Genomic DNA, 216020 nt, shown 5'->3' with positions numbered 1-216020 from the left:
GCTCGGACCGTCGTGGTTCACCGCCGTCCCGCGAATCACCGCCAGCACTTCGTTCCCGTCCGCCACCGCGTCCGACAACCGCTTCAGCACCAGCACGCCGCAACCCTCGCCGCGCGCGAACCCGTCGGCCGAGGCGTCGAACGTCTTGCACCGACCCTCCGGCGAGAGCATGTGCGCCTTGCAGATGGACAGCGTGGCCTCGGGCGTGAGGATGAGATTCACGCCGCCCGACAGCGCGAGCGTGGACTCACCGTTGCGCAGGCTCTGGCAGGCCAGGTGCAGCGCCACCAGTGACGACGAGCACGCCGTGTCCACCGCCATGCTCGGACCGTGCAGCCCGAGCGCGAACGACAGGCGACCGGCGACCACGTTCAGCGAGGTGCCCGAGGCGAAGTACGCATCCACCGCCGCCGCATCCTGGTTGAGGATGACGCGCGAGTAGTCCGACGCGGTGACGCCCACGAAGACGCCCGTGTTCGTCTCTCGCAGCGAGTCCGCGTTGATTCCCGAGCGCTCCAACGCCTCCCAGCCGACCTCCAGCAACAGCCGCTGCTGCGGGTCCATGCTCTCGGCCTCGCGCGGGGAGATGCCGAAGAACTGCGGCTCGAAGCCCGCCACGTCGCGCAGGAAGCCGCCCTTGCGCATGTACATCTTTCCCGGCGCCTCCGGGTCCGAGTCGAACAGCGCATCCACATCCCAGCGGTCCGCCGGCACCTCCGAGGTGGCATCCACGCCGTCGCGCAACAGGCGCCAGTACGCCTCGGGCGTGTTCGCGTCCCCCGGGAAGCGGCAAGCCATGCCGATGATGGCGATGGGCTCGTCCGTGCGAGCGACGGCCTTGGGGGCCTCCGCGCGAGGCTTCTTCTCCTCCACGAGGCTCAGCAGGTGCTCGGTGAGCGCCTGCACATTGGGATGATTGAAGGCCAGCGTCGCCGGCAACGACTGCCCCACCACGCGCTGGAGCCGCTCCTTCAGCTCCACCGCCATCAGCGAGTCCATCCCCAGGTCCGCGAAGCCGCGTCCCGCGGGAATCGGCCGCTTCGGGTCCAGCCCGAGCACCCCCGCCACCTGCTGACGCACCGCCGCCTCCAACTCGTCCCGCCCCAGCATGGGCGCGGTGCGCGCCATCGGCGCGGCGGCGGTCTCCACGGCCTTCGTCCCCAGCGCCGCCAGGAACGGCCGAGGACCACGGGCTTCATAGATGGGCTTGAAGCGCTCCCACCGCACGCGCGCCACCGTGGCCTGCGTGACGTCCGCGCCGAGCAGTCGCTCGAACCACGCGACCCCCTCCTGGGTCTCCAGGGAGTCCACGCCCATGTTCACGAGCCACCGCTGCGCATCCGGCGAGGCCATGCCCCGGCCCGCCCACGGGCCCCAGTTGATGCTCGTCGCGACAAGCCCCTGTGCGCGCCGGTGCTGCGCGAGCGCATCCAGGAACGCATTGCCCGCCGCGTAGTGTCCGGAGCCCACCGAGCCCCAGACCGCCGAGATGGACGAGAAGAGGACGAAGAAGTCCAGCGAGTCCCCTTGCGTCAGCGCATGCAGGTGCCACGCGCCCTCGACCTTCGGCGCCAGCACGGCATCCAGCGCGGAGGCATCCAGCTCCCGCAGCCGCGCGTGCGTGGAGACACCCGCCGCGTGGACCACGCCCTTGAGCGCGGGCATCGTCGCGCGCACGTTCTCCAGCAGCGCCACCATCTGCTCACGACGGGAGACGTCCGCGCGCGCGAGCACCACCGTCGCTCCCGCGGCCTCCATCTCCCTCACCGCCGCGATGCGCACGGCCACGTCACCACCACGAGCCTCCAGGGCCTCCCACTCGGAGCGCTCGGGGAAGGCGCTGCGCGCCGTGAGCACCAGGTGCCGCGCACCCTGCTTCACCATCCAGCGCGCCACCTGCAGCCCGAGCTCTCCCTGGCCGCCCGTGACGAGGTACGTCGCCGCCGAGGCCAGCGTCGTGGCCTTCGCCGCGGGGAGCGGCTTCGACTCCAGCCGGGGGACGAACCGACGCCCGTTCCGGAGCGCGACCTGCTCCTCGCCCTCACCCGCACCGCGCATGAGGACGTCCGCCAGCGGCTCGCCCTCCGCCTTCTCCACGTCCACCAGCCCGCCCCAGCGCTCCGGATGCTCCAGCGCCGCCACGCGGCCCAGCCCCCACAAGAGCGCCTGCGACGGGTCGACCTCCGAGGACTCCACCGCGCAGGCCCCGCGCGTCACCACCCACAGTCGGCCGGTCAGCTCCGACGAGGACTCGAGCGCCCGCAGCGCGGAGACCACGCTGATGCAGCGCTCCCGGGTGCTGGTCCTCAGCGCGCCCGGCGACTCCACGCCCGACGCATCCAGGCCCCACAGGTGCACCACGCCCGCGCGCGGCAGGTTCGCCGGGAAGGCATCCTTCCACAGCTTCGCCAGCGCCACGCCGTCCGCGGGGTCCACGGCCAGGGCCCCCGGAGCGGAGGCGGCCCCCGCGTAGACCTTCACGTGCGGAACGCCCTGCTGCTCGAAGCGCGCGGCCAGCGCCTCACCCACGCCGCCCTGGTCGCACAGCAGCATCCAGGCACCCGGGACGCCCTGCCCGCTCGCCGTCGACTCCTCCCAACGCACCTGGAAGAGCGAGCCCGCGTCCAGCTCCGTCACCGCGCCGTGCACCGTGGCGCTTTCGGAGCGCCCCGTCGCGAGGCGAGGCGCCTCCGACGGCCAGTGACGCTGACGACGCCACGGGTAGGTGGGCAGGGCCACCTTCTGTCGCGAGGGCTCCGCGTCCACCGCGCGCCAGTTCACATCCTGGCCCCGGAGGAACAGCCGTCCCAGCGCGCCGAGCAGCTGCTCCGCGTCGGGACGCCCCTTGCGCAGCGAGGCAATCCACGCCGGCTGCTCTCCCAGACACGCGCGTCCCAGGCCCAGCAGCGTGGCCGTGGGCCCCACCTCGACGAACACGTCGATGCCCAGCTCGCGCAGCGACTCCATGCCCTCCTGGAAGCGCACGGCCTCACGCGCATGACGACGCCAGTACCCCGGCGCCCCCAGCTCGCCAGCGCCCACGGGCCGGCCCGTCACGTTCGACACGAGGGGAATCGTCCCCGGCAGCACCTTGACGCGAGCCGCCTGGGACTCCAGCGCCTCCAGCATCGGGTCCATCAGCGGCGAGTGGAACGCGTGCGAGACGACGAGCGCCTTGGTGCGCACGCCCTTCGCCTGGAGCTCCTGGTCCAGCCGCGCAATCACCTCTCCCGCGCCGGACAACACCACCTGGCCAGGAGCGTTCAGGCAGGCCAGCGACACCTGGCCCCGGTGCGGCTCCAGCAGCGGCTGCACCTGGGCCTCGGTGGCGAAGACGCTGAGCATCGCGCCTCCCGAGGGCAGCGCCTGCATCAGCCGGCCGCGCTCCGCGATGAGCGCGAGGCCATCCTCCAGGGACAGGTGGCCCGCGACGACGGCGGCGGCGAACTCGCCCACGCTGTGGCCCATCACCGCGTGCGGCACCACGCCCCAGCTCTTCCACACCTGCGCCAGCGCGTACTCCAGCGCGAACAGCGCCGGCTGGCTGTACTCCGTCTGGTCGATGGGCGACGTCGCGCCCTCCGCCGGGAAGAGCACCGACAGCAGCTCCATGCGGGGCTTCAGCAGCGCGGCGCACCGGTCCAGCGCCTCACGGAACACGGGCGACGTCGCGTACAGCTCGCGGCCCATGCCCACGTACTGGCTGCCCTGCCCCGTGAACAGGAAGGCCACCCGCGGGGCCTGGGACGCGGCCTCCGCCGAGGCCACGGCGTCCGAGACGTCCCCCTTCGCGAAGCCCTGCAGCGCCTCCGCCAGCGCCTGCGTCGAGCCGCCCACCACCGCCAGACGGTGAGCAAAGCGTGCTCGCGTGGTGTTCGCGGTGAAGCACACGTCCGCCGCGTCCAGCTCCGGGTGCGCGGACAGGTGGCTCGCGTACTGACGGACCTGCTCGGCGAGCGCGTCCTCCGACTTCGCCGTCAGGAGCAGCAGGTTCGAGGGGGGCCGGCTCGGCGCCGCCGAAGGCACCGCGCGCACGGGAGCCTCCTCCAGCACGACGTGCGCGTTGGTCCCGCTCATGCCGAACGAGCTGACGCCCGCGAGCCTCGGCTTCTGCGAGCGGGCCCACGGCAGCGCGCTCTCCGCCGGGATGACGAAGGCCGTGCCGTCCATGCGGATGCGCGGGTTGAGCCGGGTGAAGTTCAGGTGCTTGGGGATGCGCTCGTTGCGCATCGACAGCACCACCTTCATCAGGCCCGCGATGCCCGCCGCGGACTCCAGGTGGCCCATGTTCGTCTTCACGGACGCCAGCGCGCACTGGCTCCCATCCGCCCTCGGCGCGCCCACCACGTCGGCCAGGGCCTCCACCTCGATGGGGTCACCCAGCGACGTGCCCGTGCCGTGCGCCTCGATGTAGCCGATGGCCGAGGGCTCCACGCGCGCGTTCGCCAGCGCCTGGCGCAGGAGCGCCTGCTGCGCGAGCACGTTCGGCGCCGTCAGCCCCGTCGAGCGGCCATCCTGGTTGATGGCCGAGCCCCGCACCACGGCGAGGATGGTGTCCCCGTCCGCCTGCGCGTCCGACAGGCGCTTGAGCACGATGACGCCGCAGCCCTCACCGCGCACGAAGCCGTTGGCCCACGCATCGAAGGTGCTGCACCGCCCGTTCGGAGACAGCGACTGCGTGCGGGCAATCATCTCCGTGCTGAGCGAGTCCAGGATGAGGTTGACGCCGCCCGCGAGCGCCAGGTTGCACTCGCCCAGCCGCAGGCTCTGACAGGCCAGATGCACCGCGACGAGCGACGACGAGCACGCGGTGTCCACCGCGAGGCTCGGCCCCTGGAGGCCCAGCACGTAGGAGATGCGACCGGGCGGGAAGCAGTGCCCGTTGCCCGTGATGTAGTACGCGTCGAGCTGGTCCGCGCCCATGGGCAGCACGCGCTCGTAGTCGTTGCCGGTGATGCCCACGAAGACGCCCGTGGACGAGCCCAGGAGCTTCTCCGGGTTCTGCCCCGCGTCCTCCAGCGCCTCCCAGCTCACCTCCAGCAGGAGCCGCTGCTGCGGGTCCAGGCTCGCCGCCTCGCGCGGGGAGATGCCGAAGAAGTCCGCGTCGAAGCCGTCCACCTCGTCCAGGTACCCGCCCCAGCGCGGCGTGCCCGTGTCGGCGCCCGTGCGGCGCGACGCCGGCTCACGGCGCACGGCGTCCCGGCCCTCGTCGAGCAGCTTCCAGTAGGCCTCGGGCGAGTCCGCGCCCCCCGGGAAGCGGCACCCCATGCCGACGATGGCGATGGGCTCGGTGCGCGCCTTCTCGAGCGTGTCGAGCTTCGCCTGCACCTTCTGCATCGCGAGCACGGCGCGAGCCATGCGCTGCTTCAGTTCGTTCTCCTTGGTCGCGTCACTCACGATTCGTTCTCCAGCGCGGTCAGCGCATCGTCGAAGAGGTCCAGCAGGTGCTCATCCGAGAGGGCCGCGAGCTCCGCGGCGGACTCGTCGGATGGACGCTCCTGGTTCGCCTTCGACGGCGAAGGGGTTGAGGGCTCGCACACCGGCGCGAGCTCGAGTCTTTCGAGCAGGTGGACGCTCAGCGCGCCGAGCGTGGAGTGCGTCCACAGGAGCGTCGCGGAGAGCTTGAGCCCCAGGGACGCCTCGACACGGTTGCGAAGCTCCAGGCTCATCAGCGAGTCCAGGCCCAGCGCCCGGAACGGGTCCGCCCGGCCCACGCGCGAGGGCTCCAGTCGCAGAACCTGGGCAATCCGCTCGCGCAGGTGTGATTCCAACAGCTCCAGGCGCGCGCCCGGCTCCGCCTGCTTCAGCGTGCCCAGGAAGTCCGAGCCGGGACGGGCCACCTCACCGCGTCCCTCCGCGCTCAGATCGGACCAGACGCGCAGCGGCGCCACGGACGGGAAGAACTCCAGCCACTGGCGCACGTCCAGGCGTACCGCGGCGGCCTGCGTGGCGCCCTCGTCGAGCAGCCGCTGGAGCAGCTCCTCTCCTTCACGTGCGATGAAGCTCGCCATGCCCTGGTACGCCAGGCGCTCGCCGCGGTTGGACTGCGCGGCGGCCAGGCCCACATCGGAGAACGGACCCCAGTTGACGCTCGTCGCGGGCAGCCCCACCGCGCGCCGGTGATGCGCCAGCGAGTCCATCGCCGCGTTCGCCGCCGCGTAGTTGCCCTGGCCCGGCAGGCCCAGCAGCGACGCCACGGACGAATAGAGGACGAAGAAGTCCAGGACCTCGCCTCGCGTCAGCTCGTGCAGGTTCCACGCGCCGCGCACCTTGGGCGCCATCACCGTGCGCAGGTGCGACGGCGTCAGTCGCGCCAGGGTGGCGTCCTCCAGCACGCCCGCGCAGTGCAGCACGCCGCGCAGGGGCGGCAGCGCTCCGTCACGCGTCCTGGCCAGCGCGTCGCGCAGCTGCTCCGCGTCCGCGACGTCGGCCTGGGCCACGACGACTCGCGCGCCCTGCGTCTCCAGCTCCGTCAGCGTCTTGCGCGCGGTCTCCGACGGAGACGAGCGACCCATCAGGAGCAGGCTCCGCGCGCCGTGCTCCACCAGCCACTTCGCCGCGGAGAGGCCCAGTCCGCCCAGACCACCCGTCACCAGATACGTGCCGTCCGCTCGCACGCGGAAGCCCGAGCGCGCGGGGGCCACCTTCAGCGTGGGGTCCTCCATGCCGATGACGAGCTTGCCGGTGTGCCGACCCTGCGCCATCTCGCGGAAGGCGTCCGCCACCCGCGAGACGGGGAAGCGCTGGTACGGCAGCGGCCGCAGCGCGCCCGACTCCACCTGCTCCATCACCTCCTGGAGCAGCCGCGCGAACAACACGGGCTTGCGCTCCTGGAGTCCCGCCAGGTCGATGGCCGTGTACGAGATGCTCTTGCGGAACGGCGTGAGCTCCAGCGCCCGGCCGTCGTAGATGTCGCGCTTGCCGACCTCCAGGAAGCGCCCCTCCGGACCGAGCAGCTCCAGGCCGCGCGGAATCGCGTCACCGGAGAGCGAGTTGAGCACCACGTCCACGCCCTCGCCGTTCGTCAGGCGCTTCACCTCGTCGGCGAAGGCCAGCGTGCGCGAGTCCATGACATGGGCGATGCCGAGGGTGCGCAGGAACTCGCGCTTCTCGGGCGTGCCCGCGGTGGCGAAGATTTCAGCGCCCCGGGCCTGGGCCACCTGCACCGCCGCGAGTCCCAGTCCGCCCGCCGCGGAGTGGATGAGGACTCGCTCCCCCTTCTGGAGCCGCCCCAGGTGCTCCAGCGCGTACCACGCCGTCATGAAGACGAGCGGCACGGTGGACACGTCCTCGGCGCTCATGCCCTCGGGGCACGGGCGCACGAAGCGCGCGTCCGCGATGACGTGCGAGCCCAGGCTGCCTCCGGCCACCGCCACCACGCGCTGTCCGACAGAGAGCCCCGTGACGCCCTCACCCACGGACACCACGCGGCCCGCGCACTCACCGCCCAGCGAGACGGGCCCGGGAGGCAGGCCCGGATAGATGCCCATCGCCTTCATCACGTCGATGAAGTTGAGGGCCGCCGCCTCCACCTGGACCTCCACCTCGCCCTGGCCAGGACGACGTCGCTCGGCCACCCGCGCCACCAGCCGGTCCAGCACACCGGGCGTGGGAATCTCCACGCGGAAGGCACGTCCCTCGACGGGGAGCCTCGGCTCGGCGGACTCGCGCGACGCATCCACCGGGAGACGCCGCGCCAGTCGCGCCGCGTGCCGTCCCTGGGTGCGCAGCGCGACCTGCTCGTCCTTCGCGCCCGCGAGCACCTCCTCCGCCAGCAGCGAGGCCGCCGCGTCCGAGGACAGCGCCTCGACATCGACACAGGTGCACCGCAGCTCCGGGTGCTCGTGCGACACCACGCGGCCCAGGCCCCACAGCGAGCCCTGCACCGCGTTCACCCGGGGCTCTCCGCCCACGGCCTGCGCGCCCTTCGTCACGAGCCACAGCCGGGGCGCGGTCCGCCACCCCGCGCGGGTCAACTCCTGCACCAGATGCAGCGCGCCGCCGCACAGCCGCTCGGCCTCGTCGCTCGCGCGGGCTCCGGACACCTCCACCTCGGAGGCCTCGAGCGCCCACAGGTACACCACGCCTCCGCACGACTCGCCCTCGGAGAAGGCCTCGGTCAGCAGTCGTTGGAAGTGCTCGCGCGAACCGGGGGCCACCGCGAAGTGCCGGGCGCCGAGCTTGCGGAACTCCGCCCCCGCCTCGACCTTCACGCACGTGCCGCCCCGTGCCTCGAGCTGGCTCACGAGCGCGGCGCCATGCCCCTGGCCATCCATCAGCACGAGCCACGGCGCCTCGGCGGACGGCGACGTCGCGGGCGCGTCCACGCGGTGCCACGCCATCTCGAACAGCGCCCGGTCCTGGGCCACCAGACGCGCGTCCCGCTGTCCCGCCAGGGGCGCCAGCACCATGCCGCGCACCTCGGCGACCGGCAAGCCCTCCGCATCGAGGAGCCACACGTCTCCCTGCCGAGTCGTCTCCCCTGCCGCGGGCTCCGACAGGCGAGCGTGTGCCCAACGCACCGGCGTGCCCGCGCGACTCACCGCGAAGCGGCGCACGCGCACCGGGACGTGGGTGCCACCGCCCGACGGGAACGCCTCCAGGAGCACCTGCAGGCTCGCGTCGAGCATCGCCGGGTGCAGCCCTCGCACGGCGCCCAGCGCCTCGGGCACCTCCAGCCGCCCCAGCGCCTCACCGTCGCGACGCCACACCTCGCGCAGCCCCTGGAACGTCGGGCCGTAGCTCAGACCGCGCTCCTCCATCTCGCCGTAGTGCGCGGAGCCCTCGCGGACCTGCGTGCACCGACGTCGCACCTCGTCCAGCGACACAGCGGACGGCGTGGCCTCCATGGCCAGCGGTCTCACGGTGCCGGACGCATGCACCGTCCACACCTCCGCGCTCTCGCCCGACACGGGCACGAAGCTGGAGACCTTGAACGACGCGCCCTGCGCCGACTCCGACGTCAGCACGAGCTGGGTCGGCCGCGAGCCCTCCTCGGGCAGCGCCAGCGCCTCGTCGATGCGCACGTCCTCCAGGGCCCACGTCCCCTCGCCCAGTCCCTCGCGCGCCGCGGCCAGCGCCCAGTCCAGATAGGCCGCCGCCGGGAGCACCACGGTGCCCTGCACGCGGTGGTCCTTCAGGTACGGCAGCTTCTCCACCGCCACATCCACATCCCAGAACCGCGCCCCCGGCCGGAGCGAGGAGCGCCGCGACACCCCTAGCACCGCGTGGCCCTGACCCGCGCTCCTCGAAGCCCCCGCCGCGCCCGGCTGGAACCAGTACCGCTCTCTCTGCCACGGGTACGTGGGCAGCGACACCTGACGGCCCTCCGCGGGTGTCACCGCGCGCCAGGAGACCTCGCGCCCCTCGGTGTAGAGGCGGCCGAGCGACTCCAGCATCACCACCCGCTCGGGCTGCTCGCGCCGCAAGGACGGCAGCACCGTGCCCGGCTTGCCCAGGTGCGCGAGCGTCTGCTCGATGGAGGGCAGCAGCACCGGGTGCGCGCTCACCTCGACGAACAGCCCGTGGCCCGCGGCCACCAGGGACTCCACCACCTGCGACAGCAGCACCGGCTCTCTCAGGTTGCGCACCCAGTACGCGGGCGTCAGCTCCGTCCCCTCCGCCACGCGCCCGAGCACCGTCGAGTGCAGCGCCACCTCGCTCGCGCGCGGGGAGAGCCCGTCGAGCAGCTCCAACAACTCCGCGCGCAGCGGCTCCATCTGCGGGCTGTGCGAGGCCACGTTGACCTTCACCGGCCGGCAGAAGACCTGACGCTGCGTCAGCGTCTCCAACACCTGCTGGAGCGCCTGGGGATCTCCGGAGAGCACCGTGGAGCGAGGGCTGTTGCTCGCGGCCACCGAGAGCCGGTCCTCCACGCCGCGCAGCACCTCGCGCGCCTCGTCGAGCGACAGCTCCGTCACCGCCATGGCGCCCTGGCCGCTGGTGCGAAGGAGCAGCCGGCTGCGGCGGCAGATGATGCGCGCCGCGTCCTCCAGCGTCAGGGCGCCGGCCACGTGCGCCGCGGCCACCTCGCCCATGCTGTGCCCCACCACCGCGTCCGGGGTGATGCCCCACGAGCGCCACAGCCGCGCGAGCCCCACCTGCATGGAGAAGAGCGCTGGCTGCACCACGTCGATGCGCTCCAGCCAGCCCGCATCACTCGACGCCAGCACCTCGAGCAGCGACCAGTCCACGAAGGCCTTCAGCGCCGCGTCGCAGTCCTCCATCGCCGCGCGGAAGACGGGCTCGCTCCGGAGCAGCTCACGCCCCATGCCCACCCACTGGGAGCCCTGGCCGGGGAACACGAACACCACGGGCGTCCGCGAGGACGCGGGCCCCTGTCCCACCACGAGCCCCGGACGCGGCTCCTGCCGCAGGAAGGCCTCCAGTCCCTCGCGCGCGCCCGCCAGGTCCCTCGCCACGAGCGCCAGTCGCTGGTCCAGCGAGGAGCGGTGCAGCGCCAGCGTCGCGGCGATATCCGCGAGCGACGTCGACGACGCGGGGTCGCAATGCGGCACTAGCGAGCGCGCCAGGTCCGTCAGCGCCCGCGGCGTCCGGGCGGACAACGGCAGCAGCACCGCGCCGTCCACCGTCGGCGTCCCCGGCCAGCAGACCGACACGCCCCAGGCGTACAGCGCGCCCAGCGCATCCAGCAGGCCCCCGCGCGCGTCGTCGCGCCGCATCGAGGCCACCGTCAGCGCCTTCCGCTCCGTCCGGGCCAGCGCCTGCTCGAGCGAGCGACGCATCACCGGGTGCGCGCTCAGCTCCACGAAGGTGTCGATGCCCTCCGCCGCCAGCTTCTCCACCGCCTGCGTGAAGCGCACCGGCTGACGGAGGTTGCGGCTCCAGTAGGACGCCTCCAGCGACGCGCCCTCCAGGTCCTCTCCCGTCACCGTGGACACCCAGCGCGGAGCGCTCATCCGGGGCTTCATCCGCGCGAAGGCCGCGTCCAGGTCCTCGCGGATGGCGTCCATCTCCGGGCTGTGCGCAGCCACGTTGACGGGGATGCGCGAGCAGAACACGCCGTGCGAGGACAGGTCCGCGAGCAGCGCGTCGAGCGCCCCCGCCTCACCGGACACCACCGTCGTCGACGGGTCGTTGAAGCCCGCCACCACCACCCGCCCCTCCAGGGGCGTCAGCAGCACCTCCACCTCGACGCCCGGCAGGCCCACCAGCGCCATGCCGCTGCGGCCCGCGGTGCGCTGCTGCAACCGGCTGTAGTGGTGCACCAGCCAGACGGAGTCCTCGGTGCCGAGCGCGCCGGTGATGCAGGCGGCCACCACCTCGCCCAGGCTGTGGCCCACCACCACCTCCGGCTCCACGCCCCACGAGCGCCACAAGGCCGCGAGCCCCACCTGCACCGCGAAGAGCAGCGGCTGCACCACGTCCGCGTCCTCGGCGCGCGGATGCGGCGTCACCAGCGCCTCCACCAGCGACCAGCCCGCCAGGGGCCGGAAGGCCGCGTCCAGCGCCTCCACCTTCGCGCGGAACACCGGCTCGCGGTGCAGCAGTTCGCGTCCCATGCCGTCCCACTGGGAGCCCTGGGGCGTGCACACGAAGGCGATGCGCGGCGAAGGCCGCTCCCCCCTGCCCACCACCAGCCCGACGCGCTCCTGTCCCGCCAGGAAGGCCCGGGCCTCTTCCACGAGCTCGGCGCGCGAGCGGGCCATGAAGGCCACCCGGTGCGAGCCCTCGCCCACGTCGCGCGCCCACGGCTGGCACAGCTCCGCCAGCGTCTCGAGGGACGCGGCGTCAGACGCGCGGGCCGCCACCCTCTCGACCTCGGCGCGCAGGCTCGCCGCATCCGACGCCGCCAGCGGCAGGAGCTCCGCGCGCGAGCCCGGGGCCTCCTCCAGCACCAGGTGACAGTTCGTCCCGCCCCACCCGAAGGCGCTCACGCCCGCGAGCGCCTTCTCGTCCTCCGCGGGCCAGGGCGACAGCCGCTCGGGGACCTTCAGGCGCAGCGTCCCGAAGTCGATGAGCGGATTGGGCGCGTCGAAGTGCAGGTTGGGCGGCACGCGGCGGTGCGACAGCGCCAGCACCACCTTGAGCAGACCGGCGATGCCCGCCGCGCCCTCCAGGTGACCGATGTTCGTCTTCACCGAGCCGATGAGCAGCGCGCGCTCCGCGTCCCGCCCCTCGCCCAGCACCGTGCCCAGGGCCCCCGCCTCGATGGGGTCGCCCAGGGCCGTGCCGGGGCCGTGCGTCTCCACGTAGTGCACGCGGCTGGGCGTCACCCCGGCGCGCGCGTACGCGTCACGCAGCAGCGACTCCTGGGCCGCCGCGCTGGGCGCCGTCAGGCCGTTGCCGAAGCCGTTGTTGTTCACCGCGCCACCGCGGATGACGCAGTAGATGGGAACACCGGCCGCCTGCGCCGTCGACAGCGGCATCAGCGCCACCATGCCCGCGCCCTCGCCGCGCGCGAAGCCGTTGGCGTCCGCGGCGAAGGCCTTGCTCGCGCCATCCGGCGACAGCCCACCGAACTTGGTGAGCGCCACGCTGGTCTCCGGCGCGAGCAGCAGGTTGACGCCGCCCACCAGCGCCAGCCGGCACTCCCCCGCACGCAGGCTCTGACAGGCCAGGTGCGCGGCCACCAGCGACGACGAGCACGCCGTGTCCAGCGTGACGCTCGGCCCGCGCAGGCCCAGCGCGTAGGAGATGCGGTTGGCCACGATGTTGAGCGCCTGTCCCGTCGCGGTGTGCGGCGTGACGGCCGCGCACGCGTTCTGGTGCAGCACCGCGTAGTCGTGCCAGATGGCGCCCACGAAGACGCCGGTGCTCGAGTCACGCAGCCCCGTCGCCGGCACGCCCGCGTCCTCCAGCACCTCCCACGCCAGCTCCAGCATCAGCCGCTGCTGCGGGTCCATCTCCGCCGCCTCGCGCGGGGAGATGCCGAAGAAGAGCGGGTCGAAGCCCTGCACGCCGTCCACGAAGGACGCCCGGCGCGCCACCATCTTCCCCGGGGCCTGGAGCTCGGTGTCGTGGTACGCGTCGATGTCCCAGCGCTCCGCCGGCACCTCGCGCATGGCGTCGTAGCCCTCGCACAGCCGTCGCCAGAACGAGGCCACGTCCGGCGCACCCGGCATGCGGCACGCAAGGCCCACCACCGCGATGGGCTCATCCACCGGACGCGAGGCCGACGTCGTCGCCACCGGCCGGGCCTCCGGCTCCGCGCGGCCCGACAGCGCCGCCGCCAGCGCGTGAATCGACGGGTGCCGCCAGAACAGCAGGGGCGACACGGGGCGGCCCAGCACGCCGGACAGCTCCGTCATCAAGGCCACGACCTTCACGGAGTCCAGCCCGTAGCGGCTCAGCCGCTCCTGGGGGTCCAGCGTCTCCAGGCCCAACAGCGCGGTGATTCGCGCGACGAGCCACGCCTGGATGGCCTGCTCCGACATCGAACTTTCAGCCGTCATCTCCACGCCTCTTCCGCCCACGCCGGGGCCATGAACCTTCACGTCGGGCCTCGTCGGCCCGTGCCTCGGGGTGACTCAGCTCCGACGCGCCTTGCGCGCCCGGAAGAACTGCTCCTGCTTGCGCAGGCGCTCGGCCCGCTCGTCGTTCGACGGCTCGGCCTGCTTCTCGGGACCCCGGTCCAGGTACTCGGCCAGCGCGCGGATGGTCGGAAAGCGGTACAGCTCCGTCATCGGCATCTTCCGGCCCAGCCGCCGCTGCAACGACATGTGGATCTGCGTCAGGTGCAGCGAGCTGCCGCCCACGTCGAAGAAGTTGTCGTCGATGCCGAAGTGCGCGCCGCGCAGCGCGTGACCCCACAGCTCGTGCAGCGCGCGCTCCAGCTCGCTGCGAGGCGCGACGGGAGGCATCGCGCTCCGGGAGGCCGCGGCCACCGGCGCCGCCAGCGCCTTCTTGTCGATCTTCCCGTTCGGCGTGAGCGGGAACGCGTCCAGGAACACGAAGTGCCCCGGCACCATGAAGCGCGGCAGGCGCTGCTCCAGGAACGCCCGCAGCTCGCGCGGCTCCACCTTCTCGGAGCACACCAGCCAGGCCACCAGCTCCATGTCCCGCGAGGGCCCGGGCCTGGCCAGCACCAGCACCTCGCGCGTGGCGGGGTGCTTCGACAGCGCCACCTCGATTTCACCCAGCTCGATGCGGTAGCCGTTGAGCTTCACCTGGTCATCGCGCCGGCCCAGGTAGTCGAGGTTCCCATCCGCGCGCCACTGCGCGACGTCACCCGTGCGGTACATGCGCCGACCGGGCATGAACGGGTCCGGCACGAAGCGCTCGGCCGTCAGGTCCGGCCGGTCCAGGTACCCACGCGCCAGGCCGTCCCCCGACAGGCACAGCTCGCCGGGCACGCCCCGGGGCACCAGCCGCAGGTCCTTGTCGAGGATGTAGACGCGCGTGTTCGCCAGCGGCTTGCCGATGAGCACCTTCGGGTCGTCGCCCGGGAAGCGGTAGCAGGTGCTGTACGTCGTGTCCTCGCTGGGGCCGTACAGGTTGCGCACCTGGATGGGCAGGCCCTCCAGCTGGGACATCACGCTCTGCGGGATGGGCTCGCCCGCCATGTTCAGCACGGTGACGTTGCCCAGGTCCGCGCCCGCCGCGAGCAGCTCCTTCACCACGGAGGGCACCGTGTTCACGAGGATGCGCGACTCGCTGTCCAGGTACTCGGAGATCTGCAGGCTGTTGCGCAGCAGGCGGACCCGCCGCCCCACCGACAGCGTGTAGAACATCTCGAAGATGGACAGGTCGAAGCAGTACGACGTGCCGAAGAAGGTGACGTCGAAGTCCGTCGCGCGGAACTCCGTCTGGCACCAGCGCAGGAAGGACACCGCGCTGTGGTGCTCGATGAGCGTCCCCTTGGGCCGGCCCGTGGAGCCGGACGTGTAGATGACGTACGCCAGGTCCTCGCAGCCGGGACGGTGCGCCACGTCCTCGTCCGAGTCCCCCCGCGCGGTGGTGATGTCCACGCACCCCGCGGGCGAGCCCTGGCGCGCCGTCTCCAGGAGCTGCGGCTCGGTGAGCAGGACGCGGCTGCTGCTGTCCTGCAGCAGGTAGCGCACGCGCTCGGCCGGGTACGCCGGGTCGATGGGCACGTAGGCCGCGCCGGACTTGAGGATGCCGAGCGTGCCGATGAGCAGCCACTCGGTGCGGTCCACCATCAGCCCCACCAGCACGTCCGGGCCGGCCCCATGGTGCGCGCGCAGGTAGTGCGCCAGCCGGTTGGCCCGCGCGTTCAGCTCGCGGTACGTCAGGTGCGTGTCCCCCACCGACAGCGCCACGGCGTCCGGCGTGCGGCGCACCTGGTCCTCCACCAGGTCCACCATGGAAGGCCCGTCCACCCAGTCCATCGGCCGGGGGTTCAAGCCCAGCAGCAGCTCCTCGCGCTCGGACGCGGACACCACCTCCAGCGCGTCACACGTGGCCGACGGGCGCTCCACCGCGTCCGCCAGCAGGCACTCGAAGCGCTCCAGCAGCCGGCGCGCGGTCCGCGCCAGGAAGAGGTCCGCGTTGTAGTGCAGCGCCAGCACCAGCCGCTCGCCCAGCTTCAGGCACTCCATGCCCACGTCGAACTGGGCCTCCTGCTGCGGCAGCACGTACGGCGACAGCGTCAGCCCGTGCACCTGGAACGTGCGGCCCTCGTCCACGGACAGGCCGAGCATCGCCAGCGGGTCGCGGTCGCTGACCGGCAGGTAGTTGAACATCACCTGGAAGACCGGCGGGCGCGACGCGTCCCGGGGCCCGCCCAGCTTCGCCACCAGCTGCGGGAACGGGTACGCCTGGTGCTCCAGCGCCTCCAGCACCCGCTTCTGCAGCTCGCGCGCGAAGGCGCCGAAGCCCAGCCCCTCGTCCACCGAGGAGCGCACCACCACGGGGTTGACGGCGTAGCCGACGACCTCCTGCAGCGCCGCGTCCTCCGCGGACATGAGCGTGTTGGTGGGCGTCCCCACCAGCACGTCGCGCTGGCCGGTGTGCCGCGACAGCAGCACGTGGAAGCACGCGAGCAGGAAGGTGTACAGCGTCACGCCCTGCTCACGCGCCCGGGCCTCCGCGCGGCGCACCAGCCCCCGGTCCAGCTCGTGGATGACGGTGTCACCGTGGCAGCCCTGCTCCGCGGGCCGGGGCTTGTCCGTGGGCAGCTCCAGCGCGGGAGGCGCTCCCGCGAGGCGCTCCTTCCAGTAGCGCTCCAGCACCTCGCCACGAGGACCGCCGAGCAGCGCCTGCTCCCACTCCACGAACTGGCGGTACTGCGTGCGAGGCGCCGGCAGGCTCGCCGTGCCCCCGGTGACGAGCTGACCGTAGAGCTCGAGCAGCTCCCGCTGGAGCACCTGCAGCGCCCGCGCGTCGTTGGAGACGTGGTGCTGGGTGAAGACCACCAGGTGCTCGCCGCCGTCCACGCGGGTGACGCTCAGCCGGGCCACCGGCCCCGTCGTCAAGTCGAAGGGCTTGCGCACCTCCTCGATGAGGCGGCGGCGCACCTCCGCCGGGGACACGCCGCGCGAGTCATTCAGGGTGAAGGGGAGCGTGCCCTTCTCCTGGACGCGCTGGAGCAGCCGCCCGTCATCGCTGACGCCGTAGGTGGTGCGCAGCACCTCGTGCCGCTCCACCAGCGCCTCGGCCGCGCGGCGCAGGGCCTCCACGTCCAGCGGGCCGTGCACGCGGAAGGAGAACAGCGTGTGGTACGCGTGGTTGTCCGGGTCGGACTGGTGCAGGTGGAACAGCGCGGCCTGGCCGTAGGAGAGGGCGAAGGGCTCCTGCACCGCCGCCACCCGCGGGGCCGCGTCCTGTCGCGCCAAGAGGCGCTTCAGGAGCTGCTTCTTCTCCTCCAGGGACATCGATTCGGTGTCTCGAGACATGACTCGGCTCTCCTCGCCGACGGCGAGCAATGGATTCGGGAGGCTGTGGACGCTCAGGACGCGAGGCGCTCGCGAAGCAGCGAGGCGAGTCTCGCGACGTGAGGCTCCAGACTCATGGTGAGGTGATTGCCTTCCACCTCGTGGATTTCGATGCCGCCTCGGGCCTTCCCAATCCAGCCGTACTCCGGATGGTGGGGGATGAGGTGGTCCCGGACACTGGCCCGGAAGTAGAGGATGCGGGTGTCGACCGGCTGGGCCGCGTAGCGCAGCAAGGCCTCGTTGTGCGCGCGCCACAGGCGCAGGAAGCTGCCGCCGTTCTCCTGGTTCATCCGGACGAAGGCGTCGGACATCTCCGGCGAGAGCTTCTTCACGTAGTCGAGGACGAAGTCGTCCGTCACCGGCTCCGAGTGGCGCACCGTGCCCCCGTCATCCGAGGGCGTGTCGAGCATCGCCAGGAGGTCCACGCGCTGGCCCAGCGCCGTCAGCCTGCGGGCCATGTCGAAGGCCACGGTGCCGCCCATGGAGGAGCCGCAGAACAGGTAGGGGCCCTCGGGCTGGAGGCCCCGCACCAGCTCCAGGTAGTGCAGCGCCATGTCCTCGATGCGGGTGTCGGGCGGCACCTCGCCCTCCACGCCGCGCGCCTGGATGCCGTACACCGGCTGCTCCTTGTCCAGGTGCCGCACCAGGGGCAGGAAGCCGAACACCGAGCCGCCCGCGGGGTGGATGCAGAACAGCGGCGTGCGTCCGGGCACGCCCCGCTGCAAGCGCACCACGCCAGCGGGCAGCGCGGGCTCGCTCGGCGCCGCCGGAGCGGAGGTCGACGAGGGCCGGGTGGCGGACACCTGCGCGCCAATCTGCGCCGCGGAGGAGTGCTCCAACAGCGCGTTGAGCGACAGCTGCACGTCGAGCCGCTCCCGCAGCCGCGCGCTCAGCTGCACCATCAGGAGCGAGTTGAGGCCCAGGTCGTAGAAGTTGTCGTGGATGCCCACGGCCTCCACGCCCAACAGCTCCGCCAGCGCCTCGCACACCTGCGTCTCCACCTCGTCGCGCGGCGCCACGTAGGCCGTGCGCTGCGCGGGACGCGGCGCCTTCGCGCCCTGCTTCCGGGAGGCGGTGCTCTCGGGGCGCTGGGCGGCGCGGGCCTGGAGGGGCGCGCGGGACACGTAGACGTGCGCGCCCTCGAAGCCCGCGAGGATGCGCGTGAGGGCCTCCACGCCCTCCTGGTTGCTCAGCGCGCCGGGCAGCGTGAGGCGCCCGGGCGTAGCGACACCCGGAGTCCCCTCCGCCGTCGGCGCGGAGAACGTCTGGTGCATGTCGTCGAGCCGCTTGAGGGTGAAGCCCTCCACGTCCACCACCACCCCGCCCTGCTCGTCCATCAGGGTGATGTCGAACACGCGCAGCGACGCCGCGTCCTCGGTGTCATGCCGCCACCGCGTGTGCACCCGCACGCGCGCGGGGACGGGCCCGTGCACGGTCAGCCGACGGTAGGTCAGCGGCAGGAAGAGCCCCTGGGCCGCCGCGCCCGCCGTGCCCTTCTCGCGCAGCTCCAGGAGCCGCGAGTACCCCGTCACCACGTCGAGCAGCGCGGGGTGGAACCGGTAGACGCCCAGCTCCTCCCGGTACGCCTCCGACAGGGAGAAGGTCGCCAGCAGCTCCCGCCCGCCGAAGAACAGCCGCGAGTCCACCGTCGTCCAGCGCGGGCCGAAGAAGATGTGGTGCTCGTCGGCGTCCCCCATCAGCGACTGCGCGGACTCCAGGGCATCGGTGCACCGAGACTCCGCCTGCGCCAGCGGGTGGGCCCGAGCGGCGCCCTCCGTCCAGCGCGCGGTGCCCAGCACGTGCTCCTGCCACACGTCCTCGCGCGAAGAGGCGGGGCGGCTCTGGACGCGGAAGCGAAGGCGCTCGCCCGAAGGACTCAGCACCAGCCGCACCTCGCGGCGCTCTCCCGGCATCACCGTGAGCGGCGTCACGAAGACGACGTCGCTCAGCTCCACCGCCATGCCCGGCCGCTCCGCCGTCAGCGCGGAGACGACCATCTCCAGGTAGCCCGTGCCGGGCATCAACGGCTGACCGAGCACCCGGTGCTCATCGAGCACCCACTGCAGCTCGGGCGCCATCACCTGCGTGTAGACGAGGTCCTCGCCCTCCACGCGGCGCATGCCCAGCAGCGGGTGCCCCGGCAGCAGGCCCCGCGTCGAACGGGCGCCCGCGCCGCGCAGCGCCGCCACGGCCATGCCCGCCTCGCCCCACGTGTCCCAGCCGACGGACACGGCGCGCAGCCCTGTCGAGCGCAGCAGGTGGGCGTAGCCGTCCAGGAAGGCGTTCGCGGCCGCGTAGGCCACCTGCCCCGGCTCGCCGCGCAGGCTCGTCACGGAGGAGCACAGGACGAAGGTGTCCGGAGGGTCGGCCGCCAACAGCCGCCCCAGGTGCAGCGCCCCGAGCACCTTCGGCCGGAACACGGCCTCCACCTGCTCGCGCGTCTGGAGCTGGAGCGCGCCGCCCCCCGGCACGCCCGCCGCGTGGAGGACGCCCTCGATGCGACCGAAGCACTCCCGGGCCCTCGCCAGCGCCGAGGCGAGCTGGACCTCGTCGCCCACGTCCACCGCCAGGGGCAGCACCTCGGCCCCCAGCCGCTCCAGGGCCTCGAGCTTCTCCAGCCGCTCCCGGTCCTCACCGTGGAGCTCCCCCGAGTCCCGCCGGGGCACCGAGCGCCCCAGCAGCACCAACCGGGCCTGCCGCGTGCGCGCCAGGTGCTCCGCGAAGACGAGCCCCATGCCGCCGAGCCCACCGGTGATGAGCCACGTGCGCCCGGGGAGCGGCGACTCCGCTCCGGAGGCCTCCGTCGCCGGCAACGCCACGGGCGAGACGCGCGGCCCCCAGCGCTGCGCTCCACGCAGGGCCACCACGCCCGCCGTCTCCTCGGCGGAGAGCTCGTCCACGAGCGCCCGCGCCAGGCCCTCCGAGGGCGTCGCGGCCACATCCACCAGCCGGCACGTCAGCCCCGGCACCTCCAGCGAGATGCCCCGGCACGCGCCCAGCAGCGTCGCCTTCTCCGGCCGCTCGCGCTCACCCTCCACCACCGCGTGGACACCGTCGGCCACGGCCACCAGCGCCACGGGCCGTCCACCGCCACGCTCACCGAGCGCCTGCGCCAGCCACAACAGGCTGTAGAGCCCCCGCTCCTGCGCGGGTCCCAGCGTCGAGGGCGTGAGGGAGACCTCCGAGGGCCCCGTCACGCTCCAGGCATGCACCACGCGGTCCGGGAGCCGGCCTTCCTTCGCCAGCGCCTCCACCAATCGCTGGTGGTCCTCGCGGCTGCCGGGGCGCAGGCGATAGAGCCCGTCCTCCCGCCGCTCGAACACGTCCCCCGACTCCACGCGCGTGACGAGGGCCGCCGCGACGCCCAGCTTCGCGAGCGCCTCCCGCGCCAGCTCCGAGTCGTCCAGGAACCAGAGCCACCGCTCCCCCTCGACGCGAGCGCGCGGCGACGGACGCGGCAGCGGGGCCCACGTGGTGACGTGGAACAGGCCCTCGTGCGCATCGCGCGCGGCGGCGACGGGCGCCTCCGTGGGAGCCTCCACCCAGTGGCGCTGACGCTCGAAGGGATAGGTCGGCAGGTGGACGCGGCGACGAGGCGCCTCGCGCCACAGGGCCGCGAGGTCCAGCGCGCCACCGGCCTCCCACAGCCGCCCCAGCGTCTCCAGCAGCACCCGGCCGTCATGGGCCGCGGCCTTCGGGTGGCGCATCGTCGACAGGATGGTGGCCGTGGCGCCCTTCTCGGGGAGCATCCGCGCCAGCGCGCCGAGCCCGTTGCCCGGCCCCACCTCCAGCAACACGCGCTCCTCGCGCAAGAGCGTGCCCACGCCCCGGGCGAACTCCACCGCCTCGCGCATGTGGCGCACCCAGTAGTCGGGCGACGTGGCCTCCGCGGGGGTGATGAAGCGCCCGGTGAGGTTGGAGACGAACGGGATGCGCGGCGCGGACAGCGTCACCTGCTCCACCACCCGGCGGAACGCCGCCAGCGCGTCATCCACCATGTACGAGTGGAACGCGTGCGAGGTGCGCAGCGCGCGCGCCTGGACACCCCGGCCCGACAGCGTCGCCGCCAGCGCGTCCACCGCCTCGGGATGACCCGCCACCACGCAGGAGGCCGGGCCGTTCACCGCGGCCAGCGACAGCCGCTCGTTCAGCAGGCTCCGCACCTCCTCGCGAGGCAGCGGCACCGAGAGCATCTTCCCCGGCGGCAACGCCTGCATCAGCTTGCCGCGCAGCGCGATGAGCCGCAGCCCGTCCTCCAGCGGGAAGACGCCCGCGAGGCACGCGGCCACCCACTCCCCCACGCTGTGGCCGAGCATCGCCGAGGGCTCCACGCCCCGGGACATGAGCAGCCGCGCCAGCGCGTACTCGACGACGAAGAGCGAGGGCTGCGTCAGCTCCGTGCGCGCCAGCCGCTCCGTCGCCGCGTCGCTGGCCTCCGCGTGGAGCACCTCGCGCAGATCCAGCCCCAGGTGCGGCCGGAGCAGCGCCGCGCAGCGGTCCACCGTGTCGCGGTACTCCGGCTCCGTCTCGTACAACCCGCGCCCCATGGACGCGTACTGCGAGCCCTGCCCCGGGAACAGGAACGCCACCGGCGTCTGTCGGGCCGCCACCGGCTCCACCGGGAGCCTCGCCTCCAGCGCCCCGGCCGCCTGGGCCACGTCCGCCGCGACCAGCGAGGCGCGGTACGGCAGGAGCTTGCGCCCCATCGCCAGCGTGAAGGCCACGTCCCCCAGGTCCACCGAGGGCTCCCGGCGCAGGTGCTCGGCCAGCCGCAGCCGGGCGCGCTCCAGCGCCTCGGGCGTCCGCGCGGACAACACCAGCAACTGCTCGCCCTGGCTCGCCGGCATGGACTCCTGGGCCGGAGCCTCCTCCAGCACCACGTGGGCGTTGGTGCCGCCGATGCCGAACGCGCTCACGCCGGCGCGCCGGGGCGCGCCCAGCTCGGGCCAGGGCGTGGGCTGGGTGACGACGCGGAAGTTGCCCGACTCCAGGTCCAGGTGCGGGTTGGGCTTCTCGAAGTGCAGCGACGGAGGGATGGCGCCGTGGCGCAGCGAGAGCGCCACCTTCATCAACCCGGCGACCCCCGCCGCCGCGTCGGTGTGGCCCAGGTTCGACTTCACCGAGCCCAACAGGAACGGCGTCTCTCGGGGCCCCTCCGAGGCGAAGGCCCGCGTCAGCGCGGCGACCTCGATGGGGTCTCCCATGGGCGTGGCGGTGCCGTGCGCCTCCACGTACGCCACGCTCGCGGGGTCCACGTCCGCCAGCGTGTACGCGGTGCGAATCACCTCCGCCTGCGAGTCCACGCTCGGCGCGGTGTAGCCCACCTTCGAGGCGCCATCGTTGTTGACGGCGCTGCCCTTGATGACCGCGTAGATGGCGTCGCCGTCCCGCACGGCGTCCTCCAGCCGCTTGAGCACCACACAGCCCACGCCATGGCTGAAGACGGTGCCGCCCGCCCGCGCGTCGAACGTCCGCGTGGCGCCGTCCTTGGACAGGATGAAGTTCGGGTTGTGCAGGTAGCCGGTGCGCAAGGGCAGCGTGACGGCCGCCCCGCCCGCGAGCGCCATGTCCGACTCGAAGCTCAACAGGCTCTGACACGCCAGGTGCACGGCCACCAGCGACGTGGAGCACGCCGTCTGCACCGTGAGGCTCGGACCCCGCAGGTTCAACTTGTAGGAGACCCGCGTGGACAGGAAGTCCTTGTCGTTGGAGATGAAGGCCGCGAAGAACTCCTCGAGCGGCACCGGCACGCCAGGACGCGCCAGGTGCGTATAGAGGTAGCTGTTGAGCCCCACCCCACCGAAGACGCCCACCGGCATCCCCGTCAGACGGGTCGGGTCATAGCCCGCGTCCTCGAACGCGGCCCACGCACTCTCCAGGAACACCCGCTGCTGCGGGTCCAGCAGCTGCGCCTCCCTCGGGCTGAAGTCGAAGAAGCCCGCGTCGAAGCAGTCCGCGTCCGCGATGACGCCCTTGGCGCGCACGTAGGCCGGATTGCGCAACACCTCCGCCGGCACGCCCGCGGCCAACAACTCCTCATCGCGAAACCGCGAGATGGAGTCGACACCACCGATGAGATTCTCCCACAGTTGAAGAGCGCTCTCTGCCCCCGGAAAGCGCCCTGCCATGCCAATCAAGGCAATGCCTTGCAACTCCTGGCCCCCTGTATCCATCGACTTCAGCCCCTGATGAAGCGCGTGTTCCCCAAACACACAGTAGCATGTCCTATTCGGATTCAAATCATGCTTTCAGATCTTCCAGTGACAGCGGATTGGGCGAATCTTCCGAAGGAATCAGGGAGTCCTCGTTGCGAGAAATTCACGCATGAATTCCGCGCCACCCTGAACGCACGAGGGCCCTTTTCTTCCTCAGGACCCCCTGAGATTTCCCGCGAGCACCCGGTCGCCACCCTCGAGGGCGACACCATGCAACGCCCCTCTGACAAGCCCCCGTGGACGGGACTCTCCAGGTGGGTCCGGCGAGCCATCCCGGAGGGCTCGAACCGAGCCATTCTGGAGCAGTTCCAGCGCTGTAGCCTCGCAAGCTACAACTGACTCTCGACCTCCGATTGGATGTGATTGCGCATGAGCAGTATTTGGCGGGCAGGCAACAAGGCGCCGCGAAAGGCCACGCGTGTTCCTGACCTGGAGTCATGACTCGGGCCGAGCGAGGTCGAGCTCGAGGCCCGGTGACCTGAACGCCACGTCAAATCAGTCGTGCTGCCCGAGCTCGCGGGCCAGCGCCTCGGCAGCTCGCGGGTGCCCTCATTGAAGACGCGCGCGGCGTTGGCGGGGTACATGCGCTCGAGGGGGGAAGCTCTTGTGGACGACGGGCGTGTTCATCTCTTCCTCCGGGGTGGGGTGGGGGCTTCGGTCTCTTCGGGCCCTTCCAACAGTGCTCCCAGGGCGTCCAGGCGGGCTGGAAAAGTCCGCGCGCGGGCGGTCCCCTCCCCTGTCCACGGGCGTGCTGATGAACACTGGTTGCGATGAGGCCACGGCGGCTCGCGGGGCTTTGCGACACTCATCCGATGACCGCCTGGCCCGACGAGGAACGCTGCGCCCGGGTGCTCCACGAGCACCACGGCCTGGAAATCTCGGCGCTCGAGCCGCTCACGGCGGGCCTGGATTCGGACGCGCGGGTGCTGAAGGTCACCACCCGGCGGGGCGCGCCCTGGCTCCTCAAGCTGCGGCGGAGGTGGTCGGACGCGCGGCTCCGACTGGCGTGGCATCTCCACCATCGGGAAGGCGTGCGGGAGGTGTCCGCCCCGATGTCCTCGCTGAGCGGGGAGCTCGCGCCGCGCGCCGAGGACGTGGGCTGGACGCTCTACCCCTTCATCGACGCGCCGAGCGGCTTCGAGCGGCCGCCCACCACCGAGCACTGGCAGCGCCTGGGCCAGGCCCTGCGGCGCGTCCACGAGGCGCGCCTGCCGCCGGAGCTGCACGCGGCGCTCCCGGAGCCGGACGCCCCGCCGCTCGAGGCCGCGCGGGCCCGGCACGAGGCGATGCTCCGCGGTGCGCTCACCACGGCGGCCACGGCGCCGCTGGTCGACGCGTGGACCCGACACGCGGGCCGCATCGCGACGGTGCTCCAGCGCGCGGCCGTGCTCGCGGGGAGCGTCCGCGGCTCCGCGGAGCAGGCCGTGCCGTGCCACGCGGACCTGCACGCGGGGAACCTGCTCGTGGGCGATGACGCGCTCACCGTCGTCGACTGGGACTCCGCGACGCGAGGGCCCCGGGAGGTGGACCTCATGTTCATCGGCGCGGGTGTGGGAGGGATTGGCACCCGCGACGAGGAGGTGGCCGCGTTCATGGCCGGCTACGGGGACGTCCCGGTGGACCGGCGGCGGCTGTGCGCCTGTCGCCACGAGCGAATCGTCGTCGACCTGCTGGAGCTGAGCGACCTGCTCCTGGGCGAAGGCGGCGACGCGTCCGAGCGGGCGCGCTGGCTGGGGTACTTCACCGCGCAGTTCGACGAGGACAACGTCGTCGCCAGGGCCGAGCGGTCCTGGGCGACGCTGTGAATCAGAGCGGCGCGGCGGCGCCCGCGGTGTCCGCGGCGGGGCTCGAGTCCTCGGTCACCGCCGAGTTCAACACCCAGTTGACGCCATATGTCCTTCCCAGGGCCCTGTAGGTGGCGCGCTTGCCACAGCCCGTGACGCCCGCGGTGGCGTCGTCGATTCTCGTGGCGCTCAGCTGCGAGCGCGGACAGCCCAGGTCGAACTCCGCGCGGGCCCGCACGTCGGGAACCCAGCCGCACTGCCCGACGCGGCAGCGCAGCTCGTAGACGCCCTCCGCGTTGCAGCCGGACATCTGGTACTGGTTCTCCCCGAGGTAGGTGGGCGTCAGCTCCTCGGCGCACTTGAGGTCCTTCGCCGCGAGCTTCTCCAGGTTCGCGTAGCGCTTCGCGTTCAGGGACGGCCCCATCTGGGCGAAGTCCACCTTGGGGTGGCTGCGACGCCCGCCGCAGCCGGACGCCAGGACCGCCATGCCCATGCCCGCCAACAACCACCGTGAGAGGTTCATGGCGCAATGACATACCACGCCGTCAACGCCCCAGCGCGGCCGCCGCCAGCGCCGCGACGCGCAGGTCCACGGTCGCGTCCGCTCCCTCCTCCACCAGCCAGGCCGCGGACAGCCCCGTCCACGCGAGCACCCAGCGCAGCAACAGCCCGCGCTCCATCCCCGAGGCCTCGGACACCCCCTGGACGCGGCGCTGGAAGACCTCCGGGAGGACCGCCAGGGGCAGCTCGGGGTTGGCCATGTCCGGGTTGGTGAAGATGTTGGCGAAGTCGAAGCCTCGCGCACCCAGCAGCCGCTTCGGGTCGACGGCCAGCCAGCCTCGTGCGCCGAAGTCCAGGACGTTGTCGTGGTGCAGGTCGCCATGCAGCACGACGGATGGCGCCGGCGTCGCGAGCACCTCGCGCGCGGCCTGGGCCGAGCGGGTGAACACACCCCCGTGCGTGGCAGCGGCGAGCGCCAGGGGTTCGAACCAGCGCGGCAGCGGAACCAGGTCCTCCGGAGGCGGCGTCGAACGAGGCGCATGCAGCCTGTCCGCGACCGCGCAGAGGATGCGGCACGCCTCGTCATCCTCGCCACCCCGCGCCATCTGGGTGAGTGAACGGGCGCCCTCCGCGCGCTCCAGCAGCAGCGCGTGGCCCTCCGCCGCGAACACGCGCGCGGCGCCGTCTCCCGCCCACCACGTCATCACCCGGGCGCCGTGTTGCTCCTCCGCGTCCAGCGCGAGCTTGAGCATCGCGGGCGCTTGCCGCCAGCGCACCGGGAGCAGCCGCGCACCCGGGGTGACGATGGGCTCGCCCTCCGGTGTCAGGGACCAGCGGCGCAGGAATTCGTCGAACATGGGCCAAGCATAAGGCCCCGTGCGCCACGCGCCGTGCGGCCACGTCAGCACCGCTACTCACGCGCGCGGGTTTCGCTCACACTCGCGACATGGCGACCCTGCGTGAGCTGTCGGACTTCATCACCGCCGAATTCCCCCAGACGCGCGTGCGAATCCTGGAGGTGGGCCACCGGAGCGCCACCGTCGCGCACGAGGTGGGCCCCGGTGAGCTTCGGCCCGGCGGCACGGTGTCCGGCCCGGTGCTGATGGCCACCGCGGACGTGGCGCTCTACGTGGCCCTGCTGGGCGAGATTGGCCTCGTCCCGCTCGCCGTGACGACGAGCCTGAGCTTCAACTTCATGCGCAAGCCCTCCGCGGACCGCCGCATCATCGGCGTGTGCACGTTGCTCAAGGTGGGGCGGAGCCTCGCGGTGGGCGAGGTGTCGCTGTACTCGGAGGGCCTGCCGGAGCCCGTGGCCCACGCGGTGGGGACGTATGCCATTCCCCCTGCCTCGCACGGTGGCTCAAGGCCCTGAGGGACGCAGGCGTGCATAGAGCGCCTGGTCGTGCACGACGCCGTCCTTGACGGCGCTGCGCCGCAGCACGCCCTCGCGCTGGAAGCCCGCCTTCTCCAGCACCCGACAGGACGCCGCGTTGTCGGCGAAGGGCAGCGCGAAGAGCCGAAGGAGGTCCGTGTTCGCGAAGGTCCAGCCGCAGAAGGCGTCGAGGCCCGCGCTGACGATGCCCCGCCCCCACAGCGAGCGGCCGAGCCAGTACCCCACCTCCGCGGAATGGCGCTCGATGTCGGTGCCGGGAATCATCCCCATGGAGCCCACGGCCTCGCCGGCCACCTCGATGGCGAAGTCACGAGGCGGGGACACCGCGCCCGCGCAGCCCACCCAGCCCGCCGCGTCCTGGGCGGTGTAGGGGTGGGGAAACCGGTCGCGGAGGTTGCGCCACACCTCGCGGTCGTTGGCGTGATGGACCAGGGAGGCCTCGTCCCCGCGCCGCCAGGGACGCAGGACACAGGGGCCACACTCGATGCGGAATGGAGGGGTCATCGGACGGAGCATGCCACGCGGCCGATGTCCGATTCGTTCAAGGCGCGCGGCGGAGACGTGCCCATCCTCAGCCCATGACCTTCTCCATCAAGGACGCCGCGCGCAGGCTCTATCGCCGACTCGAAGAGGCCATCCACTCCGGCGACTTCGACGTCGTCGATGACGTCATCCAGCAGGACGCCGTCGACCACCATCCGGACCCGGACATGAGGCCGGGGCCCGAGGGCATCAAGCAGGGCTTCGCCGGCCTGCGGGCCGCGTTCCCGGACATCCGCTTCGAGCTCGAGGACCTGGTCGCCGAGGGGGACAAGGTCGCCTGTCGAATCACCGCCCGGGCCACCCACCGGGGGCCTTTCATGGGCTTCGCCGCGACCGGGCTGCCGGTGAGCTACACGCGGCTGGACCTGCTGCGCTTCTCCCCCGAGGGGAGGTTGGTCGAGCGCTGGGGGCTGGTGGAGGAGGGGCACCTGCGCCAGCAGCTCGGCCGTCCTCCGCGCTGAAGTCGCCGCGATGCGAAGGTGGAGGAGCCGAGCCGCCAAGGTCAGCAGGAGCCTTCCGCCTACGGCCCCTCGCAGTGCGGGGACGCGGACTTGCCCTTGAGGTGTTCGAGCGCATTCGCCGCCGAGGTGGCCACCGTGCCGACCCAACCGGGCACGGGCGTCTCGTCCACGAGCATCGCTTCCATCGCGGGGACGAGCGGCGGATGCGCTGTCGCGCCGAGCGCGAAGAGCGCGCAGTAGCGGACCTCAGGCGATGAGTCCTTCAGTGCCGCCAGCAGGGCCTGGACTCCGGCCTCGAACCGCGAGGAGCCCACCTCGACCTGCGGGAACATGTAGGCGAGCCCCTCCGAGGCCTGTCCCCGAACCTTCTCGCCCTCCGTCGGGTCGGACAGGACCCGAATCATGAGGTCCCACAGGGCGTCGGGCTCCGCATGCCAGGTGAGCGCGAAGAGAATCCCCTGGCGATTGTCCGCGCGTCGCTCGAGCGCAAGCAACTCGAGCAGTCGGGGCAGGGTGGATGGATCCGACGCGAGGAGGTTCGCCGCGGGGATGATGCGCGCCCGCTCGGAGGCGAGGAGGTCCGCGAGCGCGGCGTCACGCTGCTCCAGTGACAACCGCGGGCGCTGCTGAGTGGCCAAGGTCTACCTCGAAGGGAATCGCCGCCAGGTTCATGGGCTTCGAGCCCACCGAGCCCCCGCATCGCGGCCTGCGGACATCGAGGCCGCGATGGGACGAAAACCCCTCTCCGGAACTGACACCCTGGCGCCGCGACGGCGGGCGCCCTGGGACCTCACGCCGCGTCGCGCTCGGCGCTCTGTTGGTGGTCCTTGCTGGCGCGGTGGCGGCCCAGGTAGTGACCGAACGCGGCGAGCAGGGCCTCCGAGTCCTTCAGCTTGTTCAAGCAGATGGACACCTTGCCCTGCGTGGCCCCCGTCCCGTTCAGGAGCAGGTCCAGGTACTTCTTGAACATGCGGTCCTCGGTGGTCGCCGTCGTCACCTCGTCCAGGTGCACCGGCGCCGCCCACTCCTCGCAGTACACCTCCGCGAAGGTCAGCCGGACCTCGTGGCCCTCCTCCTTCGCCTCGAACGTCATCGGCGGGAAGTACCGCTCCACGTGCTCCCGCTCCTCGTCGTTGGACGGCGCGTACCGGTACGCCAGCGCCACGTCATGCGCCTTCGAGAAGCGCGACTCGTACGCCCGCCACAGCCGCGCCTCGATGCCGTCCGCGTCCTCGAACGCCTCCGCCCACGAGGACGTCACCGGCTCCACCAGCATCTGCCCCATGTCCTCCGGCGACAGCTTCACGCCCACGTTCTCCAGCCGCGCCGACAGCGGCGGGTGCGAATCGAACGGGTGCGGCGTCACCGAGCCATTCAAATCGCCCTGCAGCGCCTCCGACTGCGCGTACTCCGCGAAGCCATGCGCCACCCGCTGCGCGATGGCCACGCTCTGGTGCTGCTCGTCACGGTTGAACAGCGCCGCCTCCACGCGGTCCCGGAAGTTGGCGTACGCGACCACCTTCACCAGCGAGTGCGCCACGTCCCGCCCCGAGGTGACGCTCGCCGCGAGCCGGTCCGCCGCGAACTCACTGGCGCGCCGGCTGCGCCCCAACGACAGTTCGAACAGCCCCCGATAGGACAGCATGAAGTAGTAGACCGGCCGGGTCAGCCCGCCCTCGTGGAGCGCCTCCAGGTACTGGCCGAACCGCGCCAGCATCGGCGCCAACCGCTTGCCATGTCCCGTGTCGCCGCCCAGCAGGTGCCCCATCTCGTGCGCCAGCACCGCCTCCGCCTCGCGCCGCTCCAGCTGCCGCAGCAGCGACAGGCTCACGAACAGCGTGCGCCCCCGCAGCGTCCGCTCTCCCACGCGGATGTCGCCCTCGGTGACGAAGAAGTTCGCGTCGATGCCCGCCAGCAGGTGGTCCGGCGGCGGCGTCTGCAGCCGCTGACACAGCTTGCGCACGTGCGCCCAGAGCTCCGGCGCCTTCGACTCCTCGACGACCTCCGCCTCCACCTCGAAGTCCATCGGCGGACGCTTGAAGATGGCCACCACCACCAGGAACGCCGCACCCGCCGCCATCAGCCCCACCGCCAGGATGAGCTTCACCGAGTAGCGCTGCGTCAGCACCGCCGTCACCCAGTACGACAGCCACACCGCCAGCGCCCCCTGGCCGATGACCTGGAGCGCGGTCGCGATGCGCAGCAGGTTCCAGCCCACCACGAAGCTCAGGTACTGGATGGGCCGGGAGATGAACGCCGCCAGCCCGCACATCAGCGCAATCAACGCGGAGGCGAGCCCCAACAACACCAACCCCAACGCCCCGCGGTACGCCCAGCCGAACTGCATCGCGTCCGTGCACCCGTCACCGAAGCTCGCGCGAAACCCCGCCCGCTCCTCGTCCGTGCTCATGCACGCATCCACCGCGGAGAAGGTGCTGTACGCCTCCAACACCTCCTTGCGCTGGACCTCGTCGAGCTCCCGGTCCTGCATCACCTGCTGCGAGATGGCGGAGCGGATGCGCTCGTCGAACCAGTTGCTGGCGTAGCCCGTGAACCAGAGCCCGAACACGGGGAGGGCGAACAGCAGGAGCGCGGGCAATACATAACCGCGCAGGACACCGGAGGCGGAAGAGGTCGTGGCCATGGTCTGTGGGAATCACGGCCCTTATCCCATGGATGGGTTCCCGCAAACCATGGCCTCCCAGGGCCCCGAAAGACAGCCACCGGGAATTCCCATCCCGCCAGACCTTCGCGTCAACGCTTCTCGAGAATCGAGCGTGGATCGAACGTGACGCGGATGTGGGTGATGCGTCCCTCCTCCACGTGGCACCAGTTGGCCACGGGCGTGGGCGCTCCGTCGTACGGATGCATCTCGAACCAGGTCAGCACCTCCGGGCCGTCCACGAAGCGGTGCAGCACGCGCATGCGGGGGGACACCTTCCACATGCCGTTGACGAGCCCCTTCACACAGGCCTCGGCACCCTGCGCCGTGCCGAGCGCGCCGACGAAGCTCACCTCGGAGGCGAGCGTCCCACGCAGCTTCGCCTCGTCCTTCGTCGTCCAGGCCTCGAAGTACGCCTCCACCACCTCCACGGGACTCTCCACGCTCCACCTCCTGGAATGGCCGACACGTCGATGTGTCGGAGTCACCGTATTCATGGTCCTCGGCGCCGACAGCCCTGTGTCAGGTTTCCGCGGCCCCCCGCGCGGAGCGGCGCGCTACCGCCGCCATTCCGCGGGCACGTTCTTCTCGGTGGCGTAGCGCTCCAGCTCGGAGAGCTGCTGGCTCGCCAGCTTCAGCTCCGCCTCCACCTCCTGCTGGCGCCGGGCCACGGGCTTGCCCGAGGCCTCGTCCTGCCGCAGGCGCGTGCGCTCCTCCTCGAAGCGGGCGACGCGCGCCCGGGCCTTGCCGAAGGACGTGCGCCACCGCTCCTCCTCCTCGCGCGACTGCGTCCCCACCAGCCGCTGCTTGAAGCGCTCGCGCTCCCAGCGCTGGATGCCCGTGGGGTTGCGGTTCCACGTGTCGCGGGCGTCCCGCACGTCCTTGAGCGACACCTCGATGCGCTCCAGGTTCTCACCGCTGCCCTGCCCCGCCTTCAGTGACGCCGTGCCCGTCGCGGGCAGCGCGCACGTCTCCACGGGCAGCCGCGCGCCGCCGACGTGGATGCCCCGGGTGAGCCCCTTCGAGAGGAACCAGCGCAACCGCCGCGAGTCCTCCTGCGCCGCCAGGGACTGGCTCAGCGGCCGCCAGTCCTCGAACTCCAGGTCCAACGTGCACGTCTTCCCCTCCGCCTCCAGCTCCATGCGGCGCTTGAGCGACGTGGGCGGCGAGTCGAACCGCTCGAGCACCAGCACCACGAGCCCCAGCCCGTCGACCCGCTGCACGGAGAGGAGCACCTGCTGCTCGGTGTCCATCTGGAAGCGTTGCGCCTCGCGCGCCTCGTCGCGAGCCACGCGCTCGAGCAGCGCCTTCCAGCGCTCCGTGGACTCGGGCGTGGTGGGCACCGGGACGAGCTTGCTCGCGTAGGCGATGGGCAGCGCCAGCCCCAGGCCATCCGAGTTCTCGATCTTCATCGAGACGACGCCCACCACCTCGCCCTGTCCGTTCAGCAGCGGCCCACCGCTGTTGCCCGGGTTCACCGAGGCGTTGAACTGCACGTAGCCCGTCCCCAGGTAATGGCGGCCCACGTAGCCCACCTTCCCCTCGTGCACGGTGAAGTCCAGCCCCTGGGGGCTGCCGATGAAGACGAGCGGGTCTCCCGGCTCCAGGCGCGTGACGTCGCCCAGCGGCAGCGGCGCGGCCTTCGCGCCCACGACCCGGACGGTGGCGAGGTCCAGGTCCACGTCGCTGGCCACCGTCTCGCCGAGCAGCTCGCGCCCATCCGCGAGCACCGCCGTCATCATCTTGCCCGGCGGGCACACCACGTGCTCGTTGGTCAGCACCAGCTCCGGCTCCACGAAGAAGCCGGAGCCCGTCTTGCTCCCACACCGCAGGGTCAGGGTGCTCGGCCCCGCGCGGCGGGAGATCTCCGCGGTGGAGAGGGCCACGGGCCCAGGGGCCTTGTCGCCCGGAGGCGCTTCACCCGAGGCGAGGGACAGGACCTCCGAGCGCGCCTGCGCGAAGCGTGGGGAGCGGGCCACCCACACGCCCACCGCGACGGCGACCAGGAGCAGCACGCCGAGGAGCGCGCGGCGACCGCCCCTCGCGGGCTCCTCGGAGAGGACCGCCACCTCCACGAAGGGGCGCAGCTCCGCGCGGGCGCCCTGGGCGCGAAGCACCGTCAGGAGCTTCTCCGCGAAGGCGCGGAAGACACCGTGGGCCAGGGGCGCGCCCGCCCTGGCGAGCAGGCTTCGAGCCTCGGAGAACGAGGGAGCAGGCGGGCCCAGCTGCGAGATGGCCCGGGCGAGCGCGAAGCGCGCCCGTTCGTCCACCACCGCGTCCCGCAACACCACATCGACCCGGAGGCTGGCGCCGCACACACATCGCGCCACGTTCCCCGCATCCGGCGCACCACACCGGAGGCACCTCAGCTCGACCGACTCCGACATTCCCGCGCTCCCCCAGCCACCGCCCGTGGCTCCTGGCGCGCGTGCGTCCTCCGCGAGGTCGACGGCGCTCATCCATCATGCCTCCGAACGCGCGCGCCGTCGCGTCCGTGCGTGCCCCCGCCGGAGGCCCCTCGCATGCTCGAGAAACCCGGGCTCGTGTGGGGACAGGGCTTCAGGAAGCTTCCGTTCGTGGCGAGCCTCCCGCCCGCTCGAACCCTGGAGGGACACAGCGTGATTGACCCCACGGGAATGGGCGTCGCGGATGTCGCGCGCTCGGCCTGCGGCGGGCCGAACAGCTCGCGGAGGACGGGCAGACCGTCGGCGTGGGCTACGGCATCACGTATCCCATCTTCTGGATCGACCGCCTCCACCCGCACGGCGTGCGACAGCACACCGCCTTCGCGGCGCGCAGTCGCGCGGAGGTGGACGCCTTCCATGCGGCGGCCGTGCAAGCGGGCGGCATCGACAACGGCCCGCCGGGGCTGCGCGACACCGCCCAGGGCTATCCCTCGGGCTACGACGCGGCCTTCGTCTTGGACCCCGATGGCAACAACATGGAAGCCCTCTATCGGGAACGCTGAGCGCGCCTCGGCCTCAGCGCGCGAAGCCGTGGGAGCCGAGCTTCACCCAGGGCTGAGGCGTCGGGGCGCCTCCGAGGGCATGTCGCGCCACGGTGGCCTGCAGGGCACGGGCTTCGGGGATGCCGAGCAGGGGGTTCTCGGCGCCCTCCTCCAGTTCCAGCAGCCCGAAGAACTCGTGGCCCTCGGGCTGGTGGAAGTACTCGAACCGCAGGCCCGGCGGTCGCTTCGCCTCGATGGCCGCGAAGGCCGCCTGGACCGCGGCCAGCACCTCGGGAACACCTTCCTCCTTCACCTTGTATCGGACCATCAGCGTCGGCATATTCGGCTCCTCGTCGCGTTCGTGTCGTTCATCGCTTCCACCGTGTTGATGAACCACGACCTCGAAAGGTGACCGGTGGGAATTTCCGCTGAATTTTCCGCGACCTTCGAGCGCGCCCGGAGTCGTCTGCGCGCGGTGGCCTTCCGCATGCTCGGCACCGCGGAGGAGGCGGATGACGCCGTGCAAGAGTGCTGGCTGCGCGCCAGCCGGGCCGACACGCGCGCCATCGCCAATCCCGATGGATGGTGGACGACGGTCCTCAGTCGCGTCTGTCTGGAGATGTTGCGCGCTCGCCAGCACCGAGGCGAGACACCGGCAGACACGGGGCTGCTCGAGGAGTCCTTCGCCCAGGGCGAGACGCCGAGCCTGGAGGACGAGGCGGTGCGAGCCGAGTCCGTGGGGCTCGCGCTCCTGGTGGTGCTCGAGACGTTGGGCCCCGCCGAGCGCATCGCCTTCGTGCTGCATGACCTGTTCAGCCTGCCCTTCGAGGACATCGCCACCATCGTGGAGCGCTCGCCCGTCGCCGCGAAGAAGCTGGCGAGCCGTGCCCGGCACCGCGTGCGAGGCAGGCCGCTGGGCTCCCCAGCGGAGCTCGACCATTACCGGCAGGTCATCGAGGCGTTCCTCGCCGCCTCGCGCGCCGGTGACCTGGACGCGCTCCTCGCGGTGCTGGCCCCCGACGTCGTCCGGCGTGCGGACGCGGGAGCGCTGCGGCCCGCGACACCGGCCGAGGTACGCGGTGCCCGCCGCGTGGCCGAGGAGACCCTCACCAACACGGGCCGGGCGCGCTTCGCCCGGGTCGCGCTCATCGACGGCAAGCCCGGCATCGTCGTCGCTCCACGGGGACGGCTGCGGCTGGTCCTCGAAGTCGACATCGCGGGAGACCGCGTCGCCGCGTTCAACGTCATCAGCGAGCATGCGCACCTGCGCAGGTTGCACATCACCCTGCTCGCGCCTGGGTCCTGAGCTGCCGCGATGGAGGTCGGATGGAGCTGCGCACGCCAGGGTCGCACATGCGGCCCGGCTCCTCGCGCCGGCTCCCTTACGATGGGGTCGCGAGGGCGCCTCACTCACGCCGAAGCCCGACATGACTCGCAGGCTCCTCGCGCCGCCCTCTTCACGAGGAGGTCGCGAGGGCGCCTCACTCATGCCGGAGCCCTCACGGGCCCAGGCGCCTTTCGCCGCCCCCTCCACGATGAGGCTGCGCGGGAACGTCACACATGCCAGAGCCCAACATGCCTCGCTGGCTCCTCGCGCCGCCCTCTTCACGATGAGGTCGCGGGCGCGCCTCACTCACGCCGGGGCCCGACATGACTCGCTGGCTCCTCGCGCCGGCTCCTTTACAATGGGGTCGCGCGGGAGCATCACACACGCCGGGGCCCGACATGACTCGCTGGCTCCTCGCGCCGCCCTCTTCACGATGAGGCCACCCGGGAGCCTCACTCACGCCGGAGCCCTCACGGGCCCAGGCGCCTCGCTCCAACGCCCACGGCGCGTCCTCGCGGAAGCCACGCGCACCAGCGCTCGCGAGGTCCTCGGCCCCTCGCTGAACACTCACACGCGGGCCCGTGCCTCAAACACACACGTCTGGCATAGACTGCGCGCCGTGCTCGAGCCCTCGCAGTCCGACCTCACCGCGATGGAAGTGGCGACGATGCGCGGCCTCGCCGAGCAGGCCGTGCTCGCCCAGCAGGGCGAGACCACGCTCGACGTGGAGACCCTGAGCGCCCGCCTGCGCGACGTGGCCCAACGAGGCGGGCCGCCCGAGCTGGGCGCTGTCCTGTGGGAACTGCTGAGCTCCGGCACCCTGACGACCGTGCGCGACCGGAAGGGACGCTCCTGCCGGATGCTCGCGGTGAAGGCGCTGCTCAAGCTCGATGGCCCCGAGGCACGGCGCCTGACACCCGAGGACCTCACCTTCGGGCGCACCCCCACCCTCGCACCGCCGCGATGGGTCCTCGTCATCTCGGCCGCGCTCACCACACTGGGGGGCCTGGGCACCGTGGTCGTGAGCCTGGTCGGCCACACCATGATGAGCCTCGCCTTCCACGGCTCCCCCATCCCCCCCTTCTCCCAGTTCGTGGCAGCACTCACCGGGGGCCTGACAGCCTGGCGAGCCCTCAAGCTGGTCATCGCTCCAGAAGCGCGCCCCTCGGACCTCCGGGCGCTGCTGCTGCTCGCCGCCGCGGGCGGGCTCCTCGTCACCCTGGAGATACCCGCCAGGATGAATGGCGGGCCCAACGGCCTGCTCTCCCCCCTGCTCGCCGCGCTCCCAGCGGCCCTGACGGCGGTCTTCTTCCGCGCCTCGGGCATCCCCTTCCGAGGCAACACGTGAGCCCTCCACGCGCCGGTATTCGTCGACCCACGAAGCCGCCTGTGAGAAGGTGCCCGGGCCTCACACAACGCAAGGGTGCAGCACACCGCTGCAGGACAGTGGATGGTCGGGCCGCCATCCGAGCCGGATGAATCGCCGGCGAGGATGCGCCATGTCGACCCCTGTTCCTCCCCGTCCCACATCTCCGCCGGAGGCCTGGGAGCCCCTGCTCCGCCTCGTGCGCCTGGCAAGCCGCCCCCTCGAGCGCTTCCTCCACATCCAGGCCGCGAGCGGAATCCTCCTGCTGGTGGCCGCGGCCGTCGCGCTCGCCTGGGCCAACTCCCCGTGGGCGGAGAGCTACACCCGCCTCTGGCACACCCCCGTCGGCTTCCGGCTCGGCGCGTTCAGCTTCGAGCGCTCGCTGGAGTGGGTCGTCAACGACGGGTTGATGGTCATCTTCTTCTTCGTCGTCGGCATGGAGATCCGCCGCGAGGTCCACCACGGCGAGCTGTCCGAGTGGCGCCGGGCGGCGCTCCCCATCGCGGCGGCGCTCGGCGGGATGCTCGCGCCGGCCCTGCTCTACCTCGCCTTCGCGGGAGCCCCCGAGACGAAGAGCGGCTGGGGCGTCCCGATGGCGACCGACATCGCCTTCGCGCTCGGCATCCTGACGCTGCTCGGCCAGCGCGTGCCGCCCGCCTTGCGCGTGCTGCTGCTGGCCCTGGCCGTCATCGACGACCTGGGCGCCATCGTCGTCATCGCGCTCTTCTACTCCTCGGGTGTCTCGCTCGTCGGGCTGCTGACGGCCGCGCTCGGCTTCGTCGGCGTGCTCGCGATGCAGCGAGTGGGCGTGCGCTCGAAGTGGGCCTACGTCGTCCCCGCGCTCGTCGCGTGGGCGGGCATCTACGCCGCGGGCATCCACCCGACCATCGCCGGGGTCATCGTGGGGCTCATGACGCCCGTGCGCGCGTGGCTCGGCCCCCAGGGACTCCTCGTCGACGTGCGCCAGGAGCTGGAGACGCTCGGGCAACAGGCCAAGGGCGCGCACTCGCCCGAGGACCTCTCACGGGTGCTCCGGCACGTGGACGTCGCGCGGCGCGAGGCCCTGTCTCCCGCCGAGAGCCTCATCGAGTCCCTCCACCCCTGGGTGGCCTTCGGCATCATGCCGGTGTTCGCGCTCGCCAACGCGGGCGTCCAGCTCTCGGGCGGGACGCTCGGCGCCTCCGCCTGGAGCGTGGCGATGGCCGTGGCCGTGGGCCTCGTCGTGGGCAAGCCCGTGGGCGTGCTGCTCGCCATCGGCGCGACGCTGCGGCTGCGCATCGGCACGCTGCCCGCGGGGCTCACCGTGCGCCACCTCGTGGTGCTCGGCCTGGTCGCCGGCGTGGGCTTCACCATGGCGCTGTTCATCGCGCAGCTCGCCTTCACGGACCCAGGCCTGCTCGCGGGCGCGAAGCTGGGCGTGCTGGCCGCGAGCGCCTGCGCGGCGGTGCTCGCGCTGGTGCTCGGCCGGCTCCTGCTCTCGCCCGTCCCCCCGGGCAACGCGGCGAGGAGCGCGGACGAGGCGGAGAGCTCCACCGAGCTGTGAGGCTCAGCCCGGCTGCAGGAAGCGCCCCTCCACCAGGTGGTCGATGACCTCCCGGGCGGAGTGGGGGTCCAGCCGGGCCTTGCTGCCCAGGTGAGACACCGCGCTGGACACCGTGGTGGGGCGCTCGAACGCGGCGAGGGCCGCCAGCAGGATAGCCCCGTCGTCGCCCTGGACCAGCGTGGGGTCGGAGAACCTGCGCGGGTTGACGGTGGGCGCGCAGCTCAAGGTGATGCCGTCGACGGAGCGCAGGACGGTCACCTCCTCCCGCGCGACCTTCACCGGAGCCCGGTGGCTGCCCAGCCAGTCCCCCAGCGAGAAGCGCCGGGGCGAGGACGCGGTGTTGACCAGCCGCGTGCGCCCGTTGACGTCGAGGTTGCGTCGGGCGTCGCGGTGCTTCCACGCCAGCGCGTCCACCTGCTCGGAGGTGCGCTGCACCGCCGCCTCCAGCTTCGCGTCGCGGAAGCGAATCATCGGGACGGACACGTCCCCCGGCTCGCGGCGCTCGAAGAAGTCGAGGAACTCGTTGAACGTGCGCGCCTCGCTCACCATGTCGAACCGCGCGGGGTGCTCGGTGACGAGCGCGCCGGGCTGTGACTCCAGCCGCTGGTAGCCCACCACGCAGTCCTGGTCGATGATGCGCTGGACCAGCGCCAGCTCCTCGACGAGCGTGGCCTCGCTGGCGAACGGCAGCCCGCCGATGCCGGAGATTTCGACGCCCAGGTTCTTGTAGCGGCGGCAGCCCTCGATGAGCTCGAGCAGCTCCCGGTCCTTCGCGCACGGCTTGAGCAGCCCGCGGCCCATCTGCTCCAGGCGCTGCTTCTCGGAGAAGCAGCCGATGTCCACCACCATGTAGACGCGCTCGAAGGTGTTCGACAGCGCCTCGACGAGCTCCAGGCGCGGCACGCCCCACAGGAAGTACGTGCAGCAGTGGCGCGACAGGTCCACGCCCGCCCAGGTGCTGCCCAGGAACTCCGCCGAGCTCCCCGCGAAGTCGTAGCGCATCTGCCACGTCTTGCCGGCGATCTCCTGATGGTCCCTCCGCACGCTCTCCTCGGAGCGCAGGAAGGGCTTCGCCCGACCGAAGGCGGCCTTCTGGTTCCCGCGCGCGCCGCCGCAGTACAGGCAGTTCTCGCCGCAGCCCTTGCCCGGCGCCACCCAGCCGGAGAAGGAGCTCAGGTCCAGCTGGCTCAGGAACATCTCGTCGAAGTGCGAGTAGAAGACGTCCTCGGTGTTGGTGGCGCCCTGCACGTACTCGAGCGGCAGCCGGCGCGCCCGGCCGTCCGGGTCCCGCCTCACGCAGTTGGGCGGCGAATCCTCCCCCTGGCACAGGGCCAGCAGCGGCCGCTCACCGTCCCCCAGCACCACGTGGTCGATGCAGTCGAACGCGTGCAGCTCCCGCCACCAGAAGGAGGCGGAGTTGCCGCCCACGACGACGCGGATGGACGGGTCGATCTTCCGCAGCGTCCGCGCGATGAGCAGCGCGCGGTCCACGTGGTGGAACCACTTGAGGCTGATGCCCACCAGCTTGGGGCGCACGCGTCGCACCAGGGCCTCGAACGAGCGGATGACCTCGGCCTCCGTCTCGTCGCCGTCGTACAGCCGCACGAAGGCCTCGATGCCGCCGCGTCGCAGGTAGCTCGCCAGGTAGAGGATGCCGCACGTGGCCTCCCCCATCCCGGCACCGACGAGGAGCACTGGCGAGAGCACACGACCACCACCCATGGGACACGCACCGACCTTTCCGACGAAGGCCGCCCAGCGTAGTCCATCCGGGGCGGTGGACGCGCTCCAGGTTCGAGCCTCGGAGCGGGCCCTCAGTGGCTCGGCGTGCCCGCCCGGCCGCTCAGCCTGCGCCAGGTCAGCACCATCACCCCGCTGCCCCCCGCGAAGGGCATGGGGTCGGTCCGGAGCGAGAGCTTCTCGCCCTCCACGAGGACATGCCGCCGTTGCACCACCCCCACCCAGTTCGGGAAGAGGCTCCCCTCGATGGCGTGGGACACGACGCGCGCGTCCTCGTCGACGGAGTAGGTGCCGAAGTAGAAGGCGGCCCCATCCATCGCCGCCTTCGCCTCCTGGGGCTTGCTGGCCAGCGGGTCCGGGGACTCGAAGAAGGCCCTGTCTCCGCGCATGAGCTGGACGGACATGTTCGCGTGCGCGTCGTACATCAGGCAGCCCAGCAGGTGGATTCCGAAGGGGTGGCTGCGCCGGCCATCCGGCTGCACGTACTCCATGGACACGAGCTTCCAGGTTCCCACCAGTTCATCCTTGAGCATCACGTCACCTCCATGTGGAACATCGGGAATCACGTCGCGGGTCTCAGGCGGGCACGACCTCGAGCTTGAAACGGCCCAGCCGCTGGCCCGCGTCGCTCTCCACGGTGATGACGAACCGGCCCGCCCCGTCGGAGACACAGACGATCCGCTGCGCCTGGCCCGGGTCCACCACGTCCTTGCAGGAGATGGCACAGCGGCTGATCCAGAACCTCCCGTACCCGGGGAAGTGCCCCACCAACGAGCACGCATTCGCCAGGGTCAGGGTCAGGGGACAGAGCGGACGGAGGTCGAAGTGGCCCGCGAAGTCCTCGCGAGCCAACCCCGGCAGTGACGCCCGGAGCATCCTCCCGGGCTCCATCCACTCCAGCGTCATGGGCCGAATGGGGTCCGCATACGGGCTCGGCTGCCCGGGGGACCACGAGGGCCGCGCCGACGCATCAGCGCCCTTGAGCCCCACGAACTCCTCCTCCGTCAGGACCAGCAAGGCTCCGTCCAGCTCCGCGTAGCGCTCGCCCTTGTCCGTCAGACACATCCCGCTCACCCGATAGATGGGGAACTGGTTCGAGCGGTCGATACCCTCCAGGCGTCCCACGCACTGGAAGACCTCCGATTCGGTGGCCTCCACCGGGAACACCCGGAGTTCGGCGCGGCTGCCCAGGTAGTAGTGACGGGCCTTCACCGGGTTCGCCGCGGCGCCAATCAGGGCGCCGTGGAGGGCCATGGAGCGCAGCGTCTCGGAGAGGCTCAACAACGTCGTCTCGGCGTGACGCCGCTGCTCGGGCTTGAACCAGCCGAGCACGACATCATCCTTGACCGTCACGTCGAACGCCCTGGCATACGGCGCGGTCTCTCCAATGAGTTCAAGCAGAGGCTTCATTGCACGCGTCCCTTCCTGTCCACGCCTGACGACAGCGCGGAGCGAGCCACTCGGGCAGGTGATGAATCACGCCCGGTCGGAAACCCGATGTCTCCCTGGATGAGCACGGCACGATTCACGACCGGGCGGCTCATACATCACCACGCCCGTCCCTGACGTCAACCCGAAACACAGACGTACTCCAGGGCAACAATCACAGACAATGCGGGCGCCGACACACCCCGCATCACGCGCCCCGCCTGTGTTTCACCCGCGCCCCGCACCCGCGCCCGGGGCTCGCCCGCCAGGGCCAGTGCCCACCGGTCGACACCGGGCCTCACCGGGCCTCCAGGCGCGCCAGCACGGCTCGCGGGAATGCGCGAGCACCCGAGCACGTCGACCCTCGAGGAGCGTCACCTCGGCGCCGGAGCGGCCAGGCCTCGTGGGAGCATTCCACGAGGCGGCCACGTCACGGCGAATCCGGCGCGGGGCGGAGATACGGACCGCCCCGGCAAGCCGTCACAGCCCTGCGAACGTCTCAGCCGCGGTGCTTCGCGATGAGGGCGCCCGCCGCCTTGGGGTTGCCCTGGCACTCGAGCAGCGCGCGCAGCATCAGCGGGACGACGATGGTGGCGTCCGACTCGATGACGAACATCGGCGTCGTCTCCGTCAGCTTGTCCCAGGTGATCTTCTCGTTGGGCGTGGCGCCCGAGTACGAGCCGTAGGACGTCGTCGAGTCGCTGATCTGGCAGAAGTACGCCCACGGCTTCACGGGCTTCTGCAGGTCGTACTTGATGGAGGGGACGACGCAGATGGGGAAGTCACCGGCGATGCCGCCGCCAATCTGGAAGAAGCCCACGCCCTGGCCCGCGGACAGCTCCTCGTAGCGGTCATAGAAGTCCGCCATGTACTCGATGCCGGACTTGACGATGCTCGCGCTGCACTCGCCCGACTTCACGTAGGACGCGAAGATGTTGCCGAACGTCGAGTCCTCATAGCCGGGGACCACGATGGGCAGCTTGCGCCGCGCCGCCTCGAGCAGCCAGCAGGCCTCCGGATCTCCCTCGTACGCCGAGGGGTCCAGCATCTGGATGACCTCGTAGAAGTACTCGTGCCAGAAGCGGCGCTGGCCCTTCTCCGTCGCCGTCTTCCACATCGGGACGATGAACTTCTCCACCGCGCGGAACGCCTCGTCCTCCGGGATGCTCGTGTCCGTCACCCGGCGCATCCGCTGCTCGAGGATCTTCGTGTCGTCCTGCTTGGTGAAGTAGCGGTACTCCGGGAAGTCCTTGTACGCCGCGTGCGCGACGAGCCGGAAGAGCGACTCCTCCAGGTTGGCGCCCGTGACGGACAGGCCGTGAATCAGGCCCGAGCGGATGGCCGGCGCCAGGGTGATGCCCAGCTGCGCCGACGACATCGCGCCCGCGACGCTCCAGAACATCCGCCCCCCCGTGGAGACGTGGTCCCAGTAGGACAAGAGCGAGTCGCGCGTCGCCCGCGCGTTGAAGTTCTTGTAGTTCGCGAGGATGAACTCGAGGACGGGCAGTTCGGACGTCGACATGTAGGCCTCCAGCAACAACGGGGTCGATGCTCGGGAGGCGCCAGCCGAAGAAATGCCACCCGAGGACACCCTACGGTCGCGACGAGATGCCGCGCCGCCATCGGAGCGTCGAGTGGCTGGGCGCTAGCTAGCACAGCGGGAACGGGCCGGCCAACTCCGTTCCAACCCCGCCCCCAGGCGGGGCCCGCCCGGCCGCCTGCCCCCTTCAGATGCGCTCGACCACCCTCAGGGCGAAGCGCACGAAGCGCGCGTCGAGCGGCTCGTTGAGCATCAGCCGCTGCCACACCAGGCCGGAGAGCACGTTGACCACCAGCTCCCGGTCCGCAGGCCGCCGGTCGACGAGGCAGGCCCGCAGCTCGTCGCCGCGCGGCCGCACCAGCTGGGCGACCAGCCGCCGGTGGAGGTCCTCGTCGAACTGCGCCTCCGCCATCAGCGCGCGCAGCACCGGCGCCGCCTCCGAGGCGCCCCGGCACAGCTCCACCAGCGTGGAGGACAGGGAAGGCTTGCGTGGGCCGCGCTGCCTGGGCGCCTGGCTCACCCACTCCGAGAACGCGTCCAACACCAGCGCCCCCTTGCCGGGCCACCAGCGGTAGAGGGTCTGCTTCCCCGCACCGGCCCGCTTCGCCACGTCCCCCATGGTGACGGCCGCATAGCCCCGCTCCAGCACCAGCTCCTGCGCCGCCACCAGGATGGCCCGGCGCACGCCCTCGTCCCTCGGTCGGCCTGCACGCATGGCTTCTCTTTACGAGACTTCTTGTCTCGGAAGAAGCCGGATTACGAGACCACGGGTCTCGTTAGCCCATTTACGAGACGATGCGTTCCGAAAGTGCGTAACGCGGTGCGCACCTGCGCAAAGCGCGCGCGTTGACGCAGCGAGCAACCCTATGTACCACTGCGCGCGACCATGGCTGACAAATCAGGATTGCTGCACCGTCTGGGTAATGCGGTGCAGAGCGGAACCGGCGAGCGCCTCGACGGCAAGTCGTCCACCGTGTCGTCTGGAGACACGCGCTTCACGCCCCCCGTCTCCCCCGCGTCCCAGGACGTCGAATCCCTCGAGGGCTGGGGCTTCGAGGACACGCGCTTCGTGGTGCAACCCGATGGCAGCACGCTGCTGACGGGCACCCGCTACAACATCAGCAACGTGGCGCTGCCGGAGCTGATGCCGTGGTTCGCCGCCAAGCTGGCCTCGCCGCTGGGCTACGACAACCGCAACGAGCCCCACTACCCGCCCCAGATTCCCGAGGCGAAGAAGGACGAGGCGCTGCTCACCGCGCTGCGCGCCTTCCTGAAGGAGGACCAGCTCACCGACGACCCGAAGCAGCGGCTGCGCCGGGGCCACGGGCACACGGGCGGGGAGATCTGGGCCATCCGCTACACGAAGCTGGACCGCGTCCCGGACCTGGTGGTCTTCCCGCGCGGCCACGACGAGGTCGTGAAGCTGGTGGAGACCGCCTCGAAGCACGGCGCGTGTGTCATCCCCTTCGGCGGCGGCACCAACGTCACCGAGGCCCTGCGCATCCCGCTGTCGGAGGCGCGCCTGGTCATCGCCGTGGACATGCGGCAGATGAACCGCGTCCTCTGGATCGACACCGTCAACCGCATGGCCTGCATCGAGGCAGGGGCCACCGGCCGCCACCTGATGAGCGAGCTGGCGAAGTTCGGCTTCACCATGGGCCACGAGCCCGACAGCCTGGAGTTCTCCACGCTGGGCGGCTGGATTGCCACCAACGCCAGCGGCATGAAGAAGAACCGCTACGGCAACATCGAGGACCTGGTGCTGGACATGCGGGTCGTCACCGCCCAGGGCATCGTGGAGCGCCCGCGCCAGGCGCCGCGTGAGAGCGTGGGCGTCAACCCGCGCCAGTACATGTTCGGCAGCGAGGGCAACTTCGGCATCATCACCACGGCGGTGGTGAAGCTCTTCCCGCTGCCCGAGGTCCAGCGCTATGGCTCGGTCATCTTCCCCGACCTGGCCGAGGGCCTGGCGTTCCTCTACGAGCTGCAGCAGTCCGGCGCGGTGCCCGCCAGCGTGCGGGTGATGGACAACACCCAGTTCCACTTCGGCCAGGCGCTCAAGCCCGCCAAGCACGGGCTGGCCGCGAAGCTGAAGAGCGAGCTGGAGAAGGTCGTCGTCACCAAGCTCAAGGGGTTCGACCCGTACAAGCTCGCGGTGGCGACCATCGTGTTCGAGGGCTCGCGTGAGGAGGTCGACTTCCAGGAGAAGACGCTGTACCGCATCGCCGCGGCGCACGGCGGCATGAAGGGCGGCGGCGCCAACGGCGAGCGGGGCTACCAGCTCACCTTCGGCATCGCCTACATCCGCGACCTCACCTTCGAGCACTGGGCCATCGCGGAGAGCTTCGAGACGAGCGTGCCGTGGAGCCGCGCGCTGGAGCTCTACGAGCGTGTGCAGCGCCGGGTGGAGAAGGAGCACGCCGCGCTGAAGCTGCCCGGCAAGGTGTTCTTCACCGGCCGCCTCACCCAGGTCTACCAGACGGGTGTGGTCATCTACTTCTACCTGGGCTTCTACGCGAAGGGCGTGGAGGACCCGGTGGGCGCCTACGCGGCGCTCGAGCACGCGGCGCGCGAGGAGATCCTCGCCGCGGGCGGCTCACTGTCGCACCACCATGGCGTCGGAAAGATCCGCCGCGACTTCCTGCCGGAGGTCTACTCCGAGGGCGCGCTGGCGCTGAACCGCAAGGTGAAGGCGGCCATCGACCCGGAGAACGTCTTCGGCGCGTCGAACAGCGGCATCAACGGCCCGGTGGCGCTCACCCCGAACGAGGAGCCTCACTGATGTCCCGCCATGTCTTTCTCACCGGCGTCACCGGCTTCGTCGGCAAGGTGGTGCTGGAGGCGCTGCTGCACCAGGGCGTCGAGCGCGTCACCGTGCTGGTCCGCGAGTCCAAGGACCGTCAGGGCCGCGTGCAGTCGGCCGCGGAGCGCTTCGCCAAGGTGGCCCAGGCCGCGTGCTTCTCACGCCTGCCGGCCGGCTGGACTCAGCAGGTCGACGTGGTGAGCGGTGATCTGGAGCAGCCCGCCTGCGGCCTGTCCGCCGCGGACCGGGACGCCGTGCGCGGCGGCGTCACGCACGTGGTGCACTGCGCGGCGAGCGTGGAGTTCGACCTGCCGCTCGCGCAGGCGACGTCCGCCAACATCCGCAGCGCGCTGTCCGTGCTGGAGCTGGCGCGCGAGTGCCCCAAGGTGGTGGGCATGGTCGACGTGTCGACCGCGTACGTCAGCGTCTGGCGCCCCGGCCCCGTCGAGGAGAAGCTGGCGCACCTGCCCAAGCCCGCCTCGGAGCTCTACGAGGCGTTCCAGGTGGCGCAAGGCGACGGCCGCGAGTGGCTGACGCTCACCGGCCACCCCAACACCTATACGCTCACCAAGAGCGTCGCCGAGCACCTCATCTGCGAGCGGCGCGGCCACGTGCCCGTGGTCATCGTGCGCCCCAGCATCGTGTCGGCCGCGCACCGCGCGCCCTTCCCCGGCTGGCTCGACAGTCCGGCGGCGCTCGCCGGGTGCCTGCTGTACAGCGGCCTGGGCGTGGTGCGGGCCTTCAACGCGGACCCGTCGGTGCGCCTGGACGTGGTGCCGGTGGACGTGGTGGCCAGTGAAGTGGTGCGCGCGGTGTTCGGCCCCATGCCGGCCGAGGGTCAGCCGGTGCCCATCGTCCACGCCACCATGGGCGTGCAGCGGGCGCTGCGCATCGACATGGCGGCGGCGGCCACCATCGAGTGGTTCAAGCACCGCCCCGGCGTGGTGAAGGCGCCCGACATGTTCGTCGGCCGCAAGGACCACGGCTTCGACGCCGCGGACCTGGTGCGGCGCGAGCTGCCCGTGCAGTTGCAGAAGGCCGCCCTGACGGTGCTCGGGCAGAGCAAGGCCCTGCGCAAGCTGGTGCGCGCGGACCAGAAGGTCCAGTACCTCAACGAGGGCTTCTCGTACTTCACGCACCACACCTTCGACTTCGTGCGCTCCGCGCCGCTGGAGGTCCCCGGCTTCGAGCCGCGCGAGTACGTGCGCGTGGTGAACGAGGGCATGTACCGCCACCTGCTGTCGCGCGACGAGTCCCAGGTGTCCTTCGCCGGGCCCAAGCACGACGACGGGCGGGCGGACGGCACGTGGCTCAAGGAGCGCCCGGCCGCCAACACCACGCTCAAGGTGTTCGGCTATGCGCTGCGCAAGACGTTCCGCCACTGCACCAGCGACGTGACGTTCGACCGGCCCTCGTTCGAGCGCGCGATGGCGCAGGTGCCCCCGGGCGCGCTGGTGGTGCTGGCGCCCACGCACCGCAGCTACTTCGACTTCCTGCTCACCAGCTACCTGTGCTTCCAGCACCCGGAGCTGGGCATCTCCATGCCGCACATCGCCGCGGCGGAGGAGTTCGGCCGCATTCCGGTGGTGGGGCCCATCCTCAAGGACTCGCAGGCCTTCTTCATCAAGCGCGGCGTGGGCCGCGAGGTGCCGGAGCTGGGCGAGGAGCTGCGCCGGCTCACCGAGAAGAACGCCTCGCTCATGTTCTTCATCGAGGGCCAGCGCAGCCGCGCGCGGCTGATGCTGCCGCCCAAGCGGGGCCTCTTGCGCGCCCTGCAAAACACGGGGCGCCAGTTCGTCGTCCTGCCGGTGGCCATCTCCTACGACCGGCTCCCGGAGGAGGCGTCGCTGTGCGAGGAGCTGTCGGGCAAGCCGCGCCCGAAGATGACGCTCACGGGCGTCATGTCGTGGCTGGGCCGGCTCGCGCGTGGGCAGGTGCAGTTGGGCCGCGTCCACGTGGCGTGCGGCCAGCCCCAGGCGATGGGCCCGGACACGGACGTGCGCGCGCTGAGCCACACGGTGATGGCCGAGCTGCAGCGCCACACCACGGTGAGCAGCTTCCACCTGCGCGCGTTCCTCGCCGAGCACCCGATTCCGGGTGTCGACGAGGCCTGGCTGAAGGACGCCATCGAGCGGCGGGGCGGGCGCGTCATCGCCAGCGAGCTGCCGGTGCCCTCGCCCCTGACCCCGACGCTGGCGCACTCGCTGCGCAACCAGTGGCAGAACTGGTTCGCGGGCGACGTGCTGGCGCGCCAGCCGGGCAACCCCGCGCTGGAGACGCACCTGTCGCGCTACCGCTGGTGCGCCACGCCGCTGGCGGAGATGGGCGACGCGCGCGTCGACGCGGTGGTGAAGGCGCTCTTCGAGCCCGTGGTGCGCGACTACCTGGAAGCGACGAAGGTGAGCGCGCCGTGCGAGCTGAAGGCCGTGCCGGTGGCGCACCGTCCGCACCTGGACGGCGTGGTGCAGGCGCTCTTGTCGCTCGACATCGTGAAGCCCTCGGGTGACGACCTCGAGTGGGGCCCGAACGCGGCCCAGCTCGCCCAGTTCCAGCAGGCCTGCGCGTGGCGGGGCGAGGTGCAGTCGTGAAGACGCTCGTCACGGGTGCCAGCGGCTTTCTGGGGCGAAACCTGCTCGAGGTCCTGGGCGACGACGCCATTGCCCTGGTGCGCTCGCCGCTCGACGCGAAGGTTCAGCAAGTGTCGGGCACGCCGATGGAGCCCGACGCGTGGCTGTCCCAGGCGAAGGGCACGCGCGTGGTGATTCACGCGGCGGGCATGGTGCACCACAGCCGGCACCACGCCGAGGAGATGGTGCGCTTCAACATCGACAGCTCCCTGGCGATGGTGCGCGCGGCGAAGGCGCTCGACGCGCGGATGGTGCTGGTGTCGACGTCCGGCACGGTGGGCTGCTTCCCCTACGCCACCATCGAGGCGGACGAGCACTCGCTCTACGCGGAGGGCGTCGTCGGCCGCTGGCCCTACTACCTGTCGAAGATTCGCGCCGAGGAGCAGTCGAGGAAGCTCGCGAAGCAGCTGGGCGTGGAGCTGACGGTGGTGCGGCCTCCGGTGCTGCTCGGGCCCGGCGACACGCTGGGCCGCTCGACGACCAACGTCGCGCGCGTGCTCAACGGTCGGCTGCCGTTCATCCCCGCGGGCGGCATCGCCTTCACCGACGTGCGCGACGTGGCGCACGCGCTCGCGAAGCTGGCGCGGCGCGACACCTGGCGCGACACGTACCACCTGCCCGGGACATCCCTGTCCCTGCGCACCTTCTTCGAGCGCGTGGGCGAGGTCGCCGGCATCAAGGTGGACAAGCCCGACGTGCCCACGCTCGTCGTGCAGGGCCTGGCGAAGCTGGGCTCGAAGGTGCCGCTCAAGAAGCTGCCGGACCCCGTCGTGCTCGAGATGTCCACGTGCCACTGGGGCTTCAAGACCCTGTGGAGCCACGAGGAGCTCGACTACCAGCCGCGCGCCCACCGCCAGACGCTGAGCGACACGGTGGCGTGGCTGCGGCAGTCCCAGCCCCGCGCCTAGAAGGCCTGGCGGTGGCGTCCCGTCCACCGCCAGCCTGACTCAGCCGCCGAAGGCCTTGTCCCACTGCGTGCGGAACCAGTTCTTCGCGGCGTCCACCTTGCCGCCCCAGTTGTTCCCGTGGGGCCCGGCGATGTCGACGACGCCGTTGACGCCCCGCTCGCGCAGCGCTTCGGCGGCCTTCACCGGGTCGTCGGCCTCGCCCCACACGGACACGGTGCCCGCGGGCAGGAAGGTCTCGATGGCCTCGTCCGACAGCTTGTCGTGGCGCACCACGAAGGTGACGGGGCCGCCCAACTTCTCGGCCTGCTCGACCATCTTCCGGGCATCGGCGGCCTTCACCTCGCCGTCGGTGGGCGGGTTGATGGCGAGGATGGCATTGGGGAAGCGCTCGCGAATCTCCGGCCCCCACTTCTCCATGGCGTCGAAGCCCAGGTTGAGCATCAGCCGGTCCTGGGGAATGCCCACCTTCTCGATTTCATCGAGGACGGCCGGCACCTGGTCGCTCTCCTTGATGTCGAGCTTGAGCCCGCGCCCGGACTCCTTCCCCATCGTCAGCCATTCATTGAGGGTGAGGTTGTCGCCGTCCTCGTGCGCCTTGTCGTGACGCATCTCCGGCGTGTCGTTGTTGATCTCCTTGCGGACATCCCCCTCGAACCAGTTGGCGTCGCTGTCGAGCGCGGCCTGGAACTCCTCCTTGGTGTTGGTGCGGTGCGCGTTGCGGGCCTCCGACAACGGCAGGTCTCCGGACCAGGTGTTGCCCGCGGGCGCCGAGGACTCGGCGGCGGGCTTCGCCTCGAAGGTGTCCGCCTGGGAGTAGCCCGTGGGCTTCGCGGCGGGCTTCGCCTCGACGGGCGGTGGAGGAGGACTGCGCCTGGGCAACTCCACCACCGGACGACGGATACGGCCGACGGAATCGAAAGACATGGCTCGAAGCCTCCCCATCACATTCTCGGGAATCGACGCGCGAAAGGTGCTGCGTCCATCCCGGCTGTAGGCCCGAGGAATGCCGCAGCTCGTCGACGCGGCTCGCCACTCACCGACGCCGGGTGCGCCTCACAGATGCCCCTCCCCCGGAAGCCCGCGGGAACGTCTAACCTCCCCCTGGCGCGAACCCACACCCCGCCCACTCGCGCAGGGAGAACCCTCGTGCCCCACCCCCTTCCCACCCGCCGAGCCCTCCTCGCCGGCGCCACCGCCGCGCTCGTGGTCCGCCCCGAGCTGTCGATGGCCGCGCCCGCCCCTCGCAAGAACTGGAGCCAGGACCCCGTCCGCCTCTTCTTCAACGAGAACCGCTACGGCCCCTGCGAGGGCGCCCTGCGGGTGATGCGCGAGTCGCTCCACCTCTCCAGCCGCTATGCCTCCCAGGACCGCGTCGACGCGCTCAAGCGCCTCATCGCCGAGCAGGAGGGGCTGACGCCCGAGCACGTCCTGCTCACCGCGGGCGCCTTCGAGGCGCTGGTCCTCATCGCCAACGAGTTCGCGTCCGGAGGCGGCGGCGTCATCTGTCCCGACCCGTCCTTCCCCATCGTGGCCACCTACGCCGAGCGGGCCGGAGGCAAGGTCCAGCGAGTGCCCCTGGACGCCACGATGACGCACGACCTGGACGCGCTCGCGGCGCGCGTGGACGCGGGCACGAAGCTCGTCTCGGTCTGCAATCCCAACAACCCCACGGGCACCATCGTCGATTCGGGCCGGCTGCGCGCCTTCTGCGAGGCCGTGGCCCCCCGCGCCACCGTGCTGGTGGACGAGGTCTACCTCCAATACCTGGAGCCCGCGCCCGGCCTCTCCATGGTCGACCAGGTGCGCGCGGGGAAGGACGTCATCATCACCCGCTCCTTCTCCAAGATTCACGGCCTCGCCGGCATGCGCGTGGGCTACGCGCTGGCCCAGCCCGCGCTCGTGAAGAAGCTCTCCGAGCGGCAGATGACGCTGCCCAACGCCCTCTCCATCGAGGCCGCGCTCGCCAGCCTCCAGGACAAGGCCTTCGTGCCGCGCATCCGCAAGCTCATCACCGACGCGCGCCGCATCACCACCAAGGCCCTGGACACGGTGGGGATGAAGTACGTGCCGGGCCACGCCAACTTCGTCTGGATGCCCCTGCCCCCGGAGCTGCTGGATTTGCCCGTGCGCTTCGCGCCCCACGGCTTCCACCTGACGACCCAGCCCACCGTGCCCATCGCGGCGGAGGCCGCGCGCCTGCGGCTGACGGTGGGCACGGTGGAGGAGATGACCGCCTTCGCCGCGCTGCTGCGCTCGATGCTCGGGCGATGAAGCAGCCAGGCGAACACGTCGGTCCGTCGTCGCTCACGGGGGCCTCTGGTACCCTGCCGCGCATGGACTCCCGCGCGGCGTCGAGGCCCTCCTTCTGGCCGATGCAGTTCGGCGGCTGGGGGCTCTACGCGCTCCTGCTCATCGTCACCTTCCTGCCCGCGGCCGCGGCCGATGGGCGGACCGTATCACTGCTCATGGCCAAGGGCAGCCGGGCGATGTTCGGCCTGGTGCTCACATCGTTGATGCGGCTGGGCTACCAGCGGCTGTTCCCCGGCGGATTCACCCGTCAGGCCGCCTGGGCCATGGCCACCAGCGCGGTATTCGGCGTGGTGTGGATGGGCCTCGCCGAGGTGTGGGCCACGTGGCTGTATGACACGTACAACTGGCGCACCAACCGCATGATGTTCGGCAGGGCCGCGCTCGACTACGCGGTGACGCTCTTGGGCTGGAGCGGGCTGTACTTCGGAATCAAGCACGCCCAGGCGTGGCAGGACGAGCGCGAGCGGGCGCTGAAGGCGGCCACCCTGGCGCAGGAGGCGCGGCTGGCGTCGCTGCGGCACCAGGTGCGTCCGCACTTCCTGTTCAACGCGCTGACGTCGGTGCGCGCGCTGATTGGCGAGGACCCGGCGCGCGCCAGGCGCATGGTGACGGAGATGGCGGACTTCCTGCGCTTCTCGCTCCAGAAGGGGGACAGCCCGCACGTGCCCCTGGAGGAGGAGCTCGCCATGGTGCGCAGCTACCTGAGCATCGAGTCGGTGCGCTTCGAGGAGAAGCTGGACGTACAGGTGTCGGTGATGCCGGGCACCGAGCGGCTCTCCGTGCCGGCGTTCCTCATCCAGCCGCTGGTGGACAACGCAGTGAAGCACGGGCTGGCGTCGGGGAAGCTGCCGGTGCGGGTGCGGCTGGGAATCACGCGGGAGCACGACGTGCTGCGCATCCTGGTGGAGAACACCGGCGTGTGGGCGCCGCCGGCTCGGGAGATGGGCCCCGAGGGCACGGGCACGGGCCTTCGCAACGTGCGCGAGCGGCTGGCCCAGCTCTACGCGGAGCGCGCGCGGCTGGAGACCTCCGAGGAGGAGGGCTGGGTGCGCGTCCGCGTGGAGCTGCCCGCCCAGGAGTGGACCCCGATTCTCGCCGAGGAGTCACATGACGCACCCGCTGCGCGCGTTGCTGGTGGATGACGAACGGCTGGCGCGCGCCGAGCTGCGCGAGATGCTGACGCCCTTCCCCCACGTGAAGGTGGTGGGCGAGGCGGACAGCGTGGCCAGCGCGCTCGCGCGAATCGACGAGCTGAAGCCGGAGCTGCTGTTCCTGGACGTGCAGATGCCGGGAGAGAGCGGGTTCGATTTGCTCGCCCGGCTGCCGGAGCCTCGCCTGGAGGTCATCTTCGTGACGGCCTTCGACGCGCACGCGCTCCGGGCGTTCGAGGTCAACGCGCTCGACTACCTGCTCAAGCCCGTGCACCCGGAGCGGCTGGCCCGGACGCTGGCGCGCCTGGAGGACACGGAGAAGGACAAGCCCGCTCCCTCGCAAGCGCCCTCGCGCCACAAGCTGACCGAGACGGACATGCTGTTCCTGGAGAACGGCGCGAAGTCGCGCTTCGTGCGGGTGGACCAACTGGTCTGCCTGCGCGGCGCGGGCGACTACGTGGAGCTGGTGACGGTGGGCGGGATGTGCACGCTCTCGCCTCGGCCCCTGAAGGAGTGGGAGGCCCGGCTGCCGGAGCGGACCTTCGCGCGCATCCACCGCTCCGCCCTGGTCAACCTGACGCTCGTCGAGCGCGTGGACCGGGGGCTCGGCGGTGGGGGCGACGTGTACCTGCGCGGAGTGGAGTCACCGCTGCCGCTCAGCCGCAGCTACGCGGCCGTGCTCAAGGAGCGATTCGGCTGACGTCTCCGCGACATCCTCACGACGTGCCCGTTCCTTCCCCGGAGCGTATGCCATGAACCCGATGACACGCTGGACCTGCTTCCTGGGATTGCTCTTGCTGGGATGCGCGAGCTCCAACCCGGGCCCCGAGCGCTGCACCGGAGAGCGGACCTACCGCGGCCCCACCCGCCGCGGCGCCCCCGAGTCCGTCTGGCCGAAGCTCGCCGCCCAGCGCTCCCTCACCGGAGCGCTCGACGCCGGGCTCACCCAGGCGCTGGACACCGCGCTGGACTCGGTCCTGAAACACGTGCCCGCGGCCAGCGTCGCGGTCGCCCTGCCGGGAGAAGGGCTATGGACGGCGACACGCGGCGTGGCGCGCACGGACACGCGCGAGGCGGTGGGCCCCGACTCCCTGTTCCAGGTTGCCAGCGTGACGAAGAGCTTCACGGCGGTGCTCGTCTCGCAGCTCGCGCGCGAGGGGCGCCTCTCGCTGGATGCGCCGGTCTCCACCTGGTTCCCGCAGGTGCAGGGCGCGGAGTCGATGACCGTCGCGGACCTGCTGGAGCACACGCACGGGCTGGTGAGCTTCAACGCCCTGCCCGGCTTCGAGGACGGTCCCCACCACGCGCCGGAGGAATTGATTCAGGTCGCCGCCGAGCATCCGCGCCAGTTCTGCCCGGGCACGAACTGGGCCTACAGCAACACGGGCTACGTCATGCTCGGACGCATCCTCGAGCAGGTGGAGGGCAAGCCCTTCGCGGACCTCCTCCAGGAGCGCATCGCCGGGCCGCTCGGGCTCACGCACTCGCGGATGAGGACGGTCGACGCTCCGCTCCCCCAGGTCGTCAGTGGCCATCTGGCGGGAGCACCCATCACGCAGGTCGACTACGCCACCCCGTACGCCGCGGGCTCGCTGGCCTCCAGGGCGGAGGACCTCGTGCGCTTCTGGCATGCGCTGATGTCGGGCGCGCTGCTGCCCATGGACACCGTCCAGCGCATGTTCCAGGACATGCACTCGATGGACGTCATGTACCCGCCGTCCCAGCCGGGCAACACGATGTCCTACGGGCGCGGCGTGCAGCTCTACGAGGTGCCCCAGGGGCCGGGTCTCATGCTGGGCCACAGCGGCGGCATCCAGGGCTTCACCTCGGTGATGGCCTGGCTCCCCGAGGACGACGCCTTCGTGGCCGTCATCTTCAATGACAACCAGGTCGCCGCCGAGGCGGGGCTCTGGGCCCTGGTGCGCGCCCTGCGCGAGCACCGGAGCGCGCGGCCCTGAGTCACGCGGGCCGCATCACGACACGGGGCGCTGCGTCTCCGGGTCGATGACGCGGTTGCCCTTGAACCAGTCGTGCTCGCCGTAGCGGTGCTTCGCCGAGTCCACGCCGCCGTAGTTGCCGGTGACGATGTCGGCCAGGTTGCCCAGGGACTCGGAGCCCGCGCGGTAGTACTTGGAGTGGTCCTCGAAGTTGCTCTTGTCCCCGCGGTCCGTCGCCTCGGCGGTGAAGCGCTTCGCGCCGAACAGGTCCTCGGTCGGGTCCTGGCCCAGCGGGTCTCCCGGCAGGTTGCTGCCGTTGAGCCAGGAGACGAAGTCCCGGCTGGCCGAGCCGGACCAGACGTGCCCGTTGGCGAGCGGCCCGTCGTAGTCCTTCACCGACTTCGCGCTGCCGGCGCCCGGGCTGCCGATGAGCACCAGGTCATCCGCCTGGAGGCCGTTCTTGTCCGCGGCGATGGAGGCCGTGGTGCTGCCGTAGCTGTGGCCAATCACCGTCAGGTGGGGCGGGTTGCCCTCGCGGCTGGCGCGGATGCCGGCCACGTCCGCGGCGAGCAGCTTCGCGCCATTCTCCGCGGCGTTGTCGGACGCCACGTTCTGGAAGCCCGGCGCGTCGTAGCCCATCCACGCCACCGTCGCGACCTCGCCGTGCTCCTTGCCCGCGGCCTTGTGCAGGTTCAGCGCGTCGCTGGTGATGTTGTCCATGTAGTCGCGCACGTCCGAGTTGAGCCCGGGCACGCTCACCGACACGTGCTTGGCCGTGTCCAGGTTGCCAGCGACGATGGCCGCGCGCCCCTCGCCCTTGACGAAGGCGGAGTCGTAGACGAGCAGCTGCGCGGAGCCGACCTCCTTCTCCGTCCGCTCCAATTGCCTCTGCACCGCCCGCGCGTTCTCCAACTGGTGCTGCTTCTCCTTCGGGAGGAACTTCTCCGCGGGCTCGTCCGCGGCGCTGCCCGGACGGAGCGCGTCGCGCAGCTTGTCTCCCAGCGAGCGGTTGTCCAGGTAGTCCTTCTTGGCCTTGTCGGCCTCGGCGGTGAGCTGGGTCAGCTCGTTCTTGAGCTGCTGGCGGTTCGCGGTGTCACGCACGGAGGCGGGCAGGCCATCCAGGGAGCCGACCTTCTTCGGGTCCGAGCTGACCGCCTGCATCTGCTCCGTGGGGGACAGCTGCTTCCACCAGCCCGCGCGAGCCTTCGGGTCCGCGGGCGCGGCGTCGAGCGGGCCCTTGGCCACGGGCGAGGCCTTCTCCCCTGTCAGCCGCTCCGCGCCCACCTTCCGAGGCCCCTCGAACGCGGTGAGCGTCTGCTGGGGCTGGGGCTTCCGAGCGGCCTTCTCCTTCACCTTGGCGGCGGCTGCCTGGGCCTGGGCGGCGATTCGCGCCGCCTCCGCGCGCCTGCGGGCTGCCTCGGCTGCTCCACGGTCGACAGATGAGATGGGGGCCATGACATCGCCTCGAATGGCTGGGGGATGCCTTTATCATCGCGACGGGTAGGAATTAGTTTCCCGATGTGCGCGAAAATCAGCTGACGCACAAAGACAAACACTCCAGGACGTGGGCTCTGTCACGCAAAGACAGAAGGCCCGGGGCCGCATCGACGCGACCACCGGGCCTTCATGGATACAGCGGGAGGACGTGCGCTACTTGTTGGGGTTGTCCACGCCGTTGCTCGTCCAGACGAAGTCCTGGATGAAGCTGCCGCCGATGCCCAGGCCCCGCTCGCGCTCGACGTCGCCCACGAGCGCGTCCGGCAGGCCCTTGTCCTGGAAGGACTGGGGCACGCGCGTGCCCGACTCCAGGTGGGAGTTGTTCGTCACCTTGTATTCGAGGTTCGGCTTGCCCGTCTTCGGGTCGATGCCGGTGCACTCGATCTGGGTCCTGTACGAGCCCATGAACCACTCGAGCGCGGTGTACGGCGCGTCCTTGTTGTTCTCCGAGGTGCCGGGGCCGGTGAAGCGATACAGGGCCTTGTCGTTCGCGTCGGCGATGACCTTCGGGTCCCCCTGCGTGGGCGGGAAGACGTCGCCGGGCTTGGGGTTGGGGTACATCTTGAAGAACTCCTCGGTGAGCTGCTGCTGGTGCGGACGGCCCGCGAGGTCCTGGGTGTACTTGTCATCGGTGATGGTGACGCGGTCGACGGTGCGGCCCTCGCCGTCCGTCGTCTTGTCCCACGTGCCCAGGTCCGCCGGCTTCTCCTCCAGCAGCCACGTGCCCCACAGCTTCGTCCAGTCGGCCTCGAGCTTCTGGCCCGTCACCGGGTCCGTGGTGCGGTTGATGGCCTCCAGGTCGACCTCGCCCAGCTTCTTGAGGCTGTCGGTGAGCGAGGCGTCCTTGCCCAGCACGACCTCGGACGTCTTGGCGAGCGCGTCCACGCCCAGCTCCGTGCCCTTGAGCAGCACGTTCGTCGCGCCGTCCGGGAGCAGCGCGTTGGCGCCGTGGTAGGCGGTCCGCAGGCCCGTCTGGAACACGTCCCGCGCCAGGTCCTTGGGGTTGGTGATGGCCTTCTTGAAGGCGTCCGCGACGGGGTTGCGCTTCACGTCCTCGAAGACGTCGCGCGAGGTGTCGACGACGGCCTTCTTCGCGTCCTGGGCCTTGTCGACGACGGTGTCCTTCACGCCCTGGGCCTTGTCGACGACGGTGTCCTTCACGTCGTCCACCGTGCGGGTCACCGTCTTCTTCACGTCGTTGAAGCTGGGGAGCCGGATGCCCATGACTGGAACCTCGGGGGGTGGGGATGAGCGGGGCGTCTGTCCGGTTATCGGCCCGGTCCCCGCAAAGGTTTCTTGTGGTGTGAGAGCACGGACTACCAGGAGCTGAGCGAGCGTTCGACCGGGCGCGCCATCGAGTCAGGGCTGTGCGAAGGTGGACGTATGGGGGCCGCTCTCCCCACGAGGTCCCCATGCAGCCGCAGCCCGACTGGCGCCCCCATGCTCTCGACGGTGCCCTCCTCTGGTTCCATCGGAAGACGGGGACGAACCTCCGGCTCGATGCCCCCGGGACACGGCACCTGCGACGCCGCGCGCCCCGGCTGGTGCTCTTCGGCATCACCAACGCGTGCAACCTGGCGTGTGGTTTCTGTTCGCGGGAGCGCGAGGCGCGCAGCGACTGGACGGTGGACTCGGCGTTCGAGGTGCTCTCGGGGCTGGCGCGCGCGGGGACGCTGGAGGTGGCCTTCGGTGGCGGGGAGCCGCTCGCGTTCCGGGGCTTCGATGCGCTCGTCGAGCGGCTGGCGACGCACACGCCGCTGGCCATCCACTTCACCACGAACGGGGTGCTGCTCTCGGAGGAGCGGCTCGCGCGACTGCAACCCCACCTGGGTGAGGTGCGGGTGTCCCTGTACGAGGACAACGACTGGGAGGCCAGCGTGGCGCGGCTGGCCCGCGCGGGGCAGACCTTCGGGGTGAACCTGCTCGCCACGCCGGAGCAGGTGTCGGGCCTCCCGGAGCGGCTGCGGAGGCTGGAGGCGCTGGGGTGCCGCGATGTCGCGCTCCTGCGCTACGTGGGGCGGGATGCGGCGCTGCGGCTCGGCGCGGACGACGAGGCGCGGCTCACGGACATCGTGGCGGCGAGCCCGGTGCGCACGCGGCTGTCGGTCTGCTTCGGGGACATGCTGCTGGAGGTGCCCCGGCTCTTCGGCGGTGACTGCGGCGCGGGACGCGACTTCGTCACGCTGACGTCGGACCGGAAGCTGAAGTCCTGCTCGTTCCATGGCGCGGGCCTGCCCGTCGGCTCGGCGGAGGACGTGCTCCGGGCGTGGGAGGAGAATCAGGCGACGCTGTCCACGCCGTCGCCCCTGCCGGGCTGCGCGCGCGTGAGCTCGCCACGCGCGGATGCGCTCGAAGAGGGCGTCCGGGTGTGGCGCGGGTTCTCCGGCAACAACAGCGGCGACTGCGTGCTCGTGGGCCGCTTCGATACACCCGAGGAGGCGACGGCTTATCTGGAGACGCTCGTTCCGGATTGGAAGCCAGGGGGTGAATACCCCGAGCGGTGGAAGGCGTTGCTGGAGGCCGAGGGCATCCGCGTCGCGGCGGATGAGTACGCGCCCCAGGTGATGCTCGCGATGGGGCGCGCGGTGCTGATGCACACCGACATGACGCTGGGAGACGACTTCCGCGCGCTGCGGTCGCGGGTGTGGAAGCGCAAGGGCCGCCTGGTCCACACGGGCATCCATGTCCACGCGCAGGTCCTGCTGGCCACGGTGTTCGGCGTGAAGGACGCGGCGGCGCTCCCGGCGCTCGCGCGCGCGTTGGACGCGGCGGAGTTCGGCCCCTTCGTGCGCCATGCGAACCAGCTCCACGGGCTGGTGGATTTCTGGGGCGGGGCCGGAGACGAGGAGGCGCTCGATACGCGCGCGGCCCGCCTCTCCGCGATGGCGCAGGAGCATGGCGCGGTGCTCGCGGCGGAGCTGGTGGAGATGCCACGGGAAGCCAACCTGAAGCAGGCCCTCGCGTCGAGGCATCCGAGGGCCACTCGGACGCGGCTGTGGGCCCTGTTCGATTCGGCGGAGGCCGCGGCGCGCTACGCGCGGGATTTGGAGGGCGCCGTCACCGTGGCGGGCGCGCACGTGCTGCTCGAGGAGGGCCACTTCGGTCCTCGGCTGGGGTACCTGGCCCATCGCCAGGGAGGACGGGCGCTCATGCTCACGGGCCAGCGCGTCATCGTCACCGGGTACTTCGCGAAGAAGAACCCCGGGGCCGCGGACATGGTGCCCCGCCTTCGGCCGTACCTGTCCGCGGATGACCGGCTGGAGACCGTGTCCTGGGAGAAGTCCCTGATGATTCAGGTCGACACCCAGGCGCCGGGGCCGGTGTTGAAGGGGTTCACGGAGCTGGAGGTGCTGCTCGGGATGCCCATCCAGGTGAGGCTCCATCCCGACAATCCGCTCGCGGAGGCCCTGCACCGCCTTCGTGAGGAGGTGGAGTCGGAGCGCTGAGCCCGGGTGGGCGGCTTGCCTCTCCGGGGCGCTGGGCTACGCTGCTGGCCGAATGGCGACAGAGAAGGCGCTGCTGCTCATCGCGGACATCGGCGGCTACACCCGCTTCATGAAGCACCACCGCTTCAGTCTTGCGCACGCGCAGGACTCGGTGGCGCAACTGCTCGAGGCGGTCATCGACGCGTCGGGGAAGCTCAAGCTCGCCAAGCTGGAAGGCGACGCGGCGTTCTTCTACGCGGTGGGAGAGGACCACGGCTCGCTCGCCCAGCGCATCGCCGACATCCGGCGTGCGTTCCTCGCGCGGCGGACGCTGTTGGACGTGGACCGGATGTGCAAGTGCGACGGGTGCACGCAGGTGGGCTCGCTGACGCTCAAGTTCGTGGCCCACTCCGGAGAAGTCGCGTTCCAGCGCGTGAAGCACCTCACGGAGCTGGCGGGCGTCGACGTCATCCTCGTGCATCGGATGCTGAAGAACGACGTGCCGGTGTCCGAGTACGTCCTGATGACCGACGCGGTGCACCAGCGGCTGGAGCCGGAGCTGCGAGGCAAGGCCCAAGGGCTGGAGCACGAGTTCGAGGGCCTGGGGCGCACGACCTGCCACTACCTGGACCTCAACGACAGCGCGCTGACGCTGCCCGTCTCCGTGAAGCCGAGCCTGCCGCGCAGGCTTTGGAACAAGCTGCTGCTGGAGCTGCGCACGCTGAAGTACGTGCTCGGCTTCGCCAAGCCCTGTGAGGACTTCCGCAACGTGGAGGTCGTCGACGCGAGTGACGCGTCCAAGGCGGACCACCGCGCCTGACCGGACGCGCGGCGGAATCTTCCAGGCTGGCCCAAGGCTCGATGCGTCGGCGCTCAGGTAGGCCACCCGCTCACCGGCGCACGCACTCGAGCGCCCAGGTGAAGCGCGGACGGAGTTTCTCGACACAAGCGGACCCGGACGCCAACGCACGGCCACCACGCACGCCATGGCGCGCCTCCGCGACCCGCGTCGGATGCGACGACAACGCGGCTCGGGTACCTTGCCGACCTCACCTTCACCTCGAGGTCCGCCGTGGAGACACTCGCCTGTGGCCATGCCGCGCCCGTCGCGGGTCTGTGCTGCGTCCACCTGCTCGAGAACGAAGACGCGGGTTACTACGTCCGCTTCACCGGCAGGGGCGCCTGGATGGACCTGCTCTGTGAGGACTGCGGCCGCGTCAGCCACCCCGGACAGGCCCACCGCGCCGTCTGCACCGACTGTCAGCAGGCCACCGTCGCCCGTGGCTTCGACCTCATCGGCGTCATCGGCCGCCCCGAGTCCCGCTCCCGCGCCACGGACCTGCGCTTCGAGCATCGCGAGCACAGCCTCTCCGCGCTCACCGGACGCACGCCGCTCGCCGTCGCCGCCCTCGGCGCGTCGAGCTGGCTCGCGGTGGACCCGGAGGGCGCCCTGCTCCGCCTGGACCTCGACGAGGCCCCCCCCGCCCGTCTGGGCTCGGTGAGCGACACCGCGCTCGACCTCGCCGCGCCCCTCGCGCTGCACGTCTCCGCCTGCGCCCGCTTCGCCGCCGTGGTCAACCTGCGCGGCAGCCACGGCGTCGTCGTCGACCTCACCACCAGCGCGGTGACGATGCGGCTCGACCGGGGCTCGTACCACACGAAGCACTGCGACTACTCTGTCGCCTTCTTCCGCGATGGCGACCGCACGCTGCTCGTACACGCCACCGGGTGGAACCGGCTGGACCTGTCGGACCCCGCCAGCGGCGCGCTGCTGAGCGCCCGCGAGCCGCCGTCCCGAGGCGAGCCCAATCAACCCATCCGCGCGCACGAGCTCGACTACTTCCACTGCGGCCTCACCGTGTCCCCCAACGACGAGTGGCTCGTGGACGACGGCTGGGTCTGGCACCCGGTGGGCATCCTCACCAGCCTCTCGCTGCGGCGCTGGGTGCGGGAGAACGTCTGGGAGTCCGAGGACGGCCCCTCGCAGCGACGGCTCCGCGAGGTCCCCTATTACTGGGACGGCCCGCGCTGCTTCGTCGGCCCCCGCATCCTCGCGACGTGGGGCTTCGGTGGAGACGTCGACAAGCTCATCGACGCCGCGCTCTTCCACGACGTCTCCACCGGCAAGCTCCTGCGCTGGTTCCCAGGTCCCCGAGGCGCCTTCGAGTGCGACGGCAACCTGCTGCTCGCCAGCGCGGCGGACACCGGCACGGCCGTCTGGGACATCGAGACCGGTGAGAAGCTGCACGAGGACGCCACCCTCAAGCCCACCGCGTGGCACCCGGTGTCGCGCCGCTTCCTCACCGTGCTCCCCCAAGGCGGCCTGCGAGAGAGCAGCCTGAGCGGCACCGCCTGGTGAGCCGCGACGGACTCAGGCGGGGAACACCGCCACCTCGAGCTGGCTCAGCCGCTCGGGGTCGAAGATGGACTCGATGGCCACCACGCGCCCTGCCTCCACGGTGAAGCGCAGCACGGAGACCAGCCGGCCTCCCGGCGCGATGACCAGCCCCACCTGCCCATCGATGAGCGCCAGCTGCGTGAAGCGCGCACGCGCCGACGCGAGGGTGGCCTGACGCGCGACGAACGCCGCGCCCCGGACCTCCCGCGACGCCCCGGGTGGCAACACCCGCGCATCCGTGCGCGCCACCACGTCCGGGTCCAATATCGCGAGCAACGCGTCCAGGTCCCCGCCCCGCGCCGCCGCATGGAAGGCCGCGACCAGCTCCCGCTGCCGGCCCAGGTCCGCGTCTGGAGAGAGCGCGGCCCCATGCACCCGGCGCCGCGCCCGGCTGGCCAGTTGCCGGGCCGCCGTCGCCGTGCGCCCCACGATGGGCCCGATGTCGTCGAACGACAGCGAGAACAGGTCGTGCAGCACGAAGGCGATGCGCTCCGGAGGACTGAGCGCGTCCAGCACCACCAGCAGCGCCACGCCCACCGAGTCCGCCATCAGCGACGCCTGCTCGGGGTCGCCCGCGGCGGGCACATGCTCCAACCGGGAGACGCCCTGCAGGTCCGCGGACTCCTCGCGGCGGGAGCTGCGGGTGCGCAGGAAGTCCAGGCACACCCGCGCCACCACCGTCGTCAGCCAGCCCCGGGGATTCACCACATCATGGGTGTCCGCCCGACTCACGTGGAGCCAGGCCTCCTGCACCGCGTCCTCCGCCTCGCTCACCGAGCCCAGCATCCGGTACGCCACGGCCCGAAGGTGCATCCGGTGGGACTCGAACTCCCTGGCTCGCCGAATTTCTTCGTCCATCGGTCACATTCCTTCGCGGGGCTCCGTCATCGCGGCGCCGGACGCAGCACGGCGTCGATGTGACACGCAGACAGCGGTTCAGCAACTCCCTTCCACCGGAGCCCTTCGAGGCTCCCGGAGCACTCCTGTCATGAACTCCCGCATGAAGAACCCCGCGATGGTCGTCCCCGAGGCCATGCACGCGCTGATGGCGCTCTCCAAGGCCACGAGCCAGGGCGGCGTGCCGCAGAAGACGCTGGACCTGGTCCACCTGCGCGCCAGTCAAATCAACGGCTGCTCGGTCTGCGTGGACATGCACCCGCGCACGGCCAGGAAGGCCGGTGAGAGCGAGGAGCGGCTGTTCGCCGTCGCCGCCTGGCGCGACACGCCCTACTTCACCGACGCCGAGCGCGCCGCGCTGGCGCTCACCGAATGCGTCACCCGCTTGAGCGACCGTTCGGACGCGGTGCCCGACGACGTCTGGCAGGAGGCCGCCCGGCACTACGACGAGCCGGCGCTGGGCGCGCTCGTGATGTCCATCGGCCTGGTCAACCTCTGGAACCGCCTCAACGCGGCGACGCGCCAGCGGGTGGACCCGAACGCCCGCTGGTAGGTGACATGCGACGTGTCCTGAACGGGAACCCCTCCCCACGGAGCACGTTGGAAGTCCGGGCCTCCCACCCCACCGTCCGTTGCTTTTTTGGACCCGGAAAGGAACGGACATGCGGGCAAGACTCTGGTGCACCTTGTTGGGACTCGGACTGGCGGGGTGCGGAGTTTCCACGAGCCCCGAAGCGACACAGGCTGTCGACACGGGCGCAAGCGCAGCCCGTGCCCAGGCCTGTCCCCAGGGCACGGCCTCCCGGTTGAAGGTCATCACGCCACCGGGCTCGGGCCCCGTCCTCATCGCCGGCAAGCAGCGCGGGACGGACCTGCTCGTCGACATGGGCGGGATGCTCTACTTCGGCACCAACTTCCAGGATGGCGGCGCCACCCTCTGGCGCACGGATGGAACCCCCGGGGGCACCGTGGAGGTGAACCGCTTCGCCCCCGCCCCGCGGCGCGCCCCTCGACTGGGGAGCCTGGTGGCCATGGGCCGCAAGGTCTTCTTCGAGGTCGACGACCCCGACACCGGCAACGAGCTGTGGGTCAGCGACGGCACCCAGGCGGGGAGCCGGCTGCTCAAGGACATGACGCCCGGCGCGGAGGGCTCGTCGCTGATGCATCACACCGCGCTCGAGGACGTGCTCGTCTTCGTCCGGGCGACGTTCGACTCCCAGCCGCCCTACGTGCATCACGAGCTGTGGAGCTCGGATGGAACGCCCGACGGCACCGTCCGCGTGGCCCTCATCCCCGACGACGTCATCGTCCAGGCCACCTCGTTGAAGGTGGGCAATTCGCTGCTCTTCTTCCTGTCCTCGGAGCGCGGCGGCACCACGCTGTGGCGCACCGACGGCACGCCCTCCGGGACGCTCGCCGTCAAGAAGGTCGACTCGCGTGACGCGTACGTCCACCACGTGGACCCGACGGGCGACGTGGGTCTGTTCGTGATGAACGACGGCTCGCACGACGAGGTGTGGAAGACCGACGGCACCGCCCAGGGCACGGTGCGCCTGGACTCCTTCGGCAGGTCCACGCGGCTGCTCGGCGTGCTGGGCGACTGGGTCTACCTGGGCACGCTGTCGTCGAACATGCGCGCGCTCCACGTGGAGCGCCTCTCGCTGGAGGGCGGCGGCAAGGCGCGCATCACCACCCTGGACAACCCCTACGCGAATCGCCCGGATGCCATGCCCTATCTGCAGCGCACGCTGCGCTCCGGAGGGAAGCTCTACTTCTCCATGGCCATCGGCGGCACGGGGCCCGGCCACCAGGACGTGTCGCTGTGGGTGACGGATGGCAGCGCCGCGGGCACCCGGTTCATCCATCGTCCGTTGGACCTGAGCCTCGACTCCAGTTCCCCGCTGTTCGACACGGGCCACGGCGCGCTGCTCTTCAGCGGGTCCGAGTACGGGGCCACCGAGCCCTGGTTCACGCGGGGCACGTCGGCCACCACGGGGCAGCTCGCGGACATCACCCCGGGCCCATGGGGCTCCTCGCCCGCGGGCTTCCGCCGCCTGGGCGAGCACGTCTTCTTCTTCGCCAAGGACGACACGGGCGACCAGCAGCTGTGGAGCACGCCGGCCGACTTCTCGTGCGCGGCCAGGGCTACCCCGTAACGGCGAGCCCCACAAAACGCGCGGTGGCGCGCGCCTCGGAGCGCAACCAGGCGCGCAGCGTCGCCACGTCGGAGCGGCCCGACAGCGGCCGCGGGTGGACGAGCCAGTAGCCGTAGTCGTTGGGGAGCACCGTCTCGAAGGGCCGGACGAGCCGTCCGGTCCGCAGGTCCTCGGCGGCGAGCATCAGCCGGCCCAGCGCCACGCCCTCCCCCTGACGCGCGGCCTGGAGCACCAGCCCCGCGTCGTTGAACGCGAAGCCCTTCGTGGTGTCCACGCCCTCCACCCCGGCCGCGTCCAACCAGCGCCGCCAGCCGTCCTTCGGCGTGTCGTGGAGGAGCCGGAGCTTGCGCAGGTCCGAGGGCGAGCGCAGGCGCCTCGCGAGCGCGGGCGTACACACGGGCGTGAGCCCCTCCGGCGCCAGCAGCTCGGCCTTGAGCCCCGTCCACTTCCCCAGCCCGGAGCGCAGGCCGACATCGAAGCGGTCGTCCAGGAAGTCCCACAGCTCGCCGGCGCTCGAAATCTGGAGCTCCAGCGCCTCGTGTCGCTCACGCAGGGACGCGAGCCGGGGCACCAGCCAACACGCGGCGAGCGAGGGCAGCACGGTGAGCCGCAGCGGCCCCGGCTGGGCCTCGTACAGGCGTGTGGTCGCCTCGGCCAGATGCTCGAAGGCGGGGGTGAGCTCGCGCAGGTAGGCCTGTCCCTTCTGCGTCAGCGTCAGCGCGTGGCCCCGGCGCTCGAACAGCGACACGCCGAGCCAGTCCTCCAGCTGACGCACCTGATGGCTGATGGCGGCCTGCGTGACGCGCAGCTCGGTGGCGGCGCGGGTGAAGCTCAGGTGCCGTGCTCCCGCCTCGAAGGCCCGCAGGGCTCCGAGCGGTGGAATGCGTCGCATGCTCGATGAGCTCCCTTTATCGAGGGCCCGAGGATAGCTCGCTGGGGAGCGGGCTCGAAATGGAGTTTGTCCCAGCGTGTGCCCGACGCGATGGACGCGCCGGGGGCTTGGGGCTTGCGCCATGATTCCCGTCGAAGTCTGGGTGATGTTCCTCGGTTACACGGTGCCGATGGTGTTCAGTCCGGGCCCCGGCAACACGGTGCTCGCCACCGCCGGAGGCCGCTTCGGCCTCCGCGGCACGCTGCCATTCTGGCTCGGCTTCGAGGTGGCCAACGTCGCCCTGTGCCTCGTCTACGGGTTGGGGCTGGGCCGTGCGCTGCAAGGCGTGCCCGCGCTGCTGCACGTCCTACGCTGGTGCAGCGTGGCGTACCTGCTCCATCTCGCGTGGAGCTTCGTGCGCGGCACGCGCGCGCCCACCGCGGAGGACGCGGAGCCGGAGCGGCTCGGGTTCGTCGAGGGCGTGCTCGCCGTCGCGCTCAACCCGAAGATCCACTCGATGGTCCTGGTGATGTTCTCGCAGTTCCTGAGGCCGGAGCTCGGGATGCTCGCGCAGACGGCGCAGCTCACCGGGGCCTTCCTGGTCGTCTGCGTGGCGTGCCACTTCCCGTGGATCTACGGCGGGAAGCTCATCCTGGGACGCTTCCGCTCCGAGCGGGCCCTGCGCATCCAGGGCTGGACGTTCGGCGCGTGCATGGTGGCGGTGGCCGCCTACGTCGCCGTGGCGTGAACCGCCGCCGAAGGCCGCGGAGCCTCGTGGCTCCGCGGGCCTCCAGGTCCTGCCGTTACCGCTTGATGATGAACTCCACGCGGCGGTTCTCGCCGCGGCCTTCCGGGGTGTCGTTCGTCGCGATGGGACGCGACGGGCCGTAGCCCCTGGCCTCCAGGCGCTTGCCGTCGATGCCGCGCTTGATGAGGTAGGCGCGCACCGACTCCGCGCGCTCCTGGCTCAGCGTGCGGTTGAGTTCCTCCGGACCGGTGTTGTCCGTGTGGCCCTCGATGCGGATGGCGACGTCCGGACGCGCCTTCAGCTGCGCGGCCACGTCATCCAGCACCCTGGTGCCCTCGCCCTCGATTTCGGCGCGGCCCACCGTGAAGGTGACGCGACGGTCCGCCAGCGACAGCTTCTCCTCCACCGGCGCCGGCTCCGGGCAGCCCTGACGACCCGCCACGCCCGCTTCGTTCGGGCACTGGTCCTGGTCATCCGGGACGCCGTCACCGTCCGTGTCCTTCGCCGCGGGGCAGCCCTGGTTCTCCGCCGTGCCCTTCTGGTCGGGGCACTTGTCCTCGTCGTCCGGCACGCCGTCGCCGTCCGTGTCCTTCGCCGCGGGGCAGCCCTGGTTCTCCGCCGTGCCCTTCTGGTCGGGGCACTTGTCCTGGTCATCCGGGACGCCGTCGCCGTCCGTGTCCTTCGTGGCGGGGCAGCCCTGGTTCTCGGCCGTGCCCTTCTCGTCCGGGCACTGGTCCTTCGCGTCCGGCACGCCGTCGCCGTCCTTGTCCGGGCAGCCACCCGCGTCCTTGCTGCCGGCCTCGCTCGGGCACGCGTCGTTCCGGTCCGGCACGCCGTCGCCATCCGAGTCCGGGTCCGGGCAGCCCTCGTTGTCCGCCGAGCCCGCCTCGTTCGGGCAGCGGTCGGACTTGTTGAGCACACCGTCGTTGTCGTCGTCGTTGTCCGGGCACTGCTCGGGCGTGTGCTTGCGTCCGCCCTGGCAGACGTCCTCGCGGGCGGGGTTGTGCGCCCAGGCGATTCCCGCGCCCAGCCGCCACGCGGGCGTGCCGGGGATGTTCGTGAAGCCCTTCCCGGCGAGCGCGTTCACCTCGAAGCCGTGACCGATGGGAAGCCGCACGCCGCCGAGCAGCTCCACCGCCACGTCGGGCTGCACCAGCGACTCGGCCACCTGCAGCGCCAGCTCGCCGCGCAGCCCCTCGCCGCGCGTGGCCACCACCACGGACTGCTCCAGCTCCGTGCCCACGTCGCGGCCCGGGTTCACCTCCGTGGACCGGATGCGCGCGCCCGCGCTGGCGCCCAGCGCGAACATGCCCACCTCGCGGCCGAGCGAGACGCGGGGCGAGAACTGCAGGCCCGCCCAGTGCTCCTGTCGACCGAAGGCGCTCGCGCGTCCACCCGGGAGCCCCACGTCGAGCCCCACCGCGAGCGACAAGGGCGCGCCCTCGTCTCGACGCAAGAGCGAGTAGCGCGCGCCCACTTCCGGCGTGCCCAGGCCCGAGGACGACGGCGTGGAGATGCCGACGTACATGCCCTCGCCATGGCCGCCCTGGTGGATGATGACGGGCAGCCGCGCGGACAGCTCCAACCGGTCCACCGGCGACCACGAGCCCTGCACCCAGGCCGACGTGCGGTAGTGGAGGATGGAGCGCTCGCTGCCGTCGCTGCCCTCCAGCACCAGGATGCCGCGCTCGTACCCCACGAGCAGGCTGAGCCGGTAGCCGCCCTCGTTGAGCAGCCGCCCGGTGTCCACCGTCAGCGAGTCCACCGCCGACGCGTTCAGCCGCAGCCGCTCCGCGTCGAAGGGGCTCAGGGGAGTGGAGGTCGTCTGCGCCGAGGCTCCGCCCGCCGAGGCCAGCGCCGCGGCGAGCACACACATCCGTGCCGATTTACGCAAGGGAAGGTCCTTCGAGCTGAAGAGTCGGAGGAGAGGATTCGAGGCGCTCATCGACCCGCCTCCTCGCGGCCACGACGACGATTCGCCCACACGGCGAGCACCGCCAGCACCACCAACGCCAGGTTCGCTCCACCGCCCGCCGCCTGGCAGCTGCCGCCGGCGATGCGCACCACGAAGGTCTGCACGGTGACGTCGAACTCGCACCGGGAGGCGTTCCCCGAGGCGTCCGTCGCGGTGACGGTGACGCGCGTGCGGCCCGTCGGGAAGCGCGAGCCGGACGGGTGCGACGTCGTCACGGTGACGGCGCCGGCGGTGTCCGTCGGAGGCGGCACGCTGTAGGTCACCTCCGCGCCGCCCTGCGCGTCGGATTGGACCTGGATGTCGGCGGGGCACGTCAGCGTGGGCGCCGTCGTGTCGCGCACCGTCACCAGGAAGGTGCAGGTGACCTGCTGGCCGCCCGCGTCCTCCGCCGTCACCGTCACCGTCGTGTCGCCCAAAGGCAGCGTGCTGCCCGAGGGGTGCGAGTAAGTCACCGTGGGCTCGGGCCCGCCGTTGTCGGACGCCGTGGCCGGGGGATAGGTCACCACCGCGCCGGCCGCGCTCGTGGCGTCCACCACCAGGTCCGCCGGACAGGTGAGCGTCGGCGGGTCATCGGTCACGTCGACCGTCACCGTGGCCTCGTTGCTGTCGAGCCCGCAGTCGCGCGCCCGGTACGTGAAGCTGTCCGGTCCGATGTAGCCCGGGTTCGGCGTGTACGTGAGGTCGGGCGGCGTGCCCGTGAGCGTGCCGTGCGCCGGCGGCGTGACGATGATGAACGTGAGCGCGGAGCCCTCCGCGTCCGTGCCCGTCAGCGTCACCTCCGCGGGCGCCCCGTTGCTCGACAGGGCCGTCAGGCCCTGCACGGTGGGCGCCGTGTTCGTCACCGCGCGCACCACGCGTCCACCGCCCACGCCGTTGGCGAAGACGGAGAGCACATACGCGCCCGGCGTCACGCTCGCGGGGATGGTGGCCGTCACGCCCGTGGCGGACATGTCGCTGCCCGGCAGGCTCCACAGCCGCCGGCCCTCGTTGGCCTGCAGGCGCACCTGCGGGAAGGCCGCAGAGGAGTCGCGGTAGTCACCCGAGCTGGCCCCGGAGATGCCCTGGAACCCCGTGCCGGTGATGCGCACCGGACAGCCGATGGGGACCTGGTCCGGCGTGGCCACCGTCGGCCGCCAGGCGGGCTGCGCGCCCGTGTCCTCGTAGCGCGAGGCGCTCGCCAGCCAGGCACCGCCCGCGTCCTGCCCGCCGAAGGTCAGCGCTTCGCCGGTGGACAACACGATGAGCTTCGAGAGCGTCCGGCCCTCGGGCAGGTTCGCCGCGGGCTGCCAGGTGTTCGTCACCGGGTCGTACAGCTCCGCGCTGTTCAGCACGCTCCCCCCGCCCTCGCCACCCGCGACGAGCACGCGCCCGGAGGGCAGCAGCGCGGCGGAGTGATGGGCCCGCGCCGTCGTGAGCGTCCCCGCCGGAGACCAGGTGTTGGTCGTCGGGTCGTACAGCTCCGCGGTCGCCGTCTCGGCCGTGGGGGAAAGGCCGCCCGCGGCCAGCACCCGCCCGGATGGCAGCAGGGTCAGCGAGAAGTGGGCCCGGCCCTCCGCGAGCGACGCGGCGGGGGACCACGTGTCCAGGGCCGGGTCATACAGCTCCACCGAGTTGACCGACGTCGAGCTGAAGCGTCCGCCCGCCACCAGCACCCGACCGTCCGGCAGCAGCACCGCGGCGTGGTTCGTGCGAGTCTCCGGAGTCGTGGCCACCGGACGCCAGGTGTTGGCGGCCACGTCGTAGATCTCCGTCACGCCCGCGAGCCGTCCGCCCGTCACCAGCACGTCGCCCGTCGCGAGCAGCGTCGCGGTGTGGCCATCGCGCGCGCCCGCCATGTTCCCCGCGGGAACCCAGGTGTCCGTCGTCGGGTCGTACCGCTCCGCCGAGGACAGGCGCGCACCGCCGTTGTTGGCGCCACCGATGGCGAGCACCTGCCCCGAGCGCAGCAGCGTCAACGTGGCGCGCTCGCGCGTCGTGCTCATCGGGGCCGCGGCGGACCAGGAGTCACTCGCGGGGGTGTAGCGCTCCGTGTCGCCGAGCACGCCCGTGTCGGCGCGGCCTCCGGCGACCAGCACCTGCCCCGAGGGCAGCAGCACGGTCGACTGACTCTCGCGCGCCGTCGCCAGCGCGCCGGCCGGCGTCCAGCGGGAGCTGGAGGCCTCGTAGCGGTCCGTCTCCGCGGTGAAGACCGTGGGGCCACCCGACTGGTTGAAGCCGCCGGCGACCAGCACCTGCCCGGTGACGAGCAGCGTGGCGGTGGCGTTCTCGCGGCCCACGGCCACCGTGCCCGCGTCGCTCCAGGTCCCCGTCGCGGGGTCATAGATTTCCGCGACGGTCTGAGCCACCCTCGCGTCATCCGAGCCGCCCATCACCACGACCTTCCCATCCGGGAGCAGCGTGGCCGTGTGGCCGTTGCGGGGAAGCCGCAGCGCGCCCGTCGCGGTCCAGGTGTTGGCCACCGGGTCGTAGAGCTCCGCGTGCGTGACGACATTCACGCCCGAGCGGCCGCCCGCGACCAGCACGCGCCCATCGGGCAGCATCGTCCCTGTCGCGTAATGACGCGGCACCAGGGGCGGAGCCGCGAGCGTCCAGGTCCCGGAGGTGGGGTCGTAGAGCTCCGCGCTGGGGACGTTCCCACCCCCAGGGTTGAAGCCGCTGACCACCAGCACCCGACCATCCCGCAGCCGCGCGGCGACGTGGGCACGGCGGGCGATGGACATGGAGGCCGTGGCCGTGAAGGTGTTCGTCGTCGGGTCGTACAGCTCCGCCGTCGCCAGGCTGGAGCCGCCCGCGACCAGCACCTGCCCCGAGGATAGCAGCGTGGCGGTCGGCAGCGAGCGGCTCGCGGACATCGCGCCCGTGGCGGTCCAGGTGTTCGCCGCCGCGTCGTACAGGCGCCCCGTCAGGCTGCCGTCCATGAAGGCGACGGCCCTGCCCGTCGGCAGCATCACGCCGACCGACGTATTGCCGGTGATGCCCGGGGCCGCGACGGCGGACCAGGCGCCCCGCGTGGGGTCGAACCGCTCCGCGCTGGTGACGAAGCCCAGGCTGTTGACGCCGCCCACCGCCAGGACGGAGCCATCCGTCAGCGGGATGGCGGCATGCTGGGCCCGCGCGGTCGCCATCACCGCCGTCGAGGACCAGCCGGGGTCAACCACCAGCGGCGCCTGGAGCCCCGCGAGCGCGACCTCCGAGACGATTCCCACCTGAGGCGCCACGACGTCGAACACCTTCGCGACGGCGCTCGCGCGCACGCCCGACAGCCGCGCCGTCCCGCGACGGGAGGTGCCTTGCGCGTCACGGACCTCGGACGGGTGGAAGCGCAGCACCGGCGCGCCGTCCTCGTCGAGGAACTCGATGACCTCGCCCGTGTCCCGCAGCCGCGTCACCGTGGCCGGGAGCGTGACGCGGTACTCGGCGCGGTGGGTGGGCTCGGAGGCGTCCACCACCCAGGCCTCCTCGATGCGCGAGCCGCGCCAGCCCTGGCTCAGCGCCGCGAAGCCGCCCACCGGGAAGAAGAAGTGCCGCTCGCCCACGTACGAGACGGCGCCCTCGTGGCGCGGCGTCCCGTGGTCGGCCTCACCCGGCGACGACTCGACCCGGAAGGACAGCCCCCGGGTGGAAATCTCCAGCGTCCCGCTCCCGATGAGCCGGGCCGTCAGCGCCCGCGCGTCCGAGCCGGAGGCCGGCATGTGGGACGACGAGAAGCGCCTGGGGGCGGCCTCGTCCGTGGCAAGCTCCGGGAAGTAGCTCCGGGCCAGGGCGAGCGCCTCCTCCGCCGCGGGCAGGTCGCGCTGTTGCTCGCACGACCACACCACGGCACAGCACAGCATCAAGACCAGGCGTTGCAAGACGCATCTCGACTGCATCTGTCACCCTCCCAGGACCCGAGCGTGAATCACGGGCCTACGCGCCGGGGCGCGTGCCACGCGGAAGGACCCGCGCGTGTCGACGCACGCTGTATCACGCTTTTCCTTGAACCGGACCCACTTGACTCGCTCTGGGAGGTCATGTGGGGTCCCTGGCTCCAGGAGGCATCCACCCATGACGTCGACGAAACACGAAGTCGTGAGCGCGCCGGGGCTGCCCAAGCCCGTGGGGCCCTACTCGCCCGCGATGAAGCTGGAGTCGCTGCTCTTCGTCTCCGGACAGGCCGCCACGGACCCGGCCACCGGGAAGCAGGCGGAGGGAATCGAGGCGCAGACGGAGCAGGTGCTGCGAAACCTCGAGCGCATCCTCGTGGCGGGCGGCTCCAGCCTCCAGCACGTCCTGCGCTGCGGCGTCTTCCTGACGGACATGAAGGACTTCCGCCGGATGAACGCCGTCTACGAGCGCGTCTTCGCCGGACACCGCCCCGCGCGCACCACCGTGCAGGTGTCGGCGCTCCCCGACGAGGGACTGATGGTGGAGATCGACTGCGTCGCCTACGTGCCCTGAGCCGCGCGGCGCGGGCCGTCCGAATGAGGACCGGAACTGTCCTAGTTCGTCCGTACCGTGGGGCCTTCTTCTTCCGGAAGGCCCGATGCGACTGCCCCTCCTCGTTCTCTGCGGGTCCCTGACGTGGACGGCCCACGCGCTCCCGCCGGCCTCCGGTGCTGGAGCCACGCCCGTGAAACCGTCGTCGGATGAATGCTGTGCCGTGCTGGAGTTGAGGCAGTACACGCTGCGCGAGGGGCAGCGGGACGTGCTCGTCTCGCTGTTCGAGCGGGAGTTCATCGAGAGCCAGGAGGAGCGAGGCGCCCGGCTCGTCGGTCAGTTCCGGGACGCGGCGAGGCCCGAGCGCTTCGTGTGGCTGCGCGGCTTCCCGGACATGGTGGCGCGCGAGGCGGCGCTGAGGTCCTTCTATGGCGGCCCGGTGTGGAAGGCGCACCGGGAGGCCGCGAACGCGACGATGCTGGACTCGTCGAACGTGCTCCTGCTGAAGCCGCTCCCGGGCCGACGGGGGTTCCCCGCGTCGTCCCAGGCACGCCCGGGCGTGGAGGCGCGCGAGGTGCCCGGCTCACTCATCGTGGCGACGATTCTCCACCGCGACGCGCCCGTTGACGCGGCGTTCCTGGAGTACGTCGAGGGGAAGCTGGTGCCGGAGCTGACGATGGCGGGGGCCACGCCCCTGGCGGTGTTCCAGAGCGAGCACGCGACGAACACCTTCCCCGCGCTGCCCGTGCGCGAGGGGGAGCACGTGGTCGTCTACTTCACGCGGTTCGCGAGTCGGGAGGCGTACCGCGCGCACGTGGAGCGGCTGGAGGGCTCACGCGGCTGGAAGGAGACGGTGCGCCCCGGGCTGCGCGCGAAGCTGAAGGCGGAGCCGGAGACGTTGCAGTTGGAGCCCACGGCCCGCTCACGGCTCAGGTGAGCGGACCGGAGGGCGGTGCGGCGACTACTGCGCGCAGTAGACGGCGCGCTCGAACTTGCCCGTCACGTCGACGATGGAGCCGGAGCGGACCACGTACTCGCTGGCGCCGACGTGCGTGTCGGCGTTGCACCAGTCATACGTGTAGCCCAGGCCGGTCCACGGGTACTGCGTGCGCTGCCAGAAGCCGTAGCTGGAGGCGAAGTACGCGTTCATCCAGTTCTTGTGCTCGTTGGTGGCGGACTCGGGGAACTGCAGGCCGCAGCTGCCGTCGTCGATCTCCGAGTCCGGGCAGGGGCGGAACATGTCCGAGGGCTTCACCCACAGCTCGACGATGTAGCGCCCGTTGTCGCTCTCGCCCGCGGGGGGCAGGCCCAGGTACTGGTTGACGCGCGCCACCAGCTTGTCCTGGGGCACCGTCTTGCAGAACGTCTGCAGCTGCGGCGCGGGGGTGACCCACACCTCGCGGGTCAGCGTGTTCTGGCCCACCGTGTAACCCTGGAACGTGGTCCAGATGGCCATGCGCACGGCCGTCTTGTCCTCGTTCCAGACGAGCTTCGTGTTGGACGGGCTGATGGCCCACAGGTCCGTGGAGATGTCGGCGCTCGTGGGCTCCGCCGCGTTGCGCACGGCCTCGGCGTAGGTGGAGGCGTCACACGCCAGGGGCCCGGGCGGCTCGGGGGTGTTGTCGTCGTCGTCGCCACAGGCGGTCAGGGACAGGAGGGCCGCCATGGCGGCGAGGCTTCGCAGGGTGCGCGGAAAGGCACTGAACATCATTCGTCTCCAACTGGGAGTCACAGGTTTCCTGGAAGTGTAGTGGAACCTGGGATTCAGAGCACCCTGGAAGGCCGCGAAAGTACGGGGCCAGGCAGACCTCCGCGCCTCTCACGTTCCCGATGAGGCCTCGTCGGTACGACCTGTGCCAGGTGTGTCAGGCAATGTGCCCGAGGAGGAGGTGGTTTTGCCCCCCGAGCCGTTTGTGGCGCCCTCCACTTCGTTTCTGGCCCGAGCAGCTTCGTTCTTGGCGGCGGTCGCTTCAGACCTGGCGCGGGCGGCCTCGACCTTCGTATCTCCCGCCAGGCCCTTCGCGGCTATTGCCTCACTCGTCGCCCTGCGGGCCTGGGATTGAGCATCACCTGCCGCCTTCGTCGCTCGCCGGGCTTCTTCATACGCCTTGCCTGCCTCCAGTTCTCCAGCGGCGGCATGCTTGTCTCAAGTTCCGGCGCGCATCTCTGTCATACACGCCTCAGAAAAAGAGATACCCCTGGCACCGGAAGCGACACATGGGCCCCATCGACATCACGCCGGCAGCAGTGCGCCCGACCGCACCGACGGGCGCACTGCCCCCAGGACATGGAGACACGTCCCCCGTGTCCGTGGACTCAACGAACACAACCCACCGCTTGCCTTGAAGTAATATCAGCCCTGGCCCGAGCTCATCGGCTCGAATGGCTCAAGATGACCTGCCTGCTGGGTGGCGCCACCGTGGGCTCCCACCGGTACAGCGCGACTCCGCGCATCTGATTCGAGCTGATTGCAATCAATCGGCGCGCAGCAAGCATCGTGAGCTGCCGCCCGCTCTTCTGCGAGCGCTCCTCGACAATGGCTCCATGCATGTCATGGAACCCAGCCGGGACATACCCCTCGGGGAGCAACGCCAGCCCCGCCTGGATTTCCTCCTGGAGGCTGTCATCCATGAGTCCAAACCGAAGGACTCCCTGTGCCGGCTCCGTCAGTTGTGACGCGGAGCGCAGGTAGGCGCTCGCAACCGCCTCACGAAATCCCTGGGGGCCGAAATCAAAGCTGGAGAGCGTCGCGATGGTCCCCCAGACGGTGCGCTGCTTGCCATTCTTCGACAAGCCCGCCTGGAGCCCTTGCAGGACATGCCGGCCCTCGACTCCCACCGCCGTATCGCAACCCAACAGCCTCAGCTCGGCGGTATCGTCGAGGAATCCATCGAGCGCCAGCAAGTGTTTCCAGCTCGCTTCATCGGGCGTCACGATGTCTTCGCCCGAGTCCCCGAGCGTCAGCGTCCCTGGCTGCCCATGACCAAAGATGTCCAGCCGGCTCAGTTTCGCCCGGGCGAAGCTGACCGCCTCCTTCACGACATGCTGAAGGTTCTCCACCTTCTGACAGCGCTCGAACCTGCGCCGGGCATCCCGCACTTCATCCACGAGGAAGACGGCCCGTTCGACCTCCCAGTCGAGGGTCGAGGCATACGCAATGATGGTCAAGTGCATGGCATCTCCCTCACCCTTCGTCCTGCAGGGCCGCCAGCGACGCCAGCAGCAGGGACATGGAGCGCAGCATCTCGTCGCGGACCGCGTTCCCCCGACGCTGCAGCCTGTCGGTGCCGAAGGGCCACTTTCCCTTCCCATCCGAGTAGGCGTCCAGGTTCGTGACCTGCTGACCCCTGAGGTACGCTTCCGACAGCAGCAGGTATCCGAACTGGCCCACCTGTGCGAACACCGCCGTCGACGGCAGCCCCGGCCACACGTCCGCGGGGTTCCCGAGGTCGACCGTCAACCCCACACACGTGGGAGAGGCTCCGTCGAGCGCCATCAAGTCGAACGTGAAGGCATTCGGAATCGTGCTCTTCACCTGGACCTTGTAGGCCCGGTACCCCTTGGAGGGGAACTTCTCGACGGTGGGCATCCACCAGTTCCTCAAATCCTGCACCGAGTTCTGAGGCGTCTGGGTGGAGTCATCGTAGAACGGCGTCGGGGGCATGGGGCACTCCGGGACTGCGGGTGGGACTTCAACTGTCTGCTTATTTGGATTCCCGTGTCAGACTGAAAGCCTTCATCAGGTTGTAGACATGCTGGCGTGTCAGGTCGAGCCGCCGGGCGACATCCGTGACACACCAATCCACGCACTCCAGCTCGCGGCGCAGCAGGTCTCGTTGGAAGCGGCGTGTTGCTTCATGGAATGAAATGATTCCGGCCGGTGAAACGGCTGCCGACTCGAACAAGTGGCGTGGCTCCAGGAACGTCGCGGCCTCGGCGCTGGCACGGATGAGCGCGGCCTCCAGACGGTGCCGGAGCTGACGGATGTTCCCGGGCCATTCCGCCGTCTCGCAGGCGGCGAAGCACGCGGGAGAGGGGCTCAATCTCGGCAAGCCATTCTCCTCGGCCAGCCGCGCGAGCAGTGCCTCAACCAAGGGGGCGATGTCCTCGCGCCGCTCGGCCAGTGAGGGCATCCGGACAGGCAGGACATTGAGCCGGTAGAAGAGGTCCTCGCGGAAGCGCCGCTCGCGGACGAGCTGCTCCAGGTTGGCGTTGCTCGCGGCCACCAGGCGGACATTCGCCTTGAAGGGCTTGGGACTGGCCAGCGGGAAGTACTGTCGGGACTGGAGCAACTGGAGCAGCTTGGCCTGCGCAGCCAGGGGAATCTCGGCGATTTCGTCGAGGAAGAGCGTCCCGCCCTCCGCTGCCTCCACCTTTCCGATGGTCCGGCGCGCCCCAGGGAAGGCCCCGGGAAAGGCCCCGAAGAACTCGCTCTCGAAGAGACCTTCCGGAACCGCCGCGCAGTTGAGCTCCACGAATGGCGCCAGCCTGCGCTTGCTGTTGACGTGGAGCGCCTGCGCCAGCTGGGTCTTCCCCGTCCCCGAAGGGCCGCTGATCATCACCGTCACGTCGAGCGGTGCGGCGACGGCGAGCTGCGCGAACACCTGTGCGATCCCCGGGCTCCGCCCGACGATGTCCTCCAGTTGGAAGCGTTGCCGGTAGGGGTGGGTCGGGTCATCCCCACGCCCCTTGTTCTGGAGCAGGGCCCGCTCGGCGGCCGTGCCCAGGAAGTGGGCCACGGATTCCACGAGCATCACCAACTCTTCGGAGAAGGGCCCCGCACCGCGCTTTCCCTCGAGATAGAGGACGCCCGGCAGTCGTCCCGCCAGGGGCACGCAGAGGACCGCCTCCAATCGCTGGGACTTGACGCTGGCGGAGCCGGAGAAGCGTGCGTCCAGCAGTGCGTGCGCCGTGTGCACGGACTTGCCAGCGGCGATGGCCGACGCGACGATTCCGCGAGAGGTCAGCTCGCGAATCTCCTCGCGCTCCAGCTCCGAACAACCATGGAAGAGCGACCACTCCCGGCGCTCGACCGAGCCATCTCCATACAGTTCGAGCCCCGCACGTTGCGCGTCGGCCAGCTCGACCAGATAGGTCAGGACATCCTGAAGGGGTTGGAGGGGATTGGGTGCATCCATGACGCGAAGCACCGCGAGATACAAATCTCGCTCACGGGCAATGCGAGCCTCGGGGGTGACCATGTCAGTCACGATACCACCCGTTCGAAGCACGGCAATGCTGGCGAGCCAGAGGGAGCGCATGGGCTCGGACAGTCATTGCAGGGACCACGCCACGTCCCGCCCAGAGGAGACGTCGGCGTCACATCCGTTCCGAGCGTCCAGATTCTTTGACGGGCGCGAAAGGCGTTGTCCACGGAAGTTGACAGACATGTCGCCCGGCCGTTTCACATACGTCTGCATCAACCATCCGCGTGTCAAGGCATGGTGATTGCTCTCACGGTGACGTGGGCCCCGCAGGATGCCGAGCATCGGGGCCTTCCACCGAGGAACCCATGTCACGACTCAAGAAGATGCCCATCACCCCCGTGCCCTCCCTGTCCTCCTCCACCAGAGAGCAGGAGGACTCCCTCTTCTCGCCGCGTAAAACCCATCACAACCTGCGCGAGCTGACGATGGACGCTCGCGACGCGGCGCTGGATGGCGACCCGGGCCCGATGGAACCCACGAGCTATCAGACGCTGTTCAGTCGACTGTCCGCCGCGCGCGATACCCTTCCCGCCGCCTACCGGGACACCTTCTACCAGCCGCTCCTCAACAAGGTGGCGGAGCTGGGCCCTGCCCGGTTCGCGCAGTTGCTCCACCAGGACCCGAGGCGGGAGGGGAGCGCGGGACTCCTGCTGGACGCGGCACACGCGGTCCTCCAGAACGCGGAGCGCTACGAGCCTGTGGCGACGGATGCATTCCAGGAGGTCGTCAGCGACCTGGTCGATGGCTTCCTCAGCGCCGAGGACCGCAGGGGGGTCCTCCCTCCGGACCTGGGTGTGCTGCCGCCGCTGGTGAAGTGGGGCAACCCGGACTTCGGCCCCTACACCTGGCCCGTGGATGCCACCTCGAGCGTGCTCGGGATACAGGCGGGCATCGTCAGCCTTCCACCGGCCCATGCGCGGCGAGGGCTGTTGGGCTGGGCCGCGCTGCCTCACGAGGCGGCGGGACACGACATCCTCAACGCGGATTCGGGGTTGACGGCGGAGCTCTCCAACGCCGTGTATGACCAGCTCAAGAGCAGCTTCCCCTCGCTCGCGACCTACTGGGCGGACCGCATCGACGAGTCGGCCGCGGATGTGCTCGGCATCCTCAACATGGGCCCCACGGCGGGCCTGGGCCTGGTGGGCTACTTCCGAGGGCTCAACGCGGCCTGGGGAGGTGGGCCGGTCCTTCGGCGCGATGGCCCCTCCGAAGACACCCATCCCGCGGACGTCCTGCGGGGCTATCTGGCGGCGGCGACCGTCCAGAAGCTCCGTTTCGCGGCCGGGACGGCCTGGGGCGAGCTCATCGAGCGGGAGGTGGATACGGACCTGAACGGGAGGAAGCTCGACCTCGAAGGGGCTTCCGTGACGCGTGAGCTGGCCAAGAGCTCCGCGGATGCCGTCGCCCAGGTCCTCGTCACCTACCGTCCCGCCGCGCTCGAGGGGCATGCGTTGGGGCAGATCCAGAACTGGCGGGACGAGGACGAGGCGCGCGTCAATCGTCTCGCCAGGGGACTGGCACGCGGCCCGGTGGAGCTCGCCGGGGAGCTGGCAGAGGGGACGTACGCCGCGCACCTCGTCGCGGCGGCGGTGGTCGCCGGCCTGACGCCCGACGCCGACATCCCGTCGGTCCACTCGCGCATGATTCGTCAGCTCAAGCAGATGCACGACGCCAACCCGATGTGGAGCGCCCTCGCCGTCCCCTTCCGAGGCAGCATGGCGCGACACCGAATCTACCGTCCGCTCCAGAAGCACGCGTAAGCCGCGACTCATCGTCGCCGCCCTCGTTCCACACAGCGCATCCCAATGCCGAATTCAAAGCTGCGGGGTGACTTGTGATTGGCCCAGACGAGCCAGTGGTGCTGCGCCTCCGGGGGAGCGTCCCACCGCCCCCCGGCGACCATGCGGTAGCCCGGGAAGTCCCCTTCCGTCGCATCGGTCGCGGTCCACTCCGCCACGTTGCCCGCGAGGTCGACCATGCCGTAAGGGCCCAGGTCCTCTGGGAACGACCCCACGGGCGCGAGCGTCGGAAACACATCCTCGCCATTCAGGTTGGCCGGCGGCACACGCCTGTCATCACCCCACACCGTCTGTCGCCGGGGCATGGGATTGGGCACACGCCCGTCCGCGTCCAGGAACTCACCGCCGCGCCCTGCCTTCGACCACTCCTCATACGTGGGCAACACCTTGCCCAGGAAATGGCAGAACGCCTCGGCCACCTCCGCGTCGATGGCCGAGACGGGGCGGGACGCCTCCGCCGCATGGGCATACTTCGGATGCTTCGGGGGCGCCTCCCGCTGGCCGCCCACCCGGGGAAGGATGTGCTCCTCGAAGAGCTGGAACTGCGCGTTCGTCACCTCCGTCCGGTCCATCGAGAACGCGTCGACGTGGACCCGGACCTCCTGCTCGGGCCTCACCTCCGGACGCCAGTACCACCCCGCCGGAACGGGCACCTGCCCGGCCCGCGACGCGGCGCACGTGGGCACCGGCAGCCTCAGCGCCTCGCGCCGAGCCCGCTGCGCATACCCCGGCAATCGCAGCAGCCGCACCCGAGAGGGCGGACATGCCCCACGCCACACCGTGAGCCACGCCGCCCTCGAGGGCGCCTGCACCCGCTCCCGCCAGGCCCCCTCCCCATCCACCTGTCCCGGATGGCGCGTCAGCCGCGTGTCGTCATACGCGGGCCCCTCGCCTCCAACCTCCGCGGGCGCGAGGCTCCACCGGAGCGGCTCGGTGACGGGCACCCGCGTCCACGCGAGCGCGCCCGCGTCGTAGTCGAAGAGCTCCAGCACGAGGTCGAAGTCCCCCTGGTCCAGGGACATCAGCTCCATCTCCCGCTGCCGCCGCGTCGCCTCCCGCTGGCTCTGCTGGAACGCGAGCACCACCGCCGTCCCGATGCCCGTCGCGAGCACCAGCAACAACCCTCCCGCGACGAACCCCAGCCGCCGTCTGCGCAGCCGCCCCTGCTCGCGCCGCCTCCCCGCATCCAAGAACGCCCGGGAGCGACTCACCAACGGCACCTGCCCCTCCGACAGACGACGCAACGCCTGGTCCAGCGCGCTCCCGCCCCACGTCTCCTCGTCCCTGCGCCCCCGCCGGTCCCACAGCTCCGAGGCCTGGTCGATTTCGCTGACCAGCTGATGCTCGTCCCGCGACTCCTGCCGCCAGCGCGCCAGCTCCGGCCACGCCGTGGCCAGCGCCTCGTGCGCCAGCTCCACCAGCGCCCCGTCCGTCTTCACGTCCCGCGAGGCCACCACCAGCCGGTGCGTCAGCAGCGCGTCCAACACCGGCTTCGCCCCCGCCCCCAGCGTCTCCAACAGCTCCTCGCGCAGCCGGGGCCTCCGGGTCCCCTCGGGCGTGAGCAGCTCCAGCAGCAACAGCCGCGCCGTGTGGATGTCCCGCGCCGACAGCTGCCCGAGCAGCTGCCGCCCCTGCGCCGCCAGCGCCCCCGCCACGCCGCCCAGCTCCTCGTAGACGCTCGTCCGCAGCAACCGGGGCCCCCGCGCCCTGCGCTCCCAGAGCGCCGCGCACGTGGCCTGCAGGAGCGGCAGCCCCACCGGCTGGGCCCGGACATCCGCGACGATGCGCTCGACCAGCCCGTCCTCCAGCGCATACCCCACGCGCCGCAGCGGCCCGGTGACGGCCTCGGCCAGGGCCCCAGGCGACAACGGCCCCACCACGAAGGCATGGCCGAGGAAGCCCCCCAGGTGCTCCACGCGCGCGAAGTGCCCCAGGTAGTCGTCGCGGAGCACCACCAGCACCCGCCAACCGATGCCCGCCGAGGCCACCGCGGCGAGACACCGCGCCAGCGCCACCGCGTCCTCCGGCGCCCCCAGCGTGAAGACCTCCTCGAACGCATCCACCGCCAGGAGCGCGGGCCCCGGGGCGCGTGCCTGCAGCAGCCCCACGAGCGCCCCCGGAGTCACGGACAACGTCTCGGCCAGCTCCCGCTCCAGCCCGAGCACCTCCACCAGCCTCGCGAGCGGACGCGCGCCCGGGCGCAGAGACACCACCTCCCAGCGCGCCATCTGCCGCAGCCGGGGCACCACGCCCGCGTGCAACAGCGAGCTCTTGCCGATGCCGGACGGCCCCACCAGCACCACGGGCGCGTCCTGACGCAGCCGCTCGACGAGCGCCCCCACCTCCACCTCCCGTCCCGAGAAGTCCTCCGCCTCGTCCTCGGCGAACGAGCGCAGCCCATGGAACGGCGCCCTCGCGCCCTCCTCCCCTTCCCCCGGCGCGGCGCGCACCGGCTCCAGCCATTGCGTGAGGGCCTGCTCCAGGGCCCGCGCCGTGGGCCGCGCCTCGGGCACGAGCGCCAGGCAGTCCTTGAAGAGCGAGGCCCCGTGCAGATGCGGCGCCGGCCCCGGGAGCGGACGTGGCTGGAACGCGAACGACGCCAGGTGCGCGTCCTCCACCGGCCGCTTCCCCTCCAGCAGCTCGTGCAGAATCACCCCCAGCGACCACACATCCATCGCCGGCGACGGAGGCGCGCCCCGCCAGCGCTCGGGGGACATGTACGCGGGCGTCCCCGACGCGGCCTGCGCGGTGGTGCCCGCGTGCCGGGCGAGCCCGAAGTCCACCACGCGCAGGCGCCCATCCCTCGGCAGGAAGACGTTCTCCGGCTTGAGGTCCGCGTGGATGATGTCGTGGCGATGCGCCTCCGCGAGCGCGTCCGCGATGGCCCGCCCGATTCGCAGCACCTCCCCGGGCGACAGCCGCTCGCGCGACATCCGCTCCCGCAGCGTCTGCCCCTCCAGGTACTCCAGCGCGAGGTAGGGCTGCCCCTTGAACACGCCCGCGGCGTGCACCGTGACGATGTGGGGGTGGTTGAAGCGGGCCGTGGTGCGCGCCTCCTCCAACATCCGCTCCGCGCCAGGAGGACCGAGCAGCTCCGGCCGCAGGAGCTTGAGCGCGACGTGGCGCCCCAAGGACAGGTCCTGCGCCAGGTAGACACGCCCCGACGCGCCCTCGCCGAGCAGCCGCAGCACCCGGAAGCCCTCCACGAGACAACCCGTGGAGAGCAAATCATCGGTCGCCTCCGGCGACGCGCCCAAGCCCCACTTGCTCATGTGCGCCCCACCCCCAGCGATTCCTCGTGTGTCCCGGTCGCGGCTCGCCCGAGGATGCTAGGGCCAACCGGCCGACAGGCGCCATGACCACCCGGCCCCACCCACGTCGGGGCGCCGTGGGCAAGCCGGGTCCGAATCACCACCCCTGGAGCCGACAGAGCGCGGCTGAAATCCCAGACGAGGGGCGCCTGCTGTAAGGGATTGACGCCATTCATTGTCCCAGTCGCCGCGTGAATGTCGTCTCACGGCCGCCGTCTGGGACTGGGGGCGGGGTTTGCTGCCGGGGGCTCTTCACCCAGCTTGCCTCCCGTGGCCCGTCCATCTCGGACCGCCACCGGGGCCCATGGCCCGTGCGACGCCGCGGCTGAGCGCGGTGCCCGACATGCCCCGAGAGGAGAATACATGAAACGCTGGGTGGGATGGATGGCCATGGCCGTGGTGCTGCTGTCGGCCTGGGAGACACACGCGCAGGAGCCGAGGGCGGAGGTCCCCCAGGAGCAGGGGCTGGCCATCACGAGCTGGATATACCTGGATGGCATGGTGGCGCCGTGGCAGGACTTCTCCTGGGCGCCACACTCGCTGACGAACACCTCGCCCGTCTCCGGAGGACGACACTCCATCTCCGTGACGATGCGAGCGAATGAAGGCCTGTTCTTCCAGACGGAGCCCCGGGTGGTGGCGGCCACCGACACCCTGGTCCTGCGCGTGCACGGCGGCACGGGCGGAGAGTCCGCGGCGGTGCAGGTGCGCGCCTTCCAGGAGAACGTGCTCACGCCGGGCACGCCCCTGGGCGCCCGCTGCACCGGGGGCCGCATCCGCGCCAACACCTGGGTGACGTGCCGGGTGCCGCTGTCGGCCCTGCTCTCCGTCGGCTCGCGCATGAAGGGCCTGGTGCTCCAGGAGACGCGCGGGGTGGCGCTGCCCACGCTCTACTTCGACGAGGTGCGCCTGGAGGACTCGGACGGGCCCGCGCCCGTGCAGGTCAGCGTCTCGCCGCCCGCCGTCACCCTGCCCCCAGGCGGCACCAGCACCTTCGTCGCCACGGTGACGGGCACCACCAACACCCAGGTGCTCTGGAGCGTGCGCGAGGGCAGCGCCGGCGGCGCCGTCACCCAGGCGGGCGTCTACACCGCGCCCGCCACGCCCGGGACGTACCACGTGGTGGCCCAGAGCCTCGCGGACCCCAGCCGGTCCGCCGAGGCCACCGTCACCGTCAGCGCCGCGCCCGGCGGCGGGCTGTGGGTGTCCGGCTATTACACCGGCTGGAACGCGGACCTGTACCCCCCGGAGAAGGTGGACTTCAGCGCCCTGACGCACATCCTGGTCGGCCGCGTCACGCCCAACCCCGACGGCACGGTGAACACCCAGTTCGACAACGACAACGGGCCGGCCATCGCCCGCACGCTGTCCACGCGGGCGCACGCCGCGGGCCGCAAGGCGCTCATCATGGTGGGCGGCTCCGGGGAGCACGACGGCTGGGTGGGCGCCGCCTCCAATGCCAACCGCGCCCGCTTCGTCAGCAACCTCCTCGCCGCCATGGACAGCTTCGGCTACGACGGCCTGGACATCGACTGGGAGCCCATCGAGCCGGAGGACAAGCCCAACCTGCTGGCATTGGTGCGGGAGCTGCGCGCGGCGCGGCCCAACATGCTGATGACCATCCCCATCAACTGGGTGAACGCCAACTTCCCCGAGGACGCGGACCCGTGGTTCACCAACCTGGTGCCCTACATGGACCAGATGAATGTCATGACGTACGAGATGACCGGCCCGTGGGGCGGTTGGGATTCGTGGTACAGCTCCGCGCTGACGGGCGAGTCCGGCACGCATCCGACGTCGGTGTCCTCCAGCCTCAACGCCTGGGTGGCGGCGGGGCTGCCCAAGGCGAAGCTGGGCATGGGCATGCCCTTCTACGGCATGGCCTGGCGCAACATCACCGGCCCCTACCAGCCCTACACCGACTGGTCCGACTACGTGGGCAGCGACAACGACTTCACCTACGCGCGCATCCTCCAGCTGTCCGCCAGCGGCACCTACCGCTGGGACGCGGCGGCCCAGTCCAGCTACGTCACCTTCACCCGCCCCGTGGTGGACGGCACCGTGCGGTGGATTTCGTATGACTCGCCGCAGGCCATCGCCGCCAAGGGAGCGTGGGCCCGCGCCAACGGCTTCGGCGGCACCATCATCTGGACCCTCAACCAGGGCTGCACCAATCCCTCCACCGGCGCCAATCCTCCCCTGGATGCCGTGAAGGAAGCCTTCCAGCCCTGAGTCCCCGTGGGGCCCGGGAGGGAAAGCGGCGGGCCCGAGAGGGAAACCCGCCCACCCTCCGGGCCCGCACACCCGGGCGACCCGAGGCGCGCCCGGGGTTCCCTCGCCCCGGCGGACGACAGGCGGTGGAAAGTCCGCGGCCCCGCGGGGCCGGCAGTGCCATGCACTCCACGCCGCGAGCGTGAAGTGCGAGGCGCCCCACGCCTGGCCGCCTTGGCGCCACGGGCGTTGGCGCCCAGTCTGCAATGGCCAGACGCCACGGAAGGGATTCCCCCGTCCGCCGCTGGAGTCATTCACATGAAAGCCATTCGAGGCACCCTCGCCGCCGCCACCGCCGCCGCGGCCCTCTTCACCGCCACGAGCGCCGACGCCGCCACGGCCACCGCCAACCTCACCGTGACGGCCACCGTCGCGTCCGCGTGCACCATCAACTCCGGCACGCTCAACTTCGGCAACTACGACCCGGTGGTCATCAACTCCGCGGGCGGCATCGACCTCTTGGGCACCGGCACCTTGACGGTGCAGTGCACCCTGCTGGGCACCGCCGTGGTGACGCTGGGCCAGGGCACCCACGCCGCCACGGGCTCGACGGACGCGGTGCCGCGCCGTCGCATGCGCAACACCAACTCCAATGACTACCTGGCCTACGACCTCTACCAGGACCTGGCGCGCCTGGTGGTGTGGGGCAACACCGCGGGCACGGGCCTGCCGTACATCGGCACGGGCCTGTCCACGCCGGTGATTGTCTACGGCACGGTGGCGCGCGGGCAGGTCGTCCCGTCCGGCACCTACAGCGACACCGTCGTCGCCACCATCACCTTCTGAGCCACCCGAGGCACCATGCATCCGCGTCTGTCTTCCTGGGCCCGCCACCTGCGCTGGTGGGCGTTGTGGCTCCTCGCGCTGCCCGTCCCGGGGCTCGCCGCCTCCGTCGAGGTCAACCCCGTGCGCCTGGAGCTCGTCGGCGGCGCCCGGGGGGTGGTGGTGACGGTGAAGAACCTGGGCGACGAGACCACGCGCTTCCAGGCGTCCATGCACACGTGGACCCAGGACGAGACCGGGCGCATGAGCCTCGAGCCGACGCAGGAGGTGTTCTTCTTCCCGTCGATGTTGACGTTGGAGCCGGGGGAGTCCCGCCCCATCCGGGTGGGCATCTCCTCGGCTCCCCGGGACACCGAGCGCACCTTCCGGCTCATCGTGGAGGAGTTGCCACCCTTCGGCCCCGTGCCACCGAGCATGGGCCTGAAGATCCTCACCCGCGTCTCGGTGCCGGTGTTCGTCGCGCCCCAGCACAAGGACCTCCAGGCCCGCGTGGAGGAGGTGGACCTGCGCCAGTCGCGGTTCCACTTCCGGGTGAAGAACCCGGGCACCGTCAGCTTCTTCATCCGCCAGGCGCGCGTGCGCGGGCTGGATGAGAAGGGCCAGCGGCTGGTGGAGAAGGAGGAGCCCGGCTGGTACGTGCTGTCGGGCGGCTCGCGCGTCTTCGCCCTGGAGACGCCGGCGGAGCAGTGCCAGCGCATCCGCTCGCTGGAAGTGGAGGTGGAGACGGACCAGGGCGTGTTCCGCCAGTCCTCGCCCGTGAAGGCCTCCGTCCCCTGCGTGGCGCCCACCGTCCCATGAGTCGTGCGACAGCGAGGTGTTCGTGGGCGGCGCTGGCGCTGATGCTGGCGCTGCACGGGGCACATGCGCGCGCGGTGGAGCCCGCCACCGTCCAGGCGCCCATCGTCGTCGGGCTGACGCTCAACGGTGTCCCCCGGGGTGATGTCTTCCCCAGGCTGCGGGGCGAGGACGTGCTGATGCCCGTCGTGGCGCTGGAGGCCGCGGGCGTCGACGTGGGGAGGCTGGGCGCGGGCGTGGAGCGCATCGAGGGACAGGACTACGTCTCGCTCCAGTCGCTGGGCGCGCGCTTCCACCTGGACGAGCGCACCACGGAGCTGGTGTGCGAGCTGCCCGCCTGGGCCTTCGCCACCACGCGGGTGAACCTGAGCCCCGCGGCGCCGCCCGGCTACGCGCTGACGGGCAGCCCCAGCGCGTTCGTCAACTACGCGGCCCATGCCCGCAACGCGCGCGTGTCGCTGTTCGGCGAGACGGGCGCGTCGCTGGGCCGCGTGCTCCTCACCACCCAGGCGCGCTGGAACCCCGGCGCCACGCCCCTGCGGGGGCTGAGCCAGCTCACCGTGGACTTCCCCGAGCACATGCTGCGCGCCATCGCCGGCGAGGCCACGGGCTACGGGGGCGTGCTGGGAGGCGGCGCGGTGGTGGCGGGCGCGCACGTGCTGCGCGCATTCGAGCTCAACCCCTACTTCGTGCGCAACCCGGTGCAGGACCTGGCCGGAGACGTCACCACGCCGTCGACGCTGGAGGTGTACGTCAACAACCGCCTGGTGAGCCGCAGCGAGCTGCCGCCGGGCCCCTACCGGCTGGAGAACCTGGCCGTGCCGCGCGGCGAGGGCACCGCGCGCTACGTGGTGCGCGACGCCTTCGGCCGCACGCGCGCGGTCAGCGCCGCGTACTCGCTGGGCGCGCAGCTGCTCGCGCCGGGGGTGGCGGACTACCAGCTGTCGCTCGGCGTCGAGCGCGAGTCGCTGGCCACGGAGAGCTTCGACTACGGCCGGCCGCTGATGCTGGGCCACTTCCGGATGGGCGCCACGTCGTGGCTGACGCCGGGCGTGCGGCTGGAGCTGTCGCCGGACCTGGTCAGCACGGGCGCGGTGCAGTGGCTGCAGCTGCCGCTGGGGGAGCTGGAGGTGTCGCAGGCGCTGAGCGTCAGCGAGCGGCGCACGGGGCTCGCGGCCGGCCTGGGCTACTCGCTCCAGGGCCGGTGGGCGGGGGGCTCGCTCTTCACGCGGGCGCTCAGCCCCCACTACGCCAACGCGAGCCGGGCGCCGGGGGCGCACCCGAGGCTGGAGGCGGGGGGCTCGCTCTTCGTGGCGCTGGGCAGCCGCGTGAGCCTGGGGGGACAGGCCGCGGTGACGCGCTGGAAGGGCCGCGGGTGGACGACGTGGCTGGGCGCGTCCACGTCCGCCCAGGTGATGGACCGGGCCATGCTCTCCTTCTCGGCCAGCCGCAACCAGGAGTCCCGCGGCCCCTCGGCGCTGGAGGGCATGGTGCACCTGACGGCCATCCTGGATGCGAGGACCTCGGGCACGGTGGGCCACACGCAGGGACAGCGCGGCGGCGACACGGCGGTGGACCTGTCGCGGGGAATCCCGCTCGAGGGCGGACTGGGCTTCCAGGTCCAGGCGCAGGCGGGGCGGCAGGACCGGGCGCTCGCGCGCGTCGAGTACGAGACGGACGTGGGCCGCTATGCGGGCGGCGCGGAGTGGCGCCAGGGCGTGCTGGTGGGCGCCGCCGAGGTGTCCGGCGGCCTGGTGGCCCTGGGCGGGCGCATCCACGCCACGCGCGCGGTGGACCAGGGCTACGCGCTGGTGCGCGTGGAGGGCGTGGAGGGCGTGGGCGTGCGGTTGGACAACCACCTCATCGGCCATACGGACTCGCGCGGTGAGCTGATGGTGACGCGGCTGCAGGCGTACGGCGCCAACCGGCTGTCGCTCACCGACGGGGACCTCCCCCTGGAGGTGTACGTGCGCACCACGGAGAAGCTGGTGGCGCCGTGGCGACGGGGCGGCGTGGTGCTCGACTTCCAGGTGGACTCGGTGCGCGCCTTCCGGGGCACGCTGGTGCTCGCGGGCGGACAGGCCACGCCCGCGCACGGCGAGCTCGAGCTCGTGGTGGACGGCCAGCGCTACAGCTCGCCCATCGGCTGGCATGGTGAGTTCGAACTGGTGGGAATCCCACCCGGACGCCACGTGGCACACGTCACCCACCCCGGTGGACGATGCGCCGCGACACTGGAGGTCCCATCCCTCGCGGGCCAGGTCATCGACCTGGGAACCGTGGGGTGTGTGGATGAGTCGTCGAGGTGAGGCCCTGGGGTCGTGGGGGCTCGCGCTGACGGGGCTGTGTTGGCTCGCACCCGGGCAGGCATGGGCGGCGTGTCAGATTCGGAGCGCGGTGGGACTGAACTTCGCCAACTACAACCCCACGTCCCCGCTCCCGCTGGACACCGTGGGGAGCATCACCTACCTGTGCCTGCTGCAGCTCACGCCGATGACCATCGACCTGGGCCCGGGGCACTCGGGCAACCTCACGAACCGGCGCATGAGAGGCCCCACCTCCAATACGCTCGAGTACAACCTCTACGTGGACGCGACCCGGCTGCGCGTCTGGGGCAACGGCGTGTCGGGGACCTCGCGCTACGGGCCGGTCATCCCCGTGCTCGCCATCGACGTCACGGTGCCCATCTACGGACGCATCCCCGCGCAGCAGACCGTCCCGGCGGGCGCCTACTCCGACACGCTCGTGATGACGATGACCTTCTGACGCGGCGGCTTTCGCGCCCGAGCGCCGGAGTCCCTCGCGGACGTTGCGGCGCGCCCCTCCACGTCCCACTCATGCCCGGGCGACCGCGTCGTTCGCGGGGACGGGAGGATGGATGAAGGGTTCGTACACGAAGGCGCGCGGGGTCGCGCTCCTCGTCGCGGCGGTGGGAGGGCTGGGGCCCGTGGACGCCGGCGCCGTCTGTCAGATCCGCTCCGCGACAGCCCCCAACTTCGGCGTGTACACACCCACGGCCACGCTCCCCCGGGATGCCACGGGCGCCATCGTCTACCGCTGCGACGGCCAGCCGCAGTTCCAGCCCGTCACCATCGACCTGAGCACCGGGAGCGGCAGCGACTTCCTCAACCGCCGGCTCCAGGGCCCCTCGGGCAACAGGCTCAACTACAACCTCTACCTGGACGCCACCCGCCTGCTCGTCTGGGGCAACGGCACGCTCGGCACCTCGCGCTACGGGCCGGTGTTCCCCGTGAACGCCGTGGAGGTCACCCTCACCCTCTACGGGCGGATTCCCGCCGGCCAGGCCGCGGTCGCGGGGGCCTACTCGGACACGGTGGTGATGACGCTGACCTACTGAGCGTCCCGGCCTCCACTTCGGGTGGGGGGGCGCCCTGGAGGTTGCGCTCGCCCGACCTGGGGCGCTCGCCTATCCTTCCCCCATGAGTTCTTCAGCCCCCCTCGCGCCCACCTTCGCCACCCATGAAGTCACCAATCAGGCGCCGCCCCTGGTGTACGACGCCTGGAAGACCGACCTGCCCCTGCGGGAGGCCATCCACCGCGAGGGCGGCGGCTGGGCGGAGGCGGACATCGCGAAGTACGGCCCGCTGGTGGGCGGCGAATTGATGCAGCAGGGCTTCCTCGCCAACGAGAACAAGCCGAAGTTCAAGCCCTTCGACCGCTATGGCCACCGGCTGGACGAGGTGGAGTTCCATCCCGCCTACCACCGCATCATGGAGGCGGCCATCACCCACGGCATCCCCAACTTCGCCTGGCGTCACGAGCAGACGCCCGGGGCGCACGTGGCGCGCATGGCGCTGTCCTATCTGCACAACCAGGCGGACCAGGGCACCAGCTGTCCGCTGACGATGACGTACGCGTGTGTGCCCACCTTCCGCCACCACGCGGGCCTCTCCCAGAAGTGGCTGCCGCTCGTCACCGCGCCGTCGTACGACCCGCGCTTCATCCCGTCCGAGAAGAAGACGGGCGTCACCATCGGCATGGGCATGACGGAGAAGCAGGGCGGCTCCGACGTGCGCAGCAACACCACGCGCGCCCACCGCCTGGGCGAGAAGGGGCCCGGCAATCCGTACTCGCTGGTGGGGCACAAGTTCTTCTTCTCCGCGCCCATGAGCGACGCCTTCTTCGTGCTCGCCCAGGCCGAGGGCGGACTGTCGTGCTTCCTCCTGCCGCGCTTCACGCCGGACGGCGAGCGCAACGCCATCCGCATCCAGCGGCTCAAGGACAAGCTGGGCGACTGGAGCAACGCCAGCTCGGAGGTGGAGTTCCAGGGCGCGGTGGCGTGGATGGTGGGCGAGGAGGGCCGCGGCGTGGCGACCATCCTGGAGATGGTGGCCCTCACCCGGCAGGACTGCATGATTGGCTCCAGCAGCCTGATGCGCCAGGCGCTGGTGCAGGCCATCCACCACACGCGCCACCGCAAGGCGTTCGGCCGCAGGCTCGTCGACCAGCCGCTGATGCTCAACGTGCTGGCGGACCTGGCGCTCGAGTCGGAGGCGCACACGGTGCTGACGGCGCGCGTGGCCCGGGCCGTGGACGCAGGGCCCCGCGACGAGCGCGAGGCGGCCTTCGCCCGCATGGCCACCGCGGTGGGCAAGTACTGGGTGTGCAAGCGCGCGCCCATCTTCGTCAACGAGGCCCAGGAGTGCCTGGGCGGCGCCGGCTACGTCGAGGAGTCCAACCTGCCCCGGCTCTACCGCCAGGCGCCCCTCAACTCCATCTGGGAGGGCAGCGGCAACATCCAGTGCCTGGACGTGCTGCGCGCGGCCACCCGTGAGCCGGCCAGCCGCGAGGCCCTGTTCCAGGAGCTGATGGCGGCGCAGGGAGGCCACCCCGCGTTCGACGCGGAGCTGGCCCGCATCTCCAAGGACTTCGCCGACACGGCCACGCTGGAGGGCCGCTCGCGCTTCGTCGTGGAGCGGCTGGCCCTGGCGCTCCAGGCCTCGCTGCTCTTGCGCGCCGGCAACAGCCAGGTCGCCGACACCTTCTGCGAGACGCGGCTGGGCGGCGCCCACGGCGCCTGCTTCGGGACGCTGCCCGCCCACGCGCCGTTGAAGGCCCTGGTCGAGCGCGCCTTCGGCGAGGACGCCTCGGCCTGAGCGGGCTGCTTCGCTCGGGGTGCTCCCTCGCCTGCTCGCCCAGGGCGGGCGAGGGGGCCTCCGGTCCATCCACCGCCCTGGCAGGAGGGGAACGCCTTCGTCTATCGGACGAAAGGATGGGGTGGACGCTTGCGTGTCGACACTGACGTGTTCTCTTGGCGGCTGGAAGAGGGCACCTTGGGCGACAACGACCACCTTCTGAACTCGAACGACGGGGTCATCACCTACTCGCGGAGGGACCGCGCCGGGCGGGACACGGAGGACCAGCTCCGGCTGCTCATCGCGAGCGTGTCCGACTACGCCATCCTCACGCTGGACGTGGAGGGCCACATCGCGAGCTGGAACCTGGGCGCCGAGCGCATCAAGGGCTACCGGGCCGACGAAATCCTGGGCCAGCACTTCAGCCGCTTCTATCCCCCCGAGGACATCGCCTGGGGCAAGCCCGCCTGGGAGCTGGAGTCCGCCATCCGGCTGGGCCGCTTCGAGGACGAGGGCTGGCGCGTGCGCAAGGACGGCACCCGGTTCTGGGCCAACGTGGTCATCACCGCCCTGTTCGACGAGAGCGGGGAGCTGCGGGGCTTCGGCAAGGTGACGCGGGACTTCACCCAGCGCAAGCACGCCGAGGAGACGCGGGAGCTGGAGCGGCTGCGCGAGGCCCTGCGGGCGCGCGACGAGTTCCTCTCCGTGGCCTCGCATGAGCTGAAGACGCCGCTGACGCCGCTGCAGCTGAAGCTCACCGCCATGCGGCGCATCGCGGAGACGAATCCCCAGGCGCTCCTGGCGGAAGGCAGGCTGTCGCGCGAGCTGGCCTCGGCGAGCGGCCAGGTGCGCAAGCTGGCGGACCTCATCGATGACCTGCTGGATGTCTCGCGCATCAACGTGGGCCGGCTCACGGTGGAGCCCGAGCGCATGGACCTGTCCGCGCTCCTGCGGGACATCGCCGTCCGCTACGCGCCCCAGGCCCACGTCGCGGGCTGCCGGCTGGACGTGGACGTCGCCGGGCCCATCGAGGGCACGTGGGACCGGCGGCGGCTGGAGCAGGCCGTGACGAACCTGGTCACCAACGCCATCAAGTACGGCGCGGGCAAGCCCGTCCACGTGAGCGCGAGGGTGGCGGACACGGACGCCGTCATCACCGTGCGGGACGAGGGCATTGGCATCGCCCCCACCCATCAGCGCCGCATCTTCGAGCGCTTCGTGCGCGCGGTGTCCGAGCGCAACTACGGCGGCATGGGCCTGGGGCTCTTCATCACCCACCAGATCGTCGAGGCGCACGCGGGCACCATCGACGTGGAGAGCGAGCTGGGGCGCGGCTCCACCTTCACGCTGAGGATTCCCCGCGAGGCGCTGCTCGCCAAGGTGGGCCCCACCGCGAAGCCCGCGCCCTGAGGCGCCGCTACGGCGCTGGCTCCGCCCGGTAGTCGCTCGGGAGGGTGAAGAGCGCGGCGCCGTGCTCGACCAGCCGGATGTCCGACAGCGTCAGAGTGCCGAACAGCTCGGACTCCTCGCGGATGGGATAGCCCAGCTCCAGGTCCATCCACCGCGTCACGGTGTCATGGGCCGAGTGCACGCGATGCCAGCGCCGGGCGCGACGTCCCGCCACCGACTCCTCTGCCTGACGCTCGCAGCCCGGGCCTGGCGCCGAGCAGCCCCCGGGCAGGTGCAGCGGGAGGCCCGGCTCCTTCTCGTCCCAGTGCGTCTCATAGGTGTGCTCGCGGGCATTCAGCATCGCGCTCTCCCCGGTGCCCACGTCGAAGAGGAGCGTGTACACGGACGCGCCCGTGGCGTCCTCCAGGCGGATGCGACCGCAGCGCGAGACGAAGAGCCGGTGGCGCAACGTGCGGTCCCCATTCACGTGGGTGGCGATGGCGGTGAAGTCCTTCGGGTACACGGGGCGCGAGCACATCCCCGCCGCGAGCATGCCCTTGCCGTCACGGGGCGGGCTCGCCGGAGCCTCCCACGCCCAGGCCGCGCAGGAGACGGCCAGCACCCCCAGGGCGCTGCCCACGCGCCGGGCCCAACCCCCGCCGCGCGACGGCTCCACGGGCGCGCGCCCCAGCAGCCGACGCACCCGCGCCGCCAGCGGATGGCTGCCCGCGCCGAGCACCAGCGCCGGCCCCGACTGCCGCAGCTCCTCCAGCCCCAGCAGCGCGCCCGAGTACAGCCGCACGTTGCCGCAGAAGCCCACCGCCACGTCGTCACAGCAGTGCTCGCGCTCCAGCCGCACCTGCGCGGACAGCCACCGCGCCGCCGGGTGGAAGAAGAACAGCGTCTCCACCAGGCACTGCAGGAGGTTGACGGCGGTGTCGTGACGACGCACGTGGGCCAGCTCATGCGCCAGCACCGACTCCAGCTGCGCGGACGACAGGCGCTCCCCCACCCCCTGCGGCAGCACCAGCACCGGACGCACCACGCCCACCACCAGCGGGGACGGCGCGAGCGGGGACTCGAGCGTGCGCACCGCGCGCCGCAGCCCCAGCCGCTCCGAGACGCGCGACACCGTCTGGCTCAGCGCCGAGGACACGGGCGTCGCCGGCCGCACCAGCCGCCGCGACGTGCGCCAGCCGCCCACCAGCAGCCGCGCCAGCCCCACGCACGCGCCCAGGACCCAGAGCCCGCCGAGCACCAGGGGCCACGGTCCGAGGACGTCACCGGATGCCGCCGCCTGGGGAACGAACACGCGCTCACCCGCGGGCGGAGCCTCCGTCCGCGCCCCCTCGAGCCCGGACGGGGCCACCTCGACGGCGCGCGAGGCCGGCTCCCCCCGCGCGGCCTCCGGGGACGACAGCAATAGCGAGCCCACCGGCGCGAGCACCAGCGCCGCCAGCGCCAGACACCCCACCGCGTACCGGAGCCGCGCCGAGCGGCCGCGCAGGAGCCACAGCGCCGCCGCCGCGAGCAGCGCGACGAGGCTCGCCTGCCACACGCCCTGGGCCAGCCACACCGTGAGCACCCGGGCCCCCTCCTCCATCAGCCAGGTCGGGCTCATCGCTTGCCCCCCTTGCCCTCGTCCAACAGCTGGCGCAGGTCCTCGAGCTCCTCCTTCGACGCGGGCTTGAGCGACAGCGCCTGCACCGCGAGCTCACCCGACGCGCCACCGAAGACGCGCTCCAACAGGTCCTTCACCAGCTGGCGCTTGGTGCGCGCCTCACCGATGCTCGCCGCGTACACGTGGCTGCGCGAGCGCTCGTCACGGCTCACCAGCCCCTTGGCCGCCATCACCTGCAGCTGCTTGAGCGTGGTGGTGTAGCCGGCGCTCTTGCCGTCCTCGCGCCCCAGCGCCTCGTGCACGTCCCGCACGGTGCAGGGCCCGCGCTTCCAGAGCACGCCCAGGATGGCGAGCTCCACTTCCGTGGGAATGGCTTCTGTCGTCATGTCCCCAAAGTACGACTCGAATCGTATGTTGTCAACGACGCGCGTCGTACTTCGGGGAGGGGCTCACGAGGTGAGCGCGGGTGTGGCGGTCGCGCCCGGCAGGTAGGTGGCGATGCACCGTGAGAAGGACAGGCCCGTGTCCCGGGCACCCGCGCGGCCGGAGAGGCAGCCCAGGCGCAGCGTGTGGGCGAGCGCCACCAGCCTGCGCTGATGCTCCAGGGTGAAGTCGCGGCCGTTGGGGTGTCCGCCGAACAGGGGGCTGGCGCCCAGGCGTCGCCAGACCTTGTCCGTGTCCCAGCGCGGGAAGGCGGCGGACAGGTGCGCGTGCATGCCGTGGAGCGCCTGGGCACAGCACTCGAAGGTGTCCACGGGCGCCATCGGTCCGAGCTCCAGCAGGAGGCCGTTGACGAGCGACGGCTCGATTCCCGCCAAGGACAGCCGCTGGAGCAGGCGCACTCCGGCGTCGTTGAAGCCCGCGAGCGCCCCCGGCGCGCCATCCGCCGGCAGCGAGTACGACAGCTTCAGCGACGGACACACCAGCAGGAGCTGCGACATGGCCGCGACGTGGCGCTCCAGGCCCGCGTCATCGTGGAGGAACGCGCTGTCGAAGGCGAAGTCGAGGTGACGGACCTGGTAGTTGCGGAGGATGGCCGCGTAGGTGGCGACGAGGCGGGCCACATCCGTCTCCTCGACCTCCAGTGGCATCAGCCCGGCGCCGCCGCCGAAGGACAGCACCACCCTGCCCCCGCTTCGTCGGAACGCCTCCAAGTCCTCCTTGCCGTAGTCGGAGACGGAGGCCTCCGCCTCGTGGGAGCGCCCGTCCACCGCGTCCACCAGCCGCAGGTGTCCGCCCCACGTCACCTTCCGCGCGCCGCCCGCGCGCACGCCCAGCCCGCCGAGCATGACGCCATCCAGCCCGCACGCCCGCGCCAGCTCCGACACGACGGGCCGGGGCGCGGACACCAGGTCCAGGAAGGGCGCGCGGGGCACGTCCCAGTCTCCCGCGTCCGGCGACAGCGCCGCCGTGCGCACCATCACCGGAGGCGTGAGCTTCGACAGGTTGTCGGACAAGTCATACGCCGCCACCGACACCAGGTACTCGGTGCGAGGCGTCAGGCCGGTGAGGGTGATGGAAGGCCGCGTGCAGGTGAGCGTCCGAGACTCCTCCCGGTCCACGCTCGAGTACGTCACCTGGTAGCCCGCGACGGCCACGTTGTCGGTGGACGCGTCCCAGCCCAGCGTGAGCAGCCGCGAGCCCACGAGCGTCGCGCGCACGCGCCGGGGAGACGAGGGCGGCTCGACATCCCGCGGCGGGTCCGCGGGCTCGCCGTCCACGGTGAAGCAGGAGGGGAGCGCGCCACGGTGCACCCCTTCCGTCCGGATGGACAGGCGGAACTCCTGGGACGCGCGCGGAGCAATGGTCTGGCGCTCGGCCACCAGCGTGCCCGTCAGCGTGTCGCCGTGACGCCGCCACACGAGGCCGTAGTTGTTCTGCACCACCTGGTCGGGCGCCACCCGGAAGCCGATGGCGGGGTTGACCACCGCCTCGTCCGACAGGTTGAGCAGCGTCACCTTGAAGGTCGACCACCAGGGACTGCCGCCCGCAACCCACTCCGGGCGCGCCACCACCACCATCGTGTTTCTGGCCATGCCGGCCGTTGTGCCGGATGGCCGCCGCACACGACATTGTCCACGGGGGGCGAGCCCCTGTCCTTCAAGCGACAGGGGCCCGGGTCAGTCCCCACCGCGTCCGAAGCGGGGCGGGGGCTACTTGTCCTTCGACAGGATGACGACGCTGTAGGGCCCCAGGTTGTTGAGGCTGCCGCTAGCGGGCAGGCCGTCCTTGCCAGTCCAGCGGCCGCCCACGTCGAAGCTCTGCGCGTTGCCGAAGTTGTCGGAGTAGCCCTTCCAGTCGCTGTTGTAGCGCACCTTCCACGTGCCGTCGGAGGGCAGGCCCAGCTCGTAGTCGGACAGGTGCTTGCCGCCGAAGTTGACGATGACGATGGTGTCGTCGCCCGCGCCGCCCTTGTCCCAGCGGTGGAAGGCCACGACCTTGTCGTGGTTGTTCACGTGGTGGACGTTGACGTGCTCACCGCGCAGCCCCGCCGTGTTGTCGTTCCAGTTGCGGCGCAGCTTGATGAGGTCCGTGTACGCCTGGTTGATGCCGGCGTACGTCTCCTTCTTCTTCCAGTCGAGCGGATCTCCGTCCTGGAAGTGGCCGTCCTCGAGGAACTCCTGGCCCTGGAAGAGCATCGGGATGCCGGGGCTCGTCATGGTGAGCGCGGCGCCGAGGATGGAGCTCTTCTTGGCGTGGTAGCCGCCCGCGTCCCAGCCGCCCACCTCGCTGGGCAGCCGCTGCTTGCCGTTGGCCACCTCGTCGTGGCTCTCCGTGTAGATGACGCGCTGGTTGGCGCTGCCGTTGTACTTGAAGCGGATGGCGTCGGCGACGGCGTTCATGTCCCGGGCCGCATCGGACGGGGCCGTCAGCGCCGCGCGGATGGGGTGCACGAAGTTGGAATCCCACTGCGTGTCGAAGTTGGCGCCGTCCGGGTGCGTGAGGCCCGCCTCGTTGCCCAGGTCCTCCGCGATGATGATCTTCTGCGGGAACTCGCGGTTGACCGCCTCGTTGATGTCGCGCAGCAGCTGCCAGCCCTCGGGGTTGTTCGCGCCGCTGGCCTGGCGGATCTCCTTGGTGGCGTCCAGGCGCAACCCGTCCATGTGGTAGTCGCGCAGCCACATCATCGCGTTGTCGCGCAGGTAGTCGCGCACCTCGTGGCGGCCGTAGTCCGGGCGCGTGTCGCCCCAGGGCGTCTTGGCGCGCCAGTCCGTGTAGAAGTAGCTGCCGCCCTTGCCGTACGTCTCGCCGTCGAAGTCCCAGTGGGGCAAATCACTGGGCCCCAGGTGGTTGTAGACGACGTCCATCACCACGCCGATGCCGCGCTTGTGCGCCTCGTCGACGAAGCGCTTCAGGTCATCCGGCGTGCCGTACGCACTCTCCGGCGCGTTGGGGAAGGCCGGGTTGTAGCCCCAGGAGAAGTCCGCGGCGAACTCGGCCGAGGGCATCAGCTCCACCACGTTGATGCCCAGCTCCTTCAGGTGGTCCAGCTTGTCGATGGCGCTCTGCCAGTTGCCGGGGCCCCAGCCGGGCTCGTCGTTGAACGTGCCCACGTGCATCTCGTAGATGACCGCCTCGTTCCAGGGCGGCATCTTGAACTCCCAGTCGTGCTTCCACTCGTAGGCCTTGTGGTCCACGACGACGGAGTTGCCCGTGGAGTTCGTCACGTCGTTGGCGCGCGGGTCTCCCTTCCAGCGCCAGTCGCCGTACTTGCCCTGCACCACGTACTGGTACTGGTCGCCCGCCTTCGCGCCGGGCACGTCGAGCGAGAAGTTGCCGCTGGGCTCGCGCTGCAGCTCCACCGACTGCCAGTTGCTGAAGTCGCCGGCCACCTGCACCCGCTGCGCGTTGGGCGCCCACACGCGGAACGTCGTGCCGCCGTCGTAGGGGATGGCGCCCATGCCCGGGCGGCTGGAGGCCTGGGTGGGCACCGTCGCCGCGCTGGGCACCAGCGGCGTCGCCAGCAGGCTGCCGTCCTTGCGCGAGAAGGCCCGGGCCACCGGCCCGTGGTCCACCTGCGAGGCCTGGGTGGGCGCGCGCTTCGCCTCCGCGTTGCGCTTCTGGCGGGCGTCGTCGAAGAAGTCCTTCACCCCAGGTCCGCGCGCACCCGCGCCACCAGGGCGGGACGCGGCCTGGGGCGGCTGTGCCTCGGACTCCGAGGAGCGGGCCTGCGAGGACGTGGAGGAGGCAGCGGGACGGCTCGGTGGGGGAATCCGGGGTGACATGTCTCGGCCGTTGTCTGGAGAAATCCAGATTCAGTATCGGCCAGGAGCCCCCAAGGTTGCGTGTCCCATGTGTCACGGCGCCGCGGCCGTCCTCGGAGCCGTCTCCGCCTGATAACAAATACACGTTATTCGTGGTTCTGATGCTGCCGGGTGACGACGACGTCGAGCGCGGCGTCCCGCGAGTCGCTGTCGCCGCGGAAGCCCGCGTCGCCCACGGAGGGCCTCGCGGCGCCCCGGAGGGACTCGGCCACGAGCTTGATGTCGGCCAGGCCCCGCTCGAAGTCGCGCCCCATCACCTCGTCCATGCTGGAGAAGAGCTGGAGCGCCTTGCCCGCAAAGGTGTTCTCACCGGCCATCACCCAGGTGAGCGCCACCCCGCCCGGCGCGGGCGTCAGCGTGTACTCGGTGGTGTTGGTGGCGCGCATGGGCTCCAGGAAGTCGACCCGGATGCGGACGTATTCGTGCGGGCGGCTCTCCACGATTTCCATCCGCCCGGAGCCGGTGCGCTGGCCCCGCCACTCGTAGACGGCCCCCACGCCCCAGGCAGCGCCCGTCAGGGAGACCTGCTGCGTGGGCTCCAGCTTCCACCACGGCGACCACTGCTCCCAGGAGCGGAAGTCGTTGACCAGCGTGAAGACGAGCTCGGCGGGAGCCTGGATGTGGGCCGTGCGCTCGACGCGGAAGGTGTCCGGCCTGCGACTGATGGCCACGAACAAGCCCAGGACGATGACCGCCAACAGGACTCCGGGTGTCTTCTTCATAAAGCTCCTCGAAGGAGTGGCGCGCGCTCGGTCCGACCTCTCCTGAAGGCCCCCCCGGGCCGTGGACCGAGCGCGCCACTCGCCACTCTTTTTTCGCGACGAACGAGCAAGGCTCGGATCGACACGCTCCCCGGGCTTTTCCACGATTTCCCAAGTACCCGAAAAGATTGACGCTGGCGTCTGTGGGAGGTGGCCATTAGAAGTGGGCGACCCCACCCCGCCCGACATCATGCGAAAGACTCACCGTCCCCTGACGACCCTGGCGCTCGCGACGAGCCTCTTCATGGCGGCGCTGGAGGTCACCGTCGTCTCCACCGCGATGCCCACGGTGGTGGGCGAGCTGGGTGGCATCCAGCGCTACGCGTGGGTCTTCACCGCGTACATGCTGGCGTCCACCATCACCGTCCCCATCTACGGGAAGCTGGCGGACCTGTACGGTCGCAAGCCGGTGCTGCTGTTCGGAATCGGCCTGTTCCTGGTGGGCTCCATCGCCAGCGGGCTGGCGACGTCGATGGGGCTGCTCATCGCCTTCCGGACGTTGCAGGGCCTGGGGGCGGGCGCCATCCAGCCGGTGGCGCTGACCATCATCGGGGATTTGTACACGATGCAGGAGCGCGCGCGGGTGCAGGGCGCGTTCAGCGCGGTGTGGGGCGTGGCGGGGCTGGTGGGGCCTGTCACGGGCGGGCTCATCGTGAAGTACCTGAGCTGGCATTGGATCTTCTTCATCAACGTGCCGGTGGGCGTGCTGACGTTCGCGCTGGTGGTGGCGTTCTTCCACGAGCAGGTGGAGCGAAAGCCGCAGCAGTTGGACTACGCGGGCGCGGCGCTCTTGTGCGCGGGCGTGGTGGCGCTGCTCGTCGGGGTGCAGGGCCTGGGGATGAACCTGTGGGCGCTGCCGGTGGCGCTGGGGCTGTTGTGGGCGTTCGTCGCGGTGGAGCACCGTGCGCCCGCGCCGGTCATCCCGATGAGCATCTTCCAGTCGCCCGCCATCGCCATCTCCTCGGTGGCCGGGGCGCTGTTCTCCGCGGCGATGTTCGGGGCCACCACGTACGTGCCGCTGTACGTGCAGGCGGTGCTGGGCAGCTCGCCCACGGTGGCGGGCGGGATGATTACTCCGATGATTGTCGGCTGGCCGCTGGCCTCGGTGTTCGCGGGCAAGCTGCTTCTGCGCACGGGCTTCCGGCCGCTCATCGTCGGCGGGCTGGGGCTGACGATGGTGGGCACGGTGCTGATGACGCTGCTGCTCGTCCAGGGCGCGTCGCTCATCGCGCTCCAGGTGGCCATGGCGCTGTTCGGGGTGGGGCTGGGCTTCGCGTCCACCGCGCTGCTCATCGCGGTGCAGACCAGCGTGGGCTGGGAGCTGCGGGGCGTGGCCACGGCGAGCAACATGTTCTTCCGCACCATCGGCGGCGTGCTGGGCGTGGGGTTGATGGGCGGGGTGATGGTGTCGCAGTTGATGAAGGACCCGTCGGTGCCGCTGTCGGCCGCCAACGCGCTGCTGGGGCCCGAGCGGGGGCACGCGGCCATCCCGGAGGCGATGCTCAAGTCGCTGAGCGGGGCGCTCACCGCGGGGTTGAACATCAACTTCTGGCTCATCTGCGCCTTCTCGGTGGCGGCCTTCGTGTCGGGGCTGTTCTTCCCCCGCGTGAGCCGGAACACGAACGCGCCCGTCCCCAGTGACAGCGCCGCCGCGCCGCACTGAGGAGCACGGACATGATGGGGAGAGTGCTATGCACGCCCCCATGCCCAAGCTCCGTGCCTCCGACGTCGACTCGCTCTTCGCTCGCGCCGACAAGTTGCTCGACCAGTACCCGCGGAGCTTCGGCACGGCGAAGGCACTGCTCCAGGAGGTCCTCACCGCGCAGCCGGACCACCTGGAGGCCCTGCACTCGCTGAACCAGGCCCATGAGCGCGACCGGGACCATTCGCCTGGGGAGTGGCAGCGCCGTTTCCAGGAGCCGCAGCGCGCGGTGCGCGGACGCATCCTGGAGCTGACGAAGAAGGTGAAGGCGGATGGCGGCGACACGGTGGCGCACCGTGCTCGGGCGCTCGCGCTGGCGCAGCACGCGGAGAACATCCTCCGCACGGACCCCACGCCGGCGCGGCTGAAGCAGGCCGAGGACCTGTTGGCCGAGAGCAAGTCCCTGGACGCGAAGCTCCCCGCGAGGCGCCGGGGTGAGCGGGGCGTGATGGCGTGGAAGGCCATCCACCGCGCGCGCAAGGGCAAGCCGGACGCCTATCAGGCGCTGCTGGACTGGGTGGCCGAGAATCCCCGCCCCTCGCCGTTCCATCCGGATGACCATGCTTCCGCGTTCCGGGGACTGGAGGGCGCGTTCGCGGACGAGGGCTTCCTCGAGTGGCTCCGCGCTCGCAAGCCGCGGGTGGCCAAGGGCCAGCGCGCGAAGGACCTCGTGCAGGGGATGCTTCATGTCGGCGACTGGGATGTGTCCGCCGAGCTGAAGGGCCCCGTCACCACACCCTGCCGCGTGGGTCGACTGCTCGCGCTCCGCGCGCTCGGCGCCAATCTGGACTTCAAGGTCGGCGGCAAGTCGCTCCTGGAGCGCGCGAAGAAGCTGGGTGACAAGGCGCTGGTGCGCGAGCTGGAAGCGCTGTCGGGCGCGAAGCCCGACGCCAAGGGCAAGGCGCCCACCGCGAAGAAGTCCAAGTCCGCGAAGAAGCCCTCCACTGCGAAGGAGTCCTCGAACGCGAAGGAGGTCTCGGCCGCGAAAAAATCCTCCGCGAAGAAGCCCGCGAACAAGAAGGAGGTCTCGGCCACCCAGCAGGCCACGCCGGACGTGTACACGACGGCCCAGGTGTTCGCGGACGTGCACGTCACCTCGGACGGAACGGTGAGGGTGCTCGCGGGCACGCCCCACCCGGATTCCGACCACGGCTACACCGCGGGCGACGACCTGTGGGACTTCGACAAGAGCATCAAGTGGAACCAGCCGTGGGATGACCGGGTGTGGCTGGAGCAGATCCACATGGACATCGACGAGGACGAGCTCGAGGCGAACGGGCTCTCCTACGACGTCGACTTCAACCGCCTGCTCATCCACGACGGCAAGACCTGGACCCGCACGAAGCTTCCCAAGGCCCTGCCCTACGGCTACGTGGCGCCCGTCCTGCGGGACCTCGGCGCCCCCTGGGGCCTCTCCGCCTTCGGTGTCTCCGCGCTCGCGTTCGACGGCGGCGGCAAGGGCTGGAAGGTGAAGGAGGTCAGCGGCCCCGGAGGCCTCAACCTCGTGGACGCCGTGGTCCACGACGGCGTCCTCTACGGCCTCTGCAAGGAGAACGGCCTGGGACGGCTGGTGCCCGAGGGCAAGAACCTGAGTCTGGAGCTGCTCGGCGACGAGCAGTCCGGCCTCCACCGCCTCTTCTCCCACGAGGGCACGCTCTACGCCTTCGGCGACGACGGCGTGTTCGTACTCGAGGACGGCGCGCTGGCCCAGCTCCAGCCCACCCGTGCTCCCGTCCGAGCGCTGTGCGCCGCCCCCGAGCAGGGCGTCTACCTGCACACCGACGAGCACGCCTGGTACCTGCCCCCAAAGGGCAAGGCCCGGAAGCTCGCGTTGCCCAAGGATGGCATCCACTCCATCGCCTTCTTCAAGAACCGCCTGTTCGTCAGCGTCGGGCAGCAGGTGCTCCGGCTGGAGAAGGACCGGGCCGTCGCCGTGAAGCTCCCCTCCCCCGCCCCCGGCGTCGCCCGGCTCGTGGTCGCCGGGGACAGGCTGTGGACGGTGTTCCCCCACCACCTGACCTCCTCGCGCGATGGGAAGCAGTTCGAGCCCATCGCGTTTCGGTGAGACAGCAGTAACAGTTTCGCAAGTACGCGGTGTTTCCCGGAGACCACGGCATTTCTCCGGGAGACACACCGCATGCTGAAGTCGTACGTGGCCCTGTTGCCCCTCGCCCTCCTCGCGCTGGTGGGCTGCTCGGAAGACCCCGAGCCCGCGTCGGAGCCGAAGGACCGCTGGTTCACCAACCGGGACGGGCTGAAGCTGCACTACCTGGAGGTCGAGGGGCGCGGCTCGCCCGTGGTCATGCTCCACGGGCTGCTGGGCAGCGCGCATCCGTCCTGGGTGGCGCCGGGCATCGCCGGAGCGCTGGCGAAGCAGGGCCACCGCCTCATCCTCCTGGACCAGCGAGGCCATGGGCAGAGCGACGTCCCCTACACGGCCTCCGCCTACGGCGAGCCCATGGTGCGGGATGTCCTCGAGCTGATGGACACCCTTGGAATCGAGCGGGCCCACCTCGTGGGCTACTCTATGGGCGCGGCGATGACGCGCGTGTTGATGACCCGCGCACCCGAGCGGGTCATCAGCGCGAGCCTGGGCGGAGCGGGCGTGGAGGAGTTGGACCCGGTCATCCGCGCGGAAGCCGAGGCCCGGGACCCGAAGGGCACGGACCCCGACGAGCAGCGCATCCTCGACGCAATCGCCGGAGAGCCGCCGCCGGACCCGCGCTTCGTCGCCGCCATCACCGAGGCGTGGACCGCCTGGTGGCCGCCCTCCATCGACCTGCCCTCCCTGCGCGTGCCCGTGCAGGCGGTGAACGGCGAGTTCGACGCGCCCTACTCCAAGACGGTGCGCCTGGAGCGCGAGCTCGCGGGGTTCGAGAACGTCATCATCCCCGGCCGCACGCACCTGACGACGCTCATCGACTCGCGCTACGTGGACAGCCTGGTGGACTTCCTCCAGCGCCACGACGAGCGCTGACGCGGAAGAAACGGGAGCGCGTCCGCACCCGACGCGCTCCCGCATCCTCCCCGACAGCGCCACCTCAGTGGTGGTAGCCGGAGGCCTCTTCCCGCGTCATCGGCGCGCTGACCGGATGCCGGCGGAAGTGCTCGATGCACGCGAGCAGGTCCGTCACCAGCAGCGTCGCCAGGTCCCGGCTCACGCCGTGGCGCACCAGCACGCGCTGCACCACCAGGTCCTGGATGTTCGCGGGCATGGGATAGGCGGGCACCAACCAGCCCCGCTCACGCAGGCGGTCCGCCAGGTCGTAGAGGGTGAAACCCGGGTCCGTCCCCTCCTTCAGCTTCCAGCACACGCCCGGCACACCGCCCCGGCCGTCGTAGACGATGTCGAACAGGCCGATCTGCTCGATGGCCTTCGCGATGTAGTTCGCGGTGTCCGAGCACGCCTGCTGCAACCGCCGGTAGCCCTCCCGCCCGAGCCGCAGGAAGTTGTAGTACTGGATGACAATCTGGCCGCCCGGCCGCGAGAAGTTCAGCGCGAAGGTCGGCATGTCGCCGCCCAGGTAGTCCACGCGGAAGATGAGCTCCTCGGGCAGGTCCTCCTTGTCGCGCCACACCACCCAGCCGCAGCCCAGCGGCGTGAGGCCGAACTTGTGGCCGGAGGCGTTGATGGACTTCACGCGCGGCAGCTTGAAGTCCCAGACGACGTCCGGGTGGATGAAGGGCGCCAGGAAGCCGCCGCTGGCCGCGTCCACGTGGATGGGGATGTCCAGCCCCGTGCGCACCTCCAGCTCGTCCAGCGCCGCGGCGATGTCCGCCACCGGCTCGTAGAGCAGGTTGAAGGTGATGCCCAGCGTGGGCACGACGCCGATGGTGTTCTCGTCGCAGTGCTTGAGCACCTCCTCGGGCGTCATCACCATGCGCCCGGGCGCGAGCGGCACCTGGCGCAGCTCCACGTCGAAGTAGCGCGCGAACTTGTGCCAGCAGATCTGCACCGGGCCGCAGATGAGGTTCGGCTTGTCGGTGGGCTTGCCCTCGGCCTCGCGCCGCTTGCGCCAGCGCCACTTGAGCGCCAGGCCCCCCAGCATGGCCGCCTCGCTGGAGCCCGTGGTGGAGCAGCCCATGGCGCTGGACGCGTGGGGCGCGTGCCAGAGGTCGGCGAGCATGTTCACGCAGCGCGTCTCGATTTCGGCGGTCTGCGGATACTCGTCCTTGTCGATCATGTTCTTGTCGAGGCACTCGTCCATCAGCTTGTGCACCTGGGGCTCGGACCAGGTCTGACAGAAGGTGGCCAGGTTCTGCCGCGAGTTGCCGTCCAGCAGCAGCTCGTCGTGCACCACGGCGTAGGCATGGTCCGGGCTGTGCTCGTCCTCGGGGATGCGGTACTTCGGCATCGGCACGGACAAATCCGGCGAGGCGTAGACGTCATCGTTGAGGCGGTCCCGGACTTCGTCTTTTCCATGCAGGGGCATGTGCTCTCCAGGCGGTGAAGGCGCTCTGGAAGAGGAGATGGTGTTGCCCTCAGGTGGGAGCCTCGTTCCCCGGAGAGGGACGAGCCGGCGGGCAGCCGTCCGCTCCACCCGGGAGCCCCCGGTTGTCAGGTGCACGCGGCGCCGACGACGCACGGGGAGGCCCGGCAATGCGCCCCGCCGCGCGAGCCGGGTGACTCGAGCGCGGCGGGGATGAAGCAGAAGGGACCGCGACTACTTCACGCCGACCGCGCCCCAGCTCTCCAGCACCTTCTGGGCCTCCACGGAGTCCTTGCCGTAGAGGTCCTGCGCCGCCTTGTACGTGGCCTCCTTCGCCTGGGCGAAGTTGGTGGTCGGCGTCATGTAGAAGTTCAGCGCGCGGGAGTAGATCTTCAGGCCCTTCTCGATGCCGATGCCGTCCTTCACCTCCACGCCGGAGGTGCGGTTCTTGCCACCCTCGGACAGCAGGTAGAAGGCGTTGTTCGGGATGCCCGAGTTGATGTGCACGCCGCCGTTGTCCTGCCAGCCGGTGTAGCGCTTCGAGTAGTGGTCCGGCGACATGCCGTCGCTGGAGGGGTTGCTCAGGTCACGCAGGCCGTCGGTGTCGTCGCCGTTGTTGGGCGTGAACGTGTCCTCGCCCACCGTCCAGTCGAACTTCACCGCCTCGTTGCGCTGGCTGGCGTACCACTCCACGCCCACGCCCATGATGTCGCTCATCGCCTCGTTGAGGGCGCCCGACTCGTTGCGGTACTGCAGGCCCGCGGTGCGCTCGGTGAGGCCGTGGGTGATTTCGTGGCCCGCGATGTCCAGCGTGGTGAGCGAGCCGAACTGGTCGCCGTCACCGTCGCCGTAGTTCATCTTCTCGCCGTCCCAGAAGGCGTTGGCGAAGTCCTTGCCCACGTGCACGTCGGAGATGAGCTTCTCGCCCTTGCCGTCGATGGAGTCGCGGCCGAGCACGTCCTTGTAGAAGTCGTACGTGGCCTGGGCGCCGTACTGCGCGTCCACCGCGTCCTTGTTGCGCGCGGAGTCGGTGCCCTCGCCCCAGATGTCGTTGTCGTCGGTGACGGCCGCGTGCGTGGTGTTGTCGGTGTTCGGGTCGCGGTTGAGCGCGTCGCGCGTCACCACGCCGCCGCCGCGCGAGGTGTCCTCGAGCGAGTACGTGCCGTCCGCGTTCTTCGTGCTGCCGATCTCCACCTTGCCGCTGTACTGGGTGGTGTCGTCCGCCTTGCTCGAGGGTGTGGGCGTGCCGGGCTCCTCGGTCGTCGGCGTCTCGGCCGTCAGCGAGGGCTTCACCCCGTGCGAGTGGCCCGCGTGGTCCGCGCCGTGCGCGTGGCTGCCCACGCCGCCCATCTGGTTGTACTGCTCCAGCACCTTGCCGGTGTTCGCGTCGACCAGGTACTGCATGCGGCGCGGGTCCTTGCCCGGGCCCACGTCCGTCGTGTTGCTCAGCTCCACGTGGTACGCGGCCTTGTACTCGCCGTTGGCGTCCTTGAAGATGACGCGCTCGGAGACGGGCTTGCGGTCCGTGGGGCCGTTGAACTCCTTCTGGGCCACGGCCAGCGCGTCCTCGGCGGACAGCTTCGTCTCCTTCTTGCCCAGGCCCGCGGGGATGGTGCCCACGTCACCCGTCAGGCTCTCCAGCTTGCCCTCGCGGTCCAGGTGACCCACCACCTGCTCGCCGAAGACGGGCACCCCCTCGTGCTTGCGGTCCATGCGCACGTGCGTGAAGCCCAGGTCGTCCTTCTCCACCGCGCGCGGCGCGAAGTCCGCGGCGTTGACGCCCTGCTTGCCGGCCAGCAGCTGCGACACCGTGGGCGCCGCCTGCTTCTGCAGGAAGTCCACCGTCGTCTGGATGGCGGCCTTGCTGGTGTCGCTGTCCAGGGCCACCGGGCCGGACTTCACCGTCGGCGCCGTCAGCGGCGTGGCCGACTTCGGCTGCGCGGGCTTCGTCGCCGCCTCGAAGGTGGAGCCCTCGGTGAAGCCCAGGGCCTTGTTCTTCACCTCGGGCGCAGTCGCGGGCCGGGTGTCCGTGGAACGCGTGACGGGAAGCTTCGGGAGGTCGGCGCGAATCTTCATGGTGGGGGGGCCCAGAGGTGACAGGTTCGTGAAGATTCTCGGACTCTGGGCACCCGAGGTTGTGTCGCGATAGGAGGAAAAAGCACACACGCCCTGTCGGAGCAGGCAACCTGCCGGAATCATGGAGGCCCCGGCCTCCGCTCGAGATGAGTCGTAACGGCCCCACCCTGGGCGTACGCTGTACGCCAGCCCCGCGCCCATGCCACGTCCCCGCTCGCTCACCCTGCCCGGCATCGCCGACGCCGCCCTCACCGTCATCGAGCGGGAGGGGCTGGCCGCGCTGTCCATGCGCTCGGTGGCGAGCGCGCTCGGCATGGGGACCATGTCCCTGTACCGCTACGTGGAGGGGCGGGAGGCGCTGGAGTCGCTGGTCGTCGACGCGGTGATGCGGGACGTGCGCCTGCCCGGCCCGGGCGGGGACACGCCCTGGACCGAGCGGGTGAAGACGCTGCTGGGACAGGTGCGAGGGGCGGTGGCGCGCCACCCTTGCGTCGCGCCGCTGGTGCTCACCCGGCGCCACTGCACCGAGGGCACGCTGGCGTGGGCCGAGGCGCTGCTCGCGCTCCTGACGGAGGGCGGCTTCGAGGGCCTTGGGCGGCTCGTCGCCCTGCGCACGCTGGTGAGCCACGTCTTCGGCTCCGTCCAGCTCATGCACCTGGGCGCCCTGTCCGGAGAGGGCACCGCCGCGCTCACACAGCTGGACGCCGGCCGCCATCCCCTGCTGCGACAGACGGCCGGGGACGCGCGGCGGCTCCCCCCTGACGAGGAGTTCCGGCGCGGCCTGGACGTCGTGCTGCTCGGCCTGGAAGCCACGCTGGCCCGCCGCTGAGGACGGGTCCGCTCGAGGCGCCTCAGGCGGCGCGCAGGGGCCACGGCTCGGAGCGCGGGCCCGCCTCCCAGTTGTCGTGACGGCCGTCCCAGTACTGGACCGTGAGCTTGGAGAGGTCCACGCCGTCCAGGCAGCCCACGTTGATGGAGCGGAAGTCCCCGCCCAGTTCCTCGACGAAGCCACCGCCGTAGGCCTGGACGCCGCAGTGCTTGCAGAAGCGCCGGTAGTTGGGGCTCTTGCCCACGCGGTACTCGCCCGTCTCGCCCTCGCCCTGGAGGACGCGGAACGAGCTGGGGGCCACCTGCGTCGTCGTGCCGCCCATCTTCGTGCAGACGGTGCAGTTGCAGCGGTTCACCGCCTCGGCGAGGTCCACCTCGGCCTCGAAGCGCACGGCGCCGCAGTGACAGCCGCCGACGTACTTCTTCAGGGTGGGGGACTTCTGGGCAGGGGTCAGGCTCATGGCGGGTTCTCCTCGGTGAGTCGCTGTGATGAGGGAGTTATGGACCCTGCCCGTGACAGGAGTATGTCAGGTTTGTTCGAGGGCCTTCGCGGCCCGGGCCTCACGCAGCAGGTCGGTCAGCGCCTCGCGGGCCTGGACCCGGGCCTCCTTGTCCTGGTCCCCCCGCCCCTGGTTCAGCACCCAGGCCGTCACCAGGGCCTTGGAGGCCTCCTGGGAGCGCGCCCACGCGTCGGTCTCCGCGTCCTCCTCCCCTGAGGTCCTGGCCGCCCAGACCTCCGCGAGGTGGCTGGCGGCATCGGCGAAGGCGGCGGCCGCGGGCTTCCCGCCCAGCACCCACGCATTGCGCAGGTCCCCCAGCCCGCTGGCGACGAGGTGCGCCTGGCGTGGAGGCGTCTTCGCGCGGGCCTGGGCGAACAGCTCCGCCGCCGGCCGCGCGTCCTGGATGCGCTCGGCCACCCGGCTCAACCAGTCCGCGCAGACCTGGTGGGCGCGCTCCTCCGGGAAGCGGGCGACCACGGAAGGCAGCAGCGGGTACAGGTGCCGGGCGCGGGCCCAGGCCTCCTCGACGGAGGCGAAGTGGAAGCCATTCGCCTCGAAGATGGCGAGCATGCGGACATCGGGCGTCTCCTCGGACATGAGGAAGGCTCTACGCCTGCATCGGCCCCACCGGCAACGCGGAATCAGGCGCGCGAGCGGAGGATGTCACCCGGCGTCACGCCCAGCACGCGGCGCATCCAGCGGGCCATGTGGCTCTGGTGGGAGAAGCCCGCCTCCAGGGCCACCTGTCCCGTGGGCAGCTCGCCGCGCAGGAGCAGCGTGCGGGCCCGCTCCACGCGGCGCTGAATCACGTACTCGTGGACGGGCAGCCCGGTGGAGCGCTTGAAGAGCGTCTTGAGGTGCGACGCGCTGACGGCCGCCACGCGGGCCAGCGTCGCGAGCGAGAGGTCCTCGTCCAGGTGCGTCTCCACGTAGTCCGTGACGCGCTGGAGCTGGTCCGCGGACAGGCCCCCACGCACCTCGACCTCCGCGCGGTAGTGGGACAGCAGCCGGGCCGCGAGCGCGAGGCCCAGGCTCTCCCGGTACAGCAGCCCGTTGGGGAAGTCCGCGCGGGCCTCGGCCTCCAGCGCCCAGGCGATGTGCTCCAGCTGCGCGTCGCGGAAGTGGTGCCGCAGCGCCACGCCCACGCGGTCCGGGTCCAACCCCATGTCCTCGGCCGCCCGCTGGAGAAGGGAGTGCGGCAGGCGCAGGTCCAGGCCCACGCTGTCATCGTCCTCCACCCAGGTGTCGGTGTGGCCCGCGGGCAGGAGGAACAGCTCTCCTCGCGTGCGCACCGAATAGTGCTGGCTGGCGAGACAGGACACCCGCACGGGCTCACCGGCGTGGATGTTGAGGACATGGTCCGAGCTCGCCAGGTGGACCCGGTCTCCGGCGCGCGTCGTGCGCAGGTCGACCCCCAGGCCGACTCGAGGTCGTCGCGCGTGCTCGCTCATGGCCCCTGAATATAGGGGGCGGCGTCCTTTCGTGCTCCCGAAACATCCGTGCGTGCGCGACCCCCGAGGGGGCCGTCGGTATTCCTCTCCCACACGCGATGAAGCCGCCGCGCCCGACGCGCTCGGCGTGCGGCCATGCATCCAGGCAGGACCTCAGGGGAGAGACGACATGGGACGGTATTCCGGGAAGAAAGTGGTGGTGACGGGAGGAACGGCGGGCATCGGGCTCGCCGCGGTGAAGGCGCTGCTCGCCGAGGGCGCGGAGGTGCTGCTCACCGGCCGCGGCGAGCAGGGACTTGAGGCGGCGCGCAAGGAGCTGGGGCCGCGTGCCCATGTGGTGCGCTCCGACACGGCGAGCCTGCGGGACATCGACGCCCTGGCCACGCACGTGAAGCAGACGCTGGGCGCGGTGGACTTCGTCCTCGTCAACGCGGGGTTCGCGAAGCTGGTGCCCTTCGAGCAGGTGACAGAGGCGGTGTACGACGAGACCTTCGGCATCAACACGAAGGGGGCGTTCTTCACGGCGCAGCGGCTGGCACCCCTCGTGCGGGATGGCGGCGCGTTCGTCTTCACCACGTCGGTGGCGGACGAGACGGGCGCGCCGGGCATGAGCGTCTACTCGGGCTCGAAGGCGGCGGTCCGCTCGTTCGTGCGGGTGCTCGGCGCGGAGCTGGTGGCGCGGGGCATCCGGGTGAACGCGGTGAGCCCGGGCTTCACGCGCACGCCCACGCTGGGCGTCACCGGCGCCACGCCCCAGGAGGTGGAGGCCTTCGAGCAGGAGGGCCTGCACCTGACGCCCATGAAGCGCATCGCGGACGCCGAGGAGGTGGCCCGGGCGGCGCTGTTCCTCGGCCTCGAGGCCACGTTCACCACCGGCGCGGAGCTGCCCGTCGACGGCGGCCTGTCGCAGTTCTGAGTTCCACTTCCACCTCGAAGGACACACGACATGAAGCCACACATCAGCGTCATCGGCGCGGGCCGCATGGGCTCCGCCTTGGTCAAGGCCTTCCTCCAGAGCGGATACACGACGACGGTCTGGAATCGCACCCGGGCGCGGTGCGAGCCGCTGGCCACGGCGGGCGCGCGCATCGCCGACTCCGTGCTGGACGCGGTGCACGCCGCCAGCGTCGTCATCGTGAACGTGAACGACTACGACACCAGCGACGCGCTGCTGCGCCAGGACGAGGTGACGCGGGAGCTTCGCGGCAAGGTGCTGGTGCAGCTCACGTCCGGCTCGCCGAGGCTGGCGCGCGAGCAGGCGACGTGGGCACGCCAGCACGGCATCGACTACCTGGACGGCGCCATCATGGCCACGCCGGACCTCATCGGTCAGCCCCACTGCACGCTCCTGTACGCGGGCCCCAGGGCCCTGTACGACAAGCACCAGGCCGTGCTGAGGGCGCTCGGTGGAAACACGCAGCACGTGAGCGAGGACGAGGGCCACGCGTCCGCGCTCGACAGCGCGATGCTGTTCCATATGTGGGGCTCGCTGTTCAGCGGGCTGCAGGCCGCGGCCATCTGCCGGGCGGAGGGGATTGCGCTCGACGCGCTCGGCCCGCATCTGGACTCCGTCGTGCCCATGATTCAGTTCGGCGTGGCCGACCTGCTCCAGCGCATCCAGCAGGAGCGGTACAGCGCGGACACCGAGAGCCCCGCCACGCTCGACACGCACAACGTGGCGTTCCAGCACCTGCTTCACCTGTGCGAGGAGCGGAACATCCACCACGCCCTCCCCAAGGCCATGGATGCACTCATCCAGACCGCCCGGAAGGCGGGGCACGGACAGGACGACTTCTCGGTCCTCGCGCGCTTCCTGCGCTGAGTGTGACAAAGGATAGAGCGGTGCGTCAGAGAGCATGGCTGATTGTCATTTGACGCTCTCACTGCAGCGTTCGCGCTCCTGGACTGCTTGCCTTTAGACTCCGGGTGCGCACTCCCGCGCGTCCCACCAGGAAGACAGGATGAAGAGAGCAAGCATGTGGCTGGCCACGGTGACGGCCCTCGGCCTGATGTTCGGATGTGGCGCACCGCTGCCCGAGGAGACTCAAGAACCCGTGAGCGAGCAGCCGGCGGATACCGGCTCGGACGTGAGCGCGCAGGCGTGTGAAGACAACCCGACCTGCCTGTGCAACCGCATCTGTCGTCAGCGGTGCGGCACCAACACGACGTGCATGACGCAGTGTCTCGCCGAAGAGTGTTAGACGGGATTCGTCACGAGGCGCACCGCGGGCACCCCGCGCGCGGTGCGCCTCGACTCGAACCCGTGGTGTTGCATGGCGCAGAAGAAGACCTCCTCGTCCCCCCAGAGCAAGTCCACGCCCCGCGCCTCCGCCGGGAAGCCGGAGCCTGTCGCTCCCGAGGCGGCGTGGACCGGGCTGGAGCAGCAGGTGCTCGCCGTGCTGGGGGAGAAGGCCGTGGGCCAGTACCCCGCGGACCTGGAGCCCATGAGCCGGGTGTTCGAGCAGGGCCCCGACGAGACGGGACTCCTGCCCGAGTCGTACCAGCGCTTCGTCGAGGCGCTGGGGTATCGCTGGCTCAACACGGGCAAGAAGGCCCTGGCGTTCCTGCCGCCGCGCTGGCGCGCGAGCGCGTCCCAGGGCATGGGCGAGCCGAACCGTCAGTGGACCGAGGTGCGTGAGGAGCGGGAGGCGGGCCGTCACGTGTACCGCTTCGTGATGTTCGCCTCCGCGGACCTGAACGACGTCAACGGCTTCGCCTTCGGGCTCGGTGCGAAGGGCGGCGCCCCCGTCGTGTTCCAGGTGGAGGACAGCCTGCCCCTGCGCGAGCTGGGAAGCTTTGAAGCGTGGCTCGGCAAGGCCCTCGAACCCCTGCGCAAGGCCATCGCGAAGCCGGCGAAGAAGCCCGAGCTGGGGGACCCGCTCGCGCTGCTCCAAGAGTCCCTCGGCGAAGTGGCAGCGAACGCGCGGCAGGCGGGCGCGGCGGCCCTCTTCGACACCTTCCCTCGTGACACCCGCGCCATCTCGCTGCTCCACCGCAAGCTGGGCGTGGTGCCGGACATGGTGGCCGAGTTCTCCCAGTTGGAGACCCTGACGGTGAAGGGGGCGGGGCTCAAGGAGCTGCCCTCCGTGCTGGGCCAGCTCACGAAGCTCAAGCAGCTCGACTGCTCCTGGAACGCGGAGCTGGCCACGCTGCCCGCCGAGCTGGGGCGCCTTCAGGACCTCGAGTCACTCAACCTGGACCACACCGCGGTCGCCACGCTCCCGGAGGCGCTCGGGCAGCTTCCGCGCCTGCGCTCGCTCAGCCTCAAGAACACGCGCCTCACCGCGCTGCCGGCGTGGCTGAGCCAACTGCCCGCGCTCAAGTTCCTGGACCTGTCGCGCACGGACGTCCCACCGGGGGAGCTCGAGGCCTTCAGACAGGCCCGTCCCGAGTGCTCGATGTATCCGCGACCGTGACGGGGGGACTCACTCCTGGATGGAGTCGCCCACCTGCCGGAGGTCCTCGGGGTCCACGTCCTCGCGACGCAGCACCTTGCACAGCGCGCGGAACCAGTGCTCGAAGCTCTCGAAGCCGAACATCATCGGGTCGTTCTCGTCCAACCACGTGCCGTCGTCCACGTAGTGGCCAGCGAGCGCCTCGTAGTCGTTATCCTCGAAGTAGACGGGCAGCTCTCCATCCTTCGGTGTGGTGCGCGTGTAGAAGCACCACCGCGACGCCTCCACGCCCATGTACGCATCCGCGAAGGAGATGAGGTCCGTCGTCGTGATCTCCCGGCCATCCACCGTGGTGCCCGCGGGAGTCCAGGCCGCCGTGAGGGAGGCCATCGTGGGCGCCCAGACGTGGAACGGGCGATACGTCTCCCACTCCTCGGTGTCCGGCTGGTACTCGAGCCGGACCTCGCGGTGCAGCATCAGGAACTCGCGATAGCTGTCCGGGATGACGAAGGCCTCCTCGCGATAGGGCGTCGGAAGCTCGTACTCGAACCCGGTCAGCATGCGGGGCAGCGCGTCCACCTCCTCGCGCGTCAGGGGTGCCTCCCGGATGAGCCGCCAGCCCCGCGCCTGGGCCCAGGCGTCCATCTCGTCCAGCAGGGCCTTCAAATCCTCTCGCCACGTCGCGCTCGCCATGCGTGGCCTCTATCCCGTCCCGAGCGAGAACGGAAGTCGCTCGGGGCTTTCGGGCCGTTTGCTCAGGGCTGGCTCGCGAGGGTGTAGTCGAGCACGTACAGGTGGACGCCCTTCTCGTCGATTTGAATCTCGTACGTGCCGGAGATGCCCTGGAGGTCGTCCGTTCCGGACTCGGGCACGACGGAGCCGACGACCTTGAATGCTCCGCGCGTCATGGAGCCCGAGTGCATGAGGGTGAAGCTGCCCTTGCGTCCCTCGAGGGTGCCGGTGACGCGCTCCAGCGCGACGTAGCCACCGGACTGGCCCTCGTCGAGCGTGGCGAGCATCTGACCCACGCCCGTGCCCTCCAGTGCGCCATGGTAGCGCTTGTCGATGGACAGCCGGCCGATGGGGGACTGCGCCGCGCCCGCGTCCGGGGCCAGGGGGGTCGCCTTGACGTTGAAGATGCCCTTCACGTGCTTCGTCATGTTCGTCTCGCTTCCGGTCCGGGTGGGTGTCGCCGCCGCAGGGGTGCTCGCGCAGCCCTGGAAGAGCACGGCGCCGAGCACCCACGCCAACACATTCGTTCCCGTCTTCGTCATGGGAGCTCCTTCGTGGTTGTGGGCCGTCAGATACGTGGCGGCGCGGCGGGTGGATTGCAAAAACGCGACACGCCGACAGAATGCGCGCTGGTGAGTCGCCCTCGCATCGACGCCGTGCGTGGCGTCCTCCAACGTCCCGCTCCCGCGGACAGCATCGTGCATGAGCGCTTCGCGCCCGCCGCGGAGCTGGAGGAGTTCATCCAGCACTTCTGGACGGTGCGGTGGGACTTGCGAGGCGAGCCGCCGCTCCTGGCGGAGACGCTCCCCCATCCCTGTGTGCATGTGGTGTTCGACCGGGGACAGGGCCGCGTCACGGGGGTGCAGTCGCGCCGGTTCCGCCGGAGGATTCAGGGACAGTCGCGGGTGTTCGGCATCAAGTTCCGGCCCGCGGCGTTCCAGCCGGTGTTGGGGGCGCCCTTGTCCCAGCTCACCGACCGGACGGTGAGCGTGCGTTCGGTGTTCGGGAGGGAGGGCATCGCGCTGAAGGACGCCCTCCTGGCGGAGCCGGACGTGCGCCGGTGCGTGACGCTGGCGCAGGACTTCCTGCGGCGACGGCTGCCGCCCATGCCCGAGCCCATCGCGAGGATGCGGGACCTGGTGGAGCGGCTCGCGGCGGACGCGTCGGTGACACGGATGGAGCAGGTGGCCGCGCTGGCGAAGCTGGAGCCGCGCAACCTCCAGCGGAGGTTCAGCGCGGCGGTGGGAGTGAGTCCCAAGTGGGTCCTCAAGCGCTACCGGCTCCACGAAGCCGCCGAGCAGCTCGCGCGCGCCCAGGTGCCCGACATGGCGAGCCTGGCGCTCCAACTGGGCTACTTCGACCAGTCCCACTTCATCCGCGACTTCAAGGCCCTGGTCGGCTGCTCTCCGGGACAGTACGCCGAGCGCGCCGCCGCGAGCCGGCGGGCCGCGGGCAAGTAGAGCCGTTCAGGGTCATGCCTCCTCGTCGGGGAGGAGTGTCCGGAGCAATTCGTCATCAGGCCCGAGCGGGCGCCAGCCCACAGGGGGAGGATTCGCCCGGAGCGCGGCAATCACCTGCCGAGTCCGCTCCGAATATGTTTCTGGAGTGGACCCAGACCACATGCCAAGTGCCTTCGCGACCTGGAAGCGAGTCACGTCATCAAGTGTCGCTGGCCACCCGTTGGGAAGCCCTGCCGCCAACTCACGCACGAGCAGGTCACGGACGAGTCGCGTGACTTGATTCCGCCGTTCCGCTTCAGCACGCAATCCGACCAACACCTGCGCCCCGGCGATGTCGTCCTTTCCAAGCTCTTCTGCCAGCGCGTACAGCGGCACAGCAGGGCGTGCCTCCGCAAAGGCCGTCAACGAGTCGAAGCCGCGCTCGCGGACCCGCTCGTAGAGCCGGACACGCCAGTTCCCCTGCCACGAGCGCCCATCGGTCATCGGCTCCGACCCTTGGTGAACTTCATTGGGATGTCGTAGAGCTTCATGTTCTCCGCGACGATGCTCAGTACCTCATTCCGCGTCAACGGCTGCCCTGCCGCCAACTCCGCATCGTTCAGGGTGCGCATGAGCCTCCTATTCCATTCGTCGGGCCACATGCGTCCCAGCTTCCAGTTGCCCCCACCATGAATCGCCTCATGGTGGGAGCGCTCCAGCCTGACGCAGAAGCTGTCGATGTCCAGGTCGCCCTTGAAGCCACGCTGTTCGAACCACTCGCGGTGCTCCTTCGGCAGGACGTGGTGCTTCGGCGCCTCGGACATGCCGGCCCCTGCACGTCCCGTCACGTGCATGCCACGCACCTCGGGGCCATCCCCCAGCGCCTCTCGCACGCCCTCGGGCAGGTCCTGGTGCGCCTGCGCCATCATCACCTGCCCGCCGTGGATGCGGACGGCCGCGCCCACCACCGGAGCCGAGATGACGCCCGCCTGGACCAGCCTGCGCATCATCTCCACCCATTCGGCGGAGACCACGATTCGTGAGCCCACCATGACGCCGCCCGAGCCCATCGCGAGCCGCGCACCAAGCGTCACGGGCACAGCCGGCGGCGGACGCGGCAGCGACATCTTCAAGGTCGAAATCAGGGTGAGCATCTCCAACACCTGCACCGCCACCATCACCTTGCCACCCAGCTCCATGGCCGAGCGCGCGTCTCGGCGAATCGCATCGAACTCTCGGGACAACGTCCCCATCAGCGCGGGCATGGCGACCGCCGCGGCGGCGACACGCTCGGGGTCTCGTGACGCGAGTTCCTTCAACGAAGGCTCCATCAAGCCCTGGACACGGTGCAGCTCCGCGAAGAGCCGCTCTCTTCCGTACATGGGGCAGTCTCGAAGGACCGCGTCAGCGAGCTGGAGGAAGTCCACCCACGTGGACGCCAGCAGGGCACCGAACATCGCGGCCTGGAGACGAGGTCCGGCCATGCCGAGGATGCCCACCTCCATCCCCGCATCCCCCACTTCTGATGCCACGCCCACGAGCGCCGTGGCGCTCCTGGACTCTCCACGCAGCCACGCCAGCTGACGGGCGCCGTGCTCACGGTATCGGGTGAACACACCCTCGAGTCCACTCACACTGGATGAGGACGTTCGCTCCTCGAGTTGGGAGAGCACGGCTGAGACACCACCGAGGGAGCCCCGCACCTCCTCGATGGCTTCGAGGACGGCCTGACGCGTGAGCGTGACACTTCGTTCCCCGGCCTCGACAGCTCCGCTCCCACCCCGGACACGGGTTGCAGCATCTCGCTGCGCCACGTTGCGCCAGAGCCGTTGCCGCCCCGTGGGTGTCTCGGACGGCGTGTAGTTCCACACCTCGCCATGACTGGACGCCTGCGGCACGGATGCACAACCCGTCGTGGTCAAGGCGACCACCAGGAGCAGGGACAATGGACCAGACCAGCGGCATCGCCTCCTGGACATGCAGGACTCCTGGGCACGCCTCGGTATGGGCGTGGGACGAGTCCCGAGTCTCGCGGAGTCACTCGAGCCGTAGAACCACCTCCAGCATCCTTCCCGTATCCGGCCTGAACCCAGCAACGGGGGTCCTCCCACCCACGAGTACGCAGGAAGCCCGCGCTCCGGCGCGACACGAACCTCCAGTCGCCAACACCTGTCGGGACAGGCGTTGAGTGGACCACGCCCGCGCGGACTTTCTTCAGACCGGGTTCCTACCTTGGCCCGACCCAAGGGGAGGACACATGAGCGACGAGGATCCGCGTCACCATCAAGGGCTCCAGCAGGACCTGCGCGTCCTGATGGCACGCGCGGGACGCAGACAGGTGCTGCGCTGGATGGCCGGCGCCAGCCTCATTCCATGGCTCGGCTGCGGCGACGATGACGACCCGACACCGGACCCGTCCGGCTGCTCGCGCATCCCCGAGGAGACCGCCGGCCCCTACCCCGCCGACGGCTCGAACGGCCCCAACGTCCTCCAGCAGTCGGGCATCGTCCGCTCGGACATCCGCGCGAGCTTCGGCAACACCCGCACCGTCGCCGAGGGAGTCCTCACGACGGTGACGCTCACCCTCGTCGACGTCAACGACGCCTGCGCCCCGCTCGCCGGCCGCGCCGTCTATCTGTGGCACTGTGACAACTCGGGGGAGTACTCCCTCTATGGCGCGGGCATCACGAACGAGAACTACCTGCGCGGCGTGCAGGAGACCAACAGCCAGGGCCAGGTCACCTTCACCAGCATCTTCCCCGCCTGCTACAGCGGCCGCTGGCCCCACATCCACTTCGAGGTGTACCCGGACCTGGCCTCGGCCACCTCGTCCGCGAACAAGCTCGTCACCTCCCAGCTCGCCCTGCCCGAGGCCGCCTGCGACGAGGTCTACGCCACGTCCGGCTACTCGCAGAGCGTCGCCAACTTCCAGCGCGTCAGCCTCGCGATGGACAACGTCTTCAGCGATGGCTCCTCCACCCAGGTCGCCACCGTGACGGGCAGCGTCGCGGACGGCTACGTCGTCACGCTCGTCGTGGGCATCCCGGGCTGAAGCCGAGGCGCCCCAGGGGCACCACTCCCCGCCCCGTCTCGCCGCCCGACGACGAAGCCACACCCCGGCCAACATGCGCGTCGCAGGCACGCTGGCGCTGCGCGCGCCGAAGCCACACAGCGAAGGCGGACGAGGAGTGGCCCTGCTCCACTCCTCGCCCACCCCGCCTTGCCACCCGACGAGAACGCCGCCCCCGGGCGGAGGGCGCCCCCATCGTCAAACCCACCTCACGGCCACGGCGAGGACGGACGAGACGTGGCGCGGCTCCACCACGCCTCGCCCGCCGCGCCTTGCTGCGTGGCGAGGGCGCCGCCCCCGGGCGGAGGGCGCCTCGCCATCACTGGAAGAACAGGCAGAGGGTGTCGAGCGTGTAGAAGTCCGACGGCACGAACGGGGCCCACGTCTGGCGCACGAAGTAGAGGTGACGTCCATCCACGCTCAGCGACGGGTGGAACTCGTCCTTCTCCGTGTTCACCGCCGGCCCCAGGTTGATGGCCTTCGTCCACTTCCCGCCGATGTTGACGCTCGCGTACAAGTCACCGAGCCCGTAACCCTCCGGCCGGTTGAGCGACGCGAAGATGAGCACCCGCCCATCCGCGGAGATGTGCGAGTTGTACTCCCAATAATCCGGGCTGTTGATGGCCACGCTCAGCTTCTCCGCCGGCGCGTACCCCGGCCCCCGCCGCTCCGCGCGATACACGTTGAAGTCCGAGTCGAACGTCCCGCTCGCGAAGTACAACGTCCCGTCCCGCGTGGCGCTCACGTACAGCTCCTGCCGGTCCGAGTTCACGTTCGGCCCCAGGTGCAGCGGCTCACCCCAGCTCCCATCCGCCTGCTTGTGCACCACCCACAGGTCCGAGTCCGCGCGCTCCTCGGTCCCCGTCACCGGCCGCGTGGACGAGAAGAAGAGCGACTGGCCGTCGACCGACAGGAACGGGTCCGTGTCCAGCCACGTCCCCGAGAAGGACACCAACTGGCCCGGCGTGAAGTGGCCGTTCACCTTGCGCGTCTCGTAGATGGCCTGGAACGGCGCCTCCGCCGAGTCCACGTGGTAGTACGCCGTGTTGCCGTCCGCGGAGAAGGTAAGCCGGTACTCGGAGCGGTCCGGCAGCGAGACCTCTCCAGGCGCGAACATGCTGCCGCCCGGGGTGCAGCTCAGGAAGCGCAACGCCTCGCTGGACACCTCCGCCGCGCCGAGCGCCTCGGCCACGGGGGCCGTCTCCGGCGCCTGCGACGCGCACGCCATCGACAGGGAGGACAGGGCGGCGATGAATCCCACGGACCACGACTTGCTCGGCGTGAAGCGGTGCATGCGGCGTCTCCTTTGTTGGAGACACCATCGCCTCCCTGCTCGACGACCGCATTGACGATGGGATGAACGGTGGAGCTTCCGGGACGAACCGTGGAGCCCGCCCCGGACAACGCTCAGGAGGGCAGGTCCAGGGCCCGCTGCAGCCGGGCGCGGTAGCTGCGTCCGGAGGTCAGCTTCGTGCCGTCTCGCAGGGTGAGCACCATCTCCCCGGGCGCCAGCGGCTCCACCTCCTCCACCCGGTCCAGCCGGACGATGAGCGAGCGGTGGATGCGCACGAAGTCCCTCGGGTCCAGCTTCTCCTCCACCGCGTTCATCGTCTCGCGCGTCAGGAAGGACTGCTTGCCCTGGTGGACGGAGACGTAGTTGCCCTCCGCCTCCAGGTAGTCGATGTCCTCCACGCGCAAGAAGCGCATGCGCCAGCCCACCTTGGCCACCAGCCGCGTCGCATACCGCTCCGGGGCGGGGGACAGTCTCGAGGACAGCGACTCCAGCCGCTCGACCAGCTCCGCGTCCAGCTCCGTCGCCCCCGTGCGCCTGCGCTCACGCACGCGCGAGAGGCTCCGCCGGAAGCGCTCCTGGTCGAAGGGCTTGAGCAGGTAGTCGAGCGCGTTCGCCTCGAACGCCTGCACCGCGAAGTCCCGGTGCGCCGTCACGAAGATGACCGCCGGCTGGTGCTCGCGCGACACCGCCCGCAGCACCCCGAAGCCATCCGGCTCCGGCATCTGCACGTCCAGCAGCACCAGGTCCGGGCGCTGCCTGCCGATGGCGTCGATGGCCTCGTTGCCGTCCCGGCACTCGCCGATGACGGCCATGTCCGGCTCCTCCGAGAGCAGCTCCTTGAGCCGCGCCCGGGCGAGGGGCTCATCGTCGACGATGAGCACGCGGATGGGCTGCGTCACGCCGCACGCTCCGTCCGGAAGGGAATGGCCAGCGACACCCGCGCCCCACCCTCCTCGCGAGCCTCCAGCTTCAGCCGGTGCGCGGGGCCGTAGAGCTGCACCAGGCGCTCGCGGGTGATCCACAGCCCCTTGCCGCTCCCCTCGGACTTCGCCGCCGCGCCCTCGCGCAGCCCCACGCCGTCGTCGCGGACCTCCAGCAGCAGCTCCGGCCCCTCGCGCCTGGCCGTCACCGTGACCGTGCCCGGCGCCGAGCGCGGCGCGATGCCGTGCTGGATGGCGTTCTCCACCAGGGGCTGCAGCACCAGGTGCGGCACCCGCGCGCCCAGCGCCTCCTGCGCGATGTCCTGCTCCACCCGGAGCCGGTCGGTGAAGCGCACGCCCTGGATGTCCAGGTAGAGCTGGAGCGTGCGCAGCTCGTCGCGAAGGGACACCTCCTCGCGCCCCGCCGCCTCGAGCGTCTCCCGCAGCAAGTCGCTGAGGCGCGCAATCATCCGCTCGCTGCCCAGCGGGTCCCTGCGCACCAGCGCGGAGATGGAGTTGAGCGTGTTGAAGAGGAAGTGCGGGTGCAGTTGCGCCTCCAGCGCGTGGAGCTGCGCGCGGGCGAGCTGCGTGTCACGCAGCCGCAGCTGCTCGGCGTAGTAGATGGCGTGGGCCACGCCCAGGAGCGTCAGGTAGATGAACGGGTTGTAGAGCAGCGCGTGCTCGAGCACCGCCGTGTACGCGGGCGGCGCGTCGTACCAGTGGAAGTACGGGTCCAGCGCGTAGATGACCGTCGCCCGGAAGAACGAGACGGCGAGCGCGCCTCCTGCATGCAGGGCGAGCCTCGAGCGCCAAAGGCGCCGGTCGAACGGGAAGCGCAGGCCGAAGTGCACCACCGCGACGGTGACCGGCGCCCACAGCGCCGTGGCGAAGCCATCCGTGAGCAGCGCCTGGGTCCAGGACACGCCCCGCACGGAGTGCGCCTCACTGGAGGCCGCCAGTCCCTGCAGGGTCCAGTAGGAGAAGGCCCCCACCCACAACAGCCAGCCGCGTCCGCGTGACATGGCAGCAAGGTACACAAACTCACATCGACATTCCCACCCGCGCGCATTCCTCCTCGGAGGCACGAACCCTGGCGAGCCCCTCCAGGACCTGACTTCCCTTCATTATGGCAATCGAGTGACAATAGAAACATGTCACTCCTCCGTCCCCTTTTCGCCTCGCTCGCCGTGGTCCTCGTTGGCTGCTCCGGGTCGCCCGCTCAACCAGAGGGGGAGGGCCCGCTGGACGAGGCGCTCGGCCAGGAAGCCCTGGGCGACGCGGGGACTCCCGACGCGGGAGACAGCCTCGCGGGGCTGACGCACATCGCCACCGCGGAGTATCAGCTGTTCTACTTGGTGGACGGACGCGTGCTGGGGCTCGGCTCCAACCGCGCGGGGCAGCTCGGCGTGGGGCACTCCAACCCGTACAACCAGGTCCCGCCGGTGGACATCGCCCTGCCCCAGGGACTGCGCTTCAAGGACGTGGCGGGCGGCGGCTTCCAGAGCGTGGCGCTCGACACCCTGGGCCGCGTGTGGACCTTCGGGCAGAACCTCTACGGCCAACGCGGGGATGGCACCACGAACGACCAACCCAACCGCGCCACCACGCCGAACAACGGACAGCCGTACCTGGTCCTCACGGACTCCACCGGCGAGACGTTCGACAACGTCATCAAGGTGCGCAGCGCGCTGCTCTTCAACATGGCGCTCAAGGCGGACGGCTCCTTCTGGGTCTGGGGCATGAGCGGCACCGCGATTGGCAACACGCTGGGCATCGCCGGGGACGGGAACACGGCGCCGCGCAACATCACCCGGCCCACGAAGGTCCCCCTGCCCCAGGGTGTGCGAATCACGACCTTCACCACCAACGACACCTCCATCTTCGCGCTGGATGACACGGGCAAGGCATGGGCCTGGGGCGGGAGCGCCGCGGCGGAGACGCTGGGCACGGGCAGGTTCAACGACTACGCGCGCCCCAACCCGCTGAGCATCCCGACGCGCGTGAAGGAGCTCGCCGCGGGTGGCAGCCGCTGGGCGGTGGCGCTCGATGAAGCAGGTGACCTCTGGGGCTGGGGCCTGCAGGGCACCTTCCTGGGACTCGGCCCGCCGGCGGGCGGCTGGTACCCCGTGGCCACGCCGCGCAAGCTGTCGTTCCCGGAGTTCGGCTCGCGCAGAATCGTGCACGTCACGGCGAACGGCCACGCCACGCACGTCATCCTGGACGACGGCTCGCTGTGGGGTTGGGGCGACAGCGCGATGGGCGAGGTGGGCAACGGCGTGATGCTGGACTTCGCCACCTACCACACGCCCTACCAATGGGACTGGTCCAACTACCAGAAGATGGTCTTCCGTCCCGTGCAGGTCGCCCCGGGCGTGACGTTCAAGGCGCTGCACAACACCGCGCAGTCCTTCTACGGCTACGCCACCGCCACGGACGGCACCCTCTACTCCTGGGGCCGCAACAAGACGGGGGTTCTGGGCAATGGGGTGCTGCCCACCGGAGACGTGGCGGGCCGCCCGGACAGCTGGAACGTGGCCACCGCCACGCCCGTGCCCGCGCACAGGCTCACCGTCGGCATCCCCACGCCGTCGAAGTAACCAGCGCTCAACCGGCGTTCAGCACGACGGCCCGTCCGTGGGTGAAGGGCTGGGCCGACGCGAAGCGGGGCGTCAGCGCCCAGCTCCCATCCGGGTGGATGTAGCCGAACAGGCCGCCCTCCTTCGCGGCGGCCAGCCCTTCCGAGAACCCGCCGTTCACCGCCTCGAAGCGGGGCTCGATGACCAGCTCCCCCTTCGTGTCGATGAAGCCGTAGCGTGTGGCGGACATGACGCGGACCCTAGGCAGCGGGCCCGCGCCCGTCCACGCTCAGGGCCTCGTGCAGGAGCGTCCACCGCCCGCGTGATACATGAGGTCTTGGTAAACGGTTTGCGCGACGACGGGTGTGGCGCTCTGGAGCCGTTGCACCGTGACGCCGTTGCGCTGGAGCTCGAACACGGGCGTGGTGCCGGGAACGAGCGGCGCCTGGAAGGCCGTCACGCCGGCGCTCGTCACGTCCAGCGTGCGCACGTCCGTGCCTTGCGTGATGACCAGCCGGCCCGGCTCCTTGAGGAACGCGAGCAGCTCCACCTGGTTGGACGCGGCCACGCCGCCGCGCAGCTTCATGGCGCGCGCGGTCTGCTTGGTGGCATCGAACGGCGCGTCGGTGCGGTGTCGGCGGTGCGTGTAGTAGAGCGTGTCGCGGACGATGGTGGGCCGCTGCCCCGTCTTGAACCAGGTGGTGTAGTACGCAATCCAATCCATGATGACGTAGCCGCGCTCCTGCGACGCCGTCATCCACGACTCGCCGTAGTCCGTCAGCGTCAGCAGCGTCACCCAGTCCGCGTCGCCCTCCATCGCCTTCTCGAACTGCGTGCGGAACGCCAGGCTGTTCTGCGCCTCCCAGTACACGCGGCTGCTGTTCTCGCTGTCGGTGAGCTTGTGGCGCACGTCCTCGAACGCGACGGGAGACATCCACCGCTTGCCGCGCCGGTGCGACTCCACGCTCCAGCGGCGCATCGCCTCCCCGGACTGCGCGGTGCGCTCACCCCAGGTGGAGAAGCCCGTCACCAGGTTGTTCCACTCCGCGTACTTCGTCACGTCTCCCGTGTACGAGAGCAGCGGCCAGTAGGTGACCTGGATGCCCTGGGACGCAAGCCGCGTCTTCACCTCCGTCCACCAGGCCACCGACTTGCGCTCCGGGTTGAAGCTGGCCAGCACGACAGCGCCGTCGAGCCTGTGCACGGACGGGTGGTTGGCGACGGAGGCAATCATCGACACCAGGCCGTCCGTGGTGCCCGTGGCCTCGGTGGGGAAGTCGGGGCTGAGGACGATGCGGAACTCCGGGTCCACGGCCGCCGCGGCGGCGAGCATCGTGGTCAGCTGGTTGTTCCGCGTGTCGGACGAGACGCGGTACGGGTGCTCGTAGAGGAAACCGTCCATGCCGGCGGCGATGGCGCGGCGCACCTCCACCTCGAAGTCACGCTGTCGCCACGCGCTGTCGGCCCAGGGGGCTCGCGGCAGCGGCCGGTCACGCATCAGCCCGCCGATGTTCGCGTACTCCCCCCCGCGCGCCTCGGGCGTCAGCCAGCTGGTCCAGTGGTCGTCGGCGGGCGCCTTGTTGTCGATGGAGATGGGGAAGATGGGGTAATAGAAGCCGAAGACCTTCTTCGGCGCCGCGCGCAGCACGCTCGTCGCGGGCATGTCGAACGGGTAGCACTGCGAGATGGGCGAGGGCGCGGGTGCCACCGTCGCGCTCAGCTCCAGGTCGAAGCGCGCATCCGACGTGTTGGCCGCGGACTGGTGCAGCTCCACCGCGAGCACGTTCGTGCCCGTGCGCAGCGCCGCCGTGTCGAGGGCCTGCGCGTGCCACGTCTGCTCCTCCACGGGCAGGGAGATGGTGGCGGGCGCCAGCGTGCGATAGCCCACCGTGCCCGAAGGCAGGTTGCTGCGGAGCACCTCCACACCATTCAGGTAGACGATGGCGCCGTCGTCGCGCTGCAAGCGCAGGCGCAGCTCGCGCACCGACGCCGCGTCCGTCACCGTGAAGGCGCGCCGGAAGTACGTGGTGATGTGCTTGCTTGCCGTGTTGCTCCCGAAGGAGACCGTCGTGGCCAGGTCCGTCTCCGCGTAGCCCAGCGGTGACGCGCCCGAGGCCCACGCGCCGTCCACATAGCCCGGCGCCGTCCAGCCCGTGCCCAGGTCCACGCCCGTGTCCAGGTAGCGCCACGTCGCGCCCGACGCGATGAGCACCGTCTCCAGCGCGTCAGCGGCCGTCCCGAGAGAGCTCGCCTCTCCTGGCGTCGAGGGCGCCTCGCCCCGAGGCGTGTCGCCCGAGGAGACGTCCTGCTCCTCCGGTGCTCCACCCGAGCAGGACCACGAGAGCAACGGCACCAGCAAGGACACGGCGAGCCGTGCCCGGGGGAACGCCCAGGGTGTGTGCATGGATTGGACCTCGGAGGGCTCTTCGCCGTGGAGGACGAAGAGTGGGGGGTTGCTCCTCGGACACACGCACGCTCCGGATGGCGCGAACAATCCGGAGGTTTCCTGGTTTATCGACAGCGCACCGTGCGGGGTACCCGCCTCACGCCAGCAGCGCTTCCTTCTTCAGCAGCTTCTTGGCGAGCGTGGTGTAGGACCACTCGCCCTCCTCGTCGACGAGGCCCTTCTGGAGCAGCTTGCTCAGCTTGGGACCGATTTCGCTCGAGTGACCGACGAGGTGGTTCTCCGCGCTCACCTTGCCGATGGCGTCCTCGCGGTCATCCGCCACGACGAGCCGGGCCGTCAGCGTGTCGGCGTAGGTCGAGTAGTCGCTGTAGTACGTCCACGCGACGCCCTGGACCTTGAAGGCGCCGAGGACGACGACCTCGCCGTGCACGAGCAGGTTGCCCGCCTGGAGCGCGCCGCCGACGAAGAGCAGCGAGTAGTCGAAGCCCTCGTGGATGATGCTGCCTTCGACGACCAGGTTGCCCGCGACGAGCAGCCGCCCCTGGTCCTCGAGCACCAGGTTGCCCTTCACCACGAGGCCGCCGCCCACGCGCCGGTCCTCGCCCTCGCAGATGCGCAGGTCGCCCGACACCTGCTCGACGGTGTCGGTGGGTGTCAGCTTCGCCTTGAGCGCCGCCCGCTTGGAGGCCGAGCCGGCCTTGTCATGCAACGAGGCTTCCTGCAGCAACGTATCGAAGAGCTTCATGGAGCCAGGGTAGAAGTCCGCGGCCCGGGTGACGAGGACAATGTCTTCGGCGGACTCCCTGGACGGACGTGGGAGCGCCGACTCCCTGTATAGTGGGGGCTCGGCCGGGAAAACCGTGGTGAGGTCCATGTGTCAGTGACCAGGGCTGTGCGCTGGGCGCCCCTCCAACAGGTGCTGCTCGCCTGCGTGCTCGTCTTCGCGGGGACGGGTTCGGCGCAGACGACGGAGGACCGGGCCTATGTCGGCATCACCGTCGCGCGGGGGACCCGCATCGGCTCGCAGGGCGGGCGACTGGACGAACGACATCAGCTGGATTTGCGCCTGCCGCTTCCTCCCCTCTTCCTGGGGAAGACGGTGCTGGTGCCCTCGTTCGGGTACGAGACGCGCTTCATGGGGCTCGAGCGACGCGGCCCGCTCGCGGACGTGTCCGAGGAGGACCTGAGCCGGCGCTTCCATCGCTTCAGCCTGGGGCTCACGGTGATTCGTCCGCTGGCGCCCCGGTGGATGCTCATCTCGGGCGTGTCCGCGAATCCGCGCACGGACTTCAAGAGCTCGTTCGACGTGGGGCTGGATACGTCGTGGGCGGGCTTCGCCATGGCGAACTACCTGATTGGCGGAGACCCGGACGTGCGGCTCACCTTCGGGCTCGTCGCCCTCTATCCGTTCGACGCCACGCCCGTCATTCCCATGGCGGCCTTCACCTACCGCAAGGGCGCGTACATCCTGGAGCTGGGCCTGCCCCGGCTCACCGCGATGCTCAAGGTGGGCGACGGTCTGGAGCTGGGCCTCAGCGCCATGTTCGACCAGCAGGTGTTCCGCACGCGCCTGCCCGAGGGCAGCCAGGACCTGGCGGCCCGCTACGTGCGGGAGACGGCGCTGCGCGCGGGCCCCACGGTGAACACGCGATTGGGCGGCAGCAGCCTGTGGTTGAGCACTTCGCTGGGGCTCGACTTCCTGAACGACTACGCGCTGCTCGACAGGAACCGGGACCGGGTGGAGCTGGGGATGCTCCAGTCCACGGGCCCGGCGCCCTACCTGCGGGTGTCGCTCGGGTGGCGGCCCCCGAAGCGGGTCGCGGCCACCTCGCGTCCGGCCGCGAACAGCCTGTCGGGGGTGCCGCCGTCGAAGGGCAGCACGCCTCCGCTCATCCGATGAAGGGCGTGAGCGCCTTCACCCAGACGACGACGGCGGCGGCGCCCGCATCCGGGACACCGAGCGCGCGGCTCCCCAGGTAGCTGGCGCGCCCCAGGCGGGGCTGCATGCGCGAGGTGGCGTCGGCGCCCTGCTCCGCCTCGCGCACGCACGCGGCCCAGGCCTCGGCGGGTGCCTGTCCCGCCTTCAGCGCCTGGGCGAAGGTGTCCGCCGCGGGACGGAGCGCATCCAGCATGGTGCGGTCTCCGGGCCTGGCGCCGCCGAGGTTCGCCACGGCGTCGACGGCGAGGACGAACGCCTCCGCCCAGGCCGGCGCATCCACGGGCCCTTCCGACAAGCGGCGCGCGGCGCGCAGCAGCGCCGTGGCATAGAACGGCCCGGAGCTTCCGCCGATGGCGCGGCGCAGGGCCTCACCGATGGAGGTGAGGGCTCGCGAGGGACTCGTCCACGAGGACTCGGGGAGCGCGCGGATGGCCGCGGCGCCGCGCGACAGGCTGATGCCCAGGTCGCCATCTCCCGCCGCGCTGTCGAGCTCCGTCAGGCGCGACTCGCTCGCCTCGAAAGCGGACGCCACCGCGAGCGCCGCCGCGTGGACCTTCTCCATCCCCGGTGGCTTCGCGGCGGGGGCCGAGGACACGGAGGGCGCGGCGGTGACGGGCCTGGGCGCACGCTCCGGAGCGAGCCGCCCTTCCCCGCCCCATGCGGGCGCGGACGTCTTCGCGTCCAGCCGGGTCAGCAGGGTGTCGTCGACCTTCAACAGCGACAACGAGCAGCCGGGCATCTCCAGCGCGGAGAGGAACGTCCCGCTCCAGGCCCGCTCGACGCGAAGGCCTCGTTCGCGCAGGACGGCCAGCGCACGGCGCGTGACGATGGCGAGCTCCATCGGCGGCGTGCCACCGAGTCCATTGACGAGCAACGCCACGCGCGCGCCCGAGGTCAGACGGCGGTCCTCGACGATGGCGGCGAGCAGCGTCTCCACCAGCGCGTCCGCGGACTGGAGCTCAGCGCGCAGAACGCCCTGCTCACCGTGGATGCCCAGGCCCAGTTCGATCTCCTCGTCGCCGAGGGTGAAGCCGGGGCGCCCCGCCGCGGGCACTGTGCAGGGCCCGAGCGCGACGCCCATGGTGCCCAGCTCCGCTGACGCGGCCTGGGCCTCGCGGAGCACGTCCGACAGGGGAAGTCCGGCGGCGGCCGCGGCGCCCGCGACCTTGTGCACGAGCACGGTGCCGGCGATGCCGCGACGGCGCGAGGGCTCCACGGTGTCGCGCAGGGCGACATCATCGGCCACCACCACGACCTCCACGGGAATGCCCTCGGCGCGGGCCAACTCCGCGGCGAGGCCGAAGTTGAGCCGGTCTCCGGTGTAGTTCTTCACCACGAGCAACGAGCCCGCGGGGCCGGACACCGCGCGGATGGCGGTGAGCACGGCGTCGGTGCTGGGCGAGGTGAACACGTCACCGGCCACGGCCGCGTCCAGCATGCCCGCGCCCACGTAGCCGGCGTGAGCGGGCTCATGGCCACTGCCGCCGCCGGAGATGACGGACACCTTGCGCTGTCGGGGGTCCTCGGGCGTGTCACTCCGGATGACCACCGTCTCGTCATCGAGCAACACCTGTCCTGGAGCGAGCGCGACGAATCCCTCCAGCATCTGCCTCACGACGGCCTTGGGCTCATTGACGAGCTTCTTCACCGGTTCCCGCTCCTTGGCGACCTGTGCTGTCCAGGGGCGGGAGTAAACCACGCGCGTGGCGCGCGGGTGCCGGGGACCCGCGGGCGACGGACCGGAATCGTCCGTCAGCGGGCACGTCACCCTCGTGCGTGAAGCGCTCGCACAGGACACACAGGCGACGGACCGGGCTCGTCCGTCAGCGGGCACGCCCCCTCGCGAGTGACGCGCTCGCACAGGACACACAGGCGACGGACCGGGCTCGTCCGTCAGCGGGAACGTCACCCTCGCGCGTGACGCGCACTGAGGACACGCGAGCCAAGGACCGGAGTCGTCCATTACCGGGCGCGTCACTCACGCATAGGACCCACACATGTGCCGAGGACTCGCGGGCGCCGGACCGGAGTCATCCGTCGGAGGTCACCTCACGAGCATCTCGCCACCGGCGAGGTACTGCTTCAACCGGAACCACTCGCCTCGAGACCTCGCTCAACGCTCATCGCGCGCCCGCGCTTCGCGGAGCTGGGCAACCCTCCTCGCGACGTCGACCTCCGCGGAGCTGCGAGCCAGTGCCTCGGCCCCGTCCAGGCAGACCTGGGCTCGGGCGACCTGCCCCGAGCGCCGATGCACCTCCGCCAGGGCAAGCAACAGGAGCGGCTCGCGCTCCGCCGCAACGGCAAGGGCCTCCTCGTAGTAGCGCACCGCCTGTGGCAGCCTCCCAGCCTCCTCACAGAGCAGCCCCGCCGTCCTCGGCAGGAGCGAGGTGTTGGCGGGGCGCTCCGCCATGGAGCGGGTGCGCCCCAACGCAGCTTCCAGGCACGAGATGGCCTCGTCAATCCTGCCCGCCCGCGCGAGCTCGGACGCGAGGCGCAGGGGATGTTCATCACCCATGATGCGATTCCTCCCAGGTGCGAGAGCAGACACCCGGAGGTGTCGCTCACGCCAGTCTCTTGCCCTGCACGAACTCCAGGCCCAGGGGGTTGCCGCGGTAGTGGACGGGGTCCAGGAGCACCTTCTCGATGCGCCAGCCCTCGGCCGTCTTCACCACGTCATGCGTGTAGCGCGCGACGATGGTCCACTCCTGCTGCACGCCACCGAGCATGAAGTAGTGGGCCACCTCCGCGTAGGCCATCACCTGGGCCTGCGTCTCGTTCTTGAAGTGGATGCGGATGGTCGTCGCCGTGGCGTGCTGGACGCGGCTGAAGGCGCTGACCGCCACCCGGCCGTACTCAGCGGCCTGCTCGCGGGTGATGTGGATGGGCTCGCCGCCCATGAAGCGGCTGTAGTCCGCGGTGAGCTGGGGCGTGAAGACGTTCGCCCACCGGCTCCAGTCCCCGGTGTCCTTGCCGAAGTCGATGGCCTGCCCGTACTCCGCCACCAGCTCCTGGATGGCAATCCAATCCAATACATACTGCGTGTCTTTTTCGCGCATGGACGGGAACTCTAGGCCTGGCCCGTCAGCATGGGAATACGCGTGAAACTGCCAACAAGGCGCTCAGGGCTGGGGGAGGATTCCTGGGAGCTTCCAGTGGAAGAGGACGGCGAGCGTCCTCAGCCCGAAGCACACGGCCGCGCCCACGCTCGCGGCGAGAACGGCAGAGGCGCCCAGTCTGCGCGCCAGGAGCAACGCTCCCGCGCCCAGGAGCGCCGCCACCGCGTAGACATCCGCGCGCAGCACCAGGGGGACTCGCGCGAGCAGCACGTCCCGAATCGTGCCCCCGCCCGCGCCGGTGATGGCGCCCAGGAGCATGGCCGCCAGCGGAGTGGCCTTCAGCGAGAGGGCCTTGCCCGCGCCCGTCACCGTGAAGAGCGCAAGCCCCGCCGCGTCCAGGATGAGCAGCGGCGTCACGGGCACGTGTCCCAGGGGGCCGCTCATCAGCATCACCAGCGCGCCTCCGCCGAAAGCCGTGGCCGCGTAGCGCCAATCCTGGAGGGCCAGCGGAGGCACCGCGCCGAGCAGCACGTCCCGCACCATGCCTCCGCCCAGCGCGGTGGCGAAGGCGAGCACCAGGATGCCGAGCACATCCAGGCCCGCGCGCGCCGCCGTCAGTCCGCCCTCGACGGCGAAGACGAAGGTGCCCGCGAGGTCTCCCGCCGTCAGCAGCGTGCGCGACATCCGGCGCGAGGGTGACATCTCCATCGATGCTGGCCGCATCCCATCCCCCTGGAGGCTCCAGGTCTGACGCAGCGCCCGCATCGATTCAACGCGGCCCGCGTAACGGAGGGTGTCTTCTGAACAGCACGGCACCACGGGCTGTCAGCCGCCGCCCAGACCCAGCTCACGGATGCGTGGGAGAGTTCTTCCGCGCTCACGTCTCCCGCGGCGCGAAGCAACGCGGCTCCAGCAGTTCGTGCTCCCCACGTCCGAGGGCTTGCGTCGCGCGCGGGGCTTCGCGGGCGGGTGCTCCAACTCGGGCATGGGAGCCAGCGACAAGCTCCCTCCCGACCGGCGGCCTCAATCCCCTCGCTGGGTCCAGGTCCGCACTGGAGGTCCCCCGCAGCGGAGCCCGCGCCATCTGGCGGGGGAGCGAGTGTTGACCCACCACCAATGCGCGAGCCCCAGGGAACGCTGCCCTCCGTCCCTGCCGACCGCCACACTCCTCCCGGCTCAGGAGGGCGGGCCGACCCGTTCGGCGGTCGTCAGGGGGACCGGAATGAGTGACCGTCGACGCACGGATATCTCCGCGGGGGATGCATCCGTCCCGTACGAGGATGTCGACGGGATCATCCGCAAAGCCACCGAGTTGATGCAGGCAGACCCGTCGCTGGAGACGCTCACTCCCGAGGAGCTCCAACGCATTGGCGAAGAGCTGGACATCCCCGCTCGCTACATCGAGGAAGCCCGGGCGCTTCGAATCGAGCGACTCCAACAAGCAGCGCGGTCGCGACGTGCGATGGAGCTCGCCCGACAGGCACGGCGCCAACGCTATCTCCAGCGAGCACGTTGGGGCGCGGTCCTCTTCGCGGGCGCAAGCGTCCTGCTCGGATTGGGAACGGGCGCCATCCACAATGACCTGGGAACGCGGGCGTTGGAGGTGGCTCGACAACGGGCCCAGGTGCACAACGTGATGGTACGGCGTGAAGGAGTTCGAGCGCGCTTCGCCGCCGTCGAGGCGAGCCCGGAACGAGACGCCGAGCTGTCCGGTGCCGACAACCGCGTGTTCGTGGAGCAGCGCCGCTACGACCAACTGGTGGCCGACTACAACGCCGCCGCGGCCTCCATTCCGAACCGCTGGGTGGTGGAGCGCACCCGACTGCCTCGAAGCCTTCCTCTGTCCACCGAGCTGAAGTCATGGTGAAGCCATCGCTGCTGTTGCTGCTCCCCCTGCTCGCGCTGGTGGCTTCCGCCGAGTCCCGCGTCCCGGACATCACCCGACCTGTCGTGGACCTCGCGGACGTCCTGTCCGCACAGGACGAGGAGAGCATCTCCACGGAGCTGGTCCGACTGCGAGATTCCACCGAAGCCCAGATGGCGGTGGTTCTCGTCGAGACGACCTCGGGTGAGCCCATCGAGGACTTCGCGCTGCGCAGCTTCGATGCCTGGAAGGGTGGAAGCCGGGAGCGGAACGATGGGCTCCTGCTCGTGGTGGCGGTGAAGGACCGGCGCGTGAGGCTGGAGGTCGGCTACGGCCTGGAGGAGCCCATCCCCGACGGCGTCGCGCAGGCGCTCCTCCAAGCACAATCGCCCTTGTTCGCCCGCGCAGACTGGCGTGGTGGCATCCTGAACATCGTCGAGGAAATCCAAGGACGGCTTGCGGAGGCATCCACGACCACCAGCCGTGGGAGCGCAGTGGCCACCCCAACGCCACGGCGGCGCTCCGCATCCCAGCAAGTCCTCTTTCTCATGCTGATTTTCGGCGCGGCAACCGCCGCAGGGCTGCGCGGCCGGGGCGGCGTGGTGAGCAAGGACAGCGGCGGCATGTATTGGTTCCTCGCAGTCGAGGCCGTTGTCATGGCGACGTCGGCATTCGCCCATGGCCTATCGATTGTCGAGGCCCTGGGCATCTTCGGAGCCTTCGTGGGCTACTTCTTCATGATGGGTCACTGGGTGAACTCGCATCCCCCCAGCGCCATCGTTGTCGCCAGTTGCACGCCACTGCTCATCTATTGGCACGCGGCCAGCGACATCGCGCGAGCGCCCACCTTATGGGCCTGCGTCATGGCTCCGAACCCCTTCGTTGTATTTCTGATCGTTGTGGGTGTCCGCTACACCCTCGGCACATTCACGAACGCCATGAACATCCATTGCAACTTCAGGCCGAGGCCTTTGTCGCTCAGTCTGCGAGCAATGATGTGGTTGGGATACAAGCCCGAGCATCTTCGTAGACATCAGGCGCGCCTCGAGTCTGCCTCGGCGACAGGCGTTTTCTACGACTCCAGCGGGTCTCTGGGCGGAGTTGACAACGGAGGCTGGGGTGACGACGGAGGCTGGAGTGGCGGTGGCGGTGGCGGTGGCGGTGGCGGTGGCGGCGGAGGCTGGAGCGGAGGTGGAGGCAGCAGTGGTGGTGGCGGTGGCAGCTCCAGCTTCTGATTCCTCCCTGAACTCAGGAGCCGCCCAGGGACTCCTCTCGCGGCGTCTCCAGCGTCTCGTCCTCCGGCGGCGCCTGCACCACCGTGAGGATGGGACGCGAGTCCACGAGTGACGGCGTGAAGAGCGAGGGCTGCCCCGGGTCGTCGAACACGGTGGAGAAGTCCAGCGGCGTCAGGCCCCGCTCCAGGCGCGCGGCGAAGGTGTCCTTCAAGAGCCGCACGTAGTACTCGACGTCGTAGTCCCGCGGGTCCTCGGCGCCCTGCGCGGACACCTCCTCCACGTCATCCGGCTCCGGCTCGGGCAGCAGGCCCGCGCGCCCGCCCACCGCGCGGTAGATGCGCACGCGCTCACCCGCCGCCCACGACGTCCTGCCCGCGGTGAGCATCGCCTCGTACGCCAGCTCGCGCCTGCGCTCACGCACCGCCGCGTACTGCGCGGAGTCCTTCGTCAGCCGCACGTGCGCCGCCACCTCCGTCGTCGGCACCCGCCGCCTGCGCAGCGCCATCACCGTGTCCACGTACACGTCCCGCACGCCCGCCACGTCTCCCGCCAACAGACACCGCAAGGCCTTGCGCAGAAACGCCTCGCCGAACGGCTCCGCGCGGCTGGAGCGGAAGGCCACACCCTTGAGGTGGAGCGTCCCGTCATGCGACTGCAGCGCGTAGTTCTTCGGTTCGTGCGACAACATCGCCGCATAGCGCCCGTCGAACTCCAGCTGCACCCGGCGAGGCAACAGCGCGGCCACCTCCGCCACCACCCGCCGCTCGTCCTCCTCGCGCCAGTCCTCCGGCACCGCGAAGTACACGCCGTCCGTGTCCGCCTCCAACAACGTCACGCCCCGCCGCGCGAGTTCCCGACACAGGAGCGCCAGCACCGCGCGCCCGCGCCGCGTCACCTCGTTCGCCGCGTGCACGTCCGAGAAGCGCGTCAACCCCACCGCGCCCATGTACCCATAGGCCGAGTTGACGATGATCTTCATCGCCGACGACAGCGCGTCGTTCTCGTGCCGCTCCGTGGATCCCGCGGGCGCCGCCCGGGCCCGCTTCTTCGCCGCCAGCCGCTGGTCCACCAGCCGGTCCACCATCGACAACAACGCCCCCAACCTGTCCCGCTTCGGCCCGATGCGGTACTCGCGCATCAACGACGGATACAGGCTGGCCACGTCCGCCTTCACCACCCGCCGCGCCACCCCCGTGGCGAACAGGTGCAGCGCCGCCCCGCTGTGCGCCGTGCCATCCCCGCCCTCGTGCGCCGGAATCGCCGCCCCCGAACGCAGGTACGCCCGCACCAGCAACGGGTCCAACACCCCCGTGGCCGGCCCCGCGTCCGCCAGGCGCTCGTACCGGCGCGGCGCCATGCGCGCCAGGGCGAACGCCGCCCCGCCCAACAGCCGCGCCACGCCCTCCGCCTCCGCCACGTCGTCCCGCGCGTAGCGCCGCACCCGCTCCGGGTCCGTCTTGAAGACCTCGTGCACCCGCGCCCCGGGGATGTACTCACGCGCCGGGCCCGCGATGCCGAAGTGCCGCGCCACCACCTTGAGCCCATGCCCCGGCAAATCCCGCGCCGAGAAGTCGTGCCGCAGCACCGCGTCCAACGTGTCGATGAACTCGCGCCCCGGCACCGTGTACCGCGCGCGCCGCATCGAATCCGCGTTGCGCTCCGCCCCCCGCCCCAACGCCGAGCCCCGCGCGGACGGACGGTGCCGCAGGCCCGGTGAGCCCGCGCGCCCCAACGCCAGCGGCACATCCAGCCGCCGCGCGCGCCGCGCGACGAAGGGCAGGTCGAACCCATGCAGGTTGTGGTTCTCGATGACGTCCGGGTCCCACTGGCGCACCCGCTCGACGAACCGGCGCAGCAGGTCCGCCTCCGCCGCGTCACCGTCCCCGTGCGCCTCCAGCACGTCCGTGTCCCCGCGCGGCCCCCGCATCGCGATGAGGAAGATGCGGTCCCTGCCCGGGTCCAGCCCCGTCGTCTCCAAGTCGAACTGGAGCCGGTGCAGCGACTCGAAGGAGAGCCCCCGGAAGTACGTCCGCCCGGACGCCGTGAGGTACTGCTCCTCCGGCGGCAGCGACAGCACCGTCTCCGCGCTCAGGTCCCGCAGGTTCGCGAACGGCCGCCCCAGCCGCCGCGACGCGCCCTGCAACACGTCCGATGCGAGCGCGCGCCCGTCCTCCGCGCGAATCAGGAAGCGCAGCGCCCCCGGCCCCGACAGCTCCTGGTACGTCACCCGACGCGGCGCAGGCCCCTCACGCTCCGGTCGCAGCCGCGGCCCCAGGTGCTCCAGGTCCTCCAGGTTCGACAGCACCAGCCACGGCCGGAAGCGCACGTCCTCGCGCACCAGCGCCCCCGACTCCGGGAGCCTGCGCCACACGAAGGCGCGGCCGTCGGGCTCCGCCCACACCGAGACGATGCCCGGCGTCGCGTCCCAGCCCCACAGCCATTCGTCCTCCACCATGCCCGCCATCATGCCCCACACCTTGCCGCTCCCGGGTGTCAGCGGTATGTCAGGAAACCCACGCCATGCAACGCACCGAGCGACTCTTCGCACTCGCCGAGTACCTCCGGGGCCGCCGCACCGGCGTCACCGCCGAGACGCTCGCCGAGCGCTTCGGCGTCACCATCCGCACCATCTACCGCGACCTCGACACGTTGCGCGCCGCGTCAATGCCGGTGGCGGCGGAGCGGGGACGGGGCGGCGGCTACGCGTTGGACCGCAGCTACAGCCTGCCGCCGGTGAACTTCACCGCGCGCGAGGCGGCGCTGCTGGTGGCGCTGGGACGCTTCGCCATCGACATGCGGCTGATGCCCTTCGCGGGCACGCTCGAGTCGGCGTTGGACAAGGTGCGCGCCGCGCTCTCCACGTCCGCGCAGCGCGAGCTGCTCGACCGGCTCAAGGAGCTGAGCTTCCTGGGCGTGCCGTCGCTGCCGAGCAAGCCCGCCGTCCGAGCGGCCATCGAGCGCGCCTGGTTCGAGCAGCAGCCGCTGCGCCTGACGTACGTGGACGGCAACTACCTGGAGACCACGCGCGAGGTGCGCATCCTCTCCGTCGTGATGGACCGACACGAGACACGCCTGGATACCCAGGACATGCAGAGCGGCGCGCGGCGCCCCTTCCGGTTGGACCGCATCGTCCACGCCGAGGTGCTGCGCGCCTTCGAGCCCTGAATTCCCCGCGCGCCGGCTGTCATGCCGCACCGCATCAAAGGCAGACAACGAACATCGGTGACGTGAAGGGTCGAACAGGAGCGCAATCGGGATACCATCCGCGTCCCCCAACCCAACCCCCACGACACGCGCCTTGGAGGCGAGCCGATGGAGAAGCCCTGGTTGAAGCACTATCCGCCTGGAGTTCCGGCGGAAATCGATGACCGTCAGTACCCGACGCTGACGCACCTGCTGGAGGAGGCCTTCACGAAGTACGCGGACCGGCCCGCCTTCAAATGCATGGGCAAGGTCATCACCTACCGCGAGCTGGACGCGCTGTCGCGCCGGGTCGGCGCGTGGCTGCAGTCGCGTGGGCTGGAGCGTGGGGCGACCATCGCCATCATGATGCCCAACGTGTTGCAGTATCCGGTGTGCATCGCCGCCATCCTGCGCGCGGGCTACATCGTGGTGAACGTCAACCCGCTCTACACGCCGCGCGAGCTGGAGTACCAGCTCAAGGACAGCGGAGCCCAGGCCATCTTCATCCTGGAGAACTTCGCCACCACGCTGCAGCAGGTGTTGGACAAGACGCCGGTGCGCCACGTCGTGGTCGCGACGATGGGCGATTTGCTCGGCGGCCTGAAGGGCACGCTGGTCAACTTCGTGGTGCGCAAGGTCAAGAAGATGGTGCCCGCGTACCAGCTGCCGCGCGCGGTCAGCTTCAAGCAGGTGCTGTCGGAGGGCGGCTCGCGCACGCTGACGCCGGCCACCACGACGCGCGACGACATCGCCTTCCTCCAGTACACGGGCGGAACGACGGGCGTGTCGAAGGGCGCCATGCTGCTGCACCGCAACGTCATCGCCAACCTGCTGCAGGTGGAGGCGTGGCTGGCGCCGGCGCAGAAGGGGCGCAACATCGACCAGGTGAACATCGTCTGCGCGCTGCCGATGTATCACATCTTCGCGCTCACCGTGTGCGGGCTGATGGGCATCCGCATGGGCGCGATGAACATCCTCATCCCCAACCCGCGCGACATCCCGGCGTTCATCAAGACGCTGTCGGAGCAGCCCTTCCACATCCTGCCGGCCGTCAACACGCTCTACAACGCGCTGGTCAACCACCCCGAGTTCGCCAAGCTGGACTTCTCCCACCTGATGGTCTCCAACGGTGGCGGCATGGCGGTGCAGAAGGCGGTGGCGGACAAGTGGTTCGCGCTCACGCGCGTGCCGCTCATCGAGGGCTACGGCCTGTCGGAGACCTCCCCGGTCGCCACGAGCAACACGCCCGTCGCCACGGAGTACTCGGGCACCATCGGCCTGCCCGTGCCGGGCACGGAGATCGCCATCCGCGACGAGGACGGCAAGGACGTCCCGATGGGCGAGTCGGGCGAAATCTGCATCCGCGGTCCGCAGGTGATGGCGGGCTACTGGAACCGTCCGGACGAGACGGCGAAGGTGATGTTCCCGGACGGCTTCTTCCGCTCGGGCGACATCGGCATCATGGATGAGCGCGGCCACACCCGCATCGTCGACCGCAAGAAGGACATGATTCTCGTGTCCGGCTTCAACGTGTACCCCAACGAGGTCGAGGGCGTGGTGGCCATGCACCCCGGCGTGCTGGAGGTGGCCGCGGTGGGCATCCCGGACGAGCACTCGGGCGAGGTGGTGAAGCTCTTCATCGTGAAGAAGGACCCGTCGCTCACCGAGGCGCAGATCATGGACTTCTGCCGCGAGCAGCTCACCGGCTACAAGCGGCCCAAGTCCATCGAGTTCCGCACGGAGCTGCCGAAGACGAACGTCGGCAAGATCCTCCGCCGCGAGCTGCGCGAGAAGAAGGTCGCCTGATTCAGGCGGCGCGCCGCTCGTCACGGCGGCCCGGGGCATGCTGGCCCCGGGCCGCCGGAAGAGGCGCGCTAACGGGACGCTGACGCCTCTACCCGGGGCGTCAGCCTCCGGAAGTTGTCCCCGCGCTCCCGCTCGATTCGCAGGAAGCCCGGGTCCACGCCCACGTACGCGGGGCGCTCCTCCACGATGAAGGCCACCTCCGTGGACGGGCCCTGGAAGCGGTGGCGCTCCACGCGCAGCGGGACGTCCTCCACGACGCCGTCACGCGGCGAGCCACGGTAGACCGCGAGCTCGAGCACCTCGTCCATGGGCAAGGGCACGTCCTCGCTCCCGCGCCGCGCGTGCTTGGCCGTGGCCACGCGCGCCCTCACCCGGAAGCGCCCGTCCTCCAGCGCCTCCACGGTGGCCGACTCCACCTTCAAGTCGTAGAGGACGACCTCCTTCATCCACTGGTCGATGAGGACGCGCTGCTCGGCGGACGCCTGGGCGTGCAGCGCGGCCAGCAAGTCCAACGTCGTCAGCGTGTTCTCGCGCGTCTGCGAGGCCAGCAGGTGGCGCAGCGCCGCGTCCAGCCGCGATTCGCCCAGCAGGTCGCGCAGCGCGTTCATCACCAGCGCGCCCTTGCCGTAGTAGAGGTAGGACTGGCCCGCGCCCTTGTAGAGCGGCGGCTCGGCCTCCGCCTCCTCGCCCCGGCCGGAGAGATAGCGGTCCCTGTCGAACGCGAGCACGGGCAGGAGCGAGCGCTCACCGTCCTGTCCCGCCAGCACCCGCTGCTCGGCGTACTTCGTCAGGGACTCCACCAGCATCGTCGCGCCCTCGACGGGAGCCGGGTCCAGCAGGTGGCCCCACCACTGGTGGGCGACCTCGTGCGCCGTGCGCCGCGTCACCAGGTCCACCGCGTCGTCCTCGCGCCCCATGTCCGTGAGGAAGCCCCGGTCCTCCACGAAGTAGATGACCTGCCGCAGGGCCAGCGCGCCGAAGTCCCAGTACGAAGGAATCTCCACCACGCGCAGCTGCGCGTCCGGGTAGCGCTGGAAGCGCGCGCCGAAGTCGTCCAGCGAGCGTGTCATCGCCGCCTGGATGGCCTTCACGTTGTAGGGGTGCGACGGGTGGTAGTACACCTCCACATCCACGCCCTGGTGCCGCGTCCGCTCCACCGCGTAGCGCGCGGAGACGATGGCGAACATCGGCGTCATCGGCCGCGCCTCCACGAAGTGGAAGTGGCGCCGGCCCGCCTCGGTCCACTCGCGTCGCAGCGCACCCGGCGCGACCGCCGTCTGGTCCCAGTCCGTGGACACGGTGAGGTCCAGCGTGTGCCAGCCCTGCTCCACCGGCGCGGGCACGGCGCCGCGCTCGTCCAGCCTCGGCAGCCTCGGCAGCTCCGGCAGGCCCCGCGCCCGCCGCTCGGCCGCGTTGCCCAGCTCATACGTGCGGCGGTAGCCCAGCGAGGGGAACACCTCCGTGTTGCGCAGGAAGGTGCCATTCTCCACCAGCGCCAGCTCGAAGTCCGTCGCCCTCACGCCCCGCTCCTCCCGGGTGACGTCGAACGACAGCTCGGACACACCACCCGGTGGCAGCGCGGGCGACAGCGCGAAGCGGACCATGCCGAAGCGCTCGTCGTGGGACACCTGCTCCGCGCCGCGCAGCGCCAGCGACACGGGCCGCGCGGACCGGGGCACCGCGACCCACAGCATGTCGATGGGCTCCTGAGTACGGTTCTCCAGCCGGTAGCTGCCCGTGACGCGGTAGCGCGCCTCCTGGGGGAAGAGGTCCACCTTCGCCGTCACCGCGGTGATGCTCGGCACCGGGAACGCCTCGTGCACCTTGTACGTGCGCTCGTACGCCTCCTTCCAGTCGCGTGAGGCCTCGCGCGACTCGTACGTCCCCTGGAGCACCGTGTCGCGCAGGATGACACCCCCCATCAGCACCAGCACGCCCCCCGCGACGCCCGCCGCGAGCCACCCGCCCCTGCCCCACCGCGCCGGCAGACTCCGCAGGCGCGCGAGCAGGGAGAAGCCCAGGCCGCGCCGCCACAGGCCCCAGGTGACGAGCGCCAGCACCATGGCGAAGGCGCTCCAGTACACCATGAAGGCGGTGAACGAGCCCGCCATGGGCCCCAGCCCGTTGAGGTCCGTGTGCACCACGCCCGGCGCCGCCGCGAAGCGCGTCAGCGGATGCTCCAGGCCCCAGCCCGCGCCCTGGCTCGAGACGATGGCCAGGGCCAGGCTCAGCACCATGCCGACATACCGATGCGGGCTCAAAGCCTGCAGGAACAGCACCGCCACCGCGAAGAGCACCAGCGGCAGCCCCGCGAAGTAGAACGAGGACAGGTACAGCCCCGGCTCCAGCGCCGTCACGCCCCGCGACAGCTGGAACGCCATGCCCAGCAGGATGGGCGCCCCCGTCAGCACGCCCACCAGCGCCACCAACGCCAGCAGCTTGGAGGCGACGAACACCGCGCTCGACACGGGCGTCGCGTCGAGCAGCGCGTCGAAGCGCGCCATGCGCTCGCGCCACGCCAGCTCCGCGCCGAAGTAGATGAGCACCAACGTGCCCAGCTGCGACAGGGGCGTCCAGAGGTGCTCCACCACCCGGCCCGTGGTGGGGATGCGAAGGGTGCCGTACTCGCCCCGGCCCGCGCCCGTCACGACCTCCATGCCGACGATGAAGAGCCACAGCACCAGCAGCGCCAGGAACGGCCAGCTTCCGAGCACGTGCCGCAGCTCCAGCCGCGTCGCGGAGACGAGCGCCGCCCACCAGGAAGCCTCACGCACCTCGACGGGCCGGTACGTGGACGGCGCCCCACGGGAGAGCTCATCCGCGCTCGCGTCGGGCCGGCGCTTCACCGCGGACTTGCGGAAGGAGAAGCGCGCGTGCACCCAGCCCAGCACACACGCCGCGACGCCCAGCCACAGCAGCCGGTTCCACAGCAGGTGGCCCTCCAGCGCGAAGAGGCGGGTGTTGCGCTCGGCCTCGGTCCAGTAGCGCGTCTGCTCGAAGAAGGCGGACAGGCCGAACGGGTCCAGCAGCGCGGCGCGCGCCAGGGCCTCCGGCGTCTGGGGCGACGTCCCCGCCATCAGCGGCGAGTCCGCCCACATGGAGCCCACCACGTACACCGCGTAGACGAGGATGCCGCCCACGTACGTCGCCAGCGTGCTGCGCGACAGCGCGGAGACGGCGAACAGCAGCGACGCGGCGAAGACGATGTTGGGCAGCACCAGCACGACGAGCGGCCACAGGTAGCGGCCCACGCCCACCGGCCCCACCCGCTCGGGCGCGAGCGACACCAGGAAGGGCGCCGCCATCAGCGCGAGCGTCGCCACGCCGAACACCGCGAGCGTCGCCAGCGTCGCGCCCAGGAACCGGCCCAGCAGGTAGTCCCGCTTGCGCACGGACGTGGTGTAGATGAGCTCCGTCATGCCGTGCTCGGCGTCGCGCTGCACGGTGTTCGCGCAGAAGATGCCCAGCACGAAGAGCGACGTCAGCGACAACAACCCCAGGGACTGCGCCACGCTGTGCGGCGAATTGACGTGGAGGTTGTCCCCCCCGTAGCCGGTGGAGACGAAGAGGAACGCGAGCGCGACGAAGGCCGCCGCCGCCGCGAAGAAGACGGCCTGGCGCGTCTGGTGGCGCCACTCGAAGTGGAGGATTCCGCCGAGCATGCCCGCCTCCCTCACGCCGCGCGCCGGGCGGACAGCGTGGAGAAGTAGACGTCCTCGAGGTCCGGAGCCACCGGCTCGAAGCCCTCCTCCGGTCGCGCGTCCGCCAGCACGTGCACGCGCGTGCGCCCCGCCCTCAGCTGCGTGGACAGCACCGGGAAGTCCGCGCGGTAGCGCTCCACCGCCGCCTTCTCCACCGTCTTGCGCCACACCCGCCCCTCCAGGGACGCCACCAGCGCCTCGGGCGCGCCCTCGCACAGCACCCGCCCCTCCGACAGGATGGCCATGCGCGGGCACAGCTGGCGCACGTCCTCGACGATGTGCGTGGAGAGCAGCACGACGACGTTCTCCCCCACCTCGCCCAGCAGGTTGTGGAAGCGCTGGCGCTCCTCCGGGTCCAGGCCCGCGGTGGGCTCGTCCACGATGAGCAGCCGGGGGTCGCCCAGCAGCGCCTGGGCGATGCCGAAGCGCTGCCGCATGCCGCCGGAGAAGCCGCTGACGGCCTTCTTGCGGTGGGCGTACAGGTTCGTCAGGTGCAGCAGCGCGTCCACCTGCTCACGGCGCGCCTTCGCGTGCGACAGGCCCTTGAGCAGGCCCAGGTGGTCCAACAGCTCCACCGCGCTCACGCCCGGGTACACGCCGAAGTCCTGGGGCAGGTAGCCCAGGTGACGGCGGTGCGCCTCCGGGTGGGCGAGCACATCCAGCCCGTCGAACGTCACCTGCCCCGCGTCCGGCGCCTGCAGCGTCGCGAGGATGCGCATCAGCGAGGACTTGCCGGCGCCGTTGGGCCCGAGCAGGCCGAACAGCCCCCGCTCGATGTCCAGGTCGATGCCGCGCAGGGCCTGGACGCCGTTGGGGTACGACTTGGAGACAGCGGAGATTCGCAGCATGGGGCGCCGGAGGAAGCGTTGGGGAGGACCTCCCACCTACGCTCCCACCCCACGTGCGATTGCACGGCCGCGCGGGCGAGCGGCGCGCTTTCAGTCCAGCGCGCGGACGTTGGCGGCCTGCAGCCCCTTGGGGCCCTTGGTGACGTCGAACTCCACCTTCTGCCCGTCCCGCAGGGTGCGGTGCCCCTCCGACTGGATGGCGGTGTGGTGGCAGAACACGTCGGCGCCCCCATCGTCCTGCGCGATGAAGCCAAAGCCCTTCGAGTCGTTGAACCACTTCACGGTACCCGTCGCCATACTCGGCATCCTCCCTGTCGCGACGTCGGACGTCGCCGCGTGCCCGGAACGTGGCACGGGAGTGGACGCGTAGCCCACACCCGGAGGGCGTGTCGACGGGGCGAGGGGGCGATCATCCACCAGTGAGCGATTGCCCCCAGGACACTTCAGCTCCGGACACGACAAGGCCCACCACGAAGACGCGTGGTGGGCCTCGATGGGGAGACCACGACTCAGTACTCCACTTGCGGCTGCGGCCCCGGAACGATGTCCGCGATGTCGGGGTCCACGTCGCCAGGCTGGCGGGGTCCCTTCTCGGCCTTCAGGCGCTTGCGCTCCTCGCGCTTGACGTCCTTCTCCTGCTGATGCTGCTTGCGCGCCTGCTCCTTCTGGCGCTTCGTCGACCTTCCTTGCATGCCGCCTCCCTCCTGAAAGTAAAGGCCCGGCCCCTCGCGAGGAGACCGGGCCACGGGTTACCAGGCGACGCGCTCAGATGGGACGAACGTTGGACGCCTGCAGCCCCTTGGGGCCCTTCGTAACCTCGAACTCCACCTTCTGACCCTCGGCCAGGGTCCGGAACCCGTCCGCCTGGATGGCGGTGTGGTGGCAGAACACGTCAGGGCCGCCATTGTCCTGCGCGATGAAGCCAAAGCCCTTCGCGTCGTTGAACCACTTCACGGAACCAGTCGCCATATGCGTCTTCTTTCTTCTCGCGGCATCCAAGGCCGCCCTGCCCCCCGAACCTGGGGAGCGGAACTGCCCTTAGCCTGATAGGAGGCCCCTGTCATCTCCCGGGTGACCTCGAAAAAACCCACCGACCCCAACCCCGCGCGGAAGAACGCACGGGCACCCCGAACAATTCTCGTTTCAGCTTAATGGTCGCCCCTCCGGTCCGCCGCATCTCGGAAGGTAAGGCGCGCGCGCGGACGGGACATGTGGGACGCTTGGACGAAGCATCCAGGCAGACAGGCGAAACGCCGGGTCCGCCCTCGAAGTGACGAGGGCCGACAGCGTCTTCAACGCACAGTGTGGGGCACTCGACGTCGCCCCTGGACGCGGGGGTGTTGACGGGCGGCCAACGCCTCCAGGAGCCCCTGTCGCCCGCCGAAGTGGTAGCGCGGGGCACCCCGGCCCGCGTGGGCGCGTCGGGCCACGGCCTCCAGCGTCAACGCCTGGGGGCCCTCCTCGCGCAGCAGGGATTCGGCGGCGCGCAAGAGGCGCTCACGCATTCCCTCGATTCTCGCGCGCGGTGGCGCGACGATGAAGTGGAACCAGGGCACCCCGAACATGACGCTCCCCCTTCCCTCGTTGGATGGGCGCTACGCCCCCCACCTAGCCCGCTTGCGCGCGTTTCCAACAGTGATGGCTCGTGATTCAGGACATCACCCCGGTGAATTCCCCTGGACCCGGCCCGGCCCGGGTTCCAGCGCCGGGTGGGAGCGGGCGCGATGACGTCCGCGAAGCCCGCGCCTCGCGGCGGCAAGCCCGCTCGGCGTCGCGCGCGCAAGCGGCCTCCGGTGATGGCGGCCACGTCGGTGGTGTTGGACGGCTCCACGGGCGCTTCGCTGCAGACGCAGCTGGTGGAGGCGCTGCGCTCGGCCATCGTCTCGGGGCGGCTGGGGCCGGGCACGCGGCTGCTCTCCACGCGGGCGCTGGCGGAGCAGGTGGACGTGTCGCGCAACACGGTGCTCAACGCGTACTCGCGGCTCTTGTCGGAGGGCTATCTGCGCGGCCACCTGGGCTCGGGCACGTACGTGGCCAGCGAGCTGCCGGAGCGGCTGCAGTCCTCGCGGCGCGCCCGGCAGGAGGCGCCCGGGGCCCGGCACACGCCGGGAATCTCGCGCCGGGGCAGCGCGGTGGCGGGCCTTCCGGACGTGCGGCTCAGCGCGCCGGGCATCCCCGAGAGCCGCCTGGCCTTCCGCATGGGCACGCCCGCGGTGGACGCCTTCCCGAGCGACCTGTGGGGCCGGCTGCTGCACACGCGCTGGCGGCGCTCGTGGGGGGACCTGCTCAAGCGCGCGGACCCCGGAGGGCACCCGCCGCTGCGCCGCGCCGTCGCGGACTACCTGGCCACCTCGCGCGGGGTGCGGTGCGTGCCGGAGCAGGTCATCATCGTCAACGGAGCGCAGCAGGCGATGAGCCTGGCGGCGCAGGTGCTGCTGGACCCCGGTGACGCCGCGTGGGTGGAGGACCCGGGCTACTTCGCCAGCCGGGGCGCGCTCGTGGCCGCGGGCGCCACGCTGGTGCCCGTGCCGGTGGACGACGAGGGGCTGGACGTGGAGGCGGGCGCGCGGCTCTCGCCGCACGCGCGGCTGGCCATCGTCACGCCCGCGCACCAGTTCCCCCTGGGCGTGGCGATGAGCCCGGCGCGGCGGCGGGCGCTGCTGGCGTGGGCGGCGCGCTCGGATGCATGGATTGTCGAGGACGACTACGACAGCGAGTTCCGCTACGAGGGCCGGCCGCTGCCCGCGCTCCAGGGGCTGTCGCCGGACGCGCGCGTCATCTACATCGGCACGTTCAGCAAGGTGGTGTCCCCGGCGCTGCGGGTGGGCTACCTCGTCGTCCCGGAGTCGCTGGTGCGGGCCTTCTGCGCGGCGCGGCGGTTCATCGACACCCACACGCCCGTGGTGGAGCAGGCGGTGCTCGCGGACTTCCTCCACGAGGGCCACTTCAGCCGCCACGTGCGGCGCATGCGCGTGCTGTACGGGCGCAGGCAGCAGGCGCTGCTGGAGGCGGCCCGACGCGAGCTCTCCGGACGGCTGCGGCTTGAGCCCCTGCACACGGGCATGCACCTGGTGGGCTGGCTGCCAGCGGGCGTGGACGACGGGGTGGCCGCGGCGCGGGGCATCGAGGCCGGGGTGATGACGCAGCCCCTGTCCGCCTTCCGCGTCGCGTCGCGGGGGCCCGGGGCGCTGCTGCTCGGCTATTCCTGCGTGCCCGAGGACCAGATTGAAGAAGGGGTCCGCCTGCTCGCGCGGGCCCTGCGCTGAAGTGGCTCCATCGACGGGTGCGCGAGTGGCCCTCGCGCCGTGGGCGCCGCCCGGTTACTTCACGCCCATCGACGAACGGACACGACGTCCCGCTCGCCACGGAGGAATCACCATGGAAGCGCAGCGTTTCGACATCGCGAAGCTCGCCCCGGGCATCTACAGCGCGATGATGGGGCTGGAGAAGTACCTGCACCAGTGTGGCCTGGAGGCGGGCCTGCTGCACCTCATCAAGCTGCGTGCCTCGCAGCTCAACGGGTGCGCCTACTGCATCGACATGCACTGGAAGGACTTGCGCGCCCTCGGCGAGTCGGAGCAGCGGCTGTACGGGCTGGACGCCTGGGAGGAGAGCCCCTACTACACCGAGCGCGAGCGCGCGGCGCTGGCCTGGACGGAGGCGGTGACGAACCTGAAGGAGGGCCACGTGTCCCACGCCGTCTTCCAGGCGGTGAAGCCGCACTTCACGGACAAGGAGCTGGCGGACCTCACCGGCGCGGTGGCCACCATCAACGCCTGGAACCGCCTGGCCATCTCCGCCCGCACGCTGCCCGGCACGTACCAGGCGCCGAAGACCGCGCAGAAGGCGGGCTGAGCCGGAGGCCGTCGGGCGTGGGCGCCTCGTATCGACGCGGGCCTGGGTGACGCACTAACGTCCCCGGTCCATGGCCGAGACCCGAACCCAGTCGCCGCCCACCCACTTCACCGAAGCGGAGGCCGCGGACCTCATCCGCGAGGCGAGCACCCACGCCCTCAAGAGCCGCGCCCACGAGCGGAAGCTCACGCGCGAGGAGGTGCTCGCCATGGCGCGCGAGATGGGCTTGAGCGAGGCGTCCGTGGAGGCCGCGCTGGCGACCCGCGGGAAGAAGAACGAGGACCGCCTGAAGCTGCGCAAGGACTTGCTGGGGCTCGCCACGCACGGCCTCAGCTACACCATCGTCATCGGCGCGCTCACCCTCATCGACATCCTCTCCGGCCCCACCTGGTTCGTGGTCTGGCCCGCGATTGGCTGGGGCATCGGCCTGGCGTTCCACACCATGGGCGTGACGATGGGCATGGCCCGACGCGCACTGAACGTCCCGGAGGATGAGTAGCGCGCGAATGCGCGTGGGATGGACCTCGAGATAAGGCAGACTCAGCCTCGCTTTCCTAGAATTGGGTTGAAACCGAGCGAGGCCACCGTGTCGACCGAGCAGCTCCGGGTATCTCAGTCCATCTTGTTGATGATGAACGCGCAGGGGCAGATGACCGCCATCGGGTCCATGTCCCAGCCGCCGTTGACGCTCACCCCCGCGCAGTGGTGGTTGGTGGGCTCGCTGCAGGCGGCGCTCCCGAAGGAGGCGCTGCTGTCGAAGCCGAGCACCTTCTCGCGCGAGCAGCTCACCGAGGCGCTCGACACGCTCGTCGAGCACTCGCTGGTGGTGCCGGTGGAGGGCGCGGCGGTGGACAGCTCGCGCTACCTGATGGGGCCCGGGGGCTTCGCGGACATCACCGAGCACCACCGGATGCTCTACGACACGGTCCGCGTGCACGCGTACCGCTCGGCGCTGTTCCGGCACGCCAGGGACCAGGTCGTCCTGGACATCGGAACGGGGACGGGCGTGCTCGCGATTCTCGCCGCGAAGGCAGGGGCGCGGCATGTCTATGCCATCGACGAGTCCGCCATCGCGGAGGTGGCGCTGGAGATGTACGCCGAGAATGGCGTCGCGGACCGCATCACCCTGTTCCACGGCAACAGCCGGGACGTGGAGCTGCCCGAGCGCGCGAATGTGATTGTCCATGAGCTGCTCAACGTGGACCCGTTCGGGGAGAACCTGCTGCCCGCGATGCAGGACGCGACGCGGCGGTTCCTCGCGCCCGGAGGCCGGCTGATTCCGCATCGCATCGAGGCGATGTGCGTCGGCGTCCAGATGACCGAGCCGGTGAGCTCCGGTCAGCGCATGCTGCGCGAGGCGGAGAACCTCGACGACTTCTACGGCCTGTCCTTCCGCCCCGTGCTCCAGCGCCTGCGCGAGGCGTACGACGTGGCCGGGCCGAACTTCGACCTGGGCGGGATGAACGTGCCGCCAGGCCCGCCGCAGACGCTGCTCACCAGGCCCTGCGTGCTGCGGGACGTGAGGCTCGACCAGGACTTGACGGAGGCGATGGACGAGGCGCCCGTCGAATCCGTGCTCGAGGCGGACGCGCCCGGCACCCTGGGCGGCGTGGCCCTCTACTTCCGCGCGCACATGGGCGAGCACACCGTGCTGTCGACCTCCCCCACCGCGCCCGCGACGTGCTGGGGCTTCCTGGTGAAGGAGTTCCGGGAGCGGGTGCAGGTGAAGCCCGGGGACAAGGTGCGCATCCGCTCCAGCCTCCAGCGCTCACACGGACACCGCTTCAAGGTCGAGCTGGCCTGAGCGACCTCCAGGCCCTCGGGGCTCAAATCCCCGGGGGCGTGCGCGGCAGCTCCGTGCCGAACACCGCCTGGAGCAGGTCGACCAGGCCGGGCCACGCCTCCGCGCCCAGCCACAGGCCCTCCTCGACGTGCTCGACGCTCATGGCGAGTGACGCGTTCTCGAAGAGCTTCGCGGACAGCACGCCCTCCGGAGGCAGGCGGCCCTCCACCTGGAGCACCTGACCATCCCAGCGGAAACCCGGTGGCAACAGGCGCTCCGCCATGGCGCGCAGCGCGGAGCGGCCGGCCCCCGCGCGCAGCAGGCCCATCACCAGCGACGAGGCGCCGCGCGACTCCTCCAGCTCGACGCGGCCGGGCGTGCGCAGCCACAGCCGGTAGCGCCCCGAGGCGAACTCCACGCGCTCCAGCGTCGTCTCCACGCGCACCTTCCAGCCCTTCACGGACAGGCGGATGTCATAGAGCTCCGGGCGGGCCTCCCAGTGGCGCAGCTCCACGTTCTTCGCCTTGACCAGCAGCTGGCGCACCACCGTCTCCACGCGCACGTGGGACAGCCGCAGCCGCTTGCCGCCCACGTCCACCGCGACGTCTCCGGAGAGCGGGGACGGCAGGCGCTTCGCCCACTCCCGAGCGCCCTCCAAGAGCTTCATCGCCAACGACTGACCCGACATCCATGTCCTCCCGAGTGCGCGCGCAGCATGCACCGGATTCGCGTCGTGCGAAGGAAGCCCTCGGGTGCGAGGGCCTGTCACCCCGGAAGCTCAGGGGGCGAGCGGCGGGAAGCGTCCGGCCTCCCAGTCCGCCAGCCGCGCGCGGCCCTCGGCCACGCTGTCCACCACGAAGTTCCACCAGATGACCAGCGGGTCCGGCAGCGGCTCACCGCCCAGCACCACCGCCCGGCCGCCCCGCACCGAGTGCAGCGCCAGCGCGGCGCCGCCGTCCTCCAGGTGCGCGAGCACGCCCCGCTCCACCGTCGTCCCGCCCACGGCCACCTCCCCGTCCGCCACGTAGAGCGCGAGCGCGTGCGTGGGCTCCACGGGCAGCGACACCGAGGCGCCCGCCTCCAGCTCCACGTCCAGGTACGTCAGGGGATGGAAGGTGGGCACGGGGGACACGGCGTCCCCCAGCCGGCCGGCGAGCACGCGCACCCGGGCGCACTCGTGCTCGACGAGGGGCAGCTTGGAGGCGGGGACATGCTCGAAGGACGGCGTCGTGTGGCGGTGCTCGCGCGGCAGGGCGACCCAGGTCTGCAGGCCGTGCAGCGGGGCGGCGCCGGGGCTCGAGTCGACGTCCTCGGCGTGGACGATGCCGCGCCCGGCGGTCATCCAGTTCACGTCCCCCGGGTGGATGTCCTGCACCGAGCCCACCGAGTCGCGGTGACGGATGGCGCCGGAGAACAGGTACGTCACCGTCTGGAGTCCCACGTGGGGATGGGGCGGCACGGACATGGTGCCCGGCGTGGCGGGGGCGGGGCCGAAGTGGTCGCAGAAGACGAAGGGGCCCACGCGCCGCAGCTCCACCCTGGGCAGGGCGCGCAGCACCCGCGACTCGCCCACCAGCTCCGTCGGCTTCGCGGTCCACAGGGCCGCGACGCCGCGCTCCACCGAAGGGTCCACGCGCGCCGCCACTGATGACTCCTTCCCCATGCTCGATTCTCCTGGCCGGGCGCCCCGTGTCGTGGAGCCCGGATGCCGGATGCTAGTATCACCTGGCCTTCTCCTCGCGCATCCCCCCGGACCCATGGCACGAGCCTCCGCCGCACTCCCGGTCGAACCGTCCCTCGCCCTGCCCAGGGCCTTCTGGAAGCGCTTCGCCCGCGAGCACTGGGACGTGGGGCCCACCCTCTTCCCCAGCCTGTTCCCCCGCCACTTTCCATCGCCCGCCGAAATCTTCGAGGCGCTGGTGGACGTGGGCACGCGCTACCGCCAGGGCGAGGTGATGCTGCCGGTGCGCTTCTACGTGGAGCACGAGGCCACGGCGGAGGGACCGCCGGAGGTCTTCGCGGCCGTGGCGATGTCGCGCTACCTGCCCCTGGCGGAAGACGGCGACGTCGACGGGTACGCGCGGCGGATGGAGCACCTGCTCCACGGACGCAGGTTCGGGCTGGTGCTGAGCAACACGCAGAGCCACCACTGGAGTCACTGGCTCCAGATGCGCACCTTCCTGTCCGGCGTCCACGGCGCGCTCGGCGTGCCGCTGGGGGGCGCGGACTCCGCGCTGTTCCTGGGCAACTACCGACACACGCCCTTCGGCATCCACAAGGATGACCTGCACGTCTTCTACTTCGTCATCCGGGGACGTCGACGGATGAGCTTCTGGCCGCTGGAGGCGATGCGCTCCAGACCGGAGGTGGCGCCGCACGCGGACCCGGGGCTGAAGGACCGGCCACATGGCGTGGTGCTGCGCGACGCGGAGGACACGCGTCAGGTGATGGCGCAGGCGAGCTTCCTGGAGGCCGGCGCGGGCGACATCATGTACTGGCCCTCGTCGTACTGGCATCGCTCGGAGCCGAGCGAGGGCCTCACCATCGCCGCCTCGCTGGGCTTCAACTTCCGCGCGCCCATGTTCCTGGACCGCGCGCCCGAGCAGCCGTGGCCGCAGCGGCTGTCCCATGGAGAGCTGCCCCGGGTCGAGGGTTGGGCGCTGCCGAGGTCGGTGCGCGACGCGCTCGGCAAGCAGGGGCGCGGACAGGGCTTGCGCACGACGCGCAACACGCTCACCGAGGGCTGGGTGCGCTTCCTCACCAACGGCGCGCTGGATGGGCCGCCTCCGGAGGCGCGGGGGCTCTCGCCGCTCACGCCCGAGGACACGGTGGTGGGCAGCCCCGCGCGGCCCATCGTCACCGTGCCGCTGGAGGGCGGACAGGTGGTGGTGGCGGCCAATGGGTTTTCGCGGACGCTGCGCCCTTCGCCGGTGGCGCGGCGGCGGCTCGAGGCGCTGACGGAGACGCTGAGCTCCGGCAGGCCGGTGTCGGTGGGGACGTTGGAGGAGGACTTCTTCCGGCGACTGCCGCCGCGTGCGTTTCCTCGCGCGGGGGTGCGCTCGCTGCTGGATGAGCTGGCGCGGTGGCGCGCGGTGTGGCGCCACGAGCCCGTGCGTCGGCGCTGACGGCTCAGCCTCCCGGCGGAGGGAGGACCAGGGTGGGCGTGCCGCAGCCCTCCGCCGAGGGGAAGAAGGCCAGGTCCGAGCCCACGCCGCGCAGGGAGCGGAACGTCTCGAGCACGGGCAGCTCCAGCTCCAGCGGCTCGACGCGGTGCACGCGGCGGCCGTCGCGGACCTCCCAGCCTCCCGCGATGAGCGACACGATGCCGGGCGTGGACATGGTGGAGAAGTTCTCCACGCGCGCCACCAGCTCCGTGTAGTCGGCGGGCAGGGTGTCCTCGCGCGGCAGGACGCAGAAGTTGAGGGCCGTGGGCGTCGCCGGATGCACGAGGTCGCGGAGCCCTCGGCCTCCAGGTTCGACGCCGAGGCGCGCGGCCGTCTCCTCCGAGTGGAGGAAGCCCACGAGGCGCCCCTCGTCGACGAGGCGCAGGACGCGGGTGGGCCGGCCTTCGTCATCGAGCTGACGGCGCTGGAGGCCGCGCGGGTCCAGCGGGTCGTCCTCCACGGTCAGGATGGAGGGGAAGAGCTTGCGGCCCACGGCGCGCACGAGCGCGGGCGTCGCGGTGGCGATGTCTCCTCGCAACAGCCACGTGAGCCCCGCGACGAGCGGCGCCGCGACCAGGGGCCGCAGCACGAGCGGGAGCGCGCGGTCCGCTTGCTTCGCGGGTCCTTCGAGCGCGGCCACGGCGTCGGCCAGCCGGGCGCGGATGGGCTCGAGGTCGCCCTTCCCCTTCGAGGCCTCCCAAGAAAGGGGCACGGCGTCCACCACCGCGCCGCGAGAGGTCTCGCAGCGCAGGAAGGCGACCTCCTGATGGGTCCGACGGAACGCCTCGAAGCCGTCGCTTCGCACGGACAAGGCGCCCGTGCATTCCTGCTTCACCACCAGGGCCTGCACGACGACGCCGGGGGGCAGCACGTCCTTCACCATGCGTTCGGCGCACCGGTGGGCGCGAGAGAAGTCCGTCGCCCCGCGCCATGCGTCCGTGGGCAGCGGGGTTCCTGGCGACGGTGTCGTGGGGAAGACCCCGGTCGACCCCGTGCGAGCCTTCTCCTCCGCGGACAGCAACACCTGCTCCAGGGTCGCCCGGTCATGCACGCAATCGATGGCGGTGCCCACGGCCTCCCCGAGCCAGACCCGGGCCGAGACGGTGAGCGCGCCACCGGAGCTGCTGGAGAAGGTCTTCGAGGCGACGTCGTAGTCCAGCGACAGGTTGTCGTACGACAGCAGGTAGAGCTCCACGCCCCGCCAGCCACGCTCGCGGCCCAGACGGTCCATCACCTCCCGCGCCAGGACACTCCAGTCCTGGGGCGACAGGCCGCCCGTGGAGACCAGGCTGGCGTCTTCCAACCTCACGTCCTCGTCATGCTCCGACATGCAGACTCCCGACTCGCATCGCTCGGCACATCCGAAACCTGACGACCTGCCCACCGTCATCACGGGATGAAGCCCATCATGAATCAACCAACGAGACCGAGACAGATGCATCACGGAAGTCCGCCACGGCCCTCGACCGGAGGCCCCGCGCACCACGAAGCACGCTCTCCGTGGAGATCGGCTCCCATCGGAGCCCACGGGACTGACCGAGCCAGTCTCATCGCGGGAACCTGGCTGGAGTCCATCGCCGTTCTCGACCCGACACCTTGCTCGCCACGAAGCGCGCGAGCGGCGGAGGCCGGCTCCTATCGGAGCCCGAGGGCCAGACCGAGACAGGCTCGTCGCAGAGACCTGTCCGAAGTCCGTCGCGGCATCAACCCGATGAACTGCTCACCGCGAAGCGCCCCGGCCTCAGGGGCTCGCAGGCTCCCATCAGAATCAGTCGGCGCGCGCCATCGCGCATGACCGAGGGCCCTCTCCCTGGGGCCGTCATGCCCTTCGGCCTGATGCCCGCCCACTGCGAAGCACCCTGTCGACACGGGCTGGCGGGCCTCATCGGAATCAATCGGTGCACCCAGACAGGCTCGAGGCCAAAGCCGCCCGGAGGTCATGCTCGACATCTTCGCGGCGCGTGCGCGTGGGTGGGGTCTCGGTCCAGCAGCGCGCAGCGTGATACAACCCGGAGGGACGCGTTCCCTCGCGCGCCCCCGACGCTGACACAAGGAGCCCTCGTCTTGGATTGGTTCGTGGAGCGGCGCGAAGTCTCCGACGTGCTCCACCTCCGCTCCGGCACACGGATTCTGCCCGCCACCTTCGAGCGTGGCGCCTGTGTCCGCAAAGGTCCCCCGAGCCACGGTGAATACACGTGGACGGAGTTGTCTCGTGGAACACCCGCTCCGGGGCTCCTCCCGTCCGAAGTGCTCGAACGGGCACGTGCGCCGCTCGCCGAGTCCTCCAGGCTCTCGGAGGGCGCCGCGCTCCGTGAGGACGTGGTGCGCCGGCTCGTGGACGTCGCACGCGCGGCCGGGGCGCTCCACCTCGAGGTGACGCTGCGTGAGGTGGACCGCTGGACGCTCCACGCTCAGCCCGAGCGGATGGTGGAGGACCACACGCGCCATGCCTTGCTGGAGGTGAAGGCGTTCCATGGCGAGGCCGGCGGTCCCCGGTTCGATGCGTGGCGCTGCGTCACGCATCCCGACGCCACGCGCCTCCATGCCGCCCTGCCCTCGCTGGAAGCGTGGGTGGACACGCTGGTGCGTGAGCTCCGGGAGACGACTCCCGCCGTGCCGTGCCCCGACGATGCGCTGCCCGTGCTCTTCCCTCCGGGCGCGGCGTCCGCGTGCTTCTTCCATGAGGTCTGCGGCCATCCCCTGGAGGGCGATGTCGTCGCGCGCGGCGGCTCCTTCCTCGCGCGCAGACTGGGACAGCGCGTGGCCGAGCCCTTCGTCCACGTGTCCGACGACCCCACGGATGCGCAGGGTGCGCTCGGCTTCACGTGGGATGACGAGGGGCACGCCGCGCGCGCGGTGCCCCTGCTGCGTGGAGGCATCGTCACCTCGCCCATGCTGGATGCGCGCAGCGCCCGCGCGCTCGGCCTGGAGCCCAACGGTCATGGCCGGCGCGTGGACTTCCGTCACCCGCCCCTGCCACGCATGGCGCACACCCGCGTGGAGCCGCATGAAGGCGACCTGGCGTCCCTCCTCGCGGACGTGGGCCACGGGCTGCTCGTGCAGCACCTCACGCCGCGGCACATGAACCTCCTGTCGGGGGACTTCAGCTTTTACATCGTCGAGGCGCGCCTGGTGCGCGACGGGCGCGCGGGCCCTCGCGTGGGCCCCGGCGTCCTCTCCGGCAACGGGCTGACGGCGCTGGCCCACATCGATGCGGTGGGCGCCGACGCGCGCAACCTCTTCGCCACGCGAGGGTGCCGCAAGCTGGACCATGGCCCGCTGCCCGTGTCCTTCGGGCAGCCCTCGGTCCGCTTCCGCGAGCTGCGCGTGCGGCCCGGGACCTGAGCGGGGGCCCGAGGCGGGCACCTGCCGCCACGAGCTCGCTCCTCCAGCCGAGGACGCGAAACCTCGGGGCGAATGCTCGCGTGGCCTACCGCCATCCGGGCGCGCGCCTCATGGCCGCGGCATCCGAGCTAACCAGGCGGAGACCGGGTGCATCGAAGTCGGAGCGCGTGCTCTCGTGACGTACCGCCCCTACACACGAACCCTCACGACCGAAGCATCCCCACGAAACGAACCGAGGACGGCTCCTCGACATCGGAGCGCGTCCTCGTGTCACGACCCAACGGCCTGGGGGCCCTCGTCGCTACTCCGCCGGCGGACCCTCGGGGTCGACAGGTTCCTCGGGCAGCTCCACGGGCGGAGGCGGGATGTAGCAGGTCCACGTGGGCTCCGGCTCCGGCGGCGGCGGGTCCTCGAGCCCACCCCCGGGAGGCGGCTCCTCGCCCGGCGGCATCGGAATCTGCCCGAAGGCCCGGTACACGCTCACCTCACCCGGGCGCGGCTCCACGATGACCGGCGGAATCAGGTACGGCCGGGGCGGCGCCTCGGGGTCCGGCTCCGGCTCCGGCACGAAGGTGTCCACCAGGTTCACCGTCACCGGCTCCGTGGTGTTGGGCGGCAGCACCAGCGCGAAGTAGCCCAGGAAGCTCTCCGAGCCGGGCAGCACCATGAAGCCCATCGGCGACTGCCCCGGCAGCGGAGCCTCCTCCACCGGCGCCCAGTCGAGCGGGAAGAGCCGCCCCGCGGACGCCTCCGCGATGCTGGACACCGGCGTCTGGAACAGGTCCGCCAGGAAGCTCATGTCGTGCACGAACAGGAGCGCGACACCGCCCGTCTTCGTCGGGTCCAACAGGTCCGCGGGCGTCGTCGGCGTGCCCGCCTCCGTCATCGCCTGCGCCACCGCGTCCAGCGCGCCCGTGTTGCCCACGAGCACCGCGGCCTGGCCGTAGCACTGCGTGACGCTCGCCAGGATGGGCCGCACGTACGTCGTGGGGAAGTACGTCGTCGTCGGCATCGGGACGGGGAAGTCGGGGTTTGGCTCCACCGGCTCCTCGGGAGGCGTCGCGGACGCGAGATAGGCCGTCGTCTCACCTGACGGAGCCCCCACCACCGACCAGGTCCCTCCGAAGTCCGACGGCGCCGACACCAGCGCGCCGCCGCCCTCCGGTGACGACAGCGACACCTGCCCCCCCATGATGGCGGACAGGAAGGTGTACGGCCCCTCGAAGAGGCCGGGCAGCGCGTTGCCGGCCTCCTCCTCGGGCACCGTCATGAAGGCGACGAGGAACGCCTCCGGGTCGTAGAGCACGCCGGAGACGTTCGTCGTGCGCGCCGGCAGGTCGACGACGGGCGCGGTGTCCGGCGGGATGTTGACGGGCGCGTCGGAGCTGGAACACCCACCGGCGGCGGCGAAGAGCAGGAAGCTGGAGGCTAGGGAGCGGAGCTTCATCGCGGTCCTCGAAGGGCTCAGCGCGCCGGCAGCACGTGCTCGGCGGGAACCGTCGTCACGTGGCAGGCGTTGGCGCAGTTGCCAAAGGCGTTGGGGGGAGAGTTGAGCTCCTGGAACTGCAGGTCGAAGTACTCGGTGCCGTGCGTGCCCGGGTGGCAGCCCGCGCACGCGTTCATGCTCGGACGCAGCGTGCTCTCGCGCGTCAGGTGGCACAGGGTGCAGTCACCCTTGTTCTGCGCGTACTTCGGCGACGAGATGTGCAGCCGGTGGATGAAGTCCGACACGTGCCCCACCACGTCGTCGTGGTGACACACCTTGCACGTCTCCACGTGGTCCACCGAGACGCCGTGGTGCACGTTGCTCAGCGAGCCCACGCCGTTGTGGCACACCTGGCAGTTGCCGATGCGGCCCGGGTACGAGGTCGGCGCGGCCTGGCCCACCTGGAAGAAGAACGGGTCCAGCCGGTTGAGCCGCTCACCCTCGTAGTTGCGGTGCCCCTTGAGCAGGATGGCGTAGGTGCCGGGCTTCGCGTCCGGAGGCAGCGGCACCGCGTAGCGCGTCGTCGGACGCACCGCCATGCCGCCCGCGACGGCCATGATGTCCGGCGGCACGTAGAACTGCGGCTCGCTCGCGGCCGGATAGGCGAAGTAGTCCTTGGGCACATAGTCCCCGTTGACCACCTTCAGGTTCTGCAGCGGACCCACGACCTTGAAGCCGGACTCGGACGCGCTGCTGTCACGCCACGTCAGCAGCATCTGCTCGTTGAAGTAGGCCAGGCCGTTGGAGCCCTCCCCCAGGTAGTCGAAGTACGACGGCATGGAGTCGCGCGGGTGCAGGCCGTGGCCGTCGCCGTCCTGCAGCGACACCACGAAGTCCACCGTCTCACCGGCGTTGAAGAAGGTGCCGTTGGCGGGGCGCGACACCTGCACCTGCTGCTTGAGGCCGAAGCCGCACGGCGTGGGCACGTCCGTGGCCAGCCCGTCCGGCCCCAGCTGGTAGCACGTCGCGAGCCGCTCCGAGGAGGGCTGGAAGGTGACGGGGAAGAGGAACGGCTTGAGCGGCAGCTGGCTCCAGGTGAGGCGGATGACGCCCTCGCCCCGCAGGTCCGGCATGGTGAAGGACTTGAACGGGTTGGTGGAGTTGGCGAGCGACACCTTCACCGCCGTGGCGAACTCGAGCGCGTCGTAGTTCTCCGCCCGGCGCGGCGTCGGGTCTCCGGGGAACAGCGGGCGCTGCAGGCCCGTCACCGTGAAGCTGGCGCGGGTGCGGCCCGTGACGGCGCTCTCCGCGAGGAAGTCCCGGCGCGAGTACGTGATGCTGGTGCGCACGTTGCCGTCCGCGTCCAGCACCTCCAGGAGGAACGTGTCGTCCGTGGCCAGCATCCACGCGGCGTTCTCGTAGAAGGTCTCGCGCAGGAACGTCTTCGGCTCCAGGCGCTTCCACGCGTCGCGCCCCGAGGACAGGCCGGACCAGTCCAGGTCCTTGAAGAGCGACTCCATCCGCATCCACGCGGCCGGCGTGCGCCTGTCGTTGGGGTCCTCGAAGCGCGCCAGCTCCACGTCCATCGCGGAGAACTCGCGCAGGAAGTACAGCTCCCCCGGCGTGACGATCATCCGGGCGAAGGGCTCCACCGGCTCGAAGGGCTTCGTCTCCGAGGGGTAGCCGTTGTTCAGGTTGTAGCAGGTGGCGCCATAGTCCGGCAGGTTCAGGTCACCCTTCGTCACGGGCTCACCCGTGGGAAGCATGGCGCAGCCCTTGTACCAGAGCAGGGACAGCGAGATGGCCCCGGAGGCGGAGCTCGAGTACGGGTCGAACGCTCGCGCACCACGGCCACGCGTGCCTTCCACGTCGGACGTGTCGAGCAGGTTGCAGCCCGAGGCAACCGCCAGCACCGGGAGCATCAGGACGCACTTCTTGAAGGACAGGGTCATGAGATTCGAGTCCAGCGCGGCTCACCAGCGCAGGGCACGGTGACGTTCAGCGGAGGGCTAGGCGTGTATCCTACTTTCTCAGAAAGCGCCGCGCCAATTCATGGGCCCGTGGCGCGCTGCGTTGCCGTGCCCTGGGTCTTGAGGAAGCGGTACACGGCGCGAAGGTCCTCCTCCTTCATGGAGGAGAAGGCGCGCCAGGGCATGGACAGCTTGTTGACCTGGCCCTTCTTGCTGGGGGCGGGGGCCAGGTCCTTGAAGGCGGTGAAGCGGGCGACGAAGGCGTCCTCGCTCAGGTCCTTCAGGATGGGCCCCTCCGGGAGCAGGGACGGCACGGGCTCCTCGCCCAGGGGCGTGGGGGCGGCGCGGCCTCCGGCGAAGGGCCTGGGCTCCTCGTCCGCGCTGGCGTGGCAGAAGGCGCACTGGGCGATGGTGGCCAGGTAGCGGCCCCGGGAGACGTCGTCCTGGGCGGGCTCGGCCACGGGTCCGGGCAGGGGGCCGGCCAGGTCCTTGATGTCCGCGAGCACCTCGGGCGCGAGCTGGGAGGGAGGCGTGGGGAGGGCCACGGCGGGCACGGTGCGCAGCCACGCGACGACGGCCTTCGCGTCACCGTCGGACAGGGTGGCGCGCCACTCCATGTACGGCATCATCGGGAAGAGCGTGCGGTCGCCCTGGCCGTAGCCCTCGCGCAGGGTGCGCAGCAGCTGGGCGTCGGTCCACCTGCCCACGCCGTGCACCGGGTCGGAGGTGATGTTGGGCGCGCACAGCGTGCCGGGGAGGTCCCACTCCGGGCCGAAGCACGCGCCGGCGAGCGGGGGACCCGACAGGGGTCCACCGAAGCGGCCCGTGTCGCGCCGCGTGTGACAGTCCACGCAGCCGAGCACCGACTCGCCCAGGTAGCGGCCCCGCTCCACGAGCGCGGCCTGGGCGGACACGGGCTTGGGGGCGGGAGGCGCGGCGGGCTTCGCCTCGACGACGGCGGGCGGCGGCGGCTTGGGGGCCGCGTCCTTCTCCCGACAGCCGCTCACGGCGACCAGCAGCGCCACCACGGACACGCACCTCTCCCAGCTTCGGCCCCCGGCATTCACGTTCGAGCGACTCCTGTGGCTAGTCCAATGCGGGCGCGTCCGGAGGACGGCCCAGGCGCAGGGCCGCGAGGGCCCGGCGGTATTCGATGGGGAGCCGGTCCGCCTTCACGGGGACCTCTCCGGAGAAGTCCAGCGGGTGCGCGCGCGGGCGCTGCCCCTCCGCGACGCGGCGGTCCTGCTCCAGGATGGCCGACTCCGACTTCACGAACAGCTCCGCGAAGTTGCGGATCCTCGGGTGGTACGAGGCGAAGTAGAAGCACTGCATCTTCTCCTCCGACCAGGGCGAGGCCACCGCGTAGACGGTGTGCGGATAGAAGAGCGTGGGCTTGAAGGTGAGCCGCGCGGTGAAGGGGAACGTCACCTCGTACGTGAGCGTGGTGCGGTCCACCCGGGGTGGAGCGCTCCCCACCGCGGGCGCCAGCGCCGGGTAGACAATCTGCGCGCGCAGCCCGTCCGGCAGCTTCTCCACGTCATACGCCGGCACCTCGGGCTGCTCCGGATTGCCGAACGTGCCCTCATGAACGAACGATAGGTGAGCCACGTCCAGGACGATTTCCACCATGCGCCCGGCGGACGTGTCCCAGTCCAGGCGGGGCAGCGGCACCGTGGCCACCGTCGCGCTGTCGGCCAGCTCCGGCCACTCGGGCAGCGGCGCCGCGGGCTCGGGCGAAAGACAGACCCAGATGAGCCCATGCCGCTCCGCGGCAAGGTAGCGGCTCACCCGGGCCCGCTCGGGGACGGGCGTCTGGGGTTGAGAGGGAATGCGGACACACGAGCCGCTCTGGGCGTATGTCCATCCATGGAACGCGCAGCGAAGTCCCTGGGGTGTGACAGTCCCGGCGGAGAGGTCTGCTCCGCGGTGCGCGCAGTAGCGTTGGGTGGCCGCGACACCGGAGGCGGTGCGCCAGAGGACCAGCTCCGTCTCCAGGAGCCGGGCGGCCAGGGGGCCTTCCCGAAGCTCATGGGCGTACGCCACCGGATGCCAGTACGGGACGAAGGTGTCCCGGTACGAGCGGACCTCGCCAGCCGTGCTCATGCCAGGGCGAGCGGGGCGATCTTGCTTTCAATCTCCTCGAGGAGGAAGTCGATCTCCTCTATCTCATCGAGCTTCTCGGGAGCAGCTGACACCGCCTCGGGAGCCTCGGAGGGATTCGGAGTGGATACCGCGTTCGCCGCTGTTTCGGATGGGGACTGAACCGCCTCTTCCGACGCCATGTGGGTGGCCTCCACTACGCAGGGGGAGGTGGATGCTCGGAGGAAGAGCGGGGGAATGTCAACCCACCGTGGGTTTCCACGCGTGTCACAACACCACTAGACTGCGGCCCTCCATGCCCCCTGCCCCCTCTGTCGTGCGCATCGTGGCCATGTTGTGTCTGATTCATGGCACGGCTCACGCGGAGCCCTGGAAGAAAGCCAGACCGGGCGTCACGACCGAGGCGCAGCTGCGCATCCTGTTCGGCGAGCCCGACGCGAGACGCCGCGAGGACGGCGCGCTGGTGCTCGACTATCAGGGGCAGTCCTCGCCAGCGGGGACGCAGCGCGCGCGCTTCACCGTCGATACACGCACGCGCAAGCTGCGGCGCATCGATGTCTTCCCCACCCGCGCGCCCACGCGCGCCGCGGTGGAGAAACAATTCGGCCCCGCGTGTCCCAAGACGGGCTGGAGCAAGAAGCCCTGCTACGTGGTGAAGGCCACGGCGGACACCTCGCTGTATTTCCATTATCCGTCGCGGGGCCTCGCGGTGTTCTTCGCCGGTGGCGACGTGCGCGCGCTGACGTATCAGAAGCCCGTGCGAGGCAAGCTCGCGCTCACCGCGAGCGTGGAGCCGCCGCCGGAGCTGTCCTCCGCCGGCACCGTGGCCCCGGAGGAGGCAGGCGACACGGTGTCCGCCTCCGGCACCGCGTCCGAGGACGATACGGAGACCGCGGACGGCAACACGGTGGAGGCCTTCGCGGAGCCCGCCACCGCCACGCAGCCCGCCGTGGCGAGCCTGGAGCTGGCGGTGCCCACCATCGAGGGCGAGACGGAGGCCCCGCGCCCCGCGCCGCCCATGGACGTGGACACGTCGCTGCGGCCGGTGGTGGTGGATGACGTGGCCGCGTCGGGCACGAGCGTCGCCTCCGCGGCGGGAGGTCCCACCGCGGGGCCCCAGCCGGTGACGGAGGACGCCGTCGAGGAGGACCCGCTGCACCCCTCCGCGTTCCTCAAGGTGCCCGAGCTGCTCACGGTGGGCGGCTTCTATCTGCAGCGCGCGGAGGTGGCCGGGGCCAGGCGCGCGAGCACGTCGGCCACGGGAGTGGACCCGTTCTTCCCGGCGCTCCTGGACGTGTACCTGGACTTCAAGCCGTTCGACGGGCTGCGCAGCTTCGCGGTGGGCCGCATGGCGTACGACCCGCTGGACCCGGTGCTCTCCACGCCCGCGACGAGCCTGGACCGGCTGTGGATCTACTTCGGCCTGTTCGACCACGTCTTCATCACCGCGGGGCGGCAGCACATCAAGTGGGGCAGCTCCAAAATCTGGAACACCACCGACTTCCTGCGCGCACGCAACCCGGACCCGCTGTTCCTCTATGACTTGAGGCCGGGCGTGGACATGGTGAAGGTCAACGTGCCGTGGGAGGAGATGGCGGCCAACCTGTGGCTCATCGGCACGGCGGACCTGTTGGACGAGGTGACGGCGGACGGGGACCGCGTGCGCTACGGCGGCGCGGTGCGCGCGGAGATGGCGCTGGGCACCAGCGAGCTGGCGGTCTCGGGCTCGTTCATGGAGGGCCGGCGGCCCCGCTACGGCGTGGACTACTCGATTGGCCTGGGGCGGCTGGACTTCAACACCGAGATTGCGCTGGTGCACGGCGCGGACGTGGCCACGTGGGAGCGCTCGCGGGCGGGGGGCTTCCAGGTGCGGGCGCTCGACGGGCTCCAGGTGCAGGCCAGCGGCGGCGCGCAGGTGGAGCTGCGCGTGGCGGACACGTTCAAGACGGTGGTGCGGCTGGAGGGGTTCTACAACCAGCTGGGCAGCGACGACCGCGAGCTGCTGACGTGGGTGCAGGCGGTGGGTGACTTCCAGCCGCTCTACTTCGGCCGCTTCTACGGCATGGCGCAGGTGGCCGTCACCGCGCGCAACATCTACGAGCCCACGACGACGCTCACGGTGATGGGCAACGTGGGAGACCCGTCCTACGTGGCGCGCCTGGACATCAATGCCTCCCGGCTGCGCGACGTGACGGTCGCCGCCTACGTGGAAGTTCCTTTTGGAGAGCGCGGCGGCGAGTTCCGCTTCCAGCCCGACGCCAGCATCGCCCCCAGCGCGCCGGTGGACATGGGCCTGTTCCGCGCCGGCATCAACGTTCGACTCCGGCTCTGAGAGCACAGACTTCACGATGACCGCTCACGACGATTCCGCCCCGACCTCCCCCGGTCCGCACGGACGGAAGGCTCCCCCTGTCGACTCCGCCGCCGCGCCCGACGCCGCCCCCGTGGCCGGGCGCGCGATGGCCCCACGTCCCGTCCTCACCGAGGCGCTGCGGCACCAGGTGCTCGTCACCTTCAATGCCTCCGAGCAGCACCTGGAGGGCGGCGACACGGTGGTGGCCTGCTTCGAGCAGCAGGTGGACCGCGCGCCGGACGCGACGGCGCTCGACTTCGAGGGCACCCGGCTGACGTACCGGCAGCTCGACGAGCGCGCCAACCAGCTCGCGCGCTATCTGCGCTCGCTGAGCGTGGGGCCGGAGACGCGCGTCGCGCTGTGCGCGGAGCGCTCGGTGGAGCAGGTGGTGGGGATGCTGGGCATCCTCAAGGCGGGAGGCGCGTTCGTTCCGCTGGACCCGGCGCATCCCGCGGAGCGGCAGGGCTTCGTGCTCTCCGACAGCGGCGCGCCCGTGGTGCTCGCGCGGCAGCAGATGCTGGACGAGCTGCCGCTGCGAGGCGAGCTGACCGTGGAGCTGGACGGCCTGCTGCCGCCGTTCGCGCGGCACTCCGTGGAGCGGCTGGAGGCGGTCGCCTCGGCGGACCATCTGGCGTACGTCATCTACACGTCCGGCTCCACGGGGCGGCCCAAGGGCGTGCTGGTGGCGCACGCGGGGCTGCGCAACACGGCGCTGGCCGCGGTGCGGGCGCATGGGTTCCGGCCCGAGGACCGGGTGCTCCAGTTCGCGTCCATGAGCTTCGACGCGTCCGTGTGCGAGGTGTTCGCCACGCTGCTCGCGGGTGCGACGCTGGTGCTCGCGCCCCGACAGCGGCTGCTCCCGGACGCCCCCCTGCGGACGCTGCTGCGTGAGAGCGCCGTCACCGCGGTGACGTTGACGCCGTCGGTGCTCGCGCAGCTGGAGACAGACGGGCTGGAGGGCCTGCGCACCGTCATCTCCGCGGGCGAGGCCCTTCCCATCGCGGTGGCCGAGCGCTGGGGCCAGGGCCGGCGGCTGCTCAACGCGTATGGACCGACGGAGGCCACGGTCTGCGCGGCGATCACGCCGTACGCGGTGGTGCCGGGCGCCATCACCCTGGGCACGCCGTGGCCCAACACGCGACTGTACGTGCTCGATGAGGCGCTGGAGCCGCTGCCTCCTGGCGTCGCTGGAGAGCTGTTCATCGGCGGCGTGGGCGTGGCCCGTGGCTATCTGGGGCGACCGGACCTGACGGCGGAGCGGTTCCTGCCGCATCCGTTCGGCTCGACGCCGGGTGAGCGGCTCTACCGCACGGGAGACCTGGCGCGGTGGACGGTGGACGGCGAGCTCGAATACCTGGGCCGCGTCGACTCGCAGGTGAAGCTGCGCGGCATGCGCGTGGAGCCGGGCGAGGTGGAGGCCGTCCTCGCGCGCCATCCGGAGGTCCGCGAGGTCGCGGTGGTGGCTCGCGAAGTCGCGGAGGGCGAGCTGGCCCTGGTGGCCTTCCTCGTCCCCGCCGAGGGACAGGATGAGACCCGGGTGAGCGCGGTGCTGCGCCCGTGGTTGAAGCAGCAGCTCCCCGAGCACCTGGTGCCCTCCGCGCTCGTGACGCTCACCGCGCTTCCGCTGACGTCCTCCGGGAAGGTGGACCGGAAGGCGCTGGGCTCGTTGTCGCTCGGCCGCGTCGACGCCGCGAGCGCGTCCGCGGACAGCGCGCCGCGTGGAGAGCTGGAGGTGCTGCTGGCGGGGTTGTTCCAGCAGGTGTTGGGCGTGGAGCGGGTGGGCCGGGACAGCGACTTCTTCGAGTTGGGCGGGCACTCGCTGAGCGCCACGCGACTGCTGGCGCGCGTGCGGCACGCGGTGGGTGTGGACCTGCCGCTGACAACGCTGTTCTCGCACGCGACGGTGGCTCGTCTGGCCCGGGCGCTGGGTCCCATCTCCGAGTCGCTCTCGGCGTCACTCGCCGGCCCCACGCCGCTCCCCGCGGACGTCGCGCCCATGACCTCCCTGGCGCAGGAGCGGCTGTGGTTCCTCCAGCAGCTCCAGCCGGATTCGGCGGCGTACCTCGTCGTCGATGCGCTGGAGCTTCGGGGCACGCTGAACAGGGCCGCGCTGGAGGACACGCTGCGGCGACTGGTGGAGCGGCACGCCGCGCTCCGCGTCACCTTCACGCCCGTGGAGGGGAGCCCGCGACTGCGCGTCCATCCGGTCCGCGAGCCGCTGCTCACGGTGGAGGACGTGTCACGCCCGCCGAATGAGAGCGGGACGGCGGAGGCGTTGCTCCAGCGCAGGCTGCGCGAGGAGGCCTCGCGACCGCTCTCGGTGGAGGAGGGGCCGCTGTATCGGTTCCACCTGTTCACGAGCGGCCCCGAGCACCAGGTGCTGCTGCTGGTGCTGCATCACCTGGTGGTGGATGGCCTCTCGATGGGCATCCTCCTCAACGAGCTGGCGACGACGTACTCCGCGATCCAGGAAGGCCGCGTCCCGCCTCCCGCGCCCGCCACCCTGGACTACGTGGACCTGTCCGCCTGGCAGCGCACGCCCGAGGTCCGCGCGCGCGAGGACATCCACCTCGACTACTGGAAGCGACAGCTCGCCGACGCGCCGTCGCTGCTCGCGCTGCCCACGGACAAGCCTCGGCCGCCGGTGTTGTCCGACCGCGGCGCGTACTCGCGTCGCCACGTGTTGCCTCGCGAGGTCCGGCTGCGGCTGGAGGCGCTCTGCCGAGAGCACCAGGTGACGCCGTTCATGGCGCTCTACGCCGTGTTCGCCACGCTGCTCCAGCGCTACTCGGGCGAGCGCGAGCTGTGCATCGGCACGCCGGTCTCCGGACGCACGCACGCGGCCTCCGAGGACATCGTCGGGCTGTTCATCAACACGCTCGTCCTGCGGACACATCTGCTGCCTTCCGCGCCGTTCTCCATGTTGCTGGCGCACGTGTGGGCGACCGCGCTGGAGGCCTTCAGTCACCAGGATGCGCCGTTCGAGCGGGTCGTCGATGCGCTCCACGTCGAGCGCAGCCTCAGTCACGCGCCCCTCTTCCAGGTGATGTTCGACCTGCGCCGCGTCGACTCGCCCCTCTCCTTCTCCGGCCTCTCCTCTCAGCACGTCTTCGTCGACAATGGCACCAGCCAGCTCGACCTCGCCCTCACCGCCACCGAGCTGCCCGACTCCTCCCTCCAGCTCTTCTTCCAGTTCCGCACCGACCTCTTCGAGCACGCCTCCGTCGAGCGCATGCTCTCCCACTTCGTCATCCTCCTCGAACAGGTCCTCGCCTCGCCCCAGGCGCCCCTCTCCAGCCTCTCGCTGCTCTCCGTCGAAGAGCGCCAGCGCGTCCTCTTCGACTTCAACGATTCTCACCGTCCCTTCGACTCCGACGGCACCGTCGCGTCCCTGCTGCTTGCCTCCTTCGCGAGGACGCCTGACGCCGTTGCTCTCGTCGCTCCCGACGCCACCCTCACCTTCTCCCAGCTCCACTCTCGCGCTTCGCGTCTCGCCGCGCATCTCGCGGCTCTTGGTGCGCGTCCGGAAGCTGTCGTCGGTGTCTGTGTCGAGCGCTCGTCCGAGGCTGTCGTCTCCCTCCTCGCCGTCCATCTTTCCGGCGCCGCGTGCCTCCCTCTGGAGCCTTCGCACCCGCCGGCTCGGCGCGCACAACTGCTTCAGCAGTCCCGTGCATGCCTCGTCGTCTCTTCGCCTGCTCTCTTCGAGGGCGTGACGCTCGACGCGGTGCTGGTGCAGCCAGGAGATGCGCAGCGTGCTGACGCGGCGCTGGCGGAGCCTCTGCGCGCCCTGCCCGACAACCTCGCCTACGTCCTCTACACCTCCGGCTCCACCGGCACTCCCAAGGGCGTCCTCTCCACCCAGCAGAATGTCGTCCACTGCTTCGACGCCTTCGACGCCCTCTACTCCACCTCCACGGGCCACACCTGGGCCGCCTCCGGCAGCCTCTCCTTCGACATCCACCAGGAGGAAATCCTCTTCAGCCTCTCCCGCGGCGCTCGCGTCATCCTCCGCGACGTCGGCCCTCTTGGCCTCGCCAACGACATCCGCCGCCACTCCGTCTCCCATGTCGTCATCACCCCCTCCTCCCTCGCCACCGCCCTCGAGGAGCCCGGTGCCCTCGACGCCTTCCGCTCCCTCTCCGTCCTCGTCACCGGCGGCGAAGTCCTCCCAGACTCTCTCGTCCAATCCCTCGCGCTGACTTCCACCCGCCTCGTCAACACCTACGGGCCCACTGAAGCCAGCATCAACGTCGCCGCTGAAATCTCCCTCCCTCACCGGCCCGTCCGTCTCGGCAGCCCTCTTCCCCGCTGCCGCCTCTACGTCCTCGACGACTCTCTCCAGCCCCTCCCCCCAGGCGTCCCCGGCAACCTCTTCATCGGCGGCATCTGCCTGGCTCGCGGCTACCACTCACTCCCCCACCTCACCGCAGAGCGCTTCATCCCTGACTCCTTCAGCACCTCTCCCGGCGCTCGCCTCTACGACACCGGCGACAGGGCCCGCTGGAATGACGACGGCTCCCTCTCCTTCCTCGGCCGCTCCGACTTCCAGCTCAAACTCCGCGGCGTCCGCGTCGAAGTCGAAGAAATCGAAGCCGCTCTGCTTCGCCTCTCAGGCGTCCGCCAGGCCGCCGTCCTCCCCTTCCGCCCCTCTCGCGACACCTTCCTCGTCGCCTTCCTCGTCCTCGACGACGGTGCGCCTCCTCTCTCCGCGCTTCGGGACGCACTCGCTTCCTCTCTCCCTGAAGCCCTCGTCCCCTCTCGCTTCCTCTCCCTCCCCTCTCTCCCCTTCACCACCAGCGGCAAGGTCGACAGGACGGCCCTCTCCTCCTTCGACATCTCCGCCGCGGAAGTCCCCTCCTCCGACGCTTCTCCTCGTGGACAGGCCGAGGCGCTCCTCGCCCAACTCTTCGCTGACGTCCTCTCCCTCTCTCACGTCCCTCGCGACGCGGACTTCTTCTCCCTCGGCGGCCACTCTCTCTCCGCCACCCGCCTCGTCTCCCGCATTCGCCTCGCCTTCGGCGTCGAGCTTCCTCTCGCCGCCCTCTTCTCCTCCCCCTCCGTCGCAGGACTCGCTCTCCTCCTCTCCCAGCACCACGACGCGCTCCCGCTCCCCGCTCCTGCTCCCTCCTCTCTTCCTCCTCAGCCCTCCTTCGCGCAGGAGCGCCTCTGGTTCCTCCATCAACTCCTGCCTGACTCCGCCGCGTATGTGATTCCGGAGGCGATCGAGCTGACGGGAGTCCTGGATACAGCCGCCCTGGAGGCCGCGCTGCGACTGCTGCCGGAGCGGCACTCATCGTTGCGCGCGGTCTTCGGTTCGTCGGAGGGGATGCCTCGGTTGGCGTTCCAGCCCGTCCCCGAGCAATTGCTCGACGTGGAGGACCTCCGGCCTCGCGTCCGTGGCGAGGAGGCACTGCGCGCACTGCTCCAGCAACGTCTGGAGGAGGAGAGCTCGCGCCCGTTCTCACTGGAGAAGGGGCCCCTGTATCGCTTCCGTTTGTTCAGGGTCGCGGTCGATCGCCATGTCCTGCTGATGGTCATCCACCACATCGTCGTGGATGGCCTGTCCATGGACCGGCTCCTGAGCGAGTTGGCGCAGTCGTACTCAGAGCTGAGCCGGCAACGAGCGCCGCTGCTCCCCACGCCGCCCCTCACCTACTCGGATATCTCCGCGTGGCAGCGGACCCCCGAGTTCCGCGCGCGTGAGGATGTCCACCTCGACTACTGGAAGCGGCAGCTCGCCGATGCCCCCGCGCTGCTCGCGTTCCCCACCGACAAGCCGCGTCCGCCGGTCCTCACGGATCGAGGCGCCTTCTCGCGTCACCAGGACCTGCCTCGTGAAGTCCGCCTCCGGCTGGAGGCGCTCTGCCGACAGCATCAGGTGACGCCGTTCATGGCGCTCTATGCCGTGTTCGCCACCTTGCTTCACCGTTACTCGGGTGAGCGCGAGCTGTGCGTCGGCACTCCCGTCTCCGGCCGCACGCACGCCGCCACCGAGGACATCGTCGGCCTCTTCCTCAACACGCTGGTCCTTCGCACGCAGCTTCCAGCAGGGATGACCTTCGCCTCGCTGCTGGCGCAGGTCCGGAGCACTTCGCTCGACGCCTTCAGCCACCAGGATGCGCCGTTCGAGCGGGTCGTCGATGCGCTCCACGTCGAGCGCAGCCTCAGTCACGCGCCCCTCTTCCAGGTGATGTTCGACCTGCGCCGCGTCGACTCGCCCCTCTCCTTCTCCGGCCTCTCCTCTCAGCACGTCTTCGTCGACAATGGCACCAGCCAGCTCGACCTCGCCCTCACCGCCACCGAGCTGCCCGACTCCTCCCTCCAGCTCTTCTTCCAGTTCCGCACCGACCTCTTCGAGCACGCCTCCGTCGAGCGCATGCTCTCCCACTTCGTCATCCTCCTCGAACAGGTCCTCGCCTCGCCCCAGGCGCCCCTCTCCAGCCTCTCGCTGCTCTCCGTCGAAGAGCGCCAGCGCGTCCTCTTCGACTTCAACGATTCTCACCGTCCCTTCGACTCCGACGGCACCGTCGCGTCCCTGCTGCTTGCCTCCTTCGCGAGGACGCCTGACGCCGTTGCTCTCGTCGCTCCCGACGCCACCCTCACCTTCTCCCAGCTCCACTCTCGCGCTTCGCGTCTCGCCGCGCATCTCGCGGCTCTTGGTGCGCGTCCGGAAGCTGTCGTCGGTGTCTGTGTCGAGCGCTCGTCCGAGGCTGTCGTCTCCCTCCTCGCCGTCCATCTTTCCGGCGCCGCGTGCCTCCCTCTGGAGCCTTCGCACCCGCCGGCTCGGCGCGCACAACTGCTTCAGCAGTCCCGTGCATGCCTCGTCGTCTCTTCGCCTGCTCTCTTCGAGGGCGTGACGCTCGACGCGGTGCTGGTGCAGCCAGGAGATGCGCAGCGTGCTGACGCGGCGCTGGCGGAGCCTCTGCGCGCCCTGCCCGACAACCTCGCCTACGTCCTCTACACCTCCGGCTCCACCGGCACTCCCAAGGGCGTCCTCTCCACCCAGCAGAATGTCGTCCACTGCTTCGACGCCTTCGACGCCCTCTACTCCACCTCCACGGGCCACACCTGGGCCGCCTCCGGCAGCCTCTCCTTCGACATCCACCAGGAGGAAATCCTCTTCAGCCTCTCCCGCGGCGCTCGCGTCATCCTCCGCGACGTCGGCCCTCTTGGCCTCGCCAACGACATCCGCCGCCACTCCGTCTCCCATGTCGTCATCACCCCCTCCTCCCTCGCCACCGCCCTCGAGGAGCCCGGTGCCCTCGACGCCTTCCGCTCCCTCTCCGTCCTCGTCACCGGCGGCGAAGTCCTCCCAGACTCTCTCGTCCAATCCCTCGCGCTGACTTCCACCCGCCTCGTCAACACCTACGGGCCCACTGAAGCCAGCATCAACGTCGCCGCTGAAATCTCCCTCCCTCACCGGCCCGTCCGTCTCGGCAGCCCTCTTCCCCGCTGCCGCCTCTACGTCCTCGACGACTCTCTCCAGCCCCTCCCCCCAGGCGTCCCCGGCAACCTCTTCATCGGCGGCATCTGCCTGGCTCGCGGCTACCACTCACTCCCCCACCTCACCGCAGAGCGCTTCATCCCTGACTCCTTCAGCACCTCTCCCGGCGCTCGCCTCTACGACACCGGCGACAGGGCCCGCTGGAATGACGACGGCTCCCTCTCCTTCCTCGGCCGCTCCGACTTCCAGCTCAAACTCCGCGGCGTCCGCGTCGAAGTCGAAGAAATCGAAGCCGCTCTGCTTCGCCTCTCAGGCGTCCGCCAGGCCGCCGTCCTCCCCTTCCGCCCCTCTCGCGACACCTTCCTCGTCGCCTTCCTCGTCCTCGACGACGGTGCGCCTCCTCTCTCCGCGCTTCGGGACGCACTCGCTTCCTCTCTCCCTGAAGCCCTCGTCCCCTCTCGCTTCCTCTCCCTCCCCTCTCTCCCCTTCACCACCAGCGGCAAGGTCGACAGGACGGCCCTCTCCTCCTTCGACATCTCCGCCGCGGAAGTCCCCTCCTCCGACGCTTCTCCTCGTGGACAGGCCGAGGCGCTCCTCGCCCAACTCTTCGCTGACGTCCTCTCCCTCTCTCACGTCCCTCGCGACGCGGACTTCTTCTCCCTCGGCGGCCACTCTCTCTCCGCCACCCGCCTCGTCTCCCGCATTCGCCTCGCCTTCGGCGTCGAGCTTCCTCTCGCCGCCCTCTTCTCCTCCCCCTCCGTCGCAGGACTCGCTCTCCTCCTCTCCCTGCACCACGACGCGCTCCCGCTCCCTTCTCCCGCGCCTTCCGCACTGCCTCCTCAGCCCTCCTTCGCGCAGGAGCGCCTCTGGTTCCTCCACCAGCTCCAACCCGAGCTGCGCGCCTACAACATCCCCGAGGCCGTGGAGCTTCGCGGCGCACTGGACATCCCGGCGCTCGATGGCGCGCTGCGGTTGCTGCTCGATCGTCACCCGGTCCTGAGAACGACCTTCATCGCGGAGGACGGGCGGCCGGTTCCACGACACAACCCGCTTCCCGTGGAGGTGCTCCACGTCGAGGAGCTCTCCGCGACCAACGCTGACAGTCCCGCGCTGCACCTCCGGCTGCGCGAGGAGAGCACTCGCGTCCTGTCACTGGAGCAGGGGCCGCTCTACCGCTTCCACCTGTTCCGCCTCGCCCCCGAGCACCATGTCCTCCTGCTCGTGCTGCACCACGTGGTGGTCGATGGCCTGAGCATCGACCTGCTGTTGAGCGAGCTGTCCCTGGCCTACGCGTCCCTGAGCCAGCACCAGACGCCCTCCCTGCCGACGCCTTCGCTCACCTACGCCGACGTCGCCGCGTGGCAACGCTCCGCTCCCGTCCGGGCCCGTGAGGACCACCACGTCGAGTACTGGAAGCGCCAGCTCGCCGGCGCTCCCGCGTTCCTCGCCCTGCCCACTGACAAGCCGCGTCCCTCCGTCCTCGGTGACGCGGGCGCGCTGAGCCGCTTCCATCGACTGTCTCCCGCGCTGGAACAGGCACTCACCCAGATCTGCCGGGAACACCACGTCACACCCTTCATGGTGCTGAGCGCGGCGCTCGCGGCGCTGCTGCATCGACACTCCGGGCAGGACGACGTGTCCGTGGGCACGCCCGTCTCCGGACGTCCGCACCCCGCGATGGAGTCCATCGTCGGCCTCTTCACCAACACGGTCGTCCTCCGCACCCGCTTCGACCCGGGGACCACCTTCGCCGAGCTGCTCGCGAGCACACGGACCACGGCGCTCGAGGCCTTCACGCATCAGGATGCCCCCTTCGAGCGGGTCGTCGAGGCCCTCCAGGTCGAGCGCAGCCTCGCTCACGCACCCTTGTTCCAGGTGGGCCTCTTCTGGGAGCGCGCGGAGAACACGCTCGCCGGGACCTTCCCCGGCCTCCAGGCCCGGCCCCTCGTCGTCGACGGCCTGAACACCCAGACCGAGCTGGCCCTCACCGTCACCGAGAATCCCCAGGGCCACGAGCTGTCCTTCCAGTACAGCACCGACCTCTTCGAGGCGCCCACCATCGAGCGCCTGCTGTCCCACTACGTCCACCTGCTCGAGGACGCACTGCGCACCCCGAGTCGGCAGGTCGCGCACCTGTCCCTCCTCGATGTCGACGCGCGCCGCCAGGTGCTCCGCGACTTCAACGACACCGGGCGGGAGTACGACGCGGACACGACGCTCGTCTCGCTCATCGAGGCCCAGGCGGAGCGCACGCCCGGGCTCCGTGCGCTCACCTTCGAGGGACACCACCTCACCTACGGAGAGTTGGAGGCCCGGGCCAATCAGCTCGCACGGCATCTCCAGTCCCTCGGGGCGGGGCCCGAGGTCCTCGTGGGCGTGTTCCTGGAGCGCTCCCTGGAGCTCGTCATCGCGCTGGTGGGCATCCTCAAGGCCGGCGCGGCCTACCTGCCGCTGGACCCGGAGCTGCCTCGCGAGCGACTGGCCGGGATGCTCGAGGACGCAGGGGCCGCCGTCGTCCTCACGCGCCAGGAGCTCGCGAGCCACCTGCCTTCGCACCCGGGCCACACGGTCCTCCTCGACGCGGAGGCCACGCGGCTCGCGAGCCTGCCGAGCACCCGCGTCTCGGGCAGGCCGCACCCCGACTCGCTCGCGTACGTCATCTTCACCTCCGGGAGCACGGGGCGCCCCAAGGGCGCGATGAACGCGCACCGCGCGGTCGTCAATCGACTGACGTGGATGCGCCAGGTCCACCCGCTGGTCGCGGGTGACAGCGTGCTCCAGAAGACGCCGACCAGCTTCGACGTCTCGGTGTGGGAGCTGTTCTGGCCGCTCACCGTGGGCGCGCGGTTGGTGCTGGCACGGCCGGGCGGGCACCGCGAGCCCGCCTACCTCGCGCGAGTCCTGGCCGACGAGCACATCACCGTCACCCACTTCGTCCCCTCCATGCTCGCGGCCTTCCTCGAGGAGCCCTGGCAGGAGTCCTTCGCGGACCTGCGCGCGCTCGTGTGCAGCGGCGAGGCGCTCTCCGCCGACCTCGTCCAGCGAGCCCACGAGCGACTGCCCACGACGGAGCTCCACAACCTCTATGGCCCCACCGAGGCCGCGGTGGACGTGACCCACTGGCGCTGCCCTCGGGGCGACCCGCGCACGAGTGTGCCCATCGGTCGCCCGGTGGCGAACACGCACCTGCTCGTCCTCGACACCGCGGGGCACCCCGTCCCGGTGGGCGTGCAGGGGGAGCTCTTCATCGGCGGCCTCCAGGTCGGGCGCGGGTACTGGCGTCGCCCCGAGCTCACCGCCGAGCGCTTCCTCCCGGACGCCTTCAGCGACACGCCCGGCGCGAGCCTCTACCGCACCGGAGACCTCGCACGCTGGCGTGGCGACGGCACGCTGGAGTACCTGGGCCGCACCGACTTCCAGGTGAAGGTGCGCGGACAGCGCATCGAGCTGGAGGAGATTGAGGTCGCGCTGAGGCGACTGCCCGCCGTGCGCGACGCGGTCGTCGTGGCTCGAACGAGCCCACGGAGTGATACGCGCCTCATCGCCTACGTCGTCCCGCGAGAGGGGCGCGCGGAGGAGGCCGAGGCGTCACGCGCGGCGCTCAAGCCCGTGCTCCCCGAGGCCATGGTCCCCTCGGCCGTCGTCGTGCTCGACGCGCTGCCGCTCACGCCCTCCGGGAAGACGGACCGCCGAGCCCTCACTTCGCTCCCCCTGCCGGAGCCGGAGGTCACGCGAGGCGCTGGCGATGCGCCGCCGCGCGGACCGCTGGAGCAGCTGCTCGCGAGCTTCTTCCGCCAGGTCCTCGGACTGGAGAGCGTCTCCCGCGACGCGGACTTCTTCGCGCTGGGTGGCCACTCGCTGAGCGCCACGCGGCTGGTGTCGCGCATCCGCCGGGCGCTGGGGCAGGAGCTGCCTCTCAAGACCCTCTTCCTCGCGCCCACGGTGGCGGGCATCGCGCGAGCCCTGACCGAGCTGGCGCCGGGACAGGCCCTCCCGCTCCCCGAGCCCGTGCCCCGGCCCGGTGACGCGCCCACCGTGCCGTCGTTCTCGCAGGAGCGCATGTGGTTCCTCCAGCAGCTCCAGCCTGACTCCGCGTCGCTCGCCATTCCGGAGGCCACGGAGCTGCGCGGACCGTTGGACGTCGAGGCGCTGGAGTCCGCGTTGTTGTTCCTGCTGGAGCGACACACCGCGCTGCGCGCCATCTTCACGCCCGCCGAAGGGGGCCCGCGGCTGGGGCTCGAGCCCGTGCCGATGCGCGTGCTCGACCGCGAGGACCTGTCAGCCGAGGCCGCGATTCGCGACGTCCTGATGCGGCGGCTGACGGAGGAGTCTGAGCGTCCCTTCCGCCTGGACACGGGGCCGCTCTACCGCTTCCACCTGTTCCTCCTCGCGCCCCAGCACCATGTCCTGCTGCTCGTGTTCCACCACATCGTGGTGGATGGCCTGTCGATGGACCTCCTCCTGCGCGAGCTGGCGGAAGCGTATGCGGCCTGCCGCGAGAACCGCTCGCCGACGGCGCCGCCCCTGACGCTCGACTTCGCGGACGTCGCCGCCTGGCAGCGCACGCCGGCCGTACTCGCTCGACAGGATGCCCACCTCGAGTACTGGCGGCGCAAGCTGGACGGCGCGCCCACCGTGCTGGAGCTGCCCACGGACGTCCCCCGGCATCCGGGGCGCGGACACGCGGGCGCCTTCACACGGCACCACCCGCTGCCGGTGCACCTGGTCGAAGCGCTGCGGGAGCTGTGCCGCGAACACCAGGTCACGCCCTTCATCGCGCTGTACGCGGCATTCACCGCGCTGCTCCATCGCTACACGGGACAGTCGGACCTGAGCATCGGCACGCCGGTGTCGGGGCGGGTCCATCCGTCCCTGGAGCCCCTGGTCGGCCTGTTCATCAACACCGTCGCGCTGCGCACGCAGGTCGACCCCGAGGCCTCCTTCGCTTCACTCCTGGGTCAGGCACGGACCACGGCGCTGGAGGCGTTCGCGCATCAGGAGGTCCCCTTCGAGCGGGTGGTCGAGGCACTCCAGGTGGAGCGCAGCCTCTCCCACGCGCCGCTCGTGCAGGCGATGTTCGAGCTGAGCCCCAGCCCGCGCACGCTGTCGGATGGGTTCCCCGGCCTGGAGGCGCGCCCGGTGCAGCTCGGCTCGGCCGCCAGCCTCTATGACGTGATGCTCACCGCCGAGGAGGACGGAGACCGGTTCGGCTTCTACCTCGAGTACCCCACCGCGCTGTTCGAGGCCGCGAGCGCGGAGCGGATGGTCTCGCACTACGTGCGCCTGCTCGAATCCGCGCTGCTCGCGCCCACGACGCCCGTGCGCCGGCTGTCCCTGCTCACGGAGGCGGAGCATCGACAGGTGCTCGTCGACTTCAACGCCTCCGCACGCGCCCGCGACGCCTGCGACACCGTCGTCTCCCGCTTCGCCGCGCAGGTCGCTCGCACGCCCGACACGGAGGCCCTGTCCTTCGGGGGACAGACGCTCACCTACCGGGAGCTGCACACCCGCTCCAATCAGCTCGCGCACTTCCTGCGGGAGCTCGGCGCGGGGCCCGAGGAGCGCGTCGCCCTCTGCCTGGAGCGCGGCCCCGAGCTCGTCGTGTCCATGCTCGCCGTGCTGAAGGCCGGCGGGGCCTACGTGCCGCTGGACCCCGCGCATCCTCCGGAGCGACTCGCCCAGCTCCTCATCGACGCCGGCGCGCGGGTCCTCGTGACGCGGGAGGGCCTGGGAGACCTGTTCTCGTCCGTCGCCATCATGTCCGCGTACGTCGACACCGACGCCGCGGAGATTTCACGCAAGCCGGTGGAGGAGCTGCCCGAGTCCGCGCAAGGCGCGCAGCTCGCGTACGTCATCTTCACCTCGGGCTCCACGGGCCAGCCCAAGGGCGTGCTGCTGACGCACCAGGGCCTGTGCAACACGGCCCTCGCGGCGCTGGAGGCGCACGGGCTCCAGCCGGGCCGGCGGGTCCTCCAGTTCGCCTCGGCGACCTTCGATGGCTCGGTCTGGGAGATCTTCTCCACGCTGCTCTCCGGCGCCACGCTGGTGATGGCGTCCAAGGAGCGGCTGCTGCCCGACCTGCCGCTGCGCACGCTGCTTCGCGAGCAGCGCATCACCGACTGCGCGCTCACGCCGACGGTCCTCGCCCTGCTCGAGCCCGAGGGACTGGAGTCGCTCCAGGTCATCGTCTCCGGCGGTGAGCCCCTGTCAGCCGAGCTGGTCCGCCGCTGGGCCCCGGGCCGCGCGCTGCTCAACTCCTACGGCCCCACCGAGGTCACGGTGGCCGCCACCGTCACACCCTTCCCGGGACTCGGACGTCCGTCGGGCGGGGGGTCCACGGATGTGTCCCGCGTCACGGTGGGAACGCCCTGGCCCAACACCCGCCTCTACGTGCTCGATGAGCGCCTGGAGCCGAATCCCATCGGCGTGCCCGGTGAGCTGTACGTCGGCGGCACCGGCCTCGCACGGGGCTATCTGGAGCACCCGGAGCTGACGGCGGAGCGCTTCATCCCTCATCCCCTGGCGACCACGCCGGGCGAGCGGCTCTACCGCACCGGAGACCGGGTGCGCTGGCTCGCGGACGGGCAGCTCGAGTACCTGGGTCGCCTGGACACGCAGCTCAAGGTGCGTGGCATCCGCGTGGAGCCCGGTGAAATCGAGGCCGTGCTCACCCGCCACGAGGACGTGCGCGAAGTCGCCGTGGTGCCTCGCGACGACGTGGACACAGGCACGCGACTGGTGGCGTTCCTGGTCCCCACGCATCCCGAGGCCCTCGTCGTCGACGCGGTGCGCGCGTGGCTGCGTCAGCGCCTCCCCGAGCACCTGGTCCCCTCGGCCTTCGTGCTCCTCGACGCGCTGCCGCTCACGTCGTCGCGCAAGGTGGACCGCAAGGCGTTGGAGCTCCAGGAGCTGCCTCGACAGGAGCTGCCCTCGCTCGGTGACGACGCGCCCCGCGGCACCACGGAAGAGCGGGTGGCCACCCTGTTCCAGGCCGCGCTGGGACTGGCGCAGCTCTCCCGCCAGGCGAACTTCTTCGAGCACGGCGGCCACTCCCTCTCGGCCACCCGGCTCGTGGCGCGGCTGCGTCAGGCCTTCGGCGTCGAGCTGCCCCTGGCGGTGTTCTTCGCGAACCCCACCATCGCCTCGGTGGCGGCGTTCATCGACGCGGCGCCTCGCGCGGTGCTCGAGGTCCCCACCGTCGTCGCCCGCCCGGAGGTGCTACCCCCGTCCCTGGTCCAGGAGCGGCTCTGGTATGCGCTGCAGCTTCCCCAGGCGCCGCCGTATGTCCTCACGCTCGGCCTGCTGCTCGAAGGCGCGCTGGACGCGGACCGGTTGGAGGAGGCCCTGGCCGCCGTGGTCGAGCGCAACGAGACGCTGCGCACCACGTTCTTCCAGCAGGGTGAGGCGCTCCGTGTCCGCGTCCATCCTCCACGCGCCTCGGTCCTCACGCGCGTGGACCTGTCCCGCCTGTCCGCGACGCACGCGCTCGAGGTCGCTCGCGACGCCGTGGTGCGGCTGGACCGGGAGCACTTCGACCTCGCGCAGGGCCCGCTGTATCGCTTCGAGTTGTTGAAGCTGGATGAGCGCGGCTCACGCCATGCGCTCGTCCTGGCCTTCAGCCACACCGTGAACGACGGCGTGGGTCTGGCCACCTTCGCGGAGGAGCTGGCGACGGCCTGGAACTCGGCGGTGGAGGGTCGCCCCGCGCGGCTGCCCCCGCTGGCGCTCCAGTACACCGACTACGCCGTCTGGCAGCGACAGCCCGAGCAGCTGCGCAGGCTCGAGGAGGGCCTCGCGTCGTGGAAGCAGGCGCTGGCGCATGCACCGCCGCTGCTGGACCTGCCGCTCGACTTCCCGCGCCGCGCGCCCGCGCTCAACGACAACATGCGCGCGGTGACGGTGTTGCTCTCGGCGGAGCACTCGGACACCATCCGCGCGCTCGCCCGGAGCGAGGGCGTGTCGTCCTTCAGCGTCCTGCTGGCGCTGACGCAGGCGTGGCTGCACCGCCTCAGCGGCCAGTCCCACGTCGTCGTCGCCACGCCCTTCTCGGGCCGCTCCACGCCCCAGGTGGAGTCGCTGCTGGGCTACTTCGCCAACGTGCTGCCGCTGTGCACGGAGGTGTCCGGCGCTCCCAGCCTGCGCGGCCTGTTGCGCCGCGTGCGCGATGTCGTGGCCCACGCCACCACGCACCAGGAGGTGCCGTTCAAGCGCATCGCGGACACGGTGCAGCCGGATGGAGACCGCACCGCGCCCCGACTCGCGCAGGCGCTGCTCCAGGCGGAGCGCCCCGGGCTGCCCGGCCTGGACGGACTGTCCGTCACGGAGCTGGACGTCGACGGCGTCATCCCCGCGTATGACGTGGTGGTGAGCGTCACGCTCGGAGACGAGGGCCCGCTGTCCGGCTTCATCGCCCTGGATGGCGCCCTCTTCACGCCCGAGACCGGCGAGCGCTTCGCACGCGCCTTCGAGCAGCTCGCCGCCTCCGCGCTGAGCGCGCCGGAGGTCTCGCTGCCCCAGCTGTCCATGTTGTCTCCCACCCAGCGCAGGGAGGTGCTCGCCGCGCTGGCCGGCCCCGCGCAGGACATCGCGCCGGACACGTGCATCCACACGCTGTTCGAGGCCCAGGTGCGTCGCACGCCGCACGCGGCCGCCGTCGCGCATGGAGACGTCACCTGGAGCTACGCGGAGCTCAACGCACGCGCGAACCTCCTGGCCTCGCGCCTGCTCGAGCGAGGGCTGAAGCCCGAGGAGCGGGTGGGCGTGGTCATGGAGCCGTCCACCCAGGCCATGGCGGTGTTGCTCGGCATCCTCAAGGCGGGCGGCGCCTACGTCCCGCTGGACGCGGACTGGCCCGAGCCACGCAAGCGCGACGTGCTCGTGCGCGCCGAGGTGCACAGGCTGTGGGTGGACGCGAACGTGCTGGAGCCGCACCTGTCACTCGTCGAGGACGTGGAGGTGCCGCCCATGCCCGCGTCCGTCTCGGACGATTTGGAGCCCGGGCCGCGCCGCGTCCTCGACGCGCAGACGGCGTACATCGTCTTCACCTCCGGCTCCACGGGCGAGCCCAAGGGCGTGATGGTGGAGCACCGCTCGGTGGTGAACCACAACGTGGGCATCGCGAAGCGCTTCGGGCTGGTGGAGGGGGACCGGATGCTCAACTTCGCGCCGCTCACCTTCGACGCCGCCGCCGAGGACCTGTACCCGCCGCTCCTCGTGGGCGGCACGGTGGTGATGCGCAGCGGCCTGGTGCCCGCGCACGCGATGACACCGTACCTGGAGGAGACGGGCATCACGATCATCAGCCTGCCTCCCACGTACATCGAGGAGTGGATTCGTCAGATGGAGGCACTGGGCCAGCGTGTGCCCGCGCGCCTCAAGCTGCTCGCCCCCGGTGGCGATGTCCTCAAGAAGGAGACCTTCGAGGCCTGGGTGCGCGTGGGCGGTGGACACGCGCCGTGGGTCAACGTCTACGGCCCCACCGAGTGCACGATTACGTCCGCCACCTGTGACATCCCCGGGGTGGAGGGACTGGGCACCGCCGCCACGTTCCCCATCGGCCGGCCCATGCCGCGCGTGTGCTTCTACCTGCTGGACGAACACCTGGAGCCGGTGCCTCCCGGGTTGCCGGGCCGCGTGTACATCGGCGGAGCGGCGCTCTCACGCGGCTACCTGCGCGCGCCACACCTCACCTCCGAGCGCTTCCTGCCGGACCCGTTCTCCGCCACGCCCGGCGCGCGCATGTACCACACGGGCGACCTGGCCCGGCTGCTGCCCGACGGACGCCTGCGCTTCCTCGGCCGCGCCGACCACCAGGTGAAGGTCCGTGGCTTCCGCATCGAGCTGTCGGAGATTGAGACGTGCCTGCGCCGCCACCCGCTGGTCCAGGAGGCCGTCGTCATCGCGCGCGTGTCTCCCTCCGGCGTGACGTCGCTGTACGCCTACGTGCAGGCTCCGGGCGTCGCGCGCTCCGAGCCGTTCCGCGAGCACGTCGCCTCACAGCTCCCCGGCTACATGGTGCCGGCGACGTTCGTGGTGATGGACGCGCTGCCCATCAACGCCAACGGCAAGGTGGACCGCAAGGCGCTGCCGGACCCGGACGCCGTGGTCGCGCCCGAACCCGCGTCCGCGCCCGCGTCCGACGCGAAGCTGGAGACGCCCTTCCGCACCACGCTGGAGATGGTGCTCCAGCGCCTGTGGACGGAGGTGCTCGGCCGACCGGGCGTCCAGGCTGGCGACGACTTCTTCGCGCTGGGCGGTGACTCCATCCTGGCGATGCGACTGCTCGCGCGACTGGAGGAGGAGCTGGGCCTGCCGCTGCCCCTGGCCACGCTCTTCCAGAGCCCCACGCTGGGCGAGTCCTCCGAGGCCATCCTCGCGCTGCTGCGAGAAGGCCCCCGCCGCACCAGCGCGGTGCGCCTGTCGAGCCCCCGGCTCCCCGAGGACACGCCCCCGCTGTTCCTCTTCCACGCGGGCGACGGCGAGGTGCACCACTACCGCGACCTGGTCCCCCGCCTGGAGCCGCACTTCCGCTGCCATGGCATCCAGGCCCCGGAGACGTTGGCCACGGGCCACGGACACGCGACGCTGGAGGCCCGCGTGGAGGCGTACGCGCGCGACATCCGCGCCATCCAGCCCCATGGGCCCTACCGGCTCGCGGGCTTCTCGTACGGCGGCTATCCCGCGCTCGGCGTGGCCGCGCTGCTGGAGGCCCAGGGCGAGACGGTGGAGCTGCTCGCCATGATGGACACCGCCACGTGGGAGGCCATCCGCGCCGTCGCGCCGTCGTCCGATGAGGACGCCGTGCTGGTGCTCGCCAGCGAGTTCGGCGTGCGCGACGCGGCGATGGAGCAGGAGCTGGCCTCGCTCTCCCGCGAGCAGCAGTGGGAGCACGTGGCGAAGCGGGCCCGCGAGCGGGGAACGGCCGCGCCGCACTTCCGGGGCAGCGACTTCGCGCGCATCTGGCGGGTGCTGGGTGAGGTGCTCACGCCGCAGGCCCGCGCGTGGACCATCCCCCTGACGCGCGTGCGCCCGACGCTCATCACCAGCCGCGCGCTGCGTGAGCAGGTGGGTGACGCGCGCCTGGGCTGGACGCACCACCTGCCCGCCGAGCACCTGGAGGTGCTGGAGATGGAGGGGGAGCACGCCACCGTGCTCCACCCGCCCGAGGTCGACACCCTGGCCGCGCTGCTGCTCGCGGCGCTGGGCAAGGCGTGAGGCGGGGGCCGCGTTAGCGGAAGCGGCCCTCCAGCCACGTCTTGGTGAAGATGTTGGGGCTGAGCGGCGCCAGCTCCACCTCGTCGTAGCGCACGGTGAGCTGCGTGCCCTCGGCCTCCTCCACCTCGAGCACCTCGCGCATCAGGTACACCGGCCGGTTGTCAGCGGCCGGGTCGAGAATCTTCTGGTAGCCGCGGATGACGTCGGTGCGAAGCGTCCGGCCCGAGGGCGCGTAGCCCACGCGCTTGACGATGTTGTAGTCGGGGTCCACCCAGACACGCAGCTGCGGGAAGGACGCCTCCATGCCCGGGCGCACCTTGAGGAACAGCTTGCGGAACTTCGTGCCCGCCGCCGTCTCCTCACCCTCGTCCTGCACCTCGTAGGTCTCCAAGAGGTGCGAGCGGTCGAAGTCCTCCTCGCAGGAGATGGTGTTGACGATGTTGCCGCGCGAGGTGGTCCGCTGCCAGTGACCCACGGACGGGTCGTACTCCCACAGGTTGCGGCCGATGCGCAGGTAGCCGCCACCCGCCATGTTGCGCGGCTTGGTGATGTAGATGAGCAGGTCCTTCGACGAGTCCCGGCGGAACACCAGCATCTCCAGCAGCGCCTCGGTGCCGTCCTTGCGCTTCTCGCGCAGGCGCACCGTGCTCTTGAAGTCGCTCTTGAGCGCCATGCGCGCATCCACCCGCCGGATGACCTCCTCGGCGGACACGGCGGCCTTCGACTCCGCGGCCTTCGGCTCGGCGGGCTTCTCTTCCTTCTGCGCCGCCGGGGCCAGGGGCGCGAGCGACAGGGCGAACATCACGGCGAGACGGCGGATGGATGTCTGCATCACAGGGACTCCATGGCGGACCGAGGTGTCAGCGAGGCGGCACGCGCCGCCGGAATGAAGGTGGCAACCCCCGCGCCCACGGTGACGAGCACCACGGCGAGGACGCACAGCCCCATGTTGGGCGTCAGGGGCAAGGTGCCACTGAAGAACAGGTTGGCGATCTCTTCGTGCAAGGGCACCGCGCCGCGCAAGGCCACGCACAGCACCGAGGACACCACCACCCCCAGCGCCGAGCCCACGAAGCCCAGCAGCAGCCCCTCCGTCATGAAGAGGGCCACCACGCTCCGGCGCTGCATGCCCATGGCGCGCAGGGTGCCAATCTCCCGCGTGCGCTCCCGCACCGCGACGCTGAGCGCGACGAAGAGGCCAATCACCACCAGCACCAGCACCACCAGGCTCACCAGCACCGCCAGCGCCGTGAGGCCCAGCGTGACGAAGGACATGAACGAGGACTCGTCCTCCCACGTGCTGACGTCCAGCTTCTGGCCCCGCCAGCCCTCGCGCAAAAGCAGCATCTGCTTCTCCGCGTAGGACTGGTTCGCGGCGGGCAGCACGTCGAAGCCCGCGCCGCGCAGGGAGTCGCGCAGCGACGTGCCCAGCGCGTCCACGTCCACCGGCGTGTCACCGCACACCACCTGGAGCACACCCGCCGAGCCCGGCTTGAAGCCGTCCAGCTCCCGCAGCGTCTCGTTGGAGACGAGCAGGCCGGCGGACTCACCCAGCAGGCCCGCCTTCTCGGTGATGGCCACCACCTCCACGTCCAGCGCGTTGCGACGACCTCCGCCCACCGGCTGCGCGAAGAGCGTGGCCAGGTCTCCCGTCTTCACCTGGAGCCGCTCGGCCAGCGTGGTGGAAACGGCCAGGGTGCGCGGCCGCGCGAGGTCCTCCAGCCGGCCGGACGCCACGCGGAAGCGGGCCAGGGAGTCCTTCTCGCTCGCGACGTCCATGCCCACCAGGAAGGAGCCCGTGCGGCGGCGCCCCGCGCCCGCGAGCGCGAAGCTGCGGCCCCGCTCCCGCAGGTAGCAGCCTTGCGGCACCTGGGGCTCCAGCACGCCGCGCACCTTGCCGGCGTCACCCACCACCGGCGCAATCGAGTCCGGGTGGACCTTGAAGAAGCCGCCCACGTTGAGGTCGCCGGTGAGGAACGTGGTGACGGCCTCGCGCTGGGCCGTGGCCACCCCGGCCGCCAGCGACGACACGGCGACGATGACGCCGCTGGCCGCGGCGGTGATGCCCAGCAGCAGGAGCACCCGCTCCCGGTGGGCGAAGAGGTTTCGCAGCGCCAGATGCAGAAGGGAGAGCATCGCCTCAGTCCTCCCTCTTTCGCATCGCCACCGCGGGAGGCACCGCGCTGCCCCGCCACGCGGGCACCAGCGACGCCACCACCACCACGCCCACCACGCCCAGCCACACCCCCAGGCCCTGTCCCCACGACAGCCGGGGCATCAACACGGGGCCGCCCATGAAGAACTGGAGCGCCTCGTCGGTGACGGAGATGCCATCTCCCATCGACCCGAACAGCAGCAGCGCCGAGAGCGCCATGCCCACGCCCGCGCCCAGGCCTCCCAGCAGGAGCCCCTCCATCAAGAGCGAGCCGAACACGTCCCGCCGCTGCATGCCCACCGCGCGCATCGTCCCCACCTCGCCCACGCGCTCCTGCGCGAGCAGCAGCAGCGTGCCCGCGGAGACCAGCACCACGAACAGGCACAGCATCACCGAGAAGGCCAGCAGCACCACCCGCGTCATGCCCACCACGCCGCTGATGAAGCCGCCCGCGGCCTCCCAGTCCACCGTGGCCAGCGGCGCCGAGGCGCTCGTGCCCTCTTGCACCACGACCTCGGCCACCCGAACGGGGTCCGCGTCCGGAGCCACCACCACCGCGGCCTGGAGCACGCTGCCTCCGCGCAGCTCCGTCGCGGAGAAGGTGTCCGGCCAGGCGCGGGCGCGCGGGAAGTCGGGGATGTCCGTCGCGCGCGCGGGCACCGTCTCCACCTCCACCACCGTGGCCGGCTTGAGCTGGTCCACCTCCGCCTCCGACAGGAAGTCGAGCCCCAGCGACTGGGCGTCTCGCTTCGCCTCCTCCACCATGTCCGGCGACAGGCGCCCGGACAGGTAGCGCGCGCTGACCAGGTCCATCAGACTCAGCGTGTTGACGCGGCTGGTGTCCCCGCCGAGTCCCCGGAAGCGATACGTGCCCCACACCTTGAGCGGCACGCCGTTGACGAGCGAGTCCAACCCCTTGAGCACCACCGTGTCCCCGGGCTTCACGCGGTACAGCGGCAGCAGGGGCGCCAGCTCCGCGTAGAAGACCTGGTGACGGGCGGCGAAGTTTCCGTCGTCCAGTTGCAGGAACTCGCGCCACAGGGCCTCCGGCTCCCCCGCGTACCCCAGGACACGCTGGAGCACCGCGCGCGCGGCATCGGAGCGCTCCGCGTCCACGCGGGCCAGCAGGTCCGGCAGCTCCGCCGAGGCGCGCTCCACCAGCGTGCGCAGGCGCTCGTCCTCCGCGAGCAGCGCGCCCCGGTCCAGCTCCCGCTTCAGCTCATCCAGCCGCGCCGCCACCGGCAGCTTGAAGCGCTGCTCGTAGAGGCCGTGGCCCAGGAGCAGCCCCCGGTGTCCCTCGGGCGGCAGCGTGCCCGTCACCATCTCGAAGCGCGGGAAGGCGCGGGCGAACTGGGACAGGTCGCTGCCCAGGTACTCGATGTCGATGGACTCGCCCTCGCCCACCTGCCGGGCGACGTGGTTCTCCAGGTACTCGAGCGCCACCAGGGGCTCGGCGCGGAAGCGCTCCCAGAACGCGGGCTTCGATGTCTCCTCCAGCGCCGCGCGGTCCATGCGCGCCTCGTCGGCGGTGAGGAAGGCCTCCGTCTGACGGTCCGCGTCGCGCGCCACGTCGCGCAGCGTGCGCTCCAAATCGGTGGCCAGCCGCGAGAGCCGCGCGTCGCGCTCGGGCGAGGGAGGCTGACGGGCCACGGCGCGCGCGGTGGAGAGCTTGTCGTCCAGGTAGTTGCCGCGGAACGTCGCGGCCATGCCCACCTCGAGCGGCACGACGTCCTGGACACCCGGTGTCTGTCGCAACCGGGTCTCGAGTGACGGGTAGTCGGGCAGCGGCATCAGCACCGGCGCGCCCGTGGGGCCCGTCACCACCACGGCCTTCTCGGCGGACTGGGAGTTGTAGACGAGGAAGTGCCCCGCGCCGCTCTCGATGACGCTGCGCTGGGTGCCCTCGGAGATACCGGCCACCATCGCGAGCCCCAACGCGAGCAGCAGCGCGGAGCCGAGCGCCAGCAATGCGACCACCCAGCTCCGAGGCCGGGCCACGACGCTCTGAAGCGCGAAGGACAGCAACGTCAATGGAGACTCCTCGCGATGCGGACCCTGCACCCTCGCCCCAGCGGGGCGGGCGGGCGTCCTCGACCGGACGTGGAGCCCCCGACGATAGAGAACCCACCCGGGCGATACAAGCGATGCGCCCCGCCGGGTTGCGCGACGCGAGACGACCGGACCAAGCTGCGAGTGCATGTCGGCCACCCCCAGCCCCTCCCTCGCGCAGTCGGTCCACTTCTGGGCACGCAACGCCGCGAACGAGTCCGCGCTCCTGCGCGCCTCGCTCCGCCTGGGCCTCTTCGACGCACTGCCGGTGGAGGGCACCACCACCGCGTGTTCGCTCGATGCCCTGGCCACCGCGACGAAGTCCTCGCCCCGCGGGCTGCGCGCCCTGCTCGAGCTGCTCGTCTGCCTGGGCTACGCCTCCCTGGATGACACGCGCCGCTTCGCCCTGACGCGTCATGCCGCGACGTTCCTGCGCGACGCCACCTTCCTCGAGCGGCTGCGCGCCGAGCTGCCCTGGTGGGGGCCCCTGTCCCTGCTCGACGAGGCGGTGAAGCGGGGCGAGCCCGTGGAGCACGAGGGCCAGCGCTGGGACGTGCTCGGGCACTACCGCGCGATGTTCCTGGAGGACACGCGCGCCAAGGCAACCGCCGGGAGCGCGGAGGACTTCTTCGACCGCTTCGCCCGGAGCGGCGCGCGCACGCAGGTGCTCATCACCGCGGGGAGGCTGGGCCTCCTGGAGCTGCTCGCGTACGCGCCGCGCACGCTGCCGGAGCTGGGCGCGGCCACGTACCTGAGCACGACGGGGCTGCGCGTCGTGGTGGAGGTGCTGGAGGCGCTGGGGCTGGTGACGCGCGAGGGCGAGACCTTCGGGCTGAGCACGGAGGCGAAGCGGCTCCTCGACGGCAAGGCGCTGGCGTACCTGGTGCGCTCGCTCAGCGTGTCCGCGCAGTACACCGAGGCGCTGGGCCGACTGGACGAGACGGTGCGCGAGGAGCGCTTCATCCTGGACCTGAAGGACCCGGAGGTGAGCCGGCGCTTCTACGCGGACAACTCCAATCAGATCACCGCGGTGTTCGCGTCGCACTTCCAGCTCAGCCGCAAGGCGGCCACCACGCTCTCGAAGGCGCACCCGCTGGAGGGCGCGGCGGTGCTGGACATCGGCACGGGCTCGGGCGTGTGGGGCGCGGCCTTCGCTCGCGCGACGCCCACCACCCACGTCACCTACTTCGACCAGGGCGTGGTGCTGGAGCAGGTGAAGACGAACCTGGCGCGGCTCCAGGTGGCGGACCGCGCGCGCTTCTGGCCTGGGGATTTGTTCACCCACGACTTCGGCGAGGCGGCCTTCGACGTCATCATCCTTCCCCAGGTCTTGAACGTGCTCAGGCCGGAGAGCCTGCCCGGCCTGTTCGCGCGCGTGGCCCGGGCGCTCAAGCCGGACGGCGTGCTGCTCATCGCCGAGTATGTCTTGAACGAGCGGCGCGACGGTCCGCTGGACCACCTGTACTTCGGTCTGCGGCGGTTCATGACCAACGAGGGGGATTTGCTGTCCGCCTCCGAGTACGGACAGCTCCTGCAGGCGGTGGGGCTGTCCTCGTCCGTGTGCATCCCCCTGCCCACACAGGAGATGATTCTGGCGGCCCGGCCCGGGGTGGAACTGCCCTCCCGACTGGCGGACTGAGCACGCGCCGCGTCAGAGCCAGGGATTTCACGGCCCCTTGCTTGCTCGTGGCGCGGCACCCCGACTACCGTTCCGACTCCCCCCGCGTTCGAGCAAGACCCCTGAAAGGTCCTGATGCGCGCAGCGCCGCAGCTCGACAGCCCTGACACCCAGACCTCACCCGAGACGGGCGAGCGGGGCGGGTCCATCGCCGCGAAGCTCCGTGGACGGTTCGCCCGACGGGTGGCCTCGCTGGGCTATCACTCGCATTCCCTGCCGGGCGGCGTGGGACATCTGCTGTTTCACATCGGTCTCGGCGCGGGCGCGGCGCTCGGGTGCGCGAGCCTGCTGGCGATACATCCCTGGGCGGGCTGGGTGCTCTACCCGCTGGTGGCCTTCTTCATCGGCACCCGCTTCCGCGCGCTGGGCAACATGCTGCACGAGGCCTGTCACGGCATGTTCGTGCGCGGCAAGCGCCGCAACCGCGCGCTCGGCCATGTGCTGGCCATCATCGACTGGACGGCGCTGGAGCCGTACACGCGCGAGCACTTCACGCACCACCTGCACCTGGGGGATGCGCAGAAGGATTTGGACTTCGCGCCCCGCCGCCGCTTCGGCTTCGCGGAAGCCGACCGGCCGTTCGTGAAGGACCATCTGCTGCGGCCGCTGACGCTGATGCACCTGCCCGCGTTCCTCAAGCCGGTGCTCTTCCACCGCGCGGACCCGTGGATGGTGACGCTCGCGCGGTGGGGCTTCATCGCGGGGCTGGCGGCGCTGGCGCAGTGGGGCATCGGCTGGAAGGCGTTCGCCCTCTTCTACGTGGTGCCGTACGTGGTGCCGTACCAGGTGATTCGCTACTGGTCGGACGCGGTGGACCACGCGGGGGTCATCGGCTCGGCGGATGAGTTCCACCGCTCGCGCAATCACATCTTCGCGTGGGGCTGGCTCAACCGGGTGCTCTTCCCCCGGCATGACCAGTACCACCTGACGCACCACCTGTTCCCCGCCGTCCCCACCGCGTTCCAGGGCCGCGTGCACCAGCTGCTGCTCGAGGACGCGGACTACTCGGCCAGGGACCACTCCTTCTCCGCGCTGCTGCGGTAGCGAAGCCGAGGGCGCAGCGAGCCCCGAGGGCCTCACCGCTCCGGGGCCCCCTGGCTCCAGGCGTCACGCCGAAACGCAAAAGCCCCGGCCCCCTGAAGGGACCGAGGCTTTCTGGAGCATCGCCGGTGTGGGCCGGGCGCTACTCGATGGGCATGAACACCTTGAAGCCGGTGCGGCCGCTGTTCGTCGTGTTGCGCTCGATGAAGTCGCTCGCGGACGAGTGGCCGTCGCCCAGGGTGATGGCGGTGTGGCCGTAGATGCTGCCCAGGCGCGTGGAGGTGCTCTCCCACGTGAGGACGAGGCCCGGAATCTTCAGCGCCTCCTCCAGCGACATGTTGACCTGCTTGAACTTGTCGCGCGGCAGGTTGTTGTCGATCTGGTTGCCGTTGCCGGACACGCCGATGCCGTACGCATCGCGGATGGCGCGGCTGACGCCCGTGGCGCACAGGCCCTGGCTGTTGTAGCCGCCCATGCCCATCGCGGCGCGGCGCGCGGCATCCGCCAGCCGGGACATCCCCGACGACGCGCTGCTGGGACCCACGCCCGTGGGACCGCCCACGTCCTGGCCGCCCGTCGGACGACCACCGCCGCGGAGGCCCTGACGCGAGCCGCTCGGCTCGAAGGTGTCCTTGCCGGAGTAGCCCACCTTCAGGGACGCGCCCGTGAAGATGAGGTCCTTGTTCGCGATGTTGTTGTCGCGCGCCAGCTTGTCGACGGTGGTGCCGAACCGAGCCGCCAGCTTCGTGAGCGTGTCGCCACGCTGAATCACGTAGTCCTTGGGGGTCGTACGGCGCTCACGAGGATTGATCCGGTAGTTGGCCATAAAAGCTCCTGCCCTATTCTCGGGGTTCCCCTGGCTGAGTTGCTGATCGCCCCGCAATTCTCTGCCTGTTTACAAAATTGTGAGATTTCTACCCGGGCTGTAGAGCAGCCCCCGTCTCCGCGAGAGATTTCCAGACGGAGAGTGACAAATCTCCGCGCGTATTCACTCCGAGAGGGTTCACGGCGCGGTGGCGCGCTCAATCACCGCGAGCGCTTCCGCGAAATGGGCGGGCTCGGCGCCCAGTCCCAGCCGGAAGCCGTGGCCCCGTTCCAGCGGGTGGCTGCCGTTTGGATCTCCCACCTCCATGGCGCTCAGCGGCAGGACGAAGACGCCCTCCGCCGCCAGGGCCTCCAGCCGCGAGGTGAAGGCCGCGGGCTCCAGGGCCCCCTTCACGCCGATGCAGGTGACGAGGCCCCCTTGGGGCGCGGTGCCGTACACGCCCCGCGAGCGCTCCAGGAACGCAGCCAGGGTGCGCCGGTTCTGGAGCCAGTCCTCGCGCGCCCGCTTCAGCGCGGGGCTGTGCAGGTCCTTGAGCACCTCGTACGAAATCCACTCCGTCACCGGGTTCACCGTGTGCGTCGTGTAGTTCTTCTCGTTCTGCATCCGCGCCAGCATCGCCGTGTCGCCCACGCACCAGCCGATGCGCAGCCCCGGACAGCCCAGGCACTTGATGAACGAGCCCGTCACGAACGAGCGCGTGCCCGGCCGATACACCGTGGCCCCCAGCACCGCGTCCTCGGAGGACAGGAAGCGGTAGTGCTCGTCGCCCACCACCGTGGCCCCGTTCGCGTCCGCCCACTTCGCCACGGTGTCCAAGAGGCCCGCGTCCAGCACGAGGCCGCTCGGATTGTGGGGCGTGTTGAGGATGACCACGTCGGGGCGCTCGCGCTCCAGCCGCGCCACCCAGTCGCCCGCGTCGATGGACGGCCGGCCTCGCTCGTCCCAGCGCACGGGCAGCTGCACCACCTGCGCGCCCTGCTGCATGGGCAGCTCATAGAGGAGCTGGAACGCGGGCCACGCCAGCGCCACCTTGCGCGGACGCAGCTGCCGGAACAGCAGCAGCAGCGCCTCGCTGGTGCCCGTGGTGATGAGCACGTTCTCGCGCGTGGCGCCCGGGTGCATCGCGGCGACCAGGTCCCTCAGGTCCGCGCGGCCCCAGTTGGGGCTGTCACGCAGCAGCGTGGACAGGAAGACGGCCGAGGCCTCGTCGGGGCTCACCCCCGAGCCCGTCAACAGCTCGCCCACGGTGACGGGACGGCCTCCGGACTCACCCAGGTTGTAGCGCGCGGTGAACCGCGAGCCCTCCAGATAGTCCTCCATGAAGAATGAGCGCAGCGGTTCCATCTCGACTCCGGATGTGAGGACTCAGGCGGCCGGCACGGCGGCGACTTCGGGCCAGGCGACATCCCCGCGGTGCGCCACCACCACCTGCTGGATGGGCATGTCGAACGCTCGCGCCGCGGTGAGGCCCACCGGCGAGAGCAGCGCCTGGAACTCCGGCAGGGACAGCACGTCCCCTTCATTGGACACGTAGCGCCGCAGCGCGAAGTAGAGCGCGTCGAGCGGCCCGTCGCGGCGGTCCGTCAAGAGATAGCCGGAGATGAGGAGCAGTCCGCCGGGCTTGAGCGCCCGCGCGAGCTTCGCGAAGAAGCCCGGCAGCGCATCGGGCGGCAGCGCGGGGATGATTTGCGGCAGGAGGATGACGTCGTACTCCGCCTCGCCGTAGTCCACCGAGAGGCAGTCCCCCTCCCACAGCCGCGAGCGCGCCTCCAGCTTCAGCTTCGTCAGGTGCGGGCGCACCGCGTCCAGCACGTGCACCGAGTCCAGGTACGTCACGTGCGTCGTGGGCGCCGCGAGCCCGAAGGCCGCGCCCCACACGCCCGAGCCCGTGCCCACGTCCAGCACCCGCGCGCCGGAGAGCGAGCGCATCTGCCCCACCAGCTCCGCCGCCTTGCGGCTCAGCCGGAGGTGCGAGCCGAAGATGCCGGAGATGCGCGAGGCGTTCTCCTGGTAGATGCGGCGCGCCGTCTCCGGGTCCCTCAGGTCCAGGCGGAAGCGCTGCTCGCGCACGGCCTCGCCCAGATGTCCGAAGGCCTCCCAATACGCCATGGTCGCCGGCAGCGCGCGCTGGAAGTACGGCAGGCTCGTGGCGTCGAGCATCCGCGCCGCCGCCTCCGTGAAGGACCAGCGCCCCGCCTCCTCCCGCGCCACGCCCAGCGAGGCGAGCACGCCCAGGAGCACGCCCAGCCCCTCCGGGTGCACCTTCAACCCGGCGGCGAGCTCGTCGCGAGGCGTCGCGGTCTCCACCAGCCGCGTGAGCAACCCCAGCTCCGCGGCGGTCACCAGCGCCTGCGTGCGCGCGAAGTTGCGCGCGTACCGGTCGAAGAACTCCTCGGCCCGCGCGTTGGGCGCGGCAGGCGACGGCTCCAGGAACAGGGCGCGGAACCACCCCAGCAAATCCCGCCCGTCCACCGCGGCGCCGATGCGCACCGCCTCGGGCAGCTTCGCCACCACGTGCCACCAGTCCGGCACCGCCCGCAGCCGCGCACGGAACGACGCATCCGCGAGGAACGCGGCCGTGTCCTCCGCGAGCAGATACCCCTGGCCCTCCTGGAACAACACGAAGCCCAGGCCCACCAGCGGCTCGAGGATGGCGCGGACTCCGCGGCGATTCGCGCCCAGGTGCTCGGCCAGCGAGTCCAAGGACAGGGGCCACGCGCCCGGCCCCGCGGAGAGCTGTCCGAACAGCCCGAGCGAGAACGCGGCCTGGAGCGCCGCCGACTCGTTGCTCGCGTCACGGCCGAGGAAGTTGAGCTGCTGCACGAAGGCGGGCGACGCGGGAGGCTTCGACATGGACTCTCCTTCAGACCCAGCGGAACCAGCGCAGCGCGACCACCAGGGGGAGCACCGTCCAGGCCGCGAGCACCCACATGGCCGGCCCCAGCGCCATCAACGACGTCCCCTCCAGCATGATGGCGCGCAGCGAGTCATTGAGCGCCGTCAGCGGCAGCGCGTGGATGACCGGCTGCAACCAGCCCGGGAAGTTGTCCGACGCGAAGAAGACGCCGGACAGGAACAGCATCGGCATGGACACCAGGTTGACCAGCCCGCCCACCGCTTCCTCGTTGTGCGCGCGGATGGACACCAGCAGCGCCAGCGAGGCGAAGCACATGGCGCCCATCAGCCCCATGCCCAGCAGCGCGACGTAGCTACCGAACATCGGCACCCCGAAGAGCCAGCGCGCGAAGGCGCAGAAGAAGGCGACCTCCAGCACCGCGAAGGCCGTGCGCCCCAGCAAGAAGGCCAGGAAGAAGTGCGTGCGCGACATCGGCGTGCCCGCCAGTCGCTTGAGCAGCTTGCCGCCGCGCATGGACACCAGCGGCACCGCCAGCGCCCACAGGCTGGAGGACATCAACGACATCCCCAGGAGGCCCGGGATGAGGAAGTCGATGTAGCGATTGCCCGGCTCCGACACCGGCGTCGTCCGCACCGCCTCCAGCCGAGGCGCATCCGGCGCGCGCGACAGGGCCTGCATGACGAGCAGTCGCGCCGTCCTCCCCTCCGCCTGGCTGGGGTCCACCAGCGCCTCGGGCTCCGGCGTGCCGGGCACCAGCACCAGCATCACGCGCCCCCGGGCGAGCTGACGGCGCGCCTCGAGGAGCTCCAGCGTCTCCACCTCCAGCTCCGGCGTGCCCACGAGCCGGGCGGAGAGCTCGGTGGCCCCTTCGCCCTGCGCGATGGCGACGCGCACGGGCCCGAGCGACTCGTTGCGGAAGGCCAGCCCCAGCACCAGCGTGGTGACGATGGGGAAGACGAACGTCCAGAACAGCACCTCGGGCTGCCGCCACAGCACCCGCAGGCGCATCAACACCAGCTCACCCAGCGAGCCCATCACGCCGCCTTCTCCTCGTTGCCCTCGCGCAGCGAGCGCCCCGTCAATCCGATGAACACGTCATCCAACGTGGGCCGCCGCGTGGACAGGTGCTTGAGCTTCGCGCCGGACGCCTCCACCTCGCGCAGCACCCACGGCAGCGCCTCGTGCAGCGCCCTCACCCGCAGGGACAGCCGGTCCGCGTGACGCTGCGCGCAGACCACCGCGGGCAGGGGCGACAGCCGCTCCAGGTCGAGCGACGGCTCCGCCTCCAGCTCGATGACCTGCTCGGCCCCCAGCGACGCGACGATGTCCCCGGGCGTGCCCCGGCTGATGACGCGCCCCCGGTCGATGATGACCAGCCGGTCGCAGAGCACCTCCGCCTCGTCCATGTAGTGCGTCGTCAACACCACGGTGCGCCCCTTGGCCTTGAGCGTCGCCACCACGTCCCACAGGGCCCGGCGCGACTGCGGGTCCAGGCCCGTGGTCGGCTCGTCCAGGAAGAGCAGGTCCGGGTCTCCCGCCAGCCCCAGCGCCAGGGCCAGCCGCTGCCGCTGGCCGCCCGACAGCTTGCCCACCCGGGCGTGCCGCTTCTCGCCCAGCTGCACCATGCCAATCAGCTCCTCGAGCGGCAGCGGGCGAGGATAGAAGGACGCGAACAGCCGCACCGTCTCCTCCACCGTGAGCTGCTCCACCAGCTTCGTCTCCTGGAGCGTCAGGCCGATGCGCTGGCGAAGCCTCGTCGCGTCGCGCCTCCAGTCCAGCCCGAGCAGCCGTACATGACCGGAGGTCGGCTCCTGGAGGCCCTCGAGAATCTCGACGGTGGTCGTCTTGCCGGCGCCGTTGGGGCCGAGCAGGCCCACGCACTCGCCGCGTCGGATGTCCAGGTCGATGCCGTCCACGGCGGTGACGTCGCCGAAGCGCTTGACCAGTCCCTTCACCTCGATGGCGAGCTCGTCTGGGGATGTCATGGGGGGAGTGGGCGGCAGTATGGCCCAAGGCGGGCCTGGGCCCAACGGCGCGCGCGTGGAATGCGGCGGGCCGCGTCCGGGGGTGCTACGGTCCGCCGCCGTGGCCCTGAGCGACGGATTGGATGCGCGGGTTGACCGGCTGGAGTTGCCGTTCAACGAGTACGGCGTGGACCCGTACGGAATCTCCCGGAAGCACGTGAGGGATGCGCTGCGCGTCTTCGCGCTCATCTACCGGTACTACTTCCGGGTGCGCTGCCACGGCATCGAGCACATCCCCGCCCGGGGCCGGGGCATGCTCGTGGGCAACCACTCCGGCGGAGTGGCCGTGGACGGCGCCATGGTGCTGACGTCCACCCTGCTGGAGATGGACCCGCCCCGGCTCGCCCAGGGCATGGTGGAGCGATTCCTCCACAAGTTCCCCGTCTCCTCGCTGTGGGCCAGCCGCACCGGCCAGTTCACCGGCCTGCCCGAGCACGCGCGGCGGCTGCTCGAGGACGACCGGCTGCTCATGATTTTTCCCGAGGGCGCGCGCGGCACGGCGAAGCTGTTCCCGGACCGCTACTCGCTGGTGGACTTCGGCACGGGCTTCGTGCGGCTGGCGCTCCAGACGCGCTCGCCCATCATCCCGTTCGCGTTCCTGGGGGGCGGCTCGGCCATCCCGACGGTGTTCAACGCGTACACGCTGGGCAGGCTGCTGGGGGTGCCGTACGTGCCGCTGACGCCGTACCTGCTGCCGGTGCCGCTGCCGGTGCGGCTGGAGATCCACTATGGCGAGCCGCTCGTCTTCCGGGGCACCGGGGACGAGGAGGACCACGTCATCGAGGGGTATGTGGCGAAGGTGAAGGAGCGCATCGCGGGTCTCATCGAGCGCGGCCGGGCGGGGCGACAGCACCGCGGGCTGGCCAGAAAGCTGCTGCCATGAGGGTGCTCATCCCGGGTATCTCCGGAGGAATCGCGCGCAAGCTGGCGCTGCGGTTGAAGCGGGCGGGCCACGAGGTGGCGGGGGTGGACATCCGTCCGTGGGACACGGCCCAGGAGGCGGACATCCAGGTGTTCCGTGGCGACGTGCGAAAGCGCGTCGCCGAGGACGTCTTCCGCCGCTGGCGCCCGGACGCGGTGGTGCACATGGCCACCGTCACGGCCTTCACGGTGCCGGGCGCGGAGCGCGGGCGCATCAACCTGGACGGCACCAAGGCGGTGTTCGACCACTGCGCGACGCACGGCGTGAAGCAGCTGCTCTTCGTCGGGCGGCACACCTTCTATGGCGCGGCGCCGGACTCGCCGCTGTACCACTCCGAGGACGAGCCGCCGCGCGCGCTGGAGGCCATCCCGGAGCTGGCGGACCTGGTGGCCGCGGACCTGTACGCCGCGACGGCGCTGTGGCGCCTGCCCGAGGTGACGACGGCGGTGCTGCGGCTGCCGTACACGCTGGGCGCGCCGGGCACGGGGACGCTGGCCTCGTTCCTCAAGGGGCGACGGGTGCCGATGGTGCTCGGCTATGACCCGCTGTTCCACGTGCTCCAGGAGGAGGACGTGGTGACGGCGCTGCAGCTGGCGCTGGAGAAGAAGATCCGGGGCATCTTCAACGTGGCCGGGCCTCCGCCGATTCCGCTGTCGGTCATCGTGCGCGAGACGCGGCGCACGGCGGTGCCGCTGCCGGCGCAGGTGCTGTCGTTCCTGTTGGGACGGGCGGGCTTCCCGCGCCTGTCGGTGGGGGCGCTGGACCACCTGCGCTATCCCATCGTGGTGGACAACCGGCGCTTCCTGGAGGCGACGGGGTTCGAGTACCGGCACAGCGTGGCGGACACGCTGCGCATCTACCGTGAAGCGGCGCCGCCGCCCGTGTCCGGGGGGCTCATCTAGGGCCCCCGCGTGGACGTGGTAGCGTGAGGGCCCCCTCGTGCCGCGAGTTGGAGCCCCATGCCGATGAAGCCCCTGCCCTTTTCCGCCAGGCCGGTCCGCAGGCTGGAGCGTCCGTCGCTCGAGGAGCTGCGGGAGTGGCACTACCGTGAGCCGGTCATCGTCCGGGGGCTCCTGGACGCCTCGGGGGCGCTGGACGCGTTCCGCGCGCAGGGGACGTTGGACGGGAAGCTCGCGGTGCTGGAGGCGCAGTTGGGGGAGCGGCCTCAGCATTACTTCTGCGTGTTGCCTCCGGAGTCGGGCGGGCACTACCGGCCCAAGCTGGTGGTGAGCGACGCGGAGGGGGGCGTGGCGGTGATGCCCGAGCAGGGCAGCTTCGCGGACTTCGCGGACCGGCTGAAGGCGGCGGTGCGCACGGGCGAGTACGTGTACATGCAGAACGGGATGCTCGAGCAGTCCCACGTGCGAGAGAAGCTGCGGTTCGACTTCCTGTCGTTCAGCGACCCGCTGGGGGTGGAGAGCAAGTTCTGGGTGGGCTCGGACGGGCAGGTGGTGAACCTGCACTACGACGACTGCATCAACTTCATCTGCATGTTCGAGGGCACCAAGCGGGTGACGATGTTCCCGCCGGAGCAGTTGGAGAACCTGTACCACGCGCCGCTGGACGTGCTGGGCGGCGGGGCGCCCACGACGCCCGTGCACCTGTTGAACCTGGACCTGGAGCGCTTCCCCCGGTTTCGCACGGCGATGGAGCACGCGTGCGTGGCGGTGGTGGAGCCCGGGGAGGCGCTGCTGATTCCGCCCTTCTGGTGGCACCACGTGGAGTCCTTCGGGGCGATGCATGTCATGGTGAACAGCTTCATCACCACGATTCCGTCCACGGCGACGCTGGAGCTGTGGAAGGACCTGTCGGCGGGCATCCGCGCGCTGGCGAAGGCGACGCCCGAGGAGCGGAACCGGGAGCGGGAGTTGTTCCGCCGTCGGGTGTTCGCGGGGGGGGAGGTCTCGGTGTCCTCGGCGCTGGCGGAGCAGGCGCGGGTGACGTTCCAGAAGCTGCCGGGTTCATGGCGTGAGCATGTGGCGCGGCTGTGGGAGGCGTTCGCCTTCCAGACGCACGGGGCGCCGTTCGAGGAGACGGCCGGCGGGCTCGCGGGGCTCATCGAGCGACAAGCGGGACAGCTCACGCTCTATCCCAACGCCAACATGCTGGCGGAGATGCCGGATGTGATGGAGCTGCCCGCGGGGGACCCGGCGCCGCGGTAGGGATTGCGCCCCTGACGAAGACAGTCACTCCAGTCCATACCACCACGGGGTGAGTCACTCCTCGCATCGATGTCGTGACAGACCCGGCGGGCGGTGTGAGACATTGGATGCACCGGGTCTCGCCGCTTGCAAGGAATGACATGAAGGGCGCAGGCTCTACCCGGTGTGACGGGTCCATCTCCGGGGACCCGTGGGGGCATGGGCTTGGTGACAACCGCAGACACCGCTCTCCTGGACTCGCTGGACCGGCATGCCCGGCGCCGTGCGGAAGGGATTCCCACCCTGAGCGCCCTGGTGGGCGACCCGGAGCGCGCGCTCCGGCTCTGGACGGAATGGCTCCACCGCAGCGGCTTGAAGGCGGCCTTCGCCCAGAGCGAGGACCTGCGCTCCACCGTCGCCGCCTGGGCCACCCAGCTCGCCCGTGAGCGCAATCTCTTCCGAGACGCGGAGAGCTACGTCGTCTTCTCCCAGCGCGCCATCTCCTCCCGCGAGCTGCACTTCGAGGGCAAGACGCAGCACGACCGCCGCGTCCTCTTCGAGCGACTGGAGCCGCCCCACGCCGAGCCCGTGACGTGGGCCCTGTGCCGACAGCTGCTCGAAGCCCCGGAGCCCGCGCCCCCAGGCACGCTCCCCAACGAGGTCCGTGAGGCCATCTCCCACGACCCGCTCCGCGTCCTCCACGCGCTGCTGCTCATCATCCCCGAAGGCCGCGCCCCCGCCCTCCACCTGGCGCTCTCCCCTTCCGACCCGCGCAGCCTCCGCACCGCGACCGCCATCTGCTCCGCGGCACCGCTGCTTCACGTCGCCTGCGTGCTGCCACCCGATGCGCTCGAAGGCACCCGTGGACGCAAGGACTCCCACGCGCTCGCGATGATGCGGGAAGGGTTGCTCGAGCTCCCGGACCCTGTCGCCGTCACCTCCGAGCAGGGAGCGCCCGTCGGCGAGCTCGCGTCCCCTCGACGTGCATCCTCGAAGAAGAAGGCTCCGGCCTCACAGCCGGAGCCCCACGTCGCGCCGCCGTTGCTGGAGCGCTTCCGGGAGAACGCGGAGGCCATGGTCGCCGAGCGCGAGAAGTCCGAGGCCCGCGCCCGCAGCAAGATGGAGCACTTCTTCTACCACGACATCCTGCAGGTCCATCCGGCCACCAAGGACGTCTTCACCCTCAACGCCAAGGTGGAGCTCGGCGAGGGCAAGCGCCCGCTGGAGGTCGACCTGCTGAGCCGCGAGCTGCGGCTCGCCGTCGAAATCGACGGCCAACACCACTTCCTCGACCCCGAGCGGTTCCGTCGGGACCGACGCAAGGACCTGGCGCTCCAGCGCATCGGCTACTGGGTGGCCCGCTTCCTCTACGAGGACCTGCACCCTCACTGTGAAGACATCTTGAAGACCCTCGAATCGCTCATGGAGGCCCGGCGGCGAGAAGCCACCGCGCAAAGGACAACGCATGGACAGCCCTGACAACCGGTTGGCGGGACTCGCACTCACCTGGCTCGCGCCGCGTCCACAACGCAGCGGCACCCGCACGGAGCTCGGCAATGCCCTGCGCCCCTTCGTGGAGCACCGCCTCTCGCGCCCCGAGTGGAAGGCCCGACTCGACGCCGTGCTGGAGCAGCTCCTGCGCGATGAGCTCGTGGCCGCGAAGAAGAAGGCGGGCCTGACGCTCACCAGCGCGGGGATGGAGCGCGTCCTCCAGTTCCTGCGCCTGGAGCAGCTTCCCAAGGGGCTCACCTGGAAGAAGCTCAAGGCCACCTACCTCCTCGCGAACAGCCTGGACGTCGCACCTTCCAAGGCCACGCTCACCCGCCTGAACGACGCGGATGGCGTCCGCGCGGCGGTGCTCGCCCGGCACCATCCCGAGGTCGGAGAGGGAGAGCCGTCCCTGTCGCAGATTCGGGACAGGCTGCTCTGGCGCCAGTTGGGTGTGGAGACGGAGCGGCCGTTCTCCCTGGGTGCCGTGCAGGCCCACCTGCTCGGCAAGATGCTCGACACCGAGGTGAAGAATCCGCGCAAGGCCGTGGAGCAGCTCGCTGCCCGCGCCGCTGGGGCACCTCGCGCCGACGCGGAGATTCTTCGCCTGACGCTGCTGCGGCAGTGGTTCCTCCCTGAGTCGTCCACCGCGGCCGCGAGCGACACCCGGTCTGTGCCCCAGCGAAACACCGCGTCCACGCGCGAGGCTGGGGCAACGCCCCAACGAACCCCAGCGCCCACGCGAAACACCGTGCCCTCACGCGACACCGGGTCCGCGCCCAATCAAGCCCCCGCGCCCGCCGCGCCGCCACCCTCGGTCCTCGTGGAGTCCTTCGCCGAGCATGTGCTCTCGGTGGCGCGGGCCCTGCCCACGGGCCGCTTCGGGCGCGACAAGGTTTTCATCTCCCACGTGTGGCGAGCCCTCCAGCCCGAGTGGAGCAATCGCGAGGCGTTCGACGCCGCGCTCCTGGAGGCCAACCGCACCCAGCATCTGTCACTGACGCGTGCGGACCTCGTCTCGGCCATGGACCCCAAGGACGTCGCCGAGTCCGAGGTGCGCTCCTACGGCGCCAGTTTCCATTTCGTCGTCGTCTGATTCGTCCTTCCAGGAGCGCCCATGTCCCGCGACCCTCGACTCGAGGTCTTCCTCTCCGACGGCGGCGAGGTCTTCAGCAGCGTCCAACAGGGCCAGTACCTCTGGCAGCCCGACCCGTTCGACGTGGAGACCCTCAACCCCGCCGCGCGCCGCGCCTTCAAACGCCTGTTGGACCGGGCAACGTCGTCACCTGCTCCCGACACGGGAAAAATCCTTCTCCTGCTCGGAGAGTCCGGCAGCGGCAAGACGCACCTGGTGCGCGCCTTCCGCAACGCGGCGCACGAGCAGAAGCGCGGCTTCACCGGCTACATGCCCATGACGGTGGATGCGGCGCACTACGACCGGTACATCCTGTCCAACCTCATCGACTCCATCGATCATCATCCGTACGACGTGGCGCAGGATGACGACAGCGGAATGATGTACCTGTCGAACCTGCTGATGGCTCAGTGCACCAGCCTCTTCGCGCCGCTCATCGAGCCCGAGGAGAAGGTCCTGGAGGACGACGAACTCCACGGCACCGTCCGCGCGGTGGCGGACGATCTCCTCTCCGACCCGCGCTTCCGCGGCGTCGAGGTGGACCTGCTGCGCGCGCTCATCTACTTCCAGCGCCGGGACCCGCGCATCAACCGCCGCATCTTCAACTGGCTGCGCTGCGAGGACATCACCCCCGAGGACCGGAAGGTCATCGGCGAGTTGGTCCCACGCACCTCCGACGACGCGCCGGCTCGCATGGTCGAGCAATTGGGCCGCGTCATGAGCGCGCTGGGACACGCGCTCGTGCTGTGCATCGACCAGATCGAAGACATCAGCGACTTCGAGCAGCGCCCCCAGGCTGAGAATGCCTTCCGCCGGGCGATAAATACCCTGGCATCCATCGCCGGCAAGGTGCCCAACGCCATCGTGGTCATCTGCTGCCTCTCCGATTATTGGGAGAAGATGCGCCCGCTCCTCACGCGGGCCATGGTCGACCGCGTCGAGAACGACCCGGACCCCGTGACGCTGGAGCGCACTGTCAGCGCGGCCACCGCTCGCGACATGGTCGCTCGGCGCCTGCGCTTCCTCTACGAGCAGCGCGGCGTGCAGTACCGCCCCGAGGAGCCCACCTACCCCATTCCTCCCGAAGGCTTCGAGAAGCTCGCCGGCCAGCGTGCCCGGGACGTGCTGAACGAGTGCCGTCGCTACCGTGAGAAGGCCATCGAGCTGCAGCGCCTGCCGGACACCTTCCCGCTGCCGAGTCGAGACGCGCGTCCACCGGCCCCTCAACCTCCCGCTGGCGTCGACATGGACCGGATGTGGACGGACTTCCGCACCGCCTACAAGGAGAAGCTCCCCGAGGACGCGTCCGACATCACCGCCCTGCTCGCGTGGGCCGTCGAGATGGGGAGCGAGGAGATGGGAGGCTCGCCTCGCTTCGCTGTGAAGACGCGCAACGGAGACGACCTGCTGGACGTGGCCGTGCACCCCTCCGGCAAGAAGCTCGTCCTCGCGCTCTGCGAGCGCCGTCCGCACGGAGGCGGGTTGGGCCGGCAGATGAGCGAGGCCCTCACCGCCGCGAGGGGGAAGACTCCGGTGCTCATCCGGACCTCCGACTTCCCATCGTCCACGGGGACCCTCGTCTCGGACGCCTTGAGCAAGCTCATCCGGCAAGGCGGGCGACGCGTCGTGCTGGGCGACAGTGACCTCCGCGAGCTGGTCGCCCTGCGTGACTTCCGTGCCCTGCACGTCGGACAGGCGGCGCTCGCGGAGTGGAGCCGCGCCGCGCGTCCCGTCACCCGACTGAAGTCCATGGGTGACATCCTTGGACTGGAGCCGCTCGGCCCTTCGCTCCCGCCTCCAGGCCCCGCGAAGGACCCGGTCGCGCGGGAGTCCGAGAAGCGAGAGACCAAGGCAGCCGAGGTGACGCCTCCGCCCGTGTCACCTCCCGCCCCCGTCCACGTGAAGAACGAGAACAACTTCGTTCCCCGGCAGTCGGGCCTGTTCTCGGACGCCATGGTGACGACGACTGCGACGCCGACACCTCGCAACGCATCAAGCCCTTCTCCCGCGCCGACGACTCCCGCGCAGTCCTCGAAGCGTCCTTCCGGGAAGGTCGCCACCGTCACGCCGCAAGCGAGCACCCCACCCGCCGCGGGTCCGAAGACGGCTGCCACCGAAGATGACGACACGGACCTCTCGACGATGAAGCCCGTGAGCAATCTGCTGCCCGACCCGGACCCCAAGCCCGTCCAGAAGCCCGAGGCCCCCGTCAACCTGGTGCGCAAGCCCCGCCCGACACCCGCGACAGGCACCCCCGCTGTCCCGAACGTGGTGCTCACCGGCCCCCTGCGCCTGGGCGTCTCCGAGGGGCTGCTCCCCCAGAACGTCATGCTCGACACCTCCGAGCTGACGAAGCACAGCGCCTTCCTCGGTGGCTCGGGCAGCGGCAAGACGACGCTCGCGCTCAATACGCTGGAGCAGCTCCTGCTCCGAGGCATCCCCGTCATCCTCGTGGACCGGAAGGGCGACCTCGCCGCCTACGCCCGCCCCGAGGCCTGGGAGGAGCCCATCGAGGACGCCACGCTGCGCGAGCGGCGCCGACTCCTGCGTGAGCGCGTCGACGTCGCGCTCTACACGCCGGGACGCTCGGATGGCAGACCGCTCGCGATTCCCATTGTCCCCCAGGGACTGGAGACACTCCCCGCCGAGGAGCGCGAGCAGGGCGTCCAGCAGGCCGCGGACGCCATCGCCGGCATGCTCGACTACCGGACCAGCCCCAACGACAAGGCCGCGAAGGCCGTGCTCGCCCAAGCCCTCCGGCTGCTGATGAGCCAGTCCTTCGGGAAGGAGGTCACCCTCGAACTCATCCAGCAGTTCGTCATGTCGCAGGACCCCGCGCTGCTGGAGGCCACGGACGGAATCCCCACGAAGACCCACGCCAAGCTGGCCCAGGACCTCAGCGTGCTCCGCATCAACCTGCGCACGCTGTTGGCCGTGAGCGGTGAACGGCTCGACCTGGATGAACTGCTCGGGCGCGGCGTCCACGGTGTGCCCGGTCGCACGCGCTTGAGCATCATCAGCACCAAGTTCCTCGGGGACAACTCGCGCATCCTCTTCTGGGTGTCGCAGCTGCTCCTGGAGACCCACCGCTGGGCCAGCCAGCATCCGTCACCGAAGCTCCAGGCCGTGATTCTCTTCGACGAGGCGGACATGTACCTGCCCGCGACGAGCAAGCCCGCGACCAAGGAGCCGATGGAGAGCCTCCTCAAGCGCGCGCGCTCCGCGGGCCTCGGCATCATGCTCGCCACGCAGAGCCCGGGGGACTTCGACTACAAGTGCCGGGAGAACGTGCGCATGTGGTGCGTGGGCCGGGTGAAGGAGGACAACGCCCTCCGGAAGCTCCAGCCCATGTTCACCGAGGCGCGCGTCGACGCCGACGCCAAGCTCCCTGGACAGAAGGCCGGCCAGTTCCACGTCCTGCGCGAGGGCAAGGTCCAACAGCTCAAGGCGGACCGCTCGGCCATCAGCACGAACCAGCTCTCCGAGGACGAGATCCTCCTGTACGCCCGCAAGTCGCGCGAGGCTCAGACGGGTGGTCCCCAGAGCACCGGCACGTCCTGAACCACCGCCGGATGCCCGTTCCTGGACTTCCTGCTAGGAAGCCCCCCGGAATGAGCACCCGGCCGCTTCCGCCACCGTTGGACCGCGAGCGCTTCGATGCGCTCGTGGCCCAGGGCTTCAACCAGGTCCCCGTGTATCGACGGTGGGACATCGGTGCATCGCGGCCCGTGGACCTGCTGCGCGCCCTCCCCGCGCACCACCGCTTCCTGCTTGAGAGCACCCGCGTCAGTGAAGAGGGGCGCTACTCGTTCCTCGGCGCGCGCCCCTTCCTGCGCTTCGTCGCCAAGGGCCCCAGGTGCTTCATCGACGACGTGCCCCAGCCGGGTGCGCCCCTGGACACGCTGCGAGCCCTGTTCCGTCGGTGGCGCGGCCCCCGCATCGACGGGCTCCCGCTCTTCCTCGGCGGCGCCGTCGGCTTCTTCGCCTACGAGGCCAACCACTACTTCGAGAGGCTCCCCGTCCACCCGCGCGATGACCTGGCACTGCCGGACATCGCCCTGTCCTTCGTGGACACCTTCCTCGCGGTGGACCACCTCGAAGGGCACCTGCTCGCCATCGCCACCGGCTCGGATTGGGAGGACTGCCAGCGCCGCCTGGACACCCTCGCGTCCATCGTGCGCCAGGCCACGCCCACCTCGCCTCCCGCCCCCCCCGCCGCCGATGCACCCCTCGCGGAGCCGCGCTCCAACTTCACGCAGCAGGGCTACCTGGACGCGGTGGAGCGCGTGCGCGAGTACATCCGCGCCGGAGACACGTATCAGGTCAACCTCTCGCAGCGCCTCGAGGTCGACTTCCCGGGCGAGCCCCTCGCGCTCTACGAGACCCTGTCCGCCACCAACCCCGTCCACTTCGCCAGCTACCTCGAAGGCGACGGCTTCCACGTCGTCAGCGCCTCCCCCGAGCGGCTGGTCCGCGTCGAGCACGGACGCGCCATCACCCACCCCATCGCGGGCACCCGCCGCCGGGGCACGCCCGAGGAAGAAGCCCGCTTCGTCCAGGAGCTGCGCACCAGCGAGAAGGAGCGCGCCGAGCACGCCATGCTCGTGGACCTGGAGCGCAATGACCTCGGCCGCGTCTGCGCCTACGGCACCGTCGAGGTGACGAAGCTGATGGAGATCATCGAGTACGCCCACGTCCTCCACATCGAGTCCGAGGTGACCGGGCAGCTCACGCCCGACACCGAGCCGCTCGACGTGGTCGGCGCGCTCTTCCCCGGCGGGACCATCACTGGCGTCCCCAAGATTCGCACCATGCAGCTCATCACCGAGCTGGAGCCGCACGCTCGCGGTCTCTACACGGGCTCGCTCGGCTACGTGTCCTTCAACGGCGACCTGGACCTGAACATCGTCATCCGCACCCTGCTCGTGAAGAACGGCCGCGCCTACGCGCAGGTCGGCGGGGGCATCGTCCACGACTCGCAGCCTCGCCAGGAGTTCAAGGAGACGCTGAACAAGGCGCGCTCCCAGCTCCTCGCCCTGCGCGCGAGCGGAGCCACGCGATGATCCTCCTCATCGACAACTTCGACTCGTTCACCTTCAACCTCGTCCAGGCGCTCGGCGCGCAGGGCGCGAAGCTGAAGGTGGTGCGCAACGACGCCGTCACCGTGCGCGACATCGAGGCCCTCCAGCCCGAGCGCATCGTCATCTCCCCCGGCCCCGGGACGCCCGAGGATGCGGGCGTCTCACTCGAGGTCATCCGAGCCTTCGGCGGACGTGTCCCCCTGCTCGGCGTGTGTCTGGGCCACCAGTGTCTGGGACAGGTCTTCGGCGCGAAGGTGGTCCGCGCTCCCGTCCCCGTGCATGGGAAGACGGCCGAGGTCCAGCACGAGAACCAGGGGGTGTTCCAGGGACTCCCACGGCCCTTCGTCGCCGCGCGCTATCACTCGCTCGTCGTGGAGCGGGAGGGCCTGCCCGAGTGTCTCGAAGTGACGGCCTGGCACGAGGGGCTCATCATGGGCATGCGGCACAAGGCGCTGCCCGCGCTGGAGGGCGTCCAGTTCCATCCCGAGTCCTTCCTCACCACCCACGGGCCTCGACTGCTCGCCAACTTCCTGGCGGCTCGGCGCTGACGGAGCCACACCATGTTCTCCACCGTGGCGGTGAACGGCGAGGTGAAGCGCTGGGAGGACCTGCGCCTGCACGACTTCGCGCAGGGCTTCTTCTTCGGCGCGGGCTTCTTCACCACCTTCCGTATCGAGGACGGCGCCCCCCTCTTCCTGTCCCGTCATCTGCGCCGACTCACGGCGAGCCTCGCCGCTCACACGGACACCGTCCGCGCGCCCTCGCCCGAGCTGCTGGAGCCCGCCTCCGTTCGTGACACCCTGCGACGCTGCCTCGCCGCCGACCCGCTGCTCGGTCCCCGCTTCCAGGGCATCGGCAAGCTGTCCGCGAGCGATGGGCAGCTCCTGCTCACCCTCCGGCCCCACGCTCCCGACGCCGAGCGACTCCAGCACGAGGGACGCGCCATCCTCACGGTGGAGCACGGCGCCTATCGTCACGGGGAGACGTCTCCGAACCACAAGGGCTTGTCGTACTTCCGGCAGTTCTCGCGGATGCAACAGCTCCCCGTGCTGGCCAACGAGCTGGCTCACGCGTGCGAGCTGCCCACCGCGAACCTCTTCGTCCTCTTGGACGGCGCGCTCGTCACTCCGCCGCTCGATGCGCCGTGCCTCCCCGGTGTCATCCGCGCGGTGCTCCTCGATTCGGGCTCCATCGATGGAGTCCCCATCATGGAGCAGGCGCTTCCCCTCGCGCGGCTCGCCGAGGCGCGTGCAGGTGTCTTCACCAACGCCGCGGTGCTGGCCACCGGAGTCCCGCGCCTCCTCGGCCACACGTTGCCCGAGAGCCTGTCACTCGCGGCGAGGCTCCGGGAGCACATCCTGACGATGGCATCACGCGAGGACTGAGGCAGACTGCGGCCCCATGAGCCGCACCCTCGTCGTCGTGCACCGCTGGGCCGGACGTCCGAACACCGACTTCTATCCCTGGCTCGAGGAGAAGCTGCGCGAGCCACCCGCGCCCTTCGACGACATCCTCACGCTGGACATGCCCGAGCCCGCCACGCCGACCATCGACGGCTGGGTGTCCACGCTCACGCGCACGCTCGGCCCTGTGCCTCCGCCGTCCACCGTGTTCCTGGGCCACAGCGTGGGTTGTCAGACCCTCCTCCGCTACCTCGCCGCGATGCCCGAGGGACACCGCGTGGAGGGCGCCGTGTTCGTCTCCGGCTGGTTCGAGGTGGACAAGCCGTGGGACGCGCTGCGCCCCTGGCTCGACACGCCCATCGACTTCGCCCGCGTGCGCGCCGCGCTGGGCCGCGCCGTCGTCGTGCTCTCCGACAGCGACCCGTTCACCTCCGACTGGCGTCGCAATCAAGGACTCTGGGAGGAGCACCTGGGCGCCGAGGTCATCGTCGTCCCCGGGGGACGCCACTTCAACAACCCGCGCGAGCCCGCCGTGCTCGAAGCGGTGCAATCACATTTCGGCGCACGCCCTCGATAGGACATGGAAAGCTCACACCATGGGCTCTCCTCGCGCGACCTCGCCGCTCCTCCTGGCCTCCGCCCTCGTCATGCTCCTGTGCGCAGGGAGCGCGTCCGCCGAGCCACCCTCGCCCCAAGCGCAACCTCCGAAGCGACGTCCGGGCACGGCCTCCTCGCCCAGACCGAAGGCCCCCGCGCCGGAGAAGCCCCCCGCGAAGCGCACCCGGCTCACCATCCCCGCCTCGGACGTGCAGTCGTTCGGCGTGAAGACGGCCCTCGAGCTGGACGTGGTCTCCCCCTTCCAGGCGAGCTACGTCCTGGAGGACCCCGGGACTCAAGGGGTCAAGGTGAAGCTGACCCTGCCCGCCACCGCGCCGGGCCTGTCCAAGCTCGACGTGCAGCTCGCCAACGTCCGGGGACTCGGCCTCTACATCCCCCAGTTCTTCCAGAGCCTGAAGAGCATCGAGAGCGGCTACCGGCTCACCGACGCCACGGCGCGCATCGAACGCGTGGGCGAGCACTGCCTCTGGACGGAGACGCCCAAGGACACCACGCATCCCTATCAGGCGGACTGCATGTACTCCGCATCCCCCACGAGCCCCGCGTTCCTCTGCACCTTCTCGAGCCAGAACCGGAACCTCGCGCGGGCAGCGCTGGAGACCTGCCAATCACTCACCCTGCGCTGACCCGTCGGACTCCCCCTGAGCGCCGAACCCCAGCGCCTCGGAGACCTCCGCCGCACGCAGCTCCCGCCATCCCCCCTCGGGCACGTCGAGCACCACCGCGCCCACGGCCTCGCGATGGAGCGTGAGCACCGGATGCCCCACGGCCGCCAGCATCCGCTTCACCTGGTGGTGCCGTCCCTCCGTCAGCGTCAGCTCCACCACCTCCGGAGCCCGTGACTCGGCCCGGGATGGACGCGTGAGCCCGTCCTCCAGCTCCACGCCGTCCCGCAGTCGCTGGAGCGCGGACTCGACAGGCTGTCCCTCCACCCGCGCCACGTAGCGCTTGGGCAGATGGGTCTCCGGCGCCGTGCCGTGGCGCACGAAGCGCTCGTCATTGCTGAAGAGCAACAGCCCCGTGGTGTCCCGGTCCAGGCGGCCCACGGCGAGCCACTCGTAGCCCCGCAGGGACTCGGGCAGCACCGCGCGCAGGCGCTCGAACACCGTGCCCACACCCTCCGGGTCCGTGCCATGCACCACCGGCCCCGCGGGCTTGTGGAACATCAACACCCGCGTCACCGACGTCAGCGGGTGTCCCTGCCCATCGACTCGCACCGTCTGCTCCGGCCCCACCGGCGCGAAGGGCTCCGTCACCACCCGTCCGTCCACCTCCACCCGGCCCGCGCGAATCGCCGACTCCGCCTCCGCCCGAGGCATCACCCCGGCGCGCCCCAGCGCCCGCGCCAGCCAGTCCGAGCGCCCCGCCGCCACCGCCCCCACGTCCCGCTTCCGCGCCGCCTCCAGCCACCTGGGCGTCCTGCTCTTGCGCGCCATGCTCTCGTCTCCTTCCTGCACCACCCCGACATCCCTTGTCTTCTTTGGAGACCCCATCAGCCGTGCTTCCCGAGCGCGCATGGCGGACAGGCGGACGTCACCGTGCCGCCATTTGACTCCACCCGGGCGGCTCTGCCATTGCGCCGCGTGTGGCCGTCCCTCCTGAAATCGCCGCCTCGCTCCAACACCACCCGGCACCGCCAGGGCCGTCCGTCGCCTTTACCCTGAGACTGGCCGAGGCGCTGCACCGCTACGGCACTCCCTCCCACCGGCTGGAGGGGCTGATGAAGCGCGTGTCCGAGCGCCTGGGCCTGGAGGGCCGCTTCTTCTCCACCCCCACGTCCCTGTTCGCGTCCTTCGGCCCGCCCGAGGCGCTGCGCACCAGCCTCATCCGCGTGGAGCCCGGGGACATGGACCTGGAGCGCCTCACGCAGCTCGACGTCCTGGCCGACGACGTCATCCACTCGCGCCTCACGCCCGCCGAGGGCGCGCTGCGCGTGGAGGACATCCTCGCCCGCCCCCCGCGCTTCGGGCCCGTGCTCCAGATTCTCTGCTGGGCGCTCGCCGGAGGAGCGGGCGCCCGTCTGTTCGGCGGAGGACTGAAGGAGATGGCGGTGGCCACGGTGAGCAGCCTGCTCATCGGAATCCTCAGTGAGGTGACGCAGCGCCAGCCCACCACCGCCCGCGTGCTCGAGCCCGTGGGCGCCATCCTCTCCTCCGCGCTCGCCGTGCTGGCCGCGAGCGTCATCGGCCCGCTGTCCATCCAGGTCGCCACCCTGGCGGGCCTCATCGTCCTGCTGCCCGGCCTGACGCTGACGGTGGCCCTCAACGAGCTGGCCACGCGCCACCTCATCTCCGGCACCTCGCGCCTCACGGGCGCCGCGGTGGTGTTCCTCCAGCTGGGCTTCGGCGTCGCGCTGGGCAGCAAGCTGTCCGTGCTGCTGCCGCCCCCCGTCGCCCCGCCGCCGCCCTCGCTGCCCTCCTGGACCCAGGCCGTGGCGCTGCTGGTGGCGGGCGTCGCCATCGGCGTGCTGTTCCGCGCGCGGCCTCGGGACTGGGGCTGGATTGCCGCCGCGGGCACGTTCGCGTTCTTCGGGGCCCGCCTGGGCTCGGAGTTGCTCGGGCCGCAGCTGGGCGCCTTCGTGGGGGCGCTCGCGCTGGGCATCGTGGGCAACGTGCTGGCGCGGCTTCGCAACAAGCCCTCCGTCACCGTCGTCGTCCCCGGGCTGATGCTGCTGGTGCCCGGCAGCGTGGGCTTCCGCAGCCTGTCCTCGCTGCTCGAACGCGACGTGGTGGCGGGCGTCGACACCGCCTTCAACATGCTGATGGTGGCGGTGGCGCTGGTGGCCGGACTGTTGTCCGCCAACGCGCTGGTGCCCACGCGCAAGGTGATGTGACGCGGGGCCTTCAGCGCATGCGCGTGAAGTAGATGGCCGCGAGCGACAGCAGGAAGTACGGCACCAGCCCGCCCGCGCCCGCGTAGTCCTTGGCCATGCGCTGGCCGAAGAACAGGCACACCAGCGACACCGCGGACAAGAGCGCGCCGAAGAAGGCCAGCGCCGGGCTGCCCGTGGCGATGAGCGAGACCACCCCCGCGCCGCTGAGCGCGCCGGCCGCCAGCTCCAGCAGCGTGATGACGCCGAGCATCAACGGCACCATGCCCTTCAGGGGGCTCTTGGCGAAGTGCCCGGTGAGCCAGCCCAGGTTGCCCTTCCAGTCGATGACCTTGTCCAGTCCGGACTGGAGGAAGAGGATGGCGAGGAAGGCGGCGCACAGCGCCTGGAGCAGCCACGGGGTGAACTGACTCGAATCGAATGCCGGCATGGCGGGGCACTCTAGCCGCCCGGGCCCCGGGCCCAAGTCTTCTTGCTCGTGGAGCAGGCAGCCGACCTGGGGGGCCGCCTCCCCCTTCCCTCCCACGGAAGCCGCCCTAGCTTCACGGGCATGGCTTCCGAGCAGACCGCCCGGCGTGTGTTCACCGGCCTCATCCTGCTGTCGCTGTTCCTGCTGGCCCTGGTCATCAAGCCCTTCGCCAAGGGCATCTTCCTGGCGGCGGTGCTCGCGGGCGTCTTCCATGGGCTGCACGTCCGGCTGACGCGCAAGCTCAGGGGGCGCAAGAACATCTCGGCGGGCCTCATCTGCACGGCCGTCATCCTCGCGCTGCTGTTGCCCCTGGGCGGGCTCACCGCGTTCGTGGTGGCGGAGGTGTCCTCCGGCGCGCAGTTCATCACCAAGACGGTGCAGCAGGAGGGCGTGGAGGGGCTGGTGCAGAAGCTGCCGAGCCCCGTGCGCAAGGGCGCCGAGAGCCTGATGCAGCGGATGCCCCTGGAGGAGCAGGAGTTGGACCAGACCATCCAGGAGCAGGTGAGCAACCAGGGAGGGACGGCGGCGCGCGCGGTGACGGGGGCGGTGGCGGCCACGGGCTCCATCGCCTTCCAGACGGTGATGATGCTCATCGCCCTGTTCTTCTTCCTCACGGACGGGCGGGAGCTGGTGCACTGGATTGAGAGCGTGTCGCCGCTCAGGCGCGGTGAGACCTTGGAGATCATGCGCGAGTTCCGCAGCGTGTCCGGCGCGGTGCTGCTGTCGTCGGTGGTGACGGCGGGGGTGCAGGCCTTCGCGGCGCTCGTGGGGTTCCTCATCGTCCAGGTGCCCGCGCCGCTGTTCTTCGCGGGGGTGGCGTTCTTCATGGCGCTGATTCCCGCGGTGGGCGCGGCCATCGTCGTGCTGGTGGCCGCGGCGCTGATGTTTTTCAGCGGTCACCCCTGGGCGGCGCTGTTCCTGGTCATCTGGGGCACGGTGGTGGTGGGGCTGGTGGACAACATCGTCAAGCCGCTGCTCGCCAAGCGCGGCATGCACCAGCACGGCGCCATCGTCTTCTTCTCGCTGCTCGGCGGCCTGGCCGCGTTCGGCACGGTGGGCCTCTTGCTGGGCCCGCTCATCGTCGCCTTCTTCCTGGCGCTGGTGCGCATCCACGAGCGCGACTACGGCCGCAACCACCCGACGCCCGCGAGCCCGCCGACGCCCGGTCCCCAGGATGGAGGCGCGCACACCGCGCGGGCCCCGGAGCGCGAGGGAGCGCTCACGTCTCCGGGCGAGAGTCACTGAGACACGGCGCGACGACCAGATTCATCGCGTCCCTCCGTAGTCCCTTTGTCAGCCGCGCAGGGCCCTCCGAGGCCCACGCCCCCCTTTGCTGACAGAGGAAGTCCCCATGTTCCGTCGTGGCAGTCGCAGTCCCTGGATGATGTTGGCCACCATCCTGTCCGCGAGCCCGGGCCTCGCGGGTGACACCACCAACGTCATCTCCATTGACCGCTATCCGCTCCCAGCCGTTCGCGAGAGCCGCTACCGCAACCGCATCGCCACGGAGCTGAGCGGCGGCTGGCAGACCTTCGTCGGAGACCTGCACAGCCATCCGCGAGGACACTCGGACATGGGGGGCGCGAGCCTCAGCTACACGCCACAAATCCGGCGTGACGAGGTCCTGCTCTCCGCCTTCCGTCATGGCTATGACTTCTTCGGGACCAGCAACCACACCACCTCCTGGGACAACTCCTATGACGAGGACGACCCCGTCGGGCAGGTGAGCCTGGAGCAGGATGCGAACGGACAGCCCGAGATGCTGACGCTCGGGGGCATGGAGAGCCACCTGGGCTCCTCCGACCCCGAGCACCACTTCAATACCTTCAACCGCCGCATCCGGTTCAACTCGAGCAGCCTCTGGAACTGGCACCACGAGATCCTCAACCACTACTCGACCGACCCGCTCCAGAGCACCCACGTCCAGCTCAACCACCCGAACGAGGACGTCTTCTTCGCGCTGCCCACCGAGCCGGACCGCCGCCGCAACGTGCGCGACGCGGTGGAACTGGCCGAGTACAACGACCGGTACTTCGAGCTGCTGCGCCGCGGATTCCGCGTCGCGCCCGCCGCCAACACGGACTCGCACGCCGCCGCCCGGGTCCAGCTCGGTTTCGACTTCAATCTCAAGTACTCGAACGGCAACTATGTGCTGCCCTACATCGACGAGCCCGGTGTCCCGCGCGAGAAGATTCACGGCCGCGACACCGCCCAGGGCCGCACCGGCATCGTGCTGCCTCCGGGCGAGTGGTTCGACTACGGCAACTTCCTGAGGGCGCTGCGCAACCGCTGGGTGTACCGCACGGCGCTGCCGCCCGCGTCCGGCTTCTTCATGGTCAACGGGCGCACCATGGGCTCCGAGTTCTCGCTGGCTCCGGCCGAGCGGCGGCTCGACTTCACCGTCTGGGGCACGACCAAGGACGGCACCGGCGGCGGCAACAACTGGACGAGCCTCAAGGTCTGGAGCCCCTTCCAGCCCAACACGCCCATCAAGGAGATCACCTACACCGACCCGAACCTCATCGACCTGAAGCAGGTCTTCTCGCTCACCCCCTACGAGTCCATCTACGTCGTCACGCTCAACCAGCAATGGGAGAACGCCGAGGTCACCCTGGCGCCCATCTGGGTGCAGAACCCCGTCGCCAGGCCCACCATCTCCTTCGAGTCCCCGGTCAATCATCGCCAGACGGTGCCCGTGATTCTCGTCAACGGAGGAGGCGACACGGTGGTGCTCCAGCGCGCGCGCACCGGCACGGAGTTCAATGGCTGGCAGACGGTGGGGACCGTCTCCAACTTCTTCATCCCGCTGGACCCCTCCATTCTTCCGACGACGTCACAGTGGCGCGTCGTGGACCCGCATCAGCCGGAGGTCGTCTCCAACGCCATCACGCTGACGGTGAGCAATGGAATCGACGTCAAGCAGCCGAACCTGTCCACCCCGCCTCTCGACGGCGTCAACGTCCGACTCTTCTGGTCCAACCCGACGCCGCTGGCCGTGGACTACTACGCCTCGCGTGACAACGGCGCGACGTGGTCGAAGCTCGCGGAGTCCATCAGCCCCACGACGTCCACGTATTGGGACTTCTACACGGGAGGCTGGGGCGGCTCGAACGTGATTCTCAAGGTGGTGGACCGCGCCGACCCCGGCCACTTCGGCGTCACCCTGCCCTTCTTCGTCTCGCCCGAGCTCCAGCTCAAGATTCCCGCGACGTCCGGCAACGCGACCGTCAACGCCATCGCGGCGTTCACGGTGACGGATTCGGACCTCGGCTCGTGCTGGTGGACGAACGACGGCAACGAGCAGTCCGTCATCGTCAACCTGGGGCAGGAGCACCTCGTCAAGCGGATGGAGGTGCTGTTCGGTAGCGAGAACCCACCGAGCTGGTACATGGGCACCAGCCACAACGGGAGCACCTGGAGCATGCACGACAGCGGCTCGCTGTCCTACGCGCCGAACCAGACGCTCGTGAAGGACTACACGAACCGCACCGGCGGCGGCCTGACGGCGCGCTACATCCGGTTCTACGTGGCGGGCAACTTCCCCGGCCTCACGAGCGGGTCGAAGGTCTGCGACATCCGACTGTACCGCTGACCGACCCGCGCCCCCTCTTCACACCGAGGGGGCGCGGAAGGCTTCATCAGAACGCCGCGCCGCTCGCGCGCCGGCCCGGCGAGGACGTCAGGCTGGACAGGCTGGTGTGCAGCACGAAGGTGGCGGCCGAGCCCAGATCCGGGCTGCGGTTCGCGGAGACCCCGTCCGTGCCCGCCATCGCCGAGGACAGCACCGCCGTGTCCACCACGGTGCCGGACGCGTTCTTCACCGTCACGGTGTCACCGCTGTTCGACAGGCCCAGCGTCCCCGTGGACGCCCCCACCGCGTTGGGCGTGCCCGAGGGGATGCCCGCCGCGCCGCCGAACACCACGATGACGCCACCCGCCGGCACCGTCGTCCCGCTGGGGAACGTGTGCCGCACGCTCGCCGCGTCGGACACCGTCCACCCCGCGATGCTCAGCGCCGCCGTGCCCGTGTTCACCAGCTCCACGAACTCGCCATTCACATCCGAGCCCGCCTCGTTCACCAGCACCTCGTTGATGAGGAGCGTCCCCGTGCCGCCGCCACCGCCCGTAGTGATGGAGAAGGCCGCGTCGCTGGTGTCCGTGATGCTCGCGTCGGACGTGTCCGTCACCCGCACGCGCGCCGTGGTGCTCGCCGTGGTGGGCAGCGTCCAGGCGAGGCTCCCCGCCGAGGCCGACGTGCTCGACGACAGCGTGGTCCACGTGCTGCCGTTCAGCGTGTACTCCACCCGCACGCTCGACACGCCCGAGGACGTCCAGGAGATGGAGCGGGCGCTGCCCGTGGTCCAGCTCTCACCGCCGTTGGGCGACGTCACCGTCAGGCTGGAGGACACCGCGTCCCCCGGGATGAGGAAGTCCTTGATGACGCCCATGTGCTGCATGCCGGACGCGCCGCTGT

Annotated in this window: 150 protein-coding genes (1 of these 150 running past the window's edge); 71 read left to right on the top strand and 79 right to left on the bottom strand. The window is 70.8% G+C overall.

Features of this window, described 5'->3' with window-relative positions; translation table 11 throughout:
* The 4 genes from K8625_RS29910 to K8625_RS29895 form a co-directional block, all read right to left on the bottom strand.
* Window positions 1–5397 (bottom strand): type I polyketide synthase (locus tag K8625_RS29910; RefSeq protein ID WP_223784634.1); only part of this gene is annotated, 5397 nt, incomplete at its 3' end.
* A complete protein-coding gene (locus K8625_RS29905; RefSeq protein ID WP_223784633.1) occupies window positions 5394–13415 on the bottom strand; it encodes a type I polyketide synthase in 8022 nt (2673 codons plus the stop codon). The genes K8625_RS29910 and K8625_RS29905, both read right to left, overlap by 4 nt.
* Before the next feature lie 75 nt (window positions 13416–13490).
* On the bottom strand, window positions 13491–16817 hold the full coding sequence (locus K8625_RS29900) for a non-ribosomal peptide synthetase (RefSeq protein ID WP_223784632.1): 3327 nt from the start codon (window positions 16815–16817) through the stop codon (window positions 13491–13493).
* A 53-nt stretch (window positions 16818–16870) separates the two neighbouring features.
* Window positions 16871–22993 carry a type I polyketide synthase gene (locus K8625_RS29895; protein WP_255666052.1) on the bottom strand — a complete coding sequence of 2041 codons (6123 nt, stop codon included), beginning with the start codon at window positions 22991–22993 and terminating at the stop codon, window positions 16871–16873.
* 890 nt (window positions 22994–23883) lie between these two features.
* Between K8625_RS29895 and K8625_RS29890 the strand changes: the two genes are divergently transcribed.
* The gene (locus K8625_RS29890; protein WP_223784631.1) at window positions 23884–24876 is read left to right on the top strand and encodes a phosphotransferase enzyme family protein; all 993 of its coding nucleotides are present in this window, start codon (window positions 23884–23886) and stop codon (window positions 24874–24876) included.
* A 1-nt stretch (window position 24877) separates the two neighbouring features.
* Here the strand turns inward: K8625_RS29890 and K8625_RS29885 are convergent, their stop codons facing one another.
* The gene (locus tag K8625_RS29885; RefSeq protein ID WP_223784630.1) at window positions 24878–25378 is read right to left on the bottom strand and encodes a hypothetical protein; all 501 of its coding nucleotides are present in this window, start codon (window positions 25376–25378) and stop codon (window positions 24878–24880) included.
* Between the two features lie 22 nt (window positions 25379–25400).
* Window positions 25401–26213, bottom strand: coding sequence for an aminoglycoside phosphotransferase family protein (locus tag K8625_RS29880; RefSeq protein WP_223784629.1), 813 nt, complete (start codon window positions 26211–26213; stop codon window positions 25401–25403).
* A gap of 89 nt (window positions 26214–26302) precedes the next feature.
* On the opposite strand from K8625_RS29880, the gene K8625_RS29875 reads away from it, so the two are divergent.
* Window positions 26303–26728 (top strand): PaaI family thioesterase, encoded by a 426-nt coding sequence (locus K8625_RS29875; protein WP_223748021.1) that lies wholly within the window; start codon window positions 26303–26305, stop codon window positions 26726–26728.
* Here the strand turns inward: K8625_RS29875 and K8625_RS29870 are convergent.
* Window positions 26717–27253 carry a GNAT family N-acetyltransferase gene (locus K8625_RS29870; RefSeq protein WP_223784628.1) on the bottom strand — a complete coding sequence of 179 codons (537 nt, stop codon included), beginning with the start codon at window positions 27251–27253 and terminating at the stop codon, window positions 26717–26719. The genes K8625_RS29875 and K8625_RS29870 overlap by 12 nt on opposite strands.
* 74 nt (window positions 27254–27327) lie before the next feature.
* On the opposite strand from K8625_RS29870, the gene K8625_RS29865 reads away from it, so the two are divergent.
* Complete coding sequence (locus tag K8625_RS29865; RefSeq protein ID WP_223784627.1) at window positions 27328–27753, top strand: ester cyclase; 426 nt, start codon at window positions 27328–27330, stop codon at window positions 27751–27753.
* Between the two features lie 59 nt (window positions 27754–27812).
* Here the strand turns inward: K8625_RS29865 and K8625_RS29860 are convergent, their stop codons facing one another.
* The 4 genes from K8625_RS29860 to K8625_RS29845 all read right to left on the bottom strand — a co-directional run bounded on the left by K8625_RS29860 (window position 27813) and on the right by K8625_RS29845 (window position 32874).
* Complete coding sequence (locus K8625_RS29860; protein WP_223784626.1) at window positions 27813–28391, bottom strand: HEAT repeat domain-containing protein; 579 nt, start codon at window positions 28389–28391, stop codon at window positions 27813–27815.
* 152 nt (window positions 28392–28543) lie between these two features.
* Complete coding sequence (locus K8625_RS29855) at window positions 28544–30397, bottom strand: M48 family metallopeptidase (protein ID WP_223748017.1); 1854 nt, start codon at window positions 30395–30397, stop codon at window positions 28544–28546.
* 110 nt (window positions 30398–30507) lie between these two features.
* A complete protein-coding gene (locus K8625_RS29850; RefSeq protein WP_223784625.1) occupies window positions 30508–30858 on the bottom strand; it encodes a nuclear transport factor 2 family protein in 351 nt (116 codons plus the stop codon).
* A 114-nt stretch (window positions 30859–30972) separates the two neighbouring features.
* The gene (locus K8625_RS29845; RefSeq protein ID WP_223784624.1) at window positions 30973–32874 is read right to left on the bottom strand and encodes a S1C family serine protease; all 1902 of its coding nucleotides are present in this window, start codon (window positions 32872–32874) and stop codon (window positions 30973–30975) included.
* Between the two features lie 251 nt (window positions 32875–33125).
* On the opposite strand from K8625_RS29845, the gene K8625_RS29840 reads away from it, so the two are divergent.
* Complete coding sequence (locus K8625_RS29840; RefSeq protein ID WP_305070927.1) at window positions 33126–33383, top strand: glyoxalase; 258 nt, start codon at window positions 33126–33128, stop codon at window positions 33381–33383.
* A gap of 13 nt (window positions 33384–33396) precedes the next feature.
* Here the strand turns inward: K8625_RS29840 and K8625_RS29835 are convergent, their stop codons facing one another.
* Complete coding sequence (locus K8625_RS29835) at window positions 33397–33702, bottom strand: hypothetical protein (RefSeq protein WP_223748013.1); 306 nt, start codon at window positions 33700–33702, stop codon at window positions 33397–33399.
* A gap of 75 nt (window positions 33703–33777) precedes the next feature.
* Between K8625_RS29835 and K8625_RS29830 the strand changes: the two genes are divergently transcribed.
* The 3 genes from K8625_RS29830 (at window position 33778) to nhaA (ending at window position 37598) form a co-directional block, all read left to right on the top strand.
* A complete protein-coding gene (locus tag K8625_RS29830; RefSeq protein WP_223784623.1) occupies window positions 33778–34668 on the top strand; it encodes a sigma-70 family RNA polymerase sigma factor in 891 nt (296 codons plus the stop codon).
* 640 nt (window positions 34669–35308) lie between these two features.
* Window positions 35309–36037: a hypothetical protein gene (locus tag K8625_RS29825; protein WP_223748011.1), complete on the top strand. Its 729-nt coding sequence runs from the start codon at window positions 35309–35311 to the stop codon at window positions 36035–36037.
* Between the two features lie 151 nt (window positions 36038–36188).
* On the top strand, window positions 36189–37598 hold the full coding sequence (gene nhaA, locus K8625_RS29820; protein ID WP_223748010.1) for a Na+/H+ antiporter NhaA: 1410 nt from the start codon (window positions 36189–36191) through the stop codon (window positions 37596–37598).
* A 3-nt stretch (window positions 37599–37601) separates the two neighbouring features.
* On the opposite strand, the gene K8625_RS29815 is transcribed toward nhaA, so the two are convergent.
* The 5 genes from K8625_RS29815 to K8625_RS29795 form a co-directional block, all read right to left on the bottom strand.
* Window positions 37602–39320: a radical SAM protein gene (locus K8625_RS29815; RefSeq protein ID WP_223748009.1), complete on the bottom strand. Its 1719-nt coding sequence runs from the start codon at window positions 39318–39320 to the stop codon at window positions 37602–37604.
* A gap of 92 nt (window positions 39321–39412) precedes the next feature.
* A complete protein-coding gene (locus K8625_RS29810) occupies window positions 39413–39871 on the bottom strand; it encodes a lipocalin-like domain-containing protein (RefSeq protein WP_223748008.1) in 459 nt (152 codons plus the stop codon).
* A gap of 43 nt (window positions 39872–39914) precedes the next feature.
* Window positions 39915–40748, bottom strand: a complete 834-nt coding sequence (locus K8625_RS29805) for a hypothetical protein (RefSeq protein WP_223784622.1) — start codon at window positions 40746–40748, stop codon at window positions 39915–39917.
* 517 nt (window positions 40749–41265) lie between these two features.
* Complete coding sequence (locus K8625_RS29800) at window positions 41266–42288, bottom strand: deoxyhypusine synthase family protein (RefSeq protein ID WP_046711849.1); 1023 nt, start codon at window positions 42286–42288, stop codon at window positions 41266–41268.
* 205 nt (window positions 42289–42493) lie between these two features.
* The gene (locus K8625_RS29795) at window positions 42494–43021 is read right to left on the bottom strand and encodes a TetR/AcrR family transcriptional regulator (protein WP_223784621.1); all 528 of its coding nucleotides are present in this window, start codon (window positions 43019–43021) and stop codon (window positions 42494–42496) included.
* Between the two features lie 171 nt (window positions 43022–43192).
* Between K8625_RS29795 and K8625_RS29790 the strand changes: the two genes are divergently transcribed.
* From K8625_RS29790 to K8625_RS29780, 3 genes are read left to right on the top strand one after another with little or no spacing between them, the layout of a single operon-like run.
* Window positions 43193–45088: an FAD-binding oxidoreductase gene (locus K8625_RS29790; protein ID WP_223784620.1), complete on the top strand. Its 1896-nt coding sequence runs from the start codon at window positions 43193–43195 to the stop codon at window positions 45086–45088.
* Entirely contained in the window at window positions 45088–47697 is a 2610-nt protein-coding gene (locus K8625_RS29785; RefSeq protein ID WP_223784619.1) for an SDR family oxidoreductase, read from the top strand. The genes K8625_RS29790 and K8625_RS29785 overlap by 1 nt, the downstream gene beginning before the upstream one ends.
* On the top strand, window positions 47694–48644 hold the full coding sequence (locus tag K8625_RS29780) for an NAD-dependent epimerase/dehydratase family protein (protein ID WP_223784618.1): 951 nt from the start codon (window positions 47694–47696) through the stop codon (window positions 48642–48644). Before K8625_RS29785 ends, K8625_RS29780 begins: the two co-directional genes overlap by 4 nt.
* Before the next feature lie 39 nt (window positions 48645–48683).
* Here K8625_RS29780 and K8625_RS29775 read toward each other — a convergent pair whose 3' ends face one another.
* Window positions 48684–49568 carry an FAM151A/B family protein gene (locus K8625_RS29775; protein ID WP_223784617.1) on the bottom strand — a complete coding sequence of 295 codons (885 nt, stop codon included), beginning with the start codon at window positions 49566–49568 and terminating at the stop codon, window positions 48684–48686.
* Between the two features lie 222 nt (window positions 49569–49790).
* On the opposite strand from K8625_RS29775, the gene K8625_RS29770 reads away from it, so the two are divergent.
* Genes K8625_RS29770 through K8625_RS29755 form a run of 4 tightly spaced genes read left to right on the top strand, consistent with a single transcriptional unit; the run spans window position 49791 to window position 54063 of the window.
* The gene (locus K8625_RS29770; RefSeq protein WP_223784616.1) at window positions 49791–50915 is read left to right on the top strand and encodes a histidinol-phosphate transaminase; all 1125 of its coding nucleotides are present in this window, start codon (window positions 49791–49793) and stop codon (window positions 50913–50915) included.
* Window positions 50912–52096, top strand: a complete 1185-nt coding sequence (locus K8625_RS29765; RefSeq protein WP_223784615.1) for a sensor histidine kinase — start codon at window positions 50912–50914, stop codon at window positions 52094–52096. The genes K8625_RS29770 and K8625_RS29765 overlap by 4 nt, the downstream gene beginning before the upstream one ends.
* On the top strand, window positions 52062–52805 hold the full coding sequence (locus K8625_RS29760) for a LytTR family DNA-binding domain-containing protein (protein ID WP_223747999.1): 744 nt from the start codon (window positions 52062–52064) through the stop codon (window positions 52803–52805). The genes K8625_RS29765 and K8625_RS29760 overlap by 35 nt, the downstream gene beginning before the upstream one ends.
* Window positions 52806–52857: 52 nt before the next feature.
* Window positions 52858–54063, top strand: a complete 1206-nt coding sequence (locus K8625_RS29755; RefSeq protein WP_223784614.1) for a serine hydrolase — start codon at window positions 52858–52860, stop codon at window positions 54061–54063.
* 15 nt (window positions 54064–54078) lie between these two features.
* Here the strand turns inward: K8625_RS29755 and K8625_RS29750 are convergent, their stop codons facing one another.
* A complete protein-coding gene (locus K8625_RS29750) occupies window positions 54079–55497 on the bottom strand; it encodes an alpha/beta hydrolase (RefSeq protein ID WP_223784613.1) in 1419 nt (472 codons plus the stop codon).
* A gap of 195 nt (window positions 55498–55692) precedes the next feature.
* Window positions 55693–56763 (bottom strand): hypothetical protein, encoded by a 1071-nt coding sequence (locus K8625_RS29745; protein ID WP_223784612.1) that lies wholly within the window; start codon window positions 56761–56763, stop codon window positions 55693–55695.
* A 188-nt stretch (window positions 56764–56951) separates the two neighbouring features.
* Between K8625_RS29745 and K8625_RS29740 the strand changes: the two genes are divergently transcribed.
* From K8625_RS29740 to K8625_RS29730, 3 genes are all read left to right on the top strand, one after another.
* Window positions 56952–58985 (top strand): radical SAM protein, encoded by a 2034-nt coding sequence (locus tag K8625_RS29740; protein ID WP_223784611.1) that lies wholly within the window; start codon window positions 56952–56954, stop codon window positions 58983–58985.
* A gap of 52 nt (window positions 58986–59037) precedes the next feature.
* Window positions 59038–59784 carry a DUF2652 domain-containing protein gene (locus K8625_RS29735; RefSeq protein WP_223784610.1) on the top strand — a complete coding sequence of 249 codons (747 nt, stop codon included), beginning with the start codon at window positions 59038–59040 and terminating at the stop codon, window positions 59782–59784.
* A 252-nt stretch (window positions 59785–60036) separates the two neighbouring features.
* A complete protein-coding gene (locus tag K8625_RS29730; protein WP_223784609.1) occupies window positions 60037–61323 on the top strand; it encodes a hypothetical protein in 1287 nt (428 codons plus the stop codon).
* 12 nt (window positions 61324–61335) lie between these two features.
* Here K8625_RS29730 and K8625_RS44290 read toward each other — a convergent pair whose 3' ends face one another.
* On the bottom strand, window positions 61336–62220 hold the full coding sequence (locus K8625_RS44290) for a sigma-70 family RNA polymerase sigma factor (protein ID WP_267697444.1): 885 nt from the start codon (window positions 62218–62220) through the stop codon (window positions 61336–61338).
* A 130-nt stretch (window positions 62221–62350) separates the two neighbouring features.
* Here K8625_RS44290 and K8625_RS29720 point away from each other — a divergent pair, with 130 nt between their 5' ends.
* Together K8625_RS29720 and K8625_RS29715 are read left to right on the top strand one after the other, a co-directional pair.
* Window positions 62351–62812, top strand: coding sequence for a carboxymuconolactone decarboxylase family protein (locus K8625_RS29720; RefSeq protein WP_141323994.1), 462 nt, complete (start codon window positions 62351–62353; stop codon window positions 62810–62812).
* Window positions 62813–63065: 253 nt separating this feature from the next.
* Window positions 63066–64415, top strand: a complete 1350-nt coding sequence (locus K8625_RS29715) for a hypothetical protein (protein WP_223784608.1) — start codon at window positions 63066–63068, stop codon at window positions 64413–64415.
* Here the strand turns inward: K8625_RS29715 and gcvA are convergent.
* Complete coding sequence (gene gcvA / locus K8625_RS29710; RefSeq protein ID WP_223784607.1) at window positions 64405–65307, bottom strand: transcriptional regulator GcvA; 903 nt, start codon at window positions 65305–65307, stop codon at window positions 64405–64407. The genes K8625_RS29715 and gcvA overlap by 11 nt on opposite strands.
* A 121-nt stretch (window positions 65308–65428) precedes the next feature.
* Between gcvA and K8625_RS29705 the strand changes: the two genes are divergently transcribed.
* Window positions 65429–66034: a LysE family translocator gene (locus tag K8625_RS29705; RefSeq protein WP_223747990.1), complete on the top strand. Its 606-nt coding sequence runs from the start codon at window positions 65429–65431 to the stop codon at window positions 66032–66034.
* A 55-nt stretch (window positions 66035–66089) separates the two neighbouring features.
* On the opposite strand, the gene K8625_RS29700 is transcribed toward K8625_RS29705, so the two are convergent.
* Window positions 66090–67928, bottom strand: a complete 1839-nt coding sequence (locus K8625_RS29700) for an OmpA family protein (protein ID WP_223784606.1) — start codon at window positions 67926–67928, stop codon at window positions 66090–66092.
* 47 nt (window positions 67929–67975) lie between these two features.
* A complete protein-coding gene (locus K8625_RS29695) occupies window positions 67976–71860 on the bottom strand; it encodes a kelch repeat-containing protein (RefSeq protein ID WP_223784605.1) in 3885 nt (1294 codons plus the stop codon).
* A gap of 193 nt (window positions 71861–72053) precedes the next feature.
* Here K8625_RS29695 and K8625_RS29690 point away from each other — a divergent pair, with 193 nt between their 5' ends.
* Together K8625_RS29690 and K8625_RS29685 are read left to right on the top strand one after the other, a co-directional pair.
* Window positions 72054–72446 carry a RidA family protein gene (locus K8625_RS29690; protein WP_074958353.1) on the top strand — a complete coding sequence of 131 codons (393 nt, stop codon included), beginning with the start codon at window positions 72054–72056 and terminating at the stop codon, window positions 72444–72446.
* Window positions 72447–72648: 202 nt separating this feature from the next.
* Window positions 72649–73362 carry an NIPSNAP family protein gene (locus K8625_RS29685; RefSeq protein WP_223784604.1) on the top strand — a complete coding sequence of 238 codons (714 nt, stop codon included), beginning with the start codon at window positions 72649–72651 and terminating at the stop codon, window positions 73360–73362.
* A 24-nt stretch (window positions 73363–73386) separates the two neighbouring features.
* On the opposite strand, the gene K8625_RS29680 is transcribed toward K8625_RS29685, so the two are convergent.
* The 4 genes from K8625_RS29680 to K8625_RS29665 all read right to left on the bottom strand — a co-directional run bounded on the left by K8625_RS29680 (window position 73387) and on the right by K8625_RS29665 (window position 77626).
* On the bottom strand, window positions 73387–74133 hold the full coding sequence (locus K8625_RS29680; protein ID WP_223784603.1) for a hypothetical protein: 747 nt from the start codon (window positions 74131–74133) through the stop codon (window positions 73387–73389).
* A 662-nt stretch (window positions 74134–74795) separates the two neighbouring features.
* Window positions 74796–75599, bottom strand: a complete 804-nt coding sequence (locus tag K8625_RS29675; protein ID WP_223784602.1) for a DUF4347 domain-containing protein — start codon at window positions 75597–75599, stop codon at window positions 74796–74798.
* 10 nt (window positions 75600–75609) lie between these two features.
* Window positions 75610–76089 carry a hypothetical protein gene (locus K8625_RS29670; protein ID WP_223747983.1) on the bottom strand — a complete coding sequence of 160 codons (480 nt, stop codon included), beginning with the start codon at window positions 76087–76089 and terminating at the stop codon, window positions 75610–75612.
* A 40-nt stretch (window positions 76090–76129) separates the two neighbouring features.
* On the bottom strand, window positions 76130–77626 hold the full coding sequence (locus K8625_RS29665) for a sigma-54-dependent Fis family transcriptional regulator (protein WP_223748033.1): 1497 nt from the start codon (window positions 77624–77626) through the stop codon (window positions 76130–76132).
* Between the two features lie 311 nt (window positions 77627–77937).
* On the opposite strand from K8625_RS29665, the gene K8625_RS29660 reads away from it, so the two are divergent.
* Window positions 77938–79392, top strand: coding sequence for a hypothetical protein (locus K8625_RS29660; protein ID WP_223747982.1), 1455 nt, complete (start codon window positions 77938–77940; stop codon window positions 79390–79392).
* 8 nt (window positions 79393–79400) lie between these two features.
* Here the strand turns inward: K8625_RS29660 and K8625_RS29655 are convergent, their stop codons facing one another.
* On the bottom strand, window positions 79401–82703 hold the full coding sequence (locus K8625_RS29655; protein WP_223784601.1) for a bifunctional serine/threonine-protein kinase/formylglycine-generating enzyme family protein: 3303 nt from the start codon (window positions 82701–82703) through the stop codon (window positions 79401–79403).
* A gap of 402 nt (window positions 82704–83105) precedes the next feature.
* On the opposite strand from K8625_RS29655, the gene K8625_RS29650 reads away from it, so the two are divergent.
* The 8 genes from K8625_RS29650 (at window position 83106) to K8625_RS29615 (ending at window position 93097) form a co-directional block, all read left to right on the top strand.
* Complete coding sequence (locus tag K8625_RS29650; protein ID WP_223784600.1) at window positions 83106–84974, top strand: glycosyl hydrolase family 18 protein; 1869 nt, start codon at window positions 83106–83108, stop codon at window positions 84972–84974.
* A gap of 297 nt (window positions 84975–85271) precedes the next feature.
* The gene (gene pru / locus K8625_RS29645; protein ID WP_223784599.1) at window positions 85272–85799 is read left to right on the top strand and encodes a fruiting body spore coat protein U; all 528 of its coding nucleotides are present in this window, start codon (window positions 85272–85274) and stop codon (window positions 85797–85799) included.
* Window positions 85800–85814: 15 nt separating this feature from the next.
* The gene (locus K8625_RS29640) at window positions 85815–86594 is read left to right on the top strand and encodes a molecular chaperone (protein WP_223747978.1); all 780 of its coding nucleotides are present in this window, start codon (window positions 85815–85817) and stop codon (window positions 86592–86594) included.
* Window positions 86591–88900: a fimbria/pilus outer membrane usher protein gene (locus K8625_RS29635; RefSeq protein WP_223784598.1), complete on the top strand. Its 2310-nt coding sequence runs from the start codon at window positions 86591–86593 to the stop codon at window positions 88898–88900. The genes K8625_RS29640 and K8625_RS29635 overlap by 4 nt, the downstream gene beginning before the upstream one ends.
* Window positions 88884–89357 carry a spore coat U domain-containing protein gene (locus tag K8625_RS29630; protein ID WP_223784597.1) on the top strand — a complete coding sequence of 158 codons (474 nt, stop codon included), beginning with the start codon at window positions 88884–88886 and terminating at the stop codon, window positions 89355–89357. Before K8625_RS29635 ends, K8625_RS29630 begins: the two co-directional genes overlap by 17 nt.
* Before the next feature lie 112 nt (window positions 89358–89469).
* Complete coding sequence (locus tag K8625_RS29625) at window positions 89470–89949, top strand: spore coat U domain-containing protein (RefSeq protein WP_223747975.1); 480 nt, start codon at window positions 89470–89472, stop codon at window positions 89947–89949.
* Window positions 89950–90031: 82 nt separating this feature from the next.
* Window positions 90032–91708, top strand: coding sequence for an isovaleryl-CoA dehydrogenase (locus K8625_RS29620; RefSeq protein ID WP_223747974.1), 1677 nt, complete (start codon window positions 90032–90034; stop codon window positions 91706–91708).
* A 129-nt stretch (window positions 91709–91837) separates the two neighbouring features.
* Complete coding sequence (locus K8625_RS29615; protein WP_223747973.1) at window positions 91838–93097, top strand: PAS domain-containing sensor histidine kinase; 1260 nt, start codon at window positions 91838–91840, stop codon at window positions 93095–93097.
* Window positions 93098–93104: 7 nt separating this feature from the next.
* On the opposite strand, the gene K8625_RS29610 is transcribed toward K8625_RS29615, so the two are convergent.
* The 5 genes from K8625_RS29610 to K8625_RS29590 form a co-directional block, all read right to left on the bottom strand.
* Entirely contained in the window at window positions 93105–94697 is a 1593-nt protein-coding gene (locus K8625_RS29610) for a M56 family metallopeptidase (RefSeq protein ID WP_223784596.1), read from the bottom strand.
* Window positions 94694–95083, bottom strand: coding sequence for a BlaI/MecI/CopY family transcriptional regulator (locus K8625_RS29605; protein WP_223747971.1), 390 nt, complete (start codon window positions 95081–95083; stop codon window positions 94694–94696). The genes K8625_RS29610 and K8625_RS29605 overlap by 4 nt, the downstream gene beginning before the upstream one ends.
* Before the next feature lie 63 nt (window positions 95084–95146).
* On the bottom strand, window positions 95147–96733 hold the full coding sequence (locus K8625_RS29600; protein WP_223784595.1) for a fibronectin type III domain-containing protein: 1587 nt from the start codon (window positions 96731–96733) through the stop codon (window positions 95147–95149).
* Between the two features lie 117 nt (window positions 96734–96850).
* Window positions 96851–98923 carry an alpha-amylase family glycosyl hydrolase gene (locus K8625_RS29595; protein ID WP_223784594.1) on the bottom strand — a complete coding sequence of 691 codons (2073 nt, stop codon included), beginning with the start codon at window positions 98921–98923 and terminating at the stop codon, window positions 96851–96853.
* Between the two features lie 125 nt (window positions 98924–99048).
* The gene (locus K8625_RS29590) at window positions 99049–99684 is read right to left on the bottom strand and encodes an SRPBCC family protein (RefSeq protein ID WP_223784593.1); all 636 of its coding nucleotides are present in this window, start codon (window positions 99682–99684) and stop codon (window positions 99049–99051) included.
* Window positions 99685–99913: 229 nt separating this feature from the next.
* On the opposite strand from K8625_RS29590, the gene K8625_RS29585 reads away from it, so the two are divergent.
* From K8625_RS29585 to K8625_RS29575, 3 genes are all read left to right on the top strand, one after another.
* Complete coding sequence (locus tag K8625_RS29585; protein ID WP_223784592.1) at window positions 99914–101386, top strand: MDR family MFS transporter; 1473 nt, start codon at window positions 99914–99916, stop codon at window positions 101384–101386.
* 40 nt (window positions 101387–101426) lie between these two features.
* Complete coding sequence (locus K8625_RS29580) at window positions 101427–103490, top strand: hypothetical protein (RefSeq protein WP_223784591.1); 2064 nt, start codon at window positions 101427–101429, stop codon at window positions 103488–103490.
* A gap of 72 nt (window positions 103491–103562) precedes the next feature.
* Entirely contained in the window at window positions 103563–104402 is an 840-nt protein-coding gene (locus K8625_RS29575) for an alpha/beta fold hydrolase (protein ID WP_223747965.1), read from the top strand.
* 64 nt (window positions 104403–104466) lie between these two features.
* On the opposite strand, the gene K8625_RS29570 is transcribed toward K8625_RS29575, so the two are convergent.
* Complete coding sequence (locus K8625_RS29570) at window positions 104467–105858, bottom strand: glutamate decarboxylase (protein WP_223747964.1); 1392 nt, start codon at window positions 105856–105858, stop codon at window positions 104467–104469.
* 231 nt (window positions 105859–106089) lie between these two features.
* Window positions 106090–107931: a M4 family metallopeptidase gene (locus K8625_RS29565; protein ID WP_223784590.1), complete on the bottom strand. Its 1842-nt coding sequence runs from the start codon at window positions 107929–107931 to the stop codon at window positions 106090–106092.
* A gap of 199 nt (window positions 107932–108130) precedes the next feature.
* On the opposite strand from K8625_RS29565, the gene K8625_RS29560 reads away from it, so the two are divergent.
* The gene (locus K8625_RS29560; RefSeq protein WP_223784589.1) at window positions 108131–108760 is read left to right on the top strand and encodes a TetR/AcrR family transcriptional regulator; all 630 of its coding nucleotides are present in this window, start codon (window positions 108131–108133) and stop codon (window positions 108758–108760) included.
* 22 nt (window positions 108761–108782) lie between these two features.
* On the opposite strand, the gene K8625_RS29555 is transcribed toward K8625_RS29560, so the two are convergent.
* From K8625_RS29555 to K8625_RS29545, 3 genes are all read right to left on the bottom strand, one after another.
* Window positions 108783–109220 (bottom strand): GFA family protein, encoded by a 438-nt coding sequence (locus tag K8625_RS29555; RefSeq protein WP_223747961.1) that lies wholly within the window; start codon window positions 109218–109220, stop codon window positions 108783–108785.
* Window positions 109221–109286: 66 nt separating this feature from the next.
* Window positions 109287–109856, bottom strand: coding sequence for a hypothetical protein (locus tag K8625_RS29550; RefSeq protein ID WP_223784588.1), 570 nt, complete (start codon window positions 109854–109856; stop codon window positions 109287–109289).
* Window positions 109857–109900: 44 nt separating this feature from the next.
* On the bottom strand, window positions 109901–110710 hold the full coding sequence (locus K8625_RS29545; RefSeq protein WP_223784587.1) for an AraC family transcriptional regulator: 810 nt from the start codon (window positions 110708–110710) through the stop codon (window positions 109901–109903).
* Between the two features lie 169 nt (window positions 110711–110879).
* Here K8625_RS29545 and K8625_RS29540 point away from each other — a divergent pair, with 169 nt between their 5' ends.
* The 4 genes from K8625_RS29540 (at window position 110880) to K8625_RS29525 (ending at window position 114126) form a co-directional block, all read left to right on the top strand.
* Window positions 110880–111626, top strand: a complete 747-nt coding sequence (locus K8625_RS29540; protein ID WP_223784586.1) for an SDR family oxidoreductase — start codon at window positions 110880–110882, stop codon at window positions 111624–111626.
* A 30-nt stretch (window positions 111627–111656) separates the two neighbouring features.
* Entirely contained in the window at window positions 111657–112532 is an 876-nt protein-coding gene (locus tag K8625_RS29535) for an NAD(P)-dependent oxidoreductase (protein WP_223784585.1), read from the top strand.
* Between the two features lie 139 nt (window positions 112533–112671).
* The gene (locus K8625_RS29530) at window positions 112672–112911 is read left to right on the top strand and encodes a hypothetical protein (RefSeq protein ID WP_223784584.1); all 240 of its coding nucleotides are present in this window, start codon (window positions 112672–112674) and stop codon (window positions 112909–112911) included.
* 72 nt (window positions 112912–112983) lie between these two features.
* A complete protein-coding gene (locus K8625_RS29525; RefSeq protein WP_223784583.1) occupies window positions 112984–114126 on the top strand; it encodes a leucine-rich repeat domain-containing protein in 1143 nt (380 codons plus the stop codon).
* 9 nt (window positions 114127–114135) lie between these two features.
* Here the strand turns inward: K8625_RS29525 and K8625_RS29520 are convergent, their stop codons facing one another.
* Both K8625_RS29520 and K8625_RS29515 read right to left on the bottom strand, forming a co-directional pair.
* Window positions 114136–114798 (bottom strand): hypothetical protein, encoded by a 663-nt coding sequence (locus K8625_RS29520; protein ID WP_223784582.1) that lies wholly within the window; start codon window positions 114796–114798, stop codon window positions 114136–114138.
* Window positions 114799–114860: 62 nt separating this feature from the next.
* Window positions 114861–115379, bottom strand: coding sequence for a DUF3224 domain-containing protein (locus K8625_RS29515; protein WP_223784581.1), 519 nt, complete (start codon window positions 115377–115379; stop codon window positions 114861–114863).
* A gap of 90 nt (window positions 115380–115469) precedes the next feature.
* Between K8625_RS29515 and K8625_RS44595 the strand changes: the two genes are divergently transcribed.
* Entirely contained in the window at window positions 115470–116297 is an 828-nt protein-coding gene (locus K8625_RS44595) for a DUF6597 domain-containing transcriptional factor (protein WP_370641997.1), read from the top strand.
* 12 nt (window positions 116298–116309) lie between these two features.
* Here K8625_RS44595 and K8625_RS29500 read toward each other — a convergent pair whose 3' ends face one another.
* Window positions 116310–116780 (bottom strand): NUDIX hydrolase, encoded by a 471-nt coding sequence (locus K8625_RS29500; protein ID WP_223784580.1) that lies wholly within the window; start codon window positions 116778–116780, stop codon window positions 116310–116312.
* Window positions 116777–117892 (bottom strand): DUF2380 domain-containing protein, encoded by a 1116-nt coding sequence (locus tag K8625_RS29495; RefSeq protein WP_370641996.1) that lies wholly within the window; start codon window positions 117890–117892, stop codon window positions 116777–116779. Before K8625_RS29495 ends, K8625_RS29500 begins: the two co-directional genes overlap by 4 nt.
* A gap of 641 nt (window positions 117893–118533) precedes the next feature.
* Here K8625_RS29495 and K8625_RS29490 point away from each other — a divergent pair.
* Window positions 118534–119328: a dioxygenase gene (locus K8625_RS29490; RefSeq protein WP_223784578.1), complete on the top strand. Its 795-nt coding sequence runs from the start codon at window positions 118534–118536 to the stop codon at window positions 119326–119328.
* 337 nt (window positions 119329–119665) lie between these two features.
* Here the strand turns inward: K8625_RS29490 and K8625_RS29485 are convergent, their stop codons facing one another.
* The 3 genes from K8625_RS29485 to K8625_RS29475 all read right to left on the bottom strand — a co-directional run bounded on the left by K8625_RS29485 (window position 119666) and on the right by K8625_RS29475 (window position 122582).
* Window positions 119666–120640: a Xaa-Pro aminopeptidase gene (locus K8625_RS29485; protein WP_223784577.1), complete on the bottom strand. Its 975-nt coding sequence runs from the start codon at window positions 120638–120640 to the stop codon at window positions 119666–119668.
* A gap of 113 nt (window positions 120641–120753) precedes the next feature.
* A complete protein-coding gene (locus tag K8625_RS44590; RefSeq protein WP_223784576.1) occupies window positions 120754–121539 on the bottom strand; it encodes a LytTR family DNA-binding domain-containing protein in 786 nt (261 codons plus the stop codon).
* A complete protein-coding gene (locus tag K8625_RS29475; protein WP_223784575.1) occupies window positions 121536–122582 on the bottom strand; it encodes a sensor histidine kinase in 1047 nt (348 codons plus the stop codon). Before K8625_RS29475 ends, K8625_RS44590 begins: the two co-directional genes overlap by 4 nt.
* A gap of 129 nt (window positions 122583–122711) precedes the next feature.
* On the opposite strand from K8625_RS29475, the gene K8625_RS29470 reads away from it, so the two are divergent.
* Window positions 122712–124157: a hypothetical protein gene (locus K8625_RS29470; RefSeq protein ID WP_223784574.1), complete on the top strand. Its 1446-nt coding sequence runs from the start codon at window positions 122712–122714 to the stop codon at window positions 124155–124157.
* A 7-nt stretch (window positions 124158–124164) separates the two neighbouring features.
* Here K8625_RS29470 and K8625_RS29465 read toward each other — a convergent pair whose 3' ends face one another.
* The 3 genes from K8625_RS29465 to K8625_RS29455 all read right to left on the bottom strand — a co-directional run bounded on the left by K8625_RS29465 (window position 124165) and on the right by K8625_RS29455 (window position 127288).
* On the bottom strand, window positions 124165–124386 hold the full coding sequence (locus K8625_RS29465; protein ID WP_223747946.1) for a WG repeat-containing protein: 222 nt from the start codon (window positions 124384–124386) through the stop codon (window positions 124165–124167).
* A 39-nt stretch (window positions 124387–124425) separates the two neighbouring features.
* Window positions 124426–126540 carry an endo-1,3-alpha-glucanase family glycosylhydrolase gene (locus K8625_RS29460; RefSeq protein WP_223784573.1) on the bottom strand — a complete coding sequence of 705 codons (2115 nt, stop codon included), beginning with the start codon at window positions 126538–126540 and terminating at the stop codon, window positions 124426–124428.
* A gap of 139 nt (window positions 126541–126679) precedes the next feature.
* Window positions 126680–127288: a hypothetical protein gene (locus tag K8625_RS29455; protein WP_223784572.1), complete on the bottom strand. Its 609-nt coding sequence runs from the start codon at window positions 127286–127288 to the stop codon at window positions 126680–126682.
* 135 nt (window positions 127289–127423) lie between these two features.
* Between K8625_RS29455 and K8625_RS29450 the strand changes: the two genes are divergently transcribed.
* Window positions 127424–128443, top strand: coding sequence for a DUF6268 family outer membrane beta-barrel protein (locus K8625_RS29450; RefSeq protein WP_223747943.1), 1020 nt, complete (start codon window positions 127424–127426; stop codon window positions 128441–128443).
* Here the strand turns inward: K8625_RS29450 and K8625_RS29445 are convergent.
* The 4 genes from K8625_RS29445 to K8625_RS29430 form a co-directional block, all read right to left on the bottom strand.
* Entirely contained in the window at window positions 128433–130130 is a 1698-nt protein-coding gene (locus K8625_RS29445; RefSeq protein WP_223784571.1) for a dihydroxyacetone kinase family protein, read from the bottom strand. The genes K8625_RS29450 and K8625_RS29445 overlap by 11 nt on opposite strands.
* A gap of 465 nt (window positions 130131–130595) precedes the next feature.
* Window positions 130596–130997, bottom strand: a complete 402-nt coding sequence (locus K8625_RS29440) for a tetratricopeptide repeat protein (RefSeq protein WP_223784570.1) — start codon at window positions 130995–130997, stop codon at window positions 130596–130598.
* 46 nt (window positions 130998–131043) lie between these two features.
* Window positions 131044–131538 carry a nuclear transport factor 2 family protein gene (locus K8625_RS29435; protein WP_223784569.1) on the bottom strand — a complete coding sequence of 165 codons (495 nt, stop codon included), beginning with the start codon at window positions 131536–131538 and terminating at the stop codon, window positions 131044–131046.
* 63 nt (window positions 131539–131601) lie between these two features.
* Window positions 131602–132261: a trimeric intracellular cation channel family protein gene (locus K8625_RS29430; RefSeq protein ID WP_223784568.1), complete on the bottom strand. Its 660-nt coding sequence runs from the start codon at window positions 132259–132261 to the stop codon at window positions 131602–131604.
* Between the two features lie 499 nt (window positions 132262–132760).
* Here K8625_RS29430 and K8625_RS29425 point away from each other — a divergent pair, with 499 nt between their 5' ends.
* On the top strand, window positions 132761–133405 hold the full coding sequence (locus K8625_RS29425) for a LemA family protein (RefSeq protein ID WP_223784567.1): 645 nt from the start codon (window positions 132761–132763) through the stop codon (window positions 133403–133405).
* Window positions 133399–134637 (top strand): YgcG family protein, encoded by a 1239-nt coding sequence (locus K8625_RS29420; RefSeq protein WP_223784566.1) that lies wholly within the window; start codon window positions 133399–133401, stop codon window positions 134635–134637. Before K8625_RS29425 ends, K8625_RS29420 begins: the two co-directional genes overlap by 7 nt.
* A gap of 13 nt (window positions 134638–134650) precedes the next feature.
* On the opposite strand, the gene K8625_RS29415 is transcribed toward K8625_RS29420, so the two are convergent.
* On the bottom strand, window positions 134651–137101 hold the full coding sequence (locus tag K8625_RS29415) for a DNA polymerase domain-containing protein (protein ID WP_370641998.1): 2451 nt from the start codon (window positions 137099–137101) through the stop codon (window positions 134651–134653).
* Between the two features lie 56 nt (window positions 137102–137157).
* Here K8625_RS29415 and K8625_RS29410 point away from each other — a divergent pair, with 56 nt between their 5' ends.
* Window positions 137158–137802: a YafY family protein gene (locus K8625_RS29410; RefSeq protein ID WP_223784564.1), complete on the top strand. Its 645-nt coding sequence runs from the start codon at window positions 137158–137160 to the stop codon at window positions 137800–137802.
* A gap of 147 nt (window positions 137803–137949) precedes the next feature.
* On the top strand, window positions 137950–139626 hold the full coding sequence (locus K8625_RS29405) for a long-chain fatty acid--CoA ligase (RefSeq protein ID WP_223784563.1): 1677 nt from the start codon (window positions 137950–137952) through the stop codon (window positions 139624–139626).
* Window positions 139627–139694: 68 nt separating this feature from the next.
* Here the strand turns inward: K8625_RS29405 and K8625_RS29400 are convergent, their stop codons facing one another.
* The 6 genes from K8625_RS29400 to K8625_RS29375 all read right to left on the bottom strand — a co-directional run bounded on the left by K8625_RS29400 (window position 139695) and on the right by K8625_RS29375 (window position 145740).
* Window positions 139695–143288: a M1 family aminopeptidase gene (locus tag K8625_RS29400; protein WP_223784562.1), complete on the bottom strand. Its 3594-nt coding sequence runs from the start codon at window positions 143286–143288 to the stop codon at window positions 139695–139697.
* 11 nt (window positions 143289–143299) lie between these two features.
* Entirely contained in the window at window positions 143300–144175 is an 876-nt protein-coding gene (locus tag K8625_RS29395; protein WP_223747935.1) for an ABC transporter ATP-binding protein, read from the bottom strand.
* Window positions 144176–144265: 90 nt separating this feature from the next.
* The gene (locus K8625_RS29390) at window positions 144266–144472 is read right to left on the bottom strand and encodes a cold-shock protein (RefSeq protein ID WP_141332413.1); all 207 of its coding nucleotides are present in this window, start codon (window positions 144470–144472) and stop codon (window positions 144266–144268) included.
* Window positions 144473–144684: 212 nt separating this feature from the next.
* Window positions 144685–144867: a hypothetical protein gene (locus K8625_RS29385; protein WP_141332412.1), complete on the bottom strand. Its 183-nt coding sequence runs from the start codon at window positions 144865–144867 to the stop codon at window positions 144685–144687.
* Between the two features lie 73 nt (window positions 144868–144940).
* Window positions 144941–145144: a cold-shock protein gene (locus K8625_RS29380; protein WP_141332411.1), complete on the bottom strand. Its 204-nt coding sequence runs from the start codon at window positions 145142–145144 to the stop codon at window positions 144941–144943.
* A gap of 323 nt (window positions 145145–145467) precedes the next feature.
* A complete protein-coding gene (locus tag K8625_RS29375) occupies window positions 145468–145740 on the bottom strand; it encodes a helix-turn-helix domain-containing protein (RefSeq protein ID WP_223747934.1) in 273 nt (90 codons plus the stop codon).
* 159 nt (window positions 145741–145899) lie between these two features.
* Between K8625_RS29375 and K8625_RS29370 the strand changes: the two genes are divergently transcribed.
* The 4 genes from K8625_RS29370 to K8625_RS29355 all read left to right on the top strand — a co-directional run bounded on the left by K8625_RS29370 (window position 145900) and on the right by K8625_RS29355 (window position 149834).
* Window positions 145900–147441: a PLP-dependent aminotransferase family protein gene (locus K8625_RS29370; protein WP_223784561.1), complete on the top strand. Its 1542-nt coding sequence runs from the start codon at window positions 145900–145902 to the stop codon at window positions 147439–147441.
* Between the two features lie 112 nt (window positions 147442–147553).
* On the top strand, window positions 147554–148030 hold the full coding sequence (locus tag K8625_RS29365) for a carboxymuconolactone decarboxylase family protein (RefSeq protein ID WP_223784560.1): 477 nt from the start codon (window positions 147554–147556) through the stop codon (window positions 148028–148030).
* A 70-nt stretch (window positions 148031–148100) separates the two neighbouring features.
* The gene (locus tag K8625_RS29360) at window positions 148101–148529 is read left to right on the top strand and encodes a 2TM domain-containing protein (RefSeq protein ID WP_141332409.1); all 429 of its coding nucleotides are present in this window, start codon (window positions 148101–148103) and stop codon (window positions 148527–148529) included.
* Between the two features lie 87 nt (window positions 148530–148616).
* A complete protein-coding gene (locus K8625_RS29355) occupies window positions 148617–149834 on the top strand; it encodes a 50S ribosomal protein L11 methyltransferase (protein ID WP_223784559.1) in 1218 nt (405 codons plus the stop codon).
* A 22-nt stretch (window positions 149835–149856) separates the two neighbouring features.
* Here K8625_RS29355 and K8625_RS29350 read toward each other — a convergent pair whose 3' ends face one another.
* Window positions 149857–150501 (bottom strand): hypothetical protein, encoded by a 645-nt coding sequence (locus K8625_RS29350; protein ID WP_141332407.1) that lies wholly within the window; start codon window positions 150499–150501, stop codon window positions 149857–149859.
* A 90-nt stretch (window positions 150502–150591) separates the two neighbouring features.
* The gene (locus K8625_RS29345) at window positions 150592–151476 is read right to left on the bottom strand and encodes a pirin family protein (protein ID WP_223747930.1); all 885 of its coding nucleotides are present in this window, start codon (window positions 151474–151476) and stop codon (window positions 150592–150594) included.
* Window positions 151477–151570: 94 nt separating this feature from the next.
* Here K8625_RS29345 and K8625_RS29340 point away from each other — a divergent pair, with 94 nt between their 5' ends.
* The gene (locus K8625_RS29340) at window positions 151571–152938 is read left to right on the top strand and encodes a cupin-like domain-containing protein (protein WP_223784558.1); all 1368 of its coding nucleotides are present in this window, start codon (window positions 151571–151573) and stop codon (window positions 152936–152938) included.
* 4 nt (window positions 152939–152942) lie between these two features.
* Here the strand turns inward: K8625_RS29340 and K8625_RS29335 are convergent, their stop codons facing one another.
* Window positions 152943–154307, bottom strand: a complete 1365-nt coding sequence (locus K8625_RS29335) for a metallopeptidase TldD-related protein (protein ID WP_223784557.1) — start codon at window positions 154305–154307, stop codon at window positions 152943–152945.
* A 734-nt stretch (window positions 154308–155041) separates the two neighbouring features.
* On the opposite strand from K8625_RS29335, the gene K8625_RS29330 reads away from it, so the two are divergent.
* Window positions 155042–156322 carry a TldD/PmbA family protein gene (locus K8625_RS29330; RefSeq protein WP_223784556.1) on the top strand — a complete coding sequence of 427 codons (1281 nt, stop codon included), beginning with the start codon at window positions 155042–155044 and terminating at the stop codon, window positions 156320–156322.
* Window positions 156323–156623: 301 nt separating this feature from the next.
* Here the strand turns inward: K8625_RS29330 and K8625_RS29325 are convergent, their stop codons facing one another.
* From K8625_RS29325 to K8625_RS29305, 5 genes are all read right to left on the bottom strand, one after another.
* Entirely contained in the window at window positions 156624–157769 is a 1146-nt protein-coding gene (locus K8625_RS29325) for a hypothetical protein (RefSeq protein ID WP_223784555.1), read from the bottom strand.
* 17 nt (window positions 157770–157786) lie between these two features.
* The gene (locus K8625_RS29320) at window positions 157787–159700 is read right to left on the bottom strand and encodes a hypothetical protein (RefSeq protein ID WP_223784554.1); all 1914 of its coding nucleotides are present in this window, start codon (window positions 159698–159700) and stop codon (window positions 157787–157789) included.
* A gap of 98 nt (window positions 159701–159798) precedes the next feature.
* On the bottom strand, window positions 159799–160752 hold the full coding sequence (locus K8625_RS29315; protein ID WP_223784553.1) for a c-type cytochrome: 954 nt from the start codon (window positions 160750–160752) through the stop codon (window positions 159799–159801).
* A gap of 52 nt (window positions 160753–160804) precedes the next feature.
* Window positions 160805–161821 carry an aromatic ring-hydroxylating dioxygenase subunit alpha gene (locus K8625_RS29310; protein ID WP_223784552.1) on the bottom strand — a complete coding sequence of 339 codons (1017 nt, stop codon included), beginning with the start codon at window positions 161819–161821 and terminating at the stop codon, window positions 160805–160807.
* Window positions 161818–162000, bottom strand: a complete 183-nt coding sequence (locus K8625_RS29305; protein ID WP_046711779.1) for a Xan family putative trans-acting RiPP leader peptide — start codon at window positions 161998–162000, stop codon at window positions 161818–161820. The genes K8625_RS29310 and K8625_RS29305 overlap by 4 nt, the downstream gene beginning before the upstream one ends.
* A gap of 113 nt (window positions 162001–162113) precedes the next feature.
* On the opposite strand from K8625_RS29305, the gene K8625_RS29300 reads away from it, so the two are divergent.
* Window positions 162114–164150: a hypothetical protein gene (locus K8625_RS29300; protein WP_223784551.1), complete on the top strand. Its 2037-nt coding sequence runs from the start codon at window positions 162114–162116 to the stop codon at window positions 164148–164150.
* A gap of 127 nt (window positions 164151–164277) precedes the next feature.
* Window positions 164278–182829, top strand: a complete 18552-nt coding sequence (locus K8625_RS29295) for a non-ribosomal peptide synthetase (protein ID WP_223784550.1) — start codon at window positions 164278–164280, stop codon at window positions 182827–182829.
* A gap of 13 nt (window positions 182830–182842) precedes the next feature.
* Here the strand turns inward: K8625_RS29295 and K8625_RS29290 are convergent, their stop codons facing one another.
* Genes K8625_RS29290 through K8625_RS29280 form a run of 3 tightly spaced genes read right to left on the bottom strand, consistent with a single transcriptional unit; the run spans window position 182843 to window position 187015 of the window.
* Window positions 182843–183661, bottom strand: coding sequence for an outer membrane lipoprotein-sorting protein (locus K8625_RS29290; RefSeq protein WP_141324300.1), 819 nt, complete (start codon window positions 183659–183661; stop codon window positions 182843–182845).
* On the bottom strand, window positions 183661–184965 hold the full coding sequence (locus tag K8625_RS29285) for an ABC transporter permease (protein WP_223784549.1): 1305 nt from the start codon (window positions 184963–184965) through the stop codon (window positions 183661–183663). Before K8625_RS29285 ends, K8625_RS29290 begins: the two co-directional genes overlap by 1 nt.
* Before the next feature lie 4 nt (window positions 184966–184969).
* Window positions 184970–187015, bottom strand: a complete 2046-nt coding sequence (locus tag K8625_RS29280; RefSeq protein WP_223784548.1) for an FtsX-like permease family protein — start codon at window positions 187013–187015, stop codon at window positions 184970–184972.
* A 166-nt stretch (window positions 187016–187181) separates the two neighbouring features.
* On the opposite strand from K8625_RS29280, the gene K8625_RS29275 reads away from it, so the two are divergent.
* Both K8625_RS29275 and K8625_RS29270 read left to right on the top strand, forming a co-directional pair.
* The gene (locus tag K8625_RS29275) at window positions 187182–188672 is read left to right on the top strand and encodes a class I SAM-dependent methyltransferase (protein WP_223784547.1); all 1491 of its coding nucleotides are present in this window, start codon (window positions 187182–187184) and stop codon (window positions 188670–188672) included.
* Window positions 188673–188786: 114 nt separating this feature from the next.
* Entirely contained in the window at window positions 188787–189755 is a 969-nt protein-coding gene (locus K8625_RS29270; protein WP_223747917.1) for a fatty acid desaturase, read from the top strand.
* Window positions 189756–189894: 139 nt separating this feature from the next.
* On the opposite strand, the gene K8625_RS29265 is transcribed toward K8625_RS29270, so the two are convergent.
* From K8625_RS29265 to K8625_RS29245, 5 genes are all read right to left on the bottom strand, one after another.
* On the bottom strand, window positions 189895–190578 hold the full coding sequence (locus tag K8625_RS29265) for a LysM domain-containing protein (RefSeq protein WP_141324305.1): 684 nt from the start codon (window positions 190576–190578) through the stop codon (window positions 189895–189897).
* A gap of 177 nt (window positions 190579–190755) precedes the next feature.
* Entirely contained in the window at window positions 190756–191922 is a 1167-nt protein-coding gene (locus tag K8625_RS29260; protein WP_223784546.1) for a pyridoxal phosphate-dependent aminotransferase, read from the bottom strand.
* 21 nt (window positions 191923–191943) lie between these two features.
* Window positions 191944–193431: a class I SAM-dependent methyltransferase gene (locus K8625_RS29255; RefSeq protein WP_223784545.1), complete on the bottom strand. Its 1488-nt coding sequence runs from the start codon at window positions 193429–193431 to the stop codon at window positions 191944–191946.
* A 10-nt stretch (window positions 193432–193441) separates the two neighbouring features.
* Window positions 193442–194470: an ABC transporter permease gene (locus K8625_RS29250; protein WP_223784638.1), complete on the bottom strand. Its 1029-nt coding sequence runs from the start codon at window positions 194468–194470 to the stop codon at window positions 193442–193444.
* Window positions 194470–195420, bottom strand: coding sequence for an ABC transporter ATP-binding protein (locus K8625_RS29245; protein ID WP_223784544.1), 951 nt, complete (start codon window positions 195418–195420; stop codon window positions 194470–194472). Before K8625_RS29245 ends, K8625_RS29250 begins: the two co-directional genes overlap by 1 nt.
* 100 nt (window positions 195421–195520) lie before the next feature.
* Here K8625_RS29245 and K8625_RS29240 point away from each other — a divergent pair, with 100 nt between their 5' ends.
* The 11 genes from K8625_RS29240 (at window position 195521) to K8625_RS29190 (ending at window position 208873) form a co-directional block, all read left to right on the top strand.
* A complete protein-coding gene (locus K8625_RS29240) occupies window positions 195521–196342 on the top strand; it encodes a lysophospholipid acyltransferase family protein (RefSeq protein WP_141324309.1) in 822 nt (273 codons plus the stop codon).
* Window positions 196339–197283 carry an SDR family oxidoreductase gene (locus K8625_RS29235; RefSeq protein WP_223784543.1) on the top strand — a complete coding sequence of 315 codons (945 nt, stop codon included), beginning with the start codon at window positions 196339–196341 and terminating at the stop codon, window positions 197281–197283. The genes K8625_RS29240 and K8625_RS29235 overlap by 4 nt, the downstream gene beginning before the upstream one ends.
* Before the next feature lie 63 nt (window positions 197284–197346).
* Complete coding sequence (locus tag K8625_RS29230; protein ID WP_223784542.1) at window positions 197347–198543, top strand: cupin-like domain-containing protein; 1197 nt, start codon at window positions 197347–197349, stop codon at window positions 198541–198543.
* Between the two features lie 207 nt (window positions 198544–198750).
* Window positions 198751–200001: a DUF559 domain-containing protein gene (locus K8625_RS29225; RefSeq protein ID WP_223784637.1), complete on the top strand. Its 1251-nt coding sequence runs from the start codon at window positions 198751–198753 to the stop codon at window positions 199999–200001.
* Window positions 199988–201106, top strand: coding sequence for a hypothetical protein (locus tag K8625_RS29220; protein ID WP_223747910.1), 1119 nt, complete (start codon window positions 199988–199990; stop codon window positions 201104–201106). The genes K8625_RS29225 and K8625_RS29220 overlap by 14 nt, the downstream gene beginning before the upstream one ends.
* A gap of 21 nt (window positions 201107–201127) precedes the next feature.
* Window positions 201128–204706 (top strand): AAA family ATPase, encoded by a 3579-nt coding sequence (locus K8625_RS29215; protein ID WP_223747909.1) that lies wholly within the window; start codon window positions 201128–201130, stop codon window positions 204704–204706.
* A gap of 50 nt (window positions 204707–204756) precedes the next feature.
* A complete protein-coding gene (locus K8625_RS29210; protein ID WP_223784541.1) occupies window positions 204757–206208 on the top strand; it encodes an anthranilate synthase component I family protein in 1452 nt (483 codons plus the stop codon).
* A complete protein-coding gene (locus K8625_RS29205; RefSeq protein ID WP_223747907.1) occupies window positions 206205–206774 on the top strand; it encodes an aminodeoxychorismate/anthranilate synthase component II in 570 nt (189 codons plus the stop codon). The genes K8625_RS29210 and K8625_RS29205 overlap by 4 nt, the downstream gene beginning before the upstream one ends.
* Before the next feature lie 12 nt (window positions 206775–206786).
* The gene (locus tag K8625_RS29200) at window positions 206787–207611 is read left to right on the top strand and encodes an aminotransferase class IV (RefSeq protein ID WP_223784540.1); all 825 of its coding nucleotides are present in this window, start codon (window positions 206787–206789) and stop codon (window positions 207609–207611) included.
* A gap of 16 nt (window positions 207612–207627) precedes the next feature.
* Complete coding sequence (locus K8625_RS29195) at window positions 207628–208206, top strand: alpha/beta hydrolase (RefSeq protein WP_223784539.1); 579 nt, start codon at window positions 207628–207630, stop codon at window positions 208204–208206.
* Window positions 208207–208225: 19 nt separating this feature from the next.
* On the top strand, window positions 208226–208873 hold the full coding sequence (locus K8625_RS29190; RefSeq protein WP_223784538.1) for a hypothetical protein: 648 nt from the start codon (window positions 208226–208228) through the stop codon (window positions 208871–208873).
* On the opposite strand, the gene K8625_RS29185 is transcribed toward K8625_RS29190, so the two are convergent.
* Window positions 208856–209683 carry a pseudouridine synthase gene (locus tag K8625_RS29185; RefSeq protein ID WP_223784537.1) on the bottom strand — a complete coding sequence of 276 codons (828 nt, stop codon included), beginning with the start codon at window positions 209681–209683 and terminating at the stop codon, window positions 208856–208858. The genes K8625_RS29190 and K8625_RS29185 overlap by 18 nt on opposite strands.
* Before the next feature lie 137 nt (window positions 209684–209820).
* On the opposite strand from K8625_RS29185, the gene K8625_RS29180 reads away from it, so the two are divergent.
* Entirely contained in the window at window positions 209821–211080 is a 1260-nt protein-coding gene (locus K8625_RS29180) for a threonine/serine exporter ThrE family protein (RefSeq protein ID WP_144426625.1), read from the top strand.
* A gap of 10 nt (window positions 211081–211090) precedes the next feature.
* Here K8625_RS29180 and K8625_RS29175 read toward each other — a convergent pair whose 3' ends face one another.
* On the bottom strand, window positions 211091–211507 hold the full coding sequence (locus tag K8625_RS29175) for a DoxX family protein (protein WP_223747902.1): 417 nt from the start codon (window positions 211505–211507) through the stop codon (window positions 211091–211093).
* 120 nt (window positions 211508–211627) lie between these two features.
* On the opposite strand from K8625_RS29175, the gene K8625_RS29170 reads away from it, so the two are divergent.
* A complete protein-coding gene (locus K8625_RS29170) occupies window positions 211628–212791 on the top strand; it encodes an AI-2E family transporter (protein WP_223784536.1) in 1164 nt (387 codons plus the stop codon).
* 106 nt (window positions 212792–212897) lie between these two features.
* The gene (locus K8625_RS29165; RefSeq protein WP_223784535.1) at window positions 212898–215138 is read left to right on the top strand and encodes a hypothetical protein; all 2241 of its coding nucleotides are present in this window, start codon (window positions 212898–212900) and stop codon (window positions 215136–215138) included.
* 46 nt (window positions 215139–215184) lie between these two features.
* Here K8625_RS29165 and K8625_RS29160 read toward each other — a convergent pair whose 3' ends face one another.
* Window positions 215185–216020, bottom strand: partial view of a lamin tail domain-containing protein gene (locus K8625_RS29160; RefSeq protein ID WP_223784636.1) — the 3' portion only. It continues 826 nt past the right edge of the window; the window shows 836 of its 1662 coding nt (coding positions 827–1662); its start codon lies off the right edge, out of view; the stop codon is at window positions 215185–215187.

This window comes from Myxococcus sp. AS-1-15 (genome assembly GCF_020037055.1).
In the GTDB taxonomy this organism is placed as follows: domain Bacteria; phylum Myxococcota; class Myxococcia; order Myxococcales; family Myxococcaceae; genus Myxococcus; species Myxococcus fulvus.
This window is presented reverse-complemented; position numbering and strand designations above follow the sequence as displayed.

Bases quoted from the DNA above. Each gene is read 5' to 3' on its own strand.
- K8625_RS29905 (WP_223784633.1), bottom strand. From the start codon at position 13,415: ATGACGGCTGAAAGTTCGATGTCGGAGCAGGCCATCCAGGCGTGGCTC.
- K8625_RS29900 (WP_223784632.1), bottom strand. From the start codon at position 16,817: ATGTCTCGAGACACCGAATCGATGTCCCTGGAGGAGAAGAAGCAGCTC.
- K8625_RS29890 (WP_223784631.1), top strand. From the start codon at position 23,884: ATGACCGCCTGGCCCGACGAGGAACGCTGCGCCCGGGTGCTCCACGAG.
- K8625_RS29885 (WP_223784630.1), bottom strand. From the start codon at position 25,378: ATGAACCTCTCACGGTGGTTGTTGGCGGGCATGGGCATGGCGGTCCTG.
- K8625_RS29880 (WP_223784629.1), bottom strand. From the start codon at position 26,213: ATGTTCGACGAATTCCTGCGCCGCTGGTCCCTGACACCGGAGGGCGAG.
- K8625_RS29875 (WP_223748021.1), top strand. From the start codon at position 26,303: ATGGCGACCCTGCGTGAGCTGTCGGACTTCATCACCGCCGAATTCCCC.
- K8625_RS29870 (WP_223784628.1), bottom strand. From the start codon at position 27,253: ATGACCCCTCCATTCCGCATCGAGTGTGGCCCCTGTGTCCTGCGTCCC.
- K8625_RS29865 (WP_223784627.1), top strand. From the start codon at position 27,328: ATGACCTTCTCCATCAAGGACGCCGCGCGCAGGCTCTATCGCCGACTC.
- K8625_RS29855 (WP_223748017.1), bottom strand. From the start codon at position 30,397: ATGGCCACGACCTCTTCCGCCTCCGGTGTCCTGCGCGGTTATGTATTG.
- K8625_RS29845 (WP_223784624.1), bottom strand. From the start codon at position 32,874: ATGAGCGCCGTCGACCTCGCGGAGGACGCACGCGCGCCAGGAGCCACG.
- K8625_RS29835 (WP_223748013.1), bottom strand. From the start codon at position 33,702: ATGCCGACGCTGATGGTCCGATACAAGGTGAAGGAGGAAGGTGTTCCC.
- nhaA (WP_223748010.1), top strand. From the start codon at position 36,189: ATGTCGACCCCTGTTCCTCCCCGTCCCACATCTCCGCCGGAGGCCTGG.
- K8625_RS29815 (WP_223748009.1), bottom strand. From the start codon at position 39,320: ATGGGTGGTGGTCGTGTGCTCTCGCCAGTGCTCCTCGTCGGTGCCGGG.
- K8625_RS29810 (WP_223748008.1), bottom strand. From the start codon at position 39,871: ATGCTCAAGGATGAACTGGTGGGAACCTGGAAGCTCGTGTCCATGGAG.
- K8625_RS29805 (WP_223784622.1), bottom strand. From the start codon at position 40,748: ATGAAGCCTCTGCTTGAACTCATTGGAGAGACCGCGCCGTATGCCAGG.
- K8625_RS29800 (WP_046711849.1), bottom strand. From the start codon at position 42,288: ATGTCGACGTCCGAACTGCCCGTCCTCGAGTTCATCCTCGCGAACTAC.
- K8625_RS29795 (WP_223784621.1), bottom strand. From the start codon at position 43,021: ATGCGTGCAGGCCGACCGAGGGACGAGGGCGTGCGCCGGGCCATCCTG.
- K8625_RS29790 (WP_223784620.1), top strand. From the start codon at position 43,193: ATGGCTGACAAATCAGGATTGCTGCACCGTCTGGGTAATGCGGTGCAG.
- K8625_RS29785 (WP_223784619.1), top strand. From the start codon at position 45,088: ATGTCCCGCCATGTCTTTCTCACCGGCGTCACCGGCTTCGTCGGCAAG.
- K8625_RS29775 (WP_223784617.1), bottom strand. From the start codon at position 49,568: ATGTCTTTCGATTCCGTCGGCCGTATCCGTCGTCCGGTGGTGGAGTTG.
- K8625_RS29765 (WP_223784615.1), top strand. From the start codon at position 50,912: ATGAAGCAGCCAGGCGAACACGTCGGTCCGTCGTCGCTCACGGGGGCC.
- K8625_RS29760 (WP_223747999.1), top strand. From the start codon at position 52,062: ATGACGCACCCGCTGCGCGCGTTGCTGGTGGATGACGAACGGCTGGCG.
- K8625_RS29755 (WP_223784614.1), top strand. From the start codon at position 52,858: ATGAACCCGATGACACGCTGGACCTGCTTCCTGGGATTGCTCTTGCTG.
- K8625_RS29750 (WP_223784613.1), bottom strand. From the start codon at position 55,497: ATGGCCCCCATCTCATCTGTCGACCGTGGAGCAGCCGAGGCAGCCCGC.
- K8625_RS29745 (WP_223784612.1), bottom strand. From the start codon at position 56,763: ATGGGCATCCGGCTCCCCAGCTTCAACGACGTGAAGAAGACGGTGACC.
- K8625_RS29740 (WP_223784611.1), top strand. From the start codon at position 56,952: ATGCAGCCGCAGCCCGACTGGCGCCCCCATGCTCTCGACGGTGCCCTC.
- K8625_RS29735 (WP_223784610.1), top strand. From the start codon at position 59,038: ATGGCGACAGAGAAGGCGCTGCTGCTCATCGCGGACATCGGCGGCTAC.
- K8625_RS44290 (WP_267697444.1), bottom strand. From the start codon at position 62,220: ATGGACGAAGAAATTCGGCGAGCCAGGGAGTTCGAGTCCCACCGGATG.
- K8625_RS29720 (WP_141323994.1), top strand. From the start codon at position 62,351: ATGAACTCCCGCATGAAGAACCCCGCGATGGTCGTCCCCGAGGCCATG.
- gcvA (WP_223784607.1), bottom strand. From the start codon at position 65,307: ATGCGACGCATTCCACCGCTCGGAGCCCTGCGGGCCTTCGAGGCGGGA.
- K8625_RS29705 (WP_223747990.1), top strand. From the start codon at position 65,429: ATGATTCCCGTCGAAGTCTGGGTGATGTTCCTCGGTTACACGGTGCCG.
- K8625_RS29690 (WP_074958353.1), top strand. From the start codon at position 72,054: ATGACGTCGACGAAACACGAAGTCGTGAGCGCGCCGGGGCTGCCCAAG.
- K8625_RS29680 (WP_223784603.1), bottom strand. From the start codon at position 74,133: ATGTTCAGTGCCTTTCCGCGCACCCTGCGAAGCCTCGCCGCCATGGCG.
- K8625_RS29675 (WP_223784602.1), bottom strand. From the start codon at position 75,599: ATGCACTTGACCATCATTGCGTATGCCTCGACCCTCGACTGGGAGGTC.
- K8625_RS29670 (WP_223747983.1), bottom strand. From the start codon at position 76,089: ATGCCCCCGACGCCGTTCTACGATGACTCCACCCAGACGCCTCAGAAC.
- K8625_RS29665 (WP_223748033.1), bottom strand. From the start codon at position 77,626: ATGGTCACCCCCGAGGCTCGCATTGCCCGTGAGCGAGATTTGTATCTC.
- K8625_RS29660 (WP_223747982.1), top strand. From the start codon at position 77,938: ATGTCACGACTCAAGAAGATGCCCATCACCCCCGTGCCCTCCCTGTCC.
- K8625_RS29655 (WP_223784601.1), bottom strand. From the start codon at position 82,703: ATGAGCAAGTGGGGCTTGGGCGCGTCGCCGGAGGCGACCGATGATTTG.
- K8625_RS29650 (WP_223784600.1), top strand. From the start codon at position 83,106: ATGAAACGCTGGGTGGGATGGATGGCCATGGCCGTGGTGCTGCTGTCG.
- pru (WP_223784599.1), top strand. From the start codon at position 85,272: ATGAAAGCCATTCGAGGCACCCTCGCCGCCGCCACCGCCGCCGCGGCC.
- K8625_RS29640 (WP_223747978.1), top strand. From the start codon at position 85,815: ATGCATCCGCGTCTGTCTTCCTGGGCCCGCCACCTGCGCTGGTGGGCG.
- K8625_RS29635 (WP_223784598.1), top strand. From the start codon at position 86,591: ATGAGTCGTGCGACAGCGAGGTGTTCGTGGGCGGCGCTGGCGCTGATG.
- K8625_RS29630 (WP_223784597.1), top strand. From the start codon at position 88,884: ATGAGTCGTCGAGGTGAGGCCCTGGGGTCGTGGGGGCTCGCGCTGACG.
- K8625_RS29625 (WP_223747975.1), top strand. From the start codon at position 89,470: ATGAAGGGTTCGTACACGAAGGCGCGCGGGGTCGCGCTCCTCGTCGCG.
- K8625_RS29620 (WP_223747974.1), top strand. From the start codon at position 90,032: ATGAGTTCTTCAGCCCCCCTCGCGCCCACCTTCGCCACCCATGAAGTC.
- K8625_RS29610 (WP_223784596.1), bottom strand. From the start codon at position 94,697: ATGAGCCCGACCTGGCTGATGGAGGAGGGGGCCCGGGTGCTCACGGTG.
- K8625_RS29605 (WP_223747971.1), bottom strand. From the start codon at position 95,083: ATGACGACAGAAGCCATTCCCACGGAAGTGGAGCTCGCCATCCTGGGC.
- K8625_RS29600 (WP_223784595.1), bottom strand. From the start codon at position 96,733: ATGGCCAGAAACACGATGGTGGTGGTGGCGCGCCCGGAGTGGGTTGCG.
- K8625_RS29595 (WP_223784594.1), bottom strand. From the start codon at position 98,923: ATGTCACCCCGGATTCCCCCACCGAGCCGTCCCGCTGCCTCCTCCACG.
- K8625_RS29590 (WP_223784593.1), bottom strand. From the start codon at position 99,684: ATGAAGAAGACACCCGGAGTCCTGTTGGCGGTCATCGTCCTGGGCTTG.
- K8625_RS29585 (WP_223784592.1), top strand. From the start codon at position 99,914: ATGCGAAAGACTCACCGTCCCCTGACGACCCTGGCGCTCGCGACGAGC.
- K8625_RS29580 (WP_223784591.1), top strand. From the start codon at position 101,427: ATGCCCAAGCTCCGTGCCTCCGACGTCGACTCGCTCTTCGCTCGCGCC.
- K8625_RS29575 (WP_223747965.1), top strand. From the start codon at position 103,563: ATGCTGAAGTCGTACGTGGCCCTGTTGCCCCTCGCCCTCCTCGCGCTG.
- K8625_RS29570 (WP_223747964.1), bottom strand. From the start codon at position 105,858: ATGCCCCTGCATGGAAAAGACGAAGTCCGGGACCGCCTCAACGATGAC.
- K8625_RS29565 (WP_223784590.1), bottom strand. From the start codon at position 107,931: ATGAAGATTCGCGCCGACCTCCCGAAGCTTCCCGTCACGCGTTCCACG.
- K8625_RS29560 (WP_223784589.1), top strand. From the start codon at position 108,131: ATGCCACGTCCCCGCTCGCTCACCCTGCCCGGCATCGCCGACGCCGCC.
- K8625_RS29555 (WP_223747961.1), bottom strand. From the start codon at position 109,220: ATGAGCCTGACCCCTGCCCAGAAGTCCCCCACCCTGAAGAAGTACGTC.
- K8625_RS29550 (WP_223784588.1), bottom strand. From the start codon at position 109,856: ATGTCCGAGGAGACGCCCGATGTCCGCATGCTCGCCATCTTCGAGGCG.
- K8625_RS29545 (WP_223784587.1), bottom strand. From the start codon at position 110,710: ATGAGCGAGCACGCGCGACGACCTCGAGTCGGCCTGGGGGTCGACCTG.
- K8625_RS29540 (WP_223784586.1), top strand. From the start codon at position 110,880: ATGGGACGGTATTCCGGGAAGAAAGTGGTGGTGACGGGAGGAACGGCG.
- K8625_RS29535 (WP_223784585.1), top strand. From the start codon at position 111,657: ATGAAGCCACACATCAGCGTCATCGGCGCGGGCCGCATGGGCTCCGCC.
- K8625_RS29530 (WP_223784584.1), top strand. From the start codon at position 112,672: ATGAAGAGAGCAAGCATGTGGCTGGCCACGGTGACGGCCCTCGGCCTG.
- K8625_RS29525 (WP_223784583.1), top strand. From the start codon at position 112,984: ATGGCGCAGAAGAAGACCTCCTCGTCCCCCCAGAGCAAGTCCACGCCC.
- K8625_RS29520 (WP_223784582.1), bottom strand. From the start codon at position 114,798: ATGGCGAGCGCGACGTGGCGAGAGGATTTGAAGGCCCTGCTGGACGAG.
- K8625_RS29515 (WP_223784581.1), bottom strand. From the start codon at position 115,379: ATGACGAAGACGGGAACGAATGTGTTGGCGTGGGTGCTCGGCGCCGTG.
- K8625_RS29500 (WP_223784580.1), bottom strand. From the start codon at position 116,780: ATGACCGATGGGCGCTCGTGGCAGGGGAACTGGCGTGTCCGGCTCTAC.
- K8625_RS29490 (WP_223784578.1), top strand. From the start codon at position 118,534: ATGAGCGACGAGGATCCGCGTCACCATCAAGGGCTCCAGCAGGACCTG.
- K8625_RS29485 (WP_223784577.1), bottom strand. From the start codon at position 120,640: ATGCACCGCTTCACGCCGAGCAAGTCGTGGTCCGTGGGATTCATCGCC.
- K8625_RS29475 (WP_223784575.1), bottom strand. From the start codon at position 122,582: ATGTCACGCGGACGCGGCTGGCTGTTGTGGGTGGGGGCCTTCTCCTAC.
- K8625_RS29470 (WP_223784574.1), top strand. From the start codon at position 122,712: ATGTCACTCCTCCGTCCCCTTTTCGCCTCGCTCGCCGTGGTCCTCGTT.
- K8625_RS29465 (WP_223747946.1), bottom strand. From the start codon at position 124,386: ATGTCCGCCACACGCTACGGCTTCATCGACACGAAGGGGGAGCTGGTC.
- K8625_RS29460 (WP_223784573.1), bottom strand. From the start codon at position 126,540: ATGCACACACCCTGGGCGTTCCCCCGGGCACGGCTCGCCGTGTCCTTG.
- K8625_RS29455 (WP_223784572.1), bottom strand. From the start codon at position 127,288: ATGAAGCTCTTCGATACGTTGCTGCAGGAAGCCTCGTTGCATGACAAG.
- K8625_RS29440 (WP_223784570.1), bottom strand. From the start codon at position 130,997: ATGGGTGATGAACATCCCCTGCGCCTCGCGTCCGAGCTCGCGCGGGCG.
- K8625_RS29435 (WP_223784569.1), bottom strand. From the start codon at position 131,538: ATGCGCGAAAAAGACACGCAGTATGTATTGGATTGGATTGCCATCCAG.
- K8625_RS29430 (WP_223784568.1), bottom strand. From the start codon at position 132,261: ATGCGGCCAGCATCGATGGAGATGTCACCCTCGCGCCGGATGTCGCGC.
- K8625_RS29425 (WP_223784567.1), top strand. From the start codon at position 132,761: ATGAGTGACCGTCGACGCACGGATATCTCCGCGGGGGATGCATCCGTC.
- K8625_RS29420 (WP_223784566.1), top strand. From the start codon at position 133,399: ATGGTGAAGCCATCGCTGCTGTTGCTGCTCCCCCTGCTCGCGCTGGTG.
- K8625_RS29415 (WP_370641998.1), bottom strand. From the start codon at position 137,101: ATGGCGGGCATGGTGGAGGACGAATGGCTGTGGGGCTGGGACGCGACG.
- K8625_RS29410 (WP_223784564.1), top strand. From the start codon at position 137,158: ATGCAACGCACCGAGCGACTCTTCGCACTCGCCGAGTACCTCCGGGGC.
- K8625_RS29405 (WP_223784563.1), top strand. From the start codon at position 137,950: ATGGAGAAGCCCTGGTTGAAGCACTATCCGCCTGGAGTTCCGGCGGAA.
- K8625_RS29400 (WP_223784562.1), bottom strand. From the start codon at position 143,288: ATGCTCGGCGGAATCCTCCACTTCGAGTGGCGCCACCAGACGCGCCAG.
- K8625_RS29395 (WP_223747935.1), bottom strand. From the start codon at position 144,175: ATGCTGCGAATCTCCGCTGTCTCCAAGTCGTACCCCAACGGCGTCCAG.
- K8625_RS29390 (WP_141332413.1), bottom strand. From the start codon at position 144,472: ATGGCGACGGGTACCGTGAAGTGGTTCAACGACTCGAAGGGCTTTGGC.
- K8625_RS29385 (WP_141332412.1), bottom strand. From the start codon at position 144,867: ATGCAAGGAAGGTCGACGAAGCGCCAGAAGGAGCAGGCGCGCAAGCAG.
- K8625_RS29380 (WP_141332411.1), bottom strand. From the start codon at position 145,144: ATGGCGACTGGTTCCGTGAAGTGGTTCAACGACGCGAAGGGCTTTGGC.
- K8625_RS29375 (WP_223747934.1), bottom strand. From the start codon at position 145,740: ATGTTCGGGGTGCCCTGGTTCCACTTCATCGTCGCGCCACCGCGCGCG.
- K8625_RS29370 (WP_223784561.1), top strand. From the start codon at position 145,900: ATGACGTCCGCGAAGCCCGCGCCTCGCGGCGGCAAGCCCGCTCGGCGT.
- K8625_RS29365 (WP_223784560.1), top strand. From the start codon at position 147,554: ATGGAAGCGCAGCGTTTCGACATCGCGAAGCTCGCCCCGGGCATCTAC.
- K8625_RS29360 (WP_141332409.1), top strand. From the start codon at position 148,101: ATGGCCGAGACCCGAACCCAGTCGCCGCCCACCCACTTCACCGAAGCG.
- K8625_RS29350 (WP_141332407.1), bottom strand. From the start codon at position 150,501: ATGTCGGGTCAGTCGTTGGCGATGAAGCTCTTGGAGGGCGCTCGGGAG.
- K8625_RS29345 (WP_223747930.1), bottom strand. From the start codon at position 151,476: ATGGGGAAGGAGTCATCAGTGGCGGCGCGCGTGGACCCTTCGGTGGAG.
- K8625_RS29340 (WP_223784558.1), top strand. From the start codon at position 151,571: ATGGCACGAGCCTCCGCCGCACTCCCGGTCGAACCGTCCCTCGCCCTG.
- K8625_RS29335 (WP_223784557.1), bottom strand. From the start codon at position 154,307: ATGTCGGAGCATGACGAGGACGTGAGGTTGGAAGACGCCAGCCTGGTC.
- K8625_RS29325 (WP_223784555.1), bottom strand. From the start codon at position 157,769: ATGAAGCTCCGCTCCCTAGCCTCCAGCTTCCTGCTCTTCGCCGCCGCC.
- K8625_RS29320 (WP_223784554.1), bottom strand. From the start codon at position 159,700: ATGACCCTGTCCTTCAAGAAGTGCGTCCTGATGCTCCCGGTGCTGGCG.
- K8625_RS29310 (WP_223784552.1), bottom strand. From the start codon at position 161,821: ATGAGCACGGCTGGCGAGGTCCGCTCGTACCGGGACACCTTCGTCCCG.
- K8625_RS29305 (WP_046711779.1), bottom strand. From the start codon at position 162,000: ATGGCGTCGGAAGAGGCGGTTCAGTCCCCATCCGAAACAGCGGCGAAC.
- K8625_RS29300 (WP_223784551.1), top strand. From the start codon at position 162,114: ATGCCCCCTGCCCCCTCTGTCGTGCGCATCGTGGCCATGTTGTGTCTG.
- K8625_RS29295 (WP_223784550.1), top strand. From the start codon at position 164,278: ATGGCCCCACGTCCCGTCCTCACCGAGGCGCTGCGGCACCAGGTGCTC.
- K8625_RS29290 (WP_141324300.1), bottom strand. From the start codon at position 183,661: ATGCAGACATCCATCCGCCGTCTCGCCGTGATGTTCGCCCTGTCGCTC.
- K8625_RS29285 (WP_223784549.1), bottom strand. From the start codon at position 184,965: ATGCTCTCCCTTCTGCATCTGGCGCTGCGAAACCTCTTCGCCCACCGG.
- K8625_RS29275 (WP_223784547.1), top strand. From the start codon at position 187,182: ATGTCGGCCACCCCCAGCCCCTCCCTCGCGCAGTCGGTCCACTTCTGG.
- K8625_RS29270 (WP_223747917.1), top strand. From the start codon at position 188,787: ATGCGCGCAGCGCCGCAGCTCGACAGCCCTGACACCCAGACCTCACCC.
- K8625_RS29265 (WP_141324305.1), bottom strand. From the start codon at position 190,578: ATGGCCAACTACCGGATCAATCCTCGTGAGCGCCGTACGACCCCCAAG.
- K8625_RS29260 (WP_223784546.1), bottom strand. From the start codon at position 191,922: ATGGAACCGCTGCGCTCATTCTTCATGGAGGACTATCTGGAGGGCTCG.
- K8625_RS29255 (WP_223784545.1), bottom strand. From the start codon at position 193,431: ATGTCGAAGCCTCCCGCGTCGCCCGCCTTCGTGCAGCAGCTCAACTTC.
- K8625_RS29250 (WP_223784638.1), bottom strand. From the start codon at position 194,470: ATGGGCTCGCTGGGTGAGCTGGTGTTGATGCGCCTGCGGGTGCTGTGG.
- K8625_RS29245 (WP_223784544.1), bottom strand. From the start codon at position 195,420: ATGACATCCCCAGACGAGCTCGCCATCGAGGTGAAGGGACTGGTCAAG.
- K8625_RS29235 (WP_223784543.1), top strand. From the start codon at position 196,339: ATGAGGGTGCTCATCCCGGGTATCTCCGGAGGAATCGCGCGCAAGCTG.
- K8625_RS29230 (WP_223784542.1), top strand. From the start codon at position 197,347: ATGAAGCCCCTGCCCTTTTCCGCCAGGCCGGTCCGCAGGCTGGAGCGT.
- K8625_RS29220 (WP_223747910.1), top strand. From the start codon at position 199,988: ATGGACAGCCCTGACAACCGGTTGGCGGGACTCGCACTCACCTGGCTC.
- K8625_RS29215 (WP_223747909.1), top strand. From the start codon at position 201,128: ATGTCCCGCGACCCTCGACTCGAGGTCTTCCTCTCCGACGGCGGCGAG.
- K8625_RS29210 (WP_223784541.1), top strand. From the start codon at position 204,757: ATGAGCACCCGGCCGCTTCCGCCACCGTTGGACCGCGAGCGCTTCGAT.
- K8625_RS29205 (WP_223747907.1), top strand. From the start codon at position 206,205: ATGATCCTCCTCATCGACAACTTCGACTCGTTCACCTTCAACCTCGTC.
- K8625_RS29200 (WP_223784540.1), top strand. From the start codon at position 206,787: ATGTTCTCCACCGTGGCGGTGAACGGCGAGGTGAAGCGCTGGGAGGAC.
- K8625_RS29195 (WP_223784539.1), top strand. From the start codon at position 207,628: ATGAGCCGCACCCTCGTCGTCGTGCACCGCTGGGCCGGACGTCCGAAC.
- K8625_RS29190 (WP_223784538.1), top strand. From the start codon at position 208,226: ATGGGCTCTCCTCGCGCGACCTCGCCGCTCCTCCTGGCCTCCGCCCTC.
- K8625_RS29185 (WP_223784537.1), bottom strand. From the start codon at position 209,683: ATGGCGCGCAAGAGCAGGACGCCCAGGTGGCTGGAGGCGGCGCGGAAG.
- K8625_RS29175 (WP_223747902.1), bottom strand. From the start codon at position 211,507: ATGCCGGCATTCGATTCGAGTCAGTTCACCCCGTGGCTGCTCCAGGCG.
- K8625_RS29170 (WP_223784536.1), top strand. From the start codon at position 211,628: ATGGCTTCCGAGCAGACCGCCCGGCGTGTGTTCACCGGCCTCATCCTG.
- K8625_RS29165 (WP_223784535.1), top strand. From the start codon at position 212,898: ATGTTCCGTCGTGGCAGTCGCAGTCCCTGGATGATGTTGGCCACCATC.